Source organism: Pseudomonas sp. W22_MBD1_FP4 (assembly GCF_052113765.1).
In the GTDB taxonomy this organism is placed as follows: domain Bacteria; phylum Pseudomonadota; class Gammaproteobacteria; order Pseudomonadales; family Pseudomonadaceae; genus Aquipseudomonas; species Aquipseudomonas sivasensis.
Genome location: NZ_JBGQOI010000002.1, coordinates 343,656 through 522,265 on the forward strand (window position 1 = coordinate 343,656; position 178,610 = coordinate 522,265).

The following is a 178,610-nucleotide window of genomic DNA, read 5'->3' on the forward strand; positions in this document are numbered from 1 at the left end:
TAATTAATGCCCTGCCTGCCGTTGGTGACGAAGGCGCGGACCAAGCCCGATACAGGTGCATCGCCAAGTGGCGCGACCACGATCAGAAAGGGGTTGCCGAGCAGCGGTATGAAAGCCTGGCTGCCCAGCGGGTGTCTTTCCAGCATGCACACGGTCAGCGGCATATCCAGCGCGTCGGCGCGGAAGATGCTGATGATGGCGTTGTCTTCAGGCTGTGCGGTTTCTACCGTTGCCAGCTTGTGAAAGCGCATGGTCGACCCGTTGTTGATCATGAAGTGATCGCTGCCGTCGGTTTCGATAACGTCTCCGAAGGGGGCGAAGGCTTCTTTGGTCAGGGGTTCGATCATCAGTGTGCGCATGGCTGTCTTCTTATCCGGATTCTGTGTTGGTTATGCGGTTGCTTGTGGGTGTGATGAACGTGTGTGGTGAGCGGGCTGGCCCCGCGCTGGGCTGCTAAGCGGCCCCAACAAGATCACTGCGTTTCTTCTGTGAAAACGCGGTGTCTGCTTCCAGGGTCGCTTCGCGCCCCAACGCGGGGCAAGCCCGCTCACCACAACAAGCTCCTTTGCCACAGGATTCAGCGTTTACTTGGCGACTTTACCCAGTACACGCAGGCGGCTCACGCCCCCATCCGGGAACACGTTCAGGCGGATGTGAGTGATCGGGCCCAGTGCCTTGATCTGCTCGGCGAAGGTGTGTTCGGCGTGCATTTCCAACTTCTGCGCCGGCAGCAGTTCGCGCCAGAACAGCGATTGGGTTTCGATCTGGCTGTCGGTGCCGCCTTTCACGAAGGCGCCTTGGATCGAGCAGGTGTCCGGGTAGTTGCCCTTGAAGTGCAGGGTGTCGACGATGATCTTCTCGATCTCGCCCGGGTGGCCCAATGCGACGATCACCCAGTCATTGCCTGGTGTACGACGACGAGCGGTTTCCCAGCCATCGCCCATGTTGATGCCACGACCTGGGTTGAGAATGTTGCTCATGCGGCCGAAGTGTTCATCGGAGCACGCCAGTGCGCGGCCGCCGTTCAGGGCAGACGCCAGGTCGACCTGTTCGTTGTCGCCCACCGACGACCAGTCGCGGAACGGAATACCGTACACACGCAGACGGGCTACGCCGCCGTCCGGGTAGATGTTGAAACGCAGGTGGCTGAATGCCTGATCGTTGCTGATCTCGTGGTAGTGGTGGCTGTTGCCTTGCAACTCGACGGCCGACAGCACTTCGGTCCACTGGGTGTTGTCATCCGGGTCGCCCGAGGCCAGGAAGCAGGCTTCCAGGGACGCCGACGGCGGGAAGTTGCCGGTGAAGAATGAAGTGTCGATGTCCACGCCCTTGATCGAACCCGGTACGCCCAGGCGGATCACTGCGCTGTCGTAGCCTTCGAAGCGCTTGCGGCGTGACTCCCAGCCGTCCATCCACTTGCCGTTGTCATCGAAAACGCCCTCCTTCCACACGGCCGGGGTCGGCTGGAACAGGCGGTTGGCGTCAGCGAACCAGTCATCGGTCACCGAAAGGATCTTGGTGCCCAGACGGGCGTCGGCCAGGTTGACGAACTTCTCGAAAGGTACGGCGTAAGCTTTCATTCTTCTTGTCTGCCTTATATAGAGTGGCTGGGGATGGTCGTTTAGAGGGTCAGTAAACGGAACAACGCGATCTTGTTGATCTCGGCCAGGGCGCATTTGAATTCGGCGTCCGCCGAGTTGTGAATGCGCGTCTCGAATGCGGCCAGGATCTGATGCCGGTTGCTGCCTTTTACCGCCATGATGAAGGGAAACTTGAACGTGGCTTTGTAGGCATCGTTCAGCTCGGTGAAGCGCGAGAACTCTTCGGCCGTGCATTGGTGAATCCCCGCGCCAGCTTGCTCATCAGTGCTGGCTTGGGTGAGTTGGCCCTGGACGGCAGCTTTGCCGGCCAGGTCCGGGTGGGCGTTGATCAGGGCCAGTTGACTGGTGTGATCAGCGCTCAACAGGATGTCGCTCATGCGCTGGTGCAGGGTTTCGATCTGGTCGATCGAAGGGTCCTGGCCCAGGTCGAAGGCCTTTTCGGCCACCCATGGCGAGTGTTCGTAGATATCGGCAAAGGCGGCGACAAACTCATCGCGGCTCAAGGTCGATGGCTTCAGGGTCTTGAATGCAGTCATTTGGCCGCTCCCGTGTACGGGTGGGTTTCATGCCAGTGACGGGCGATATCGACGCGGCGGGTGAACCACACGTGTTCATGGCCCTTGGCGTATTCGATAAAACGCTTCAGCGCAGCCAGGCGCGCCGGGCGGCCAATCAAACGGCAATGCAGGCCGATGGACAACATCTTCGGTGCCTCGGCGCCTTCGGCGTACAGCACGTCGAACGCATCCTTCAGGTATTCGAAAAAGTCATCGCCCTTGTTGAAACCTTGCACCTGGGTGAAGCGCATGTCGTTGGTGTCCAAGGTGTAGGGGATCACCAGGTGCGGCTTGCCGGTGGGGTTGTTCGGTTCCCAGTAGGGCAGGTCGTCGTCGTAGGTGTCGCAGTCGTACAGGAAACCGCCTTCTTCCATCACCAGGCGACGGGTGTTCGGGCCGGTGCGGCCGGTGTACCAGCCCAGCGGGCGTTCGCCGGTCAGTTCGGTAAGGATGCGGATGGCTTCGAGCATATGCTCGCGCTCCTGGGCCTCGTCCATGTACTGGTAGTCGATCCAGCGGTAGCCGTGGCTGCAGATCTCATGGCCGGCCTCGACCATGGCGCGAATCACGTCCGGGTGGCGTTGGGCGGCCATGGCCACGGCGAAGATGGTCAGCGGGATATCGAATTCTTTGAACAGCTTGAGGATGCGCCACACGCCGGCACGGCTGCCGTATTCGTACAGCGACTCCATGCTCATGTTGCGTGCGCCTTGCAGCGGTTGGGCCGAGACCATTTCCGATAGGAAGGCTTCGGACTCTTTGTCGCCGTGCAAAATATTGCGCTCGCCGCCTTCTTCGTAATTGAGTACGAAAGACAACGCGATGCGTGCCTTGCCCGGCCAGTGGGGGTGAGGAGGGTTACTGCCGTAACCGATCAGGTCGCGTGGGTAGTCAGCGCTCACTGCAGTCTTCCTTCTTGTTCGTGGTAGCAAGTGCGTGGCGACCGGCAGAAAAACCTGGTGGCGTCACAGCGATGAGCTGATTGTATACAACTTGATGGTCACTTTGTAAGCCTGTATTTCTGCATTTTTTCCAGGCGGTTGCCACCGATTAGCTTTGCAAGAAACTTGCCTGGTTGGTCAGTAAATGGATGAAAGGGCGTTTAAAAGCAAGGCTTGCTGAGAATTTGCAGTGAGGATAGCTGCGCAGAGTGGTGAGTAAAACTTTGTAATTTTTATTGTGTACAATTTTTATTAAAAGTGTCTTAATCAGCGCATCGCCGGATTTTGCATGCCCTGTAAAGGTGCGGCCTATTTTCACTCTACTCAAGGGAGCTCCGTTCCATGGGACGACTGACCACACACGTACTCGATGCCGCCCACGGCTGCCCCGGCAGCGCCATTCAGGTTGAACTGTACCGCGTCGAAGGCACGCAGTTGGAGCTGGTCGCCAGCGCCCTGACCAACAGCGACGGTCGTTGCGATGCACCGCTGCTGCAAGGCGATGACTACCGCACGGGTGTTTACCAGCTGCAATTCAGCGCCGGCGATTACTACCGTGCCCGTGGCGTGCAGTTGCCGGAGCCGGCCTTCCTTGATGTCGTCGTACTGCGTTTTGGTATCAGTGCCGAACAGGATCACTACCACGTGCCTCTGCTGATTTCGCCTTACAGCTACTCTACCTATCGCGGTAGCTGAGTCGTCACCTCGCTTCACACCCCCAAAGCTCTTCGTTGGTTTCGCCCGCGCACACTGCGGGCTTTTTTTTGCGCGCAGAAACGTTCAATTATCTAGCGCCTTATTGGCGTGATTGCTCAATAGGCTAGGTGTTTTCCTCGACGAAGACACTGCCGTGACCTCACTTACCGACCCTGATGACGACGCGCTACAGGCCCTGCGTACCCAGCTCACGCTGCGTATCAACAGCAGCCTCCATCCCAGTCGCCTGGTCAATCGACTCGCGCTGGCGGACTTGGGCTGCGCCGAAGCGGCGACTACCCTCAGCCGTCTGATCAGCGCTGCGCCCCGGGTGCTGCGGGTGGTTCGTGCCGAGCTGCGCAAAGCATTCGAACTGGACCCGGACCGCCTGCTCTTTACCGAACCCAAGCCGCCCGCCGTCGCGCAGAAAACCGACAGCCTGACCGACCGCGCCTTGCGCCTGATGGTGTTGCCGTCGGTGTCGATCAACCTCAATCAGTTCACCGCCCTGAGCGACAAGGACGACCCGAACCGCCGCTTCACGTTCACGCCCCTGGAGGCGCTGCGCCGGGTGATCGGCCTCAACCTGTTTGACCGGCTCGCCCAGGCGCACAACGATTATTGGCAGGGGTTGGCTGCCGGCACCTGGCTGACGCGTCAGGAGCGATGGGTGCAGGTGCATCAGCAACTGTTCGCCCACCAGGCCTTCATCGCCCGTCAATTGGACGAGCTGTCGAGCGCCGGGCGGGTCATGGTCCAGGCGTTGGTGGATGCGCCGACGGTGGAGGCGCGCCAGCGGGCGGGCGAGCGTTGGGCCAGTGTGCAGGCGTGCGAGTTGATGTGGCCTGGCGCCGGGCCGCGGTTGATGCCGATCCCTGGCGCCCTGCATATTTATCGTGAGGGCGACCCGATGGGCATGCCCCATGTGATGTATCTGCCGGGCGTGCAGCGCAACTTTTATGAGTACCCCTCGTTCGACCAATTGCAGTGCGCCCTGGTGGCGCTGATCAACGGCGCGCTGTTCGACGACCTGTGGCAATGCCTGCCCCTGCGACGTCGGCACGAGGTGTGTGAGCCGGCCTCGACCGCTGCCGCGGGTCGCGGCGTACGGTTGTCGGGCGATGCATTGGCCTACAGCGCGCAGGCGGTACTGGACGCGCAATGGGAAAACGAACTGGCCTGCGCTGTGTCGATCAACCTCAAACAGGTGTTTTCCGCCACGCCCCAGCCTGCGGTGACGAACGCCACACGCTTTCTCGCCTACATTGAACGGGCACGCCGGCACTGGGTCGGTAAACCACGGCTGGAGCGGTTGCGCCGTGAGCTGCTGGACTGGGACCAGCATCGACGACGCCAGGAAATCATCTTCGCCAGCACCGCGTCGAGCCTGGCGATCAACACGGCACTGCGCCAGGTCAAGCGTTACGAAAAGGGCCTGATGGCGCTGCTCGATCACAGCGACCCGGTGGTGGACACGCCGGCCTGGCTGGAATATGTGGCGCTTGAAGCACAACTCAAGGCCCACGAGGACACCCTGGCCGCACAGGTGCAGGACGCGCAACTGCGGCTGTTCGAGGCGGCGTACTGGGGGGAGCGCCCCAGCGGCCAACTCAAGCGCGCGAGCGCTTATATCCTCGGCCTGAAGGACCTGTTGCGCGTTGAAGTTCAACTGCAGCACCGGCTCAAGCGTCTGCGCGCGCCCCATCGCGACCTGCTGCTCGAAGTATTGGATGCACCGCTGGCCAGCAAGCGCGAGGGCAGTCTTACCCGTGTGCTGTCTGTGCGGGTGGGCGATGACTGGCCGCTGCACAGCGTGTTTGCGGTTACGCGCCAGGCTGCGCTGGATGCTCCCGAGCGGCGAGAACCGGTGGTGTTGTGTGCACTCGGGCGCGAGGGCGGTGTGGCTGGGTTTTCCAGCCTGGGGGAGTTGTCCCGCAGCGTCGAGGCCAGCCTCGGCAGTCGCGATACGTCGCTGTTGTGGGGTTACGTCGAGCGGCAGCAGCGTCAAGCCGTACGCGCACGAGTTGCCGCGCGCACGCTGAAAGTGAGCTATCACGCTATCGACGGCAACCCCCTGCTGCTGGCGCTCAAAAGGCTGCTCAAGAGCTATGTTCTGCTGCAGCACAGCGCGAATATTTTCAATGGAATTGAAGACGCTCAACTCAGCCGCCAATTGCTCGCGGTCGAGCTGCATGAGCACCTGCTTGCCCCGGCCAACCAGGCGTTGATCCAAGCACGCGACCATGTTGATCTGGTCCGCAAAGCCGCAGAAGCGAAAAAAAAGCTGCCATCGTGGCTGACTGACGCGACGGCGGCGCAGGTCAACCGCTTCAAGCGTGTGCAAGGTCGTTACCTGAGCAGCGTATTTGCCTATGAAGAGCGCCTCCAGCAGCGCTTGCCCGATGTGCACGCTTTTGCCCGCGACCTGCTGATCGCGCGTTTGCGGGAAGACGGCCTGTACCCGGAGTTGAACATCGACACGCCATTTATCGAAATGCCCGATCAGGTCGATGGCAGGTTTTGTGGCTGGGAAAGCACCTGCACGGTGGGCGATCGCAACGAAGCCCTTACTCCCAGCGCGACGCGCACGCAGTTCAGTCTGCTGCAACTGGCGCTGCACAACCTGGACCCGAAGATGCGGCCCACCTATTGGCGCTTCCGGCACGCCACCTATCTGCAACCGGCGTGGAAGCAACGCCTGAGCGTCAGCTACTTGGTCAATATGGTGTCCTCGCTGGACATCGGCGGCCAGTACGAGGCGTTGATCCAGCGCACGTTCCACTCGCCTGACCCGCGTGAGCAGGGGCGCGTTCCGCCACTGTTGAGGCGCGCGTTGGGGGCGGGTATCGACGCCGACCGCTATTCGGCGCTCAGGCAGGGGGTAAGCGAGCAGGGGCTGAGTCTGTTCAATACGGCGATCGGCGCCCGCGCCCCCGAAGATCTGCGCAGAAACGGCCATCACGTGCAGCTCTATGTGGTGCATCTGGCCGGCCACACCCTCCTGCATGATCGCTACATCGCCGGGATCGTGGTCATCCATGACCAGATTTCCCAGGCCTGCGTGGTGTATTGGCCCACCGCGCCGCAGGCAGGCAGCCTTAGCGAATATGCCAGCCTGCAATTGGCGCGCGAGCATCTCAATGGCATGAGTTCGTTGCCCGCGAATGTCACGGCGTTGGCCCGGCACGTCGCGCCCGGTTGGGCGTTCGAAGCGATCGACCACCACGGCCGCAAACCGAGCAAGGGGTCACGGTTACCCGGCCCGTTGGATTTCGTGCCGACTTTCGTCATGTTGCAAGGGCTGTGGCACGTCGCCGAATTCGTGCGTTCATTCAAGGTCAGGCACCTGGAACCCACGGCGCTTGTCGAGCAGATTGAGCAACAAATCCGTGAGCAGATCGACAGTGATCAGACGAACTGGCTGGTACTGGTGCCGACCGCACACTGGGACGCTCGCGCCCTGTTGTATGAGGCGCGGGTGCTTGAGCAGCAGCGCCGGGCGCAGGCCATCAGCAACTCCGGCAAGACCTTGGAGAAACACCGAGAGCAGCGACTGGAGGAGCGCAGCGATAGCCGTCGGCGTGCCTTGTTGTCGCTTGCCGTGCCGTTCTTCGGCCTGGGTAACCAGTTGTATGAATTGCTGCTGATGTCGCGGCGTTATCACCGCGAGGGCGACCCTCGGGACGCGGTGGCGGTGGCATTTGGTGCGGTGTTCCTGGCAGTTGACCTGCTGCTGACCTTTGTCCCTGGGCCCAAACTCAAACCGGGGAACCTGGCCCGTCCGGGGCTGCGCTCGATAGGCACGGGTCTGCACCGCCTGCATCGCGCAGCGTTCTCGGAGTTTGGCCAGGTCGCGCACGTGCCCAAGTTGCCCGGCGCGGGTACGGCGCTCAAACCCCTGGAACGCTTTCGCGTCCAGGGCCTGCCCCAAGGCGCGATCGCCTTGAAGGGGGCGGGTGAAAAAGGTGTCTACGTGAAGCGCGGCGAGCATTTCGTGGTGGACGGAACGCATCACTACCCGGTCTACCGCCGCGAGGGTGAAGGTTTTTTCCGCCTGAAGAGCAAGGACGCGGCGGGGCAGGATGAATTAATCCTGACGCTGCACGAACCCGGCGAGTGGCTGCTGGGGGCGGACGCGCCGGTCGCCGGCCCGAGCTCGGCAGTACTCAACCCGTGGCGCGCGGCTGCCACGCAGTCGGATTGGCAACCACCGGTGGTACCCACTGCGACCCGGGAACGGATTCACCGCTCAAGCGTGGCGTCCCGTCATTGGTTCGATTGGCGCCTGCATGGCGCCGATGATGTGGGCGTCGGGTCATCGGTGAACGGCGTGTTTCATGTGCATATGGATCCTCCGGGATTCCCTTACGATGCCATCTATGTCGGGAGCCGCTATGACACGCCGACGCAATCGGCTATTGGCTACTACCGGTTGTTGCATCAGGGTGAGCACGTGCCCTTGAGCGACATGGCCTTTATTTCCAGGAACGAGCCGCTGGTGTCCAGGGCTCGCGTTGATATCGAAAACTGGACCAGCAGCGGCCTTGATGAACAGCCGATTCCTGTGTCGCGTACGTCAACGGGCGAATGGCAGCTGCATGCGCCGCTGTTCGATGGGCCATTGGAGCCGTCGGTTGAGAGGGCTTTCCCGACGCTGACGAGCAGCAGCCGAACCTTTGCGGTGGCAAGGCTGATCGAGTTGGCGGACTCATCCCGTTCAGTCACCGCCAGCCATCTGCTTAACGTGCGCGCAACGCTGGACAGCTGGTTAACCCCAAGCCCTGTGCAACTTGGCCAGACAGATGACCTGCTGCGTATGCTGCGACCCACCGAACGGTACGGCGGCTATACCTATATCGGTTTCGAAGGCCGGGCGCCGGGCTTCACACGCGTTGACTTCACGCCCACCATCGTGCTTGACGAGGTGCTCAAGGCCGGCGGCGCGCAGCATTCGGCTCAGAGGCAGATTGCCCAGGGTGCAGCCACCCGCGCGACGCTGGAGCAGCAGGGCTTCAGGGTGCAGGAGTGGAGTGTAAAGCGCGGCACGGTCCGCAGTCCCGAGTGGCTGGTGACCCACCCCCAGTCAAACGCGCTGTACTACATCACCTTCCAGTGGTTGGATCGCGGCAGTATCTTGCTCAGGTCAAAGCTCACCCACGCATGGTTCAATCAAGCCATCAAACAACATCGGACTTCCGCCATGGCCGCGTCGGTCCGGGAGGCGCTGAGCGAACAGCGCCTCGTGCGGATGATGGCCGGCATTCAATGGCCGAGGCATGGCAATCGCCCGCCCACGGTGTATTTCGTCAAAGTGAGCCCGCGCGAGCGTTGACCAGTGAAATAACGCCGGCACCACCGAACAGGCTCGCGCTGATGCGGTTGAACCAGCTCTGGCCCGCGCCGCTGCGCAGGTACCGCGCGGCGCCATGGGCGCCGAGGCCGTAGGCGAGCTTGCAGGCCAGGTCGAGCAGAGTCCACGTGGCGATCATGATCAGCAGTTGCGGGAGGAAGGCGTGCTGGCTGCTGAGAAATTGCGGCAGGAAGGCGGCGAAAAACAGGATGTCCTTGGGGTTGCTGGCCCCCAGCACAAAGGCCCGGCCAAACAGCGCGCGAAAGCGCGGCACTGGCGCAGCCTGGGGCACTGTCGCGCCCTGGGAAGGCTGGCGCGATTGCTGCCAGCTCTGCCACGCCAGGTAGAACAGGTACAGCGCGCCGACGATCTTCAGCGCGTTGAACACCTTTTCCGACGCAAGCAGCAATGCGCCCAGGCCCAGCGCCGAAGCGCTCAGCAGACAGATCGAGGCAAACACCCCGCCCAGAAACGCCGGGTACGAGCGGCGCAGGCCGTAGTTGAGGCTGTTGCTGATCATCAGCAACGACAGCGGCCCCGGGATCAGGATCACTACCAGCGCAGCGCCGCTGAACAGCAGCCAGGTTTCCAGACTCATTGCTTGCTCCTTGTTATAGAAAGACGAACTTGGCGATAAAAATCACGCACAGCACCCAAAGGCTGGCGGAAATCTCGCGGTATTTTCCGGTGCCGGCCTTGAGCGCCACGTAGGTGATAAAGCCCAAGGCGATGCCGTCGGCCACCGAAAATGTCAGCGGCATCATGATCGCGGTGACGATCGCCGGAATGCTGTCGGTGGCCTCATCCCAATTGATGTGCGCCATGCTCGCCATCATCAGCATCGCCACGTAGATCAGCGCACCGGCGGTGGCGTAGGCCGGGATCATACCGGCCAGCGGCGCGAAGAACATCGCCGCCACGAAGAGGACGCCCACGGTCACGGCAGTCAGCCCGGTGCGACCACCTGCGGCCACCCCGGCGGCGCTTTCCACGTAGCTGGTTACCGGTGGCACACCGACCATGGCGCCGAACACGCTGGAGGCGCTGTCGGCCTTGAGGGCGCGGGACAGATTGTCGATCTTGCCGTCAGCCTTCACCAGCCCGGCCCGTTGCGCAACGCCCATCAGCGTGCCGGCGGTGTCGAACATGTGCACAAACAGGAAGGCGAACACCACGCTGATCATGCTCACATTGAACACACCCTTGATGTCCATCGCCATCCAGGTCGGCGCCAGGCTCGGCGGGGTGGAGAGGATGCCGTTGTAGTGCACCAGGCCCAGTCCCCAGCCGGCCAGGGTTACGGCGATGATGCTGATGAGAATCGCGCCGAACACACGGTGGTAGCTGAGGATCGCGATCAGCAGGAAGCACACGGCCGCCAAGAGCGGCGCCGGCTCATGCAGCGAGCCGAGCTTGATCAGCGTGGCTGGGCTTTCGACGATGATGCCTGCGGTTTTCAGGCCGATCACACCGAGAAACAGGCCGACCCCGGCGCCCATGGCATGGCGCAGGCTGACCGGGATGCTGTTGAGCAGCCATTCCCGCACGCTTGAGAGGGTCAGGCCCATAAACAGCACCCCGGAAATAAACACCGCACCCAGCGCGGTTTCCCAGGTGTAGCCCATGGTGCCGACCACGGTGTAGGTGAAAAACGCATTCAAACCCATGCCGGGCGCCAGCCCAACCGGCCAGTTGGCGTACAGGCCCATCAGCAGGCACCCGAGTGCGGCGGCGATGCAGGTAGCAACGAACGCCGCGCCGTGATCAATGCCGGCGTCGGCCATGATGTTGGGGTTGACGAAGATGATGTAGGCCATGGTGATGAAGGTGGTGAGGCCGGCGATCAGCTCGGTCTTCACTGTGGTGCCATGCAGGCGCAGCTTGAACAGGCGTTCCAGCCAGCCGTTCGATGAGGGGGCAAGGTCCAGCGTCGGGGCTTCGGATTTGCGGCTATCCACAGCGAGTACTCCTCAAGAGTTTTATTGTTATTTCCAGCGCCGGTCACATGAGTGGGCAACAGCGCTTTGAGGTACTGGCGGGCTTTGTTGACCAATAGGTCAAGAACTCGCACGAAGCGAATTATGCTTTTGTATACAAAGAAAGCAAATAATGTTTTCTATTTTGTGTGCGAAAGAGATGAAAGGCAACTCGTGAGGCAAGCGGGCTCGCCACAACCGGCCCGTTCGCCACAGGGATTACGGCTGACCAGACAGTGCCTGGTTCACCGCCAACCATCCATTCACAGCCTCTTCCCCGGCTTCATTGAACGCTCGTTGCAACAGCTTCACCTGTTCACGGCGCAATGACTGCTCAAAACGCAGCCCTTCCTCGGTCAATTCCAGCAAGCGTTTGCGCTTGTCGGTCTCGGACGCGACGCTGTCGACCAAGTGCATTTCCTGCAATTGGCGCAGCGGAATGTTCAGCGCCTGTTTGCTCACACCGAGCAACTCCAGCAGCTCTTTCACGCTCAAGGCCGGGTAGCGCGAGATAAAAAACACGATGCGCTGGTGCACTCGACTCAGGCCTCGACGTTCGAGCATTTCGTCAGCCTTGGCGGTAAATGCCTGGTAGCCGAAGAAGAACGCTTCCATGGCCTGTTGCTGGCTGTTTTGATTTTTAAGGTCAAGCATGTTGACGTATCCGCTCAAGCTGTCGTAATTTCGGTCAACCAGTTTGACGTATTTCCCACAGCCTTCGCTAGCGGTGACCTCCATGGCCTTCTCCGAACGTGTTACGCGCCTTAAAAGCTCCTTGATCCGTGAAATCCTCGCCGCAGCCCAGCGTCCGGAAGTGATGTCGTTCGCCGGTGGCCTGCCGGCCGAAGCCATGCTGCCTGCGCTGAACTGGGATGACATGCCGCTCAATATCGGCCAATACGGCATGAGCGAAGGCGAACCACAATTACGTGAATTACTGGCCGCCGAGGCGCGGGCGCTGGGCGTGCCGTGCGAGGCCAGCCAGGTCATGGTGGTCAGTGGCTCCCAGCAAACCCTGGATCTGGCGGCCAAGCTGTATATCGACAAAGGTACGCAGGTTCTGCTGGAAGGCCCGACCTACCTCGCGGCGTTGCAGATCTTCCAACTGTTCGGCGCCGAATGCCTCACTGTCCAGTTGGAAGCCGACGGGCCGAACCTCAGCGCATTGCGCGCCAGCCTCGAACGCCATCGCCCGGCGTTTATCTACCTCATCCCCACGTTCCAGAACCCGTCGGCCGTGCGCTACAGCGAGGCCAAGCGCGAGGCGGTCGCCGCGTTGCTCGATGAGTTCGGTGTGACCCTGATCGAAGACGAGCCTTATCGCGAACTGACCTTCGACGGCGGCAGTGCGCGCCCCATCGTCAGTCGCCTGCAAAAGGCCAGTTGGATCTACACCGGCACCGTGTCCAAAACATTGTTGCCTGGCCTGCGGGTCGGCTACCTGATCGCCAGCCCGGACTTGTTCCCGCACCTGCTCAAGCTCAAGCAATCGGCGGACCTGCACACCAACCGCGTCGGCCAATGGCAGGCGATGCAATGGATCGGCAGCGAAAAATACCAACAACACCTGGTGGAGCTGCGCAGTTTTTACCGCCAGCGCCGCGATGCATTCCAGGCCGCGCTGGAGCGCCATTTTGGCGATCTTGCCGACTGGCAAGTGCCTCAGGGCGGATTATTCTTCTGGCTGACCTTGAAACAGCCGCTGGATACCCGCACCTTATTGGCCCAAGCGCTGGGCCAGAACGTTGCGTTCATGCCCGGTGAACCGTTCTTTTCCGAGCCGGACCAACACCTCGGCTCGTTGCGACTCAACTTCAGCCATATCGACCCGGCCCGCCTGGACGAAGGTCTCAAGCGCCTGGCCGCGGTGGTCCGTCAAGCACAGCACGCGCAAGCGGCATAAGGGGAGCCCCATGTATAAGGTTTATGGCGATTACAAGTCGGGCAACTGCTACAAGATCAAACTGATGCTTAACCTCTTGGGCGTCCCGTACCAATGGGTGGATGTGGACATCCTCAAGGGTGACACCGAAACCCCCGAATTCCTGGCCAAGAACCCCAACGGCAAAATCCCCGTGCTGGAACTGGAAGACGGTACTTGCTTGTGGGAATCCAACGCGATCCTCAACTTCCTCGCCGACGGCAGCGAGTTCTTGCCGATCGAACCGCGTTTGCGCACGCAAGTGTTGCAATGGCAGTTCTTCGAGCAGTACAGCCACGAGCCCTACATTGCGGTAGCGCGGTTTATTCAGCTTTACCTGAACATGCCAGAGGATCGCCTTGAGGAATACAAAACCACCCACAAAGGCGGCTACAAGGCATTGCGGGTGATGGAGCGGCAACTGCAAACCACGCCCTATCTGGTGGGCGAGCAGTATTCGATTGCCGATATCGCGCTGTATGCCTACACCCATGTGGCCCATGAAGGTGGTTTTGATTTAGCGCCGTACCCGGCTGTGCAGGCCTGGTTGAAGCGCGTGGCCAGCCATCCCAAGCACGTGGCAATGCTGGACTGACAGGCTATGGATTTGGGGGCGATGGCTGCTCGGGCGCAAGCGCGGTGAAAGGCAATTGGCGCGCAGCGAGTGTGTAAAGCCATCGCAGGCCTGTGTCAGAGCGCTGGGATAATCGAGTCAGGCCCATGATCCAGGCCACTTCTGCGCGGGATACCTTCGAGGGGGCCTCCGGGTGTGCCTGGACGTTGCGCAGTGTCAGCAACGCCAGGCCGATGGTCCAGACCATGAACCGACGAATACCTGGATGCCTGGCTGGGATCAGCAACGCAAACTGCAGCGCTCGCTGTAAGTGAGCGTTGGCGGTGCCAACCATTTGCCCTACAACTTGGACATGCTTGGGATCACGGACTCCGGCCTGCAAAACGCAAGGCTGCAGATGATATTCGGCCAGTAGATCCTGCGGCAGCCAACAAACTCCCCGGGAGCGATCCTCCCACTGATCCTTGAGAATATTGGTCAACTGCAACCCGGTGCCGAATGAGCGTGCCAGGTTTTTCAGGGTTTCGCGTTGCGTTGACAGTTGCGGCTCAAAGTCGATGAAAAACTCGGTTAGTGTTTCCCCGACAACGCCCGCTACGTAATAGCAGTAGCGGTCCAACTCCGTGCGTGTAGCCAATCCCTGTAGACCGGCCTTGTCCTGAAACTCGGCCATCCCTGCGGTCATTATGTTCAGGCAATCAAGGATCGCCCTTCGCTTGGCCGGATTGAGCGTGTCGTTAACGGCCAATATCAAAGGCATATGTCTGATCAGCTCGCGCTCGGCTGCAAGGGTTTGCTCCGTCAGGTGCTGAGTCAATTCATCGCTCAGGCATTTTGCGTCCCCCTGGCCACTGATCACCTCAAAATACCGACGTTGGTAATAGCGTTTTTGAGCGGACGTGAGACCGGGTTCGTCTTCTATCGTGTCTGCCATTCGGCACAGCAGATAGGCATTAGCTACTGCCGGGCGAAGTTCGGCCGGCAATTGAGGAATGGTCAAGGCAAACGTGCGCGATACCTGGGGAAGGATTTCATCCTGGTACGCGAAAGGCGCGCGGGGATTTTGCATCATGGCCTGCAGTCGCCAGTCTTCCAGCCGACAGGCCGGGTGAGCGAGGATGACGTTGAACCAGGCGGTCAACGCTTCGGGCGCGGTGTCGACCCACTGCTGCAAGGCCGGGATTTCTATCCAGCGCCATTCAGAGGCCTCGGTTGGGTTGGCCTGCGGTTCGCCATCAAACGTGCCGATATAAATATGATCGAACTCATGCTCGATCAAATTCCCTGGGACGCGGGCCTGGTAGGTCAGCGTCATGACCTCACGCAAAGGGCAGGCCAAACCCATCTCTTCACCGAGCCGTCGATGGGCGGCGTGTTCAGTCTCTTCGCCGGGGCGCGGATGCCCGCAGCACGTATTCGTCCATAGGTTCGCGGAGTGATATTTGCCGGCAGCGCGCCGTTGCAGGAGCAGCCGACCTTTGTGGTCGAATATGAAAATGGAAAACGCTCGGTGCAGCAGCCCTTCACGGTGCACCTGCAGCATTAAACCAGTACCGATTTGACGATCGTTCCCGTCCACCAGTATCAGTGTTTCTTCCATGTCTTAAATCTCGTGTTGTGCGCCGGTGGGTGGCCGATTCAGTTTGCCGAAACGCGCCAGTGCCAGCAGGGAAAATACACGCCATAGCCGTGATAGTGCATCAGCCGGGCAGTGTCTGGCTCAGGAGCTCAAAACACCGCTGCGCCGCCGGGCTCAGCCCCATCCCGCTTCGACTGATCAACCCGATCTCCCTGTTCACTCCGGGATGATCGATGTTGATGCGTTTCAACCCTTCCAGACTGTCCGCCGCCGACTCCGGCAGCACACTGATTCCCAGCCCCTGGCGCACCAACGCCAGCACCGTCGACATGTAGTTGGCCTCCATGCCGGCGTTCAGCGTCAGCCGGGTTTCATCAAACAGCGCATCCACGTGCTCGCGCACACTGCTGTCGCGCCCGGTGAGGATGATCGGCTGGTCTGCCAATTGCTCCAAGGTCAACTGGCGATGGTGGGCGAGGGGGTGATCCAGCGGTACAAACGCACACAACCGATCATTCAGCACCGGCAGAAAATCCAGTCCATGGCTGAGTCGTGCACGTACGCCGATGCCAAAATCCACTTCCCCTGCGCGCACCTGGGCATGAATGCGGTGGGCGACCAGGTCATGCAACCGTACTTCGATGCCGGCGAAGCGTTCGCGAAACAGGCGCAAGGCCGGCGGTAAAGTGCCAGCGCACACTGAGGGCAGGGCGGCGATGGTGACCACCCCTCGGCGCAGGGCGGCGAGGTCGCGCGAGCCGGTGACAATGTTGTCCAGGTCCAGCAGCAATTTTTCCATGGGGCCACGCGCCTCATGGCCGGCAGCGGTGATGCTGACATGGCGCGGGCTGCGGTCGAGCAGGGTGACACCCAGCCAATCTTCCAATTGCTGAACTTGAACCGTGAGTGCCGAAGGCGACAGATGCAGCTCATTGGCCGCCTTGGTAAAGCTGCCGGTACGGGCGACTGCGAGGAAGGCTTGAATATGCTGGATGCTATTTTTCATAGGCGCGGCTTCATTTTGTTTTTCCGAACATACGGTGGTGAATATTCCAATTTACAAAGAGTAACGCGCTTCCAATACTCCAGGGAAAACAATAACCGGCCAAAAAGGCCGCTCTGGAGTAACCCATGCTCGCAACCCTGGGTGTCATTACCATCCTGTGCCTGCTCGCTGCCGTCATGAGCAAACGCCTTTCACCACTGGTGGCCCTGATCGCCTTGCCGATCATCGCCGCGCTGCTCGGCGGGTTCGGCCTGCAAACCAGTGCCTTCATCATTACGGGGATCAAGAACGTCGCCCCGGTGGTGGGCATGTTTGTGTTTGCGATTCTATTTTTCGGGATCATGACCGATGCCGGCATGCTCGACCCCATCATTGATCGCATCCTGCGTACGGTCGGGACGCGTCCAACACGCATCGTCGTCGGTACCGCGACCCTGGCCCTGCTGGTGCATCTGGACGGTTCCGGCGCGGTAACGTTTTTGGTCACGGTGCCCGCGATGCTGCCGCTGTACACGCGGCTGGGGATCGACAAACGCATCCTCGCCTGTGTGTGCGCTATGGCCGCCGGCGTCAACTTTTTGCCCTGGACCGGACCGGTGCTGCGCTCTTCGGCAGCGTTGCATGTGCCCGTGGCGGACCTGTTCCAACCGCTGATCCCGGTGCAGATCGTCGGCCTGATCTTTGTTTTCGCCTGTGCCTGGTGGCTCGGCCAGCGTGAAGAAAAACGCCTGGGCCTGGGCGCTGGCTCCAGCGTGGATGCGATGCCGCAACGGGTGCTCAGCGACGACGACATCAAGCTGCGTCGGCCGCGCCTGTTCTGGGTCAACCTGATCCTCACTGTGCTGGTGATGGTGGTGATGATTGCCGGTTGGGTCGACCCGGTGGTGATGTTCATGCTCGGCACCGTGGTGGCGCTGTGCATCAACTACCCGAATGTCGACGCCCAGCGTGCCCGCATCGACGCCCATGCGAAAACCGCCCTGACCATGGCCAGCATCCTGCTCGCCGCCGGGGTGTTCACCGGCATCATGCAAGGCACCGGCATGCTCAAGGCGATTGCCGAAGTGGCGGTGGCGCAGATTCCGGCCGGCCACGGAAAGCTGATCCCGGCAGTCGTGGGCTTTCTGTCGATGCCGCTGAGCATGTTGTTTGACCCCGATTCCTACTATTTCGGCGTGATGCCGGTGATCGCCGAAGTCGGCAAGGCCTTGGGCGTCGACCCGCTGCAAGTGGCCCAAGCCTCGTTGCTGGGCGTGCACACCACCGGTTTCCCGGTTAGCCCGCTGACCCCTGCGACCTTCCTGTTGGTGGGCCTGTGCAAGATCGAACTGGCCGATCACCAGCGCTTTACCATCCCTTTTCTGTTTGCCGCGTCAGTGTTGATGACCCTGACTGCGTTGCTCCTGGGAGTGATCTGAGATGAAAACCTTGCGTATCGGTTCCGGCGCCGGCTACTCCGGCGACCGCATCGAACCTGCCGTGGAACTGGCCGAACACGGTGACCTGGATTACCTCGTGTTCGAATGCCTGGCCGAACGCACCATCGCCTTGGCGCAACAGGCCCGTATCAGCGATCCACAGGGTGGCTACGATCCGTTGCTGAGTGAGCGCATGCGCCGCGTGTTGCCGTTTGTTGGAAGGCAGACCGCGCGTCGTCGCTTGCGCGTGATCACCAATATGGGCGCGGCCAACCCGGTGTCGGCGGCGCTTGAAGTGCGGCGGATTGCCAGTGAATTGGGGTTGAGCCTCAACGTTGTTGCTGTGGTGGGTGACGACGTGTTGTCAGTGCTGCAGCCCGATCACGTGCTCGATAACGGACAGACCGTTGGCTCACTGGGTGAGCGGTTGATTTCCGCGAATGCCTACCTGGGTGTCGACGGCATTATTGATGCGTTGCACGCCGAGGCGGACGTGGTGATTACCGGGCGCGTGGCAGATCCGTCGTTGTTCCTGGCCCCGCAGATGTTTGAGTTCGGTTGGACGGCGGACGATTGGCTGCGCCTGGGCCGTGGCACATTGGTCGGGCATTTGCTGGAGTGTGCAGGGCAGGTCAGCGGTGGTTATTTTGCCGATCCTGGTTTCAAGGATGTGGACGATTTGGCGCGCCTGGGTTTCCCGTTGGCCGAGATCGATGCCGACGGTGAGGCCGTGATCACCAAGGTTGCGGGCTCCGGTGGGCGGGTCAGCCGCGCGACGTGTACCGAACAACTGATCTACGAAGTGCATGATCCGGCGGCGTACCTGACGCCGGACGTGACGGCGGATTTTTCCCAGGTGGGGTTCGTCGAAGAGGGGGTTGATCGCGTGCGTGCCCAAGGGGCCAATGGCCGTGCGCGACCCGAGCAACTGAAGGTCAGCGTCGGTTATCTCGACGGCTGGATCGGTGAGGGGCAGATGTCCTACGGCGGCCCGGGTGCAGTCGCACGGGCGCAACTGGCGCGGGATGTCGTACTCAAGCGTTTGGAACTGATGGGTGTGAAGATGCAAGACCTACGCGCCGAACTGATTGGCATGGACTCGCTCCACGGTCCACGCAGCAGCGTAGAGCCCTGGGAAGTGCGTCTGCGCGTGGCGGCGCGTTGTGAAGACCGAGGGGACGCGGTGCGCGTCGGTAATGAAGTGGAAACCCTTTACACCAACGGCCCGTCCGGCGGCGGCGGTGCCAGCAAAAGCGTACGGCAAGTGGTGGCGGTGGCCTCGTTGCTGCTGCCCCGTGACGCGGTCAACCCGAGGATCGAAGCATGAAACTGCACACGCTGGCCCATTCCCGCACCGGGGATAAGGGCGACACCTCAAACGTCTCAATCATTGCCTATCGCGCCGAGGATTATCCGTTGCTGCGTGAGCAGCTCACGGCCGAGCGTGTGGCTGCGTACTTCGCCGGGCTGTTGGAGCCGGGTGCGGCACCGGTTCGACGCTATGAATTGCCGAACGTGCAGGCGTTGAACTTTGTGCTGCCGGGGATTCTGCGTGGCGGGGTGACTCGCTCGCTGGCGCTGGATGCGCACGGCAAGTGCCTGGGCTCGGCGCTGCTGGATCTGGAATTGATAACACTGGACTGAATGTGGGAGGGGGCTTGCCCCCCGATAGCGGAGTGTCAGCCGGCTAATCCAGTGACTGACACTCCCTCATCGGGGGCAAGCTCCCTCCCACATTAGTTTTGCGATGTTTGTCAGATCGCGGCAAACCGCTTATCGAGGTAATCGATGATCACCTTGGAGTCATACATCCAAGTGGTCTGACCGTTTTCTTCGATGCGCAGGCACGGCACCTTGATCTTGCCGCCTTGCTCCAGCAGGGTCTGGCGGTCCTGCTCGTTGTTCTTCGCATCCTTCAGCGCCACCGGCACATTCAGGCGGTGCAGGGTGCGGCGGGTCTTCACACAGAACGGGCAGGCGTGGAATTGATACAGGGTCAGGTCCTTGGCCGCTGCGTTCACCTGCGCCTGTTGTTCGGCAGGGCGCTGCTTTTTGCGCGGACGGGTAAGTAAGTCGCCGGCGATGATGACGTGGCCGAGGCCCACTCGAAGTGCTTTGACGAACATGGCTGAAACCTCTTGCCCATGAAGAAGGGGCCGCAGCTTACCTTAATTCTGCAGGCGAAAAAAAACCGGCGATGAACGCCGGTCTTTTTCTGCGCAGCCTATTACTTGATCAGGCTGAGGAACTCGCTGCGAGTGGCCGCGTTTTCGCGGAACTCACCCAGCATCACTGAAGTGATCATCGACGAATTCTGTTTCTCCACACCGCGCATCATCATGCACATGTGCTTAGCTTCGATCACCACCGCCACGCCCAGGGCGCCGGTCACTTGCATCACGGCATCAGCGATCTGGCGGCTGAGGTTTTCCTGGATCTGCAGGCGGCGCGCATACATGTCGACAATCCGCGCGACCTTGGACAGGCCCAGCACTTTGCCACTCGGGATGTACGCGACGTGGGCCTTGCCGATAAACGGCAGCAGGTGGTGTTCGCACAGCGAGTACAACTCGATGTCCTTGACCAGCACCATTTCGCTGTTGTCGGAGCTGAACAAGGCACCGTTGGTGACTTCTTCCAGCGTCTGCTCATAACCGCGGCAGAGGTACTGCATCGCCTTGGCGGCACGTTTTGGCGTGTCGAGCAGGCCCTCGCGGGAGACGTCCTCGCCGAGTTGGCCGAGGATCGCGGTGTAATTCTGTTCCAGGGACATGAAACTACCTGTGGGATTTTCGCAAAGCGCAAGGTTACGGTGGCGGACACATCGCTGCAAGCCTGACGATGTCACTTGTTACTCGTCGCGTCCTTCCATCATCGTACGCTTGAGCATCACATACACCGCCCCCGCGCCGCCGTGCCGGGCCTGGCAGGAGGTGAAGCCCAGCACCTGGGCGTGCTGGCGCAGCCAGGTGTTGACGTGGCTTTTGATCATCGGTCGCTTACCGTCCAGCCGCACGGCTTTGCCGTGGGTGACGCGTACACAGCGGATTTCGAATTTGGTGGCTTCAGCGAGAAAGGCCCACAGGGTTTCCCGGGCTTTCTCCACGGTCATGCCGTGCAGGTCGAGGCTACCTTCGAAGGGGATCTGGCCGACCTTGAGCTTGCGCATCTGGCTTTCCTGCACGCCATCGCGGGCCCACATCAGCTCGTCTTCGGGGCCGACGTCGATCACGAATTGGTCCGACAGGCCATCCACGGTGGTGGCGTCGGTGCGCACGGTCGCGGCCTGGCGCAGTTTGGCGATTTGCGCCCGATCAGCCTTGGGTTTGCCGGTATCGGCGCGGTCGTGCTTGATCGGCTTGACGCCGCGCAGCTCGTTTTTGAACAGGGAAAAATCGTCGTCTTGCATGTCGGCCTCCGCGAAGGGCGGGCAGTTTACCTAATTCGCGGCGGCCGGGCGCAGGAAACGCTATCCAAGCGCCATCAGTCGTGTTTTTTCATCAGGTGTGCAGCGATATTCAGTGATAACGGCTGGCGCATTTTCCGACGGCTACGACGCCACAACCACACGCCCAGCCACAGCACCAGCACGCCGATGCCCAGCAGGAGGGCAGAGCCACCGGGGCTGGCATTCAGTTCGCCAAGGGCCGGTGAATGACCAAACAAGCCGGCGCCACCAGCGCCCGCAAGCAACAAACCTACAATCGCCAGCAACGCGGCAATGCCGGCCACCAGACGCAGACGCCAGTTACTCGGGCCCTTTGGGCGCAAGCGACGAGCGTCAAATCCATCGGATATCTTCATTCCGACCTTTCCTCCAGGGTATCGGCCCTTCGACCGGAAGATACGCAGCTTGTTCCTGTACCCGAGGCAAATGCGCCAAATCAAAAGGCTTAGCGGATGAGCGGGGCAATAAACATTGCCGCGCCGCTCATCAGAAGGGCGATCAGATCAGATCTTTGGTCAGCGCAAGGGTGGCGAAGTTGTCGGCCATGATGGCCATTTCGGTTTGCTGTACGTGCTCGGCAGTCAGGATGCCGCCTTTGTAAGGCAGGTCGCGGGTGGCGCAGGCGTCTTCCACCAGGGTGCAGCGAAAGCCCAGGTTCTTGGCCGCGCGCACGGTGGTGCTGACGCTGGAATGGCTCATGAAACCGCAGACGATCAGGTCCAGGGAACCGAGGTCTTGCAGGTGCTTTTCCAGGCCGGTGCCATGAAAGGCGCTGGGCAGCAGCTTGCCGATGATGGTTTCGTCGCCTTGAGGCTCAAGGCCGGGAATGAACTCACCGCGTTCGCCCTGAGGGTCGAACAGGCCACCGACGGTACCCAGGTGGCGCACATGCACGATCGGACGGCCAGCGTTGCGCGCTGAGGTCACAAGTTGCTTGATATGGTCGACCGCCGCGTCCATGCCCGAGAGAGCGAGTGGACCGCTGAGGTATTCCTTCTGGGCGTCGATGATCACGAGGGTCGCATGGTTCAGGTTGGCTGCTGCGTAACCGCGACCGCTGAGTTGAAACATCGTCTTTGGAACGGACATTCTGGGGCTCCTGTGAGGGGGGCTTTTGCGACATTGTCCACTGGCTGAGCGGTTCTGTGAATCGCTACCATCGTAAGGTACGCCGTTGCTGGCGTGCAGCCATGTCAAGAGGCGGGCTTGTTTAACACAATGCTGGCAAATTGGATGAAATCCGATGGGTGGCGCCAAGTTTTCGTACATCGTCGGTACAGGCGAAGGCTGTTAGAATCGCCAGTCGTTTTTTCCAGGAGTCTGCCCCCGTGATCACTTCCCGCCTGCGCACCTTGCGCGACCATATCCGTTGGGCTGTCAGCCGTTTCCATGGGGAAGACCTGTTTTTCGGCCATGGCACCGACAACGCCTGGGATGAAGCCCGGCAATTGGTGCTCGGCGCCTTGAGCCTGCCGTGGGAAATTGCCGACAGTTACCTGGACTGCAACCTGGAAGAAGAGGAAGTCTCCCATGTGCAACGCCTGCTTCACCGCCGTATCCATGAGCGCGTGCCGACCGCCTACCTGCTGGGTGAGGCCTGGTTCTGCGGCATGTCGTTTATCGTCGACAAGCGTGTGTTGATCCCGCGTTCCCCCATCGGCGAACTGATCGAAAACCGCTTCGAACCGTGGCTGGCTCAACCGCCGGCGCGCATCCTCGATCTGTGCACCGGCTCAGGTTGCATCGGCATCGCCTGCGCCTACGAGTTCCAGGACGCCGAGGTCGTGTTGGGTGACTTGTCCTTCGAAGCATTGGAAGTGGCCAACCAGAACATCGAGCGTCACGGCGTCGACGAGCGCGTATACACCGTGCAGGGCGATGGTTTCGACGGCCTGCCAGGCCAGCGTTTCGACCTGATCGTGTCAAACCCGCCGTATGTGGACGCTGAAGACTTCGCCGACATGCCGGACGAATACCAGCATGAGCCGGAGCTGGGACTGGCCTGTGGCGATGACGGTTTGAACCTGGTGCGTCGGATGCTCGCCGAAGCGGCGGACCATCTGACCGAGAAGGGTTTGCTGATCGTAGAAGTGGGCAACAGCCAGGTGCACGTTGAGGCGTTGTACCCAGAGGTGGACTTTGCGTGGCTGGAGTTCCAGCGGGGCGGGCACGGGGTGTTCATGCTCACGGCCGAGCAGTGCCGGGCGCATCAGGCCGTCTTTGCCGCCAGGGTCTGAGTGGGTCATGCGGTCAGTGTGGGAGGGGGCTTGCCCCCGATGGTAGTGTCTCAGTCAACACATTCATGACTGAATACACCGCTGTTGGGGGCAAGCCCCCTCCCACATTTTTATTGCAGTGCAACCTATTAGCGGTGTGTCGCAATCCAGATCAACAGCCCTGCCTGGAACACCGTAAACGCCACCAGACAGGTGATGGTGAAACGTAGCCCGCTGTCCTCGCGCTTGAACTTGGTGACTTTTTCCTCTTCCTTGCGCAGCTTCACTTCCTGTTCCAACAGGTTCTGTTCGGCCTGTTGCAGCATCTGCGCGGCTTCGAGGATCTCGACGAACTGCACCTTCTCAGTGTTCCAACTGTCCAGCACATCACCGACCTTGCCTGGCTGTACGTTGCCTTTGAGGTGCTGCACATCGGCATACGCCACATCAAAACCCTGAATGCGCAAGAAGTGGTCGCGGCGCAGGCGCGTGGCTTCGTTGAGTGCGTCCTTGTTGGCCAGGTCGACGCCGTCGACGCGGTAGTGCGACCACTTCTTCTTAGCCCAGGCAGCGCCTTGAGCCACGAGGAAACGGCCGATGCCCCGGTTGGCCGGCTCGATTTCCAGGCTGTTGCCCGGACCGAAATGCACGCGATGGGTGTCGTGGTCGACCCAGATATCCAAGTGGTTTTGTTCGCGACGCACACGCTGGCCGGGCAACTGAATGACCATGCGCAACAGGCTGTGTTGCTTGTCATTGCGCTCGGCATAGCCGAACTGCACGAACCGCAACGGCCGCAGGCCAGTGGCGCGGTCGGTGGCCAGGGGGGCCAGGCGCAGCATCTTGAAATGTTCGGCCTGGACATCCGCCCACGGCAGAGGCGCCGCGTCGACGGCCTCGGTTTTTTCAGCCGGGGTATCGGCGGTCGGTTCTGGTGTTGCTTCAGTGGTTGTCATGCGGCGCGATCCTGTCCAAGCCCAGCCAGCCGACAGTCTTTTTGCTGTCGACTCTTGGCTTATCGGCCGTTTTTACGAGGACTGGAGGCAAATTGTCGCTTAACGGGGTTGAAGTCCGGCGATAAAGCGCACCACGCGGTTGCCCAGCTCTGCGGCGAGGGGTAATTGCGGGTCATTGTAGGAGGCCAATTGCTGCTTCACGTCATTGGGCACGATGCGCATGACGTGGTTCATGCCTTCGATCACCGTCAGCTCGGCATCGGGCTTGGCCCTTTTCAGTTGCTGGGCGTCACCGACACCGACCTGTATATCGTTGGTGCCCTGGACGATCAGTGCCGGCATGCGCAGTTTGGCAAAGGCCGCGGATGGATCGGCGCGGAACAGGCTGATCAGGTAAGGCTGCACACTGGGTCGGAAAATAGCCTCCAGCGGGCCAGGTACATCGGCATCCACCTGACCGGCCTTGAGGTGATCGAGGATTTCATTACTGCGCAGCAGCAGGGCAGGGGGCAAGTGATCGGCCAGTTGCTGGCGGATGACCTGGTCCACCGGACGAGCGCTACCTGACAGGGAGATCACACCGGCCGGGTCGAGTTGCGGGGCGGCGAGGGCGGCGACCAGCGCGCCTTCGCTGTGGCCCAGCACAATCAGCGGGCCCATGCGTTTGTCGGCCTTGAGCATGTTGCCCCAGGCCACTGCGTCGGCCACGTAGGCGTCGAGGGTCAGGTTACGCTCGTCAGGTGTGGCGGCGAGGCTTGCAGCCACACCGCGCTTGTCGTAGCGCACGCTGGCGATGTTGTGTCGTGCCAGCACCCACGCCAGGCGCTTGAGACTGTCGTTGCGCGCGCCGTCGGCACTGTTGCCGTTGCGGTCGGTGGGGCCGGAGCCCGCGATAATCAGCACCACGGGCACCGGATGGTCGGATTGGGGCAGCAGCAGCGAACCAAACAGCTCGCCGCTGCCGGTGTCCAGGCTGATGGGCCGTTGCAGTACGACGGGGGACGCGGCGTGGGCCACGGCGGTAAACAGGGTGAGGGTAAACAGCAAAACTCGCAGCATCATCGCGCCATCATTGGTGAAGTGTCGGTTGGACCTGTGCCGACCGGTAAGGTTTCGAGGATGAACTAGTCGGTTGGCCCGCGTATACTGGCGCGCTTGGTTATCACCCCCGAGTGATTACAACTGATTTCACGGAGCGCCCTGCATGTCCGGCAATACCTTCGGCAAGCTGTTCACTGTCACCACCGCAGGCGAAAGCCACGGCCCGGCGTTGGTCGCCATTGTCGACGGCTGCCCGCCCGGCCTGGAACTGTCCCTGGAGGACCTGCAGCGCGACCTCGACCGCCGCAAACCCGGCACCAGTCGTCACACCACCCAGCGCCAGGAGCCCGACGAAGTCGAGATCCTCTCCGGCGTCTTCGAAGGTCGTACCACCGGTTGCGCCATCGGCCTGCTGATCCGTAACACCGACCAGAAGTCCAAAGACTACTCGGCGATCAAGGACCTGTTCCGACCGGCCCACGCCGACTACACCTATCACCACAAATACGGCGAACGCGACTACCGTGGCGGTGGCCGCAGTTCCGCGCGCGAAACCGCCATGCGCGTGGCCGCTGGCGCCATCGCCAAGAAATACCTGGCCACCCAGGGCATCGTGATCCGTGGCTACATGAGCCAGTTGGGCCCGATTGAAATCCCGTTCAAGACCTGGGACAGCGTGGATGACAACGCTTTCTTCTGTCCTGACCCGGATAAAGTGCCGGAACTGGAAGCCTATATGGACCAGTTGCGCCGCGACCAGGACTCCGTCGGCGCCAAGATCACTGTGGTCGCCGAGGGCGTCAAGCCAGGCCTGGGCGAGCCGATCTTCGACCGTCTGGATGCAGAACTGGCCCACGCACTGATGAGCATCAACGCCGTAAAAGGCGTGGAAATCGGCGCAGGCTTCGCGTGTGTGTCCCAGCGCGGCACCGAGCACCGCGATGAGATGACCCCACAAGGTTTCCTCAGCAACAATGCCGGTGGCATCCTTGGGGGCATTTCTTCCGGTCAGCCAATCGTTGCGCACCTGGCGCTCAAGGCCACGTCGAGCATCACCACCCCGGGCCGCTCGATTGACGTCAACGGTAACCCGGTGGATGTGATCACCAAGGGCCGCCACGACCCGTGCGTTGGCATCCGGGCTACGCCCATTGCCGAGGCAATGATGGCCATCGTGTTAATGGACCACCTGCTGCGCAACCGTGGGCAAAATGCTGAGGTGCAGGTGAGCACTCCGGTACTGGGCCAGCTGTGACGGGCTGGTTGTGACAGCGCTCCCTTATTGGCGCCTCTCCAGCTTCTACCTGTTCTACTTCGCCCTGCTGGGGGCGACGGCGCCGTTCCTGGCGCTGTACTTCGATCACTTGGGCTTCTCCAGCGCGCGTATCGGCGAGCTGGTGGCCATACCCATGCTGATGCGCTGCGTGGCGCCCAACCTGTGGGGCTGGCTGGGCGACTACACCGGCCGCCGCCTGGCCATCGTGCGTTTTGGCGCAGTGTGCACCCTGGTCAGTTTTTCGCTGATTTTCGTCAGTAAGACCTACGCCTGGCTGGCTTTGGTGATGGCCCTTCATGCGTTCTTCTGGCACGCGGTGCTGCCGCAGTTTGAAGTGATCACGCTCGCGCATCTGCAAAAACAGACGTCACGCTACAGTCAGGTACGTTTGTGGGGCTCCATCGGCTTTATCCTCACCGTGGTGATCATGGGCCGGCTGTTCGACTGGCTGAGCCTGGATATCTACCCGGTGGTGGTCGTGGTGATCATGGCCGGGATTATTGGCGCCAGCCTGTGGGTGCCGAATGCGCAGCCTGCCAGCCAGGGTAATCGCCTTGCCGGTGAGGGTTTCCTCAAGCAACTGCGTAGCCCAGGCGTGTTGGCTTTTTACGCCTGTGTCGCGCTGATGCAGATGAGCCATGGGCCGTATTACACCTTTCTCACGCTCCACCTTGAGCACTTGGGCTACAGCCGTGGCGTGATCGGCATGCTGTGGGCCTTGGGAGTAGTGGCCGAAGTGCTGATGTTCCTGGCCATGAGCCGTATCCTCACGCGCTTCTCGGTACGTCGGGTGTTGATGGCCAGTTTCCTGTTGGCGGCGCTGCGCTGGTTACTGCTGGGCTCGTTTGCCGAATTTCTTTGGGTGCTGCTATTGGCGCAGGTCATGCACGCGGCTACCTTCGGCAGCTTTCATGCAGCGGCGATTGCCTTTGTGCAAAGCAGCTTCGGCGATAAACAACAAGGCCAGGGCCAGGCGCTGTACGCCGCTTTGGCCGGCACCGGCGGTGCGCTGGGCGCGCTGTATTCCGGTTATAGCTGGAACCTGTTGGGGCCGACCTTCACCTTTAGTATTGCCAGCGTCGCCGCCCTGGCCGCGGCCGTTATCATGGGTCTTCGATTGCACGAACAGAACCAAGGAACCCTTCAATGAGTTATGTCGCTGTCTACCACGTCGCTTCACCGGATACGCCGAACAAGGTCTTGACCCATGCCGAAGACATCGCTGCGACCCTGGCCGAGCACGGTGTGCGGTTCGAGCGCTGGCAGCCCAGCCCGATCGAGAAGGGCGCCAGCGAGGCTGAAATGATTGCCGCCTATCAGCCGCAGATCGACGCGCTGGGCGACGTCTCGGTGGCAGTATTCAGTGTCACAAGCGACCACCCGCAGAAGGACGAGCTGCGGGCTCGGTTCCTCTCTGAGCGCCGTTACAGCGAAGATGAAGTGCGTTTTTTCATCGCTGGCCAGGGCCTTTTCAGCCTGCACATAGGCGACTACGTATATGCCGTGCGCTGTGAGAAAAACGACCTGCTGGCGATCCCGGCCGGCATGGCGCACTGGTTTGATATGGGCGAGAACCCCCATTTGGTCACACTGCACTTAGCTAAAACGGTGCAAGGGGCGGTCCCGGCATTCACCGGCGATGATATTGCCAGGCGTTTCCCAGGTTTGGACGATTGAAACCAGGCAGCTGGAATGTTCAACCCCGCCAAGTTGGAAATTGTTGTGGGAAGAGGCTTAGTTGCTTGTAGGGCTTGGCTGTTTATCGCGGCCAATGCGCACTGAAACCATTCGTTATGTAACTCTTTGCGGCACCAGTTGTATCACCTGTCAATAGGAGGAATCCGAAGGGTGATAGGAGATCAGCCAAAAAGAAGGAGAAATGTAATGAATGGGCCAGAGGAGCCGTGTCCGCCACCGTATTTCGTGCCCAACGCGCTCAGGAGACGCCTGAGCTTGTCCGGCAAGCCGCTGACCCCTGCGGAATTGGAGATCTTACGCTGGGCTTCCGAGGGCAAGACGGTCTGGGAAATCAGTCAGATCCGTGCGACGTCCGAGGCTACCGTCAAATTTCACCTGCGCAATATCTACGGCAAATTGGAAGTCACCAACCGTGTACAGGCGATGAACGAGGCCGCGCGCCAAGGCCTGTGCTGACCTCAACGAAAAAGGGCCGCGACGCTCAACGGCGTCGCGGCCCTTTTTTATGTGCAGTACTTAAGCCGAATGGTAAGTCGGCAGGGCAAAGCGGTTCTGGCTTTGCAGCATCGAAATTTGCGGCAGGTCACTGGCTTGTTCGGCCAGGTCGCGGCGAATGGCACTGATCACCCAGGTAAGTTGGTCGGCAGTGTGCAACTGCTGGTAGGAGATCGAACGCTTGACCTGTTTGCCCTCACCATTGCGCAGTGTCAGCAGGATGCCGCCGTCTGGACGTGGCTGGGTGGTGACGTCGTAGTTGGAGAATACTGAAGCGAATTTATCTTGGATCAGGCTCATGTCTATCAGCTCCGTTGGCTCAATTTGGCAAGCATGGAGTGATAGGTGCAGTGATTGTGCCAGCTCCTGATTTATTAAAATATCCTTTTAAATCAATGGCTTATAAAAAATTGAGATTTTCAGATTCGTGCAAATTGCATGAAGGGCCATCATGCATCCTGCATTTTGCGTTACTTGGCGCGGCCGGATGGGCGTGCCGCTATCCATAAAGACTCCCTTTGCGGGGCTAAATTCCCTTTTTCAGTCGTCGTCTGTTGGGATACAAAACTTTTCAAATCCCGCGTGTACAGTCGAAGAAGGGCTGACGTATTTTCCTTCAATGCACTCGGCCTCCTTCTTACGGAGATATGGGTGCTTTTGGATCATACGAACAATAAGAAAAAGGATGTTCCACCATGAGCCACCCGCAGAACGACATGATCACCTGGGGCAAGCTGTTGCGTAAGGTGCCCTCCATTGTTCGTGCCCTGCCACGCGTCGTGCGTGGCATGCGTGCCGCCAATGTCACCGACCCCGCGCAGCCTTGCGGATTGGGCTGGCACTTTGAGCAAGCCACCCTGCGCAATCCGGATGGCAACGCTTTGTTGTATGGCGATCAGGTGCTCAGCTATACCGAAGCCAACCAGCGTGCCAACCGTATCGCCCATCACCTGCACGCCCAGGGCATCGGCAAGGGTGACGTGGTGGCTCTGTTTGTTGAAAATCGCCCCGAATTACTTTTGAACGTGCTTGCCGTGGCCAAGCTGGGTGGCATCTGCGCGATGCTCAACACTGCGCAAACCCAGGCGGCGCTGGTGCACAGCCTGAACCTGGTGAGCCCAGTGGCCATTATTGTCGGTGCGGAACTGGTGGCCTCCTATGAAACCGTGCGTGATCAGGTCGCGATCAAGGTTGATCGAACCTGGTTCGTCGCCGATCAGCAATCCACCGAGGTGCCCGACGGTTATATCGACCTGATGGCGGTCAGCGCCGAGTGCCCGCTGGAGAATCCGGCCAGCACCGCGCAGGTGTTCTTCAATGACCCGTGCTTCTATATCTACACCTCCGGCACCACCGGCCTGCCTAAGGCCGGGATCATGAAGCATGGCCGCTGGACCAAAACGGCCGTCAGCTTCGGCAGTATCGCCCTGGACATGGGGCCGGATGACGTCCTCTATTGCACCTTGCCGCTCTACCACGCCACCGGATTGTGCGTGTGCTGGGGCTCTGCAATTGTCGGCGCGTCAGGCTTTGCCATCCGCCGCAAGTTCAGCGCCAGCCAGTTCTGGGACGATGCGCGCAGATTCAAGGCAACCACCCTCGGTTATGTCGGCGAGTTGTGCCGTTACTTGCTCGACCAGCCGCCCAGTGAAAACGACTGTGATAACCGCGTCACCAAGATGGTCGGCAACGGCCTGCGCCCTGGCGTGTGGGCGCAGTTCAAGGCGCGCTACGGCGTTGAGCATATCTGCGAGCTGTACGCGGCCAGCGACGGCAATATCGGCTTTACCAACGTATTGAATTTCGACAACACCATCGGCTTTTGCCTGCAGCATTGGGCTCTGGTGGACTATGACCACGAAGGCGGCGAGCCGCTGCGCGGCAGCGATGGCTTTATGCGTAAGGTGCCCTCGGGCGGGCAGGGGCTGTTGCTGGCGAGGATCGATGAAAAATCGCCCTTCGACGGCTACACCGATCCGGAAAAAAATCGCCGGGTGGTGCTCACTGACGTGTTTGAAAAGGGCGATCGCTACTTCAATACTGGCGATTTGTTGCGCAGCATCGGCTTCGGCCATGCGCAATTTGTCGATCGCCTCGGGGACACTTACCGCTGGAAGGGTGAAAACGTCTCCACCACCGAGGTCGAGAATGTCCTGCTGCAACACCCCCAGATTGCCGAAGTGGTGGCGTATGGCGTTGAGATCGAGAACACCAACGGGCGCGCGGGCATGGTCGCCATCACCCCCAGCGAGTCCCTGGCCGCGCTGGACATGCGCGAGCTGCTGCAATTCGCCCACGGCCAGTTGCCAGCCTATGCGGTGCCATTGTTCCTGCGGATCAAGGTCAAGATGGAAACCACCGGTACCTTCAAGTACCAGAAGGTCAAGCTCAAGGAGGAGGCTTTCGATCCGGACAAGGCCGGCAATGACCCGGTGTATGCCTGGCTGCCGGGTTCGGACTGCTACGTGCCGGTCACCGGGCAATTACTCGCGCAGATCCAGGGCGGTCAGTTCCGCTATTGATTGTGGCTATGGGGGCTTTTGACAAAAAAGCCATGACAGGTGGGAACTCCCTCGCGACACTGGCGCCTATTCAGTACCAGATAAGGAGCCCCACATGTCCGACCAGCCTAAACAAATGACCGAAGACGAAGCCGCCGAATTTGCCGAGCAAGTCTTCGACGTGGCCCGCCGCGGCGACGCGGCCATGCTTGCCGCGCTGTTGGCCAAAGGCTTGCCGGCCAATTTCCGCAACCACAATGGCGACACCCTGCTGATGCTCTCGGCCTACCACGGCCACGCCGAGGCGGTGAAAGTGCTCCTGGAGTTCAAGGCCGATCCACTGATCGCGAACGACAAGAACCAACTGCCGATTGCCGGTGCAGCCTTCAAGGGCAACCTGCCGGTGGTCAAGGCGCTGATCGAGGGTGGGACGCCGGTAGAAGCCGCGTCCTCAGACGGTCGCACCGCGCTGATGATGGCGGCGATGTTCAACCGCGTTGACATGGTCGATTACCTGCTTGGTCAGGGCGCCAACCCCAAGGCCACAGATGCCCAGGGCGCGACGGCGCTGGCAGCGGCCCAGACCATGGGCGCGGTGGATACGGCGGCGCAGTTGCAGAAACTGGTGTAGGCTTTGCGCCCTCAAAAACCAGCCCGTTACAGGATCGCCCCATGAAAACCGCCCTCGTCGAACTTATCAGCAAAATCAGCGCCGGGGTCATGGGCGAGGACGAGGTCGCGCGCATCGCTGATGAGGCTGCCCAGGCCTACGCCGATCCTGCTGCATTTCTGGCAGCCAACCCAGACATCAACTACGACGACACCTTCCCGATTCCTTTGGGGGAGTGGGTGGTGGTCGGCAGCCTGCCAGAGACCGTGCTGTTCCAGGCCGACACCTATGGCGATCTGTTTGCGCAGATCGTCGCCTCGTTCGGTCCGGGTGTCGCGTTCAACCTCAAGCCCAAGCAACTGGCCAAGGCTGACGGCCTCACCGCGCTGAACCGCATTCAGATCCAGATGAGCGCCCTGAGCCCGGAGGATGGCGGCTATGTGCTGCTTGATTTCAGCCTGCCCTTGGATGACGAAATCCAGACCGTATTGGTGTTTGGCAACGATCTGCCTCGGGTGCTGGAGCTGTGCGCCGAAGTCGGCATCAAGGCGGAGCCGTCCCTGGAAGCGCTGAAGGTGGCGGTCCACGTCTGAAATAAAACGGAACCCCTGCCAGGGCTGACTATCCTACAAGTGCATGCCCTCACTTAGGAGCGACACCATGGGTTCCACATTTAATGGCTTGATTGGGCTGATCATCCTCGCGCTGGATATCTGGGCGATCATCAATGTGTTTAAAAGCGGCGCGAGCACTGGCGCCAAGGTGTTGTGGATCCTGTTGATCCTGCTGCTGCCGGTCCTGGGCCTGATCATCTGGGCGATTGCCGGGCCACGGGGTAACGTGCGGATTTGATCGCTTCACTCCGTCTGGAGTGGGCACAGTAAATGTGGGAGGGAGCTTCTCCCGATAGCGGTGTATCAGCCACTCATCTGGCACTGACACATCGCGATCGGGAGTCAGTCCCCTCCCACATTTCGTTTCAGGATGCCTGTGTGATTTTTGTATCGAAATATTCGCTGTACAGAATTTTCACAACCCATCCAAGACAATTCTCCGGCTTTTTCTGCCTGCTATTAAAGGCGGTGCAGCGGTGCACGTTCAGTAATTAATAGCCTTGCTGTGATTGATCGGGCACCATTCGCGCCACCGCGATATTTCGTCACTTAAACTTCCAATGGGTCCTGAAACGACATGGCAAACCCGGACGCCCTGAGTCAGCAGCGAGCTTCTAATCGCCTGCTGCAACCGACCGTCAAATCCCATCTGGCATACACGCTGCTCTGCGCACTGGTCATGATGGTGATGTTCTCCCTGCTGCGCCTGGCGCTGCTGGTGTACAACCGCGAGATGATCCTCGACACCCCGGCCTCGACCTTCCTGGAAGCGTTCGCCAACGGCCTGCGTTTTGACATACGCCTGGTGGTGTATCTGCTGATCCCGCTGCTGCTGGCACTGTTCAGCGTACGGGCCATGGCCGCGCGTGGGTTCTTCCGTTTCTGGCTGACCATTGCGTCCAGCATCGCCCTGTTCCTGGGCTTGATGGAGATGGACTTCTACCGCGAGTTCCACCAGCGCCTCAACGGCCTGGTTTTCCAGTACGTGAAGGAAGACCCGAAAACCGTGATGAGCATGCTCTGGTACGGTTTTCCGGTGGTGCGCTACCTGCTGGCCTGGGCCGTAGGCACGCTGATCCTGAGCATCGCCTTCAAAGGCGCTGATCGCGCGACGCGCCCACGCGGCCCATTCAGCGGTGGCAGTATCGGCACCCGCCAGGTCGCGCCGTGGTACAGCCGCATCGCGGTGTTCGTGGTCTGCCTGCTGATCGCTGTGGTTGCCGCCCGTGGCACTCTGCGTCAGGGCCCGCCGCTGCGCTGGGGCGACGTGTACACCACCGATTCGAACTTCGCCAACCAGTTGGGCCTCAATGGCACCTTGTCGCTGATCGCGGCGGCCAAGGCTCGGTTCGGTGAGGACCGCGCCAATATCTGGAAGGCCACTCTGGATCAGCCGTTGGCGACCCAGACCGTGCGCGACATGCTGGTATTGCCCCAAGAGAAACTGGTCGATACCGACACAGCCGCCGTGCGCCGTGACTACATGCCGCCGGCCGAGAAGACCCTGCCGATCAAGAACGTCGTGGTCATCCTGATGGAAAGCTTCGCCGGTCACTCGGTAGGCGCATTGGGCCGTCCGGGCAACATCACGCCGTCCTTCGACAAACTGTCCAAGGAAGGCCTGCTGTTCGACCGCTTCTTCTCCAACGGCACTCACACCCACCAGGGTATGTTCGCCACCATGGCCTGCTTCCCGAACCTGCCAGGCTTTGAATACCTGATGCAGACCCCGGAAGGCAGCCACAAGCTGTCGGGCCTGCCGCAGTTGCTCAGCGCGCGTCAGTTTGACGACGTGTATGTCTACAACGGCGACTTCGCCTGGGACAACCAGTCGGGCTTCTTCAGCAACCAGGGCATGACCAACTTCATTGGCCGCAACGACTTCGTCGACCCTGTGTTCTCTGATCCGACGTGGGGCGTGTCCGACCAGGACATGTTCAACCGTGGCCTGCAAGAGTTGAAAGCCCGCGAAGGCGGCAAGCCGTTCTACGCACTGCTGCAAACCCTGTCCAACCACACGCCGTACGCATTGCCGACGCCATTGCCCGTCGAGAAAGTCACTGACCGTGGCAGCCTCAACGAGCATTTGACGGCCATGCGTTACTCCGACTGGGCCCTGGGCCAGTTCTTTGAAAAGGCCCGCAAGGAGCCGTACTTCAAGGAAACCCTGTTTGTAATCGTGGGCGACCACGGCTTCGGCAACGAACAGCAGATCACCGAGATGGACTTGGGCCGCTTCAACGTGCCGATGCTGATGATTGCACCGGGCATGCAGGAGAAGTTCGGCGAGCGTGACCACACCGTGGGCACCCAGATCGACATCGTGCCGACCATTATGGGCCGCCTCGGTGGCGACACCCTGCACCAGTGCTGGGGTCGTGATCTGCTGAACCTGCCGGAAGGCGACAAAGGCTTTGGCGTGATCAAGCCTTCGGGCAGCGACCAGACCGTGGCCTTGGTCACCGCAGACCGCATCCTTGTTTTGCCCAAGGAGATGCCACCGAAGTTGTGGGAATACGAACTGGGCGCTAACCCGACCGGTAAGGTGATTCCTGAATCGCCGGACGAGGCCGCGTTGAAGCAGAAACTTGAGTCATTCCTGCAGACGGCCACCAAGAGCCTGTTGGATAACACCGCCGGCGTAGTTGACGGCAAGCCGGACTAATTAACCGGCAATAAAAAAGAGGCCTTTTAAGGCCTCTTTTTTTATGCGGTTTTTATATCCGGCCGAGCAACAACAACACCAGCAGGACAACCAGAACAACACCCAGGATACCCGACGGGCCATAGCCCCAGTTGCGGGAGTGCGGGAAGACTGGCAGACCGCCGACCAGCAGCAGGATCAGGATGATGATTAGAATGAGGCTCATGGTTTTATTTCCTTATAGGCCTTGTGCAAGGACTGATGATTTAACGTTACGACCGCAGGTTTAATTACGAACGCCTTAACAACTCCGACTCCTGCGCTTCGCATAAAATTCCGTGTTTTTTTAAAGCATTTTGCAAACACGCTTATTTCTTTTAATGCGCTCGCAGCTGCGTCGTACTAGTTGAAAAAGATTGAACTTAGGCGGTGCGCAGGCATCCGACCCGGCCCAAGGTTTGCCTGGGGCATTCATCAATCTGATGGTGCGTGGGTGCAGGAAAAACCTTCGCTACACTGCCGATCACTTCTTCTGTGAACCACAAGGCAGCTTCCTATGCAAAATCGCATGATGATCACTGGCGCCGGGTCCGGCCTGGGTCGTGAAATCGCTCTGCGCTGGGCCCGCGAGGGTTGGCAATTGGCCTTGTCGGATGTCAGCGAGCCAGGCTTGCAGGAAACCCTCAAGCTCGTGCGCGAGGCCGGGGGCGATGGCTTTACCCAACGTTGCGACGTGCGCGACTACAGCCAGCTCACCGCGTTTGCCCAGGCGTGCGAAGTGAAGCTGGGGGGCATCGATGTGATCGTCAATAACGCTGGCGTCGCCTCGGGTGGTTTCTTTGCCGAACTGTCCCTGGAGGATTGGGACTGGCAGATTGCGATCAATCTGATGGGCGTGGTCAAAGGCTGCAAAGCGTTCCTGCCGCTGCTGGAAAAGAGCAAGGGCCGCATCATCAACATCGCCTCTATGGCCGCGCTGATGCAAGGGCCGGCCATGAGCAACTACAACGTAGCCAAGGCCGGTGTGGTGGCGCTGTCGGAAAGCCTGCTGGTGGAGCTCAAGCAGCAGGAAGTCGGCGTGCATGTGGTATGCCCGTCGTTCTTCCAGACCAACCTGCTGGACTCGTTCCGTGGGCCGACGCCGGCGATGAAGGCCCAGGTGGGCAAGTTGTTGGAGAGTTCGCCGATCTCGGCGGCGGATATTGCCGATTACATCTATCAGCGTGTCGCCGAAGGGGAATTCATGATCTTGCCCCACGAGCAGGGCCGGATGGCCTGGGCGTTGAAGCAGAAGAATCCGCAATTGCTATACGACGAAATGACTACCATGGCCGACAAGATGCGCGCCAAGGCACAGGCTGTTAAAGGCTAATCAGGTGTTGGTCTGTCAGGCAAATTACCTACTGGTGTAGGTGTTGCCTGATTTAGCTGCGCGCCATTGTTGCATCAACCTTCTGCGCGCATGGTCGAGGTCCTGTCACTCCAAAAGGACAAACGCCATGCTGGTCTTAAGCCGCGCTGTAGGCGAAATCATCTCCATCGGTGATGAGATCACCGTGCGCATCCTGGAACTGAACGGCGACCAAGTGAAATTCGGCATTGCCGCACCAGCGGGGATCAATGTGCACCGCGCCGAGGTGCATCAGAAAATGCTCGAACGCCAAGCCACTCAACCCCAACCCGCCACCAACCCCTAGAACACCCTCAGTCGAACAGATGCTTGGGCACATCGTGCTTGAGCATCAACTGGCATTGCTCGCTTTCCGGGTCGAATACGATCAGGGCCTGGCCCTTGGTCAGCGCTTGGCGCACGCGCAGCACGCGGGTTTCCAGGGGCGTGTCGTCGCCATTGTCGGTGCCGTCGCGGGTCACGAAGTCTTCGATCAGGCGGGTCAGGGTGTCGACTTCAAGAGCGTCGTAGGGAATCAGCATACAAGCCTCAGATAGAGAATCCCGGCGATGCTACTGTGCCGGGACCTGGGTTGCCAGCAGTGGCTGTTACTCGCCTGAGGACTTGTTGCCCACCAGACTGTCCACCGACGGCACGCGCGTGTCGCTCTCCATCTGCGTTTCATGCTCGATTTGATGACTGAAGCGGTCCAGTGAACCCTGGGCCGGCTGCGCGTCGCTGGCAAAGACCGGCGGGCTGAGGATGTACGCGCCGAGCAAGCGGCTCAGCGCCGCCAGGCTGTCGATATGGGTGCGCTCGTAGCCGTGGGTCGCGTCGCAACCAAACGCCAGCAGCGCTGTACGGATATCGTGCCCGGCCGTCACCGCCGAGTGTGCATCGCTGAAGTAATAACGGAACAGATCGCGGCGCACTGGCAGGTCATTTTCCGATGCAAGGCGCAGCAGGTGACGGGACAGGTGGTAGTCGTACGGCCCGCCGGAATCCTGCATCGCCACACTCACCGCATGTTCGCTGGAGTGCTGGCCGGGGGCGACCGGGGCGATGTCGATGCCGACAAACTCACTCACATCCCACGGCAGGGCTGCCGCCGCACCGCTGCCGGTTTCTTCGGTGATGGTGAACAGCGGATGGCAGTCGATCAGCAACGGCTCGCCGCTGTCGACGATGGCCTTGAGCGCGGCGAGCAGGGCGGCGACGCCCGCCTTATCGTCCAGGTGGCGTGCGCTGATATGCCCGCTCTCTGTGAACTCGGGCAGCGGGTCAAAGGCGACGTAGTCACCGACGCTGATCCCCAGGGAGTCGCAGTCGGCGCGGGTTGCGCAGTAAGCGTCCAGGCGCAGCTCTACGTGGTCCCAGCTCACCGGCATTTCATCCACGGCGGTGTTGAACGCATGCCCGGAGGCCATCAGCGGCAACACGCTGCCGCGAATCACACCGTTGTCGGTGAACAGGCTGACGCGGCTGCCTTCGGCAAAACGGCTGGACCAGCAGCCTACTGGCGCCAGGGTCAGGCGGCCGTTGTCCTTGATCGCACGCACGGCGGCGCCAATGGTGTCCAAGTGCGCCGACACAGCACGGTCGGGGCTGTTTTTCTGGCCCTTGAGGGTTGCGCGGATGGTGCCGCGGCGGGTCATTTCAAACGGGATACCCAGCTCTTCGAGGCGCTCGGCGACGTAGCGCACGATGGTGTCGGTAAAGCCGGTAGGGCTGGGAATGGCGAGCATTTCCAACAGCACTTTTTGCAGGTAGTTGAGATCCGGTTCGGGGATGGTTCGGCTCATAAAGACTCCTGATGAAATAAGGGCAACCCGTGGGGCTGTAGTGGCGAGCGGGCTTTTGTGGTGAGCGGGCTTGACCTGCGCTGGGCTGCGAAGCAGCCCCTAGTCCAGGCAACGCGCGCTTCGAGTCAACACTCATTGGCAGGTTTTGGGGCTGGTTCGCAGCCCCGCGCGGGTCAAGCCCGCTCACCACAGGGTTATTGAGCCGTCGGCTGGCTATGGGGGAATAACAGGTCCACAAACTTCTCTGCCGTTGGTTGCGGTTCATGGTTGGCCAAGCCGGCCCGCTCGTTGGCTTCGATAAACACGTACTCAGGTTGATCGGCAGCGGGCACCATCAGGTCCAGACCGACCATGGGAATGTCGAGGGCACGGGCGGCGCGCACGGCGGCGTCGACCAGGGTCGGGTGCAGGATCGCGGTGACGTCTTCCAGGCAACCGCCGGTGTGCAGGTTGGCGGTGCGACGCACGGCGAGGGTCTGGCCACGGGGCAGGACACTGCTGTAGTCATAACCGGCGGCGTGCAGGGTGCGTTCGGTTTCCGCATCCAGCGGGATTTTGCTCTCGCCGTCGGTCGCCGCTTGACGTCGTCGGCTCTGCGCTTCAATCAGCGCGCCGATGGAGTGCTGGCCGTCACCCGTGACTTCAGCAGGGCGGCGGATAGCGGCGGCGACCACCTCGAAACCGATCACCAGGATGCGCAAATCCAACCCTTCATGAAAACTTTCCAGCAGCACGCGGCTGTCAAATTGGCGCGCAGCCTCAATGGCCTGCTGCACTTCTTCGATACTGTGCAGATCCACCGCCACGCCCTGGCCTTGCTCGCCATCCAGGGGCTTGACGACGATGCGCTGGTGTTCATCCAGGAATTCCAGATTGTCATCAGCACTGCCCGCCAATTGTTGCGACGGCAGCTTCAAACCGGCGGCTTTAAGCGCCTTGTGGGTCAGGCTCTTGTCCTGGCACAACGTCATGCTGATCGCGCTGGTCAGGTCGCTCAAAGACTCACGACAACGCACGCGCCGCCCGCCGTGGCTGAGGGTGAACAAACCGGCGTCGGCGTCATCCACCTGCACATCAATACCGCGCCGGTGTGCTTCTTCGACAATGATCCGCGCATAGGGATTGAACCCCGCCTGCGGGCCAGGGCCGAGGAACAGCGGCTGGTTGATGCCGTTCTTGCGTTTGATCGCAAAGGTGGTCAGCGCGCGGAACCCGAGCTTGGCATAGAGGCTCTTGGCCTGGCGGTTGTTGTGCAGCACCGACAGGTCGAGGTAGCTCAGGCCCCGGCTCATAAAGTGTTCCACCAAGTGGCGTACCAACACCTCGCCCACACCGGGGCGCGTGCACTGCGGGTCGACCGCCAGGCACCACAGGCTGCAGCCGTTTTCCGGGTCGTGAAAAGCCTTTTGATGGTTAAGGCCCATCACGCTGCCGATCACTGCGCCGCTGTCTTCGTCCTCGGCCAGCCAGTACACCGGGCCGCCTTGATGGCGCGGCGTCAGGCGCTCGGCGTCAACCGGCAACATGCCACGGCACTGGTACAACTGGTTGACCGCCAACCAGTCGGCCTCGGTCTGCACGCGGCGAATACGAAAGCCGCGAAACACCCGGGTGGCGGGGCGGTAGTCAGTGAACCACAGGCGCAAAGTGTCCGAGGGATCGAGGAACAACTGCTGCGGATCAATCCCGAGGATCTGCTGCGGCGCGGCCACATACAGCGCGATGTCGCGTTCGCCGGGTTGTTCGTTGAGCAGTTCCCCCGCCAGGCTCGCCGGGTCCGGAAACGTATGGCCGATCAATAGCCGGCCCCAGCCGCAATGCACGGCAATGGGCTCGGCGGCCAGCGGGCTGCCATCTTCGGCGAGTCGGGCTTGCAGGCGCTCGTAGGTTGGCGCCTGGCCCTTCAGCAAGCGTTGGCTGTAAGCCGCTGCATGGGGTTTCATCAATCAGATTCCTTGTTCGCTGAGCCACAGGTTCAGCGCTGCCAATTGCCACAGCTTGGAGCCGCGCAACGGGGTCAATTGGCCTTGGGGGTCGGTCAGCAAGCGGTCAAGCATGGCCGGGTTGAACAGGCCGCGATCCTGGCTCGGGTCCAGCAGCAATTCACGCACCCAGTTGAGAGTGTCGCCTTGCAGATGCTTGAGGCCGGGCACCGGGAAGTAACCTTTCTTGCGGTCGATGACTTCGCTCGGGATCACCCGGCGTGCCGCCTCTTTGAGCACTTGCTTGCCGCCGTCGGGCAACTTGAACTTGCCCGGGACGCGTGCCGACAGTTCCACCAGGCGGTAATCCAAGAACGGCGTGCGTGCTTCGAGGCCCCAGGCCATGGTCATGTTATCGACGCGTTTGACCGGGTCGTCCACCAGCATCACCGTGCTGTCCAGGCGCAAAGCCTTGTCCACTGCCGCATCGGCGCCGGGCATGGCGAAATGTTCGCGTACGAAGTCGCCGGCGGCGTCGTTGGCGGTCAGCCATTTGGGCGCGACGGTGGCGGCATAGTCGTCGTAGCTGCGGTCGAAGAACGCCTCGCGGTAGGCGGCATACGGGTCGCTGGCGCCGTCGACGTGCGGGTACCAGTGGTAACCGGCGAACAGTTCGTCGGCGCCCTGGCCGCTCTGCACCACTTTGCAATGCTTGGCCACTTCCCGCGACAGCAGGTAGAAGGCGATACAGTCGTGGCTGACCATCGGTTCACTCATGGCGCGGAAGGCGGCCGGGAGTTGATCGATGATCTCGCTTTCGGCGATGCGCAATTGGTGATGACGGGTGCCGTAGTGCTTGGCGATCAGGTCGGAGTATTGGAACTCGTTGCCTGCCTCGCCACCGGCGTCTTCAAAACCGATGGAGAAGGTGGACAGATCCTGCACGCCGACTTCGCGCAGCAGGCCAACGAGCATGCTTGAATCCACACCGCCGGAGAGCAATACGCCGACATCCACGGCAGCACGTTGACGGATCGCCACGGCTTCGCGGGTGCTGTCGAGTACGCGGTCGGTCCAGTCTTCCAGCGTGAGGTTTTTCTCGTCCTCATGGGGACCGTATGGCAACGTCCACCAGGTTTTCTGTTCGGTGTTGCCATTGGCGTCGATGCGCATCCAGCTCGCTGGCGGCAGTTTTTCGATGCCTGCCAGCAAGGTGCGCGGCGCCGGCACCACGGCGTGGAAGTTCAGGTAGTGATTGAGCGCTACCGGATCGAGGATCGGGTTGATATCGCCGCCCTTGAGCAGCGCCGGCAATGCCGAGGCAAAGCGCAGGCGCTGACCGGTGCGCGACAGGTACAGGGGTTTTACGCCGAGACGGTCACGGGCGATGAACAGGCGCTGGGCGTCGCGTTCCCAGATGGCGAAGGCGAACATGCCATTGAGCTTGGGCAACAGCGCTTCGCCCCAGGCGTGGTAACCCTTGAGCAGCACTTCGGTGTCACCACCGGAATAGAAGGCGTAGCCAAGGGCTTCCAGCTCTTCACGCAATTCCGGAAAGTTATAAATCGCGCCGTTGAACGCCAGGGACAGGCCCAATTGGGCGTCGACCATCGGTTGGGCGGAGCCGTCCGACAGGTCCATGATTTTCAGGCGTCGATGGCCCAGGGCAATCGGCCCTTGGGCATGGAAGCCCCACGCGTCAGGGCCGCGTGGCGCCAAGTGATGGGTGATTCGCTCCACCGCTGCCAGGTCGGCAGGTTGGTGATCGAAACGTAACTCGCCAGCTAATCCGCACATAAATTCCTTACCGGTTTTTCCGTTGGGGAGAGAAAAGGTCACCGCGCACAAATGGCGGGTACCCAGAAACTGACCGGGGTGCATCGGCGGAGTTTTAGATCAATCTGTTATAAGGCAAAAGGCCGTAGGTCGCGCATCAGCCAGGCGCCTACGCAAAACCGCAGCGCAGCAAGCGGGGTTTTTATACCGCTTTTGTCCAACATCGCCGGTTTAGTGTCGGCAGTCCTCATTCGCTACCTCAAGGACGCTTGCCGATGACACACCCCCAAACCCTGGCTCAAGCCACCGAGCCTTTGACCCAGGATCAATTGCTGGGCGCACTCCTGGATCTGAGCGGCGACCTGGACAAGGCCCAGGTGCTGCACGACACCCTGCCGACCTGGATGCTCAAGACCTCGCCGGAATTGCTCAGCGCCATCGACGAAAGCTACAGCCAAGGCCGCCGTGCCCGTGAACGCGCGGCCCGGCTACTGAAGAAACTGACGCCGCTCGATGCCTTTTGCAGGGAGCGGCTCAAGACCTTTCTGGCCGGCGAGGGCTTCAGCTATCTGGACGTCGAGTACGACCTGCTGGAAATCCCCCGGCGCACGATCAGCGGCGTCAGCCCTGATCTGGGCGGTTTGGTGATCAGCACCGCGCACGTTGAGCGACACAGTCTGTTGCAGGCGGCGATGCAGAATTTCCCGCAGGAACGCGCCGAACCCGATGGGCTGCCACGCACTGCGCAGATTCGGTTCGGGCCCCGGCGCCAGGTGCTGAAGGGCCTCAAGGCCCATGAGTTTGCCGGTTACTGCCGCGAACTCGACCTGGGCGGGGCCTATCAGGCTTACCTGCGCAATGTGTTCAATCTGCCGCAGCCGGATGAGGGCGTGGTGGCGCTTGGACGCGGCTACAACCCGGCGGTCGAGGACATCGGCCAATCCCGTTGCAGTGACATGAACGTCGACCTGCACATCGCCTGTGCCAAAGGTGACATCAGCGAGTCGACCTACCGCCTGCTGTTGCAGGTGATCAGCAGCGCCAGGCCGGCCAGCGAGCTCAGCCATTTATTGTTCGATGGGCGCCCGCTGGTATGGCACGGCCTGAACATTCGCAATGCGTGCATCTGGAACGCGCTGGTGTTTCGCGGCGATTCGCCCGGCAACGCACTCGTGGGTCCGGTGGTGGTGTATATGCCCAACGAACCGGTGCGGCCCGTGTTCGAATACCCGACGTGGCAGGACTTCACCACCTACCTGACCCTGAAACTGCAAGTGACGAGCTATCGCAACAGCTTTACGCGCTACTTGGACGAGTCGGAGCGCTTCAGTTTTTTCGAGCAGTTTGATCGCAATAAATCCCTGGAGCCGATGGCGCTCTTGCCAGCCACCGGCAACCTGACCGAGTTCTTTTTCAACAGCTGCGTCGGCAAGCTGCAACTGGATGCAGTCGTACTGGCGGTGCCGGTCGCGCAGGTCGACGAGGACGCGCGCCAACAGCGTCTACAGAATTATCTGGATGCCGGTTTGACCTTGCTTAACCTCGCCGGGCTGGTGGTGCCGGTGCTGGGGCAACTGATGATGGGGGTGGCGGTGGGGCAGTTGCTGGGCGAGGTGTTCGAGGGCGTCGAGGACTGGTCGCACCATGACAACGCCCAGGCCCTTGAGCACCTGATCAACGTCGCGCAGAACATTGCCTCCATGGCGCTGTTTGCCGCGGGAGCCAAGGTGGTGGGCGCGGCTCGGCGCGCACTGAAAAACTCCCCGGAGTTTTTTGACCAGATGGAAGCCGTCAAGCTCGCGGACGACCGCGTGCGCCTGTGGCGCAACAACAAGACGCCATACCGTCAGTCGCTGGAGCTCAAAGGCGTTCCGGCGAATGCCAAAGGTGTGTATCAGGCCTATGGCCAATCCTTTGTGAAGGTCGACGGCGGGTTCTATTCCGTTGCCTACGATGACCAGTTTGGTGCCTGGCGCGCCCGGCATCCGAAGCGTGCCGATGCCTATCGACCCTTGCTGCGGCATAACCACCAAGGCGGTTGGCAGTTCACGTTTGAGCACGCGCAGCCGTGGGACGATCCCGACTATATTTTGCAGCGCCTCGACCCAAGTCTTGAGGCGCTGCCGACTGGGCACTTGCAAGACATCACGGCCATTACTGACACCCGGCTTGCGCACTTGCAGCAACTGGTCCGGCAAAACCGCACACTGTCGGAGCGTTTTCGTGACTGCGTGGTGCGCTTCCGGCAGAACCAGAAAGTCCGCGATCTGCGCTGGCAGATGGAGCACGATGCGCCGCTCGACCGCGCTACCGCCCAAGCGCAGTTACTGGCTCTACCGCTCATGAAGGGCTGGCCCCAGGGGCGGTTTTTCGAGGTGCTGGACAAGGACGGCAACCTGATCGAGCGCTACCCCGACACGGCGCCGTTCGACTACGAAGACATGAGTATTCACATTACCGAGCAACAGATGAGGGCCGGCGAAATAATGTCGACGGCGCTGGCCGCGTTCGACAAGGACGACAAGGCGTTTCTGTTGGGTGGCGCGGTAGAGGCTGGCGCAGAGCAGGACGTGATGAAGCAGCGCTTGTTGGCGGCCCTCGCTTACAGCCACCGCCACATTTACGAAGCGCTGTACCAGTATGGCGAGGTCATCGATCAGACCGATCATGGTTTGCTCAAGGGCCATTTCCCCCAGCTGCCACGGCGCTTGGCGTGGGAAATCATGGACCAGGCCTCGGCGGCCGATCGCTTGCATCTGCGCCAGACCGGGCGGGTGCCGCTGCGAGTGGCCCAGCAGGCGCGCCAGACACTGGACACGCTGACCGAAGATCAGGCGTTGTTGGGCTTGTATCTGCCCGAGCTCGCCAACGAAGCGACGCTGCGCGTGGTCTTCGGCCTGGTCCCGAGCCTGGAACGCTGGCCGGCGACGCTGCGCCTGCAACTGCGCGACGCCAGCCTGGTGGGGCGGCCGCTGGCCGAGGCGGGAAGTGATGCCGCCGAGACTCGGCGCACGCTGGTCAAGGTCGGTGAAAACTACCGCGCATTTGATTCTCAGGGTGCGCCGCTGGGTCCCATGAGTCAGGGCCGCGAAGGTCTTTACCACGCCATTTGCGATGCCGTGCCTGCCCGCGACTTGTTGGATATGGATGTGCAGACCCCCAGCCAGTTGCGTTTTCGCGTGATTGCCCAAGCGCAGAAGGCGCGCAAGCCGGTCACGCGGCTTGTCTGGCCCGAGCGGGCAGTGCCCAGCGAGCTGCCGGCGTCCTGCGTCCAGGCCCTAGGGACGGAGCCGCCTGAATTTCCCTCCGCTCTAGTGCGCCGGGTCCGCAGGCTCTACCCGTTGTTCGACGATTCGCGCATCGCGACATTCCTGCAAGGGCTGGGCACTGATCACCTGTCCCGCGCCCAGGCGGTCAAAGCCTTGGAAGTGCAATTTGAACACCTGCATCGCACCTTGAAAGTCTGGGCCAGTGAGCGGGTCGAATCGACTTCGGCGTACACCTCGGCGGACTATCGTCTCAGTCGTCTGCAAGCCTTGCAGGCGATTGAGCGCAGCTGGCAGTACGCTTCAATGTTGCCCGAAGGCGTCATTGGCGTGCGGGTGCCCGGCCTGATGCTCGATGGCATGGCATTGGGCACGTTGCCTACCTTGCCGCCCGGGGCCAACTTTGATCATGTCCAGTGGGTGTCGTTGAACCACATGGAGCTGGGCGACGAGGTGGCGTATTTCCTCAAGCACTTCAAGCAGGCTCGAACTGTGGAACTCACCGGCAACCAAATCACGCGCTTGCCCGAAGTGCTGTCGCACATGCCCCAACTCCAGGTGTTGTACCTGGATAACAACCGCCTGCAATTGACCGAACATACCCACGCCAAACTCGGCAACCTCAAGAACCTCAGGCTGCTCAATCTGAACAACAACCCTCTGGTGGACCCGCCGCCGATTAACCGGATGTTAGAGCTGCGCACCCTCGCGCTGCGCAATTGCCGGTTGAAGGAGATGCCGGGCGGGCTGCTGGGGATTCCCTACCTGGAACATGTCGATCTGCGTGAGAACGATATAGTGGCGTTGCCCGACTGGCTGTTCACTGCCCCTCGGAGGGTGGGCGAAGTCATTAACCTGCGACACAACCCCCTGGGCCAGCGCAGCCGTGAACTGCTGCTCAAGTATCGCAACAGTGTCGGCGTTGGCATGGGCTACCTGGAAGACGACATCACCCGCCTCAACGAGCAGAAAGCCCGCGAATTGTGGCTGAACGAGCGCTTGCCGCGCGATTCGCGCAGCATCTCCACCTGGCAGGGCCTCAGGGATGAACCGCGTTCGGATGGCCTGTTCAAGCTGCTCTCGGAGCTGGGTGGCACGGCCGACTCCATGAATGTGCGTGAAGACATGACGCGCAGGGTCTGGCGCGTGCTGCAGGCCGCCGGTGACGACACGCGCTTGCGCGCGGAGATCTTCGAGCGCGCCGCCACCCCATTGAATTGCGACGACGCCGCCGCGGTGAGTTTCAGCGACCTGGAAGTGATCGTGGAAATCCACGAGGCCTCGCAACAGGTGGAAAACGGCATCCTCGATTCCAAATGGCTGTTGCGCCTGGGCCGTGGCCTGTTTCGGCTGGACCGCCTTGAACGCATGGCCCGCGTGCACAGTGCGCAGCACCCCGGCACGGACCCGCTGGAAGTCAGCCTCGCGTACCGGACCGGGCTGGTTGATCGGTTTTATTTGCCGGGGCAACCGCGCCATATGCGGTTTTCGCGCCTGGCCGGGGTCACGCCACAGGCATTGAACTCGGCGGAGGTGCAGGTCAAGGCCGACGAACTGTCGCCTGAACTGCTGAGCTTTCTGATGGATCTGCCGTTCTGGGTGCGTTACCTCAAACGCTCTTTCGAGCACGCGTTCGAAAGCATGAACGAGCCGTTCGACCAGCGCATGCTCGACGTGTTTGAGCGCAGCACCAGCCTGGCCGACGGCGAGTACCGCGACCGCATGGACGAAATCCTGCGCGAGCAGCAACAAGCCGAAAGGACCGAACTGGAGCGCCTGACCCGCGAGGCGCTGCAATCGGAGGACGCGAGCCCGGTGTGCACGCTGGCGCCGCTGTAGCGGCGGCGATCAGCGCGCGGGCGTGTTCACGTTGCTGCGCACCAGCGCGCGCACCGCGAAGCGATTGGGGTGACACGCCTCGGCCACGCTGCGCGGCAGTGGCAGCGGTTCGTCGTGCAGCCAGGCGGCGAGCAGCTCGCCGCATAACGGTGCGGTGATCAACCCGCGCGAACCGTGGCCGCTGTTGACGTACAGGCCGTCGAGCCACGGGCACGGCGCCTGCGGCACGTGGCGGGCGTCCTTGCGCAGCGCGGCGTAGGTGTCGGCGAACGTCGCGCTGTCTGCCAGCGGGCCGACAATCGGCAGGTAGTCGGGGCTGGTGCAGCGGAAGGCGGCGCGACCCTCAAGGTCCTCGGCCGGGAGGGCGTCGGCGTGCAGGCGTTGTACCAGGTCTGGGGAGATCTCGTGCAGCAGCGCCAGGTTGCCCGCGTGCTCGGCGGCGGTGGGCGTGAGGTCCTGGCTTTTGAAATCAAAGCTGGCGCCCAGGGTATGTTCGCCCAGGCGAGCCGGTGCCACGTAGCCTTCGGCGCACACCACGCTGCTCAGCGCTGCGCTGGCGGCGGTTTGCGGCAGGCGCGTGATCTGCCCGCGGATGCGTTTGAGTGGCAGCTCCGCACAGGCGGCAAACCGCGTGACATCGGCGGCGCCCGCCAGCACCACCACCGGCGCGCTGGCCAGCAGGGTTTCACCGTCCCAGGCCTGCCAGTGGTCGTCGACTTTGCGCAGTTGCAGTACGTCACGATGGGTCAGCAACTCAACACCCGGTTGTGTGGCTTGCCACTGGCACAGTGCGGGCGGATGCACCCAGCCACCTTCAGGGAAAAACAGCCCGCCGGTTTGCAACGCGATGCCGGCCCGGACCTGGGCCTGATCCTTGTCCAGCAGATGCAGCAGGTCCGGAGCAAACGCCTGCGCCAATTGCGCCTGACGTTCGGCTTCCTTGGCATTGAAGGCCAGTTGCAGCACGCCGCAGCCGTCCCAATCCACCCCGCGTTGCAGCTGCTCCAACAGGCGCCGGGTGTGGCCGAAGCCGCTGACGATCATCTGCGACAACGCTGTGCCGTGGGCCGAGAGTTTGAGGTACAGCACGCCTTGCGGGTTGCCCGATGCCTCTTCGGCCAAGCCGGCGTGGCGTTCCAGCAGGCTGACCTGCCAGCCGCGCGCCGCCAGGCTGGCCGCGCTGGCGCAACCGGCGAGGCCGCCGCCGATCACCAGGGCGCGGCGCTCGCCGTTAAATGCAGGTGGTCGCGCGAACCAGGGTTTGATGGCAGCCGGCGCGGGTGTCTCCGCTGGCCAGCCAAGGAACTCGCCGCGCAGGATTTCCCACTTGTGGCCAATCCCCGGCGTGCGCTTCATCTTGAACCCGGCAGCGTTGATCAGGCGCCGCACCCAGCCGGTGCTGGTGAAGGTGCTGATGGTCGAGCCCGGCGCGGCCAGGCGTGCCAGCTCGGCAAACAGCTCGGCGGTCCACATGTCGGGGTTTTTCGCCGGGGCGAAACCGTCGAGAAACCACGCGTCGATCTGCGCATCCAGTTGCGGTAGCTGCTCCAGAGCATCACCGATCAACAGGGTCAGGGTGACGCGGCCATTGTCCAGCACCAGACGCTGGAAGCCCTGGTGGATGGCGACATACTGCGCCAGCAACTGCTCGGCCCAGGGCTTGAGTTCTGGCCACAGGGCCAGAGCACGTTGCAGGTCGGCGTGGCTCAGGGGGTACTTATCCACGCTGACAAAGTGCAGGCGGGCGCCGGGCACGGCGTGCTGATCAAACAACTGCCAGGCACACAGGAAATTCAACCCGGTACCAAAGCCGGTCTCGCCAATCACCAATCGTCCGCCCACGGGAAGCGCGGCAAAGCGCTGTTGCAGGTGGTTCTGTTCAAGGAACACATAACGGGTTTCGTCCAGGCCCGACTGATCGGAGAAGTACACGTCGTCGAAGACCCGCGAACGCGGGCGTCCCTGGTCGTCCCAGTCAAGTTGGGCATGTGGCGATACGGGGTTCATGGGCAACTCGGCAAAGGCAAGGCGGCCATTCTAGCCGATCGTGGCGGTGGCGACCGATCCGCGCTGGGCGGGGGTGGTAGCCCGCTGATACTTGCATGCAAAAAATGCCCGAATTGGTCCGGGTAACGATCAACTATCTGCGTAAATTCAAAGGCTTGCGTCGGGGTATGGTGAATGACTGATTAATGGGCAATAAGGGATATTGCAGATGCCGGACCAGGATGATTTGACCAAGACATGCACCCAATTGACGCAGCGCCAGTTGCAAGCCGCGCTACTGGAAATCACCAGCGACCTGCCCAAGGCCGAGGTCCTGCAAAAGCGCCTGCCGGGCTGGATGATAAACGCCCCCAAAGGTGTACTGGAGGCACTGGAACGGGACGCGGCGCAGATTGATGAGGCCAGGGCCGCAGTCGCCGGACGCTTGCTCCCATTACGCTCCCTGGATGAGTTTTGCAGTGCGCAATTGAAGGCTTACTGCCAGAAGCACTGGCAGGTCACGATTGAACCGCAGAAGGACCTGTTCGTGCGGGCCTTCTATGAATACCAGAAAGAAGTCCTGCCGCTGGATTATGTCAGGACCATCAAGCTGGAACAGCAGACCCTGCTGCACATGGCCCTGCAGAACTTTACCGAGGACGAGACGCAAGAGGCGCATTTTCCACAGCAGTCGCGGCTGCAATTCGGCTCAGCCTCACGTGGGGTGATCCCCGTCTCCGTGCAGGCATTTGCCAAGGGCTGTCGCGACCTTGATGTAGGCGGCTTGTATCAGCAGCACATCAGTGACGTGTTCAACCTTGACGCTGGCGCGCCGGGCGATGACGCCTACCTCAATGGTGTAGCGCTCGACATCGGTTGGATGAAAACCCTGGATGTGAAAATCGACGCGCACATTGCCTGCATGCGTGGCGATATCACCCGCGAGACCTATGACCTGTTATGCACACTGCTGGATCGGAAGATGGATACTGAGCAGGCCAGGGGCCTGTTGTTTCAAGGGCGCCAGGTTATCTGGCAGGGCTTGAATGCGCTGGATTGCTGCCTGTGGAGCGTGCTGGTGTTTTCCGGCTGGCCAATTGCCGATTACCCGCAGGAGCCCTGTGTGGTGTACATGCCCAATGAGCCGGGGCGACCGTTTTTTGAGTACCCATCGCTCAACGACTTCAAGGTCTACTTGGACTTGAAGCTGGAAGTCAGCACCTACCGCACGTTCTTCGCGCGTTACCTTGGCGAAATAGACCGAGTCGGTTTTTTCAGCCGTTTTGACCAGCACCGTACCTTGGGCGTGTTGGAGGCCAGGGCCATCACCACTAGCCTGGCGCAGCACTTTTTTGCGACCTATGCGGGCAAACTGCAAATCGACGCCCGCACCCTGGCGGTCCCGGTGGTGGATGTCGACGATCAGGTGCGCAAACAGCGTCTGCAGGAGTATCTGGACGCCGGGCTGACGTTGCTCAACCTTGCTGGGTTTATAGTCCCGGCATTGGGCCTGTTGATGACCAGCGTGGCGGTGGGACAGATGTTCGGCGAGGTGTACGACGGTATCGAGGACTGGCGCCGTGGCGACAAGGAGGAGGCGCTCGGACAGTTGGTGGCCGTGGCGCAGGACATCACGTCAATGGTGTTGTTCGCCGCGGGGGCCAAGGTGGTGGGCAAGGTCTTCAAGCGCACCCGACAAAGCTATGCCGGTTACTTCAAAACGTTGGAAGCGGTGCGTTCGAGGGATGGGCAGCCACGGTTGTGGCGGCCTGACATCGGACAGTATTCCCACGATCATCACCTGATCGACGACGTGGCTGCCGACGCGCAAGGCCTCTACCAGGTGGGCGCTCGCTCATACGTCAAAGTCGGCGACAACCTGCATCAGGTGACCTATGAGCCGCAGCAGGGACTGTGGCGGGCCAGCCACCGTACGCGGCAAACGGCCTATCGTCCGGTGATGCTGCACAACGGTGAGGGGGCTTGGCGTTTTTCATTCGAAGATCCCGAGGAGTGGGAAGACCAGGACTATTTGTTTTCCCGCCTGGAGCCGAGCAGTCGTCACCCCGCATTGGACTCGCGCAAGCTGAGGCTGGTTAACGACATCATCGACAAGCCCCACCGCTGGGGGTATCACCTGGCGCAGGAATGCCTGCCCTTTGCGGCGCGCTTTCGTGATCTGTATGAGCGTTTTCGGTTGGAGCAGTCGATTCGCGACCTGGTGTGGCTGTTGGAGCGCGGGGGGTACCGCAATGGGCAAAGTGCGACCGCGCAAATGCACGCGTTGCCGCTGCTGCCGGGTTGGCCCCAAGGTCGTTATTTTGAGGTGCTGAATGCTCAAGGTGGCGTCACGGCGCGTTATCCCGCCGCCGGCCCGTTTGAGGCCGCTCAGGCATTGCGCCTCAGCGAGCAGGCCGTGGGTGAAGGGCGGGTGTTTGACGTGTTGCTTTCAGGCCTGGATACGCAACAAAAGGTCGGACTGTTGGGTGAAGGCGTGTCTGCCCATGAGGAGCACGCAGCGTTGGCGCGTCAATTGCTCGCACAGCTCAAGGCTGATCGAAGACCGTTGTTTGAACAGTTGTATCAGGCCTACGACGGGCCAGTGCCCGAGGAGTGGGCGCCGCTGCGTCAGGCCTGCCCGCAACTGCCCACCCGCGTGATGCGCGAGCTGATGGCCCAGGCGTCCTCCGTTGAGCGTCAAGCCCTGCGCGACACTCAGCGGGTGCCAATGGCCCTGGCAGAAGCGGTGCGCTTGAGCGCGGAGACACAGCGCCTGGATCGTGCTTTGGCCGGTTTCGAGCAGCCGGAGTTGGCCGGTCTCGACACCCAGTGTGTGGCGGTGCGCATGCTGGCGCGCGTCGAAGGTTGGGATAGCGCGTTGCAACTGGAATTGCGCCAGGATTCGCCCACCGGGTCACTGTTGGCCCTGGGCGCGAGGGAGGGCGCGAGCGTACGTCGAGTGGTGGTCAGTTCGGCGGCGGGCTTTGCGCCGTTCGACGCCAACGGCGTCAGTATGGGGCCGACCCAGGCCGGTTCCGACGGCCTGTTCGAGGCGATTATACAAACGCTCTCGGACACCCAGCGCAGCGCCCTGGAACTCCCGCTGAACCCGAGCGAAGGTGGATGGAGGCTGCGCCGCAGGGTGGCGGCCCGCGCGCAGAGCGAGCGTGTGGTGGCGGGCGAAGCGTTTTCCGACAAGGCTGGCGAGCCACTGGAACAGGAGGTCTCCTGCCGCATGGCGGACTCTCCGACCAGCCCGCTGCCGCTCGCTTCGCCTCTGGTGCGCAAGGTGCGCAAAATCTATCCGCTGTTCAGTGACGTACAGGCAGCAGAGTTGTTGCGCAGCCTGGGGACCGATGCCCTGGCCCAAGCCAAGGCCGTTGCCCGTCTGCAGGCTGACCTGGAACGCCTGCGCACGGTCCTCAAACACTGGAAGAGCAACGTCGGCGACCTGGCGGCGCAGCCGGGCATGGGGGATGTCCGCGAGAGCCGCCAGCAAGTGGCCGAGCGGATTGAAGCCTGCTGGCGCCGCCAGAGCTTTGTCCTCGACGATCAACAAGTGCCCGTGCCGGGGCTGACATTGGATGGCATGCGCGTGGGCGCATTGCCGAACCTGCCCCCCGAAATCCGCTTTGACCATGTTCGGCAACTGTCCCTGAAAAGCATGCGTCTGGGCGATGATGTGGCGTATTTCCTCAAGTGCTTCAAGGGGCTGCGGCGCCTCAATCTGGACCGCAACCGCCTGAGCCGGCTCCCGGAATACCTCTCGCGGATGCCCGAACTGAACAGTTTGTCCTTGCCCCACAATCAACTGGCGCTGACGACGTATACCCAGCGAAAACTGGCTGATATGCACACGCTGCGTTTGTTGGACCTGAGCCACAACCCCATCGAGGCGCATCTGGACGTGAGTAACATGCGCGATTTGCAAACCCTGTTACTGCAGGACGCCAGGCTGGTGGACCTGCCCGTCGGGATCGCACGCCTGGCCCATCTGGAACAGGTCGACCTGCGCAGCAACTGGATCACGGTATTGCCCGACTGGTTGTTTGCGTCGACACGCAGGTACAGCCAGGCGATCAATCTGGGTGGCAACCCATTGTCCTCGACGACAATGACGGCGCTGATTCGCTACCGCGATGCAGTGGGCATTGGCATGGGCTATGTGGAGGACGATCAGTCACGTTTCACCGAGTTGAAGGCCAGGCGGACCTGGCTGCCGGACGAGGTAGCGGCCGCCGATGCCGGCAAGCGGGCGATCTGGGCCAACCTGCGCGACGATCCGGAATCGGTGCCGCTGATGACGTTGTTGGCGCAACTCTCCGGCGCCGCCGACAGCCGTTACGTGCGTGAGGACATGACCCGGCGTGTCTGGGAGGTCCTGCAGGCGACCCATGACAGCGTCGAGTTGCGCGAGCAGGTGTTTCAACTGGTGGCCCATCCGGCGAACTGTGTCGATGGCGCGACAGAGATTTTCAGCCAGGTCGAAGTGCTCAAGGCCGTGGCGAACGCCACGCGCCAGGCTGGCCGTGGGCAAGGCAACTCCGGGGTGCTGCTGACCCTGGGGCGCGGCTTGTTTCGCCTCAGTGAGCTGGAAAAGATTGCGGCCACTTACGCCGCCGAACATGCCAGCGAAGACCCGCTGGAGGTCAGCCTGGCGTATCGGGTCGGTTTGGCGAAGATCCTGCAGTTGCCGGGGCAACCCAAGCACATGCGCTACGGGTCATTGGCTGACTTGACCAGCGAGAACCTGGAGCGGGCGCATGAGCAAGTCCTCATTGCCGAGCTGTCGCCGGTATTTTTGCGGTTTATTGCCCAGCTCTCGTTCTGGAAGGCCCATCTCAAACAGCAGTTTCCCGAGACGTTCAGGCGCGCTGCCGAGCCGTTTGACAGTCAACAGCAGGCGCTCTTCGAGAACAGTCAGAACCTCACCGATGGTGAATACCTGGCACAAATGGAAGGCCTGCGCGCGCCGCGCAGGCAGGCGATCAACGAGGTGATGGAGCGCCTGACCCAGCAGATGATGAAGTATCAGGACCTGGATATCTGCCATCTACCTGAAGACTAGCCGGCAGGGTTGCTGATTGATCCATGGCAAGCGCTATTCAATCGCTTTCCCGTGGTGCAGCCCAATCCGCTAGTCTTGATTGATCTTGGAAGGGAGTTGCCCATGTTCGAATCCGCAGAAATTGGTCACGCCGTCGACAAAGACACCTACGACGCCGAAGTGCCGGCCCTGCGTGAAGCGTTGTTGGAAGTGCAGTACGAGCTGCAACAGCAAAAGCGCTTCCCGGTGATCATCCTGATTAATGGCGTCGAAGGTGCTGGCAAAGGCGAGACCGTCAAGCTGCTCAATGAGTGGATGGACCCGCGCCTGATCGAAGTCCGTACCTTCGATCAGCAAACCGATGAGGAACTGGCCCGCCCGCCGGCCTGGCGGTACTGGCGGCAGTTGCCCGCCAAGGGCCGCATGGGTGTCTTTTTCGGCAACTGGTACAGCCAGATGCTGCAAGGCCGCGTACATGGGCAGATCAAGGACGCGCGTCTCGATCAGGCCATCGCCGGTGCCGAGCGCCTGGAAAAAATGCTCTGTGATGAAGGTGCGCTGATCTTCAAATTCTGGTTTCACCTTTCCAAGAAACAGATGAAGGCGCGGCTAAAGGCCTTGGCCGACGACCCACTGCACAGTTGGCGCATCAGCCCGCTGGACTGGCAGCAATCACAGACCTACGACAAGTTCGTGCACTTTGGCGAGCGGGTGCTGCGTCGCACCAGCCGCGACTACGCGCCGTGGCATGTGATCGAAGGTGTCGACAGCAATTACCGCAGCCTCACCGTGGGCAAGCTACTGCTCGAAGGCATGCAAACCGCGTTGAAACTGCCCAAAGGCAAGGCCAGCGGCATGAACCCCGCGCCGCTGATACCGTCGGTGGACAAGAAGGGGCTGCTCGACAGCCTCGACTTGAGCCAGCATCTGGATAAGGACGATTACGAAGAACAACTGATCACCGAGCAAGCGCGATTCTCTGGCCTGATGCGTGACAAACGCATGCGCAAGCACGCCTTGATCACGGTGTTCGAAGGCAATGACGCGGCGGGCAAGGGCGGCGCGATTCGCCGGGTTGCAGCGGCGCTGGACCCACGCCAATACCATATCGTGCCGATTGCCGCGCCCAGTGAGGACGAACGCGCCCAACCGTACCTATGGCGGTTCTGGCAGAAGATCCCGGCGCGCGGCATGTTCACCGTGTTCGACCGCTCGTGGTACGGCCGCGTGCTGGTGGAGCGAGTCGAAGGTTTCTGCTCTGCGGCGGACTGGATGCGCGCCTATGGCGAGATCAATGACTTTGAAGAACAACTGCGTGATGCGGGCGTGATCGTGGTCAAGTTCTGGCTGGCGATTGACAAGGACACGCAGCTGGAACGCTTTCAGGCCCGTGAGGAAATCCCTTTCAAACGCTTCAAAATCACCGAAGACGACTGGCGCAACCGCGACAAGTGGGACGACTACCGCGCGGCGGTGGGCGATATGGTTGACCGTACCAGCACCGAAATCTCGCCCTGGACCCTGGTGGAGGCCAATGACAAGCGCTGGGCGCGGGTCAAGGTGCTGCGCACGATTAACCTCGCTTTAGAAGAAGCGTTCGCCAAGTCCGACAAGCACGATAAAAAGAAGAAGAAATAACTACGTGGTTTGCGCGCCGTGCTGGTTGGGGAGCGCAGACTTTTTTTGGTGAGCTGGCTGTGTGTGGTGGATTCGCTTTTTGTAGTGAGCAGGCTTGCCCTGCGCTGGGGCGCGAAGCGGCCCCAATCCAGTCGCCGCGTTTCTCCAGGCAGAACCCAATGGCCGGTTTTAGGGCCGCTTCGCAGCCCAGCGCAGGACAAGCCTGCTCACCACAAAGGTTGTGTTCGCCATCAGGTATAGGCTCACCGCAAAGAGCCTATTCACCTCAACAATCGACCCCACCCGTGATGGTTGAGGAGAGCAGGCGTTTTTGTGGTGGCTGTGCTTTTTGTGGTGAACCGGCTGTGTGTGGTGTGTGGTGACTTTGCTTTTTGTGGTGCGCCAGCAGTGTGTGGTGAGTTTGCTTTTTGTAGTGAGCAGGCTTGTCCTGCGCTGGGGCGCGAAGCGGCCCCAATCCAGTCGCCGCGTTTCTCCAGGCAGAACCCAATGGCCGGTTTTAGTGCCGCTTCGCAGCCCAGCGCAGGGCAAGCCTGCTCACCACAGAAAGGTTGTTTTCGCCATCAGGTATAGGCTCACCGCAAAGAGCCTGTTCACCTCAACAAACGACCCCACCCAGGCTGGTTGAGGAGAGCAGGCTTTTTTGCGGTGATTGTGCTTTTTGGGGTGAACCGGCTGTGTGTGGTGAGTTTGCTTTTTATGGTGAGCTGGCTTTGTGTGGTGTGTGGTGTGTGGTGGGTTTGTTTTTTGTAGTGAGCAGGCTTGCCCTGCGCTGGGGCGCGAAGCGGCCCCAATCTAGTCGCCGCGTTTCTCCAGGCAGAACCCAATGGCCGGTTTTAGGGCCGCTTCGCAGCCCAGCGCAGGGCAAGCCTGCTCACCACAAAGGTTGTGTTCGCCATCAGGTATAGGCTCACCGCAAACAGCCCGTTCACCTCAACAAACGACCCCACCCGTGCTGGTTGAGGAGAGCAGGCTTTTTTGCGGTGATTGTGCTTTTTGGGGTGAGCCGGCTGTGTGTGGTCACTTTGCTTTTTGTGGTGAACCGGCTGTGTGTGGTGACTTTGCTTTTTGCAATGAGCAGGCCTGCCCCGCGCCGGGGCGCGAAGCGGTCCCCCCCCAAAGTCCCACTGCTTCAGCCAGCCATGGTTTTGTATATGCCGGGTGAATGATCATCGCGGTTGCCTGGGCCTGGATCTATCCTCGATCCATCGCCCAACAACCAGAAGATCGAGGTAGCCCATGCGTGAAGTAGTCATCGTCGACAGCGTACGAACCGGCCTGGCCAAGTCCTTTCGCGGCAAGTTCAACCAGACCCGTCCGGATGACATGGCGGCTCATTGCGTCAACGCGCTGCTCACCCGCAACGGCATCGACCCGGCGACGGTTGAAGATTGCATCGTCGGCGCGGGCTCCAATGAGGGGGCCCAGGGCTACAACATCGGGCGTAACGTGGCGGTACTGTCGCAACTGGGCACTGGCACGGCGGGCATGACCCTCAACCGCTTCTGCTCATCGGGCTTGCAGGCGATTGCCATCGCTGCCAACCAGATCGCCTCGGGCTGCAGCGACATCATCGTCGCCGGTGGCGTCGAGTCCATCAGCCTGACCATGAAAAGCGTCAACACCGACAACCTGATCAACCCGCTGCTCAAAGAGCAAGTACCGGGCATTTACTTCCCCATGGGCCAGACCGCCGAAATCGTCGCGCGCCGCTACAACGTCAGCCGCGAAGAACAGGATCTCTACGCCCTGCAAAGCCAGCAACGTACCGCCCAAGCCCAGGCCGATGGTTTGTTCAATGACGAAATCGTGCCGATGGCGGTCAAGTACAAGGTCGAGGACAAAAACACCGGCGCGGTGCAGATTCTCGACGGCGTGGTCGATCGCGACGACTGCAACCGCCCCGACACCACCCTGGCGAGCCTGCAAGGCTTGAAACCAGTGTTCGCCGAGGACGGCTCGGTGACAGCGGGTAACTCGTCGCAACTGTCCGACGGCGCCTCGATGATCCTGGTGATGAGCCTGGAAAAAGCCCTGGAACTGGGGCTCAAGCCCAAGGCGTTTTTCCGTGGCTTCACCGTGGCTGGCTGCGAGCCGGACGAAATGGGCATCGGTCCGGTGTTCTCAGTGCCCAAGCTGCTCAAGGCGCGTGGCTTGCAAGTGGCGGATATCGACCTGTGGGAGCTCAACGAAGCGTTTGCCTCGCAGTGCCTGTACGCACGCAATCGTCTGGAAATCGACAACGCCAAATACAACGTCAACGGCGGATCGATTTCCATCGGCCACCCGTTCGGCATGACCGGTTCGCGGCAAGTGGGGCATCTGGTGCGTGAGTTGCAACGGCGTAACCTGCGTTATGGCGTCGTCACCATGTGCGTGGGTGGCGGTATGGGCGCCACCGGTTTGTTTGAGGTCGCACGCTAGTCACTTGAGTTTCGCGCTTCGGGTCGTTCGTACTCGATCAATGCAGAGGGGGGCTTGTCCTCCCTTTGCGCATCTGCTGTTCAGTTATCTCAAAACCGCACTTTTAGTTGCTTGCTTAGTTGGGGTTTTCCAACGGGGGCGGTGATTTTTTAGTGCCTGTAATCTCATTCTTACAGATATAATCTTGGTTAAAATATTCTCATTAATCTGCGTGTAGTCTAATTCCTTCAGCACTTTTTAAAGTTTTGGCAGATTGCCATGTTTTTCCTGCGAGTGTTAGTGGCTCACGGCTACTTCGTTAAGGGAAATGGACGGCTTACTTGTTTGTGCGTCATGTACAAACTTTCCCTGTGTTGAGCGGTGTCGCGAATTGCAATGCAATAAGTTGGAAAAACAACTTGGCGGTCACCGACTTAATGGCACGGGTCACACCGTTCGTTTAATCAGTCCTGCGCTGACGTGTTGCAGGACGCCTTATGACATTTGATAAGTGGGAAATTGTGAATGAAAACTAAACTGAAAACTGTGCTCTTGGCTGTCGGCGTTTTGGCGGGGACTGCGTCCGTTGCTCAGGCCGCGGATGGAACGGTCACGTTTCTGGGCTCGGTACATTCGGGCGCCTGCTCCATCAAACCTGACTCCGTCGATCAGACCATCCGACTGGGTGCGATCGCCAAACACCAGTTGGAATCAGGCGGCAAGTCCGAGGCCCGTCGTTTGCTGATCGAGCTTGAAGGCTGCGACTTGTCCAACCTCACCGACAATACCGTCACCACGACCTTCACGGGAGCACCTTCCAGCGTTGTTCCAGGGGCGATCGGCACGGTGGGTGGCGCAGGCGGCGTGGGCATCATGATGACCCACGGCGGTGACGTGGTTGAGCTTGGCGTTCCTACAACTCCGCAGATCATTGCTGCCGGCAATAACACGCTGGAGTTCGGGGCTTACGTCCAAGGTGCCGCCACGGGCGCCATCACTCCTGGCGATTTCAGCGCAGTCACCAATTTCACCTTGGCTTATCAGTAAGTGTTTCCCCCGCCACCGCGGGTGGCGGGGGACGCTGTCGGGAGATCCAGGTGAAAACATTCATGCGTTTCGCTATCGCTTCTTCACTAACGACGTTGGTCTGCCCTTACGTTTTTGCGCAAGAGGCCTCACAGGGCGAGGGCGTTGTCCTGCTTGGGGGACAAGTCGTCGACTCAGCCTGCGGGTTGGAGCTGGCCAGTATCGACCAGACCATCGAGATGCCACCAGAGCCGGTTGGCCGGCTTTTACGTAACACGCGCGGAGAAGACCATCCCTTCCAGTTGCGCCTGATCAATTGCTCGTTGACTCGGCCGGACCCGTTGCGCCCGGGGGTAACTCTGCCTGATTGGGAGCATATGCGAGTGACGTTTGACGGCCCCACCGACAGGCTAGGGCTCTCCTTTGCGGTGTTTGGCGACTCGCAGGGGGTCGCCCTGCACATTGTGGACGCCGCCGGCGAAGATAGTATTCCGGGTCAGCGGATGGCACCGACACCGTTGGCGGAGGGCGATATGACACTCAACTACAGATTCTATCTGGTCGGCAATGGACTGCCGCTGGTGGCGGGACCCCACAGCGCCGCAGTGCGGTTCAAGTTGGAATATTTTTGAACATTGATGGGCAGGCATGCATGTTGAATACGGCGAAGATCAAAAATACGCTGCGCCCGGGCCTGTTTGGTGGGCTTATATCACTGGCGGGAAGTGCATTGGGCGCCGCAGATATCGAGTTTAATACGGACGTTCTTGACCTGATTGATCGCACTAATATTGACTTGTCTCAGTTTGCGCGCAGCGGGTTTATTTTACCCGGCACTTATTCGATGGTTGTGCAGATAAACGGTCAGCCTATTGCTGAACAACCGGTGGCGTTCTATCCGCCCGATAATGATCCCAAGGGTAGCCAGGCCTGTTTGTCCCACAGTCTTGTGGAACAGTTGGGCCTTAAAGTGTCCGAAGCCGACAAACTGGCATGGTGGAAAGGCGGCGAGTGCCTGGATATTCAAAGTTTGCCTGGCATGGACGTCCAGGGTGATCTGGCCAGCTCCACGCTGAGCATCAACTTGCCCCAGGCATACCTTGAGTACAGCGCCATCAACTGGGATCCGCCTTCACGCTGGGATGAAGGCGTGCCGGGGCTGTTGATCGATTACAGCCTGACGGCGCAGTCCAACTATCAACGAAACGACGGTAACCGCAAAAACCTCAGTGGCAATGGCACCGTGGGGGCTAACGCCGGTGCCTGGCGCCTCAGGGCGGACTGGCAAGGGCGCGTCGAGAGCGGCCGACAAGAAGCCGCAGGGCCTCAAAAGCTGGAGTGGAGCCGCTACTACGCGTATCGCGCTATTCCGGCGTTGAGAGCGCGCCTGTTAGTGGGTGAGAACTACCTGTATTCGGACCTGTTTGACAGCTTCCGCTTTACCGGTGCCGCGCTGAACTCTGATGAAAGCCAGTTACCACCCAACCTGCGTGGTTACGCGCCGGAAGTTGTCGGGGTGGCCAAAACCAATGCGAAAGTCATCATCAGCCAGCAGGGGCGCGTGCTCTACGAAACCCTGGTGGCGGCAGGCCCCTTTCGCATTCAGGACTTGCAGGACGCGGTGACGGGCAAGTTGGACGTGCGGATCGAAGAACAGGATGGCGTGGTAAACAGCTTCCAGATCGACACGGCGGGCGTTCCCTACCTGACGCGTCCGGGCCAAGTGCGTTACAAGCTGGCCGCGGGTCGACCGTCCAATCTGCAATACGGTGCGGATGGCGACTTTTTCGGTACCGGGGAGTTTTCCTGGGGGATTAGCAATGGCTGGTCGTTGTTCGGCGGCGGCATGACCGACAACAACTACCGAGCTGTGTCCGTGGGCGCAGGGCGCGACTTGCTGGCGTTCGGCGCCGTTTCGCTGGACGTGACGCAGTCGCGCGCCCATGTGTGGAACGAGACGCTCTCGGGTAAATCCTACCGCCTTCAATACTCCAAGAACTTTGAAGAGTATGACAGCCAAGTAACCTTCGCCGGTTACCGGTTTTCCGAGAAGAATTTCTTGAGTATGAGTGAGTACCTGGACGCCCGGCATTACGGGTTGAACGGCGAACTCGGCGGGCGCGGCGATTATCGCGATTCAAGCGAGGGCTGGAAGCCGATTGGCGGTAGCAAGGCGCTTTATACGGTGACGGTCAACAAACAGTTTCGTGACCTGGGCGCTACCGTCTACGCCAGTTACCACAAGCAAACCTATTGGGACCGGCCGGACACTCAGCGTTGGAACCTGTCGTTGTCGCGTTACTTCAATGTGGGCACGGTCAAGAATATGAACCTGTCCCTGAATATGTATCGCACCCAGGAATACAACTACAACGACAACGGCATGGCGCTGACGGTCAGCCTGCCGTTTGGACGCACCGGCACCCTGTCGGCGGATGCCAATAGGGCCGCCGGCAAGAACACCTTTGCAACCCGCTACAGCGATCGGATCGATGAGCGCAACAGCTACCAGCTCAGTGCCAGCAATGCCTACGGCAGTGGGTATCTGAGTCATATGGGGGATCAGGCCGACATCGATATCAGCGCCAGTACGCAAGAGGGTGGCTACAGCAGTCTGGGTGTGTCTGCCCGTGGTGGTGGCACGCTCACGGCCCACGGTGCGGCTCTGCACCGTACCACCAGCACCGGCGGCACGCGCCTGATGATCGATACCGGTGGGGTGCCCGATGTACCTGTTCGCGGTTACGGCTCACCGACTCGCAGTAACGTCTTTGGCAAGGCTGTCATCTCCGACATCAGCAGCTACCAGCGTACGGTGGCCAGCGTTGATCTGGAGCGCTTGCCGAGCAATGTCGAAGCGACTGAGTCGGTCACCCAGTTAACGCTCACCGAAGGAGCGATTGGTTACCGCACGCTGGATGTGATTGCCGGCGAAAAAGCCATGGCCATTCTGCGCCTGCCGGATGGCAGTTCACCGCCCTTCGGCGCGACGGTGAAGAACATGAAGCAACAGGACACCGGGATTGTGAATGACAGCGGCAGTGTCTACCTGAGTGGCTTGCGGGCTGGCGAGCAGATGGTCGTCAGTTGGGGCGGCGACGAACAATGCGTCCTTACGCTTCCCGCCATCCTGCCCGTTGATGGTTTGACGGACACCTTGCAACTGGGCTGCCACAGGATCGCCGCAACCCCATCTTTGCCCGGGCCAGCCACGCTGACCGGGGAACTTATCGATACGGAGAACACAGCCTCATGATGCTTGATATGCGCCTCACCCCTCCGGCTTTCGTGCTCCTGGCTCTGGGTTTGAGCCAGAGCGCCGGCGCCGCCGTCGGCCTGGACCGTACCCGCGTTATTTTTGATGGCGGCAAAGATGCCACCAGCGTGAGCATTACCAACAACAATACCCAGCTGCCGTATCTGGCCCAAGGCTGGATTGAGGATGAGGCGGGTAAAAAAATCACCTCGCCCTTGATCGTGCTCCCGCCGGTTCAACGCTTGGAGCCTGGTAAACAAAGCCAGGTGAAAGTTCAGGCTTTACCGGCAGCCAAGTCGTTACCGCAGGATCGGGAGACGGTCTACTACTTCAACTTGAGGGAAATCCCGCCGCGCAGCGATAAATCCAACACCCTGCAAATTGCATTGCAGACCCGCATCAAGTTGTTCTATCGACCACAAGCTATTACGCCAAGCCAGCAAGACCTGTCCAACCCCTGGCAGCAGAAACTGACCCTGACCCGCGAAGGCGATCAATACCGGGTTAACAACCCGACGCCTTATTACGTGACCCTGGTGGATGCGCGCAGCAGCAAGGACGGCAAAACCGCGCCGGGCTTCGCGCCGCTGATGATCCCGCCCAAAGACGCATTGACCTTGGGCCCCACGGCCAGCGCACTGGGTACGGCCCCTTACCTGGCCTATGTGAATGATTACGGCGGCCGTCCGCTTCTGGCCTTCACCTGCAATGGCAACACGTGCCAGGTGAACACGCAGGCCGCATTGCCGAAAGAGTAATGCGGCTGGAGAACGTCATGAAATCGAACAATGTGAAGGTCTTGGGCAGCTTGTTGTGGATCCTGGCGATGGGCGTACACGCCGAGGATGACGAGGATATTGAAGGTATGAGCGGGATGCTGAATGTGCTCGGGTCCATGCATGAATCGCCTTGCAGCCTGGAGATGGCGTCACTGCATCAAACGGTTGAGCTGGACGCCGTGTCGAGCAGCCAGCTGCAGCGGCCCGGTGACCAGGCGACTGCAAAGGCTTTTCAACTGCGCTTTACCGATTGCCAGCGCACCGCCGGCCGCGTGCGCAGTGAACGCACCGGCAACCTGGTATGGAGTGCCTACCAACCCGTGCTGTCGGTGGCGTTTTCTGCGCCTGCCGATCCCGATGATCCACGGCTGGTCAAAGTGCAAGGCATCACCGGGATGGGCCTGCAATTGACCGACGCCCTGGGCCGGGACGTCCAGTTGGGTTCAAGGGGCGAAGCTTTGTTTCTGCCCGTGGGACGCAACATTCAGACCTGGCACGTACGGCCCACACGCACCGCTGCGCCACTGACCAGTGGAGCATTCAGGGCCGTGGTGGATTTCAGGCTCAACTATGAGTAAGGGCAGAGCGATGGATAGACCAATCAGCCCACGGGCCATTCTGATCGCTGTTTGCCTGATAGGGGCCGTCAGCCAGAGTGTGCAGGCACAGACCAATTTGACGATTCGCGCGGTCATCATTGCCCCTCCGCCGTGTGTCATTAACAGTGGCAATACGCTGGACGTGCCGTTTGGCAATGACTTGCAGACGTCACGGGTGGACGGGGTGAATTATCGTCGCGATGTGCCGTACACCGTCACCTGCAGCGCTCCCCACAGCAATGCGTTGACCCTGGCGCTCAACGGCACAGGCGCCTCGTTTGACAGCCGCGTGCTCTCTACGCGCAAGGCGGACCTTGGGGTCAAGCTGTTCGTGAACGGCGCTGACTGGCCGCTCAACACCCGGGTGAACTTTACCTATCCCAATTTCCCGGTGGTGCAGGCGGTGCCCGTCAAACGCGCGGGCAGCCAACTGAGCGGCGGGGCGTTCGATGCCGCTGCGACCCTTGTGGTCGATTACCAATGACGGCGACCTATATGAGGAACGACCAATGAAGGTTTGGCCACAGCGAGCATTGCTCGCGCTGTGCTCCATCGGCCTGTGCAATGTTGCATCGGCCAACCTGACGTTCAGCGGTACGTTGAACGAGCCGCCACCCTGCACGATTGAAGGTGGCAAGACCATTGAAGTCGACTTTGGCGACGTCGGGGTCAAGCGCATTGATGGTGTGAAATACCGAAAAGGTATCGGTTATGCGATTAATTGCGGCACCGACACGTTGCCGTGGGCGTTGAAGTTGAGTGTCAACGGCACCCCCACCGCGTTTGATGGCTCTGCCGTGCAGACCAGCGTTCCGGCGCTGGGTATTCGGGTTTTTCAGAACAGCCTGCCATTGCCCCTCAATACGCCAATGGACATCACCCTGTCGTCACCGCCGACATTGGAGGTCGTTCCGGTGCAACAGCCCGGGGCAGTCCTGACGCCGGCCCGGTTTACGGCGGTGGCCACGTTGTTGGCCGAATACCAGTAGGAGCTGAGTCGATGCGATATGAAATTGTGCATAAGGGTGCGTTGGCAGTGCTGCTCGTCTTCGGCCTGACCCCCTTGGGGTATGCGGCGGACAACCTGAGCTTCAAGGGCAACCTGGTTGAAGAGGCCTGCACACTGCGCCCCGGTGACGAGGCCGTAACTCTGGAATTGTGGGACCTGACCAGCAAATACCTCTATCTCAACACGCGATCCGTGGGCAAACGTTTCAGGCTGCACCTGGAGGATTGTGACACCACGATCGGCGACTCGGTGACCATCATGTTCGGCGGCACGGAAAACACCGCGCTGCCTGGTTTGCTCGCGCTTGATGGCGGCAGTGGTGCCTCGGGGATCGGGGTGGGCATGGAAACGCTGAGTGACAAGCCCTTGCCCTTGAATGCCGTCAGCGACAGGCAACTGCTGAGCGATGGCAGCAATGTCATTGAGCTCAAGGCCTACGTACAGGGCGAGCCGAATGCGATCAGGGATCAAACCATCGGGCACGGCGCGTACACGGTGACCTCCACTTTTACATTGGACTATCCGTAATCGTTCACAGCTGAAAGTGGCCTTGGCTAACCTCCAGCGCCTCCGGGGGGCTGCAAGGCACGGCGTGACGTGCGATGGGTATTCGGATTTTTCACGACAGCTTGCCAGTGCCCCTCATTACGTCAGTGGACATCACCTTTTCGTCACTGCCGACATTGAAGGTGGTGGCAGTGCACATAAAAAGCCTCAGGCGAACCTCAACGCTCTCTCGGGCGGCTTTGACGCACACGGTGAAAGCGCGTTGGGTCACGCGGGGAGACAGGCAAAGAGAGATTAGAAATGAAACGATTATTTGGAACCACGGTGCTTCTCGTCTTGATTGGCGTGACTACAAACTTGCGCGCTGCTGAGTGCCGGGTAGACGGTGGGGCGTGGATAGGCGGAAACCCTAACCTGCAGGTTCCCGTCAGGGTTCAGGCGGATGCTGATAAGACACGTATCATGCTTGAGGGCGCGAATCTGGAGTGCAGGTTTAAACCCTTCCCGGGCTTTCCTCCCTCGAGAGAGGACTACTGGCGAACCTCGACCAGTGTCGGTTCGGCCTGGACTCCAGGCCCAAAGTTTGCCGCCCAAATCACCGGCCTTCGTATAAATGGAGCGTTTTACAACAATCCCGTTCCCAACGGCATTTATATCGCCACGATGCCCAATAACCTCATCGGTTATCCCATCAATGTGACCCCTTACATCATGCTGCGTAACAATCCCAGCAACCCCATCGACATTCGCGTAGGGGACGCCCTCGGCGTGCTGCGTCTGCAGCAGACAAACAATTACGACACATCCTCGGCGAGTCTGACGGTCACTTATTACGCCGCCAACAATTTCACCATCTCGCCCTCAACCTGCACGATCAACAATAACAACCCGATCGAAATCAACTTCGGCGACGTCCACCAACGGGCAATCGGCACCGATCCGCTGTCAACGTCCGTGGTCAGTAACCGCAGACTCACTTACTCCTGCCCGGACGGAGGAATCAACACACCGATCACCATTACTTATAAAGGCACGCGCTCCTCGTTCGACTCGCGGCTGTTGCTCATGAGCAATGCCGACGTGGGCACGGCGCTCGTGCGCGGCGGGGCTGCGGTAGCCGTTAACGGTTCATTCCTCACCCGAATCACCAACAGTGTGGGCGGAGACGATGTGACGTTTTCGCTGGTGCGGCGAACCGGCTCACTGCCGACTCCGGGGGCTATCAGCGGCAGCGGTGTACTGGTGATGGGGGTGCCATGACTTGGTCTGCGGCAGATGAATGATCGATACCCAAAACACACCGCATCGCCCTAGAATGCCAGCTCCTCCACCTCTGGTTTTTTGGGGCACTCATGCACATCTCTTCCGGCCGCTGGGTCTATGGCTTTGGCTTGACCCTGCTGACCGCGTTCCTCTGGGGCATTCTGCCGATCAAACTCAAGCAAGTGCTGCAGGTGATGGACCCGATCACCGTCACCTGGTTTCGCCTGACCGTGGCCGGCGGTTGTCTGTTCGTCTACCTTGCGGCCACCAAGCGTTTGCCCAGCCGCAAAGTGCTCGGCCCCAAGGGCGGTTGGCTGGTGGCGATGGCGGTATGCGGCCTGGTGGGCAACTACGTGTTGTACCTGGTGGGCCTGAAATCGCTCAGCCCCGGCACCGCACAGTTGGTCGTGCAGATGGGGCCGATCTTTTTGATGATCGCCAGCGTGTTTGTGTTCAAGGAGCGTTTCAGCCGCGGGCAAGTGGTGGGATTGGTCGTCTTGATCGCAGGCTTCGGCCTGTTCTTCAACCAGCGCCTGGAGGAATTGCTGACGTCCCTCGGCACTTACACCGCCGGGGTGCTGACGATCCTGCTCGCCACCTCGATCTGGGTGTTCTATGCCCTGGGTCAGAAGCAATTGTTGACCGTGTGGAATTCGCTGCAAGTCATGATGGTGATCTACCTCACCTGCGCTTTGTTGCTCACGCCCTGGGCCCATCCGTTGGAAGCGCTGCAACTGAGCCCGCTGCAAGGCTGGCTGCTGTTGGCGTGCTGCATGAATACGCTGGTGGCCTACGGCGCGTTTGCCGAAGCCCTGGCCCATTGGGAAGCCTCGCGGGTGAGTGCGACCCTGGCGCTCACGCCGCTGGTGACCTTTGTGGCGGTCGCCTTGGCGGCCTGGCTATGGCCGGACTACGTGCAGGCCGAAGAGATCAACGCCCTGGGCTATGCCGGGGCGCTGGTGGTGGTGCTGGGGTCGGCGACTGTCGCGCTGGCGCCGTCGTTGCTCGCCGGGCTCAAGGCCCGGCGGCTGCGTTTGGCGTCTTAATGCCCGGCTTCGAGCATATTTTCCGGGCGTACCCACTGGTCGAACTCTTCGTCAGTGAGGTAGCCCAACTCCAGCGCGGCTTCCCGTAGCGTCAGCCCCTCGGCGTAGGCTTTCTTGGCGATCTCTGCTGATTTGTCGTAGCCGATATGCGGGTTGAGCGCCGTCACCAGCATCAGTCCACGCTCCAGGTGTTCGGCCATTTTCTCGGCGTCGGGCTCCAGGCCGGCAATGCAATGCTCCTGAAAGTTATTGCAGCCATCGGCGAGCAGGCGGATCGACTCCAGCAGGTTGTGGATGATCACCGGCTTGTACACGTTCAACTGCAAGTGTCCCTGGCTCGCGGCCATGCCGATGGTCACGTCGTTGCCCAGTACCTGGCAGGCGAGCATCGACAGCGCTTCGCACTGCGTCGGGTTGACCTTGCCCGGCATGATCGAACTGCCCGGCTCGTTGGCCGGCAGCTTCACTTCCGCAAGCCCCGCGCGCGGTCCGGAACCGAGCAGGCGCAGGTCGTTTGCGATTTTCATCAGGGCGACGGCCAGGGTTTTCAGGGCGCCGTGCAACGTCACTAGCGGCTCATGGCCGGAGAGGGCGGCGAATTTGTTCGGTGCGGTGACGAACGGCAGCCCCGAGAGCGCTGCCAACTCGGCTGCAATGGCCTCGCCAAAACCATGGGGCGAATTGAGCCCGGTGCCCACGGCCGTGCCGCCCTGGGCCAGTTCACACACTTGGGGCAGGGCACTGCGGATGGCGCGTTCGGCGTAGTCGAGTTGGGCGATAAACGCCGAGAGTTCCTGGCCGAACGTGATCGGCGTGGCGTCCATCATGTGCGTGCGGCCGGTCTTGACCAGCTTCATATGCCGCGCGGCCTGCTCGGCCAGACCGCCGGAAAGCGTAGCGATCGCCGGTAACAAACGTTGATGGACGGCCTGCACCGCCGCAATGCTCATGGCCGTCGGGAAGCAATCATTGGAGCTCTGGGAGCGGTTCACATGGTCGTTCGGGTGTACCGGGCTCTTGCCGCCGCGTTGATTGCCTGCCAGTTCGTTGGCACGGCCGGCGATCACCTCATTGGCGTTCATGTTGCTCTGGGTGCCGCTGCCGGTCTGCCACACCACTAATGGGAATTGGTCGTCATGGTTGCCGGCGAGGACTTCATCGGCGGCCTGTTCGATCAGGCGGGCGATGTCGGCGGGCAGGTCGCCGTTGCGGTCGTTGACCCGGGCGGCTGCCTTTTTGATCAGGGTCAGGGCGTGCAATACCGGCAAGGGCATGCGCTGGTCGCCGATGGCGAAATTCACCAGCGAGCGTTGGGTCTGGGCGCCCCAGTAAGCGTCATCCGGGACATGCACTTCTCCCAGGCTGTCGGTTTCGATACGGCTCATCGGGCACACTCCTTAGGTTCGTTTGCGCAGTTTAGGCCGTGATTGACCTAGTGGGTTCCCTAAAAGACTTTTCATCGGGCAATCCGCGCCCGGCAAGGCCTGGGGTTGAGCCGCGAGGTTTTTTAGGCGCAGAATGGGCGCCCTTGGGGTCTTACCTCGCCAGCTAGAAAGGAAACTCGATGACTCGTCTTCGTGCCATCTGTACCGCGGTTGCTCTGGTTTGCGCCAGCGGCCAGGTTTTTGCCGATACCGCCAGCCACAACGCCAGTGCCGAAGCCTTCCTTACCCTGGCCCATGCCGACAAGCTGGGTACCCCGGTGTACATGCAAGTGCAGCAAATGTTCGCCCAGCGTTTCGAGCAGACTAAGGCGCCTGCCGCCAAGCAGTCCGTACTGGACAGCTACCAGGCCAAGGCCAACGCCGCCCTGGACCAAGCTATCGGCTGGCCGAAGCTGAAGCCGGACATGGTCAAGCTCTACACCACCAATTTCAGCGAATCCGAGCTCAAGGACCTGGTAGCGTTCTACCAGTCGCCACTGGGCAAGAAAGTCCTGGAAAAAATGCCGCAACTGACCCAGCAATCGGCCCAGATGACTCAGGCCAAGCTGGAAAGCGCCGTTCCGGTGGTCAACAAGCTGTTGGAAGACATGACCAACGAGCTGACGCCTAAAGCCGCTCCGGCCAAGAAGAAGTAAGCAGGAATGATCATGCAACAGCGTATCGAAACGGCGCTCGCCGCCCTGGACCCGCAACACTTGAGCGTGCTGGATGAAAGCCATATGCACAGCCGTGGGTTGCAGACCCACTTCAAGGCCGTGCTGGTCAGTCAGCAGTTCGAAGGGCTCAATCGCGTCAAGCGCCACCAGAAGGTCTACGCCACCCTGGGTGACCTGATGAGCGAGTTTCATGCGCTGGCGCTGCATACCTACACGCCTGAAGAATGGGCGACAATCGACGCAGCCCCGGCCTCGCCGACCTGCGCCGGCGGACATTGACGGGTTATCCCTGATAGAATCCGCAACGCGCCGCTTAGCCGGCGCGTTTTTTTTGCATCCGGTTCACCCTTTACGAGGGTAGCCACCTGGAGAGAACACCCATGACTCAACCGATTGTCGTGGCGGCACTGTATAAGTTCGTCACCCTCGAAGATTACGTCGCTCTGCGCGAGCCCTTGCTGCAGGCGATGGTCGACAACGGCATCAAAGGCACCTTGCTGATCGCCGAAGAAGGCATCAACGGCACCGTTTCCGGTAGCCGCGAAGGCATTGATGGCCTGATGGCTTGGCTGAAGAACGACCCACGCATGGACGACATCGATCACAAAGAGTCGTACTGCGAGGACCAGCCGTTCTACCGCACCAAGGTCAAGCTCAAGAAAGAGATCGTGACCCTGGGCGTAGAAGGCGTCGACCCGAACAAGAAGGTCGGCACCTACGTCGACCCGAAAGACTGGAATGCCCTGATCAGCGACCCGGAAGTGCTGCTGATCGACACTCGTAACGATTACGAAGTGTCCATTGGCACCTTTGAAGGCGCAATCGACCCGAAAACCACCAGCTTTCGCGAATTTCCCGACTATATCAAAGCCAACTTCGACCCGGCCAAGCACAAGAAAGTCGCCATGTTCTGCACCGGCGGCATTCGGTGCGAGAAAGCGTCGAGCTACATGCTCAGCGAAGGTTATGGCGAGGTTTACCACCTCAAGGGCGGCATCCTGAAGTACCTCGAAGAGGTGCCTCAGGCAGAAACCAAGTGGCAGGGCGACTGCTTTGTTTTCGATAATCGCGTGACCGTTCGCCACGACTTGAGCGAAGGCGACTACGATCAATGTCATGCCTGCCGCACACCTGTGAGCGTCGAAGACCGCGCCTCCGAGCACTACGTGGCCGGCATCAGCTGCCCTCATTGCTGGGATAAGCTGCCGGAGAAAACCCGCCGCAGCGCGATCGACCGGCAAAAGCAGATTGAACTGGCCAAGGCCCGCAATATGCCGCACCCGATTGGCTTCAACTACAAGCAAACCCCTTCCGAGGCCTGACCTATGTCCGCGCGCCTGCTCTATGTAATGGATCCGATGTGTTCCTGGTGCTGGGGCTTTGCCCCGGTGGCGCAGGCGCTGGTTGAGCAGGCCCAAGCGGCCGGTGTGGACGTGCACCTGGTGGTGGGCGGCTTGCGCACCGGCAGTGGCGCGGCGCTGGAGCCGACGACCCGACGCTACATCCTCGAACACTGGCAGGCCGTCACTGACGCCACGGGCCAGCCGTTCAAGCGCGAAGGCGCGCTGCCCGATGGTTTTGTGTATGACACCGAGCCGGCCTGCCGCGCCATCATCACCGCCCGTAGCCTGGCGCCGGATTGTGCCTGGAAACTGCTGGGCCTGATCCAACGTGCGTTTTATGTGGAGGGCCGCGACGTGACCCTCGCCAGCGTGCTGGTGGAACTGGCCGAGCAGTCGGGCATCCCGCGTATCGAGTTTGCCGGTGCGTTTGACCGCGCCGAGCAGCACGCGGCCACGGCGGCGGACTTTACATGGGTGCAGGACCTGGGTATCGCCGGTTTCCCGACGTTGTTGGCCGAGCGCAATGGTCAACTGGCATTGCTCACCAACGGCTATCAGCCGCTGACGGAACTGTCGCCATTGCTCGCCCGATGGCTGGAGCGAGCAACCTGTGCAGGATGAGCCTAAACGCATTGACCGTCTGACCTGGGCGGAAATTCGCCGCCTGGCCTTGCGTCACAAGAAATCCCTGTGGATCGCCAATGGCGTTGCCGTGCTGGCGACCTTGTGCAGTGTGCCCATCCCCTTGCTGTTGCCGTTGCTGGTGGACGAAGTGCTGCTGGGCCATGGTGATGCCGCGCTCAAGGTGATGAATCACGCACTGCCCCTGGGTTGGCAGAAGGCCGCCGGTTATATCGGCCTGATGCTGGTGGTCACCCTGGCCCTGCGTTGCGGCGCACTGGTGTTCAACGTGGTACAGGCGCGGCTGTTTGCGCGGTTGGCCAAGGACATTGTGTACCGCATTCGCGTGCGTCTGATCGAGCGGCTCAAGCGCATCTCCCTGGGCGAATACGAAAGCCTGGGCAGCGGCACGGTCACCACTCACCTGGTCACCGATCTGGATACCCTGGATAAATTCGTCGGCGAAACCCTCAGCCGCTTTCTGGTGGCGATGCTGACGCTGATCGGCACGTCGGCGATCCTGGTATGGATGCACTGGCAACTGGCGTTGCTGATCCTGCTGTTCAACCCGTTGGTGATCTACGCCACGGTACAGTTGGGCAAGCGCGTCAAACACCTCAAGAAGTTGGAAAACGACAGCACCTCACGCTTCACCCAAGCCCTGACTGAAACCCTCGACGCCATCCAGGAAGTCCGCGCCGGCAACCGCCAGGGCTTTTTCCTCGGGCGCCTGGGCCAGCGCGCCCAGGAAGTGCGTGACTACGCGATTCATTCCCAGTGGAAAACCGACGCGTCCAGCCGCGCCAGCGGGTTGCTGTTCCAGTTCGGCATCGACATCTTCCGCGCAGCGGCAATGCTCACCGTGCTGTTTTCCGACCTGTCCATCGGCCAGATGCTCGCGGTGTTCAGCTACCTGTGGTTCATGATCGGCCCGGTTGAACAATTATTGAATCTGCAATACGCCTATTACGCGGCGGGTGGGGCGCTGACGCGCATCAATGAGCTGCTGGCGCGTGCCGACGAGCCGCAATACACCGGTGGTGATGACCCGTTTACCGGGCGTGAAACCGTCGGCATCGAAGTGCGCGGCCTGGATTTCGGTTATGGCGATGATCTGGTGCTCGATCAACTGAACCTGCAAATTGCTCCCGGCGAAAAAGTCGCGATTGTCGGCGCCAGCGGTGGCGGTAAAAGCACCCTGGTGCAACTGCTGCTCGGCCTGTACACGCCGCAGGCGGGCACTATCCGATTTGGCGGTGCAACCCAGCAGGAGATCGGCCTCGAGACTATCCGCGAGCACGTCGCGGTGGTGCTGCAGCACCCGGCGCTGTTCAACGATACCGTGCGTGCCAACCTGACCATGGGCCGCGAGCGCAGTGACCAGGCCTGCTGGCAGGCCCTTGAAATTGCCCAGTTGGAGGCTACGGTTAAAGCGTTGCCCCAGGGTCTGGACAGCGTAGTGGGGCGTTCCGGGGTGCGTTTTTCCGGTGGCCAGCGTCAGCGCCTGGCGATTGCGCGCATGGTGTTGGCCGAACCCAAAGTGGTGATACTCGACGAAGCGACCTCCGCCCTGGATGCCGCCACTGAATACAACCTGCATCAGGCGCTGGCGCGGTTCCTCAGCGGGCGTACTACACTGATCATCGCGCACCGTCTGTCGGCGGTAAAACAAGCCGATCGAGTCTTAGTGTTTGACGGTGGTCATATCGCTGAGGATGGCGACCATCAGCAGTTGATTGCCGATGGTGGTTTGTACGCAAAACTGTATGGGCATTTGCAACAAGTACGTTGATTTAGCCTAGGCTGTGCTATCCGAATGAGTGTTTTGCGTGCGTATCCAGCAGTGCATATGCAAGGGAATTCATGAAGCAAAAGCGGACTCTAGGAACGCCTAGGCTGTTGGGCATTGTCTGGCCCTTTATCGCCGTCGTGCTGTTCCAGGCATTATTGGGCTGCGTCAGTCTCTACATGCTCTCAGCGGTACGAGGCTATGTGGGCGGCGAGAGCTTATGGTCCAAGGGCCAGAAGGACGCCATCTATTATCTGACGCTCTATGCCGACAACCGCGACCAAGCCACCTACCTCAAATACCAGCAAGCCATCGCCGTGCCTCAGGGCGGGCACGAACTGCGCATTGCCCTGGACCGCCCCACGCCAGACTTGGAGGCCGCACGTCTGGGCATTCTCAAGGGCGGCAACCACCCGGATGACGTCAACAGCCTGATCTGGCTGTACCTCAACTTCCGACATTTCAGCTACCTGGAAAAAGCCATCGAACTGTGGACAGTAGGGGATGGCTACCTGGTTCAACTGGATGAGCTGGCCCGCGAGATGCACAGCGCAATCAGGGCCGATCAAGTCAACCCTAACGATGTGCGGCAGTGGAAGGCCCATATCACGGCCATCAACGAAGGCGTGACGCCGGCTGCCAAGGCCTTCAGCGATGCTCTGGGCGAAGGCTCGCGCATGATTCTGCGGTTGCTGCTGATCACCAACCTGGCAACCGCCCTGGGCCTGATCGTGCTGGCGCTGTTGCGTACCCATAAGCTGCTGACGCAGCGTCATGCCTTCGCCGATGCCTTGCAGGCCGAGAAGGAGCGGGCGCAGATCACCCTGGAGTCAATTGGCGACGGGGTGATTACCACCGATGTAGACGGTGCAATCACCTATATGAACCCCGCCGCCGAGGCCATGACCCACTGGAACTCTGCCCAGGCTCAGGGCCTGCCCCTGGCGGCGCTGTTCAACCTGCTGGATGACGACGCCCAACCCGATGGATTTACCCTGATCGAGCACATCGTCAAGGGGCAGTTTAAGGGGGGCAGCGAGCATTCAAAAACCATCCAGCGCCTGGACGGCAGTACGGTATCCGTCACCCTGGTGGGCGCACCGATCAGAAGCGCCGGCAAAATCAGCGGTGCGGTGCTGGTGCTGCACGATATGACCCAGGAGCGCCAATACATTGCCAACCTGTCGTGGCAGGCCACGCATGACGCCTTGACCGGCCTGGCCAACCGCCGCGAATTTGAATACCGGCTGGAACAGGTCCTGCACATGGCGCAGCAACCTGAGGGCGGGCGGCATGCGTTGATGTTCCTCGACCTCGACCAGTTCAAGCTGGTCAACGACACCTGCGGCCATGCGGCGGGTGATGAGTTGCTGCGGCATATCTGCGCACTGCTGCAATCGGACCTGCGTGAGGGCGACACCCTGGCGCGCCTGGGCGGCGACGAATTCGGCATCCTGCTGGAGAATTGCCCGGCGGCTGCGGCGGAAAAAATCGCCGAGAGCCTGCGCCACACGGTGCAGAGCCTGCATTTTGTGTGGAAGGGCCGGCCGTTCATGACCTCCGTGAGCATCGGCCTGGTGCATATCTCGCAAACCCCGACCACCTTGGAGACTTCGTTGCGCGCCGCCGATATGGCCTGCTACATGGCCAAGGAAAAAGGCCGCAACCGCGTGCAGGTTTACCACGCTGACGACTCGGAGCTGTCCGTGCGTTTTGGCGAGATGGCCTGGGTGCAGCGCCTGCACATGGCACTGGAGGAGAACCGGTTTTGCCTGTACGCCCAGGAAATCTCACCGCTGGGAAATACCGATGCTGGCAACGGGCATATCGAAATCCTGCTTCGCCTGCATGATGAGGCGGGTCGGACCATCCTCCCCGACAGCTTTATCCCTGCCGCCGAGCGTTACGGTTTGATGACGTCCCTCGACCGTTGGGTGGTCGAGAACGTGTTCAAGATCATCGCCCGTTGCATGCACGAGCGTCCGGGCCGGCCTATGGCCATGTGTGCGATAAATCTGTCAGGAATCACCATTGGCGATGATGATTTTCTCGGGTTTTTACATGAGAAATTCGGCACTTACGGCATCCCGCCAGAAATGATTTGTTTTGAAATAACTGAAACCAGCGCAATAGCAAATTTAGGCAGTGCCATTCGCTTTATTAATGAACTCAAGGCCTTAGGTTGCCATTTCTCCCTGGATGACTTTTGCGCCGGGATGTCCTCGTTCGCGTATCTGAAACATTTACCTGTAGACTTCCTGAAGATCGATGGAAGTTTCGTAAAGGATATGCTGGACGACCCGATTAACCGCGCAATGGTCGAAGTGATCAATCACATCGGCCACGTCATGGGTAAGCGCACAATTGCCGAGTTTGTTGAAACACCGCACATCGAACAGGCGTTACTCGATATTGGTGTGGATTACGCTCAGGGCTACCTGATTGAACGACCGCAATTGTTTACCTTTGATAGTTTGCAGTGTCGACCTGTGCGGCCGCAGCCTCTGTTATTGAAGGCGCCCGGCACATTCCGCTGAAACATTTGCTGGTCTGTAAATCACACTTAAAAAGGAGCCTTAACAGTGATCGACACCTTCAACAGAACCGGCCCGCTTATGGAAGCCTCAAGCTACCCCGTCTGGGCTCAGCAATTGATCCAGGACTGTAGTGAGAGCAAGCGCCGAGTTGTCGAGCACGAACTGTACCAACGCATGCGTGACAACACGCTCAGCGCCAAGACCATGCGTCACTACCTCATTGGTGGCTGGCCTGTGGTGGAACAGTTTGCCTTGTACATGGCACAGAACCTCACCAAGACCAAATTCGCGCGCCATCCAGGAGAGGACATGGCGCGACGTTGGCTGATGCGCAATATCCGCGTGGAGCTGAACCACGCCGACTATTGGGTGCATTGGGCCCGCGCCCACGGAGTCAGCCTCGAAGAGCTGCAGGCCCAGAGTGTACCGCCGGAGCTGCATGCGCTGAGTCATTGGTGCTGGCACACCAGCTCATCCGATTCGTTGATCGTGGCCGTGGCTGCGACTAACTATGCCATCGAGGGGGCGACTGGGGAGTGGTCGGCCGTGGTCTGTTCCACCGGCGTGTACGCGGCGGCTTTCCCCGAGGAAGACCGCAAGCGTGCGATGAAGTGGCTGAAGATGCACGCCCAGTACGACGACGCTCACCCTTGGGAAGCCCTGGAAATCATCTGCACCCTGGCCGGCATGAACCCGACCAAGGCGTTGCAGGCAGAGCTGCGCCAGGCCGTGTGCAAGAGCTATGACTACATGTACCTGTTCCTGGAAAGCTGCATGCGCTTGGAAAAAGACAAGCCAGCCACCGCCGTGCGTGAACGCCCGCTGCGCGTCGCCAGCGAAGCTTGATGTAACGCGATGGCGGGGTTCTACCCCGCCATTGCCAAGCGGTTACGGCCTTCGCGCTTGGCCACGTACAACGCGTTGTCGGCCCGGCGCAACAGGCTTTCGACCGACTCGGCGGCCAGCAAGGTCGAACAACCGAGGCTTACCGTCAATTCGATCCGCTTTCCATCCGCCCAGTAGTCCTGAGCCTGTGCTGCCTGCCGCAGCCGCTCGCCCACCATCGCCGCCGCATCCCGGCCGGTGTTGGAGAGCAGGATCAGAAACTCCTCCCCGCCAAACCGAAACACCATGTCCACGTTACGCAACTGGGCCTTGATGGCCGCTGCGACGGTGCGCAGTACGGTATCGCCGGCCGCGTGACCGTGGGTGTCGTTGATTACCTTGAAGTGGTCGATGTCCAGCATCAGCAAGGACAATGGGTGCAGGTGCCGGCGCGCCATGTCTATTTCCCGTTGCAGAGTCTGGTCCATGGCAATGCGATTGCCCGTCTCGGTCAGGGGGTCACGCAGCGCGCTACGGGTCGCGGCGCGATAGAGCAGGGCATTGCGCATCGGGTAGAGCAGGGTGGCCAGCAGTGACTCAAGCTGACCGAGTTCGTCTTCGGCGAGGCGTTGGTTGCGACGGAAGATCAGCTCACCCAAGTGTTCGCCTTCATGGCTGAGGCTGTAATTCACCGAGTGGTGGCCGCGCTGGCCGAACTCCAGCCGCAGATCACTGGCCTGATGGCGATAGTGCAGGGCATCAAGGGGCACCAAGCGCTGGATCTCACGGAAGAACAACCCGAGGATGCGATCCGGCTCCAGGCTGGTCTGCAATTGCATTCCCAGTTGCTGGCGAAGTTGCGCGACGGTCGTCGGGCGGCGAGGCAGGAGCGATGGCTGGCCAAATCCCAGGCGTTGCAATTTGGCACTGTCGAAGTCAATTGCGTTGGTCTGGGTAGGTGTTTTCATAAGCGATCGGCCTCTAAGCTCTTAGCTGTCTTACAGGCTCGATGAGAGTGGCGAGTGCCAAGCGTCTAACTGTTCCTTCAGTTCCGTAAAACATTGGGAACAGTTTAGACCGCTTTGCAAAGCGTTATAACCCTTGGGTGCCCCCGCACGTCATGTCATCGCTTAGCCTGCTTGAACGTGGTTAGAGCGAGATTCATGCCATTTCGTTTACTTTAAAAATAATCCTTATGAATCAACGGTATTTTTTCACGCAGCAAAAGGCCATCGGCGCATGACGTCAGTTATTTGGCTGATTGAACCAAAGTGGTGTGGTCAATCTGGTCAATTGACGTGACGCCAGTGAGTGTCATCGCCACGCGCATTTCCTTGGCAAAGATGTCCAGCAGGTTCTCCACGCCATGCTGCCCGTCGGCGGCCAACGCGTAGGCGGTGGCACGCCCCAGCAGACAGGCCTTGGCACCCAGGGCCAGCATGCGCACCACGTCGAGCCCGGAGCGGATGCCGGAGTCCACCAGCACCGTCAGCTCATCGCCCACGGCTTCGGCAATCGGTGGCAACGCTTTGGCGGTGGACAACACGCCGTCCAACTGGCGGCCGCCATGGTTGGAGACCACGATGGCATCGGCGCCAAAACTCACGGCGTCCTTAGCGTCCTGGGGGTCGAGGATGCCCTTGATGATCATCGGGCCTTTCCAGAACTCGCGGATCCACTCCAGGTCTTTCCAACTGATGGACGGGTCGAAATTGTTCGCCAGCCAGCCGATGTAGTCTTCCAGGTGGGTAGGCTTGCCGAGGTATTTGGAGATATTGCCCAGGTCGTGTGGACGGCCCATCAAACCCACGTCGAAGGCCCATTGCGGCTTTGTGACCGCCTGCAGCATGCGCCGTTGCGCCGCAAACGGCCCGGACATGCCCGAGTGGGCATCACGGTAGCGTGCGCCCGGCGTGGGCATGTCGACGGTGAACACCAGCGTGGTGACGCCGGCCGCCTGGGCGCGCTCCAGCGCATTACGCATAAATCCGCGGTCCTTGAGCACGTAGAGCTGGAACCAGATCGACTGCGAGCTCTGGGAGGCCACTTCTTCGATCGGGCACACCGACACCGTCGACAAACAGAACGGAATACCCTTGTTGGCCGCCGCCTTCGCCGCCTGCACTTCGCCGCGCCGCGCGTACATGCCGGTCAGGCCCACGGGGCTGAGGATCACCGGCATGTCCAGTTCCTGGCCGAATAGCGTGGTCTTGAGGCTCAGGTTGTCGACATTGCGCAGGATGCGCTGGCGCAGGCTGATCTCGGCCAGGTCCGAACTGTTCGCGCGCATCGTGTGCTCGGCGTAGGCGCCGCCGTCGATGTAGTCGAACAGGAAGCGCGGGAGCTTGCGCTTGGCGGCAGCGCGGTAGTCAGAGGCGGACGAAATGATCATGCACGGAATCTCGGCAAGGCAAGGTGCCTCCAAGATAGGCAAACTTCTGTCATGATAAAAACAACTTTTATCGCTAGTAGTCAGTCGAAAAAGGAATACTGATGAACCTGAGAACACTGCGTGCCTTTGTCGAAGTGGTTCGCCAAGGCGGTTTCTCTCAAGCCGCTGAAGTGGTGTCCCTGACCCAGTCGAGTGTGAGCAAGGCGATCAAAACCCTGGAGGACGAACTGGGCATGCCACTGCTCAACCGCCTTGGCCATCGCAATCAACTCACCGCCGCTGGCGAAATCGCCTACAGCCGCGCCCTGGTTTTGCTGGCCGAACACAACGATCTGGTCGCTGAGATCAATGACTTGCGTGGTCTCAAACGCGGTGTATTGCGCATCGGCCTGCCGCCGGTGGGCTGTGGCGTGTTGTTTGCGACGATGTTTGCCACCTATCGCACACGCTACCCCGATATCGACATCGAACTGACCGAGTACGGCAGCAAACGACTGCGTGAATGCCTGGAAGCAGGTGAGGTCGACCTGGCGGCCCTCTTGCTGCCCATAGACGAAGGTTTCGACTACCAACCCGTGCGTAACGAACCGCTGATGGCCGTCCTGCCGATCAGCCACCCCCTGGCCCAGCGCAAACGAATCGACTTCACCGACCTGGCAGATTCGCCATTTATCCTGTTCGAAGCCGGCTTCGCCCTCAACGCCAAAATCCTCGCCGCGTGCGAGCGCAAAGGCGTGCAACCGCGTGTGGCAGCGCGCAGCGGCCAGATCGACTTTATCGTCGACTTAGTATCCGCCGGCCTCGGCGCGGCCTTCCTGCCGCGCATGCTCGCGCACAAGCACCAACACCCCGGCATCGCCCTGATCCCCCTGGACGAACCTCATACCGACTGGCACATCGCCCTGGCTTGGCGAGCCAGCGCGCACTTGCCACCCGCCGCTCGGGCCTGGTTGGAATTGGCCAAGGAGTCACAGCTTTCAACCGGCCATCCAGATTAATCGCCCGGAATGTTATTGAAAGCTTGACTTCTCCTTTTCAATCAGTAACATACGGCGAATTCCGCGATAGCTCAGTTGGTAGAGCAAATGACTGTTAATCATTGGGTCCCTGGTTCGAGTCCAGGTCGTGGAGCCAGATAGAGAAAGCCTGCAGAGATGCAGGCTTTTTTTTTGCGTTGAATTTGGTAAGGCCCTGTGTGCCCGCCGACAAAGAAAGGCCCGCTGCGAGCAATCGCGCGGGCCTTCTGTGTTTTAACTGCCCCGTAAAGCAGGATCTCGTCGATTGTTGCGCCGTTGCACCGTGCAGGTCGCGCAATCTGTGCCTATGCTGGCTTCGTTAGTATCAAAATATTCCAAAGATCTTCTCTGCAGTGTGCGTATGGGGCCCTGAAGGCAGCTACATCGAAAGGCACAACGGAACGTGTGGGCAAAACGGCTGGTGAATAGCGCAGTGATTGAGCTTCCTTCGAATAGGGAAACAGGTCTGTGTCGGCAAAAAAAATCCTTTGTGTTATCGGGACGCGTCCCGAGGCCATCAAAATGGCCCCGGTCATTCTGGCCTTGAAAAAAGAGCGTTGGGCCGATGTGCGGGTCGTTGCCACAGCGCAGCATCGTCATTTGCTCGATCAGCTCCTGCGTTTTTTCGGGATCGAGCCCGATATTGACTTGAACATCATGCGGCCAAGTCAAACCCTCGCCACCCTGACCGCCCAGTTATTGCTCGACATGGATACGGTCCTGCTGGAACAGCAGCCCGATGTCGTGCTGGTGCAAGGCGATACCACGACGGTGATGGCCTGCGCCTTGGCATGCTTTTATCAGCGTATACCGCTGGGCCATGTTGAAGCCGGCCTGCGCACCTGGGACAAGCAATCGCCCTTTCCCGAAGAAGCCAACCGGGTCATTACCGGTGAGTTGGCGCGTTGGCACTTCGCACCGACTCAAGGTGCCCGGCAAAACCTGCTGAAAGAGGGCGTCTGCAGCACGGACATTTTTGTCACCGGCAATACCGTGATTGATGCGCTGCTCGCGACGGCCACCCTGGCTCCGCAACTGGGCCTTGAGCTTGACCCGAGCAAGCGCCTGGTGCTGGTGACGGCTCACCGTAGAGAGCATTTTGGCGAACCTTTTCGCAGCATCTGCCGAGCGTTGCGAACCCTGGCAGAGAACAACCCGCAGGTTCAGTTTCTGTATCCCGTGCATCCGAATCCGAATATCCAGGAAGTCGCCCAGGCGTCCTTGGCGGGTATTGCGAACTTCAGATTGTGCGCGCCATTGGATTACGCGGCGTTCGTGGCTGCCATGAAAGCGGCGTATTTCATCCTGACCGATTCGGGAGGCGTCCAGGAGGAAGCGCCTGCGTTGGGTAAGCCGGTGCTGGTCATGCGTGATGAAACCGAGCGGCCGGAAGCAGTGGAGCAGGGCGGGGTAAAACTGGTGGGCGCGAACTGTGAGCGCATCGTTGAAGAGGCGCAGCGCCTACTGGACGATGAGTCCGCCTATCGCGCCATGGCACGTGGTTTCTCGCCCTATGGCGATGGGCAGGCGGCCGGGCGCATTGTCAGCGTTCTGCGCGAGCACTTTTCGTGAAGCGTCTGGTCTTCCTCTCGCCGTTACCCTGGGACAGTTTCGCCCAGCGGCCGCACAAGTTTGTCGAATGGGTTCACCGCCGCACGGGCGCGCAGGTGCTGTGGGTAGACCCTTATCCCACGCGACTTCCCCGGTGGAGCGATCTCAGGCGCTCATCGGTAGCCCCAACTACGCACCAGCCTGCCGGCATGCCGTCGTGGCTTAGCGTGATCAACCCCGGCGGTTTGCCCATCGAGCCGCTGCCAGGCGTCGGTTGGGTGAATCAGTTTTTGTGGCGAAACACGCTGAAGCAGATCGATGCATTCATCCACGACGTCCCTGCATTGCTTGTCATCGGCAAGCCCTCAGCGCTTGCGCACTTGCTGTTGCGGCGGCTTCCTCATTGCGCGTCTTTGTACGACGCCATGGATGACTTCCCGGCGTTTTATACCGGCCTGTCCCAGTCTGCGTTGGCGCGCTGTGAGCGGTTGATCGCTCAACGCGTGGACGTTATTTGGGCGTCCAGTTCCGGCCTCGATGCGCAGTGGAGGCGTTATCGACGTGAGGTACAACGGGTGTTCAACGGGCTCGACCTGTCGGCGATTTCCGCCGTGCAGCCGGCCCCGGTCGCGTCGGCACGCAAAGTGTTCGGCTACGTCGGCACGATGGCGGCCTGGTTTGACTGGGACTGGGTCGCCGCGTTGGCCAAGACCCGGCCGAACGATGAAATTCGTTTGATCGGGCCGGTCTTCGGGACGTTGGGCGCTCGACTGCCGCCCAACGTGGTGGTGTTGCCCGCCTGTGACCATGGGGCCGCGCTGAGTGCTATGGCCGAGTTTGATGTGGGGTTGATTCCGTTCAAGCAGAACGCGCTGACTGCAGCCGTCGACCCTATCAAATACTACGAGTACCGAGCTTTGGCGTTGCCGGTGATCTCGACCGATTTCGGCGAGATGCATGAGCGTGGTGACCTGCCGGGGGTTTTTATCAGCCACTCGCTGACTGATCTTGCTGCGTTGGCTGAGGCCGCTTTGCAGTGTGAACGCGATACCGATGAAGCCTGTGCCTTTGCACGGCAACACTCATGGGAGGCGCGTTTTGATGCCGCCAAGCTTTATTCATAACTGTGATGTGATCGTAGTTAACTACAACGCTGGCAAGCTGATCGGCGACTGCGTCGCGTCGGCGCTGAAGGAAGGCGCCTTGCGTGTGATCGTGGTGGACAATGGTTCGAGCGATGGGAGCCTGGCGCACTTGAAGGCGTATGAGGCCGATGCCCGCGTAAGCATCATCAGGAACAACCACAACAGTGGTTTTGCCGCGACCTGCAATACCGGCGCGGGCGTTTGCGATGCGGGTACGTTGTTATTTCTGAACCCCGATTGCGTGCTGATGCCGGGGGCGCTGGGGCACATGATTGACGTGCTGCACAGCGATCCTTCCACGGGCATGGTGGGTGGGTTCCTGTGCAACCCCGACGGGTCCGAACAGCCGGGCGGACGACGGGTGTTCCCCACGCCAAGGCGTGCATTCGTACGGGCGTTTGGGTTGTCCCGCCTGGACTGGCTGTTTCCTTCTTTATGCTCGGACTTCTTGTTGCATCGCGAGCCACTGCCCGACGAACCGGTCGCCGTGGAAGCTATTTCTGGCGCCTGCATGCTGGTCAAACGTGAGGCCCTCGTCGATGTAGGCCTGTGGGACGAAGGCTATTTTCTGCACTGCGAAGACCTGGATTGGTGCATGCGTTTCCGATTGAAACAGTGGCGCGTGGTGTTCGTGCCCCAGGCGCGCGTCATGCACTGGCGGGGTGCGTGCAGCCGGAGCCGGCCATTCTTTGTCGAATGGCACAAACACCGTGGCATGGTGCGTTTCTACGAAACGTATTTCAGGGCGCAGTATCCCAAGGTGCTGTGGTGGTGGGTGGTAATGGGAGTGTGGCTGCGCTTTGGCATGGTCTCAACCTACTATGGCGTCAAGTTGATGCTGGCTCGACTGGGCGTTGGGCGTGCCTGAGGTCACGGTGGGGGTGCTGGGGGCCAGCAGCTTGGTGGGGCGTTATGTACTGGCGTTGCTTGCGCGCGAACACTGCAAGGTCGTCGCGTTTTCCCGGCAGGAACAGCACGGTACGGAGAGTGGCACGATTCATTGGCAGCGTTTAGCCGAACTGGCGAAACCTGAGCCTGTGCAGACCATTTCGTTGTGGATCTGTGTGGCGCCGATCTGGGTGCTGCCGCAGTATTTTGCGCTACTGCAGGCCTGCGGTGCGCGCAAAGTCATCGCTCTCTCTTCCACCAGTTGCTTTACCAAAAGCCACTCCGATGACCTGCACGAGCAGCACCTGGCCAGCCAGTTGCGCGACGCCGAGGTCCGCGTTGAAGATTGGGCGCTGCATCACCAGGTCCACTGGGGCATCCTGCGGCCTACGTTGATCTACGGCGACGGGCGCGACAAAAACATCGCGGAGATTGCCCGGTTTATCCGCCGGTTCGGTTTTTTTCCGGTGTTTGGCCGTGCGATGGGGCTGCGCCAACCCGTGCACGCCGAGGATGTGGCGATGGCTTGTGTGCGTGCAGTGCATGCGCCCCACGTGTGCCGTCACGCTTATAACCTTTCAGGCGGGGAAACGCTGGCGTACCGGGACATGGTGAGCCGAGTGTTCAGCGCCCTGAACCGGCGCCCGCGTTTGCTCACGGTGCCGCTTTGGGTATTCAGGATTGCCGTGCCGCTGCTGCGCTGCCTTCCGCGCTATCGTAAGTGGTCGGCGGCGATGGCGCAGCGCATGAACCAGGATTTGGTCTTCGATCATGGGGATGCAGCGCGGGACCTTGGCTTTGTGCCCAGGACGTTTTTGCTGTCGGAACAGGAACTGCGTTAGTCACTCATGCTCATGGGGCACCCACGGGCCCCACTTCGCTTCGTAAAGCGCCTTGTTGCGTTCAAACAGCGCCAGACGCTCGCCTTGGTGCATGAGTTTGAACGACGCCGACAGGTGATGATGGATGAACACATCGCGCGCGCAGGCGCTCACCAAACCGGCTTGCTCGACCCGTCGGCAGTAGTCGTCATCCTCGAAGAATCCCCGTCCATACGCCTCATCCAGCGGGCCGATGCGTGTGTAGGTACTGCGCGGCATCATCACGCAGAAAAACGCCAGGGTCGGCAGCCGGACAACTTCGCCCAGGTGCCGGCAGGTATAGCGCCGAGCCGCCTGCGGCATGTCCACGAGGCTGGCGTAGTCAATGTCGACCTTGGCCTGATTGCCGATGTTATTGGTCACCGGGCCGATCAGGCCGAGTTCGGGGTGGCGTTGCAAATGCCGCTGCAATGTACTTGCCCACCCCGACGTCACCTGCGTGTCGTTGTTGAGCAGCGCGAGGTAATCGCCGTTGGCAACCGCTAAACCCTGATTGTTTGCGGCAGCGAAGCCACGGTTGTCGGTGTTGAGTATGAGTGTCTGCCCGCTCCCGGCAGCCCACTCGGTGAGAAATTCGGCGCTGCCATCATTGGAGGCGTTATCCACCACGATGATCTCCAGCGCGGGGGATTCGCGGTTGCGCTCCAGGCTGTCCAGGCAGGCGCGGGTCAGCGCCAGGTTGTTGTAGGTCACCACGATGACGCTGGTCCGTGGGGCGTGTTCGCTGTGTTCGGCCAGGGTTATGAGCGTATCGGCACGGTGTGCCCAGGTTTGTTGGGCGGCGAACGCCTGCCGTTGGGCAATCTGTTCAATGGTTGACGGCACCAGCGCTTGGGCAATGGCCGCAATAAACCCTGGCGTATCCCGCGCGACCTGCACTTGTTCGCCGAATTGCTGCATTTCTGGCAGATCCACCGTAACCACTGGTTTGCCGGCGCTCAGGTACTCATAGACTTTGACCGGGTTGGTGGCGAGTGTCAGCGGCGTCACCTTGAACGGCACGATGCACAGGTCGAAACCGTGCAGGTAATAGGGCAGTTCGGTATAGGGCACTTCACCGATAAATTCGACGTTCGGGCAGCCGCGCAATCGGGCACGAACCCCTACTGTATCGGCGCCGATCAGTAGCACGACATGCTGGGGAAAGGCCTTGGCGATCTGGACCACCAACGCGTGGTCGAACCAGTCGGCGATGGCGCCGTAATAACCAATCACCGAGCGTTGCAAGCGATCACGGTAGATCGACGCCGGCACGCTGGAGAACTGGCTGAAATCTGCGGCATTGCGCAGGACGGCGCTGGGCCTGTTGGCTTGGACCGGCCATTGCTGGGCCAGCCAGTCGGAGGTGAACAGTCGGATGTCGGCGTCCCGGACCAGTCGCTGCTCAAGGAGCAGGATGTCCGCTGCGTTGTCGCCGAAGCCTTGATGATGGTCCATGCAGTCGTAGATCAATCGGCTATCGGGTAACTCAGCGGCGACGTCGCACCAGAACGGGTGTTGCACCAATGAAATCACCCGTGCGCAGCCGGCCCAAAGCAGCACCTCGCCGATGCTGCTGCACAGCTGTTGAACCTGCGCGGTGCTCGGGGCCGCGGCGTAGATCAGCGGCGCGCCACGCGTGAACAAGTGGACCTGGAACAACCGGTGCTCTTGGTCCAGCGCCTCAAGCTCAAAGCCGGCGTGGCTGGCATCTATCAGTGACGTCGAAACGTAAATAACCCGCCGTCCCGTGGCGACCAGCGCGAGGGCCAGTTGTTGAGGGCGTTGGTGCCGGAAGTCCCAGTCGATAGCGCCCCAGATAATGTAGTCCGCCAGCCCGGCCTGCGGTGGCTGCGGGGCTGGCGAAGGGCTGACGAAACCCTGCCCGGGGTTCAGGGCGCTGCGCAGCGCGCGAACTGCTCTGAGCACTGCCCTTCGGTAAAAGGCCGCGAGCAGTTTTTTCATACTGGCCGGAAGCGGCAGCCGGTGGTAGGCCACGCGCCAGCGGTTCCAGCGTGAGGGACGCCGATCGGTCAGCATAGGGGCGGGCTGCCTTATCAGGACTTTCGCGGTGAGGCGGCGACGATGACGAAGTCGCTTTTCAGCGTGCCGGATTCGATCAAGCCGTCTTCGATGTCGAACAACATTTGCAGCACCCGTAACGACTGTGGATTGTCCTCCTTGAAATTGCCGGCGATACCGTGCATCAGGAACTGCAGCAGCGAGCCGCCGCAAAGGTTCAGTGCCCGGATATCAAAGTGCTCTCCCACCACCCGCAGAATATCCGCCGAACGCACGGCTTCCGAAGGGTCGACTTTGACCACGTCGGCCGGGTCGGGTAATGGCACGGCGTGTTGCACCTGGCCGTATGAACCCTGCACGAATGAACGGCGAAACTGCTCGGGAATCAAGCCGAACGCGTGGCTGATGGCTGCACGTTGCTGCGCATCAAAGGCGAAGTGGTTGGCCCCGACGTATTCATTGAAGAACAGCCAGCCGCCGGGTTTCAGGCTATGGGCAACGCGCTGGCAGACCACCTCCAGCTCACGGATATGGTGCAGCGAACCATTGAACCAGACCGCATCGTATTGATTGGCAGGCAGGTCAGTCTTTTCGATATCGCACAACGAGTAATTGATTGTTGACGCACCCATCGCCAGCGCTTCTGCCCTGGCGGCGTCGAGTGCGCCCGGTGCGATGTCCACGGCGTCGCAGTGTTCGAATGCGTGGAGCCTGTAGAGCTCGCGCTCCAGGGTGCCGGTGCCACAGCCGATACTGAGCATCCGAGCGCCTTGCACCGGGTCGCCCAGGAACTCTTTGAGGCAGTACGGCACCCAGCCGGGGTGGCCGCTGCCAGCCGTTGCCTTGCGCTGATGGCGCCGCTGTACCGCCGGAACGGCGAGCCAGTAGACATCCGCAGAAAAGGCATCGGAGCCGGCCATGTTTTCCGACCAGTGATCGGCCGTCACTTGCTTGTCGGCGCTTATCTCTTCCAGCTTACCGCTGAGCTTGCTCATGATTCGCTTGAACACGGAGTCCTCCTTGGGTGGGTCAGTGCGTATCCGGTTGTCGCTGTGGCTGCGGACGTGTCCAAGCCCCCCATTTGCTTTCGAAATACGCTTGGTTTTTGTCCCACAGCGCTTGGTATTCACCGCTGACAATCAGCTTCTTGAAGGAAGCTTGGCCTACGTGATGGATGAAGGCGTCCTCTGCGCACACGGTCCGCAAGCCCGCCGCCTGGATACGCCGGCTGTAATCGTCGTCCTCGAACATGCCGATGCCGAAGGCCTCATCCAGCCAGCCGATGCGCTCGAACACGTCGCGACGCATGGCCACGCAGAACATGGCGAGCATGCTGATATCGAACGTACGGCCTCGGTGCTGCGCGACGTGGCGGTCGGCGAAGGCTTCCATGTGTGCAATGTCAGCGTAGTCGACGCTGATCTTGGCTTCGTTACCCACCGAGTTGGTCATCGGGCCGACCAGGCCGATCTGTGGGTCTTGCAGGTGGCGGAGCAACGGGTCTATCCAGCCCTTGGGCACCACAGTGTCGTTGTTGAGCAGCACCAGGTAATCCCCGGTTGCCAATTTGAGCCCCTGGTTATTGGCGGCGGCGAAGCCCAGGTTACGGTCGTTGAGCACCAGGGTGAGGTTGGCGTGGGTGCGGCCCAGGTAACGCAGGTAGTTGCCCGTATCGTCCGAGGAGGCGTTGTCGACGATGATCAGCTCGTAATTAGGGTAGGTGGTGTTGCGCAGCAAGCTTTCGACGCAGGCTTGGGTCAGCTCGACATTGTTGTAGGTGACTACCACGATCGACACTTTCGGATGCAACGCCTTCAGTGCGCTGAGGTTGGCGTCGAAGCGATTGCGCCAGTCATTGGCGCTGGCGAGTGCCACTCGCTCGGTGGGCGTCGCGAGATCGGTTTCGCTCAAGGCACGGTTAATCTGCTCGATGAACGCTTGCGGCCCATCGGCGAAATACACGTAGTCGTCGTAGATCTTCATTTCTTCCAGCGGTACCGACACCACCGGTTTACCCGCGCTGATGAACTCGTAGAATTTCACCGGATCGACCGCGTGGGTCACGTTGTACAGCCGAAATGGGATCAGGCAGACATTGAAGTGGTACAGGTACAACGGCATCTGGGCATAGGGCTTTCTGCCGAGCAGGTGCACATTGGGCAAACGGTCAAGGCCGGCCAGGTCCTTGACGAAAATGTCGCCGATCAACACGAAACTCCAGTCTGTACGCTGCCGGGCGATGGTGGCGATCAACTGCAAGTCCACCCACTCGGCCAGGCCCCCGTAAAAACCGATCAAGGGCCGTGGGATGTCCGACAGCAGGCTGTTGGGCACGCAGTTGCGTTCGAAGAATCCGAAATCCACACCATTGCGCAACAGCAGGCAGTTACTGCTCGTCGTTGCCCATTTTTCGTGCAGCAGGGCGGCGGTGACGGTCACCAAGTCGGCGTCTCGAACCAGGGTTTCTTCTTCCTCCAGCAACACCTTGCCGATGCCCGGAAAGCCCACCCAGTCATCCATGCAGTCGTATTGGATTTTCCAGCCATGGTCTCGGCGCAACTGAGCGGCGAGTGGTGCCCAGAAGGCCAGGTGGACGACGGACACCGCCGTCTTTATGCGCAAGTCCTCGGCCAGTTGCTCAATCGCCGTCGAATAGGCCAGTAGATTTTTTTCCCCGATGCGGTCGTTGTAGCAGTCCACGAACTCCTGGCGCTGTAACGCAATCTCGAAGACGCCGGGCGCCACTTCAAGGCAGCTATAGGCATGGCCGGGCTCGGCACTGCGTGAGGGCACGATGTAGAAGACGCGGTAGCCATGCCTGGCGAACTGGCTCATCAACTGCTGGGGGCGCTGGAAACGCGCGGCCCAGTCGATATTGGCGAAGCAGAGGATGTCGAAGCGGTTCTCTGACGAGGCTTCGTCAGGCGCTGGCGACCCGTTGCTTATCGACGGGCTGCTAAGAGGAAAACTGTCCTGGTGCAGGAAGTCGGGAGTGTCGGGGCCGGTGTGCAGTGATCGGTATCGCAACCAATGAAGCAGTGCTCGCAACGGCTTGGTGATCCGCCAGGAGCGCGTGTTTTTTAACGTTGCGATATAGGCAATTGCTGCGTCTCGCTGCCGGCTGGCTGCATCACGCTCCATGCGCATGCGGTCTTGCTCAAGGGTAGCTTGGCTGTCCTTATCCATGTCGTTGGCCTTCACGAGCGTGTTGGGTTGTTCTGCTCGCCATAAGCGTGCAGCGGTGTCTGGTCATCGGCGGGCCACATCGAACTGCTGGAGCCAGGTCGATAGAACGTGACGGTGACGCTGCGCCGAGAGGAGCGGCAACCGTCCACCACCCGTGAAACGGCATGCCAGGAATGGTCTGAGCGAACCAGAATGGCTGAGTTGCCGATCACCGGGACCACTTGCGCGACGATATCGGTGGGGGCTGCAGAGCCGAGGATTTGCAGGCAACCGCCCTCGGCCGGGTTCCACGTCTGGTTGAAATACAGGATGTGCGTGACCAGCTTGTCGCCCAGGTCCGGGTGAGGTCCCAGGTTGGCCCCAGGCCCGTAATGGAACACGTTGACCTCCATCGGCACCTGCGTCAGGTCCACGCCGGTCAACGCGGACATCGCCTGGCGGTACTTCGGCGAACGCAAGCTGTGGGTCAATGCCAGCCATTGGCGGCTTAACGTCTGTGGGTTGACCACCTCGTGGCTGCCCATTGCGATCAACTGCCGTGCCTCGTATTCGTAGTCCTTCGCCCCGCCGTAGCCGGAGACCGTCTTGAAGTGATCGTGCGGGTAGGTTTCGGCCAGCGCCCTCGCATCTTCCGGCGTATATAACTCACCGATCTCGGCCCAGGCATACGGGGCGGTGTGCAAGCGATGGGCACTTAGTTTGCTCAGGTCAATCATGTCGAAGGGCTCCCAGCCATTTCTGCAAAGTACGGCGAGCGTGGCGCAGCGGCGCCGTCAGCTTGAAAGAGTTGGAGCGATACAACTTTTCAAGCGCCTGTTGATGGTGTTCGTGTTCGGCTTGCCGCTCGGCGGCCTGGCGCTGGCTCTCTATGTATAGAGCTTCGAAAACGCCCCGCTCGGCGACCTGACGCTGGCTCTCTACGTATAGATCTTCGAAAACACCCCGCTCGACGACCTGACGCTGGCTCTCTATGTATAGATCTTCCAAAACACCGGGCAAGCCTTGCCAGTAGCGGTTGAGGGCCGGGGGGGGGGGCCTGCGACCTTCGCGAACCAGCTCTGCCACACGGTCCCAGTGCGCGTCGACCTGTTCCATCGCCGAGGCGGTGACGGCAGATATCGGCTGCTTGCCCAACTGAGCGCGAAACCACTGCGGGTCAATCGCCTGGTCCCGGCGCAATTGGAAGATTCGCCCATGGCTGGGCAGTGCGGTGTATTTGCCGGTGCCCAGGTCTGCCGAGCAGAAGATCGGTACACCAAACACCAGCGAACTGATCGCCAAGTGGTAGCTGTGCCCGATCACACCTTCGGCATGGGCGATCACCTCGGCCAGCAGCAGGGGGGTGGGCCAATACGGCAGGCACCGCGAGCGCTCCAGATCATCGCCCAGGACTGAAGGGTGATCGCCCAGCACCGGCCCGATGGGCAGCAGCAATAGTTGCAGGTCCTCGAACAAGGCGGCATGTGTTCGCCACATCGCCAGGAAACTGTCCAGCCCCCACATGGCGTGCACCACCACATAGGGTTTGGTCAGGTCGGCACTGGCGCGTAATGCCAGGAATTCGGCTGACGGTGATTGGGGATCGAGCAGCCGAGGAAGACCAAAGGCGGTGTCGGGCAGCACCTGCACCGAGGCTGTTTCCGACACGCGGGCCAAGACCGCCTGCGACAGCGCATCCCTAACCCTGATGTGGGGGCTGTGATCCAGGGTCAGCTTCACCAGCGTCTCGGCCCACGGCGGTATGTCGTTGCAATGCATGCCCGGCGCATTCCAGATCAGCGGGACGCCGTGTTGCAACGCGATCAGTGCCGGCGTCAGCCAGTAACCGGTGGGGTGGTGGATGGACGCGTCCGGCGGGTAATAGTCGGTGGCCACCACTTTGTCGAAGCGAATGATGAAGCCGCCACCGATCAATACCCCGTCAAGCTGGGCGGCGATGTCGGGCAGTTGGGTCACTGAGGTGACCGCGTAAGGCCATTCAGGCTCGGCTTTGCCGTGATAGGAAAATCGGTGAAGCGTTATCGGGCCCAGACGCCTGGTCAACTCCGCCTCGGCGAGGATGGGGAACAATAAGTCGCCGTAATTGGCGACATCGAAGGTGCCGAAGATCCCGACCTGCCATTTTCGACTCATTGCAACTCCCCGGATTGGACTGTTTGAGCGCCGGGGCTGGCTTCTATTCCCAGGTCGACGAAGCCCAGGAAGTCCTTGGTGCCAGGCAAGGTGTCGAAGGCCAATAGCGCAACCTGCTTTTCGATCAACTGCGCAGTTTCTTCGGTGTGGCCGTTCATCAGTTTCAGTGTGATGTGGTACTTGCCCGCCGCGAGGCTGGCGGGGAAGCGGACGGTAATCGTCGCCCTGCGCCAGCCGTCTTGCGCGACCTCCATGTGCAGCGGCAGATTGGCCCCGCCGATCACCAACAGTCGGGCTTCCTGGATTGTCACGCTGATGGTCGGCAGCTCGATGGTTTCACGCACCCGGGTTTCGATGCGCAGCTCGATGGTTTCGCCATACACAAAGCTCGAATACAGGCTGTCAGTATTGGTAAAGCAGGCCGCAACAATATGGCCTTCATCCGTGCCAAAGGCGATACCACCCTGTTTGGCGAGAAACGGCTTGGGGGCAACGGGCACCGTGCCGCCGCTGGCCCAGCGGCGCTGCTCGTCACGCATTTCGAGCAGGTAGAGTTCGGCCATTTCCTCGGGAGAACCGCTGGCGCGCACCTTGCCTTCACGCAGGTAAATCACCCGATTGCAAAAACGTTTGACCATGCCCATGTCATGGGACACGAACAGCAGTGTCGTCCCTTGTTGAGTCAGTGCTTCCAGACGGTTGAGGCATTTGAATTGAAAGGATGCATCCCCCACTGCCAGGGCTTCGTCGACGATCAGGATGTCCGGTTGCACGCACACCGCCACCGCGAAGGCCAGCCGCACCAGCATGCCGCTGGAGTAGGTCTTGGTCGGCTGGTCGATAAAGTCGCCAATATTGGCAAAGTCTGTGATTTCGGCGAATCGCGCCTCGATTTCGGCGTGGCTCAGCCCCAGCACGGCACCGTTCATGTAGACGTTTTCGCGGCCGGTGAACTCGTGATTGAAGCCCGAGCCCAGCTCCAGCAACGCGGCGACGCGGCCATGGCTCTGAAGGCTGCCGGACGTGGCACTCAGCGTGCCGCAGATCAGTTGCAGAAGCGTCGATTTGCCACTGCCGTTGCGACCGATGATGCCCACCGTCTCGCCTTTGCGCAGCTCCAGCGACACATCCTGGAGTGCCCAGAACTCTCGATAAAAATGTTTTTTGCCTCGGGATAGCATCTGCCACAGGCGATCCCTGGGCGTGTCATAGATGTGGTAGCTCTTACTCAGGTTGGCTGTTTGCACGGCGATTTCAGAGCACATCGGCAAATCCTTTGCGGGTCTTCTGGAACCAGATAAACCCCAGCCAGGCGACGCCACTGGCAACCACCAGGCCGCAGGCCCATGTGAAGGGATCGGGCACGATGCCCCAAAACAATACGTCTCGGGTCTGCTCGACCACCCGAGTGAGCGGGTTGAGGTGCAGAAGGCCTTGGTAGGCCAGGGGGAATGCGCTGGTAGGGTAAAAAATCGCCGACACAAACATCAAGGCCGTCGTCAGCACGCCGACCATCTGGCCGACATCGCGCAGGTAAACGCCCAGCGAGGCCAGCAGCCACGAGATGCCCAGGGTAAACAGCACCAGTGGCAGCAGCACTAAGGGCAAGAGCAGGCTGGTCAACGGTGGCAGGCCGAAAAACACCAGGTGGAAGACCAGCCAGATCGCCAGGCTGGCCAGGGTATGGAACAACACCGCGCCCAGCACTACCCACGGCAGGATCTCCAGGGGGAACATGACTTTCTTGACGTAGTTGGCGTTGGAGATGATCAAGCCCGGCGCACGGCTCACGCATTCGGAAAACACGTTGAACACCAGCAGGCCGGCAAACACCAGCAACGCAAACTCCGTTCTGGAGCCGCTGCCTTGGGGCCAGCGCATCTTGAACATCATGCTGAACACGAAGGTGTACACCAGCAACATGAAGAGCGGGTTCAGGAACGACCACAACAGCCCCATGATGGAGCCACGATACCGACCAATTACATCCCGCTGGACCATGGATACCAACAGTTCTCTGTGTCGCCAAGGGCTGGAAAACATGCCGGCCTGCGTGTTTGTTTGACTCATCCAACGATTCCCATGGCCAGTGCAGTGCGCTCATGAGTCTAGTCAGCAATTGTCGTTTCGCTATGTACCTTTTAAGGACTGTTCAATCGACCTTGATCAGCCCTGTATTGCAGGTGGCTCCCGCGATGGCCCTGACGCGTCGGTGCGTCAGCCGGTCTTCATGCAATCCTCGGTGCGAGGAAAATTTTTTTGTGGTCGCCGCTTGAAATTTTTTCCCCTGATCCTACTTAGGTTTTACGCGATGCCGAATGCGGGTCGCGTATCAAATCACTTGGAGAAAACTCAGGAGATTTTGCAATGGCTACTACTCTCTCGTTGGCCCCACTGTTCCGTCATTCCGTTGGTTTTGACCGGTTCAACGACCTTTTTGAATCGGCGCTTCGCAGCGAGGCCGGTACCACCTATCCACCTCACAACGTCGAAAAGCACGGTGATGATCATTACCGGATCGTCATCGCGGCCGCAGGACTGGTTGAGGATGACTTGGAGATCCAGGTGGAAAAAGGCGTGTTGACCGTCGCCGGTGGCAAGCGTGAACACGATGAGGGCATCACTTACCTGCACCAAGGCATTGCCCAGCGCGCGTTCCGTCTGTCGTTCCGCCTGGTCGACCACATTGAAGTGCAGGGCGCGCAACTCGCCAATGGGTTGCTGAGCATTGATCTGCTCAGGGTGGTCCCGGAGGAAGCGAAGCCTAAGCGCATTGCGATTGGCGGTGCGGCCAAGGCTGATGTGAAATCCATCAGCGAGCAGTAAGGCTGGAATGAATAAAGGCGCTCTTCGGAGCGCCTTTATTCGATGTGGCGAGGTAAAAATTAGCCGCTTTTGTGGTGAGCGGGCTCGTCACAAAAGCACAGCCGCCGCTTCATTGCATCTGCACATTTTGCGCGTTCTGCTGCTGCCCAGCCCGCCCCTCCCACTTGGCAATCACCAACGGCGCCAACGCATTGCCCAGCACATTCAGCGCTGTGGTCGGCATCTCCATCAAGCGGTACACCCCGGCGATAAACGCGATGCCTTCCAACGGCAAACCGGCGCTGGCCAGGGTGGCCGAAAGAATCACGAACATGAACCCCGGCACCCCAGCCGCGCCCTTGGAGGTGAGCACCATGGTCACCACCAGCAAGGCCTGATCGCCCAGGCTCAAATCAATGCCGTACAACTGCGCGACGAACAGGGTACCGATGCCGAGGAACAGTGAGGCGCCGTCGAGGTTGAACGAGTAACCCACCGGCACCACAAAGCTCACCAGTGAAGGTGGTACGCCGTAGGTCTCGAGTTTCTTCATCAGTTGCGGCATCACCGCCGCAGAGCTGGCGGTGGAGAAGGCCAGTACCAGTTCATCCTTGATATGACGCATCAGCGCGAACAGGTTGATCCCGCACAGGCGCGCCACCAGGTTGAGCACCACCAGCACAAAGAAGGCGATGGCCGCATAGCTGACCATGATCAGCTTGGCCAGTGGCAGCAACGAGCTGAAGCCGAAGTTGGCCACGGTCACGGCAATCATGCCGAACACGCCGATGGGCGAGTAGGCCATGATCATCGAAGTGACCTTGAACATCGCATCGCTGACGCCGCGCAACAGTGCGATGACCGGGTCTTTGCGCTCGGCGGGCAGGCGCGCCACGCCCAGGCCGAACATCACCGCAAAAAACAGCACCGACAGCAGGCTGCCCTGGGCCATGGCGTTGACCACGTTGTCGGGGATGATGCCGACGATGATCTGCCCCAGGCTATGACCGGCGCCGTTGCTGGTGGGCAGGGTGATATTCGCCGCGTGCAGGCTGGACAGTTCAGTGCCGGCGCCGGGCTTGAGCAGGTTGCCCATGACCAGGCCGATGATAATCGCCAGGGTGGTGATGCAGAAAAAATAGCTCAGGGATTTGACCCCGATACGGCCCAGGGATTTGCCGTCACCGTGCCCGGCAATGCCCACCACCATGCAGGAAAACACGATGGGCACCACGATCATTTTCATCAGCTTGATAAAGATATCGCCCGCCGGTTGTAGGACATTGTCCACCAGCCATGGTCGGGATTCGGGAAAGCGGTGCAGCAGGGCACCAATGGCGATACCGGCGAGCAAGCCGATCATGATTTGCCAGACCAGCGCGATACGGGGCGTGTGCATGGGAATGCCTCATTTGAGATCAATGATTTTTAAATTGTTGTTCTAGGCAGTCAAAAGGCGTCCGTCCGCTGGTCGCCGGGTGTTACGGGTGGCCGTCAGCGCAGGTCGTGGCATGCGTCTTTGAGGCGACGGCACCCTTCTTCGATCACGTCCAGGGAGCTTGCGAACGACAGGCGCACATACGGCGACATGCCGTAGGCCGCGCCGCTGACCGTGGCCAGGCCGTAGTCGCGCAGCAGGTAGTCCACCAGTTGGGTGTCGCTGTCGAGGCGATCACCTTGGGGGGTGAGCTTTCCCATCAGGCCGCTGACGTTGGCGAATACATAAAACGCGCCATCCGGTGGTGTAACGCCCAATTCGGGGATGCCCTCAAGCAGCGCCAGAATCCGCGCGCGGCGTTGCTGGTATTCCCCGCGCATGCCGGCGATAGGTGCTTGATCACCCGCAAACGCGGCCACCGCTGCCGCCTGGCTCAATGAGCTGGGGCAGGTGGTGGTCTGTGACAGCAACTTGGCGATGGCCGCGATCAACCACGCCGGCCCCGCGCCAAAGCCCAGGCGCCAACCGGTCATCGCATAGCCCTTGGACGCGCCGTTGACGATCAGCGTGCGTGGCTTGAGGTCGGGCGCCAGGCGTGTCAACGGCACATGCCGGGCGTCTCCGTAGACGAAGTGTTCGTAGATCTCATCGGCCATGACCAGCACATGGGGATGGCGGCGCAACACCTGCGCCAGGGCCAGCAGCTCGGCTTCGCTGTACACCGCGCCGCTGGGGTTGTTCGGGCTGTTGAGGATCACCCATTTGGTGCGTGGGGTGATCGCCTCTTCGAGCGCGGCGGGCGACAGCTTGAAACCCAGGCGTTCATCGCCAGGAATGATCACCGGCGTGGCATCGTTGAGCCGTGCGATGTCCGGGTACGAGACCCAATACGGCGTGTGCACGATGACTTCATCGCCGCGATTCAACGTGGCGGCCAACGCGTGATAAATGATGTGCTTGCCACCGCAACCGGCGACGACTTCGTCCAGCCCATACACCACTTCATTATCGCGCTGCAGTTTCAGGCAGATGGCCTGGCGCAGCGCGAGGGTGCCTGGGGTGGCCGTGTAATGGGTATCACCGTTGTGCATCGCCAGGCTGGCGGCCTCAAGAATATGCGCTGGGGTGTCGAAGTCCGGCTCGCCCACGGTGAAGTTAACGATGTCGCGGCCTTGGGCGCGCAACTCGGTGACCAGCGCGTTGGCAGCAATGCTGGGGGAGGGCGCGATACCCAGGACACGGTCCGACAAAAATGCAGTGCTCATCTCGGACTCCTTCACACCAGGCCGGCATTGTTGAGGGCCTTGTCGATCCAGCTCTGGCGCACCGCACCGCTGGCAATTTCGGCCTTGACCGCTTCTTCGTGCTCGGCATGTTGCGCGGCGCGGCGCAGCACTTCGGCGGCGTCGGCCTGGGAGAACGCGACCAAGCCGTCTTCATCACCCACCAACAGGTCGCCGGGATTGATCACCATGCCGCCGATGGACACCGGCACGTTCACTTCGCCGGGGCCGGTTTTGTAAGGGCCGGTATGCACCACGGCGCGGGCGTAGCAAGGGGTGTCCTCAAAGCTGGCGACATCGCGAATCGCGCCGTCGATCACAAACCCCACGCAACCACGCTGTTGGGCGTAGAGCTTGACCAGCTCACCGATCACCGCGTTGTTGGTGTCGCCTTGGCCGTCCACCACCAGCACATGGCCGGGTTGCAGCATGCTCATGGCCTTGTAGATCAGCAGGTTGTCGCCGGGACGGGTCTTGACCGTGATCGCCGTGCCCACCAGCTTGCCGCTGCGGTTGTAGCGCGTGAGTCCACGGGCGCCGATATGCCGGCCGAGGTTGTCGCTGATATGCGGCGTGACCACCTGGGCAAACGCCTCGACCAGTTCGGCCGGGGCCATGGGCGCGTTGGGAAGGATGCGTGAACCGGGCAAGGACATGGCAAATCTCCAGAATTGTTAGATAGCGATGGGCTATGGCCGGATCTTAGGAGTGATGACCGAAGAGTTTTAGCGATATTTTATGATGTGATAGCATCGCTTTTTCTCATGAATTGGTCGCCATGATCACCTTCAAGCAAATCGATGCGCTGTATTGGATTGCCGAACTCGGCAGCTTTGAAGCGGCGGCGAACAAGCTGAACATGTCTCAGTCGGCCATCTCCAAGCGTATCCAGGAGTTGGAAGACACCTTCGACGTCGAGATTTTCGACCGCAGCAAGCGCAACGCCCGGCTGACGGAGAAGGGTGGTGAGCTGCTCGACTACGCCCGCGACCTGCTCAACAGTCGCGACCAACTGCTCGAACGGGTCAGCGCCCGCGAAGTGCTGGTGCGCCGTTTTCGTCTCGGCGTCACCGAACTCACCGCATTGACCTGGCTGCCGGCGTTGGTGGAAGCGCTGCGCCAGGCCTACCCCAAAGTGCAGATCGAACCGTCGGTGGAACTGAGCAGCGAACTGTTTCGCAAGCTGGAAAGCGACCAACTCGACCTGGTGATTGTGCCGGACGTTTACAGCGACCCGCGCTTCCATAGCACCGCGCTGCAAAGCGTCGAAAACGCCTGGATCTGCGCGCCGGGCCTGATCCCCCATCCAGACCCCGTAAGCCTGGAAGTGCTGGCCGATTACACCGTCCTGACCCAGGGTTCGCAGTCGGGCACCGGCTTGATCTACGAGCGTTGGCTGGCCGCGCACAACGTGCAGATGCCGCGCACGCTCACCAGCCATAACCTGCTGGTGCAGGTGGGGTTGGCGCTGTCGGGGATCGGCGTGAGTTATTTGCCCAAGGCGTGTTTGTCGCACCTGATCGAGCACGGCGCATTACGCGCGCTGGTCACGCAGCCGGAGTTGCCGAGTATCCAGTACGTGGCATTGCACCGGGTGGACCGTCAATTCGGCTTGAACCAGGACGTGGCGCGGCTAGCGCAGGCCTGCTGTGATTTTTCGCGGTTACTGTTTTAGAACCAGTGTGGCGCGGTGCTAGTGTATCGGTGCGGTTGAACACCCTTTAAAGAGGCTCACAGGTATGGCATTCACCACCCTGATACTGGATGCTCCCGGCCCGCCGTTGCTGTTCGAGGAAGTCGACCGATTCCTTGAGTTGGGCCTGATCGTCACCCTGAATCTCTACTATTTCACGGATAAACACAGTATCCGTGAGCACTATGGCGAGCGCATCCGGTACACCGAGATCAATGGCCACGACCGGCAAGCTTTTATCGACGCCGTGACTCAGGCCGGGGGGTATAGCGTGTTGAAGACGCGCCTGAATATTCCCATTGAGAGCGAACTGATCCGCGCCGCGGCATCATCGGCCCTGCCAACGCCGCTGCGCGCCATCGCCCAAGCGGGTACAGGCGTTAACCATATCGACCAGCAAGAGGCTGAGCGGTGTGGCGTGACCGTACTCAACACGCCGGGCTCCAACGCGTCGGCGGTCGCCGAATACGTCGTCGCCCAGGTGTTGTTTTTATCCAGGGACCTGGACCACTACAACGCCGAAACGCACAACGGCCGCTGGTCCAAGGGCACCTTGGCGCCCGGCCTCGAATTCGGCGAACTCACGCTGGGGGTGGTGGGCACCGGCAGCATTGCCCAAGCCGTCGCACGCAAAGCGGGATCGCTCGGTATCAATGTCATCGCCAGCGGTTCAGAGCGTTTTACGCAGCAGGTCGCGCGTAGCCTTGGGCTTGAGCGACGGCAAACCCTCGAACAATTGCTGGGCGAGGCCGACGTGGTTTCTATCCACGTACCGCTGACACCGCTCACCCAAGGCCTGTTCGGCCTTGCCCAGTTCAGGCTGATGCGCCAAGGCTCGATACTGATCAATACCGCTCGCGGCGGCATCGTCGACGAAGCCCAGTTGGCAAGCTTCATGACCGCGTTTCCCAGGCATATCAAAGCGGTTGCCATCGATACCTTTGTCCACGAAAAAGACCGTTTTGATTCGCCACTGGCAGGCATCAGCAATGCCCAACTGACACCGCATATCGCAGGCAACACGACGACGGCGATCCGTAAGGCTTCACGGCAGATTGTCGACAAGATCCACGCACTCAGCCTGGCGGCGGGCGCAGGTTAACCACGGACCTGTTCATGGCCATCGGCTCGTTCGCCAGCTTGCTGGTGCTGCTGACCATTGCCGAGCCGGTGCCGGTGAGCATTACCAGCGATACGTCAACGAACTGATTAACTGTCGCTCATCGCCATACCGGCAAATCGCGAACTCGCAATAGGTGTAGCGCTTGTTGGTGACGTTATTGGCGTTCAGCGCGACTTCCCAATGCGGGTCGATCTCGTAGCTGGCGCGGGCGTCGTACAGGGTATAGGCAGGCATCGATGACGGCACGCCGGAAGCCTGGGTGGTGCCTTTGTAGCGGGCGCCGCCGCCGATGCGCAGTTGCGGGATGCCGAGCGCCGCCAGGCGGTAATCGGCCCAGAGGGCGGCCTGGTGGTAGGGCGTATCTTCGCTGCGTTGGCCGATTTCACTGGCGATATCGCTTTTGGTGATGCGTGCGTCGATGTAGGCGTAGGACGAGATCAGGCTGAGGTTGGGGGTGACTTCGGTCTTGGCTTCAAGCTCGAAACCACGGGAACGCACTTCGCCGACCTGTACCGAGAAATTGAGGTCGGTGCGGTCCTGGCTCAGCACGTTTCGCTGTTCCAACTGGTACACCGCTGCACTCAGCAGCGTGGCGCTGCCTTCGGGTTGATAGCGGATACCGATTTCATACTGCTTGCCTTCGGTGGGCACAAAGCTTTGTCCCGCCTTGTCGGTGCCGGCCACCGGGAAGAACGATTCGCTGTAGCTGATGTAAGGCGCCAGGCCGTTGTCGGCCTTGTACACCAGCCCCGCGCGCCAGGTGGTAGCTTCATCGCGCTTGCTGCTCTTGGCCGAATTGCGGAACAGTTCGGTGTCCTGGTTGGCCCAGTCATGGCGGCCGCCCAACAGCAGAATCCAACGTTCGTCGAATTTGATCTGGTCTTGGAAGTAGATGCCTTTTTGCAGGGTGTCGATCTGCGAGCCACGGTCCGCGGCCGGGTTGCGATTCACTACCACCGGCTGGCCATATTGGTAGGTCGCCAGGTTCAACGGCTGTGCGGTACCACGGAAGTTGTGCGAGTCGTAGCTGGTGTCGTAACCATCGAATCCCAGCAGGAAGGTGTGCTGCCAGTCGCCGAACTGCCATTTGCTCTCGATATTGGTGTCGCTGGCCAGGCCCCGCGAGCGTTCCTGGCGGTCGCTGTATTGGCGCCGCAGCAGGCCGGTGGTTTGCGCGGTGCCGATGTTGGCGCCGGCGATGTTGACTTGCAGGTAACGCCACGTCACATCCGACTGGTAGTAACGCAGCTTGTTGCTGATACGCGTGTGTTCATCGAAGCGGTGTTCGAACTCATAGCCGAGCGCCGACATCTCGCCGTTCATTTCGTCGTAGTCCGGCTCGCCGATAAAGTCGTGGCGGCCGATCTGGAACCGGCCTTCGCCGACGCCTTTGGTTAACTGATAGGGCAGCGGCGCGGAGAAGCCCGTTTCGGTCTTCTGGTAGAACGACAGCAGGGTCAGCGAGGTGTCGTCGTCTGGTTGCCAGGTCAGGGCCGGGGCCACATAGATCTTGTCGTTGTTGATGCGGTCGGCGGCGGTGTCGCTCTTGCGATCGAGCAGGGTCAGGCGGTAGCTCAACGTGTCGCTGTCGCCCAACGGGCCTGTGAAGTCGGCGGACAGTTGCTTGCGGTCGTTCTGCCCGGCTTGCAGGTTAATCTCGTGGTAGGGCGTCTGGCTGGCGCGCTTGCTCACGGTATTGATCAGGCCGCCCGGCGACAGTTGGCCATACAGCACCGACGCCGCGCCGCGAATCACTTCCGCCCGTTCCAGGCCATAGGGTTCCTGCACGCCGTCGTAGGAGTTGTTCTGCAAGCGCAGGCCGTCGCGCAGGGAGCCGCCGGTGGCCGATTCCACATCGAAGCCGCGAATGCGGAAGCGGTCCGAGGTGCGGTTGAAACTGGTGGGCTGGCTGGTGAAGCCCGGGGTCAGGTCGAGGGTCTGCGACAGAGTTTCCGATTGGCGGTCGCGGATCTCGTCGCTGGTGACCACCGACAGCGATTGCGGGGTTTCGATGATCGGCGTGTCGGTCTTGGTGGCGCTGAGGTTGCGCGTAGCCACATAGCCCTGGACGTGATCGGTGCTGCTTTCTTCGATCCGCCCGGTGATCGACGTGGGCCCCAGTTCCAAGGAACCTGTAGTGTTGATCGGCACCAGCACGTAGCCATTGGCGCCTTGCATCGCCTGCAAGCCGCTGCCGCGCAGCAACTGGGCAAAGCCCTGGGCCACCGGGAAGTCGCCCTGCAGGCCGGTGGTGTTCAGGCCTGCGACGGTTGTGCTGTCGAACAGCAGCGCCACATGGGCCTGCTGGGCTAACAGGTTCAGCGCAGGTCCCAGTGGACCGGCGGCGATGGCATAACGCGCCGCCTCCTGCGCCGCCACCGGGCTGCACACGCCTAAGCTCAGCGCAGCCAGGCTGACCAGGTTGATCGCCAGGGCGAGGGGTAAGGGAGAACGCTTGAGGTGGCGTGGCATGGAAGAAATTCCTGTTATTAAGGTGCTTTCTTCCTTGACGGGGCAGGTGTGAAAAGCGGAACCCGGCAGGCGAAACTATTTTTCCAGGCGATCGACCTGCAACCACAACGGGCTGAACGCGCGGATACGCACCGGCAGGCCGTCGGCAATCAATTGCAAGGCGCGCCGCGGGTTATCCAGCGGCAACACAGCGGACACGCGCAGGTCGGCCAACTGCTGGCGATCGAACTGCACATGGCCGCCGTACTGGCGCGCGAGTTCATCGAGCACCTCCGGCAACGGCCGGTCCTGCACCACCAATTGATGGTGTTTCCAGGCGTCCTCCGTGGCGCGCGGGTCGATCCTGCCCAGCAGCGTGACCGCGTCCGGGGTGATGCGTGCCTGTTCGCCGGCGCTCACCTGCACAGCGTCATGCTGGCTGGCGTCGGTGGCGGCGACGGTCGATTCGAGCATGCTCAGCAGCGTACCCGGTGCTTCGCGCTTGACCGTGAAGCGCGTGCCGAGGGCGCGCATCTGGCCGTCGTCGGTCACCACCGTAAACGGCCGCGTCGCATCGTGGGCCACTTGCACGAGGATTTCGCCGCGCAGTAAGCGCACCTGGCGCTGCTGGCCGTTGAAGGTCAGGTCGACGGCGCTGTTGCCGCCGAGGGTCAATTGCGAGCCGTCTTCCAGATTGACCTGCTGCCATTGCGCCCGGGCGGTGCGCTGGTCGGCCAGCCAGTAACTGGGCGGGTAAGTTCGCAGCGCCAGGGCCACCGGCAACGCCAGCAGCACGCCTAGCAGCACGCGGCCGGCCGGGTTGCGCCGACGTACCCGGGCGGCCTCCAGCGCGGCCTGCACCGGCGCCTGTTGCGGGCGCAACGCCTGCAAACGCCCGACAAAACCCTGCAAGCGTTCAAACGCGGCCACGTGCCGTGGGTCGGCGGCCTTCCAGCGTTCGAATTGCTGTTGCTCGCGCTCGCTGAGGTTGCCTTCATTCAGACGGATCACCCAGTTGGCGGCCTGCTGGTCGAGGTCGGCGCTCATACGTCCAGCGCGTGGTTGCAGTGCATCAGCGCGTTCATCAAGTGCTTGCGTACCATGCGCTCGGAAATTCCCAGACGGCTGGCGATCTCGCTTTGGCGCAGACCTTCGAGGAAGTACAGCAGGAACGCCTGCCGCGCATTCAGGGCCAGGCCGTCGAGCACGAAGGCAATCTGTTCCAGAGCCTCCAAGGTGACGAGGATCTGTTCCGGCGACTGCTGGCACTGCTCCATCATCTCGACGGTCAGCGCCAATTCCCGCAGGTAGGTGTCTTCCAGATGACGCCGGCGTGCGCGGTCGATGATCAGGTGGCGCGCCGTTGTGGTGAGAAACGCCCGGGGCTCGCGCATGCCACCGAGGGCGTCGCGGGAGGTGAGGATTCGCACAAACGTATCGTGGGAAAGATCCGCGGCGTTATGGGGGCAGCCCAGCTTTTTGCGCAGCCAGCCGAACAACCAGCCATGGTGCTCGGTGTAGAGCGCATGGACGGCGTGGTTCAAGGGAAGGTGGCGTGCCGACATGGGAGCACACGTCTGCGGATAAGAATTATTCGCAAGATTAGCGGTGTGCCATCAGCGAAAGCAAGCGTGGCCAGCATGGCCTGCTGAATTTATATCGCCTGGGCTGACTAACCGATGGGGAATCCAGCCCAAGCAAGCCGGTTATTTCGACGGATTGCTACGGCGCGGCACCGACGCGGCGGGCGAGGGGGCGGATGTGGCGTTGTCGCTGAACGTGGTGGCGTGGAACAGCGCAATCGCCGGCAGTGGTGTGGTGGGCGGTGTGCTGCTGGATACCTGGGGCGTGGCCTCGTTTGCGTGGGCGATGCTCGTGTTGATCGGCGTGGCGCTGGCAATTGTCTGGGCGGCGCGTGCCCATGGTTTCAGGCCGGGGCGAAGGGCTGGTGTTGAGACAGCGACTCAATAAACCTTCGGTCGAGCGCCATAGGGTGTACGCTGGGTCTCAATTCATCGGATATAAGCCCGTCATGTCCACGCTAAGCGAAGAGAGCCGCCGGATCGTAGCTTCTCTGGCGCACCGTGTTGGTCCCAGCGCTGATACCGCGCGTATCGCCGAAGTGATCGTGTCGATACTGCAAGGCATGGATGCCGCACTGACGCCGATCATCGGCCAGCAGGGCGTTGTTGCGTTGACACGCCGCAGCATCCACCTGAGCGCCTCCATTCATCCCCACCTGACCAGCACGTTTGAACGTGCGCAGGCAGCGCCGGATCTGCTCGGCCTCAAATCCGTGCTGGTTGAGCAAAGTGAAGCGGATGCACTGCTTTTCGGTGAAGGGCTGCTGATCACCTTTTACACGCTGCTGACCACGCTGATTGGGCCTTCGCTGACTGCCCGTTTGCTGCGCGACGTGTGGGAACCTTCTTTGAGCGACACCCCTTCGCAGGAAAATTCGCCATGAGCACCAAAGTAACTATCAACCGCCTGGCTACCGGCGTGCCAGGGCTGGACGAGGTGCTGGGCGGAGGATTGCCGGAATTTTCGTTCAACCTGATCGCCGGCCCTCCCGGCTGCGGCAAGACCACGCTGGCGCATCAGATGATGTTCGCCCTAGCGACACCTGAGCGGCCCGCGCTGTTTTTCACTGTCTTGGGTGAGCCGCCGTTGAAGATGTTGCGTTATCAGCAGCAGTTCGACTTTTTCGACAACGATGCGATCAACCACTCGATTCGCTACATCAACCTGGCTGACGACACGCTGGCAGGTGACCTGGATGAAGTGCTCCGGCGCATCGTCAGCGAAGTGGAGGCGCATTCACCGTCGCTGGTGTTTGTCGATTCCTTTCGTTCGGTGGTGCTGGCCAGCCAGACTCAGCACAACCCCAACAACAACCTGCCGCAGTTCGTTCAACAACTGGGCATGTTGATGACCACTTGGCAGGCGACCACCTTCCTGATTGGTGAGTACTTCACCGAAACCGACACCAACCCGATATTCACCGTAGCTGACGGGTTGATCTGGCTGCGCCAGAGTGTTGAGCGCAATTCCATGGTGCGCAAGATGGAAGTCATGAAGATGCGCGGCCAACCGACTTTGCCGGGTTTGCATACCTTCCGCATCGCCAGTTCCGGCATCAATGTGTTCGCACCTGCGCCGCTCAACCCGGTCGAGATACCGATGACGCTGCCGATGCAGCGCTTGAAAATGGGCGTGCCACGCCTCGACGAAATGCTTGGTGGCGGTTTGCCTCGCGGCTATTCGCTGCTGGTGGCGGGGCCTTCTGGGTCGGGTAAAAGCATCCTGGCGGCGACCTTTCTGGCCGAGGGTGCGCGCAATGGCGAAACCGGCGTTATCGCGGTGTTCGAGCAACGGCCCAACCGCTCGCAAAACGCTACCCTGGCAGACCTGATCCAAAGCGGAAGGGTCAGCCTGGTGGACAGCCGGGCGCCGGATTTGTCCATCGACGAAATCGTCCAACTGTTGCTGAGCGAGATCAGCCGCTTGAACGCTACGCGGGTGGTCATCGATTCGCTGTCGGGCTTTGAGCTGGCCCTGGCGCCGACCTTTCGGGCGGACTTCCGCGAGTCGCTGTCACGCATGGTTACCGCGTTGACCCGCGCCGGGGTCAGTGTATTGATGACCTCGGAGCTGGAAGACCGCTACACCGATCTGCGTTTCAGCCCCTACGGCACGGCGTTCCTGACCGATGCGATCATCGTGCAGCGCTACATCGAAGTGCGCAGCCGCCTGTTGCGCATCATGGCCGTGGTCAAGGTGCGTGCCAGTGCCCACAGCGATGAGCTGCGCCAATATCACATCAATGACGATGGCCTGCAGATCGGCGAGATGCTCGCTGACCAGGAAGGGCTGCTCGGTGGTCGTCCGACTAGCCAGCCAATTAAGGAACGATAATGTCTGAGTTGACCCATGAGTAAACGCGCTGGAGAGGACGAGCGTGAAGCAGCCAATGCTGCCCACGAACTCTTCCTGCTCGGCCAGAAAACCGTTGAAGCCCGAGCGGTACTGGCCGCATTGCAGCAGCAACTGAGTGACGCCAACAGTCGCCTGGAGGATTCCCAGCACGTCGAGCAGTTGATCGAGGCCAACCAGCAGTTGGTGCTCGCCATACTCCTGGCCCAATCCGTACCGGTCGCCAAGCTGGGCATGGAAGAGCAACTGTTTCAGGAACTGCGTGAGGCCAACGCGCAACTGGTCATCGCAGCGCTCGGCGCCCAGGACCTGCAGGCGACAGCGGAGCGAGCGTTGGACCAGCAGAAAGGCATCCTTGCGATGGTCGCCCATGAACTGCGCAATCCGCTGACCCCCATCAAGCTGATTGCCGAGCGAATGGTACGGCTGCCCAGTGATCAACTGCCGCGCATGCGCGAGTTGATCGAGGGCCAAGTCCAACATATTTCCCAACTGGTCGACGACTTGCTGGATGTCTCGCGCGCCAGCACCGGCAAGCTGCGTATCAACTGCAGTGAAGTGGACATGCTGCGTATTCTGAATGCCGCCGTTGATGCCTGTAGCCCGGTGATGATTGCGCGAAAGCAACAGTTTGATGTCGAGCTGCCTGACGCTGCTCTGATCGTCAACGGCGACCCGGGCCGACTCGCGCAGATTTTGCACAACCTGCTGGCCAACGCGGCCAAGTACACGCCCGTAGGCGGCACCATCAGCATGACGGCCACCGTGACCGCCAAAGTGCTGCGGATCAGTATTGCCGACAATGGCATCGGTGTTACCGCCAAGGCACTGCCGTTCATTTTTGACCCGTACGTGCAAGACACACACGCCATCGGCTTCAACGTGACGGGCCTGGGCATTGGCTTGACGGTAGTGCGTGAATTGGTCGAAGCCCACGGCGGCAAGGTGACGGGGATGAGTGATGGGCATGGCAAGGGCAGCGAATTTGTGGTGACGCTGCCCCTGGTGCGTTAAGGGATCAACCGCGCTTCGCGCAACTTATCGAACACCTCGAAAAATGCCTGGTCGCTCGCCTGGTAGGCGGTGAACCCCATCTTCCGGCTCTTGGACATGTCCGTGACCACCTCGATCGGGCGCCCCAAGTCGGCATCGGTGTGCCAGGGCGAGGCGAGGCGGCTGATGTCCGTTTCCTTCAGCCCATGCTCCGCAGCGAGCTGGCTCCAGGCGGCCTGATCGTCGGCCATCTGACTCTCAAGCGGCGAGGGCTTGGCCGGGAAGTCTGCGGGCACAAGGCCAAAATAATCGGCAATCTGCCCCCACATCCATTTCCATCGGAACACGTCGCCATTAGTGATGTTGAACGCCTGGTTGGCCGCCGCCGGCGTGGTGGCGGCCCACAGCTGTTGTTGTGCCAATTGCCGCGCATCGGTCATGTCGGTGAGGCTGTCCCATTGCACGCGGGAACCTGGGAATACAAATGGGCGCCCAGTGTGTTTGCAGACGCTGGCGTAGACGGCGAGGGTGGTCGCCATGTTCATCGCATTGCCCACGGCCACGCCGGTGACTGTGTGCGGGCGATGCACGCTCCAGGTGAAGCCGTCCTTTTTGGCGGCGGCGAACACTTCGTCTTCCTGGGCGTAATAGAAGTTCTCCACATCCAGGCGGCCTTGCTCTTCGCGGAACGGGGTTTGCGGCAGGCTGCCCTTGCCATAGTTTTCGAACGGGCCGAGGTAGTGCTTCAAGCCGGTGACCAAGGCCACATGCTGCACGCTGCCGGCGGGGCGCACGGCATCCAGCACTTTGCGCACCATGGCGGCGTTGACGCGGATGTTCTCGGCTTCGGTGGCCTGGCGCGACCAAGTGGTGATGAATACGTGGGTGGGTTTCAGATCGGCCAAGGCCTGTTGCAGCGATGCCGGGTCCTGCAAGTCGGCGGCGACTGGAATCACGCCCGGCACCTGTGATGGCTGGCGGGACAGCGCGGCGACCTGCCATTGTTGTTCAAGCAGTAGCTGGGTGATGGCGCTGCCAACGATGCCGCTGGCGCCTACGACGAGTGCTGTCTGGGTCATAAAATTCTCCCGAGGATGTAGCCTTCTGAGCCCCTGCGCGTAGGAGAGGTTCAACCTTATCCGTGAGTCTCGCGGCACCAAACAGACGAATCAGGGTCCATAAGCCCCGCACGAACATTCGCGCTTCTCCGTTACCCTCACCATAAGATTTAAAGCATGTACCTACGCACTATCGCTGTCGGGCTGTCGGCCCTTGTTTTGTTTTCTACCGCTGTAGATGCCCGCAGTCTGGTAAACCCCTACACCCCCACCGAACAACGCACCTCATTCGATGGCTGTGCCGATCTCTTCCCTGCCGCCGCCCCAATTAAGACGGCCACCGTTCCGGCGTCGATGAAACCCCTGGCGCTGTGTTCCGAGACGTTTGCGGTGCTCTACTCACAGACCAGCAAGACCCCGTTGGTGGTGGTCGAACGCCTGAACGCTGCGCAGTTGAAAGATGCCAAAGGCGAGGAGCGCACCAACCAGTTCTATGCCGACCCGCGCATTCCAAAAGGCGGCCGCGCGGAGCTGAGCGACTACCGCAGCCAGCACCCGGCCGTTGACCGCGGCCACCAGGCTCCGGCCGCCGATGCTCCCAACGCCCGCGCCATGGCGCAGTCGTTTGCGCTGTCGAACATGGTGCCCCAAGACCCCACCAACAACCGCAAGATCTGGAGCAAGGTCGAGGCGGACGTGCGCAAGTTTGCCAAGCGCGCCGGCGGTGATGTGTATGTGTTTACCGGGCCGCTGTTTGACCAGGGTTACAGCACCATCGGCGACAACAAGGTCTGGGTGCCGACGCGCCTGTTCAAGCTGGTGTACGACGCCTCCAGCCAGCGCGCCTGGGCCTACGTGCTGCCCAACGCTGAAACGCGCATCCAGAAGCCGATGGACTACGACACCTTCGTGAAAAGCACCGGGCTCAAACTGCTGGGTAATCTTCCGGTGTCGGGGTCGATTGGGCGCTCCTGAATACGCGGCTTACTTGGCTTTTTTCAACGCCTTCAAGCGTTGGGTTGCACGTTGCACCGCGGCCATTTTCTCGGGGCGTTTCATGCGTTTCCACTTGCGGATGTCGTCCTTGCTGCGTCCACAGCTGACGCACAGGTCGCCGCTGAGCTGACAGGTGGAGACGCAGGGGTTTTCGATGTCTTTAGCCAAGAGGTCACCTGGAGATGGGGTAAAGGGGGCGCACTCACGCCAAACGAAACTCAACGGTGAGGTGGCTCACTTCATGCACCGGCTTGAGGCGCTCGCGAATGCTGTCGGCATCCGTGCTCGCCTGGCCGACAACGCTCACAATCGCCGCGTGGGCGTCGGGGCCGACGCGCCACACGTGCAGGTCGGTAATCCTGGCGTCGCCGGGTTGTTCGACCAGCTCGCGGATTTCGGCGGCGACGTGCTCATCGGTTTGATCCAGCAGCACGCCGGCGGTTACGCCCATCAGGCTCCAGGCCCAACGCGCAATCACGATGGCGCCGACGATACCCATCACCGGGTCCAGCCACACCCAGCCCAGGTAGCGCCCGGCCAAGAGCGCCGCAATGGCGAGGACGGAGGTCAGCGCATCGGCGAGCACATGCACATAGGCGGATTTCAGGTTGTTGTCGTTGCTGTGGTGATGATGCTCGTGGTCATGCTCGTGGCTGTGGCCGTGCCCCAGCAACAGCGCACTGACGATGTTCACCACCAGGCCCACGATGGCAATCAGGGTCGCGGTACCGAACTGCACTGCGGTGGGTTCAAGCAAGCGGATCACCGACTCGACGCCAATGCCCAGGGCCACCAGCGCCAGGATCAGCGCCGAGGCGAAGCCACCCAGGTCGCCCACTTTGCCGGTGCCGAAGCTGTAGCGCGGGCTGCGCGCGTGGCGTTTGGCATAGGCATAGGCTGCGGCGGCAATGCCCAAGGCACCGGCATGGGTCGCCATATGAAAACCATCAGCCAGCAAGGCCATGGAGCCGGTGAGGTAGCCGGCTGCAATTTCCGCCACCATCATCACCACTGTCAGCATCACCACCCACAGGGTGCGCCTGGCGTTCTCTTCGTGGGCAGCGCCGAGGAACACATGCTCGTGGGCGTGGTTTGTCATGAGCGTCATTTGGCGTAACGCCGGATGGCTTCGAGCAGTTCTTCGACACCTTTGTTGCGTTCTTCCTCGCTGAGGGAGGGATCCGCCACGTGCGCCCTGGCGTGCTCTTCGATGATCTCTTCCATCAAGCCGTTGATGGCGCCGCGCGTAGCGGCCACCAAGTGCAGGGTCTTGGCGCAGTCAGCGTCTGACTCCAGGGCTTTCTCCACCGCCTGAATCTGCCCGGCGATGCGTTTAACCCGTTTTATCAGGCTGTCTTTGTTGGCTGTGATATGGCTCACGATATACCCCCCCCCTACCTATAGTAGGGCGGATGGTGTCATACCCCACCCCCCTATACAAGGACGCCGAAGCGAGGGTTACTTGGGCCGATCCAACCGATGACGCAGGGTGTAGACCGCCACACCCACTGCCAGGATGCCCGACAACGCGCCGACACCCAGTGCCCAGCGCGGGCCCAGGTGGTCCGCGACCCAGCCGACGATAGGCGCACCGATCGGTGTGCCGCCCAAGGCCACGCCGACGCGCAGGGCAATCACTCGGCCGCGCATGGCGGGTTCGGTGGTGAGTTGCATCAGGCTGTTGGTGGTGTTGCTGAAGGTCATGGCACCGACGCCGATGATCACCAGCGCCACGGCGAACAACCAATAGTTCGGCGCCAGGGCCGCCAGCGTGCAGCCAATGCCGAAGATCGCCGCACCGTTGAGCAACGACTTGAACTGTGGCCGCTCGCGTCCGGCGGCCAGCAGGGCGCCGGCAATGGTGCCGATGGCCAGCGTCGAGGAAAGCAGGCCAAAGGCGCGCGCATCGGTATGGAACGCAGTTACCGCCATGGTCGAGATAAAAATCGGGAAGTTCATGCCGAAGGTGCCGATCAGAAACAACATCAGCAGGATCGCCTTCAAGTCCGGCCGTGCCCACACATAGCGCAGGCCCTCGGTCAGGCTGCCCTTGGTGCGCAGTGCCCGCACCTTGGCGTGCTGCCCCGACACCCGCAGGAAGAAAAGCGAAACCAGCACCGCAAAGAAACTGCTGCCATTGAGCAGGAATGCCCAGCCGGTGCCCACCGAGGCGATGGTCAGGCCCGCCACGGCCGGGCCGATCATGCGCGCCATATTGAACGACGTGGAATTGAGTGCGATGGCGTTGGACAAATCCTTCTCGGCCACCAGTTCCGCGACGAAAACCTGCCGCACCGGCGCATCGAACGCCGACGCGCAGCCGGACAAAAACGCGAACACATACACGTGCCACAGTTCGACAAACCCAGTGACGGTGAACACCCCCAGCGTCAGTGCCAGCAGACCCATGAGCGCCTGAGTGACCATCAGCAATTTGCGCTGGTCGTAGTGGTCGGCGGCAAAGCCGGTCCATGGCAGCAACAGCAACTGCGGCCCGAACTGCAACGACATCACGATGCCAACCGCCGCAGCGTTGTGCGGGGTCAACTGGGTCAGCACCAGCCAGTCCTGCGCGGTGCGCTGCATCCAGGTGCCGACATTAGAGACCAACGCCCCGGCGGCCCAGATGCGGTAGTTGGGGCTGCGCAGGGAGCGGAAGGTGCCGAGGAAACTCATAGCGGTATTCGTGACTCCTCAAACAGGGCGAGGTGATTTGAACAGGCGCTGCCGGCGCAGTACTCAGCCACAGTGAAGCTCAATGTGGGAGTTGTCGAGCCCTGGCGAGGCTGCGATGGCGGCGGCATTGCCAACCTGTACGTTGCCTGACACTCCGCTATCGCAGCCTAGCTAAAGCTCCACAACTCCCACAGGCTATACTCGCCCGTTCGAAATCCCCCCTTCAAACAAACCGAGATACCCCATGAGCACCTCTCTCCCTATCACCCCCGCGCGCAAGCCAGTCGCGCCGTTGGTGGCCTTTGTCATCCTGGTGCTGGGCGCCTTGTTCCTGCAAAACAGCGTCGGTTCGCGCCAGGTGCTTTTGCTAGTGGTCGGCGCCGCACTGGGCTTGACCCTTTACCACGCTGCCTTCGGCTTCACCTCCGCTTGGCGCGTGTTCATCAATGAGCGCCGTGGCGCTGGCTTGCGGGCGCAGATGGTGATGCTCGCGCTGGCAGTGCTGCTGTTTTTCCCGGCGCTGGGGGCGGGCACGTTGTTCGGGCAGCCAGTGGTCGGGCTGGTGGCGCCGGCCGGGGTGTCGGTGGTGTTTGGTGCGTTTATTTTCGGCATCGGCATGCAGTTGGGTGGCGGGTGTGCCTCGGGCACGCTATTCACCGTGGGCGGCGGTAATGCGCGGATGCTGGTGACGTTGTTGTTCTTTATCTGCGGCTCGCTGATCGCCACACACCATGTGGACTGGTGGTTTGCGTTGCCGGCGTTCCCGGCGGTGTCCATCGTCAAGAGCTTCGGCGTAGTGCCCGCGTTGCTCGCCAGCCTGGCGATGTTTGCGCTTATCGCGGCCGTCACCGTGCGCCTGGAAAAGCGCCGCCACGGCCAGCTCGAAGAGGGCGTGACCAGCGAACATCAGGGCTTGCGCCGCTTCCTGCGTGGGCCATGGCCATTGGTGTGGGGCGCGATTGGTTTGGCACTGCTCAACTACGCCACTCTCGCACTGGCCGGGCGGCCGTGGGGCATCACTTCGGCGTTCGCCCTGTGGGGCGCCAAGGTGGCGAGTGGTTTGGGTGTGGACGTAAGCGCTTGGGCGTTCTGGCAGATGCCGGGCAATGCCAAGGCTCTGGCGGCGCCGGTGTGGGAGGACATTACCAGCGTCATGGACATCGGCATCGTCCTCGGTGCGCTGTTGGCCGCCGGGCTGGCTGGGCGTTTCGCCCCCAGCCTGAAGATCCCGGCCCGCTCGCTGATCGCTGCGGTGATCGGCGGCCTGCTGCTCGGTTACGGTTCGCGCCTGGCGTACGGCTGCAACATCGGCGCGTACTTCAGCGGCATCGCCTCGGGCAGCCTGCATGGCTGGGTGTGGCTGGTGGCGGCGTTTATCGGTAACAGCGTAGGCGTGCGCCTGCGGCCGTTTTTCTTTGTGGGCGAGCGCCGTCAGGTGGCGCTGAGCGGCTGCTGAGTCAGTCTTGCGGGGAAACGCTTGGCGCCTGATCCGCTTCAGCCGCCAGTTTTTCCCGCTCTGCTTTGCTGATGTACCTGTCCTTGGATTTGGGCGCCAATTTGGCGCTGGCCTTTTTGGCCTTGGCCTTGAACAGCTGCTGCAGTTTTTTCTGGCGATTCATGGGTGTCTACCTGGGTTAAACGTGCCCGGATGATACCAGCTTAAAAATCGCAGCCAATGGCTAGCAAGGCTGCGCCGCCAAGCTGTTGCTGACCCTGCGTCCCAACACCAGCACCGTCACAAACCCGCAACCTACCAGCGCCGTGGCCAGGCTCAACAGCACCGCGCTGCCCATCTGGTCGACGATCTGCCCGCCAAAGAACGAGCCCAGGGCAATGATCACTTGGAACAACGCCACGAACAGCGGCATGCCGCGCTCGACATCCTTGGGCGCCACCACAAACATCCAGATACTCGCGCACGCCGGGAAGGCGCCAAAGGCAAAGCCCCACAGCGCGATCAGCATCGCCGCGCCGGTCATGCCGGTGGCGAAGTACGGGAACAGCGCGGTGCTGGTGCCGATCATCAACGCCACCAGCAGCAAGGTATTGCGCACGCTGCGGTTAGCCGCGAACCCGGCAAAAATATTGCCCATCACGCCTGCGACGCCATACAGCAGCAACAGCGAACCAATGGTCGGCCCGTCGAAGCCAGAGCTGTGTTTGAAGAACGGCGCGACATAGGTGTAGGCCGCAAAGTGCGCCAGCCCGATCAGCAACACCGCGATCAATCCGACCCGCGCTTGTGGGTTGATAAATAAAGCCGGCAGATCACTGATGCGAATGGCCTTCTCCGGCGTGAGTCTTGGCAGCAGGAACATCTGCGCCAACAGTACCGGAATGCCCACCAGCGCGGTCACCAGGAACGTCATGCGCCAGCCCATCAGGCCACTGAGCCAGGTGCCGACGGGCACGCCGAGTACGGTGGCCAGGGTCACGCCCATCATGATGATCGAAGTCGCCTTCGCTACGCCCACACCCTTGGGCGCCAGGCGACCGCTCAGGGCAATGGCCGTGGCCCAGAAACCGCCGATGCTGATGCCCAGCAATACACGGCCGAACAGCAGCAGGTTGAAGTCGCTGGCAAAGGCCACGACCGAGTTGGCGATGATCATGATCAACGTCAGGCCGATCAGCAGATAGCGACGGTCCATCGCGCCAATGCTCACCGACAGAAACGGTGCAGCGAGGGCGGCCATGATGCCGGGCAGCGTCACCATCAAACCCGCGTGGCCGGCACTGATACCGAGGTCGGTGGCGACATCGTTGAGCACGCCCACCGGCAGGAATTCACTGGTCACCAGTGCAAAGGCACCTACCGCGACCGAGAGAATCGCCAGCCACTGCTGTTTGACACTTTGTTGATTATGTTCGGGAAGGCCGCTGGGGGCCTGGAGGGCGCTTGGCATGATGCTGGGTTCCAAGGGGGGATATCGCCTGAGGCCAGGCGCATGGGAAGAAGAAGTGGGAAGCGATTATAGGAAGGGCCGTTGGTCTGCCTATAGGCGAGCGGTTCGATAGTAATCATCAGTGGTATCGATGTGAGGACCTTGGGCCGCTCCCATCCATACCACTTTGAGTTGAGTGTTCCGCTTTAATCAGTTCCGAAACGACCGACTCAAAAACCCAGTAATCAGCCCCACAACCTGCTGCTGAATCACTCCCCGCGCCCGAGCGCCTTCGCCATCCCGGCAAATCATGCCATCCCCCGGCGAGCTCTCTTCAATCAACGCAATCGCCCCCGGCTTGCAGATCGACATAAAGCTGAAGTGGGTAGCGTCGGCGATCTCCACATACTGCGTCGAAGCTTTTGCCATCCGCCGGACCATATCGGCGGACTCCAATTCAGGCGCCATATCTTCCGTTGGCACACCCCCCGCAATCACCAGCGCCGGCGCCGGCAATGCGGCGAGGCTGGCGTCGGTAAAGCCGCGCGACAGGCCCAGGTCCAACGACACAATGGCGGTGACGCGTTTGTCGCTCAAGTCAGCGGCCAGCTTGGCCTTGCCCTCTGGCGTGGCAGCGGGATTCATCTCGTGGTAGCCAATGCAACCGCCCAGCTTGGGATAGGTGCTGCACTCCTTGACGAACAGGTCAGGATCGAAGCGTGCACCGGCGATTTCCAGCACGGTCCAGCCGCCCAGGGAGTGGCCTACAGCGGATATCTGTTTGTTCGCCACCGCGCCGAATTGCGTGGGCTGATCCAACACTGCATCGATAGCACGGCTCAAGTCCACCGGGCGCTGCCATAACTGCGCGGCGGCTTGCGGGCTGCGGTCCTTGGTGGTGGTGCCGGGGTGATTGACCGCCGCGACGATATAGCCCTGATGGGCCAACGCACTGGCCAGCCACGTCTGTTTACCCCAATTACCGCCGTAGCCGTGGGAGAGCACGACCAGTGGATGTTCGCCGCTGGCGGGTGGTGCATCGGGTACGGCGAGGGCGCCGATGAAGACTGCGTTGTCGGCGATCAGCTTGGGTTGGGTGGTGGTGGTAGCGGGGTACCAGACGACCAGTTCGAGTGGTCGGTTGTTTTGCGCATCGGGCAGGGTGGTGGTCTTGAAACCGACGGGGTTTTCGGCGGCGAAGGCGGGAGCGGTGAGGCAAATCAGGAACAGGGCGCGTAGAGCGGTTTTCATTGTTGTTATCGTCCTTGAAATGAGCGGCGAAGCATGACCTGAAACAAGCGGTTTTGGTAGAGGGGAGGCGGGACTAGGACGTTACCGACGTATTCCTACTTATTAGTATTACAGATTGCTCTTTCGTGAATTTAGGACGTTGCTATCTTACTTTGGTTAAAAAAGCGTGCGACGGTAGTGCCGTACTTCCTACCGTTGATTAATAAGGTGAGGGTTATGAAAATTCCAATCGAGATGTTGACTTTAATGCTTGGTTTGAATGTTCGTAAGTTCATACTCGTTTTGTTTGCGCTCTTGCTATTTGTGTCTGCTAGTTTGGCGTTGGCTGAAGAGCGATCTTTCACTAAAGATGATACGCCAAGTCCTGTGCTGGTTTTGTCCAATGAGGGTGTTGGATTAGCCAATTTCTACGCGAATTCGTTGGACTTTCCCAGTGGTACTTTGCCTGATCCGAAAGAGTTACTAGAGATCGCGTGGCGTACAACGTACTACCCTGAAAGTGCCAATTCAAAGGTCGAACTCTGTTACTTTCGCCCCTATAGTTCTCAACCCAATTGCGTGGATATCGCTCCTAACTCATCTGGCGTTATCTATGAATTTAATGCCCAGAGTTTCAATCACGGATCACGTGTTGTCATCAAGCATTATGTGTTAGGGGGCACACCACCCTACAGTCGTCCTGCTGGCGTTGATACAGTGACTTTTCGATATAGGTACTAACTCGTAATACCGTGCAAGGGTCACTTATTACGGTGACCTCTGCTCTGATAAATAAAAAACGTGCAGTTGGTAAAATTTTAGCCGCCTCTACAGGGTGAATTCTCATGGCAACTATCCACGCTTATTCCTCAGTGCCTAACAATCGCTTGGCTAGCAGTCCGGTTAATGCCGCAACCTCACCAGCAATGCAGACAACGGCAGACACGGCTGGTGCATCTACCGCTACACACACTGATAGTGCGCCCCACACCGTATCGGTTTTGGCTCGTCAGTTGAGCGAAGCCTCAGTGCGCGCCGACACCCGCACCGCAGAGGCACCCGCCGATCCGCCGGACTCGATCATCGGCGACAGCTACCTCACGGATAAAGCGCAGCATGACGCCGAGGTCCCAGACACCGATCTTCCAGAGCTCCTGGCCCGCGCCCGACAGGCAACCGCCTTCATCAACGGTTCCGACAGCAACCCCTTCAAGGGCTTGGGACGTGATCAGTTGATCCTGATCGCCCATGAGGACAGCGGCGCATTCACCACCAACGAACGCCGTGCCGCATGGCAAGAGATGGAATCTACGGCACCCGCCCAGGCGAGCAGCGCGAGTCAGGCATCGATTGACGGCCATGCTCTGATGGTCGCTCGCGTGTTCGGCAACTACGAGCCGCCGGTGGCCCAGCCACCATTGACCTCCTACAACCTAACTCAGAGCTCTTATCATTTCCTCAACCGCGATGATCGTGCCGTGATCTCGCAGATGTACGCTTACGCGCAGGCTGAAGGTGCTGATCTGGCCTTCGTCGATGACTTGGCCTGGCAGCTCGGCCATTATCGACATCTCAGCGACGGCGGTCAGCAGTTGAGCCACAACAATGGCTATACCTCGGAGGGTTATCGCATCACCTTCCACTTCAAGGAGCAGGACGCGGCTATTGCCTCGCGCATTCTTAATGGTTCGGCCATCAACAGCACCCGTATCGACCCAGGCTTCTTAAGGCATATTCTGAACCCGGACTACGGATCTCTCTCCAACATCGGCGGAATACCCTTCCTTGAACAGATGGTGCTCAAGTTCTCTGCTGAAGGTGCTTCACAAGCCGCGCTCGGCAGCGAATTCGCCACCTTCAACCGGATCGAAAACAAGGACAACGTCCTGGTCACGACGAACACGGACACCAAACTGCCGCCCTCAAAGGTAGTTGCCACCAACGTTAATGGCGTGTGGAGTTTGACCGAACTGGGTAAGTCCGCTGGCTACACGCTGGACACCGCTACCGGCAAGCTGCACCGACCAACAATGCCTCCAGAGGATGAAGCTCAGCAGGGCTTCATCCTGGAAACCTCTGTTGGTTCCGCGCAGAGTCGCTCCCTTATGGATGCCCTTGCCGACAGCGACGATCCGTCCCCCAAGCGAGCGATCTGGATGAACAATCTGTTCAGCCTGCTTGACTCGCCTGAGTAGCCTTACAAAGCCCAAATTAAATAGCGGGCATGCGGGATTAGGAAAATACCTGCGTATTCCTATTTATTAGTATTACAGAGCTGTCCTTCATTGTTTTAGGAAGTGCGTGGGTTTCTACGGTTAATGAATCGTGCAATGGTAGAAGTGTGATTCTTACAGCTGGATCCATTGGGCTCTTACGTATTAACTCCTCAAGCGATGGTGGTGATTATGAGTGGCTCGATAGTGATTCGTTGCTCCGTAAATGCAAACAAGCCTGTGCGTGCTCTTGTTACTGCTCTGCTGGTATTGGCCAGTGGGGGGGGCGTTGCGAAAGAAAGTTCTATTTCAAAGTCTGGGGACCCCAGTCCCGTGTTGGTGTTATCCAATTCCGATACTCATCCGGGTGTAGGGTTTGCGAGTTTCAGTGTTGTTAGCTCGGACTTTCCCCCAGGAACGCTCATTGATCCCAAACAGTTAGTGGAAATTCAATGGAGTACAACGTTTTACCCTGACAGCATCAGGGAGGATGTGAGGCTTTGCTATTCAAGGCCCTTCAGCTCTCAAGAGGATTGCAGGAGAATCACTCCGCGTTCGTCTGGCACAGTGCAGGATTTTAACAGTCAGTCGTTTGGTAATGGCTCGCGAGTTAGAATCTATCATGACGTATACGGGGGCACACCTCGCTATACGCGTCCTGCTGGCGTCGATTCAGTCGTATTAAAATATAGCTATTAATCAACTGAAAAGTATTTTGTCTGTTTGGTTTTTTGGCTCTTTTACATGAAAAACAATGATATTAATGATGTGGCAGCGGCGCTGTCCTCCTATTTAGGAAGAGTGATCCATGATATCTATTAATCTTCATGCGTCGTCAGCCACTAATCGTATGGCAACAAGTAGTACTTCCAACGCCGAGCCCGTGTTTGCGGTTTCGTCAGATAAAGAAGAGCCCATTGCCGCGTCAACTTCGAACGGTGAAGTTACCAACAGCACCGTCTCAATCCTGGCTCACCAGTTGAGCGAAGCGGCAGCGCGTGCTGAAAAACGCGCGGGATCGGAGAGCGAAAACCCGTTCCACTCGATTACCGGCGATAACTACATCGCCAACAAAAAACAACACGGTGCAGCGCTTCCCAATACCGATAACCCGGAGCTCCTGGCTCGGGCCCGGCAGGCCAACGGCTTCGTCGATGGCATTGACAGCAACCCTTTCAAAGGGCTTGCGCGCGATCAGCTCAGCCTGATTGCGAGGGACGTTGGCGGCGCCTTCACGCTCAATGAGCGACGTTCAGCGTGGGAAGAGTTGCAAGCAACCGCAACCCCAATGGCTGCCAACCCGAAATTGCTACCTGCAAATGGGCGTGATCACCTGATTTCGCGTTTGTACGGGGGGGTTGAACCGCCGGTCGCCAAGCCACCTGCCACCGTCTATAACGGCACTCAAAACCACGCCGATTTCCTCAACCCTGAGGATCGTGCCTTGATCTCGGATATGTACGCTTACGCCGCAGCGGAGGGTGCTGACCTGCGTTTTGTAGATCACGTGGCCATAGCACTCGGTACCTATCGTCATTACAGCGACGGCCTTCAATTCGGGGGGAGTAACGTTCGCTATGACGGGGAAGGGTATCAGGTGACGTTCGATTTCAAGCCAGAGGACGCCGCAATCGCGTCAAGCGTCCTGGAGGGTTCGGCGATCAACAGCACCCGTATCGACCAGGGTTTCTTGCGACACATTCTGGACCCGGCCCAAGGTGCGTTTACAAACATTGGTGGCATACCGTTCCTGGAGAAGATGGTAAAAAAATTCTCTAATGAAGGGGCTGATCAGCCCCCACTCGCCAGCCAGTTCGCCACCTACCACAAAGTCAGGTACGAGGACCATATTGTCCAAACCACCAACAAGGACGTCAGGCTACCGCCCTTCAAGGCACTCACGGATAACGTCAACGGCGTTTGGACCCTCACCGAACACGGCAAGGCAGAAGGCTACACACTGGACAAAACCACTGGCCGGATAAGCAAGCCGGTCGCCTCTTTCGACAGTCAGACGTCACAACGCTCAATCTTGGACGACATTGTCCGCCAATCGCCCAAAAGCTACTTCGCGGACTTTGTTGCCGGTGACCGTGAGGCGTTCGCCATGCGAAGAGTCTGGCCCGGCCATTTTTTCATGCTGATGAAAAACCAATAATTATGAGGACTTGATAAGCGATGCCCTAAGGCACCGCACAGTCCTCATGCCTCAATGAGATTCCAAAGCTGAAGATTTCAATAACGCCTACGCGTGCGTCAGCCCCGTCAACGTATCCGCAATCGTCTTCGTCCGCTGCGCCGTGCCCTCGGTCGCACGGCTGGACGCTTCCAACGCGTCCAGCATCTCTCGCAGTGCGCCCACACCGGTGGACTGGTCTTCGATCTGCTGGGCTACCCGCTGGATCTCACTCGACAGCAGGTCAATATCCACGCCAATTTCCGCCGCATTCTTACGCGTGATTTCCGCCAGCTTGCGCACCTCGTCCGCCACCACTGCAAAGCCCCGGCCCAAGTCGCCCGCGCGCGCCGCTTCAATGGCCGCGTTGAGCGCCAGCAAGTTGGTCTGCCCGGCGATCTGCTGGATTACCTGCACAATCGACTGGATCCGCAAACTCGACCCGGCCAGCGTGCGCGCACCTTCCACCGCCACATCCGCCTGGCTCGACAGCCCCTCCACCGTGGCCCCGGCCTGGGCCGATACGCTGTTCTGCTGGTCGATGGTGCTGACCAAGTCATCCATCGACGCGTGCAACTCACCGGAGTAATGCTTGAGCTGCGCCGCGATTTCTTCCTGCTGTTGCTCAGCCTGGGCCAGCACCTGGCCCAAGTCCGCCAGGCCTTCGAATACCGGCAGGATATTGTTGTCCAGCCCGCGGGTGTTCAGGGTGTTGGAGAAATCATTGTTCTTGAACGCCGCAATCTGCTTGACCACCACATGGTTCAATCCCGCCAGCTTCTTCACCTGCCGCCGTAGGAAGAACGCCTTGAACTCGCCGTAATGAGCGATGAAATTGTCCACATACTCGTCACTGAAACTTGCGCCCTTGGCCACCCGAAAGAAGAAAATCGCGGTCAGCGTCTGGTTCAGGTTCAAACCCAGAATCTCCCCAAAGGTCGAGAATCCCGCCAACGGCACATCGCCAAACGTCCCCGCCATGCTGCCCAACTCGGCGCCGTTGTTCAGCCGGCGCAAGATGCAGTCATTCAAAATCCCCGCCACCGGTTGGCCGCCCTTGCCACGCAGGAACTGTTCATAGTCCAGGCGCGTCGCCTCACGCAACGGCGTACGCCGCACCATCACCAACTCCTCGCCCGGCGCCACGTCGCAAAACAACTGCACGATCTGCTGCTCGAAGTCGATACGCGCGATGGACCGCACAAACAACTCACTGCCTACCCGAATCGCAAACGAATAATCCGCCAGCTTCGACTCCAATGCCTGCGGCGCACAATTAAACGCATCACACAGCGCCTGCACCATGCTCTTGATATTGCCGGCGCTGTCGATCACCTGGTCAATCGTGCGGTCCTCCACCGAGGCCGTCAGCACACTGAAGGTCAAATCCGCCGGTTTGAAATTCTGGCTTTTGAACACCCCAAATCGCACCTGCGCCGCCGTCTTCACAAACACAATCTGCGCATGATTCTGATAACTGCGCTGGCCGTCATGAATCAGCGTCTTCTGGAAATCCGACTTACCCCCGGCCGATCCCCCTACAAACAAACACGGAAACCGCCCCGACTCATACAGCGCCTCCATAAAAAACGACTCCGACGCCGACAACCCATCGAACACCACATACGCCAACGTATCGCGATGATCGATCGGCGTACGCACCTGCACCCGCTTGATATGCCCCACCAACTTGGCAATGCGCTCCTGCATCCCCAACCGCTTACCGCCGCCACGAATGTCCTCACACTCCAGCGGCACCATCACCACCTCGGCCGAGGCGATCAGACTGTCGTCGAACAGCTGCAACACCACCCGGTCCCAGCGCTCGCCGGTGGCGCAATACAGCGAATTGGGCGCATTGCAGAGTTCGCCGGAAGTGGTGCACAGGCTGATAGTGGATTGGGGGAAACGGCGCTTGAGCTTGGCGGCGACCTGATCGATGTCCAAATGCGGCGAGATAAAACCGGTGATCAGGGTGGGGGTGATGCGCAGGGCGGTGAGGGCGGCGTCCAGGTCGTTGGCAGTGCTGGTGAGCGTGGCGGTGCCTTGACGATCGGCCCGGGCTTTTTTTAGAAGGGAGAGTGGGTTCATGTGGTGGACTCGATCGAGTGGTGATGCAGGGGTAGGCATGCGGTTAGTAGGGTTATCGGCAGGTTGGGTGGGGACTGGAGGGTGGGGGATGCGACGGATGGACGCGGGTGGAGGGAGTTTCCCCATTATTGACAGGCTGTTTTCGGCCAGAAGCGGTCAGCGAAAACCGCAAAAGCCGAGGTTGGGACACCGTTTATAGGGAATTAAAGAGCGATTATATAACGCTCAGCGGATGGCGATTCTTGCCCCTTGCTGCCCGCCACGAAAGGCAGAAATCGACCAATAGCAGCTACTAGCATCGGCGGTGTTCTACCCATCGCAAGCTCAGCCGTGGTAACAGTGCTAGGGGCTTAATGACCTTCGCTATCAGAGCACTTACACAGCCAGCGGAACAGTTGCTTTGCCGATATCAGCGATGCCGCTGGTGCGCTGCGGGCACAGTTCATCAACATAGTATTCGCCGCCCTTAGCAACACCCCCTCCGAAGCTAGGAGTAATGAACCTTTCCTCAGAAAAAGATAAGATCGCCATCCATAGCATTTTGATACCACACTAACAATAACAAGGCCGAGTAGCCTTTGAGATCAAGCTACGCTGCCAGCACTGGGTGCATCAATGACGATGAGCGTCGGATACTCAAGCAAAGGGAATGGAACATGACTCGCAAACTGAGCTATAGCCGCGACATTCTTGCGATGGGTGATAAGGAACTCGAGGTCTTCGCCACCGGTGGGTGGCTCAGCAAACAAAAGACTATGTAGATCACGAAGAATTCGGAAATGCAAATGACCTTGGGCGTGACGTCGTGGGGTACTGAGCGAAGGCGGGTCGAAACGGCATATGCTGTTGGTACTGGCCTTAAAGCGTTGGGTCTCGCGGTTGGTCTGTCGCCTGACGAGCGAAGCCCACCCCCCGTTCGCCGTGACTGCGAACGGTTGCTCGACCGGCTGGACCCGCGCAATCATCTGCCAATCAGCATCTAACTAATCGAGCACAGGACCCGCGACTAGCCTATTGCAATGAGGCGGCGCGGATCACTTGAGCAGTCCGCTACTCGATCAAGTGGACCGAAGTTCCAGGTGCTAGCGCACGTGCGTCGGCTGCGTGTTTCAGGATCTAATCATCAGTCATCACGTTTACTTGACCAACACTTTATCGATTTCCTGAACCAGGGACCTTGGTGCGGGCGTATCGGCGTACTCCTGAGCCATCTGCATTGGGTCGACCATTGGCGTGGTTACCCCGTCGAAGGAGAAACCGCCGACCACATAACGTGCGAAGGTAGGCGACGCCGGGTCTTCGTCGACCTGCCAATACCCGTCATACCGTGTCGCCAGATACTCGCCGATGTAATAACCGATACGGGTAATGAACCATACACGGTTGGCCTCACTGATCACTGCACTTCGAAAACCGCTGTCCAATTGGGCCAAAAATTTCCCGGGAGTGTTAAGTACCTCGTGAGGTCGTTCAAACCCAAGGCTGGTGCAGAATTCATGGAGCACCGGCAGGCGCTCGGACTTGAATGCTGAAAAACCAGCCTTGCGACGCGCCAGCAATTGCTCGTCTGCCCCTTCGAAATTATCCATGCAGCCCTCATCAATCAATTATGAATAAGCACATCAATTTTATTTAACTCCAGCATCCTTGATAACTCTTGAGATGGCGGAGCTTCCAAAAATATCCATCGTGGCTCATAGCCTTTTACCGTGTCTCTAAGATAGAGATCCTTTTCAATCTGGCTATGAATCTGCGCGGTCAACGGGACTTCATTCAGTTTACCGTTAGAGGAGATGAGCCGCTGATAGGTCTTGATTGAGTCGCCCCAGATGCACTAGACAACCCGTTGGCTGCTTTGGACTGCCCCCTGCACCGTAGACATCTCCAGCCTATGCTTCTGGCCAACGGCCGTCTTGGTCCTTTTCAGCCGCTCACGAAAGGCAGAAAAAGGTCGATAGCTGCCCTTCGTGATAGTCAGCTATTGGCCAGTAGCCGTCGGTCGACTGATTAGACCAGGAGGGTTACGCTGGCGTTTTAGCATGCACGGAAGAGCGTATGACAGAGGTGTACCAAGGAAGCTGTTTATGTGCCGCTGTCCGTTATGAGCTATCCACCACACCGCAAGCAGTGAGTCACTGTCATTGCAGCCAGTGTCGCAAAGGTCATGGGGCGGCATTTGCTTCTTACGGCAGCGTTCCGCGTAGCGCGCTGCAAATACTTAGCGGCTCCATCCATATCAAAACCTATGCTTCTTCAACGACGGTATCACGCGAGTTCTGCGTGCAGTGTGGTTCGGCCTTGTTCTGGTCACGGTCTCAAGGCGAGTTTGCCAGTTGGGTTTCAATAGCATTGGGTACGCTCGATTCGCCGTTCTTCCCTCGAAAGCAGAAACACGTTCATCTCGACTCCGCAGCTCACTGGTACATTCCAACCACCCCATGCCCTCCAGTTGATTGAAGTCTTCTGGGCGAAAGCTGCCTGTCGCTCTGACCCCTTGTTGTTGACCGATATAGGCATTGACGTAAAATCGCCACCCCCAAAAAATCAGCGTGCATAGCGAGAAGGAGCTTCGATGCAACGGGTGATGATTGTTGGTCAACCTGGGTCTGGCAAAAGCACTTTGGCGCGCGAGCTTGGTCAGCGCACGGGCTTGCCGGTCGTTCATATCGACACTATTCACTGGCAGCCAGGTTGGATAGAACGAAGCCGGGACGAGAAAACGCAGCTTTGCCTCGATGTCGAGGCCCGTGATTGCTGGATATTCGAAGGGGGCCATTCGGCCACTTGGGAAAATCGGATGGCCCGTGCAGATCTTTTAATTTGGATTGATCGTTCGGCGACGCTTCGATTCTTGCGCGTACTGCGCAGAACGCTGCTCCAACGGGGTCAATCTCGGCCTGACTTGCCCGAGAACTGCCCCGAACTGCTGGCGAACCTGCCGGAGTTTTTTAGATTCATGTGGCGGACGAAAAAAACAGCGCGAGCAAAGATGCAGCAACTCGTGGCAACTGCACCATCAACCTGCCGCGTGGTTTATCTGCGGTCTAATCGAGAGGCCAGGATGTTTCTCGCGAGCATTGGAAATTCGGCTGGCCAAGGTTCGCGAGATTAATCGACGGCTGACTGCTTCTCTACGGAAGCTGCCGATCACGAACTCGCGTTGAGACGGGTTAGGGAAGGGGTCTATTTATTCCTAAAGAAAATCGTCGAGTCTTCGTAAAGTGAGTCACAAAGACTCAGCGATCAATCGAGTTGGTAGAAGGTTAGCTGCCCGCTCCAGCTCACTCTCGTTCCATCAACTTACCCACCAACAAAACCCACAATTCACTCAACGGGTGAATCGCCAACGCCACATCCCGTTGCTTCCCGGTCAGCTCATCCGACAGGCCAAGCAACAACGCAGTAACCGAAGAAAAAGTCTCATAGCTATCAGCAATCAACACTTCACTGCGAACATCGTCAGCAACGCTGAACAGCGTCGTCGCGTGCGGGAGAGGCGTCTCCAGCGGTTCTGCCCCCGCGTTGAGGTAGTGATCAATCGTACGATGCGCGGCGTGATTCAGTTTCAGGTCGGGACCGTTCATCAGCCTTGCACCCGTGGTGGTGTGGAGTCGGATACTGGCGTTTCTGGTTCGTCAGCGAGTTGGATGGCCGACAGCGCTTTCAGCTTGTGATGGGGGCCGGCGAAGCGTGTGTCGCCATCCAGTGCCGTGAGCGTGATCCGTTCTGAAACGCACCGATGGAATGGGGTGAACATGCGTTTTTTTGGGTAGTAAACGCCTTCTGACGTCTCGGAATACTTTAAGGCGATCATCACTTTTTGCAGTGCAGCGGGGCTGATACGACTGGCAACGCGCCACTCGGCAAGTGCGGCGTCGCGGTACATGCTGTAAGTCCGCCCTATGCATGCGCCCAGGGTGCCGCCGTAAAGGACGTTGCTCTTGAATGTGTCGGTTATGCCCATGATGTGTGCAGCAAACAGCAGAATGGCCGTCGCAACAAAACAGAGGAGGATGCTTTCCAGTAGTGCCAATGCCTTGTAAGGGTCAGCGGCCAGTTGGTCTTTGAGCTTAAGTCGGGTGATGGCAGTGTCGGCGTGTTTTGGCGCGTGGGTGTTAAGCGGTTTCAAGCGTTACCCCTCCTGGGTTGAGTTTTCCTGATCGAGAACAACTCGCATTCTACGTAAAGTGAAGCGGCCATCCCCGTTTTTGCTCGATTCAACTTGGTATTTCCCAACATCCCCCCATAACTACCTCTGTCTCCATTAACCGCAAGGACAAACCATGACCAACCCAACCGAAACCGCCATCCTCGCCGGCGGCTGCTTCTGGGGCATGCAAGACCTGTTGCGACGCTACCCCGGCGTGCTGCACACGCGAGTCGGCTACACCGGTGGCGATGTGCCGAATGCCACCTATCGCAACCATGGCAACCATGCTGAGGCGATTGAAATCGTGTTTGACCCGGCGGTGATTTCCTACCGGCAGATTCTTGAGTTCTTTTTCCAGATCCATGACCCCAGCACGCCGAATCGGCAGGGCAATGATCTTGGGCCGAGCTATCGTTCGGCGATTTACTACCTGAGCGAACAGCAAAGGGATATTGCCGAAGATACCGCGGCTGATGTGGATGCCTCCAAGCTGTGGCCGGGGCGTGTGGTCACGGAAATTGAACCCGCCAGGGAGTTTTGGGAGGCGGAGCCGGAGCATCAGGATTATCTGGAGCGGATACCGAACGGGTATACCTGCCACTTCATCCGGCCGAATTGGAAGTTGCCCAAGCGGGCTTCATCGGGGTCAGCTCCCTGAGCGCCTGCGCCCAGCCAAGGACGAAGATGTCCAAGCCTCAAATGGCGCAAAAAACGCAAACAGGGCATGCAGGATGGCCGGCGTGGTCATCACTGCCTACGTCCTTGTCGTCAGAAAAGTCGCCATTTCAGTGCTTTGGCCAAGTGCCATCGCTCGTTAGGTAGGAATGGCCAAGTCCGGTTGATTCAAATCCCTTCCTGCTCCATCAGCCTGGCCGACAGCGCTTTCAGCTTGAAATAGGGGCCTGCGAAGCGCGTGCCCCCATCCAGTGTGGTGAGCGTGATCCGCTCTGAATCGCACCGATGGAATGGGGTGAACATGCATTTTTTCGGGTAGTAAACGCCTTCCTGCGTCTCGGAATACTTCAAGGCGAGCATCGCGTTTTGCAGTGCAGTGGGGCTGATATGCCGGGCAATGCTCCACTCGGAAAGTGCCGCGTCGTGGTACATCCAGTACGTCGCGCCTATACATGCGCCCAGTGTGCCGCTATAGAGGACGTTGCTCTTGAATGTGTCGGTTATGCCGACGCTTTGTGCAACGAACAGCATAAGGGCCGTCGTTACCAAACAGAGGAGGGTGCTTTCCAGCAATGCCAATCCCTTGTAAGGGTCTACGGCCAGTTGGTCTTTGAGCTTAAGTCGTGTGATGGCCGTGTCGGCGTGCTTTGGCGCGTGGGTGTCAAGCGGTTTCAAGCGTCACCCATCCTGGGTTGAGTTTTCCTGATCGAGAACGGCTCGCATTTTACGCAAAGTGAAGCGGCTGTGTAGGACGTTTTCCTTGGGCCCCATCTCTATCGTTTGCCGCCTCACCGGCTCCCCCTTCACTCCGGCTTCTTGTAGGCCTTGTACTCGTTCTGCAGCACGATATGGTCCGCCACGTATTTCGCGTCGTGCCACACCCCATAGATAAACGACGACGCACGGTTCACCAGATTCGGCAGGCCCAAAAAGTAAACGCCGCTTTGCGCCGAGATTCCGCGTTTGTGGAACGGCTCGCCTTTCTCATCAAACGCATCCACCTTCAACCAGCTGAAATCGAACTTGAAGCCGGTTGCCCAGAGAATGGTGGTTACACCGGCTTCAGCCAGGTTGAGGCTGAGGATCGGATCAAGCAGGCACTCCGGGTCGGGCAGCAGTTCCCAGGCTTGCGGTTCCAGCGGGAATGGCAGGCCGTTGGCTTCGATATACGCATCCGCATCACGCAGTACATCAAAATACGCACGATCCCCTTCGGCCACGTTTTCGGCCAGGCCCGGTCGGAAGGTCATGACGCCGTCCTCCCAATTCTGGGTAACGCCTACCAGGTGAATGCCTTGGTGCGCCAGTCGGCGGAAGTCGACGGTCTTGCCGCCTTCATAGCCACTCACTGCAAACGCCACGTGCTTTTTCTTCGGCTGGATTTTGACTTCGTCCCACAAACCCAATGCGCCCAGCCACCAGCAGTAGTCGCGGCTGCGGTAGGCGCGGGGTGGGCGATAGTGTTCGCCGACGGAGAGGTACACGGTTTTGCCGGCCTTTTGCAGTTCTTCGGCGATTTGTGAGCCTGAGGCGCCGGCGCCCACTACGAGTACGGCGCCTTCGGGGAGTTGGCCGGGGTTTTTGTAGGTGGACGAGTGCAGTTGGTGAATCGGTGCGGTGGTGGGGACGATGTTGGGGATTGAGGGGCGTTGGAACGGGCCGGTGGCGGCGACGACGTTGGTGGCTTCGATCACGCCGGCCGAGGTCGTGACTTTGAAGCCGGGGCGGCCGAGGTGGCGCTCTACTTGTTGCACTTCTACGCCAGTGCGCACCGGAGCCTGGAGTTTGTCGACGTAGGCTTCGAAGTAGTCGGCCATGCGTTCTTTGGGCGGGAAGGCTTCGGGGGAGAGGCCTTCGAAGGTCAGGCCGGGGAAGCGGTCGTGCCAGGCGGGGCCGTTGGCGACCAGGGAGTCCCAGCGTTCGGAGCGCCAGCGTTCGGCGATGCGGTGGCGTTCGAGCACGATGTGGGGCACGCCCATCAGGGACAGGTGTTCGCTCATGGCGACGCCGGCCTGGCCTGCGCCGACTACTAGGGTGTTGATGGTTTCGACGGTCATTGGCGTTTCCTGGAAAGTAAGAGGTTTATTAGCAACACCGAGGGTCCACATTGGGTCTGCTGTGTTTTCGAGTTCGCATTTAAGGCTTGAGCAACTCGGCCACCGCCGTCAGCGCCAATTCATATCCCAACGCCCCCAGCCCGGCGATCACACCGGTGGCGGCCCTGGACACGTAGGAGTGATGCCGAAAGCGCTCGCGCTTCCAGATATTGCTCATGTGCGCTTCGATGATCGGGCCGCCGAAGGCCAGCAGCGCGTCAAGGATCGGCACTGAGCTGTAGCTGAGGCCGGCGGCATTGATCACCAGGGCGTCGCTGTTCAGGCGCGCCTCTTGAATCCAGTCCACCAGCACGCCTTCGTGGTTGCTTTGGCGAAAGTCCAGGGTCAGGCCCAACTCGCCGGCGTGGCGTTGGCAGCGGGCTTCGATGCTGGCGAAGCTTTCGTTGCCGTAGGTGCCGTGCTTGTCCAGCCCGTAGAGGTTGGCATTAGGGCCATTGAGGAAGTACACGCGGTGGGGCATGACGGGCTCCAGGTTATTCGGCGACGGTCAGCACGACTTTGCCGACGTTGGCGTTGGCTTCCAGCAGGCGATGGGCATCGGCCGCTTGAGACAGGGGCAACTGCGCGTGGATCTGTGGGCGCACCACACCGGCCGCCAGCCAGGGCAACACGCGCGAGCGGATACACGCCGCCAGGCGGGCTTTTTCAGCGTGGCTTTTGGGGCGCAGGGTGGAGGAGGTGAGGCTGAGGTTTTTGCGCATCAGCACCTGCAAGTCCAACTCGATGTTCGCGCCTTGCAGGAATGACAGGCTCACATGCCGCCCGCCCATGGCCATGGCCGCCAGATTGCGCGCGACATAGGGGCCGCCGACGTTATCCAGCACCACGTCGACGCCGCGTCCTTGGGTGCAGTCGTGCACCACCGCGACGAAGTCTTCCAAATGGCGATCAATCGCACGCCATACACCCAGCGCTTGCAGCATCGCGACCTTTTGCGGGCCGCCTGCGGTGGCGATCACCCGCGCCCCCGCAGCCTGCGCACACTGCACGGCAAAGCTGCCGACGCCACTGGCGGCGCCGTGGATCAGCACGCTGTCGCCGCTGCGCAGGCGCCCGAGCTCAAACAGGGTGTGCCACACCGTGAACGCCGCTTCCGGAACCGCAGTGGCAGCGTGCAGCGATAATCCCGCCGGCACCGGCAGGCAGTGCGCCGCCTGGGCCACGCAGTACTCGGCGTAGCCGCCGCCGTTGAGCAAGGCCATCACGCGATCGCCCACCGCACATTCATCCACGCGGCTGCCCACCGCGACCACAATGCCCGCCGCTTCCAGGCCCAGCACATCGGTAACGCCGGGTGGGATTGCTGAGCCGCTGCGTTGCATCAGGTCGGGGCGATTGACCCCGGCCGCCACGACGCGAATCAGCACCTCACCGGGTTGCAAAGCCGGCACAGGGCGTTCCACCACCTGCAGCACTTCAGGGCCACCGGGCTCACGGGCAATCACCGCTTTCATACGGATACGGTCCAGTCGTCCGGCACCACGGCGATCACATCGATCTCCATCAGCCACTCCGGCTGGCCAAGGCCGGAAATCACCAGGCCGGTGGAAATCGGGAACACACCTTTGAGCCATTTACCGACCTCCTGGTACACCGGCTCGCGGTAGCGCGGGTCGATCAAATAAGTGGTGGTCTTGACGATGTGCGACAGGTCCGAGCCCGCCTCTTCGAGCAGTTGCTTGACGTTCTTCATCGCCTGTTCGGCCTGGGCGCGCGGGTCGCCGATGCCGATCAGGTTGCCGTCGAAATCGGTACCGATCTGGCCGCGCACATAGATGGTGTTGCCGGCGCGCACGGCCTGGCACAGGTCGTTGTCCAGCGCCTGGTTGGGATAAGTGTGTTTGGTGTTGAACATGCGGATGCGGGTGTGGGTAGGCATATCGAAGGGCTCGTCGTAAGCGGGATGAAACCAGCTTCACATCGCCCCCTCTCGGGCGAAACCAGCATTTGCGCGGGGTAGTGCTTAGGAAAAACCGAAGCCCCTGTAACTCATCGGCTCGCCCATGACCCGGCACGAACCCTGCAACGCTCGCCGTACAGTCATTGTTGAGGGGCAGGCGTCATGCTCAGTCGTATTACTCAGCGTCAACTGGAGTATTTCGTCGCGTCGGGAGAGGCGGGCAGCATCAGTGCTGCGGCCGAACGCATTCATGTGTCGTCGCCGTCGATCTCGGCGGCGATCACCCATATGGAAGCTGAGTTGGGCATCCAGTTGTTTATCCGCCACCACGCCCAGGGCATTTCCCTCACGGCGGTGGGGCGTCTGGTGATGCTGGAGGCTAAGCAGATCCTGGAGCAGATGAGCAACCTCTACACCATCGCTTCGGAGTCACTGAACACCGTGCGCGGGCCATTGCGGGTCGGATGCCTGGAGTCGCTGGCGCCGATGATCACGCCGGAATTGGTATTCGGTTTCGGCCGTGCGTTCCCCGGTGTGCGCTTGACCCAGGCCGAAGGCAATCATGAGGAACTGCTGGAAAAACTGCGCAGTGGCGAACTGGATATCGCCCTGACCTACGACCTGGTGACCAGTCCGGATATCGACTTCCAACCCCTCGCGCACCTGCCGCCGTATGTGATGGTGGGCGAGTATCACCCGCTGGCGAGCTTGCCCGCGGTCAGCATGCAAGACCTCGAGGCCTACCCGGTGGTGCTGCTGGATACGCCCTGGAGCCGCGACTATTTCCTCAGCCTGTTCATCCAGGCGGGCACCACGCCGAACATCATCATGCGTTCCACCAACCTCGAAACGGTGCGCGCCATGGTCGGCAATGGCATTGGCTATTCGTTTGCGAACGCGCGGCCCAAATCGAATATGTCCCAGGAAGGCAAACGCGTGATCCGCCTGCGCCTGGCCGGTACACATAGGCCGATGAAGCTGGGTTACGCCACGGCGAGCAACACCCAGTTGTCCCGTGTGGTGTCGGCGTTTGCCGAACGCTGCCGCATGTTTGTCTCCGACCAGTACATCCCCGGCATGGCGCCGCCGAGCTTTTTTGACCCGCATGCGGTGCGGGTGTTGAGTGATGTGAGCTGAGATTGCACCAATAGATGGCGTGGGCGGTGAGGCGAATTCAGACTCGCACCATTTCGGCCAGTGCATGCTCTCTCCAGAACACAGCAGGGAAAATGTGGGAGCGGGCTTGCCCTCTCCCACAGTGGATTTTTGCTTCGCTCAGGACTGCATAGGTTCTGCCTACCCAGTGCCCCGGCTTTTACGAATTGACCCCAAGACCCCGCCGCCACGACTCTCATCCCATCGAGGCAGACCCACTTCATTTTTTGCAAGGCGCAGCGACGATGACATTCGACTGGAATTACATGTTTGGTTTGCTGGCTGATGCCGAGTTCTGGCGTGCGACGTGGACGGTGATCAAGCTCAGTACCCTGACCTGGGTGTTGAGCATCGGCCTGGGCTTTCTGCTGGCGCTGGCCAAGCAGTCCAAGCATGGCCTGCTGAGCGTGCCGGCGCGGGGGTATATCTGGTTGTTCCGCAGCCTGCCGCTGTTGGTGCTGCTGATCTTTATCTACAACTTGCCCCAGGCATTGCCGGGCACCTCGGCGGTGCTGGCCGACCCGTTCTGGTCCGGCTTGTTGGCGCTGGTGATCTGCGAAACGGCGTATGTGGCCGAGATCCATCGCGGTGGCTTGCTCTCGATTCCCAAGGGCCAAGGCGAAGCGGCGCGGGCGTTGGGGCTGAGGTTTTTCGGTACCCAATGGCGCGTGGTGATCCCCCAGGCGCTGCGTGTGGCGTTGCCGTCGCTGGCCAACGAATACATTTCCATCGTCAAGCTCACCTCGTTGGTGTCGGTGATCTCTCTGACCGAGATCCTGATGGTCGGCCAGCGCCTGTACTCGCAGAACTTCCTGGTGATTGAAACCATGGCGGCGGTGGCGTTCTTCTATGTGTTTATCGTCACGGTGTTCGACTTTTTGCTCAAACGCCTGGAGCGCTTTCTCGACGTCAACCAGCGCAATGTCTCCCGCGTGCCGGATGCACACGTGCTGGCCTTGGCTACCCAACAGCGCACCGCCCTGCAACGCCCGGAAAGTAACGGCGCTGCGGCGCTGCAAGCCTCGCGGTTGCACAAGGCCTACAACGACATCGAGGTGCTGGGTTCGGTCAACCTGCTGATTCAGCCGGGTGAAGTGGTGTCGGTAATCGGCCCGTCGGGCTCCGGCAAGACCACGCTGATCCGCCTGCTCAACGGCCTCGAGCAACTGGACAATGGTGAGGTTCATATCAATGGCCTGCCGTTCATTCACCTGAACAAGGTGGGCGCGCAAAAGCCCCAGTACATCGAGCACGCCGAGCATCGCCTGAACATCGGCATGGTGTTCCAGAGCTTCAACCTGTTCCCGCATTTGAGCGTGCTCGACAACCTGCTGATGGCGCCGAAGTACCACCGCCTGGGTCGCACCGACGCGCTCAAGCAACAGGCATACGCGCTGCTGCACAAGGTCGGCATGCTCGACCATGCCTGGAAGTACCCGCACCAGTTGTCCGGCGGCCAGCAGCAACGCGTGGCCATCGCCCGCGCCTTGATGATGCGCCCGCAAATCATGCTGTTCGACGAGCCCACCTCGGCCCTTGACCCGGAGAAAGTCAATGAAGTGCTGCAGGTGATCGAAGCCCTGGCCGGGGAGGGCATCACCATGGTGATCGTCACGCACGAGATGAATTTCGCGTTCAAGGTCTCTGATCGGATCGTGTTTATGGAGAAGGGGCGTGTGGTCTGCGATGACACGCCCGAGGTGTTGCGCCGCGGCCAGAACCCACGCGTGGAGGCGTTCCTCAAGGACGTCTCGCTGGCGTGATCTCTTTAACGTTCAGGAAAAAACAACATGATTGAGCAAGCACACATCGAACAATTCCAGCGCGACGGCTTCCTGGTGGTAGAAGGCGTGTTGTCGCTGGACGAAGTGGCCGCGCTGCAGCATGACTTCGACCAGTGGGTAGAAGAGAGCCGCAGCCATGACCAAGGCTGGGGCGCCACCGTGGATGGCCGCGCGCGCTTTGACCTGGAGGGTGACCACCGCGCCGATCACCCGTCGTTGCGCCGGGTGAGTTCGCCCACCGAGATTTCCCCGGCGTATCAGCGCGTGGCGTTGCACTCGCGCATGGCGGCGATTTCCGCGCAATTGGTCGGCGCCAGCGGCGCGCGTTTTCACCATAGCAAGATCAACTCGAAACTGCCCCACACCGCCACACAGGTGAAGTGGCACCAGGACTTCCTGTTCACGCCCCACAGCAACGACGACATCGTCACCGCGTTGCTGATGGTCAGTGAAGTGACCCCGCAGAACGGCCCGCTGAATGTGATCCCCGGTAGCCACAAAGGCCCGCTGTGGTCGCACTGGCAGGATCAGCGTTTCACCGGTTCGGTGGACGATGCCGTGGTCGCGCAACACTGCCAGCATCCGGTCGCCTGCTACGGCCCGGCCGGTTCCGTGTGCTTTATGCACACGCGTCTTTTGCATGCTTCCAGCCCTAATGAGACCGAACTGCCGCGCACCCTGTTCATCAGCGTCTATGCCGCTGAAGACGCGCTGCCATTCGGCGAAAACCCGTTGCCCAGTACACACGCCGGCCTGCTGGTGGCCGGTGAAGAAAGTGGCTTGGTGCGTTCCACCAACAACCATATGCGCCTGCCACAGAAACCCCGTGGTGCGTCGTTCTTCGTGCAACAGGCCGGACAAGATTCTGCCACTGCCTAACCTCCTAAAACCTTGCGGGTAATGACCATGACAGCGTTTCGTAACAGTGTTCGCCCCCTTGCCGTGTGCCTGCTGGGCGCTGCGGTTGCAATGACCTCGTTGGCGGCTTCGGCGTTCCAGCAGGAAGGCAAGATCATCGCCGGTTCCGACGTGACTTTCTTCCCCTATGAGTACATGGATAACAACAAGCCTGCGGGCTTTGATATCGAGTTCATGGACGGCCTGGGCAAGGTCATGGGCCGCAAGGTCGAGACCCTCGACACGCGCTTCCCCAACTTGATCACCGGCCTGCAAGCCGGGCGTTTCGATGTGACCAACTCGTCGATGTACATCACCGCCGAGCGGGTCAAGGTCATCGACATGATCCCTTACCTCAAGAGCGGCGAATCGATCCTGGCCCTCAAGGACAGCGCCTTCCAGCCAAAGACTCCGGAAGAGTTCTGCGGCCACAAGATCGGCTCCATGGGCGCTACCTCGTGGCTGGCGCAGATGAACAAGCTGTCGGCCGAGTACTGCGTGGCCAAGGGCTTGAAGCCGATCCTGATCAGCGAATACAGCACCGACCCACAAACCACCCAGGCCCTGTTGGCCCACGCGGTGGAAGCGCAAATCACCGACGCCGCCGTGGCCCGCGGTGTGATCGACAAGCTCGGTAGCCGCGTGGTGATTTCCTCCGACACCCTGATCTATCCGGTGCTGAACGGCTTCGGTGTGAAGAAGGGCAATGACACGGTGAAGCAAGCCTTGCTCGACGGTCTGGAGAAATACCGCGCCACGCCTGAATACGCGGCCTTGCTGAAGAAGTACAACTTCGAGGCGCCGACTGAGGCCGACCTCGCGGCGCTGATGCCGAAGTAACCCTACCGCGCGGCCGCAGCCTTGCGGTCGCGCTCTGAGGAGTCCGATCCATGGCGTTATCCCTCGAAGAACAGACACGCATCGACCTGGCGGCGTCCTTTCGCATCATCGCCCACCTAGGCATGCATGAAGCGGTGGCCAACCACTTCAGCGCCGCGGTGTCGGCCGATGGCAAACAGTTTTTGCTCAACCCGAAGTGGAAGCACTTCTCGCGTATTCGCGCCAGCGACCTGGTGTTGTTGAACGCGGACGATCCCGCCTGTGCCGACAACCAAAATGTGGATTCGACGGCCTGGTCGATCCATGGGCAGATCCATCGGCTGCTGCCGCACACCCGCGCCGTGCTGCATTTGCACCCGGTGTACACCACCGCGGTGGCGTGCCTGGCCACGCCGCATATCCCGCCGATCGACCAGAACACCGCACGCTATTTCAACCGCGTGGCGGTGGATGAACTCTACGGCGGCATGGCCGATACGGAGGCGGAAGGCGCGCGCCTGGCCGGCCTGCTTGATGGCAAAACCCGGCTGTTGATGGGTAACCACGGCGTGATGGTGACCGCTGCGTCCATCGGTGAAGCCTTTGACGATATCTGGACCCTGGAACGCTCTTGCCAGATCCTCGTGACGGCCTGGTCCACCGGGCAGCCGCTGCGGTTGTTGTCCGATGAAGTGGCGGAGAAAACTGCGCGGAGCTGGGAAGGCATCGCGGATTTCTCACGCCGGCATTTTGAAGAAATGAAGCAAATGATGATCGACGCCGACCCCTCGGTACTCGATTGAGGAACGCCCCATGACCTTTTCCGTTGTCGCCCGCTGCGCCGAGACCGGCCAGTTGGGCATTGCGATCAGCTCGTCGAGCATTGCCGTGGGGGCGCGTTGCCCCTGGCTGCGTGCGGGTGTGGGCGCGGTAGCGTCGCAGAACATCACCTTGCCGAGCCTGGGGCCGCAAGTGCTGGATTTATTGGAGCAGGGCATGGCGCCGAGTGAGGCGCTGGCGGCAGTGTTCGCAGGGCAGGAGCACAGTGATTATCGCCAGGTGACGGTGATTGACCGCCAAGGCCGTACCGCGCACTTCAGCGGTGCGCAGACCTTGGGGATTCACGCGGCGGTCAGTGGTGAACAGTGTGTGGCGGCGGGGAATATGCTGGCCAATCCAGGCGTGATTGGCGCCATGGTGCGGGCTTTCGAACAGGCCTCGGGGCACCTTGCCGACCGACTGCTGGCGGCGATGCACACGGCGGTGGCTGAAGGCGGCGAGGCGGGGCCAGTGCATTCGGCGGCGCTGCTGGTGGTCGACGACGTGCTCTGGCCCATCGTCAACCTGCGCGTCGATTGGGCCGATAAAGACCCTATCGGCACGCTCGACAAACTCTGGCAGGCCTATCGCCCGCAATTGCAGGACTACATCGACCGCGCCCTCAACCCGCACATTGCTCCCGGCTATGCGGTACCAGGGGATGACCGATGACCAGCAGTCGCGACCTGCTGGCGCAACTGGTGCGCTTCGACACCACCAGTCGCGAATCCAACCTGGCCTTGATCGACTGTGTGCGCACCTATTTGCAGGACCACGGTGTGACCTGCGAGCTGGTCTACAACGAACACAAGAGCAAGGCCAACCTGCTGGCGACCATCGGCCCGGCTGATGTGCCCGGCATCGTGTTATCCGGGCATACCGATGTGGTGCCGGTGGACGGCCAGCGCTGGAGCGTGGCGCCGTTCGAGCTGACGGAGAAAGGCGGCAAGTTGTACGGGCGTGGTACCGCCGATATGAAGGGCTATATCGCCTGCGTGTTGGCGTTGGTGCCGGCGTTGGTACAGGCGCCGCTGCGTATGCCGGTGCATATCGCGCTGTCCTATGACGAAGAGGTGGGTTGCCTCGGCGTGCGTTCGTTGCTTGAGCGTTTTCATGGGCAGGCGGTCAAGCCGTTGCTGTGTGTGATCGGCGAACCCACCGAACTCAAGCCGGTGCTCGGCCACAAGGGCAAGTTGGCGATGCGTTGTGACGTGCATGGCGCGGCCTGCCATTCGGCGTATGCGCCGTCCGGGGTGAATGCCATCGAATATGCCGCGCGGTTGATCGGTGAGCTGGTGCGGCTCGGCGAGTCACTCAAGGCACCGCGGCATCTGGATGAACGTTTTGATCCGCCGTTTTCCACGGTTCAGACCGGACTGGTCAACGGCGGCAAGGCGTTGAATATCGTCCCGCAGAATTGCACGTTTGATTTTGAAGTGCGCGCGCTGCCGGCCCAGGATCCCTGGCAGGTGGCGCAGCAGTTACGCGCCTATGCCGAACAGACTCTGCTGCCCGCGATGCAGGCGGTGAACGGGCAGTGCGCGATCAGTATCAGCGAGCTGTCCAGCTACCCGGGGCTGGCGACTTCTCTGGACAGCCAGGCCGCCGGATGGATCGCGCAGTTTTGTGGCTCGCGAGACTTCGGCACGGTTGCGTTTGGCACCGAGGGCGGGTTGTTTGATCAAGCTGGCATTCCCACCGTGGTGTGCGGGCCGGGGAGCATGGAGCAGGGGCATAAGCCGGATGAATTTATCAGCGTGGAACAACTGGAGGCCTGTGACCGAATGCTGGAGCGGGTGCTTGCGTTCGTGCGCCCGTAGGCGGCGGGGGAAATCGCGAGAGCCTGTATAAAACGCTGAAAAGCGGTTCTAAAACGCGCTATGAGACGATTCAGAAACTGATGCTGTCGTTAGGCGTGGAACTGACGGTGCAGCCGATTGCGGCGGTGGCAAGCAAGAAAACCGCCAGAGCAAAGCGGGCTGCGGCCGGTAAACCCTGCCACGTGGTTTAGCGAGCGACCACAACCCTGAAAACACCAAGGCCCCCTGTGGGAGGGGGCTTGCTCCCGATAGCGGAGTGTCAGTCGATACATTTCTGGCTGACACACCGCAATCGGGAGCAAGCCCCCTCCCACATTGGATTGATTGTGTTTTGGAGGTCGGGCCTCCCTTAGAACCCAGCTCTTCAGCGCACCAGGCAAGGCTGCTTGTTGTTAAAACTCCACCCCTGAATCAAAAATTGCATCGCCACGCTGTCATCCCGCGCGCCAAGGCCCATGCCTTTGTACACCTCGTGGGCCTTGGCCACGGCGTCCATGTCGATGTTCACGCCCAGGCCAGGCTTGGCGGGTACCTTCACATAACCGCCTTCGATTTTCAGCGGCTCCTTGGTCAGGCGTTGGCCGTCCTGCCAGATCCAGTGGGTGTCGATGGCGGTGATGTCGCCCGGTGCGGCGGCGGCCACTTGGGTGAACATCGCCAGGGAAATGTCGAAGTGGTTGTTGGAGTGCGAGCCCCAGGTCAGGCCCCAGTCGTTGCACATCTGCGCCACGCGCACGGAGCCCTGCATGGTCCAGAAGTGTGGATCGGCCAGGGGGATGTCCACCGATTGCAACTGGATCGCGTGGCCCATTTCGCGCCAGTCGGTGGCGATCATGTTGGTGGCGGTTTTCAGGCCCGTGGCGCGACGGAATTCAGCCATGACTTCGCGGCCCGAGTAACCATTTTCGGCGCCGCAGGGGTCTTCGGCGTAGGCGAGCACGTGGTGTTGATCGCGGCATAGGCGGATGGCTTCTTTGAGTGACCAGGCGCCGTTTGGGTCCAGCGTGATGCGTGCATCGGGGAAGCGTTCGGCGAGGGCGGTGACGGCTTCGATTTCTTCGTCGCCGCTTAAAACGCCGCCCTTGAGTTTGAAGTCGTTAAAGCCGTATTTGGCTTTGGCGGCTTCGGCCAGGCGCACCACGGCTTCGGCCGTCAGGGCTTTTTCATGGCGCAGGCGGAACCACTCGTCGTCACTGTCCGCCTCGTTGCGGTAGGCCAGGTCGGTGGCGTTGCGGTCGCCCACATAGAACAGATAGCCGAGCATCTTCACCGCGTCACGCTGCTGGCCCTCGCCGAGCAATGCGGCCACCGGCACTTCGAGGAACTGCCCCAGCAGGTCGAGCAGGGCGGCCTCCATCGCGGTGACGGCATGGATGGTGATGCGCAGGTCAAAGGTCTGCAGGCCACGGCCAGCCGAATCCCGCGAGGCAAACGTGCTGCGCATTTGGTTGAGGATGCGTTGGTATTGGCCGATGGGTTGGCCGATCACCAGGCTGCGGGCGTCTTCCAGGGTTTCGCGGATGCGTTCGCCACCGGGCACTTCACCAACGCCGGTGTTGCCCGAGCTGTCCTTGAGAATCACGATGTTGCGGGTAAAAAACGGCCCGTGGGCGCCGCTGAGGTTGAGCAGCATGCTGTCGTGGCCGGCGACGGGGATGACCTGGAAGTGGGTGACGACTGGAGTATTCATGGCAAATTCCTAAAGAGGCTCAAAGAGGTTTGCTGAGGGCCGCGCCGGTTGGCGCCACGCCTGGCGACGTCAATGGGGCAGAGGGCGTGGTCTTGGCGAAAAACACCAGGATCGCCGCCAGCACTGAGGTACCGGCCAGGCCGTAGAGGCCGCCTTGGATCGAGCCGGTGGTCTGCTCCAGAAAGCCGAAAGTGGTCGGCGCAACGAAGCCGCCCAGGTTGCCGATGGAGTTGATTAGCGCGATCACGGCAGCGGCAATGCGTACGTCCAGATAACCCTGGGGGATCGGCCAGAACAGCGAAGACGCCGACTTGAACCCGATGGCCGCAAAGCAGATCGCCACAAAGGCAAACACTGGCCCGCCGGTGGTGGACATGAACATGCCGGCCGCTGCAATCAACAGCGCCGCCGCGACCCAGGCCTGTTGGAACTTGAACTTGCCCGACAGCGATGCGAAGGCATACATGGCGATGATCGAGATCAGCCACGGAATCGAGTTGAAGAAGCCCACCTGCACATCACTCAAGTCACCCATCTTTTTGATGATGCTCGGCAGCCAGAATGTCGCCGCGTAAATGGTCAGTTGGATGCAGAAGTACAGGGCGCAGAACAGCAGGATCTGGCGGTCCTTGAACAGCTTGCCAAGGGTCGGTTTGACGCTGGTCAGCGCCTCACGCTGGCGTTGCTCCTCGTCGATGGCGCCGACCAGTGCGTCCTGTTCTTCGCGAGTCATCCATTTGGCGTCGTGGGGCTTGGAGTCCAGCCAGAACCACACGAAGAAACCGATCACCACCGAGGCCAGGCCTTCGATGGCGAACATCCATTGCCAACCGTGGAAGCCAAAGCCTTCGATCTGCAATAGCACACCCGACAGCGGGCCAGAGATCAACGAGGCCACCGCCGAGCCGCTGAGGAAAATCGCAATGGCTTTACCGCGCTCTGCGCCCGGCAACCAGCGTGTGAAGTAGTAGATCACTCCTGGGAAGAAGCCAGCTTCGGCCACGCCCAGCAGAAAGCGCAGGATGTAGAAGTGGGTTTCGTTTTGGATGAAGGCCATCATCGTCGCGACGATGCCCCAGGTGAACATGATGCGGGTCAGCCAGATACGCGCGCCGACCTTTTGCAGCAGCATGTTGGAGGGCACTTCGAACAGGGCATAACCGATGAAGAACAGCCCGGCACCGAACCCATAGGCCGCTGCGCCGATGCCCAAGTCGTGCTCCATGTGCGTGCGCACAAAGCCGATATTGACCCGGTCGATGTAGTTGAGGATGAACATGATCACGAACAGTGGGAGCACATGGCTCTTCACTTTGCGCACGGCGCGCGCGAGGACCGGATCACTGTGTGGAGCGGCAGATGCATGGCTTGAATTGTTCACAATTCAAAACTCCCCCTGATTATTTTTATGCGGGTTTGCGTGTTTTGTTGATAGACATCATACAAGTTGATTTCTGGAATTCGCAATCCAGTGATTAATGTTTTTGTGTTTATAAGGTCGTTGCTGGAATGATTTTTTTGTTATTAGCCAATGTTTATTGAGGTTTTGTCCGGGTTTTAGGCGTTTAAATGACACCTTATTGAAGGTGACGGTAACCGTCGAGCGGGTCCGCCATCAGATTAGTTGTCATACAAGCTGGGTGGTTTTTCAATCAACCTCGGCGGCGTCCTTTGTCTGGGTGTTAAGCTCGCTCCAGCCCAACCCCGTGGACTTGCAGTAATGCCCAATGAAACCCCAACCCCCGTGCGTAAACGCTCCACCAACCTGGCCCAGGGCGTGGTCGACGCCCTGACCCAGCGCATCCTGCTCGGCCAGTTGAAACCCGGCGAAAAGCTGCCGTCGGAATCCACCATCGTGCTGGAGCATGGCGTCAGCCGGACGGTGGTGCGCGAGGCGCTCTCCAAGTTGCAGGCTTCGGGGCTGGTAGAGACGCGTCACGGCATCGGCACCTTTGTGCTGGAGCAGAGCGCCCAACAAGGCTTGCGCCTGCATGTGGACACGGTCGCCAGCGTGCGCAACATGTTGGAACTGCGCCTGGGCCTGGAGGTGCAAGCGGTGGCGCTGGCTGCACTGCGTCGCACCGATGCTCAACTGGCCCACATGCGCGAAGCACTGGACGACTACCAGGCCTCTCTTGCCAATAACGACAGCTGCGTGGAAGAGGACAAACGCTTCCACCAACAGATCGCCGAAGCCACCGGCAATACCTTCTTCACCGAAATCATGTTGCACCTGGGTAACGCGATGATTCCGCGAACTCAGGTGAAGGTGGACGAACGTGGCGGGGCGGACTTCGCCAAACTCGGGCAACTGGCGAACCTGGAGCATGAGGCGATTTTCAATGCGATCAAACGCCAGGATCCGGACGCCGCACGCGCCGCCATGGTGTTGCATCTGACTAACAGCCGGGATCGATTTTCCGGGGAATGATAAGGAACACAGGTTGAACGAACACACCTTGTCCATGCGCCTGGAGCGCGTGGCAGCGCATGTGCCGAATGGCGCGCGTCTGGCCGATATCGGCTCGGACCATGCCTATCTGCCGGTGGCGTTAGTGCGCCGCGGCGTGATCGACGCGGCGCTGGCGGGAGAGGTCGCGACCACACCGTTCCAGGCGGCCGAACGGACCGTGCGTGACAATGGCCTGGAGCAGCAGATTACTGTGCGCCTGGCCGATGGCTTGGCGGCCATCGAAGCGCGTGACGGCATTACAGCCATCAGCCTCTGCGGCATGGGCGGCGAGACGATCCGCGACATCCTTGAGGCCGGCAAAGCCCACCTGAGCGGCGCTGAGCGGCTGATCCTGCAACCCAATGGCGGTGAGCAACCGCTGCGCCTTTGGTTAATGCGCAATGGCTATCGCATCGTCAGCGAAGAGCTGTTGCATGAAAACCGCTTTTACTACGAAATCATCGTCGCTGAGCGCGCAGACCCTGTGGTGTATACCGCCGAACAACTGTTCTTCGGCCCGTTACTGATGCAGGCCCGTAGCCCGGTGTTTTTGGCCAAGTGGCAGCGCGCGTTACGCCTGAGGCAGAAGACCTTGGCTGCCTTTGAGCGTGCGCAGGCGGTGCCCGAGGCGAAGCTCCAAGAGATTAGCCAGCAGATCCGGTGGATGCTCACACTGCTGGCTTGATACATACCCATTCAACCGTGATAAATCAGGAACCCCGCAATGGCAGACGCTACCGACCACGCCTTCTACGATCGCGCCGACGCGCACATCGAACTGTCGAACGAACAACTGAAAACCTTCGAAGACCTCGGCCAAGTCAGCGCTTCAATGATGTTCGGCACGACGCGGTTCAACGCCTGGGCGTGCGCACGCAACTTCAAGTCCGGTGAGCACATGGCCGAGGAGCGCGAGGCGATGCTCAAGTATTTTTGTGATCAGTATCGGTTGATGCTTGAGGACAACCTGGACGATCACATCAAGAACTTCAGTCGCTACATGCAGGCCAAATAGTCATTGCTCACTGCCTCTCACATAAAGCGCGGCGCCCTTCAAGTTTGGCTGGTTTGCTGCCGATAGGATGCCTGTGAATAAAGGTGTTCTGGACTGCACCTGGGCCAGTCGTCTCCGGCGGTTACAGCAGTCTTGCCAACACTGAGTGCTTTTGCCCCATTTTCGAGCACTCCATCGGCTCCAAAAGCGTGCCGCCCGCCCTGTTTCAGGGCTGTTGGTCAGCGGCCCGTATCTTGCTAGAGCCAAGCTAATCAATGACATGGCACTTTGCCGTTAGTCATTTCACGGCTTGGCCCACCGTGCACCACGTGGGTTGTTTGAGGGAGTAGTCGGACATGCACAGCTTGTTATCACCCGGTATCCGCCTGCTCGGACGTATGGGGTTTGCGCGCAAATTCCAAGTGTTGTTTTTCCTGTTCATGCTGCCCCTGGCTGGGAGCCTCTGGATGATCGGCCAGGACTATCGCGATAAATTAGGCGTGATTTCCACCGAGCAGTCCGGCGTGCGCCAACTGTTGGCCCTGGATGCACTGGACGGTCAATTGACGGCTCAGCGCAACCTGGCTGCGCGTTGGAAAGCGGCGGACATCCTGCACGCGCCGACGCCGGCGGCGAAGGCGGCGATGGACAAGGTCGATACGAATTTCCCGCTGATCCAGCAAAGCCTGCAAGCCTTGGGCGATGAGCTCAAAGCGCAGAACGCCAGCGCCGACATCCTCGCGCGCTACGAGGCGTTGCAGGCCACCGTCAAAGGCATGGACTCCGCTTCGCTGCGCACCGTGGGTTGGTGGCCGGATGGCTACGACCGTTTCACCTCGGCGCTGAGCGCGATGCAAACCCTGCGCGAACAGATCACCCTGGACGCCGGGCTGATCCTCGACCCCTGGCTGGAAACCTACATGCTCATGCAGATGGGCACACAGCAGACGCCAGACTTGATCGAGCGTATCGGTCGTATGGCGGGCGTCGGGCAGTCGTCCATTGCTTCGGGGCAGTTCACCTTGCAAAGCCGTTTGCAGATGCGCGACCTGCGCAGCCGCATTGGCGACGCGCGCGACCAGTTGGCCAAGGCGGCGGCTGCGCTCAAGGCCAAGCAATTCGACGGCATGGAGCCCTGGACTGCGCAGTACGACAACAGCCTGCAACTGTTGGATAACGAGCTTAAAGTGCTGGACGACGGCGTCTTCGGCGGCACCATCAAGCTCGATACCGCCGGTTTCGAGCGCAGTGTCGACGCCATGCTCGGTTCGCTCAGCGCACTGCGCGTGCAGTCGCTGACCTCCCTGGACGAGCGCTTGAGCTACTACCACCGCAACGCGAACGAACGCTTCATTCCTCTGGCGATGACCTTCGGCGTGCTGGCCCTGGCCGCGCTGTACCTGTTCATGTGCCTGCAAGCCTCCATACAGCGCAGCGCAAGAGGCATCACCACCCTGGCCGAATCCTTGCGCGACGGTAACCTGTGCGTCGAAGTGGCGGTGGAAGGGCGGGACGAGCTGGCACTGATCAGCACCGCGCTGAACGTGGCGGTGGTGCAATTGCGCACCAGCCTGCTGGGGGTCAACCACGAAACCCAGCAGCTCGGCTCAGCGGTCCTCACCCTCAATTCGCAATCGGGCAGTACCCTCAGCGAAGTCGAAGACCAGCAGCATCAAATCAGCCAGATCGCCGCCGCCGCTACGCAGTTGGCCGCGACGTCCATGGGCGTCGCCAGAAGCTGTGAACAAGCGTCGGGCAGCGCCCAGCAAACACGACGCATCGCCGAAGACAGCAGCCGCGACAGCCAACGCACCACGGCCAGCATCCAGCAACTCAACCAACGCCTTACCGATACGGCTGATGCTTTGCAGCAAGTCAGTCAGCAGGGGCAGCAGATTCAGTCGGTGGTCGACACCATTCGCGGCATCGCCGAGCAGACCAACCTGCTCGCACTCAACGCGGCCATCGAAGCGGCCCGCGCCGGCGAGCAGGGCAGGGGCTTTGCGGTGGTGGCCGATGAAGTGCGCAGTCTGTCCCAACGCACCCAGGCCTCCACGGCGCAGATCGCCGGCACCGTCGACAGCCTGCGCGCGACCGTGAGCCAGGCCGTTACGCTGATGGGCGCCGCGTGCGAGCAAGCATTGACCGATGCCGAGTCCGTCACCGGCCTGGGCACGCGCTTGGGCGAGATTGCCGGCGCGGTGCAGAACGTCACCGACACCCTGGCGCAGATCGCCACAGCGGTGGAGGAGCAAGCGGCGACGGCGGACGAAGTGAGCGGCAACATCCAGCAAGTCGATCAGGCGGCAGGACGTTTGCTGGATGGCGCGCGAGCGGTCAACCGGGCGGCGGACACCTTGAGCAAGGGCAGCCAGGCGTTGAGTGACAACACCGCGCGGTTTCGTTTGAGCTGAGTGCTATTTGGCTGCGGTGCGCAGGACTTCAATCCACAGCGCACCTTTGCCTGAAGCCGCCTCACCCACGCGCTTCAACGCACCTGCGCCGCTGATCGCGTAGGTACCGACCTTGTCGCTTTTCTCGCCGGTCACCAGCAACCATTGGCCATTGGGAGAGAAGGCGATATTGCGCGGTTGTTTCTCTTCGACCGGGTAGTTGTCGAGAAACGTCAGGCCACCCGTAGCCGCATCCACCGCAAACGCCGACACCGAGCTGCTGGTGCGCTCGCTCATCAGCAGTAGGGTGCCATCTGGGGACAAACGCAGGTCGGCGGCCCAGATGCGTGGCGTCGGGTCGTCCTTCAAATCATTGTTGCGCGCGTCCCGCACTTCGCCGTGGGCCAGTTTCAAACGCGCGGGAATGCCGTTGGCTACGCCGATCTGCGTCAGCGCGCCGGTGCTGTCGTCAATGGAAAATGCAGTGACGGTGCCGCTCATTTCGCCGACCACATACAGGTATTTACCGTTGGCTGAAAACGCCAAGTGCCGAGGCCCGGTGTTAGCCGGCACGCTCACGTAGCCGGTGCCGATCGGCGTGAGTGCGCCGGTGTTTGCCTCGAAACGATATTGCAGCACGTGGTCGTTGCCCAAGTTGCCGGCGTAGGCAAAGCGATTGCTGGGATCGGTGCGCAGGGAGTGCGCGTGGGGGCCGGTCTTGTAGGTGAGGATCGGCTCGGGCTTATCGACGGGCTGCACACTGAGGGTGTCGGCCCCGTAAGAGGCCGCGAGCAGATAACGTCCGGCGCGGTCGGTGGCCAGGTAGGCCATGCTTTCTGCCAGCGGGGCCTTGGAGCGTGGCGTCAACCGCCCGCTGGCTGGATCAATACTGAAGCTCTGCACTTGAAACGGCTTGACCCGCAGCGCGGCATACAAGGTTTTACCGTCGGGGCTCAGGGCCATCGGGTTGACCTGATCACCGGCTGTTACCTGGTCAACCAGGCTCAACGCGCCGTTGCTCTCGTCCAGCCGGTACTGGGAAATCAGGCCATCGCCGGGGCTGGAAATGTACGCGAAGGTCGCAGCGTTGGCGTGTGCACTGAGTCCGCAGGCAATGGCGGCGGCCATGAGGAGGGGTTTATTCACGAGTGAGCCTTTATTGTTATGTTTGTGATCAGTCATCGTATGACTGTATTTCTGTCTCCGCAATAGTTGGTTTTTGGGCTCACTTGGTTGTGTCTCTTGCGACGCACCGGTATGCCTGACCCACAGGGTTACATGTCGTCAACAAGTGACAGTGGCTCGTCCCCTGCGGCGCGCTAGCGTTAAGGCTCTTCAGGCATTTCACGTAGAGCACCGGATGCGCCCCACACCTCAATCACACCGTCTGCGTCACGGCCGTTACTCGGAACACGGTCGCAGCTACCTCATCACCGCCGTGGTTCATCAGCGCCAGCGCTTATTCACTGACCTTTACCTGGGTCGCCTGCTGGTTGCCGAATTCCGGCAGGCTCATGAACTGGGACTGGTCGATTCACTGGCCTGGGTCGTCATGCCTGACCACATTCACTGGTTGTTTGAGTTGAAGCAAAAGGCGTTGGCAGACGTGGTGCGACGTATTAAGTCGCGCAGTACGCTGGTCATTAACCAGCGTCGTCAAAGTAAAGAGCGTGTTTGGCAACCCGGCTATCACGATAGGGCAGTGCGTGCGGACGATGATCTTCGCAAGATGGCGCGTTACATCATTGCCAACCCTTTACGAGCCGGCCTGGTGGAGCGGGTGGGGGATTATTCGTTGTGGGATGCGGCGTGGCTATGAATAAGAGGGGCGAACTCCTGTGTTTGGCAGACTTCCCTGGGGAGCAGGTTTTTGTGGTGGGCAGGCTTCTCTGGTGAGCAGGTTTCTGTAGTGAGCAGGCTTCTTATTGAGTGGTTTTTGTAGTGAGCAGGCTTCTTACAGTGAGCAGTGGCTTTTGTGGTGAGCGGGCTTGCCCCGCGCTGGGCTGCGAAGCAGCCCCAAAACCTGCCAGCGCGATCTACCTGACGAAACGCGGTGTTCTTGATGGGGCCGCTTCGCAGCCCAGCGCGGGGCAAGCCCGCTCACCACAAAAAGCTTTCTTGCCACCCACAAGCATGCTGATCACAAAAAGCTCACTTGCCACCTAAGAACAGGCGAACTCCTGTGTTTGGCAGGCTTCTCTGGTGAGCAGGCTTCTTACGGTGAGCAGTGGCTTTCGTGGTGAGCGGGCTTGCCCCGCGCTGGGCTGCGAAGCAGCCCCAAAACCTGCTAGCGCGATCTACCTGACGAAACGCGGTGCTCTTGATGGGGCCGCTTCGCAGCCCAGCGCGGGGCAAGCCCGCTCACTACAAAAAGCTTAGTTGCCACCTACAGCAGGCTGACCACAAAAAGCTTATGTGCCACCTAAACGCAGGCTGACCAAAAAAAGCCCGCACATCACAAGAGCGGACGTGCTTTGCGCTGCTGTTCCTTCTTGCCGATTCAGGAACCTTCAGGGCCCACAGGGCTCACTTGTTAGGTCGCCCTGTTTCATTGCCGAAAGGAATCCGCATGCTGTCAGCCTCGCCAGCCATTCCCCAGTACGCCCCCGTCGAACGCGAACTCAGCCTGCGTGCCGTCGTCACCGGCACCGTGCTCGGTATTTTGCTCACACCATCCAATGTGTACGCCGGCTTGAAGATCGGCTGGTCGTTCAATATGTCGATCATCGCCCTGCTGGTGGGTTATGCGATCTGGCAGGGCCTGGCTAAGCGCTCCACCGAGCAACTGCCGTGGACCTTGCATGAGAGCAATATCAACCAGACCGTCGCCTCGGCCGCCGCTTCGATCATCTCTGGCGGTTTGGTGGCGCCGATTCCGGCCTACACCTTGTTGACCGGCAACCAGTTAGACGCGTTGCCGATGATCGCCTGGGTGTTCTCGGTGAGTTTCCTGGGCATTTGGATCGCCTGGTACCTGCGGCCCTCGTTGCTCAATGACAAGGCGCTGAAGTTCCCCGAAGGCATGGCCACCCTGGAAACCCTGCTGCACATCTACAACCACGGACGCGAAGCCGCGACACGTTTGAAGGTGCTGCTCAGCGCCGCGTTGCTGTCCGGATTGGTGAAGTGGGTGGACACCTTCATGTGGGCCTTTCCGCGCTGGTCGCCGACAGCCTCTTGGGAGCGTCTGACCTTTACCGCCGATCCTTCGCTGTTGCTGCTGGGGTTCGGCGGCATTATCGGTATTCGCGTCGGCCTGACTCTGCTGCTCGGCGCCTTGATTGCGTGGGGTGGCCTGGGCCCGTGGCTGCTGGCACAAAACCTGGTGACGTTGCCGGCAGACAGCAGCGGCCCGCAATTCGCTGCATTGGTGGAATGGTTGCTGTGGCCCGGTGTGAGCCTGATGGTGTGTTCCACCTTGGCCTCGCTGACGATTCGTTTGTGGGCGTTGCGCTCCTCCACGAAAGCTGACGGCGGCAAGATGTGGAGCGTGCCCAAGCCCGGACCGGCCGCTGGTTTTATCCTGTCGATAGGCTTGGTAGTCAGTCTGCAAGCGCTGTTGTTCGGCATCAATCTGTGGATGGCATTGCTGACCATTCCCCTGGCGATCTGCCTGGCGGCCGTCGCCGCCCGCGTGGTGGGTGCCACCGGTATTCCGCCGATTGGCGCCATCGGGCAATTGTCCCAACTGAGCTTTGGCATCGTTGCTCCCGGCCAGGTGCCGATCAACCTGATGAGCGCCAACACCGCTGGCGGCTCGGCGGGGCAATGTACGGACTTGATGAACGATTTCAAGGTGGGCAAAGCGATTGGTGCTACGCCGCACAAACAAGTGATCGCGCAGATCCTGGGGATTTTCATCGGCAGCATCGTTGGCGTGTTTGCGTACCTGGCGCTGATTCCGGATCCGCAGTCCATGCTGCTTACCGAAGAGTGGCCGGCGCCCGCGGTGGCGACGTGGAAAGCCGTGGCGCAAACCCTGACCCATGGGCTGGATTCATTGTCGACGAGCATCCGCTGGGCGATTGCCATTGGCGGCGGTGCAGGCGTGTTGTTGGGCGTGCTCGACAGCCTGTTGCCGGCCCATCGTTCCCGCTACTTGCCGAGTGCCGCCGCGCTGGGGTTGGCTTTTGTCCTGCCGGCTTCGGTGTCGTTGATGATGGCGATGGGCGCGGTGCTGACCTGGTTGGTGAGCTGCCGTTGGCCAAGTATCACTGAGCGCTTTGCGATTACCGCAGCCGCGGGGTTGATTGCCGGGGAGAGCATTACCGGGGTGGGCGCATCGTTGTGGCAGATGGTGGGCTAGTCGCACACCCACCGTGCCCGGGTTTACTTAGTGGGCAAATGCATACTCGCCGCCCTGTTCCAGCGCCTGGCGATACGCCGGCCGCGCCTGGAACCGCTGTACCCACGCTGACAGGTGCGGGTACGCCTGCAACTTGCCCTGGGCCTTGGCGATTTCGCCGATGAAACTCATCTGGATGTCTGCACCGCTCAGCTCATCACCCAGCAGATACGGCGCGTGCCCCAGCGCATCGTTCAGATAGCCCAAATAGTTGGCGACCTCGGATTCGATGCGTGGATGCAACGGTGCACCGGCATCCCCCAGGCGTCCCACGTAGAGGTTAAGCATCAGCGGCAACATGGCCGAACCTTCGGCGAAATGCAGCCATTGCACGTATTTATCGTAGTCGGCCGAGGCAGGATCGGGTTGCAGGCGGCCGTCGCCATGGCGGCGGATCAGGTAGTCGACGATGGCGCCGGATTCGATCACCACATTGGCACCGTCTTCAATCACCGGGGACTTGCCCAGGGCGTTGATTGCCTTGAGTTCAGGCGGTGCGAGGTTGGTCTTTGGGTCGCGCTGGTAACGCTTGATTTCGTAGGGCAGGCCAAGCTCTTCCAGCAGCCACAGGATGCGCTGCGAGCGTGAGTTGTTGAGGTGGTGAACAATGATCATGGGAACTCCACGGGGCAGGGGGTGTGCATCAACAGACCGCTGGGCTGGCGCAGAGTGCCCCAGATCCCAGCGTCCTGGCGTTGGGCTGATCAGCGCACGACATCCAGCGCGGTGTATTGATTCACGTAGTGGAACTGGCTCGACGTCGACTCCAGCGTCAGCGCCACGCCCAAGTCCTCGATAAACGCACGCGAGGTCTTGTAGTCGCCCTGGTCGCACTCAAGCTTGATGGCGTCGCCGGTCAAGGAGGCAAACACCTGGCGCGCCGGGAAGCGCTCACCCACCTTGCAGATCAATGAGGTGTCGGTGGGGGTGTCGGTGGGCTTGGCGGGGACGTTCAGCATCTGCATGTCTGCGCGCAAGGTCTGGCCAGGGGCCCAACTGCTCGGCACTTTCAACTCGACTGCGAGGGTTTGCAGCACTCGCCCATCGCCGACGCCGTTCATCTTCGACTTCAACTGGATCAAGTCGGCGAGCACCAGGCGATCGACGTTGAAGGCGTTGCCGTACACCTCATTCTTCTTCAGCAAGCCGCCGTCGGCGGTGAAGGTGACCGAGGTCGGACTGTCCTGGCTGCCGTCGCCTTTCTTGGACAGGTAGGAGTAGCTCAACCTCTTGAATTTCGGCTGCAACAGCGGCGAATCAAGGCGTTGGAGCACGCTGGCAGGTACGTCGACATCGTTGATGCTGGTTTCTACCACGGTACGCGGGTAGTCAACCGGTGCAATGTCCGGCCGCAGCCAGGCCAGCAGCGCAGCATCGACGCCGCCCTGTACCGAGCAACTGACGCGTGTTTGCTCGCCATCGGGTTCGACAATCAGCACGCGCTCAACGTTGCGTGTGCCCGGTGCCTTGCCCGGTTGCGGTTTGATCGCCTGCCAGCGGTCGCCGACCTTGAGTTCACTGCGAATATAAGACCCGTCGATTTTTTGCAGCCGCGCGGGCACGTCCAGCAGCGGTGCCAGGTGCTGGGCCACCTCGTCCACACCGCCTTGCACGACAAAACCCCAGTAATAGTAGCGTCCCAACTGATCGAGGTCGGCGGCCTCGTCGGCGTACGACAACAGCTTCAGGCCTGCGATGGGCGGCGCGCTGACGGGCACCTGATTGGCTTGGCGGTCGGCACGGTTTTTAACGGCGATCCAGGTGAAGTCCTTGTCCTGCTTGAGCGGCGCATAGGCCTGCCACGCGGCGCGGTGCGTGTTCAGGCTGCTGAAGAAGGTCGCGTCGCAGCGCGTGAAGGCCTTGAGCGTCTCGGTCAATGCGGCGTCGTCGGCGTGGGCGATGGCGGGCAGCAAGAGGGCAGAAGCGAGAAGCAGGGCGGGCGACTTCATTGAGCGGGATTTCCGTATCGGGGCGGGAGGAGGGCATTATCCAGAGATTACGAGGCAGCCACTAGCGTTGCAGGCGCACACGCCAATAGCCACCGTGCTGGCGCTGGCATTCCTCTTCAGAGTCAAAACGCACACAGCGGTCAACCTGTACGGGCGCTACCTCGGCGTCATCCAGCGCCGCAGCGGTCAATTCACGCATGCGCTGGTCGACACCGGTCGCAAGGGCCTGGTCCTTGTTGGCGTGCGTATCGAACACCCAGATCACCCGCAGGCTTTGAGGAAAGGCTGTGTAATCGACAGTGTGGGTCAACCATTCGAAGCCACGGATTTCGGCTTTGGCGGTTTCGCAGGCGTCGGTCAGGGTGGCGACGAGTCGGCGCTCAATGCGGGCGCTGTCGCGTTTGGTCGGTGGCATAAGGGCTCCGGGGGCGCAGGAAAAACAAACAACGGCGCGACAATGGCAGAACCCCGGGCCCTTTTCCACGTCCAACCTCGCGACATTCACGCCTGAAGGATATGGAATCCGTGACCAAAGCTTTTGCCGCACTTGCCTTTCTCCTCCTCGGCGCTTGCACGCAGTACCGCTACATCCACCCTGAAACCCCACAGGGCCAGCAGTGCGTGGCCGAACTGGATGCCAACGTCAACGCCTGCGAACAGCGCGCAAAAGACAGCGCCGAGGGCCAGCGCGTGTTGGATGAGGCGCAAAGAAACAGCTACCAAACGTGCACTCATCAATTTTCGTCGAGCGCCTCGAACCCCGATCCGTGCTCCGGTTTGAAGCCGAGCGGCGTGGCGTCAGTGCAGAGCAACACCTGTCGTGAAGGCTATACCGACAAGTTCATCGCCTGCGGCGGACGGCTGGAAGAGATCAAGGACAAATAACCCGCAATGGACCAAAAAACCCAACTGATCCTACTCGCAGAGCAGGCCACCGAGGACCTGTTCCGCTGGAGTCGTTTTGTCGCCCATACCGAGTTTCTGTGGCAGGACATCACCCTGGTCACCGACGCTGACGCTTGGCAACGCCAGTGGTTTGAGCTGGAAATCGTCAACGGCCTGGCGCTATCTGAGTGGGAAGAAGACGGCCGACCGAATGATTGGTCGGCGCGCTGGCGTGAAGGCTATCAGCAGGAGGCGGTTGAGTTGGTGAATGAGTTGCTGGGGTTGCTGGGGGCTACGACGTTTCAGATCCACTGATCATTCTCGGCAGTGCGCTCACCCCCTTCATGCCCGGTGTTCAGGATGCCGCGTGGTTCGATCATCATCAGTTTGGCTTCGCCGTCGGCCGCCGTCCTGTGTTCGACGCCACGCGGCACCACGTACAGCTCGCCCGGAGCCACATACACCGGGCCATCCGGGAGGTCGATACGCAAAGTGCCTTCAAGCACCAGAAAGGCCTCATCGGTTTCCGGATGCGAGTGCCAGATGAATTCGCCTTCGATCCGCACGACCTTGAACTGGTAGTCGTTCATTTGCGCGACCACTCGCGGGCTCCACAGTTGATCGATGAGCGAGGCTTTTTGGGTGAGATTTACCGGGTGCTGGGCCATGGTGGATCCTCGGGTGGGGTGAGAGATCCAAGGCTACTCACGTTGCGGGTCAGTGGGCTTGTACGATCCTGCAAGGGTAACCATGAAGCTGTCAGGCACGAATGGGGAGCGCCAAGCCAAACAGCACAAAAAAACCACCACAGACTTTATTGAACCGGCGCCCGGTCCTCGCCAACCAAGGCCTGACCCGGTGCGCCGCGCTGGCGACCAGATACTCAACCACAAACTCCACCCCGGCGTAGGTCAGTGCGATGGCAGCCGTCTGGGCGATCAGGCTTCTGTGCGGATCCAGGAACGGTGGGATAAACGCGGTAAACAGCAGCAACGCCTTGGGATTTGAAAGGGCCGATACCAGGCCTTGGCGCAACAGTGACCAACCGCTGAAGCCAGCCGTATCGGCAGTCTCAAGCATCATCGGCGCAGCCCGCCACAGTCCGAAGCCCAGCCAGATCAGGTACAGACCCCCGGCCACCTTCAGCGCGTTGAACCACGCGGACGACGCCTGAATCAGTGCGCCCAGGCCCAGCGCGCAAAACGAAAGCACCACCGCAAATCCGAGCACTCCGCCGGTGATGGTGAACAGCGTTTTGCGGCGCCCGTGAATGGCACCATGGGTCAGCACCAATAACGCATTGGGCCCCGGCACGACTGCGATACCGCAGCAGGTAAACACATAGAGCAACCAGGTCTCGAATGGCATGTTCAAATCCCGCAGTGGTGATTCAGGCGAATCATCATTAGGGCTGGGCGACTATCCTGAAAAGCGCATAATTCACATCGTAGTCATTCGATTAACGCATAGAGGTAGCCCCATGCTCGCCAGCGATCTGCAGATTGATTGGCTCAAGTGCTTCGTGGCGGTGGTGGATGCTGGTTCGCTGTCGGGCGCAGCGCACGAGGTGAACCGATCCCAGTCCGCCGTCAGTATGCAGATGAAAAAGCTTGAAGCCGCGCTTGGACGGCAACTGCTGAACCGTGGTCCGCGCCACCTGCAACTGACCGCTGATGGCCAGACGCTGCTGGGCTATGCCCGCCGCCTGCTCGCCCTGCATGCTGAAACCCAGGCGGCTTTTCATGGGGAAGCACTGACCGGTCGCATCCGCCTGGGCGTCGCCGAGGACTACGCGGCCAAGTACCTCACGCCGCTGCTCAAGCGCTTTGCACCGCGCTACGCAGGCGTGGACATAGAGCTGACCTGTGAACAGTCGACCACCTTGATCCCGCGTGTGCGAAGCGGCGATCTTGACCTTGCACTGGTGTCCAGGGACTCGCCGCAAAGCGGCACGTTTCTGTTCAAGGAACCCATGGTGTGGGTGGGCTCACCGCAGTTCGAACTGTGGCGTCGAGAGCCGGTGCCCATCGCTGTTTACGAAAGTGAAAGCCTGGCTCGGCGTTATGCGGTCGACTCACTGACCCGCCAGGGCCGCCAATTCAAAGTGGTCTACAACAGCTCAAGCCTCGCTGGCCAAGTGGCCGCCGTCGAAGGTGGACTGGCAATTGCCGCGATCACTCAGTGCAGCGTGCCGGCATCGCTGCAGGTCTTGGGCAGTGAGCAGGGGTTGGGGAACATTGCGCCGATGGAGGTTTCGATCTTGCGCAGCCGAGCTTCTCGCGGGTCCAAAGCCGTCAATGGTCTTCACGCGTTCATCATCAGTGCGCTGAGAGGCTAGGCGGGTCACTGAGCTAAAGGTTGCTCCAGCACCGTCGATAACCTTGAGGAACCCGCCAATCATGGACCGATTAAATGGCTCTCTCCGTCAGCTCCGCCTATCCCTCGCCGGCCAATGTCACCCTTGCGCCTTCCAACCAGACGCTTACGCCCCAGCCGCTGACGGATGTCGCCAAGGAAGCCCTGGCAAACGCCGCGCCAGCCGCCATCTACCATCCCAGTGAAGACACCAGCACCACGTCGAAACCACTGGAGGTCGTCGACGTCTGGGTGGGTCGCTCTGAATCGCCGGAGTACCCTCGGTTCGCCGAAATCTTCAAAGGTGCGCACAACACGTTGAAAGCCTCTTTCCAGGCCTTCCAGTCAACTCTGTCGACTACCGCGCCCGACCTTGCCAGCAAAAAATACGGCTTCACCGTCGACGCTGACGGCAGTCTGAAAGTGCTCAATACCGCCGGCCAGCTCAACAGCTCGGACACCCAGCGGCTCACGGATCTGCTCAACAAATCCCTGGGTCTCAAAACCGCAGCCGTCGCCTACCGAGATGCTGCCATCGACATGACAGACGCCAGCTCGCCCTGGTCCGGCAGCGTCATGGGTTACTACAGCCTGACCCAGGAAAACTTCGCCAGCTCCCTTGATCTGGCGCCGCTGTTCAAAGACACGCATAGCATGGTCCCTGCAGAGTTCAGGGATGCGAAGTTTTTGACGCAGTTGGCCTATAAGGGTGAGCGGGCGACTCAGGAGACGGAAGCGGCGATGTATGAGCGGCGTGCGGCGCAGCGGTTCAGTGCGCAGGCGTGAGTCGTTTGGGGTTTTTTTGGTGAGGGGCTTTTTTGGTGCGCTGATCTCTCGTGGTAAACGGGCTTTCTGTGGTGATCGAACTTTGTGTGTTGAGTAGGTTTTCTGTGGTGAGCGAACTTCGTGTGTTGAGTAGGCTTTCTGTGGTGAGCGGGCTTGCCCCGCGCTGGGCTGCGAAGCGGCCCTAAAACCAGGCACTGCGGTTTTTCTGAGAAGTTGGGGTGGCCTTATTGGGGCCGCTTCGCAGCCCAGCGCGGGGCAAGCCCGCTCACCACAAGAAGCCCGCTTACCACAGGAAAGCCTGCTCATCACAGAAAGCCTGTTCACCACAGGAAAGCCTGCTCATCACAGAAAGCCTGTTCACCACAGGAAAGTCTGCTCACCACAGAAAGTCTGCTTACCGTGAGTCGCTTGGGTTTTTTTGTGTTGAGTATGCTTTCTGTGGTGAGCGGGCTTGCCCCGCGCTGGGCTGCGAAGCAGCCCTAAAACCAGGCACTGCGGTTTTTCTGAGAAATTGGGGTGGCCTTGTTGGGGCCGCTTCGCAGCCCAGCGCGGGGCAAGCCCGCTCACTACAAGAAGCCTGCACATCACAGGAGAGCCCGCTCACCCTCCTGACCGACTTGGATAAAGTCGGCCCAATTCATAGCCAGGGAAAACCCAAGATGCGTGGCGCACTCGTTAACAGTCTGATGCTTCTCACCATGGCGATATCCGGCGCCGGATGCACCACCTACGCGTCCAGGCCAATCATCAACGACGGCGTTGACGCCGCCAAAACCGAAAGCATCCCAAGCTTCACTTATGAAGTTGACGCGCCCTGGAAAGACAGCCGCTTCGGCAAGCGCGCCTACCAGGCCACACAAGAAATAATCCCAGCGGCGCAAGACATCAGCTCAGCACCGCTCGCGTCGTCGCGCCCTGTATTAGCCATAAAAATCTCGGAGTTTTCATCGGGCGGCGCGTGTACGCAGGAGTACCTGACGGGCTTGAGTCTTGGCTTGATTCCCAGCTGGTGTACCCGGCCGAAACTGTTCACGTTTCAGTTCATGCTCAATGGCAATAACGGCGTGTGCAGGCAGAAAACCTATTCAATCAGTGCCCAGACGTTTTCACATATCACCGCGATTCCATTTGCCATGCTCGATACCCGGGACCAGCCACTCACGCTGTATCAGGCAGCGCTGAAAGACTTCCTCCAGCCAGCACAATGCGCGACGCCCTGACACCGGCTTCAAATCGGCCTGTCCACCACCCGCGCATTCCACAGGTCCCGATAGCGCTCCCGCCAACCGGGACTGCTTTGATCCAGCCACGCCAGCGTCGCGTCAATGGTGTCGTCGCTGATGACGAAGTGATTGATGTGCTCCGCGATCCGTTCCTGCGACACGTGCAGCAAGTCCAGGTAGGCATTGAACGAGTCCGCCAGCACCACGTACTCATCGCCTTGCTGGCGACGCCCCGTCCAGGCGGGTAAACCTGCGACCATCGCCCCCACATCCTGGCGCCCCTCGCGCAGGTCAAGTAGCAACACGCTGGCGCCGCCATCGCGGCCGATCGGCAATAACCCTGTCGCGGGGAAGCCAGGTTGCTTGCGCAGTTGCTCCAGTTCAAAAGGGTTGGATTCATACTGCTCGCTGGGGTCCAGGCCATACAGCAAGAAACTCAGCAGCTCTTTATCGCCATTGCTCATGGTCGCCAGCACGTCGTATTCCACGGTGGCGCCGTTGCAGGTCTTGAGAAACTGCCGGTAATCGTCCGGCAGGCGGGCGCCGAGGGTGGCTTCCAATTGCGCGAGGGCGTGGTCGGATGCGCTTTCTCGGGTGTCGTCGAAGATCAATCCACGGTAGTCAGTCATTCAGGGCTCCCAGCACCTTAGTAAAAATCATAATAGAGCGCCCATTCTCCGGTTTGGTTGTGCTTCCAGAACATCAGGCTGCCACTGTCGATCACGTTGAGGTTGATCTTCGGGTCCGACGAAATCTGGAACACAAACTCGAAACCTTCACCCGGATCCACCCCCGACTGGCAGAACGAAGGGTAACCGCCGATCTTGTGTTCGTAAGTATGGGTGATCAAGTCGTAATAGCTCTGTATCTCGCCCGCCCGCTCCAGCGTGAGAATGGCTTGCTCAAGGTCCGCGGGGACACCACCGCCATCCCACAGTGGGAAGTCCTCAGGCACCGCTTCTGCCTTCAACGGGAAAGGTTTGAGAAATGTGCCCGGTACCGGCAGCGCCTTGCGCACCAATACGTCATCGGGACCATATTCGCGGATCACCCAGTTATTTCCCATCGGCTCAAAGTCTTCAGGAAACGGGTCCGAGATAAACACCGTCAGCACACGAACCCCCGCCAGCAGCGGGCTGTTGAAGGGTAGGGCGGGCAGGTAAAACTGCGCGTAGGGCAGCAAGGGTTGTCCGGCCTGATTGGTGGGTACGCCTTCATCCGGGCGGAACAGGAAGACATTCCCCAGCCAGCTTTCTTCATCGGTGCCGAGAGGACGAAAGCCGCCGGCCATGAACTTCACGGCGGGGCGGGCCAGGCGTTGCTTGATTTGTTGAATGTCCATGTCGCTGTAAACCTTCCTTTTGCTACAGGCACAAAGGCCGCAGATTAGCAGTGCGCGGGCGCGGTGCCCAATTGGTCTCCTTCACGAGTTGGATTTCAGCCGCCCCAGAATCGCCGTACGCAAACACCCCCAGGCGATCACGCCGATAATCAGCACCTCGGCGACACCCACCAGCACATTGAATGAAAACACCAGCGGTTGCTCGGCCCAATAAAAGCTCGTCGAACCCGATCGAATGCCACTGACCCGCAGCCGCCCGGTAAACAGCGCGCGCGCCAACGCGATCACATGCGTCAGCTCCAGCACCGCCAGAAAAACACCCAGCAGGGACAGCAGGGCGCGTGCGGGCCTGCCGAGTTTGTCGGTGGACTCAGCCACGGGTGCCGGCCCCTTGGATTTGCGCCGCCGGGCGACCTTTGCCGGTGATGGCGCAGGCCTGTAGGGCGCCGCGGCCGCCGACCCAACGTGCACCTCAGTGGGCACGGCCACGTTCAGATAGTCAGCCAGTTCTCGCAGCCACATATCGGTGCGTGTGCTCCCCGGTATCACGGGCACGTTGTCGGTGGTCAAGCGCTGCTCGGTGCCGTCGCGCATCACTAGCCACAACTGGGTGTTGGCCGGCTCTGCCTGTGGACGGCGGCGCAGTTCGAGGTGGTGGACTTTATCGATGCTGAAGGTTGACTGCACACGCTCGCGGCCACCGAAAAAGTTTCGAGTGCGGCGCTTGCCTTCGCCGTTAGCCCGCGACAACAACAAGCTCTCGCGGATGCCGGTGTACACCATCAGCAGCAGGCCAAGGGCAGGAATGAGCAGCAGGCCGAGCACGATCAGCAGCGAGGTCAGCGGGTCCGTGTCAGCCAACTGCGAGCTGCTATCGGTGAGCCAAAACACGACGAAGGCCAATGGCAGGGTGAACGCCATTGCGCCTGTCAGCAGTACCAATGCGCTTTGCACCCCGTTGCGCGAGTGGATGTGCAAGTCACCCTGCGCGGTGCGCTCGAAGCGATGCCCAATCAATATGCAAATCTCCTGAAGCGCCTTGAGGGGCAGCGATTGGCGGCCGAGGTCGGCATTAACGCCATGGAGAATACCTTAAGCCGAGAACGCCACGCGTTTCCCGGCCCGGAATGCCAGGTAGCGGTCATATTCAAGGGGGAACGCTGGGTTCGGTGTGTCGTTGGCGTGGGTGTAACGCACCACACGTATCGTGTCGCGCATTTGCCGTGCGTCTTCGCCCTTGAGTCCTCACACGATGCCTGCTCACGCGCGCGGTGATGCGGTGCCGAGCGCTGCATGACAATGAAATGCCATGATGAAGGCATCTTGAGTTTTAAACCGGATGACTCGCAAACACCCCTTTGCAGGGCATATCGGTCTACCATGCCATCCCCCGGCAGTGGTTCCACGCGCTACCGACCTCTCTCTCGCAAGGTATCGCCTCATGTCCATCGACCAAATCAGCCTCCCCAAGGGCGTCGGCCCGCATGCCACCAAGCTGCTCGACGCCATCACCGGCGCGTCCACCCATGAAGAACTCAACCGCGCAGGCGGTAAGGCGGAAGGGTTTGTGTTGGGTCTGGAGGCTTCCAAGGCCATCAAGAGCCAGATCGCTGAGTCGCTGTATGTGGCTTATGACGATGCGGCGAGTCATCGGGCCAGTGAGTTGAAGGGGTAAACCTCAACGCCCTCCCTGATGTTGTACAGTCGACTTCCACCAAAGGGCTGATTAACTCAGGGATCCCATGACATTGACCGTCGACACCTTGCTCAACCTGGCCATGGCCAACCCCATCAACGCCGAAATCACCACGCGTCTGCCCGACCTCGGGGTGGAGCAATGCCTGCTCACGGCGGGATGTCTGTTCCAGGCGGTGTGGAATCATCAGTCCAATCTCCCTGCCGCGCAGGGCGTAAAGGACTACGACGTTTTCTACTTCGACACCGACTTGTCCTACGAGGCCGAGGACGCTGTGATTCGCAGGGCCGAGCAGTTGTTCCAGGATTTGGGCGTGAATGTTGAGGTCAAGAACCAGGCGCGGGTTCACCTCTGGTATGGGCAGCGGTTTGGCCGACCGTATCCGCAGTTGCACTCGGCTAAACAGGGGGTGGACCGTTACCTGGTGGCGGGGACGTGCATCGGGTTGGAGATCGCCACCGGTGAGGTGTATGCGCCCTATGGGCTGGCGGATGTGGAGCAGGGGATTCTTCGGATTAACCCACTGCACCCGGAGCCTGAATTGTTTGCGCGCAAAGCCAGGAGCTATCAGGTGCGGTGGCCGTGGCTGAGGATTGTGGAGCCGGTTTGAGCACCGTGCAGTCCATTTTTGTGTGGTTGATTGAATTTATCTGCGGCGGTTTGAGTCACTGATGCTATGCGTGGTTTTCTTTCAACCGACCTCAAGGACCGACCATGACCTTCTTCATCTTCCTGCTCGCCTGCGCCGCCGCGGCCAGCACCGGCATCCTTTTCAAACCTGGCGCCTGGTATGAATCCCTCGTCAAACCCAGCTTCACCCCGCCCAATTGGCTGTTCCCGGTCGCGTGGACGATTATCTACCTGTTGCTGGCCTGGGCCGGTTATCGCCTCACACTGATCCCTGGCAGCGAAATGGTATTGGCGCTGTGGGCTGCGCAGATCGCATTGAATACGTTGTGGACCCCGGTGTTCTTCGGCGCCCATCGCATCTTTGCGGGGATGGTGATTATTGCGGTGCTGTGGGTAACGGTGGCGACAATGGTGGTGATGGCGGTGCGTCTGGACTTGATCACCGGCTTGATCCTGTTCCCGTATTTGGCGTGGCTGTGCGTAGCGGCGGCGTTGAATTTCTCGATCCTGCGGAATAACCGTTGATGGCCCATCAACCTTGGCCGGCCAGCGAGTCGGATTTGGCCCAGATGCGCCGCTTCAATCAAAAGCTCGCCTGGATGCCGCGCTTCAAGATCCGTAACCGCGTGACGCCGCGTTTGATCCAGGGATTGTTGCGCGTCAGCCAAACGCTCAAGAAGGCGCCAGCGGCGCAGTGCAAAATTGTCGACAACGTCCCCGTACGCATCCTGCGGCCAGTCGGCAAGCCTAAAGGCGTGGTGCTGGATATCCACGGCGGCGGCTGGGTGATTGGCAATGCGCAGATGGACGACGATCTTAACCTCGGCATGGTTAACGCATGCGACGTGGCGGTGGTGTCGGTGGATTACCGGCTGGCGGTGGATACGCCGGTGGAAGGGCTGATGGAGGATTGCCTGGCGGCGGCGCGCTGGTTGCTCTGTGAGGATGAGTTCAAACAGCTGCCGGTCATCGTCGTCGGCGAATCGGCCGGCGGGCACCTTGCGGCGGCGACGTTGTTGGCGCTCAAGCAATGGCCGGAGTTGCTCCAGCGTGTGAGCGGCGCAGTGCTGTATTACGGTGTTTACGATTTGACCGGTACGCCGAGTGTGCGCAACGCAGGGCCGGAGACCTTGTTGCTAGACGGACCAGGAATGGTCGATGCGCTGCGCATGCTGACGCCAGGTCTCAGCGATGACGAGCGCAGACAGGCGCCGTTGTCGCCGCTGTATGGCGACTTCGACGGCCTGCCACCGGCGTTGATGTTTGTGGGTGAGTTGGACCCGCTCAAAGACGACACACTGTTAATCGCTGAACGGTGGCCACAGGCAGAGGCCCATCTGCTGCCGGAGTCGGCCCATGGATTTATCCATTTTCCGGTGGCGATGGGCGAGGCGGTGTTGGCGTATAGCCGACGGTGGATCTCGACGAGGATCAGTGGTGAATAGGTGTTTTGGTGGGGCAGCCCTGCTCACCACAACTGGACCCCCATTCACCAACCGTCCCGTATCAGACAAGTGGCTGAAGGTTCTACGCTTCAGAGTGCTGGGTAGTCGATGTAACCCTCGGCACCTGGCGTGTAGAAGGTGTCTTTGTCGGGCACATTCAAAGCGGCACCACTGAGAAAGCGCGCGGGCAGGTCCGGATTGGCCAGGAACGCGCCGCCGAACACCGCCGCATCGGCTTTGCCCTCGGCGATCAAGGTGTCGGCGCTGTCCCGTGTAAGGCCGCCTCCGATCAGGTAGCGGCCCTCGAACAATTCTCGCAACGCAGCGTGATAGTCGAAGCTCGCCCCGAACAGTGCCACATGCAAGTAGGCCAGTTTCAGCTCGCGCAGTTGCTTGACCAGGTAGGTGAAGGTTTCCTGCGGGTTGGCATCGCTGATGTCGTTGAAATTCATCTCCGGGGAAATTTTGATGCCCACGCGATCACTGCCTACTTCATCGACCATTGCGGCGAGCACTTCCAGTACGAAGCGGCTACGGTTTTCCACCGAACCACCGTACTGATCTTCGCGTTGGTTGCTGCTGCTGGAGAGGAATTGCTCGGGCAGGTAACCGGAGGCGGCGTGCAACTCCACCCCGTCAAAGCCTGCCTCGATTGCCCGGCGTGCGGCATGACGGTAGCTGTCGACCACGCCACCGATCTGCGCGACGCTCAAGGCATGGGGCGTGACGAAATCCTGCAGGCCGTTCGCGGTCCAGGTCTGGCCCGCCGGTTTGATCGCGGAAGGGGCCAGCGGCAGCGCGCCGTCGGGCAGCAGTGAAGGGTGAGAGACTCGCCCGCAATGCATCAGTTGCATGAAGATGTGCCCGCCCTGGGCGTGCACGGCTTGGGTGACAGATTTCCAGGCGGCCACGTGTTCGGCGGTTTCGATACCTGGAGTGCGGACGTAGCCTTTGCCCGACGCGTCGGGAAATACGCCTTCCGAGATGATCAAACCGGCGGTGGCGCGTTGGGCGTAGTAAGTGGTCACAAGGTCGGAAGGCACACCGGCGTCGTTGGCGCGCGAGCGTGTCATCGGCGCCATGATCAGGCGGTTGGCGAGGGTGTAGCGACCAAGGGAAAGGGGAGAGAAAAGAGCATTCATGGCGGTGTTCCTCATCAGTGATGGGGTTATGATTGATCAATCCGATTTCGGGATAAATGCCTGAAATACGAAATGACTAATCCACTGATGGGATAATGCTGTGGAATTTCTCAACGATATGGCGCTGTTTGTCGAGGTGGTGAAGGCACGCAGTTTCAGTCGCGCGGCCGAAAGCCTGGGCATGCCGAACTCGACGCTGTCCCGGCGCATCAGCGAATTGGAAAAAGGTATCGGCCTGCGGCTGTTGCACCGCACTACGCGCAAGATCGAGCCCACTGAGGCGGGTCAGTTGTACTTTGAGCGGTGCAAGCGCATCGTCGACGAGGCCCGCCTGGCTCATGAACAACTCGGCGAAATGCTCGCCCAACCCAACGGCCTGCTGCGCGCTTCGTTGCCGGTGGATTTCGCGATGGTCTACCTGGCGCCGTTGATTGCCGAGTTTTCCCGGTTGTATCCGGACATCACGTTCGAACTCGACCTAACGCCGCGCCAGGTCGACTTGATCAGCGATCCAGTGGACGTGGTCATTCGCATGGGCGAGCCCGCCAATTCCCACCTGATCGCGCGCAAACTCGCGAATATGCGGCGAGCGTTTTACGCCTCGCCCCAGTATCTGGAACGCGCCGGACTGCCAGCTCAGCCAGCAGATCTGGCGCATCACGAATGTTTGCGCATGCGCGGGTCAAGGGCGCATCGATGGGTCTTGGAGTCGGGGTCGGAGAAGGTGGACGTCGACGTGAGCGGGCGGTTTGAGCTCAACAGCGTGGGCATGCTCAGACGCCTGGCCGCGTTGAACCTGGGGATTGCGCTGCTGCCCGAAGGCATTGCCGAGCAGGATGTGGTCAGCGGGACACTGTGCAGAGTACTGCCCGACTGGCATGGCTCGTCGGTTTCAGTTTATGCCCTGACCGAAACGCGGCTGCTGCCCGCGAAGACCCAGCGGTTTATCGAGTTTTTGCGCGACAAGCTGGAGGATGCATGACTGGCCGGGTAACCTTTCGCCTCCCACTCAAACGAAGGGAAGTACATGAGATTCTTCAACCCGGCCTCAAGCGCCCAGCCCCATCCTGCCTGTCCGCCTGCAGCCCTGAAGGGCACTTCATTCTGCGAGTTGCTTGAGTGAACGAGTTGACGCTACGGCCGGCCAGGATCACCGACCTGCCCGCGGTTTACCGGGGTGAGCGGGGATATATCCAGCGTTGGGAGCTGCACACGAAGTGGTCTGGCAAGAGCAGTTGGAACGGCACCTCACACGTTGGGTCAACAACGTTGAGCGATTGACGGTGGCCATGCTCGACGGACAGTTCGCCGGTTATTCGATGTGGATGCCCGAGGACGGTCTTGCCGAGTTGTGCACAATCAACGTCGGCGAGGCGTATCGGCGCAAGGGTATTGGGCGTGCATTGCTGGAGGCCTACCGGGCGGCGGCGGGGCAGGACGGTTATGCGCGGTTGAGCTTGTGCGTGCGGGCGGACAACCCGGCCCGGTTGATGTATGAGGCGGCTGGGTTCGTGTGTGTGGGAACAGCAGCCAACGGGTATTTGCGCTACGAGCGAGTGAGTGAATGATCAATATCCAGACGGTCACGGTTGCCGACATTCCAGAGGTTCTGGCCTTCGTCCTGGCAGCCCGTGCCGAGCTGTTCCCCAAGCTCAGCGATACCAGCATGCCCGCCGACCTGGCGCAATTCGAGGCCACTTACCTTCACGGCGATGGGCACTTCCTGATCGCTCGCCAGGACCACCAGATCATCGCCGCCATCGGTTATTTGCCCTACGACGATCGTTTCCCCCAATTGAATTACCAAGGCCGCAAGACTGTGGAACTGGTGCGCCTGTTCGTCCTTCCGGCCTTTCGCCGCTTCGGTCTGGCGGGGGAGTTATATCGCGCGTTGGAGGGCAGGGCGCGGGCGGATGGCGTGGACGTGGTGTATCTGCATACCCACCCATTCCTGCCTGGGGCGATTGATTTTTGGGGGCGGCAGGGGTTTGAGATTGTGGATGTCGAGGCCGACCCGGTGTGGCAGACGACGCATATGCAGCGGAGTTTATAGGTTTGCGGTGAGCGCGCTCGTCGTGGTCAGAGGGCTTCTTGTGGTGGAAGTATTTCCTGTGGTGAAAGTACGTCCTGTGCTGAACGTGTGTCCTTTGGTGAAAGTGCTTTCTGTAGTGAGCGGGCTTGCCCCGCGCTGGGCTGCGCAGCAGCCCCCAAACCAGGCACTGCGGTTTTTCTGAGAAATTGGGGTGGCCTTATTGGGGTCGCTTCGCAGCCCAGCGCGGGGCAAGCCCGCTCACCACAAAAGGCTCATCGGTCACTTAACGTCCATCTGCGGTGCTCACCGAGCGCCTCAGTTAGAACGCAACCGCAGTATCTGCGCCCCATCAAACGGGTCCGTCAGGTAATGCCCCTGCACACCGAACGTCTCCTGCAACCGCTGCGGTGTCAGCACGTCCAGCGGTGTGCCCAGCGCCACCAATTGCCCGTGATCGAGCACCGCCAATCGATCACAGGTCAGGGCCTGATTAAGGTCATGCAGCGCGATCAGCGTCGTCACCGGTAACCCTTGCACACCCTTCAAGATTGCCAGTTGATGTTGGATATCCAGGTGATTGGTCGGCTCATCCAACAGCAGAATCTGTGGCCGTTGCGCCAAGGCGCGGGCGATGTGCACACGTTGGCGTTCGCCGCCGGAGAGGCTGCGCCAGGCGCGTTGGCTCAGGTGGGTGGCGTCCACATCGTGCAGGGCCTGGCACACGATGGCGTCGTCCTCGCGTGACCACGGGCTCAGCGCCGACAACCATGGCGTGCGCCCCAACGCCACGGCGTCGAATACGCGGATGGCGTCGTCGGTGTCGGCCTGTTGCTCCACCACTGCCAGCTGTTGCGCGATGGCGCGGCGGGACAGGTCGCCCAAACGGGTGCCCCCAAGCCTTACCTCACCAGAGGCGGGTGTTCGCAACCCCGCCAGCAGTTTGAGCAAGGTGGATTTACCGGAGCCGTTCGGGCCGACAATCCCCAAGGTTTCCCCCAACTGCACCTCAAGATGAATATCCCGTAGCAACTCGGCATCGCGCACCTTGAAACCCAGGCCCGTACAACTGAGCACTTTCATCGCGCATTCCTCCGCCCGATCAGGATCAACGCAAACACCGGCGCACCGACCAGGGCAGTGACCACGCCCACAGGAATCACTTGGCCTTTGATCAAGGTGCGCGACAGCACATCCGCCGCGATCAAAAACAGCGCGCCGCCCAAGGCGCTGGCTGGCAGCATCCGCGAGTGCCCGGTGCCCAGCAACAGGCGCACTGCATGGGGGATCACCAGGCCGACAAAGCCGATGGAGCCGACAATCGACACCATCACCGCCGTCACCAACGCCGCGCAGCCCACCAGCACAAATTGCACGCGGCGCACCGGAATGCCGAGGGACGCCGCCGAGTCACTGCCGAAGGTAAACGCATCCAGCGCACGCCGATGCCACAAGCACACCGCCAAGCCGGCAACCGCCACCGGCACCGCCAGCCACACCGAAGGCCAGCGCACACCGCTGAGGTTGCCCAGCAGCCAGAACATGATGCCGCGGGCCTGCTCGGAGCTGGCCGACTTGGTAATGAGAAACGCGGTCAGGGCATTGAACATCTGCGAACCGGCAATGCCCGCGAGGATGATCTGGCCGGTACCGCTCATAGAGCCGCTGGCCCGCGCGAGCAAGATCACCAGGGCAAACGCCGCCATGGCCCCGACAAACGCGCCGGCCGACAGTGAAATCAACCCGCCGCCCACGCCCATCAGCGCCACCAACACCGCGCCGGTGGCGGCGCCGGCGCTGATACCCAGCAGATAGGGATCGGCCAGCGGGTTGCGCAGCAACGACTGCAAGATCACCCCACAGGTGGCCAGCCCCGCACCGCACGCGGCAGCGACCAGGGCGCGCGTCAGGCGGTAGTTCCACACCACGCCTTCGTCGATTGGATCGAGCAGATAGCCGGCGTTCCACAGCTTATTGGCGAGTACTTGAAGCACCACCTGCGGCTCGATGGACGTTTCGCCGATGGCCACGCCCGCGAGTAGGGCGGCTGAAAGCAGGGTCAGGGCGAGCAGGGTGCGGATCACGCTTTTACTCATTTGCGCAGGTCGTAGCCGTCGATGGCGCCGGCCAGCTGTTCAAGGCCATCGAACGTGCGGAGGCTGGCCTGCAGCGCCAAGGAGTCGAGGATGATGATGCGGTTGTGTTTGACGGCGTCCATGTTGCGCGTGACCGGGTCGCTGCGCAGGAAGGCGAGTTTCTTTTCATGGTCGTCGGCTGGATAGCGGCGACGGTCCATGCGGGCGATCACCAGGAACGTCGGATTGGCCTTGGCGATGGTTTCCCAGCCAACAGCGGGCCACTCTTCATCGGACTGCACCACGTTGTGCAGGCCGAGGGTTTCGAGCATGAATTCGGGGATGCCCTTGTGGCCCGCCACGTACGGGTCGCTGGCTATCTCGGAACTGGAGAACCACACCAGCGCGCTGGCTTGCTTGAGGCCTTTACTCTGCGCGGTGGCAACGGACTTGGCCAGGCGCGCCTTGAGGTCGTCGTTCAGCTGTTGGCCGCGCGCCTGCACGTCGAAAATCTCGGCCAGTTGGCTGATGCTCTTGTAGAGCGTCTCGATGCGGAACGGCTCTAGCCGCGTGCCGTCGGCGCCCACCAGATTGTCCTTGCCTTCGCAGTCGGAAGGCAGGAGGTAGGTGGGGATCTTCAATTCGTGGAATTGCTCACGGGTGCCCACCACGCCTTGCGGGCCGACCACCCATTCCAGCTCGGCAGCCACCAGTTGCGGGCGTTTGGCGATCACGGCTTCAAAGCTTGGCTCGTTGTTGGCCAGGCGTTCGATTTTGTCGTTTTGCGCCTGGTACTGGGGCAGCACACTGTTGAACCACAGCGAGGTGCCGACCACTTTGTCGCCGACGCCCAGGGCATACAGCATTTCGGTGGCGGCCTGGCCGATGGTCACGCTGCGTGCGGGGGCTTGCGGGAAGGTCACGGCGCTGCCGCAGTTTTGGACCGTCAGCGGGTAGTGAGTGGGCGCCGCTTGAGCCAGGGCACAGAAACCCAGACCGGTGATCAGGGCAGTAACGCGTGGCAGCATGGGGCGATCTCCGTGTGAACCGTAGGTGAAGCAGGGGCAGTACGGCTCGGAAATACGCCCTTGAACGCTGCCGGTCGGGCAGGCAAGGATGTCCTTCCCGGACACCCCGCCGGTTAGTGATTGTGCTGGGCCGGCAGGTCTCCTGACTGATGCGTCTTCGCCACGCTCCAGCCTTCCCGGACGAGGTCCAGTGGCGTTAAGGAGCAGGCTCGGCACCTACAGTTGCGGGGGCAGTTTCGATTGACGCCGCGGGCGGCGTTTCGAATTCCCTATTAGTCCCATGGGGGAACCGGCGGCGCTATGGTAGTTGATTCAGCCTCGCAGAGGGAGGCTGAGCTTCAGTTTGCGTGCCGGTGGCGCGATCTTCGATGTCGCGCCAAGTGATGGGGTCTATCGTTAAAAAGTCGCTAGGACGTTCGCGCCTCGCAAAAAGGAGGCGGCCAATGTGTGTTCGTCAGTAGCTTCGCAATCCGTTTTTTGCTTGATCCCGCCTAAATGCGCGATCAGATCGCTCACCACAACACGGCCGCCTGCCATGAAAGGCCCGCTGCGCAGCCGGGGTTATTTTCGATCCAGCCACACCGTCTGCGCATTGCAGAACTCGCGAACGCCGAAGTGCGACAGCTCGCGACCGAATCCACTTTTCTTCACGCCGCCAAACGCCACCCGTGGGTCGGAGACGCTGAAGGCGTTGACGAAGATCCCGCCGGTTTCCAGCTGATTGGCGATATCCCGTGCTTTCGCTGCGTCAGTGGTGAAGATGCTCGCGGTGAGGCCAAATTCGCTGTCATTGGCCAGGGCCACCGCGTGGTCGGCGTCGCGGGCGGTGATGATCGAGGCCACGGGGCCGAACAGTTCCTGTTTGAACGAGGTCATCTGGTCGGTGACGTTGGCGAGTACGGTCGGCTCGTAGTAGTTGCCGTCGCCTGTGACTTTATGGCCGCCGAGCAACAGGGTCGCGCCTTCCTCCAGGGTGGCCTGGACCTGACCGTGCAGCTCGTCGCGCAGGTCGAAGCGGGCCATTGGGCCAATGTAGGTGGCAGCTGATGTGGGATCGCCCATCACCAGGGCACGGCTGGCTTCGACGAACTTGGCCGTGAAGGCTTCCACAACACCGGCTTCGATGATCAAGCGCTTGGCGGCGGCGCAGACTTGGCCACTGTTCTGGAAGCGGCCGATGAGCGCGGCTTGCACGGCGGCGTCGAGGTCGGCGTCGTTGAGCACGATGAACGGGTCGGAGCCGCCCAGTTCCAGCACGCATTTTTTCAACGCGGCACCGGCCTGGGAGCCGATAGCGATGCCGGCGCGCACGCTGCCGGTGAGGGTCACGGCGGCAATGCGTGAGTCCGCGATGGCTTTGGACACGCCCTCGGGGGTGACGTTGATCACTTCGAATAAGCCTTCAGCAAAGCCGGCTTTACGGAACGCTTGTTGGATCAGGTAGGCGCTGCCCATCACATTCGGCGCGTGTTTGAGCACGTAAGTGTTGCCGGCGAGCATGGTTGGCACGGCGCCGCGCAGTACCTGCCATACCGGGAAGTTCCACGGCATTACGGCGAGAATCGGGCCCAGCGGGCGGTATTCGATGTGGGCGGTGCCGTTGTCGACCAGGGTCGGTTCCGGGGCGAGCATGGCCGGGCCTTGGGCTGCGTACCATTCACTCAGTTGCGCGCATTTTTCGACTTCGGCACGTGCCTGGGCGATGGGTTTGCCCATTTCCAGAGTGATCATCTGCGCCATGGCTTCGGCTTGCTCGCGCAAGGCGGCGGCCAGGGCTAACAGCAGCTCGGCGCGCTGGCTCACCGGCTGGCGGCGCCAGGTGTGGAAGGCGCTGGTGGCGCGGTCGAGGGCGGCATCCAGCTGCGCTGTTGTTTCGTAGGGATAGTTGCCGACGGTTTGGCCGTTGGCGGGATTGATCGATAAGGCGTGGGTGTTCGCGTTCATGGCACCGTCCTGCGTGTACGTTGGGAATGGAGGTCAGCGTACGGGGTTGGATCTTTTCTGGAAACTGAATAATATTAAGCAATACGTTCACGAATGGAGAATGAATTGGATCTCGTGCAACTGGAAATCTTCAAGGCCGTCGCCGAACAAGGCAGCATCAGCGCCGCCGCGCAGTTGATTCATCGGGTGCCGTCAAACTTGACCACGCGGATCAAGCAACTGGAGCAGGATCTGGGCGTGGAGCTGTTTATCCGTGAGAAGAGCCGACTGCGCCTGTCGCCGGCAGGTTGGAATTTCCTCGGTTACGCGCGGCGCATTCTCGATCTGGTGCAAGAGGCCCGCGCGACGGTGGCGGGGGAAGAACCTCAGGGGGCGTTTGCCCTCGGCTCCCTGGAAAGCACGGCGGCGGTGCGTATCCCGGCGTTGCTGGCGGCGTATAACCAGAAGCACACCAAGGTCGAACTGGACCTGAGCACCGGGCCGTCGGGCACCATGATCGAGGGGGTATTGTCGGGGCGCCTGACCGCCGCGTTTGTCGACGGGCCGGTGCTGCATTCGACCCTGGAGGGCGTGGCGGTGTTTGAGGAGGAGATGGTGGTGATCGCGCCACTGCACCATGCGCCGATCAGCCGGGGGCAGGACGTAAATGGCGAGAACATCTATACGTTCCGCTCGAACTGCTCGTACCGGCATCACTTTGAACGCTGGTTCTCACAGGATGGCGCGGTGCCGGGCAAGATCTTCGAGATTGAGTCCTACCACGGCATGCTCGCCTGCGTCAGCGCCGGTGCTGGGCTGGCGCTGATGCCGCGCAGTATGTTGGAAAGCATGCCCGGGTTCGCTGCGGTGAGTGTGTGGCCGCTGATGGACAGCTTTCGCTTGCTGAACACTTGGTTGATCTGGCGGCGGGGGACTGTTTCGCAGAGTTTGAACAGCTTTGTGAAGTTGCTGGAAGAGCGCGGGCTGGTAGCCGCCTGAATCCACTGTGGGAGGGGATAAATCCCGTCCCACCTGTTTTTTTATCAGCCGCCGAACTGGAAGGTGCCCATGGCGAGTTTCGCCATGATTGCTGTCGCACCCAACTGCACCAGCCACAACGCCAAACCACCAAGGAATACACCGAGGGCCACCTGCAACACCAAACTCTTCTGCCGCTTCACCTGCGGCGCGCGTGGGGTGTAGTCGTGCAGTTCGTCGCGGTCGGCGCGCAGGTCCAAGTCGTCGTTTCTCATAGAGCTCTCACAGCAAAGGGGCGGTCAGGGTTCAGTCTAGGGGCTGGACACAAAAAAGGGGAAACCATGGCTTCCCCTTCTGTGCAACGCTAGCAGGTTTACAGCACCTGAACGATTGCCTGTGTGACCGCAGCAATGTTCGACTGGTTCAACGCCGCCACACAGATACGCCCGGTATCCAGCGCGTAGATACCAAACTCGCTGCGCAGGCGGGTGACTTGCTCAACGGTCAGACCGGAGTAGGAGAACATCCCACGCTGGCGACCGACGAAGCTGAAGTCGTGGCCCGGCGCAGCCTTGGCCAGTTCGGCAACCATCTGCTCACGCATGCCACGGATGCGCAGGCGCATCTCGGCCAGTTCGGCTTCCCACTGGGCGCGCAGTTCAGGGCTGTTCAACACGGCGGCAACGATTGCTGCGCCGTGGGTTGGCGGGTTGGAGTAGTTGGTGCGGATCACACGCTTGACCTGGGACAGGATGCGCGCGCTTTCTTCCTTGGAGTCGCCGACGATGGACAGCGCGCCCACACGTTCGCCGTACAGGGAGAACGACTTGGAGAACGAGCTGGAGACAAAGAAGGTCAAGCCCGATTCCGCGAACAGGCGCACAGCGGCGGCGTCTTCGTGGATGCCATCGCCAAAGCCCTGGTAGGCCATGTCGAGGAACGGCACCAGGTTCTTGGCCTTGACCACGTCCAGCACGTTTTGCCAGTCGGCCGGGCTCAGGTCGACGCCGGTCGGGTTGTGGCAGCAGGCGTGCAGCACCACGATGGACTGCGGCGGCAGGGCGTTGAGGTCTTCGAGCAGGCCGGCGCGGTTCACGTCGTGGGTGGCGGCGTCGTAGTAGCGGTAGTTCTGCACCGGGAAACCAGCGGTTTCGAACAGTGCACGGTGGTTTTCCCAGCTCGGGTCGCTGATGGCGACGACGGCGTCTGGCAGCAGTTGCTTGAGGAAATCAGCGCCGATCTTCAGGGCGCCAGTGCCACCAACGGCCTGGACGGTCACGACACGACCAGCTTCGAGCAGTGGCGAGTCGTTCCCGAACAGCAGGGTTTGAACGGCCTTGTCATAGGCGGCGATACCGTCGATTGGCAAGTAGCCACGGGCGGCGTGTTGCGCCACGCGAATGGCTTCCGCTTCGGCAACGGCACGCAAGAGTGGAATCTTCCCCTCCTCGTTGCAGTAAACGCCTACGCCAAGGTTGACCTTGGTGGTTCGTGTGTCGGCGTTGAATGCTTCGTTGAGGCCCAGGATAGGATCGCGTGGTGCCATTTCGACAGCGGAGAACAGGCTCATTTTTGCGGCAGCTCTATGGGGGAAGGGAGGGACGTGTCGCGCTCCAGCCGAATGCACTAGAGCGGTGCACAAACGGGGAGCTAGTATAGAGGCCATCACGGCTGAGGGCGACAACCGAAACGGCTTTTCGGCCAAGTTTTTCGGTTTATTTGCTGACCGTTAGTCTTATTGCAACGTCGATCCCAGATGGCAGGCAGGACGATTGCCTTGAAACCCGTCACATTCGCCACCACTTCTATGGCTATCATGGTTTTTTCCTACTGCTCGCTCTGAAAGTTCGCGGGTGGTGGTCTATTTCTTCCCCGACGGGTTTACAGTCCGGGGTGACTTCAAGAGGTACGTTATGTCGGATTTCCAACTAGTCACCCGCTTTGAACCCGCTGGCGATCAGCCAGAAGCCATTCGCCAGATGGTCGAAGGCATCGAGGCCGGCCTGGCTCACCAGACGCTGCTCGGGGTGACCGGTTCAGGCAAGACTTTCAGCATTGCCAACGTGATCGCACAGATCAACCGGCCCACCTTGGTGCTGGCGCCAAACAAGACCCTGGCCGCGCAGCTCTACGGCGAGTTCAAGGCGTTCTTCCCGAATAACGCAGTGGAATACTTCGTTTCCTACTACGACTACTACCAGCCTGAAGCTTATGTGCCGTCTTCCGATACCTTTATCGAGAAGGATGCGTCGATCAATGACCATATCGAGCAGATGCGGCTGTCGGCGACCAAGGCGCTGCTGGAGCGCAAGGACGCGATCATTGTCACCACGGTGTCGTGTATCTACGGCCTGGGCAGCCCGGAAGCGTATTTGAAGATGGTGCTGCACGTGGACCGTGGCGACAAACTCGACCAGCGGGAGTTGTTGCGCCGCCTGACGAGTTTGCAGTACACCCGCAACGACATGGACTTTGCCCGCGCCACCTTCCGCGTGCGCGGCGACGTGATCGATATTTACCCGGCCGAATCCGATCTCGAAGCGATCCGCATCGAGCTGTTCGACGATGAAGTGGAGAGCCTCTCAGCCTTCGACCCGTTGACCGGCGAGGTTATCCGCAAGCTGCCGCGCTTCACCTTCTATCCGAAAAGTCACTACGTGACCCCGCGTGAAACCCTGATGGGTGCCATCGAGGGCATCAAGGTGGAGTTGGCCGAGCGCCTGGAATACCTGCGGGCCAATAACAAGCTGGTGGAAGCCCAGCGTCTTGAGCAGCGCACCCGGTTTGACTTGGAGATGATCCTGGAGCTGGGCTACTGCAACGGCATCGAAAACTACTCGCGCTACCTCTCGGGTCGCGAATCCGGCGCGCCGCCGCCGACGCTCTATGACTACCTGCCCGATGACGCGCTGCTGGTGATCGACGAATCCCATGTCAGCGTGCCGCAAGTGGGCGCTATGTATAAGGGCGACCGCTCACGTAAAGAGACGTTGGTGGAGTACGGTTTCCGGCTGCCGTCGGCACTGGATAACCGGCCGATGCGCTTCGACGAGTGGGAGGCTATTAGCCCGCAGACTATTTTTGTGTCGGCCACACCGGGTAACTATGAGGCCGAGCATGCCGGCCGCGTTATTGAGCAACTGGTGCGTCCGACCGGCCTGGTGGACCCGGAAATTGAAATCCGCCCGGCGCTGACCCAGGTCGATGACCTGCTGTCCGAGATCAATAAGCGTGTCGCTCTGGAAGAGCGGGTGCTGGTCACCACGCTGACCAAGCGCATGTCCGAAGACTTGACCGACTATCTGGCCGACCACGGCGTGCGGGTGCGCTATCTGCACTCGGATATCGACACCGTGGAGCGCGTTGAGATCATCCGTGATCTGCGCCTGGGTACCTTTGATGTGTTGGTAGGCATCAACCTGCTGCGCGAAGGCTTGGACATGCCGGAAGTGTCGCTGGTGGCGATCCTCGATGCGGACAAGGAGGGCTTTCTGCGCTCCGAACGCTCGTTGATCCAGACCATCGGGCGGGCGGCGCGAAACCTTAATGGCAGGGCGATTCTCTACGCGGACCGCATCACCGGTTCTATGGAGCGGGCGATTGGTGAGACTCAGCGTCGTCGCGACAAGCAGATCGCGTTCAACCTGGAAAATGGCATCACGCCCAAAGGCGTGTTCAAGGACGTCGCCGACATCATGGAAGGCGCCACCGTGCCCGGTTCGCGCAGCAAGAAGCGCAAGGGCATGGCCAAGGCCGCAGAGGAAAGCGCCAAGTACGAGAACGAACTGCGCTCGCCGAGTGAGATCACCAAGCGGATCCGCCAGTTGGAAGAGAAGATGTACCAGTTGGCGCGGGATCTGGAGTTCGAGGCGGCGGCGCAGACGCGGGATGAGATTGGCAAGTTGCGCGAGCGCTTGCTGGCTGTCTGATCTGCGGTGGCTGGGCGGGCCTTATCGGGGGCAAGCCTCCTCCCACGCTTTGACTTGTGAACACCGTCAAATGTGGGAGGGGCGGTGCGACGATTCGACTTGCCCTCGATGGCTACGCCTCGGTTTTCCAGAAATCACCCAGGCTGTTACCATTCGCCCCTTGTTTCAATTTTAAGTTTTATCGCCCATTCGAGACCCGCCATGACCACCGTCCGCACGCGCATTGCGCCATCGCCTACTGGGGATCCCCACGTCGGCACCGCCTACATCGCCTTGTTCAACTACTGTTTTGCCAAGCAGCACGGCGGTGAATTCATCCTGCGGATCGAAGACACCGATCAACTGCGCTCCACTCGCGAGTCTGAACAGCAGATTTTCGATGCCCTGCGCTGGCTGGGCATTACCTGGGCTGAAGGCCCGGACGTCGGCGGGCCGCACGGTCCGTATCGCCAAAGCGAGCGCAGCGACATTTACAAGCAATACACACAGCAGCTGGTCGACATGGGCCATGCGTTCCCGTGCTTCTGCACCGCCGAAGAACTGGACCAGATGCGCGCCGAGCAACAGGCCCGTGGCGAAACCCCGCGCTACGATGGCCGCGCGCTGCTGCTGTCCAAGGAAGAAGTGGCTCGGCGTCTGGCTGCTGGCGAACCGCACGTTATCCGCATGAAAGTGCCGAGCGACGGCGTGTGCGTGGTGCCGGATATGCTGCGCGGTGACGTCGAGATCCCATGGGATCGCATGGACATGCAAGTGCTGATGAAGACCGACGGCCTGCCGACGTACTTCCTGGCCAATGTGGTCGACGACCACCTGATGGGCATCACCCACGTACTGCGTGGCGAAGAGTGGCTGCCGTCGGCCCCGAAACTGATCCTGCTTTACGAATATTTCGGTTGGGAACAGCCGCAACTGTGCTACATGCCGCTGCTGCGTAACCCGGACAAGAGCAAGCTGTCCAAGCGCAAGAACCCGACTTCGGTGACCTTCTACGAGCGCATGGGCTTCATGCCGGAAGCGATGCTCAACTACCTGGGCCGTATGGGCTGGTCGATGCCGGACGAGCGTGAGAAGTTCTCGTTGCAGGAAATGGTCGACAACTTCGACCTGTCACGCGTGTCCCTGGGCGGTCCGATTTTCGATGTCGAGAAACTGTCCTGGCTCAACGGCCAGTGGTTGCGCGATCTGCCGGTGGAAGAGTTTGCCAGCCGCGTGCAGCAGTGGGCGTTGAACCCCGAGTACATGATGAAGATCGCGCCGCTGGTGCAGGGCAGGGTGGAAACGTTCAGCCAGGTTGCACCATTGGCCAGTTTCTTCTTTGCCGGGGGCGTTAACCCGGATGCCAAGCTGTTCGAGTCCAAGAAGCTCTCTGGCGACCAGGTTCGTCAGTTGATGCAGTTGATCCTGTGGAAGCTGGAGAGCCTGCGTCAGTGGGAGAAGGATGCGATCACTGCGACGATTCAGGCGGTGGTTGAATCCCTGGAACTGAAGTTGCGTGATGCCATGCCGCTGATGTTTGCTGCGATTACCGGGCAGGCCAGTTCGGTGTCGGTGCTCGATGCGATGGAAATTCTCGGTCCGGATCTCACCCGTTTCCGTCTGCGCCAAGCCCTTGATTTGCTTGGTGGTGTCTCGAAGAAAGAAAACAAAGAGTGGGAAAAGCTGCTGGGCGCTATCGCCTAAGCAGGCCGTTGCAGTGACGAAACCCCGGTTTTCCGGGGTTTCGTCGGTAAGTGATTGTTATCCCGGCAAAAAAATTTGGAAAATGTTGAAAATAAATTTGACACACTTCCAAGCCGCCATTAAGATTCGCCCCGTCCTCACCGATGAGGGGCTATAGCTCAGCTGGGAGAGCGCTTGCATGGCATGCAAGAGGTCAACGGTTCGATCCCGTTTAGCTCCACCAATTTACAGGTTCAAGGTCTGGCCACACCGTCCTTGAATAGATCAGGTTTCAGCTCTGATCGGTTGTACAGAAGGTTTTGTCCCCTTCGTCTAGTGGCCTAGGACACCGCCCTTTCACGGCGGTAACAGGGGTTCGAGTCCCCTAGGGGACGCCA

The 178,610-nt window shown here is 60.4% G+C and carries 163 protein-coding genes, 3 tRNA genes, 3 pseudogenes and 1 riboswitch (1 of these 170 only partly in view); of the genes and pseudogenes, 92 read left to right on the forward strand and 77 right to left on the reverse strand.

The window, feature by feature from the left end; all coding sequences use genetic code 11:
• The 5 genes from ACEN2T_RS04365 to ACEN2T_RS04385 all read right to left on the reverse strand — a co-directional run.
• Positions 1-359: the 5' portion of an ureidoglycolate lyase gene (locus ACEN2T_RS04365; RefSeq protein WP_027603915.1), read on the reverse strand. The gene continues 145 nt to the left of window position 1, outside the view; only the first 359 of its 504 coding nucleotides appear in the window; it begins with the start codon at positions 357-359; its stop codon lies off the left edge, out of view.
• A gap of 225 nt (positions 360-584) precedes the next feature.
• Positions 585-1,580, reverse strand: a complete 996-nt coding sequence (alc, locus tag ACEN2T_RS04370) for an allantoicase (protein WP_032888001.1) — start codon at positions 1,578-1,580, stop codon at positions 585-587.
• Positions 1,581-1,621: 41 nt separating this feature from the next.
• Entirely contained in the window at positions 1,622-2,137 is a 516-nt protein-coding gene (gene uraD, locus ACEN2T_RS04375) for a 2-oxo-4-hydroxy-4-carboxy-5-ureidoimidazoline decarboxylase (protein ID WP_032888003.1), read from the reverse strand.
• Entirely contained in the window at positions 2,134-3,060 is a 927-nt protein-coding gene (puuE, locus tag ACEN2T_RS04380) for an allantoinase PuuE (RefSeq protein WP_032888005.1), read from the reverse strand. Before puuE ends, uraD begins: the two co-directional genes overlap by 4 nt.
• A 148-nt stretch (positions 3,061-3,208) precedes the next feature.
• Positions 3,209-3,427, reverse strand: coding sequence for a hypothetical protein (locus tag ACEN2T_RS04385; protein ID WP_143521258.1), 219 nt, complete (start codon positions 3,425-3,427; stop codon positions 3,209-3,211).
• Between the two features lie 14 nt (positions 3,428-3,441).
• Here ACEN2T_RS04385 and uraH point away from each other — a divergent pair, with 14 nt between their 5' ends.
• A complete protein-coding gene (gene uraH / locus ACEN2T_RS04390; RefSeq protein ID WP_032888007.1) occupies positions 3,442-3,795 on the forward strand; it encodes a hydroxyisourate hydrolase in 354 nt (117 codons plus the stop codon).
• A 154-nt stretch (positions 3,796-3,949) separates the two neighbouring features.
• Positions 3,950-9,127 carry a dermonecrotic toxin domain-containing protein gene (locus ACEN2T_RS04395; RefSeq protein WP_442116360.1) on the forward strand — a complete coding sequence of 1,726 codons (5,178 nt, stop codon included), beginning with the start codon at positions 3,950-3,952 and terminating at the stop codon, positions 9,125-9,127.
• Here ACEN2T_RS04395 and ACEN2T_RS04400 read toward each other — a convergent pair.
• From ACEN2T_RS04400 to ACEN2T_RS04410, 3 genes are all read right to left on the reverse strand, one after another.
• Entirely contained in the window at positions 9,102-9,743 is a 642-nt protein-coding gene (locus tag ACEN2T_RS04400; protein ID WP_032888012.1) for a LysE family translocator, read from the reverse strand. The two genes, ACEN2T_RS04395 and ACEN2T_RS04400, sit on opposite strands and share 26 nt — an antisense overlap.
• 13 nt (positions 9,744-9,756) lie before the next feature.
• On the reverse strand, positions 9,757-11,103 hold the full coding sequence (locus tag ACEN2T_RS04405; protein ID WP_442116361.1) for an NCS2 family permease: 1,347 nt from the start codon (positions 11,101-11,103) through the stop codon (positions 9,757-9,759).
• A gap of 237 nt (positions 11,104-11,340) precedes the next feature.
• Positions 11,341-11,775 (reverse strand): MarR family winged helix-turn-helix transcriptional regulator, encoded by a 435-nt coding sequence (locus ACEN2T_RS04410; RefSeq protein ID WP_032888098.1) that lies wholly within the window; start codon positions 11,773-11,775, stop codon positions 11,341-11,343.
• Between the two features lie 82 nt (positions 11,776-11,857).
• On the opposite strand from ACEN2T_RS04410, the gene ACEN2T_RS04415 reads away from it, so the two are divergent.
• Both ACEN2T_RS04415 and ACEN2T_RS04420 read left to right on the forward strand, forming a co-directional pair.
• Positions 11,858-13,024 carry an aminotransferase-like domain-containing protein gene (locus ACEN2T_RS04415; protein WP_122754407.1) on the forward strand — a complete coding sequence of 389 codons (1,167 nt, stop codon included), beginning with the start codon at positions 11,858-11,860 and terminating at the stop codon, positions 13,022-13,024.
• Between the two features lie 10 nt (positions 13,025-13,034).
• The gene (locus ACEN2T_RS04420) at positions 13,035-13,637 is read left to right on the forward strand and encodes a glutathione S-transferase family protein (RefSeq protein ID WP_032888018.1); all 603 of its coding nucleotides are present in this window, start codon (positions 13,035-13,037) and stop codon (positions 13,635-13,637) included.
• Between the two features lie 4 nt (positions 13,638-13,641).
• On the opposite strand, the gene idi is transcribed toward ACEN2T_RS04420, so the two are convergent.
• Together idi and ACEN2T_RS04430 are read right to left on the reverse strand one after the other, a co-directional pair.
• Positions 13,642-15,216, reverse strand: a complete 1,575-nt coding sequence (gene idi, locus ACEN2T_RS04425; RefSeq protein WP_442116362.1) for an isopentenyl-diphosphate Delta-isomerase — start codon at positions 15,214-15,216, stop codon at positions 13,642-13,644.
• A gap of 100 nt (positions 15,217-15,316) precedes the next feature.
• Positions 15,317-16,201, reverse strand: a complete 885-nt coding sequence (locus ACEN2T_RS04430; RefSeq protein ID WP_122754405.1) for a LysR family transcriptional regulator — start codon at positions 16,199-16,201, stop codon at positions 15,317-15,319.
• Between the two features lie 125 nt (positions 16,202-16,326).
• On the opposite strand from ACEN2T_RS04430, the gene ACEN2T_RS04435 reads away from it, so the two are divergent.
• From ACEN2T_RS04435 to ACEN2T_RS04445, 3 genes are read left to right on the forward strand one after another with little or no spacing between them, the layout of a single operon-like run.
• Positions 16,327-17,619 (forward strand): CitMHS family transporter, encoded by a 1,293-nt coding sequence (locus ACEN2T_RS04435; RefSeq protein WP_122756975.1) that lies wholly within the window; start codon positions 16,327-16,329, stop codon positions 17,617-17,619.
• Position 17,620: 1 nt separating this feature from the next.
• On the forward strand, positions 17,621-18,946 hold the full coding sequence (locus tag ACEN2T_RS04440) for an acyclic terpene utilization AtuA family protein (RefSeq protein WP_099603050.1): 1,326 nt from the start codon (positions 17,621-17,623) through the stop codon (positions 18,944-18,946).
• Entirely contained in the window at positions 18,943-19,263 is a 321-nt protein-coding gene (locus ACEN2T_RS04445; protein WP_032888025.1) for an AtuA-related protein, read from the forward strand. The genes ACEN2T_RS04440 and ACEN2T_RS04445 overlap by 4 nt, the downstream gene beginning before the upstream one ends.
• A 110-nt stretch (positions 19,264-19,373) precedes the next feature.
• Here ACEN2T_RS04445 and ACEN2T_RS04450 read toward each other — a convergent pair whose 3' ends face one another.
• The 5 genes from ACEN2T_RS04450 to ACEN2T_RS04470 form a co-directional block, all read right to left on the reverse strand.
• On the reverse strand, positions 19,374-19,745 hold the full coding sequence (locus ACEN2T_RS04450) for a glutathione S-transferase N-terminal domain-containing protein (RefSeq protein WP_032888027.1): 372 nt from the start codon (positions 19,743-19,745) through the stop codon (positions 19,374-19,376).
• A gap of 101 nt (positions 19,746-19,846) precedes the next feature.
• Positions 19,847-20,392 carry a GTP cyclohydrolase I FolE gene (gene folE / locus ACEN2T_RS04455; protein WP_003442011.1) on the reverse strand — a complete coding sequence of 182 codons (546 nt, stop codon included), beginning with the start codon at positions 20,390-20,392 and terminating at the stop codon, positions 19,847-19,849.
• 78 nt (positions 20,393-20,470) lie between these two features.
• Positions 20,471-21,028 carry a Smr/MutS family protein gene (locus ACEN2T_RS04460; protein ID WP_032888029.1) on the reverse strand — a complete coding sequence of 186 codons (558 nt, stop codon included), beginning with the start codon at positions 21,026-21,028 and terminating at the stop codon, positions 20,471-20,473.
• A 74-nt stretch (positions 21,029-21,102) separates the two neighbouring features.
• Positions 21,103-21,423, reverse strand: coding sequence for a hypothetical protein (locus ACEN2T_RS04465; RefSeq protein WP_032888031.1), 321 nt, complete (start codon positions 21,421-21,423; stop codon positions 21,103-21,105).
• A 142-nt stretch (positions 21,424-21,565) separates the two neighbouring features.
• Entirely contained in the window at positions 21,566-22,156 is a 591-nt protein-coding gene (locus ACEN2T_RS04470; protein ID WP_095185465.1) for a cysteine hydrolase family protein, read from the reverse strand.
• 239 nt (positions 22,157-22,395) lie between these two features.
• On the opposite strand from ACEN2T_RS04470, the gene prmB reads away from it, so the two are divergent.
• Positions 22,396-23,304, forward strand: coding sequence for a 50S ribosomal protein L3 N(5)-glutamine methyltransferase (gene prmB / locus ACEN2T_RS04475; RefSeq protein ID WP_122681113.1), 909 nt, complete (start codon positions 22,396-22,398; stop codon positions 23,302-23,304).
• A gap of 128 nt (positions 23,305-23,432) precedes the next feature.
• Here the strand turns inward: prmB and ACEN2T_RS04480 are convergent, their stop codons facing one another.
• Together ACEN2T_RS04480 and ACEN2T_RS04485 are read right to left on the reverse strand one after the other, a co-directional pair.
• A complete protein-coding gene (locus ACEN2T_RS04480) occupies positions 23,433-24,239 on the reverse strand; it encodes a hypothetical protein (protein WP_032888036.1) in 807 nt (268 codons plus the stop codon).
• 99 nt (positions 24,240-24,338) lie between these two features.
• The gene (locus ACEN2T_RS04485; protein ID WP_032888038.1) at positions 24,339-25,301 is read right to left on the reverse strand and encodes an alpha/beta hydrolase; all 963 of its coding nucleotides are present in this window, start codon (positions 25,299-25,301) and stop codon (positions 24,339-24,341) included.
• 142 nt (positions 25,302-25,443) lie between these two features.
• Here ACEN2T_RS04485 and aroC point away from each other — a divergent pair, with 142 nt between their 5' ends.
• The 4 genes from aroC to ACEN2T_RS04505 all read left to right on the forward strand — a co-directional run bounded on the left by aroC (position 25,444) and on the right by ACEN2T_RS04505 (position 28,710).
• Complete coding sequence (gene aroC / locus ACEN2T_RS04490; protein ID WP_032888040.1) at positions 25,444-26,535, forward strand: chorismate synthase; 1,092 nt, start codon at positions 25,444-25,446, stop codon at positions 26,533-26,535.
• Between the two features lie 4 nt (positions 26,536-26,539).
• Positions 26,540-27,706: an MFS transporter gene (locus tag ACEN2T_RS04495; protein ID WP_442116410.1), complete on the forward strand. Its 1,167-nt coding sequence runs from the start codon at positions 26,540-26,542 to the stop codon at positions 27,704-27,706.
• The gene (locus ACEN2T_RS04500; protein ID WP_442116363.1) at positions 27,703-28,233 is read left to right on the forward strand and encodes a 1,2-dihydroxy-3-keto-5-methylthiopentene dioxygenase; all 531 of its coding nucleotides are present in this window, start codon (positions 27,703-27,705) and stop codon (positions 28,231-28,233) included. Before ACEN2T_RS04495 ends, ACEN2T_RS04500 begins: the two co-directional genes overlap by 4 nt.
• Positions 28,234-28,440: 207 nt before the next feature.
• Positions 28,441-28,710, forward strand: a complete 270-nt coding sequence (locus ACEN2T_RS04505; RefSeq protein WP_032888046.1) for a response regulator transcription factor — start codon at positions 28,441-28,443, stop codon at positions 28,708-28,710.
• Positions 28,711-28,770: 60 nt separating this feature from the next.
• On the opposite strand, the gene ACEN2T_RS04510 is transcribed toward ACEN2T_RS04505, so the two are convergent.
• Positions 28,771-29,049 carry a DUF3509 domain-containing protein gene (locus tag ACEN2T_RS04510; protein WP_032888048.1) on the reverse strand — a complete coding sequence of 93 codons (279 nt, stop codon included), beginning with the start codon at positions 29,047-29,049 and terminating at the stop codon, positions 28,771-28,773.
• A gap of 395 nt (positions 29,050-29,444) precedes the next feature.
• On the opposite strand from ACEN2T_RS04510, the gene ACEN2T_RS04515 reads away from it, so the two are divergent.
• The 5 genes from ACEN2T_RS04515 to ACEN2T_RS04535 all read left to right on the forward strand — a co-directional run bounded on the left by ACEN2T_RS04515 (position 29,445) and on the right by ACEN2T_RS04535 (position 35,139).
• Positions 29,445-31,271 (forward strand): long-chain-acyl-CoA synthetase, encoded by a 1,827-nt coding sequence (locus tag ACEN2T_RS04515; RefSeq protein ID WP_442116364.1) that lies wholly within the window; start codon positions 29,445-29,447, stop codon positions 31,269-31,271.
• Between the two features lie 94 nt (positions 31,272-31,365).
• Entirely contained in the window at positions 31,366-31,881 is a 516-nt protein-coding gene (locus ACEN2T_RS04520; protein WP_032888051.1) for an ankyrin repeat domain-containing protein, read from the forward strand.
• Between the two features lie 41 nt (positions 31,882-31,922).
• Positions 31,923-32,453 (forward strand): hypothetical protein, encoded by a 531-nt coding sequence (locus tag ACEN2T_RS04525; RefSeq protein ID WP_032888053.1) that lies wholly within the window; start codon positions 31,923-31,925, stop codon positions 32,451-32,453.
• Between the two features lie 67 nt (positions 32,454-32,520).
• The gene (locus ACEN2T_RS04530) at positions 32,521-32,712 is read left to right on the forward strand and encodes a PLDc N-terminal domain-containing protein (protein ID WP_003172956.1); all 192 of its coding nucleotides are present in this window, start codon (positions 32,521-32,523) and stop codon (positions 32,710-32,712) included.
• A gap of 339 nt (positions 32,713-33,051) precedes the next feature.
• Entirely contained in the window at positions 33,052-35,139 is a 2,088-nt protein-coding gene (locus ACEN2T_RS04535; protein WP_032888055.1) for an LTA synthase family protein, read from the forward strand.
• Between the two features lie 52 nt (positions 35,140-35,191).
• Here ACEN2T_RS04535 and ACEN2T_RS04540 read toward each other — a convergent pair whose 3' ends face one another.
• Positions 35,192-35,344, reverse strand: coding sequence for a DUF3309 family protein (locus ACEN2T_RS04540; RefSeq protein ID WP_015885095.1), 153 nt, complete (start codon positions 35,342-35,344; stop codon positions 35,192-35,194).
• A gap of 330 nt (positions 35,345-35,674) precedes the next feature.
• Here ACEN2T_RS04540 and ACEN2T_RS04545 point away from each other — a divergent pair, with 330 nt between their 5' ends.
• Together ACEN2T_RS04545 and csrA are read left to right on the forward strand one after the other, a co-directional pair.
• Positions 35,675-36,490: an SDR family oxidoreductase gene (locus ACEN2T_RS04545; protein ID WP_032888057.1), complete on the forward strand. Its 816-nt coding sequence runs from the start codon at positions 35,675-35,677 to the stop codon at positions 36,488-36,490.
• A gap of 127 nt (positions 36,491-36,617) precedes the next feature.
• Positions 36,618-36,815, forward strand: a complete 198-nt coding sequence (gene csrA, locus ACEN2T_RS04550) for a carbon storage regulator CsrA (RefSeq protein ID WP_095185473.1) — start codon at positions 36,618-36,620, stop codon at positions 36,813-36,815.
• A 7-nt stretch (positions 36,816-36,822) separates the two neighbouring features.
• On the opposite strand, the gene ACEN2T_RS04555 is transcribed toward csrA, so the two are convergent.
• The 4 genes from ACEN2T_RS04555 to ACEN2T_RS04570 all read right to left on the reverse strand — a co-directional run bounded on the left by ACEN2T_RS04555 (position 36,823) and on the right by ACEN2T_RS04570 (position 42,029).
• A complete protein-coding gene (locus ACEN2T_RS04555; RefSeq protein WP_003192759.1) occupies positions 36,823-37,050 on the reverse strand; it encodes a YheU family protein in 228 nt (75 codons plus the stop codon).
• A 66-nt stretch (positions 37,051-37,116) separates the two neighbouring features.
• Positions 37,117-38,310: an osmoprotectant NAGGN system M42 family peptidase gene (locus tag ACEN2T_RS04560; protein ID WP_032888060.1), complete on the reverse strand. Its 1,194-nt coding sequence runs from the start codon at positions 38,308-38,310 to the stop codon at positions 37,117-37,119.
• Between the two features lie 194 nt (positions 38,311-38,504).
• Positions 38,505-40,253, reverse strand: coding sequence for an N-acetylglutaminylglutamine synthetase (ngg, locus tag ACEN2T_RS04565; RefSeq protein ID WP_032888062.1), 1,749 nt, complete (start codon positions 40,251-40,253; stop codon positions 38,505-38,507).
• Between the two features lie 3 nt (positions 40,254-40,256).
• Positions 40,257-42,029 carry an N-acetylglutaminylglutamine amidotransferase gene (locus tag ACEN2T_RS04570; RefSeq protein WP_032888064.1) on the reverse strand — a complete coding sequence of 591 codons (1,773 nt, stop codon included), beginning with the start codon at positions 42,027-42,029 and terminating at the stop codon, positions 40,257-40,259.
• A gap of 254 nt (positions 42,030-42,283) precedes the next feature.
• Between ACEN2T_RS04570 and ACEN2T_RS04575 the strand changes: the two genes are divergently transcribed.
• Positions 42,284-47,113, forward strand: a complete 4,830-nt coding sequence (locus tag ACEN2T_RS04575; protein WP_442116365.1) for an NEL-type E3 ubiquitin ligase domain-containing protein — start codon at positions 42,284-42,286, stop codon at positions 47,111-47,113.
• A 9-nt stretch (positions 47,114-47,122) separates the two neighbouring features.
• Here the strand turns inward: ACEN2T_RS04575 and mnmC are convergent, their stop codons facing one another.
• Entirely contained in the window at positions 47,123-49,120 is a 1,998-nt protein-coding gene (mnmC, locus tag ACEN2T_RS04580) for a bifunctional tRNA (5-methylaminomethyl-2-thiouridine)(34)-methyltransferase MnmD/FAD-dependent 5-carboxymethylaminomethyl-2-thiouridine(34) oxidoreductase MnmC (protein ID WP_442116366.1), read from the reverse strand.
• A 208-nt stretch (positions 49,121-49,328) separates the two neighbouring features.
• On the opposite strand from mnmC, the gene ACEN2T_RS04585 reads away from it, so the two are divergent.
• The 13 genes from ACEN2T_RS04585 (at position 49,329) to ACEN2T_RS04645 (ending at position 67,669) form a co-directional block, all read left to right on the forward strand.
• Positions 49,329-54,167, forward strand: a complete 4,839-nt coding sequence (locus ACEN2T_RS04585; protein WP_442116367.1) for an NEL-type E3 ubiquitin ligase domain-containing protein — start codon at positions 49,329-49,331, stop codon at positions 54,165-54,167.
• Between the two features lie 102 nt (positions 54,168-54,269).
• On the forward strand, positions 54,270-55,784 hold the full coding sequence (pap, locus tag ACEN2T_RS04590) for a polyphosphate:AMP phosphotransferase (protein WP_032888070.1): 1,515 nt from the start codon (positions 54,270-54,272) through the stop codon (positions 55,782-55,784).
• Between the two features lie 1,236 nt (positions 55,785-57,020).
• A complete protein-coding gene (locus ACEN2T_RS04595) occupies positions 57,021-58,205 on the forward strand; it encodes a thiolase family protein (protein ID WP_442116368.1) in 1,185 nt (394 codons plus the stop codon).
• A 504-nt stretch (positions 58,206-58,709) separates the two neighbouring features.
• The gene (locus ACEN2T_RS04600) at positions 58,710-59,231 is read left to right on the forward strand and encodes a fimbrial protein (RefSeq protein WP_032885959.1); all 522 of its coding nucleotides are present in this window, start codon (positions 58,710-58,712) and stop codon (positions 59,229-59,231) included.
• Between the two features lie 50 nt (positions 59,232-59,281).
• Positions 59,282-59,842 carry a fimbrial protein gene (locus ACEN2T_RS04605; RefSeq protein WP_442116369.1) on the forward strand — a complete coding sequence of 187 codons (561 nt, stop codon included), beginning with the start codon at positions 59,282-59,284 and terminating at the stop codon, positions 59,840-59,842.
• A 20-nt stretch (positions 59,843-59,862) separates the two neighbouring features.
• The gene (locus ACEN2T_RS04610) at positions 59,863-62,466 is read left to right on the forward strand and encodes an outer membrane usher protein (RefSeq protein ID WP_163034999.1); all 2,604 of its coding nucleotides are present in this window, start codon (positions 59,863-59,865) and stop codon (positions 62,464-62,466) included.
• On the forward strand, positions 62,463-63,224 hold the full coding sequence (locus tag ACEN2T_RS04615; RefSeq protein ID WP_122680445.1) for a fimbria/pilus periplasmic chaperone: 762 nt from the start codon (positions 62,463-62,465) through the stop codon (positions 63,222-63,224). The genes ACEN2T_RS04610 and ACEN2T_RS04615 overlap by 4 nt, the downstream gene beginning before the upstream one ends.
• Positions 63,225-63,241: 17 nt before the next feature.
• Positions 63,242-63,823, forward strand: coding sequence for a fimbrial protein (locus ACEN2T_RS04620; protein ID WP_099603061.1), 582 nt, complete (start codon positions 63,242-63,244; stop codon positions 63,821-63,823).
• A 10-nt stretch (positions 63,824-63,833) separates the two neighbouring features.
• The gene (locus tag ACEN2T_RS04625) at positions 63,834-64,328 is read left to right on the forward strand and encodes a fimbrial protein (RefSeq protein ID WP_233896878.1); all 495 of its coding nucleotides are present in this window, start codon (positions 63,834-63,836) and stop codon (positions 64,326-64,328) included.
• Positions 64,329-64,353: 25 nt separating this feature from the next.
• A complete protein-coding gene (locus ACEN2T_RS04630) occupies positions 64,354-64,833 on the forward strand; it encodes a fimbrial protein (protein ID WP_032885951.1) in 480 nt (159 codons plus the stop codon).
• A gap of 11 nt (positions 64,834-64,844) precedes the next feature.
• Positions 64,845-65,381: a fimbrial protein gene (locus ACEN2T_RS04635; protein WP_122680447.1), complete on the forward strand. Its 537-nt coding sequence runs from the start codon at positions 64,845-64,847 to the stop codon at positions 65,379-65,381.
• Between the two features lie 279 nt (positions 65,382-65,660).
• Positions 65,661-66,620 (forward strand): fimbrial protein, encoded by a 960-nt coding sequence (locus ACEN2T_RS04640; protein WP_032885948.1) that lies wholly within the window; start codon positions 65,661-65,663, stop codon positions 66,618-66,620.
• 92 nt (positions 66,621-66,712) lie between these two features.
• Positions 66,713-67,669 carry a DMT family transporter gene (locus ACEN2T_RS04645; RefSeq protein ID WP_032885947.1) on the forward strand — a complete coding sequence of 319 codons (957 nt, stop codon included), beginning with the start codon at positions 66,713-66,715 and terminating at the stop codon, positions 67,667-67,669.
• Here ACEN2T_RS04645 and ACEN2T_RS04650 read toward each other — a convergent pair.
• Complete coding sequence (locus ACEN2T_RS04650; RefSeq protein ID WP_095185483.1) at positions 67,666-69,054, reverse strand: class II fumarate hydratase; 1,389 nt, start codon at positions 69,052-69,054, stop codon at positions 67,666-67,668. The genes ACEN2T_RS04645 and ACEN2T_RS04650 overlap by 4 nt on opposite strands.
• Before the next feature lie 179 nt (positions 69,055-69,233).
• On the opposite strand from ACEN2T_RS04650, the gene ACEN2T_RS04655 reads away from it, so the two are divergent.
• From ACEN2T_RS04655 to ACEN2T_RS04685, 7 genes are all read left to right on the forward strand, one after another.
• On the forward strand, positions 69,234-69,749 hold the full coding sequence (locus tag ACEN2T_RS04655; RefSeq protein WP_032885944.1) for a DUF2059 domain-containing protein: 516 nt from the start codon (positions 69,234-69,236) through the stop codon (positions 69,747-69,749).
• Between the two features lie 6 nt (positions 69,750-69,755).
• Positions 69,756-70,049 carry a BolA family protein gene (locus ACEN2T_RS04660; RefSeq protein WP_032885943.1) on the forward strand — a complete coding sequence of 98 codons (294 nt, stop codon included), beginning with the start codon at positions 69,756-69,758 and terminating at the stop codon, positions 70,047-70,049.
• 101 nt (positions 70,050-70,150) lie between these two features.
• A complete protein-coding gene (gene trhO, locus ACEN2T_RS04665) occupies positions 70,151-71,092 on the forward strand; it encodes an oxygen-dependent tRNA uridine(34) hydroxylase TrhO (RefSeq protein WP_032885941.1) in 942 nt (313 codons plus the stop codon).
• Positions 71,093-71,095: 3 nt separating this feature from the next.
• Positions 71,096-71,734: a DsbA family protein gene (locus tag ACEN2T_RS04670; RefSeq protein ID WP_442116370.1), complete on the forward strand. Its 639-nt coding sequence runs from the start codon at positions 71,096-71,098 to the stop codon at positions 71,732-71,734.
• The gene (locus tag ACEN2T_RS04675; protein WP_286818896.1) at positions 71,724-73,526 is read left to right on the forward strand and encodes an ABC transporter ATP-binding protein; all 1,803 of its coding nucleotides are present in this window, start codon (positions 71,724-71,726) and stop codon (positions 73,524-73,526) included. Before ACEN2T_RS04670 ends, ACEN2T_RS04675 begins: the two co-directional genes overlap by 11 nt.
• A gap of 71 nt (positions 73,527-73,597) precedes the next feature.
• Positions 73,598-76,060, forward strand: a complete 2,463-nt coding sequence (locus ACEN2T_RS04680; protein ID WP_122754106.1) for an EAL domain-containing protein — start codon at positions 73,598-73,600, stop codon at positions 76,058-76,060.
• Positions 76,061-76,138: 78 nt separating this feature from the next.
• On the forward strand, positions 76,139-76,906 hold the full coding sequence (locus ACEN2T_RS04685; protein ID WP_442116411.1) for a TenA family transcriptional regulator: 768 nt from the start codon (positions 76,139-76,141) through the stop codon (positions 76,904-76,906).
• A gap of 20 nt (positions 76,907-76,926) precedes the next feature.
• On the opposite strand, the gene ACEN2T_RS04690 is transcribed toward ACEN2T_RS04685, so the two are convergent.
• Entirely contained in the window at positions 76,927-77,853 is a 927-nt protein-coding gene (locus ACEN2T_RS04690; RefSeq protein ID WP_032885934.1) for a GGDEF domain-containing protein, read from the reverse strand.
• Between the two features lie 281 nt (positions 77,854-78,134).
• Complete coding sequence (lldD, locus tag ACEN2T_RS04695) at positions 78,135-79,277, reverse strand: FMN-dependent L-lactate dehydrogenase LldD (protein ID WP_032885933.1); 1,143 nt, start codon at positions 79,275-79,277, stop codon at positions 78,135-78,137.
• Between the two features lie 101 nt (positions 79,278-79,378).
• Here lldD and ACEN2T_RS04700 point away from each other — a divergent pair, with 101 nt between their 5' ends.
• The 6 genes from ACEN2T_RS04700 to ACEN2T_RS04725 all read left to right on the forward strand — a co-directional run bounded on the left by ACEN2T_RS04700 (position 79,379) and on the right by ACEN2T_RS04725 (position 84,719).
• Positions 79,379-80,275, forward strand: coding sequence for a LysR family transcriptional regulator (locus ACEN2T_RS04700; protein ID WP_442116371.1), 897 nt, complete (start codon positions 79,379-79,381; stop codon positions 80,273-80,275).
• Between the two features lie 60 nt (positions 80,276-80,335).
• Positions 80,336-80,411 (forward strand) — tRNA-Asn (locus tag ACEN2T_RS04705).
• 350 nt (positions 80,412-80,761) lie between these two features.
• Positions 80,762-81,865, forward strand: coding sequence for a non-hydrolyzing UDP-N-acetylglucosamine 2-epimerase (gene wecB, locus ACEN2T_RS04710; protein WP_442116372.1), 1,104 nt, complete (start codon positions 80,762-80,764; stop codon positions 81,863-81,865).
• Complete coding sequence (locus tag ACEN2T_RS04715; RefSeq protein ID WP_241150113.1) at positions 81,862-82,968, forward strand: glycosyl transferase; 1,107 nt, start codon at positions 81,862-81,864, stop codon at positions 82,966-82,968. The genes wecB and ACEN2T_RS04715 overlap by 4 nt, the downstream gene beginning before the upstream one ends.
• Positions 82,946-83,857, forward strand: coding sequence for a glycosyltransferase family 2 protein (locus ACEN2T_RS04720; RefSeq protein WP_442116373.1), 912 nt, complete (start codon positions 82,946-82,948; stop codon positions 83,855-83,857). The genes ACEN2T_RS04715 and ACEN2T_RS04720 overlap by 23 nt, the downstream gene beginning before the upstream one ends.
• Entirely contained in the window at positions 83,850-84,719 is an 870-nt protein-coding gene (locus ACEN2T_RS04725; RefSeq protein ID WP_442116374.1) for an NAD-dependent epimerase/dehydratase family protein, read from the forward strand. Before ACEN2T_RS04720 ends, ACEN2T_RS04725 begins: the two co-directional genes overlap by 8 nt.
• Here the strand turns inward: ACEN2T_RS04725 and ACEN2T_RS04730 are convergent, their stop codons facing one another.
• From ACEN2T_RS04730 to ACEN2T_RS04760, 7 genes are read right to left on the reverse strand one after another with little or no spacing between them, the layout of a single operon-like run.
• Positions 84,720-86,777 (reverse strand): glycosyltransferase, encoded by a 2,058-nt coding sequence (locus tag ACEN2T_RS04730; protein ID WP_122680466.1) that lies wholly within the window; start codon positions 86,775-86,777, stop codon positions 84,720-84,722.
• A gap of 17 nt (positions 86,778-86,794) precedes the next feature.
• On the reverse strand, positions 86,795-87,769 hold the full coding sequence (locus tag ACEN2T_RS04735; protein WP_442116375.1) for a class I SAM-dependent methyltransferase: 975 nt from the start codon (positions 87,767-87,769) through the stop codon (positions 86,795-86,797).
• 19 nt (positions 87,770-87,788) lie between these two features.
• Positions 87,789-89,945, reverse strand: a complete 2,157-nt coding sequence (locus ACEN2T_RS04740) for a glycosyltransferase (protein WP_442116376.1) — start codon at positions 89,943-89,945, stop codon at positions 87,789-87,791.
• A gap of 11 nt (positions 89,946-89,956) precedes the next feature.
• Positions 89,957-90,661: a 2OG-Fe(II) oxygenase family protein gene (locus ACEN2T_RS04745; RefSeq protein ID WP_099603068.1), complete on the reverse strand. Its 705-nt coding sequence runs from the start codon at positions 90,659-90,661 to the stop codon at positions 89,957-89,959.
• Positions 90,654-92,078, reverse strand: coding sequence for a polysaccharide pyruvyl transferase family protein (locus ACEN2T_RS04750; RefSeq protein ID WP_442116377.1), 1,425 nt, complete (start codon positions 92,076-92,078; stop codon positions 90,654-90,656). Before ACEN2T_RS04750 ends, ACEN2T_RS04745 begins: the two co-directional genes overlap by 8 nt.
• Entirely contained in the window at positions 92,075-93,343 is a 1,269-nt protein-coding gene (locus ACEN2T_RS04755) for an ABC transporter ATP-binding protein (protein ID WP_095185496.1), read from the reverse strand. The genes ACEN2T_RS04750 and ACEN2T_RS04755 overlap by 4 nt, the downstream gene beginning before the upstream one ends.
• The gene (locus ACEN2T_RS04760; RefSeq protein WP_442116378.1) at positions 93,333-94,148 is read right to left on the reverse strand and encodes an ABC transporter permease; all 816 of its coding nucleotides are present in this window, start codon (positions 94,146-94,148) and stop codon (positions 93,333-93,335) included. Before ACEN2T_RS04760 ends, ACEN2T_RS04755 begins: the two co-directional genes overlap by 11 nt.
• Before the next feature lie 297 nt (positions 94,149-94,445).
• Between ACEN2T_RS04760 and ACEN2T_RS04765 the strand changes: the two genes are divergently transcribed.
• Entirely contained in the window at positions 94,446-94,904 is a 459-nt protein-coding gene (locus tag ACEN2T_RS04765) for an Hsp20 family protein (RefSeq protein WP_032885931.1), read from the forward strand.
• Positions 94,905-95,013: 109 nt separating this feature from the next.
• Here the strand turns inward: ACEN2T_RS04765 and ACEN2T_RS04770 are convergent, their stop codons facing one another.
• The 3 genes from ACEN2T_RS04770 to ACEN2T_RS04780 form a co-directional block, all read right to left on the reverse strand.
• Complete coding sequence (locus tag ACEN2T_RS04770; RefSeq protein WP_095185498.1) at positions 95,014-96,282, reverse strand: cation:dicarboxylate symporter family transporter; 1,269 nt, start codon at positions 96,280-96,282, stop codon at positions 95,014-95,016.
• A 95-nt stretch (positions 96,283-96,377) separates the two neighbouring features.
• Positions 96,378-97,586, reverse strand: a complete 1,209-nt coding sequence (locus tag ACEN2T_RS04775) for a pyridoxal phosphate-dependent aminotransferase (protein ID WP_095185499.1) — start codon at positions 97,584-97,586, stop codon at positions 96,378-96,380.
• An 11-nt stretch (positions 97,587-97,597) separates the two neighbouring features.
• On the reverse strand, positions 97,598-98,260 hold the full coding sequence (locus ACEN2T_RS04780) for an RraA family protein (RefSeq protein ID WP_095185500.1): 663 nt from the start codon (positions 98,258-98,260) through the stop codon (positions 97,598-97,600).
• 122 nt (positions 98,261-98,382) lie between these two features.
• Here ACEN2T_RS04780 and ACEN2T_RS04785 point away from each other — a divergent pair, with 122 nt between their 5' ends.
• Both ACEN2T_RS04785 and ACEN2T_RS04790 read left to right on the forward strand, forming a co-directional pair.
• On the forward strand, positions 98,383-99,279 hold the full coding sequence (locus tag ACEN2T_RS04785) for a LysR family transcriptional regulator (RefSeq protein WP_122680471.1): 897 nt from the start codon (positions 98,383-98,385) through the stop codon (positions 99,277-99,279).
• A 64-nt stretch (positions 99,280-99,343) separates the two neighbouring features.
• Complete coding sequence (locus ACEN2T_RS04790) at positions 99,344-100,399, forward strand: NAD(P)-dependent oxidoreductase (protein ID WP_442116379.1); 1,056 nt, start codon at positions 99,344-99,346, stop codon at positions 100,397-100,399.
• An 81-nt stretch (positions 100,400-100,480) separates the two neighbouring features.
• On the opposite strand, the gene ACEN2T_RS04795 is transcribed toward ACEN2T_RS04790, so the two are convergent.
• From ACEN2T_RS04795 to ACEN2T_RS04805, 3 genes are all read right to left on the reverse strand, one after another.
• Positions 100,481-102,892 (reverse strand): TonB-dependent siderophore receptor, encoded by a 2,412-nt coding sequence (locus ACEN2T_RS04795; protein ID WP_442116380.1) that lies wholly within the window; start codon positions 102,890-102,892, stop codon positions 100,481-100,483.
• 75 nt (positions 102,893-102,967) lie between these two features.
• Positions 102,968-103,918, reverse strand: coding sequence for a FecR family protein (locus ACEN2T_RS04800; RefSeq protein ID WP_099603075.1), 951 nt, complete (start codon positions 103,916-103,918; stop codon positions 102,968-102,970).
• Positions 103,915-104,436, reverse strand: coding sequence for a sigma-70 family RNA polymerase sigma factor (locus ACEN2T_RS04805; protein ID WP_122680473.1), 522 nt, complete (start codon positions 104,434-104,436; stop codon positions 103,915-103,917). The genes ACEN2T_RS04800 and ACEN2T_RS04805 overlap by 4 nt, the downstream gene beginning before the upstream one ends.
• Before the next feature lie 172 nt (positions 104,437-104,608).
• On the opposite strand from ACEN2T_RS04805, the pseudogene ACEN2T_RS04810 reads away from it, so the two are divergent.
• The 4 genes and pseudogenes from ACEN2T_RS04810 to ACEN2T_RS04825 form a co-directional block, all read left to right on the forward strand.
• Positions 104,609-104,842: pseudogene (locus tag ACEN2T_RS04810) on the forward strand (MFS transporter); the annotation flags it as partial.
• Between the two features lie 61 nt (positions 104,843-104,903).
• On the forward strand, positions 104,904-105,338 hold the full coding sequence (locus tag ACEN2T_RS04815) for a hypothetical protein (RefSeq protein ID WP_122764620.1): 435 nt from the start codon (positions 104,904-104,906) through the stop codon (positions 105,336-105,338).
• Entirely contained in the window at positions 105,335-106,789 is a 1,455-nt protein-coding gene (locus ACEN2T_RS04820) for an ATPase domain-containing protein (RefSeq protein ID WP_032885925.1), read from the forward strand. Before ACEN2T_RS04815 ends, ACEN2T_RS04820 begins: the two co-directional genes overlap by 4 nt.
• A gap of 15 nt (positions 106,790-106,804) precedes the next feature.
• Positions 106,805-107,821 (forward strand): sensor histidine kinase, encoded by a 1,017-nt coding sequence (locus tag ACEN2T_RS04825; RefSeq protein ID WP_442116381.1) that lies wholly within the window; start codon positions 106,805-106,807, stop codon positions 107,819-107,821.
• Here ACEN2T_RS04825 and ACEN2T_RS04830 read toward each other — a convergent pair.
• Positions 107,818-108,879: an SDR family oxidoreductase gene (locus tag ACEN2T_RS04830; RefSeq protein WP_442116382.1), complete on the reverse strand. Its 1,062-nt coding sequence runs from the start codon at positions 108,877-108,879 to the stop codon at positions 107,818-107,820. The genes ACEN2T_RS04825 and ACEN2T_RS04830 overlap by 4 nt on opposite strands.
• Before the next feature lie 156 nt (positions 108,880-109,035).
• Here ACEN2T_RS04830 and ACEN2T_RS04835 point away from each other — a divergent pair, with 156 nt between their 5' ends.
• Positions 109,036-109,833 (forward strand): DNA/RNA non-specific endonuclease, encoded by a 798-nt coding sequence (locus tag ACEN2T_RS04835; protein ID WP_442116383.1) that lies wholly within the window; start codon positions 109,036-109,038, stop codon positions 109,831-109,833.
• 9 nt (positions 109,834-109,842) lie between these two features.
• On the opposite strand, the gene ACEN2T_RS04840 is transcribed toward ACEN2T_RS04835, so the two are convergent.
• From ACEN2T_RS04840 to ACEN2T_RS04855, 4 genes are all read right to left on the reverse strand, one after another.
• Positions 109,843-110,022: a DUF1289 domain-containing protein gene (locus ACEN2T_RS04840; protein ID WP_032885921.1), complete on the reverse strand. Its 180-nt coding sequence runs from the start codon at positions 110,020-110,022 to the stop codon at positions 109,843-109,845.
• Positions 110,023-110,056: 34 nt separating this feature from the next.
• Positions 110,057-110,962 carry a CDF family Co(II)/Ni(II) efflux transporter DmeF gene (dmeF, locus tag ACEN2T_RS04845; RefSeq protein ID WP_442116384.1) on the reverse strand — a complete coding sequence of 302 codons (906 nt, stop codon included), beginning with the start codon at positions 110,960-110,962 and terminating at the stop codon, positions 110,057-110,059.
• Positions 110,959-111,234: a metal/formaldehyde-sensitive transcriptional repressor gene (locus tag ACEN2T_RS04850; protein ID WP_099603080.1), complete on the reverse strand. Its 276-nt coding sequence runs from the start codon at positions 111,232-111,234 to the stop codon at positions 110,959-110,961. The genes dmeF and ACEN2T_RS04850 overlap by 4 nt, the downstream gene beginning before the upstream one ends.
• A gap of 78 nt (positions 111,235-111,312) precedes the next feature.
• Positions 111,313-112,530 (reverse strand): MFS transporter, encoded by a 1,218-nt coding sequence (locus ACEN2T_RS04855; RefSeq protein WP_032885918.1) that lies wholly within the window; start codon positions 112,528-112,530, stop codon positions 111,313-111,315.
• Positions 112,531-112,774: 244 nt separating this feature from the next.
• Between ACEN2T_RS04855 and ACEN2T_RS04860 the strand changes: the two genes are divergently transcribed.
• Positions 112,775-113,986, forward strand: a complete 1,212-nt coding sequence (locus tag ACEN2T_RS04860; protein WP_095185511.1) for a YeeE/YedE family protein — start codon at positions 112,775-112,777, stop codon at positions 113,984-113,986.
• Position 113,987: 1 nt separating this feature from the next.
• Here ACEN2T_RS04860 and ACEN2T_RS04865 read toward each other — a convergent pair whose 3' ends face one another.
• The 3 genes from ACEN2T_RS04865 to ACEN2T_RS04875 form a co-directional block, all read right to left on the reverse strand.
• Positions 113,988-114,149, reverse strand: a complete 162-nt coding sequence (locus ACEN2T_RS04865; RefSeq protein WP_081797666.1) for a DUF2986 domain-containing protein — start codon at positions 114,147-114,149, stop codon at positions 113,988-113,990.
• 60 nt (positions 114,150-114,209) lie between these two features.
• Positions 114,210-115,436: an MFS transporter gene (locus ACEN2T_RS04870; RefSeq protein ID WP_095185512.1), complete on the reverse strand. Its 1,227-nt coding sequence runs from the start codon at positions 115,434-115,436 to the stop codon at positions 114,210-114,212.
• Between the two features lie 189 nt (positions 115,437-115,625).
• A complete protein-coding gene (locus tag ACEN2T_RS04875; protein WP_442116385.1) occupies positions 115,626-116,666 on the reverse strand; it encodes an alpha/beta hydrolase family protein in 1,041 nt (346 codons plus the stop codon).
• A 216-nt stretch (positions 116,667-116,882) separates the two neighbouring features.
• Between ACEN2T_RS04875 and ACEN2T_RS04880 the strand changes: the two genes are divergently transcribed.
• The 3 genes from ACEN2T_RS04880 to ACEN2T_RS04890 all read left to right on the forward strand — a co-directional run bounded on the left by ACEN2T_RS04880 (position 116,883) and on the right by ACEN2T_RS04890 (position 121,016).
• Positions 116,883-117,386, forward strand: coding sequence for a hypothetical protein (locus ACEN2T_RS04880; RefSeq protein WP_163034998.1), 504 nt, complete (start codon positions 116,883-116,885; stop codon positions 117,384-117,386).
• Between the two features lie 287 nt (positions 117,387-117,673).
• A complete protein-coding gene (locus ACEN2T_RS04885; protein WP_442116386.1) occupies positions 117,674-118,840 on the forward strand; it encodes a hypothetical protein in 1,167 nt (388 codons plus the stop codon).
• Positions 118,841-119,666: 826 nt separating this feature from the next.
• Positions 119,667-121,016: a hypothetical protein gene (locus ACEN2T_RS04890; RefSeq protein ID WP_442116387.1), complete on the forward strand. Its 1,350-nt coding sequence runs from the start codon at positions 119,667-119,669 to the stop codon at positions 121,014-121,016.
• Positions 121,017-121,103: 87 nt separating this feature from the next.
• Here the strand turns inward: ACEN2T_RS04890 and ACEN2T_RS04895 are convergent, their stop codons facing one another.
• The 3 genes and pseudogenes from ACEN2T_RS04895 to ACEN2T_RS04905 form a co-directional block, all read right to left on the reverse strand.
• Positions 121,104-121,598, reverse strand: a complete 495-nt coding sequence (locus ACEN2T_RS04895; protein WP_256226225.1) for a methyl-accepting chemotaxis protein — start codon at positions 121,596-121,598, stop codon at positions 121,104-121,106.
• A 372-nt stretch (positions 121,599-121,970) separates the two neighbouring features.
• Positions 121,971-123,251 (reverse strand): annotated as a pseudogene (locus ACEN2T_RS04900) (FIST signal transduction protein); the annotation flags it as partial.
• Between the two features lie 1,010 nt (positions 123,252-124,261).
• On the reverse strand, positions 124,262-124,714 hold the full coding sequence (locus ACEN2T_RS04905) for a hypothetical protein (RefSeq protein ID WP_158878595.1): 453 nt from the start codon (positions 124,712-124,714) through the stop codon (positions 124,262-124,264).
• A gap of 466 nt (positions 124,715-125,180) precedes the next feature.
• Between ACEN2T_RS04905 and ACEN2T_RS04910 the strand changes: the two genes are divergently transcribed.
• Positions 125,181-125,582 carry a GFA family protein gene (locus ACEN2T_RS04910; protein ID WP_122756946.1) on the forward strand — a complete coding sequence of 134 codons (402 nt, stop codon included), beginning with the start codon at positions 125,181-125,183 and terminating at the stop codon, positions 125,580-125,582.
• 115 nt (positions 125,583-125,697) lie between these two features.
• Positions 125,698-126,237 carry an AAA family ATPase gene (locus tag ACEN2T_RS04915; RefSeq protein WP_442116388.1) on the forward strand — a complete coding sequence of 180 codons (540 nt, stop codon included), beginning with the start codon at positions 125,698-125,700 and terminating at the stop codon, positions 126,235-126,237.
• Between the two features lie 169 nt (positions 126,238-126,406).
• On the opposite strand, the gene ACEN2T_RS04920 is transcribed toward ACEN2T_RS04915, so the two are convergent.
• Together ACEN2T_RS04920 and ACEN2T_RS04925 are read right to left on the reverse strand one after the other, a co-directional pair.
• The gene (locus ACEN2T_RS04920) at positions 126,407-126,709 is read right to left on the reverse strand and encodes a DUF6124 family protein (protein ID WP_442116389.1); all 303 of its coding nucleotides are present in this window, start codon (positions 126,707-126,709) and stop codon (positions 126,407-126,409) included.
• Positions 126,709-127,254, reverse strand: coding sequence for a hypothetical protein (locus ACEN2T_RS04925; RefSeq protein ID WP_442116390.1), 546 nt, complete (start codon positions 127,252-127,254; stop codon positions 126,709-126,711). Before ACEN2T_RS04925 ends, ACEN2T_RS04920 begins: the two co-directional genes overlap by 1 nt.
• Positions 127,255-127,408: 154 nt before the next feature.
• On the opposite strand from ACEN2T_RS04925, the gene msrA reads away from it, so the two are divergent.
• Complete coding sequence (gene msrA, locus ACEN2T_RS04930) at positions 127,409-127,933, forward strand: peptide-methionine (S)-S-oxide reductase MsrA (protein ID WP_099603095.1); 525 nt, start codon at positions 127,409-127,411, stop codon at positions 127,931-127,933.
• A gap of 185 nt (positions 127,934-128,118) precedes the next feature.
• Here msrA and ACEN2T_RS04935 read toward each other — a convergent pair whose 3' ends face one another.
• The 5 genes from ACEN2T_RS04935 to ACEN2T_RS04955 form a co-directional block, all read right to left on the reverse strand.
• Positions 128,119-128,625: a hypothetical protein gene (locus ACEN2T_RS04935; protein ID WP_181640383.1), complete on the reverse strand. Its 507-nt coding sequence runs from the start codon at positions 128,623-128,625 to the stop codon at positions 128,119-128,121.
• A gap of 128 nt (positions 128,626-128,753) precedes the next feature.
• Positions 128,754-130,007, reverse strand: coding sequence for a flavin-containing monooxygenase (locus ACEN2T_RS04940; protein WP_442116391.1), 1,254 nt, complete (start codon positions 130,005-130,007; stop codon positions 128,754-128,756).
• A gap of 79 nt (positions 130,008-130,086) precedes the next feature.
• On the reverse strand, positions 130,087-130,527 hold the full coding sequence (locus tag ACEN2T_RS04945) for a type II 3-dehydroquinate dehydratase (protein WP_032885898.1): 441 nt from the start codon (positions 130,525-130,527) through the stop codon (positions 130,087-130,089).
• 13 nt (positions 130,528-130,540) lie between these two features.
• The gene (locus ACEN2T_RS04950; RefSeq protein WP_081797656.1) at positions 130,541-131,521 is read right to left on the reverse strand and encodes an NAD(P)H-quinone oxidoreductase; all 981 of its coding nucleotides are present in this window, start codon (positions 131,519-131,521) and stop codon (positions 130,541-130,543) included.
• Complete coding sequence (locus ACEN2T_RS04955; protein ID WP_442116392.1) at positions 131,518-131,946, reverse strand: RidA family protein; 429 nt, start codon at positions 131,944-131,946, stop codon at positions 131,518-131,520. Before ACEN2T_RS04955 ends, ACEN2T_RS04950 begins: the two co-directional genes overlap by 4 nt.
• 183 nt (positions 131,947-132,129) lie before the next feature.
• Between ACEN2T_RS04955 and ACEN2T_RS04960 the strand changes: the two genes are divergently transcribed.
• The 8 genes and pseudogenes from ACEN2T_RS04960 to ACEN2T_RS04995 all read left to right on the forward strand — a co-directional run.
• Positions 132,130-133,104 (forward strand): LysR family transcriptional regulator, encoded by a 975-nt coding sequence (locus tag ACEN2T_RS04960; RefSeq protein WP_442116393.1) that lies wholly within the window; start codon positions 132,130-132,132, stop codon positions 133,102-133,104.
• A 263-nt stretch (positions 133,105-133,367) separates the two neighbouring features.
• The gene (locus ACEN2T_RS04965) at positions 133,368-134,885 is read left to right on the forward strand and encodes an amino acid ABC transporter permease/ATP-binding protein (RefSeq protein WP_099603097.1); all 1,518 of its coding nucleotides are present in this window, start codon (positions 133,368-133,370) and stop codon (positions 134,883-134,885) included.
• Positions 134,886-134,912: 27 nt separating this feature from the next.
• Positions 134,913-135,785, forward strand: a complete 873-nt coding sequence (locus tag ACEN2T_RS04970; protein ID WP_032885895.1) for a phytanoyl-CoA dioxygenase family protein — start codon at positions 134,913-134,915, stop codon at positions 135,783-135,785.
• 27 nt (positions 135,786-135,812) lie between these two features.
• A complete protein-coding gene (locus tag ACEN2T_RS04975) occupies positions 135,813-136,643 on the forward strand; it encodes an ABC transporter substrate-binding protein (RefSeq protein ID WP_095185651.1) in 831 nt (276 codons plus the stop codon).
• A 50-nt stretch (positions 136,644-136,693) separates the two neighbouring features.
• Positions 136,694-137,425, forward strand: coding sequence for a class II aldolase and adducin N-terminal domain-containing protein (locus tag ACEN2T_RS04980; protein WP_442116394.1), 732 nt, complete (start codon positions 136,694-136,696; stop codon positions 137,423-137,425).
• 10 nt (positions 137,426-137,435) lie between these two features.
• Positions 137,436-138,113, forward strand: coding sequence for a DUF1028 domain-containing protein (locus tag ACEN2T_RS04985; RefSeq protein ID WP_032885893.1), 678 nt, complete (start codon positions 137,436-137,438; stop codon positions 138,111-138,113).
• The gene (gene argE / locus ACEN2T_RS04990; protein ID WP_032885892.1) at positions 138,110-139,261 is read left to right on the forward strand and encodes an acetylornithine deacetylase; all 1,152 of its coding nucleotides are present in this window, start codon (positions 138,110-138,112) and stop codon (positions 139,259-139,261) included. Before ACEN2T_RS04985 ends, argE begins: the two co-directional genes overlap by 4 nt.
• Before the next feature lie 5 nt (positions 139,262-139,266).
• Positions 139,267-139,452: pseudogene (locus ACEN2T_RS04995) on the forward strand (addiction module antidote protein); the annotation flags it as partial.
• Between the two features lie 173 nt (positions 139,453-139,625).
• Here the strand turns inward: ACEN2T_RS04995 and gudD are convergent.
• Both gudD and ACEN2T_RS05005 read right to left on the reverse strand, forming a co-directional pair.
• Positions 139,626-140,951 (reverse strand): glucarate dehydratase, encoded by a 1,326-nt coding sequence (gudD, locus tag ACEN2T_RS05000; RefSeq protein WP_442116395.1) that lies wholly within the window; start codon positions 140,949-140,951, stop codon positions 139,626-139,628.
• A gap of 19 nt (positions 140,952-140,970) precedes the next feature.
• Positions 140,971-142,332, reverse strand: a complete 1,362-nt coding sequence (locus ACEN2T_RS05005) for an MFS transporter (RefSeq protein WP_442116396.1) — start codon at positions 142,330-142,332, stop codon at positions 140,971-140,973.
• 339 nt (positions 142,333-142,671) lie between these two features.
• Here ACEN2T_RS05005 and ACEN2T_RS05010 point away from each other — a divergent pair, with 339 nt between their 5' ends.
• The 4 genes from ACEN2T_RS05010 to ACEN2T_RS05025 all read left to right on the forward strand — a co-directional run bounded on the left by ACEN2T_RS05010 (position 142,672) and on the right by ACEN2T_RS05025 (position 146,811).
• The gene (locus ACEN2T_RS05010; RefSeq protein ID WP_032885889.1) at positions 142,672-143,382 is read left to right on the forward strand and encodes a FadR/GntR family transcriptional regulator; all 711 of its coding nucleotides are present in this window, start codon (positions 142,672-142,674) and stop codon (positions 143,380-143,382) included.
• 13 nt (positions 143,383-143,395) lie between these two features.
• Entirely contained in the window at positions 143,396-144,088 is a 693-nt protein-coding gene (locus ACEN2T_RS05015) for a tRNA (adenine(22)-N(1))-methyltransferase (protein ID WP_032885887.1), read from the forward strand.
• A gap of 39 nt (positions 144,089-144,127) precedes the next feature.
• The gene (locus ACEN2T_RS05020) at positions 144,128-144,418 is read left to right on the forward strand and encodes a DUF3144 domain-containing protein (protein WP_032885886.1); all 291 of its coding nucleotides are present in this window, start codon (positions 144,128-144,130) and stop codon (positions 144,416-144,418) included.
• Positions 144,419-144,753: 335 nt separating this feature from the next.
• Complete coding sequence (locus tag ACEN2T_RS05025) at positions 144,754-146,811, forward strand: methyl-accepting chemotaxis protein (protein WP_032885884.1); 2,058 nt, start codon at positions 144,754-144,756, stop codon at positions 146,809-146,811.
• Positions 146,812-146,814: 3 nt separating this feature from the next.
• On the opposite strand, the gene ACEN2T_RS05030 is transcribed toward ACEN2T_RS05025, so the two are convergent.
• Complete coding sequence (locus ACEN2T_RS05030) at positions 146,815-147,936, reverse strand: beta-propeller fold lactonase family protein (RefSeq protein ID WP_181640378.1); 1,122 nt, start codon at positions 147,934-147,936, stop codon at positions 146,815-146,817.
• A gap of 214 nt (positions 147,937-148,150) precedes the next feature.
• Between ACEN2T_RS05030 and ACEN2T_RS05035 the strand changes: the two genes are divergently transcribed.
• Entirely contained in the window at positions 148,151-148,609 is a 459-nt protein-coding gene (locus ACEN2T_RS05035; RefSeq protein WP_032885881.1) for an REP-associated tyrosine transposase, read from the forward strand.
• A 750-nt stretch (positions 148,610-149,359) separates the two neighbouring features.
• Complete coding sequence (locus ACEN2T_RS05040; protein ID WP_442116397.1) at positions 149,360-151,096, forward strand: OPT family oligopeptide transporter; 1,737 nt, start codon at positions 149,360-149,362, stop codon at positions 151,094-151,096.
• Between the two features lie 27 nt (positions 151,097-151,123).
• Here the strand turns inward: ACEN2T_RS05040 and ACEN2T_RS05045 are convergent, their stop codons facing one another.
• The 3 genes from ACEN2T_RS05045 to ACEN2T_RS05055 form a co-directional block, all read right to left on the reverse strand.
• Positions 151,124-151,750: a glutathione S-transferase family protein gene (locus ACEN2T_RS05045; RefSeq protein ID WP_099603103.1), complete on the reverse strand. Its 627-nt coding sequence runs from the start codon at positions 151,748-151,750 to the stop codon at positions 151,124-151,126.
• A gap of 89 nt (positions 151,751-151,839) precedes the next feature.
• Complete coding sequence (locus ACEN2T_RS05050; RefSeq protein ID WP_122754071.1) at positions 151,840-153,084, reverse strand: hypothetical protein; 1,245 nt, start codon at positions 153,082-153,084, stop codon at positions 151,840-151,842.
• Positions 153,085-153,145: 61 nt separating this feature from the next.
• Positions 153,146-153,499 carry a hypothetical protein gene (locus tag ACEN2T_RS05055; RefSeq protein ID WP_442116398.1) on the reverse strand — a complete coding sequence of 118 codons (354 nt, stop codon included), beginning with the start codon at positions 153,497-153,499 and terminating at the stop codon, positions 153,146-153,148.
• Between the two features lie 110 nt (positions 153,500-153,609).
• Between ACEN2T_RS05055 and ACEN2T_RS05060 the strand changes: the two genes are divergently transcribed.
• Both ACEN2T_RS05060 and ACEN2T_RS05065 read left to right on the forward strand, forming a co-directional pair.
• Positions 153,610-153,969, forward strand: coding sequence for a hypothetical protein (locus ACEN2T_RS05060; RefSeq protein WP_143499393.1), 360 nt, complete (start codon positions 153,610-153,612; stop codon positions 153,967-153,969).
• 6 nt (positions 153,970-153,975) lie between these two features.
• Positions 153,976-154,284 (forward strand): hypothetical protein, encoded by a 309-nt coding sequence (locus tag ACEN2T_RS05065; RefSeq protein WP_442116399.1) that lies wholly within the window; start codon positions 153,976-153,978, stop codon positions 154,282-154,284.
• Here ACEN2T_RS05065 and ACEN2T_RS05070 read toward each other — a convergent pair.
• Positions 154,272-154,637, reverse strand: a complete 366-nt coding sequence (locus ACEN2T_RS05070) for a cupin domain-containing protein (protein ID WP_032885870.1) — start codon at positions 154,635-154,637, stop codon at positions 154,272-154,274. The two genes, ACEN2T_RS05065 and ACEN2T_RS05070, sit on opposite strands and share 13 nt — an antisense overlap.
• A gap of 91 nt (positions 154,638-154,728) precedes the next feature.
• Entirely contained in the window at positions 154,729-155,337 is a 609-nt protein-coding gene (locus tag ACEN2T_RS05075) for a LysE family translocator (protein ID WP_442116400.1), read from the reverse strand.
• Positions 155,338-155,449: 112 nt separating this feature from the next.
• Here ACEN2T_RS05075 and ACEN2T_RS05080 point away from each other — a divergent pair, with 112 nt between their 5' ends.
• The 3 genes from ACEN2T_RS05080 to ACEN2T_RS05090 all read left to right on the forward strand — a co-directional run bounded on the left by ACEN2T_RS05080 (position 155,450) and on the right by ACEN2T_RS05090 (position 158,330).
• Positions 155,450-156,307 (forward strand): LysR family transcriptional regulator, encoded by an 858-nt coding sequence (locus ACEN2T_RS05080; RefSeq protein WP_122756933.1) that lies wholly within the window; start codon positions 155,450-155,452, stop codon positions 156,305-156,307.
• 74 nt (positions 156,308-156,381) lie between these two features.
• On the forward strand, positions 156,382-157,110 hold the full coding sequence (locus tag ACEN2T_RS05085) for a hypothetical protein (protein WP_032885867.1): 729 nt from the start codon (positions 156,382-156,384) through the stop codon (positions 157,108-157,110).
• Positions 157,111-157,769: 659 nt separating this feature from the next.
• Positions 157,770-158,330 carry a hypothetical protein gene (locus ACEN2T_RS05090; protein ID WP_339484689.1) on the forward strand — a complete coding sequence of 187 codons (561 nt, stop codon included), beginning with the start codon at positions 157,770-157,772 and terminating at the stop codon, positions 158,328-158,330.
• A gap of 8 nt (positions 158,331-158,338) precedes the next feature.
• Here ACEN2T_RS05090 and ACEN2T_RS05095 read toward each other — a convergent pair whose 3' ends face one another.
• From ACEN2T_RS05095 to ACEN2T_RS05110, 4 genes are all read right to left on the reverse strand, one after another.
• Positions 158,339-158,962 (reverse strand): SMI1/KNR4 family protein, encoded by a 624-nt coding sequence (locus ACEN2T_RS05095; RefSeq protein WP_122680505.1) that lies wholly within the window; start codon positions 158,960-158,962, stop codon positions 158,339-158,341.
• A gap of 17 nt (positions 158,963-158,979) precedes the next feature.
• The gene (locus tag ACEN2T_RS05100) at positions 158,980-159,675 is read right to left on the reverse strand and encodes a DUF1963 domain-containing protein (protein ID WP_181644227.1); all 696 of its coding nucleotides are present in this window, start codon (positions 159,673-159,675) and stop codon (positions 158,980-158,982) included.
• 81 nt (positions 159,676-159,756) lie between these two features.
• Complete coding sequence (locus ACEN2T_RS05105; protein WP_442116412.1) at positions 159,757-160,695, reverse strand: hypothetical protein; 939 nt, start codon at positions 160,693-160,695, stop codon at positions 159,757-159,759.
• Positions 160,696-160,767: 72 nt separating this feature from the next.
• Positions 160,768-160,893, reverse strand: a complete 126-nt coding sequence (locus ACEN2T_RS05110) for a hypothetical protein (protein WP_274603482.1) — start codon at positions 160,891-160,893, stop codon at positions 160,768-160,770.
• A gap of 223 nt (positions 160,894-161,116) precedes the next feature.
• Here ACEN2T_RS05110 and ACEN2T_RS05115 point away from each other — a divergent pair, with 223 nt between their 5' ends.
• From ACEN2T_RS05115 to ACEN2T_RS05130, 4 genes are all read left to right on the forward strand, one after another.
• On the forward strand, positions 161,117-161,350 hold the full coding sequence (locus ACEN2T_RS05115) for a hypothetical protein (RefSeq protein ID WP_032885861.1): 234 nt from the start codon (positions 161,117-161,119) through the stop codon (positions 161,348-161,350).
• A 67-nt stretch (positions 161,351-161,417) separates the two neighbouring features.
• A complete protein-coding gene (locus ACEN2T_RS05120) occupies positions 161,418-161,981 on the forward strand; it encodes a nucleotidyltransferase family protein (RefSeq protein WP_442116401.1) in 564 nt (187 codons plus the stop codon).
• 104 nt (positions 161,982-162,085) lie between these two features.
• Entirely contained in the window at positions 162,086-162,526 is a 441-nt protein-coding gene (gene tspO, locus ACEN2T_RS05125; RefSeq protein ID WP_032885858.1) for a tryptophan-rich sensory protein TspO, read from the forward strand.
• Positions 162,526-163,446 carry an alpha/beta hydrolase fold domain-containing protein gene (locus tag ACEN2T_RS05130; RefSeq protein ID WP_122680509.1) on the forward strand — a complete coding sequence of 307 codons (921 nt, stop codon included), beginning with the start codon at positions 162,526-162,528 and terminating at the stop codon, positions 163,444-163,446. Before tspO ends, ACEN2T_RS05130 begins: the two co-directional genes overlap by 1 nt.
• 89 nt (positions 163,447-163,535) lie before the next feature.
• Here the strand turns inward: ACEN2T_RS05130 and ACEN2T_RS05135 are convergent, their stop codons facing one another.
• The gene (locus tag ACEN2T_RS05135; RefSeq protein ID WP_442116402.1) at positions 163,536-164,588 is read right to left on the reverse strand and encodes an alkene reductase; all 1,053 of its coding nucleotides are present in this window, start codon (positions 164,586-164,588) and stop codon (positions 163,536-163,538) included.
• A 100-nt stretch (positions 164,589-164,688) separates the two neighbouring features.
• Here ACEN2T_RS05135 and ACEN2T_RS05140 point away from each other — a divergent pair, with 100 nt between their 5' ends.
• From ACEN2T_RS05140 to ACEN2T_RS05150, 3 genes are all read left to right on the forward strand, one after another.
• Positions 164,689-165,570 carry a LysR family transcriptional regulator gene (locus ACEN2T_RS05140; RefSeq protein WP_032885855.1) on the forward strand — a complete coding sequence of 294 codons (882 nt, stop codon included), beginning with the start codon at positions 164,689-164,691 and terminating at the stop codon, positions 165,568-165,570.
• A 217-nt stretch (positions 165,571-165,787) separates the two neighbouring features.
• Complete coding sequence (locus tag ACEN2T_RS05145; protein ID WP_442116403.1) at positions 165,788-166,156, forward strand: GNAT family N-acetyltransferase; 369 nt, start codon at positions 165,788-165,790, stop codon at positions 166,154-166,156.
• Positions 166,153-166,641: a GNAT family N-acetyltransferase gene (locus ACEN2T_RS05150; RefSeq protein WP_442116404.1), complete on the forward strand. Its 489-nt coding sequence runs from the start codon at positions 166,153-166,155 to the stop codon at positions 166,639-166,641. The genes ACEN2T_RS05145 and ACEN2T_RS05150 overlap by 4 nt, the downstream gene beginning before the upstream one ends.
• Positions 166,642-166,935: 294 nt before the next feature.
• Here ACEN2T_RS05150 and ACEN2T_RS05155 read toward each other — a convergent pair whose 3' ends face one another.
• From ACEN2T_RS05155 to ACEN2T_RS05170, 4 genes are all read right to left on the reverse strand, one after another.
• A complete protein-coding gene (locus ACEN2T_RS05155) occupies positions 166,936-167,700 on the reverse strand; it encodes an ABC transporter ATP-binding protein (RefSeq protein ID WP_032885852.1) in 765 nt (254 codons plus the stop codon).
• Positions 167,697-168,701, reverse strand: coding sequence for a FecCD family ABC transporter permease (locus ACEN2T_RS05160; RefSeq protein ID WP_442116413.1), 1,005 nt, complete (start codon positions 168,699-168,701; stop codon positions 167,697-167,699). The genes ACEN2T_RS05155 and ACEN2T_RS05160 overlap by 4 nt, the downstream gene beginning before the upstream one ends.
• Positions 168,702-168,709: 8 nt before the next feature.
• Positions 168,710-169,720, reverse strand: a complete 1,011-nt coding sequence (locus tag ACEN2T_RS05165; protein WP_442116405.1) for an ABC transporter substrate-binding protein — start codon at positions 169,718-169,720, stop codon at positions 168,710-168,712.
• A 115-nt stretch (positions 169,721-169,835) separates the two neighbouring features.
• A riboswitch (cobalamin riboswitch) is annotated at positions 169,836-170,029 on the reverse strand.
• A 252-nt stretch (positions 170,030-170,281) separates the two neighbouring features.
• Entirely contained in the window at positions 170,282-171,664 is a 1,383-nt protein-coding gene (locus tag ACEN2T_RS05170) for an aldehyde dehydrogenase family protein (protein WP_442116406.1), read from the reverse strand.
• 105 nt (positions 171,665-171,769) lie between these two features.
• On the opposite strand from ACEN2T_RS05170, the gene ptrR reads away from it, so the two are divergent.
• Positions 171,770-172,642 carry a putrescine utilization regulator PtrR gene (gene ptrR, locus ACEN2T_RS05175; protein WP_032885963.1) on the forward strand — a complete coding sequence of 291 codons (873 nt, stop codon included), beginning with the start codon at positions 171,770-171,772 and terminating at the stop codon, positions 172,640-172,642.
• A 44-nt stretch (positions 172,643-172,686) separates the two neighbouring features.
• On the opposite strand, the gene ACEN2T_RS05180 is transcribed toward ptrR, so the two are convergent.
• On the reverse strand, positions 172,687-172,896 hold the full coding sequence (locus tag ACEN2T_RS05180) for a hypothetical protein (protein WP_032885847.1): 210 nt from the start codon (positions 172,894-172,896) through the stop codon (positions 172,687-172,689).
• A 98-nt stretch (positions 172,897-172,994) separates the two neighbouring features.
• Positions 172,995-174,191 (reverse strand): amino acid aminotransferase, encoded by a 1,197-nt coding sequence (locus tag ACEN2T_RS05185; protein ID WP_032885846.1) that lies wholly within the window; start codon positions 174,189-174,191, stop codon positions 172,995-172,997.
• A gap of 343 nt (positions 174,192-174,534) precedes the next feature.
• Between ACEN2T_RS05185 and uvrB the strand changes: the two genes are divergently transcribed.
• The 4 genes from uvrB (at position 174,535) to ACEN2T_RS05205 (ending at position 178,610) form a co-directional block, all read left to right on the forward strand.
• Entirely contained in the window at positions 174,535-176,550 is a 2,016-nt protein-coding gene (gene uvrB / locus ACEN2T_RS05190) for an excinuclease ABC subunit UvrB (RefSeq protein ID WP_032885845.1), read from the forward strand.
• A gap of 201 nt (positions 176,551-176,751) precedes the next feature.
• Positions 176,752-178,233 (forward strand): glutamate--tRNA ligase, encoded by a 1,482-nt coding sequence (gltX, locus tag ACEN2T_RS05195; RefSeq protein WP_442116407.1) that lies wholly within the window; start codon positions 176,752-176,754, stop codon positions 178,231-178,233.
• A gap of 147 nt (positions 178,234-178,380) precedes the next feature.
• A tRNA-Ala gene (locus ACEN2T_RS05200) sits at positions 178,381-178,456 on the forward strand.
• Between the two features lie 78 nt (positions 178,457-178,534).
• Positions 178,535-178,610, forward strand: a tRNA-Glu gene (locus tag ACEN2T_RS05205).

What these genes read in the sequence shown, in the direction of transcription:
- alc (WP_032888001.1), bottom strand. Translation starts at nt 1,580, where the DNA reads ATGAAAGCTTACGCCGTACCTTTCGAGAAGTTCGTCAACCTGGCCGAC.
- uraD (WP_032888003.1), bottom strand. Translation starts at nt 2,137, where the DNA reads ATGACTGCATTCAAGACCCTGAAGCCATCGACCTTGAGCCGCGATGAG.
- uraH (WP_032888007.1), top strand. Translation starts at nt 3,442, where the DNA reads ATGGGACGACTGACCACACACGTACTCGATGCCGCCCACGGCTGCCCC.
- ACEN2T_RS04400 (WP_032888012.1), bottom strand. Translation starts at nt 9,743, where the DNA reads ATGAGTCTGGAAACCTGGCTGCTGTTCAGCGGCGCTGCGCTGGTAGTG.
- ACEN2T_RS04410 (WP_032888098.1), bottom strand. Translation starts at nt 11,775, where the DNA reads ATGCTTGACCTTAAAAATCAAAACAGCCAGCAACAGGCCATGGAAGCG.
- ACEN2T_RS04415 (WP_122754407.1), top strand. Translation starts at nt 11,858, where the DNA reads ATGGCCTTCTCCGAACGTGTTACGCGCCTTAAAAGCTCCTTGATCCGT.
- ACEN2T_RS04420 (WP_032888018.1), top strand. Translation starts at nt 13,035, where the DNA reads ATGTATAAGGTTTATGGCGATTACAAGTCGGGCAACTGCTACAAGATC.
- idi (WP_442116362.1), bottom strand. Translation starts at nt 15,216, where the DNA reads ATGGAAGAAACACTGATACTGGTGGACGGGAACGATCGTCAAATCGGT.
- ACEN2T_RS04430 (WP_122754405.1), bottom strand. Translation starts at nt 16,201, where the DNA reads ATGAAAAATAGCATCCAGCATATTCAAGCCTTCCTCGCAGTCGCCCGT.
- ACEN2T_RS04435 (WP_122756975.1), top strand. Translation starts at nt 16,327, where the DNA reads ATGCTCGCAACCCTGGGTGTCATTACCATCCTGTGCCTGCTCGCTGCC.
- ACEN2T_RS04440 (WP_099603050.1), top strand. Translation starts at nt 17,621, where the DNA reads ATGAAAACCTTGCGTATCGGTTCCGGCGCCGGCTACTCCGGCGACCGC.
- ACEN2T_RS04445 (WP_032888025.1), top strand. Translation starts at nt 18,943, where the DNA reads ATGAAACTGCACACGCTGGCCCATTCCCGCACCGGGGATAAGGGCGAC.
- ACEN2T_RS04450 (WP_032888027.1), bottom strand. Translation starts at nt 19,745, where the DNA reads ATGTTCGTCAAAGCACTTCGAGTGGGCCTCGGCCACGTCATCATCGCC.
- folE (WP_003442011.1), bottom strand. Translation starts at nt 20,392, where the DNA reads ATGTCCCTGGAACAGAATTACACCGCGATCCTCGGCCAACTCGGCGAG.
- ACEN2T_RS04460 (WP_032888029.1), bottom strand. Translation starts at nt 21,028, where the DNA reads ATGCAAGACGACGATTTTTCCCTGTTCAAAAACGAGCTGCGCGGCGTC.
- ACEN2T_RS04465 (WP_032888031.1), bottom strand. Translation starts at nt 21,423, where the DNA reads ATGAAGATATCCGATGGATTTGACGCTCGTCGCTTGCGCCCAAAGGGC.
- ACEN2T_RS04470 (WP_095185465.1), bottom strand. Translation starts at nt 22,156, where the DNA reads ATGTCCGTTCCAAAGACGATGTTTCAACTCAGCGGTCGCGGTTACGCA.
- ACEN2T_RS04480 (WP_032888036.1), bottom strand. Translation starts at nt 24,239, where the DNA reads ATGACAACCACTGAAGCAACACCAGAACCGACCGCCGATACCCCGGCT.
- ACEN2T_RS04485 (WP_032888038.1), bottom strand. Translation starts at nt 25,301, where the DNA reads ATGATGCTGCGAGTTTTGCTGTTTACCCTCACCCTGTTTACCGCCGTG.
- aroC (WP_032888040.1), top strand. Translation starts at nt 25,444, where the DNA reads ATGTCCGGCAATACCTTCGGCAAGCTGTTCACTGTCACCACCGCAGGC.
- ACEN2T_RS04500 (WP_442116363.1), top strand. Translation starts at nt 27,703, where the DNA reads ATGAGTTATGTCGCTGTCTACCACGTCGCTTCACCGGATACGCCGAAC.
- ACEN2T_RS04505 (WP_032888046.1), top strand. Translation starts at nt 28,441, where the DNA reads ATGAATGGGCCAGAGGAGCCGTGTCCGCCACCGTATTTCGTGCCCAAC.
- ACEN2T_RS04510 (WP_032888048.1), bottom strand. Translation starts at nt 29,049, where the DNA reads ATGAGCCTGATCCAAGATAAATTCGCTTCAGTATTCTCCAACTACGAC.
- ACEN2T_RS04515 (WP_442116364.1), top strand. Translation starts at nt 29,445, where the DNA reads ATGAGCCACCCGCAGAACGACATGATCACCTGGGGCAAGCTGTTGCGT.
- ACEN2T_RS04520 (WP_032888051.1), top strand. Translation starts at nt 31,366, where the DNA reads ATGTCCGACCAGCCTAAACAAATGACCGAAGACGAAGCCGCCGAATTT.
- ACEN2T_RS04525 (WP_032888053.1), top strand. Translation starts at nt 31,923, where the DNA reads ATGAAAACCGCCCTCGTCGAACTTATCAGCAAAATCAGCGCCGGGGTC.
- ACEN2T_RS04530 (WP_003172956.1), top strand. Translation starts at nt 32,521, where the DNA reads ATGGGTTCCACATTTAATGGCTTGATTGGGCTGATCATCCTCGCGCTG.
- ACEN2T_RS04535 (WP_032888055.1), top strand. Translation starts at nt 33,052, where the DNA reads ATGGCAAACCCGGACGCCCTGAGTCAGCAGCGAGCTTCTAATCGCCTG.
- ACEN2T_RS04540 (WP_015885095.1), bottom strand. Translation starts at nt 35,344, where the DNA reads ATGAGCCTCATTCTAATCATCATCCTGATCCTGCTGCTGGTCGGCGGT.
- ACEN2T_RS04545 (WP_032888057.1), top strand. Translation starts at nt 35,675, where the DNA reads ATGCAAAATCGCATGATGATCACTGGCGCCGGGTCCGGCCTGGGTCGT.
- csrA (WP_095185473.1), top strand. Translation starts at nt 36,618, where the DNA reads ATGCTGGTCTTAAGCCGCGCTGTAGGCGAAATCATCTCCATCGGTGAT.
- ACEN2T_RS04555 (WP_003192759.1), bottom strand. Translation starts at nt 37,050, where the DNA reads ATGCTGATTCCCTACGACGCTCTTGAAGTCGACACCCTGACCCGCCTG.
- ACEN2T_RS04560 (WP_032888060.1), bottom strand. Translation starts at nt 38,310, where the DNA reads ATGAGCCGAACCATCCCCGAACCGGATCTCAACTACCTGCAAAAAGTG.
- ngg (WP_032888062.1), bottom strand. Translation starts at nt 40,253, where the DNA reads ATGAAACCCCATGCAGCGGCTTACAGCCAACGCTTGCTGAAGGGCCAG.
- ACEN2T_RS04570 (WP_032888064.1), bottom strand. Translation starts at nt 42,029, where the DNA reads ATGTGCGGATTAGCTGGCGAGTTACGTTTCGATCACCAACCTGCCGAC.
- ACEN2T_RS04575 (WP_442116365.1), top strand. Translation starts at nt 42,284, where the DNA reads ATGACACACCCCCAAACCCTGGCTCAAGCCACCGAGCCTTTGACCCAG.
- mnmC (WP_442116366.1), bottom strand. Translation starts at nt 49,120, where the DNA reads ATGAACCCCGTATCGCCACATGCCCAACTTGACTGGGACGACCAGGGA.
- ACEN2T_RS04585 (WP_442116367.1), top strand. Translation starts at nt 49,329, where the DNA reads ATGCCGGACCAGGATGATTTGACCAAGACATGCACCCAATTGACGCAG.
- pap (WP_032888070.1), top strand. Translation starts at nt 54,270, where the DNA reads ATGTTCGAATCCGCAGAAATTGGTCACGCCGTCGACAAAGACACCTAC.
- ACEN2T_RS04595 (WP_442116368.1), top strand. Translation starts at nt 57,021, where the DNA reads ATGCGTGAAGTAGTCATCGTCGACAGCGTACGAACCGGCCTGGCCAAG.
- ACEN2T_RS04600 (WP_032885959.1), top strand. Translation starts at nt 58,710, where the DNA reads ATGAAAACTAAACTGAAAACTGTGCTCTTGGCTGTCGGCGTTTTGGCG.
- ACEN2T_RS04610 (WP_163034999.1), top strand. Translation starts at nt 59,863, where the DNA reads ATGTTGAATACGGCGAAGATCAAAAATACGCTGCGCCCGGGCCTGTTT.
- ACEN2T_RS04615 (WP_122680445.1), top strand. Translation starts at nt 62,463, where the DNA reads ATGATGCTTGATATGCGCCTCACCCCTCCGGCTTTCGTGCTCCTGGCT.
- ACEN2T_RS04620 (WP_099603061.1), top strand. Translation starts at nt 63,242, where the DNA reads ATGAAATCGAACAATGTGAAGGTCTTGGGCAGCTTGTTGTGGATCCTG.
- ACEN2T_RS04625 (WP_233896878.1), top strand. Translation starts at nt 63,834, where the DNA reads ATGGATAGACCAATCAGCCCACGGGCCATTCTGATCGCTGTTTGCCTG.
- ACEN2T_RS04630 (WP_032885951.1), top strand. Translation starts at nt 64,354, where the DNA reads ATGAAGGTTTGGCCACAGCGAGCATTGCTCGCGCTGTGCTCCATCGGC.
- ACEN2T_RS04635 (WP_122680447.1), top strand. Translation starts at nt 64,845, where the DNA reads ATGCGATATGAAATTGTGCATAAGGGTGCGTTGGCAGTGCTGCTCGTC.
- ACEN2T_RS04640 (WP_032885948.1), top strand. Translation starts at nt 65,661, where the DNA reads ATGAAACGATTATTTGGAACCACGGTGCTTCTCGTCTTGATTGGCGTG.
- ACEN2T_RS04645 (WP_032885947.1), top strand. Translation starts at nt 66,713, where the DNA reads ATGCACATCTCTTCCGGCCGCTGGGTCTATGGCTTTGGCTTGACCCTG.
- ACEN2T_RS04650 (WP_095185483.1), bottom strand. Translation starts at nt 69,054, where the DNA reads ATGAGCCGTATCGAAACCGACAGCCTGGGAGAAGTGCATGTCCCGGAT.
- ACEN2T_RS04655 (WP_032885944.1), top strand. Translation starts at nt 69,234, where the DNA reads ATGACTCGTCTTCGTGCCATCTGTACCGCGGTTGCTCTGGTTTGCGCC.
- ACEN2T_RS04660 (WP_032885943.1), top strand. Translation starts at nt 69,756, where the DNA reads ATGATCATGCAACAGCGTATCGAAACGGCGCTCGCCGCCCTGGACCCG.
- trhO (WP_032885941.1), top strand. Translation starts at nt 70,151, where the DNA reads ATGACTCAACCGATTGTCGTGGCGGCACTGTATAAGTTCGTCACCCTC.
- ACEN2T_RS04670 (WP_442116370.1), top strand. Translation starts at nt 71,096, where the DNA reads ATGTCCGCGCGCCTGCTCTATGTAATGGATCCGATGTGTTCCTGGTGC.
- ACEN2T_RS04680 (WP_122754106.1), top strand. Translation starts at nt 73,598, where the DNA reads ATGAAGCAAAAGCGGACTCTAGGAACGCCTAGGCTGTTGGGCATTGTC.
- ACEN2T_RS04685 (WP_442116411.1), top strand. Translation starts at nt 76,139, where the DNA reads ATGGAAGCCTCAAGCTACCCCGTCTGGGCTCAGCAATTGATCCAGGAC.
- ACEN2T_RS04690 (WP_032885934.1), bottom strand. Translation starts at nt 77,853, where the DNA reads ATGAAAACACCTACCCAGACCAACGCAATTGACTTCGACAGTGCCAAA.
- lldD (WP_032885933.1), bottom strand. Translation starts at nt 79,277, where the DNA reads ATGATCATTTCGTCCGCCTCTGACTACCGCGCTGCCGCCAAGCGCAAG.
- ACEN2T_RS04700 (WP_442116371.1), top strand. Translation starts at nt 79,379, where the DNA reads ATGAACCTGAGAACACTGCGTGCCTTTGTCGAAGTGGTTCGCCAAGGC.
- ACEN2T_RS04720 (WP_442116373.1), top strand. Translation starts at nt 82,946, where the DNA reads ATGCCGCCAAGCTTTATTCATAACTGTGATGTGATCGTAGTTAACTAC.
- ACEN2T_RS04730 (WP_122680466.1), bottom strand. Translation starts at nt 86,777, where the DNA reads ATGCTGACCGATCGGCGTCCCTCACGCTGGAACCGCTGGCGCGTGGCC.
- ACEN2T_RS04740 (WP_442116376.1), bottom strand. Translation starts at nt 89,945, where the DNA reads ATGGATAAGGACAGCCAAGCTACCCTTGAGCAAGACCGCATGCGCATG.
- ACEN2T_RS04745 (WP_099603068.1), bottom strand. Translation starts at nt 90,661, where the DNA reads ATGATTGACCTGAGCAAACTAAGTGCCCATCGCTTGCACACCGCCCCG.
- ACEN2T_RS04750 (WP_442116377.1), bottom strand. Translation starts at nt 92,078, where the DNA reads ATGAGTCGAAAATGGCAGGTCGGGATCTTCGGCACCTTCGATGTCGCC.
- ACEN2T_RS04755 (WP_095185496.1), bottom strand. Translation starts at nt 93,343, where the DNA reads ATGTGCTCTGAAATCGCCGTGCAAACAGCCAACCTGAGTAAGAGCTAC.
- ACEN2T_RS04760 (WP_442116378.1), bottom strand. Translation starts at nt 94,148, where the DNA reads ATGAGTCAAACAAACACGCAGGCCGGCATGTTTTCCAGCCCTTGGCGA.
- ACEN2T_RS04765 (WP_032885931.1), top strand. Translation starts at nt 94,446, where the DNA reads ATGGCTACTACTCTCTCGTTGGCCCCACTGTTCCGTCATTCCGTTGGT.
- ACEN2T_RS04770 (WP_095185498.1), bottom strand. Translation starts at nt 96,282, where the DNA reads ATGCACACGCCCCGTATCGCGCTGGTCTGGCAAATCATGATCGGCTTG.
- ACEN2T_RS04775 (WP_095185499.1), bottom strand. Translation starts at nt 97,586, where the DNA reads ATGAGCACTGCATTTTTGTCGGACCGTGTCCTGGGTATCGCGCCCTCC.
- ACEN2T_RS04780 (WP_095185500.1), bottom strand. Translation starts at nt 98,260, where the DNA reads ATGTCCTTGCCCGGTTCACGCATCCTTCCCAACGCGCCCATGGCCCCG.
- ACEN2T_RS04785 (WP_122680471.1), top strand. Translation starts at nt 98,383, where the DNA reads ATGATCACCTTCAAGCAAATCGATGCGCTGTATTGGATTGCCGAACTC.
- ACEN2T_RS04790 (WP_442116379.1), top strand. Translation starts at nt 99,344, where the DNA reads ATGGCATTCACCACCCTGATACTGGATGCTCCCGGCCCGCCGTTGCTG.
- ACEN2T_RS04795 (WP_442116380.1), bottom strand. Translation starts at nt 102,892, where the DNA reads ATGCCACGCCACCTCAAGCGTTCTCCCTTACCCCTCGCCCTGGCGATC.
- ACEN2T_RS04800 (WP_099603075.1), bottom strand. Translation starts at nt 103,918, where the DNA reads ATGAGCGCCGACCTCGACCAGCAGGCCGCCAACTGGGTGATCCGTCTG.
- ACEN2T_RS04805 (WP_122680473.1), bottom strand. Translation starts at nt 104,436, where the DNA reads ATGTCGGCACGCCACCTTCCCTTGAACCACGCCGTCCATGCGCTCTAC.
- ACEN2T_RS04815 (WP_122764620.1), top strand. Translation starts at nt 104,904, where the DNA reads ATGTCCACGCTAAGCGAAGAGAGCCGCCGGATCGTAGCTTCTCTGGCG.
- ACEN2T_RS04820 (WP_032885925.1), top strand. Translation starts at nt 105,335, where the DNA reads ATGAGCACCAAAGTAACTATCAACCGCCTGGCTACCGGCGTGCCAGGG.
- ACEN2T_RS04825 (WP_442116381.1), top strand. Translation starts at nt 106,805, where the DNA reads ATGAGTAAACGCGCTGGAGAGGACGAGCGTGAAGCAGCCAATGCTGCC.
- ACEN2T_RS04830 (WP_442116382.1), bottom strand. Translation starts at nt 108,879, where the DNA reads ATGACCCAGACAGCACTCGTCGTAGGCGCCAGCGGCATCGTTGGCAGC.
- ACEN2T_RS04835 (WP_442116383.1), top strand. Translation starts at nt 109,036, where the DNA reads ATGTACCTACGCACTATCGCTGTCGGGCTGTCGGCCCTTGTTTTGTTT.
- dmeF (WP_442116384.1), bottom strand. Translation starts at nt 110,962, where the DNA reads ATGACGCTCATGACAAACCACGCCCACGAGCATGTGTTCCTCGGCGCT.
- ACEN2T_RS04855 (WP_032885918.1), bottom strand. Translation starts at nt 112,530, where the DNA reads ATGAGTTTCCTCGGCACCTTCCGCTCCCTGCGCAGCCCCAACTACCGC.
- ACEN2T_RS04860 (WP_095185511.1), top strand. Translation starts at nt 112,775, where the DNA reads ATGAGCACCTCTCTCCCTATCACCCCCGCGCGCAAGCCAGTCGCGCCG.
- ACEN2T_RS04865 (WP_081797666.1), bottom strand. Translation starts at nt 114,149, where the DNA reads ATGAATCGCCAGAAAAAACTGCAGCAGCTGTTCAAGGCCAAGGCCAAA.
- ACEN2T_RS04870 (WP_095185512.1), bottom strand. Translation starts at nt 115,436, where the DNA reads ATGCCAAGCGCCCTCCAGGCCCCCAGCGGCCTTCCCGAACATAATCAA.
- ACEN2T_RS04875 (WP_442116385.1), bottom strand. Translation starts at nt 116,666, where the DNA reads ATGAAAACCGCTCTACGCGCCCTGTTCCTGATTTGCCTCACCGCTCCC.
- ACEN2T_RS04880 (WP_163034998.1), top strand. Translation starts at nt 116,883, where the DNA reads ATGAAAATTCCAATCGAGATGTTGACTTTAATGCTTGGTTTGAATGTT.
- ACEN2T_RS04890 (WP_442116387.1), top strand. Translation starts at nt 119,667, where the DNA reads ATGATATCTATTAATCTTCATGCGTCGTCAGCCACTAATCGTATGGCA.
- ACEN2T_RS04895 (WP_256226225.1), bottom strand. Translation starts at nt 121,598, where the DNA reads ATGGATGACTTGGTCAGCACCATCGACCAGCAGAACAGCGTATCGGCC.
- ACEN2T_RS04905 (WP_158878595.1), bottom strand. Translation starts at nt 124,714, where the DNA reads ATGGATAATTTCGAAGGGGCAGACGAGCAATTGCTGGCGCGTCGCAAG.
- ACEN2T_RS04910 (WP_122756946.1), top strand. Translation starts at nt 125,181, where the DNA reads ATGACAGAGGTGTACCAAGGAAGCTGTTTATGTGCCGCTGTCCGTTAT.
- ACEN2T_RS04915 (WP_442116388.1), top strand. Translation starts at nt 125,698, where the DNA reads ATGCAACGGGTGATGATTGTTGGTCAACCTGGGTCTGGCAAAAGCACT.
- ACEN2T_RS04920 (WP_442116389.1), bottom strand. Translation starts at nt 126,709, where the DNA reads ATGAACGGTCCCGACCTGAAACTGAATCACGCCGCGCATCGTACGATT.
- msrA (WP_099603095.1), top strand. Translation starts at nt 127,409, where the DNA reads ATGACCAACCCAACCGAAACCGCCATCCTCGCCGGCGGCTGCTTCTGG.
- ACEN2T_RS04940 (WP_442116391.1), bottom strand. Translation starts at nt 130,007, where the DNA reads ATGACCGTCGAAACCATCAACACCCTAGTAGTCGGCGCAGGCCAGGCC.
- ACEN2T_RS04945 (WP_032885898.1), bottom strand. Translation starts at nt 130,527, where the DNA reads ATGCCCCACCGCGTGTACTTCCTCAATGGCCCTAATGCCAACCTCTAC.
- ACEN2T_RS04950 (WP_081797656.1), bottom strand. Translation starts at nt 131,521, where the DNA reads ATGAAAGCGGTGATTGCCCGTGAGCCCGGTGGCCCTGAAGTGCTGCAG.
- ACEN2T_RS04955 (WP_442116392.1), bottom strand. Translation starts at nt 131,946, where the DNA reads ATGCCTACCCACACCCGCATCCGCATGTTCAACACCAAACACACTTAT.
- ACEN2T_RS04960 (WP_442116393.1), top strand. Translation starts at nt 132,130, where the DNA reads ATGCTCAGTCGTATTACTCAGCGTCAACTGGAGTATTTCGTCGCGTCG.
- ACEN2T_RS04965 (WP_099603097.1), top strand. Translation starts at nt 133,368, where the DNA reads ATGACATTCGACTGGAATTACATGTTTGGTTTGCTGGCTGATGCCGAG.
- ACEN2T_RS04970 (WP_032885895.1), top strand. Translation starts at nt 134,913, where the DNA reads ATGATTGAGCAAGCACACATCGAACAATTCCAGCGCGACGGCTTCCTG.
- ACEN2T_RS04975 (WP_095185651.1), top strand. Translation starts at nt 135,813, where the DNA reads ATGACAGCGTTTCGTAACAGTGTTCGCCCCCTTGCCGTGTGCCTGCTG.
- ACEN2T_RS04980 (WP_442116394.1), top strand. Translation starts at nt 136,694, where the DNA reads ATGGCGTTATCCCTCGAAGAACAGACACGCATCGACCTGGCGGCGTCC.
- ACEN2T_RS04985 (WP_032885893.1), top strand. Translation starts at nt 137,436, where the DNA reads ATGACCTTTTCCGTTGTCGCCCGCTGCGCCGAGACCGGCCAGTTGGGC.
- argE (WP_032885892.1), top strand. Translation starts at nt 138,110, where the DNA reads ATGACCAGCAGTCGCGACCTGCTGGCGCAACTGGTGCGCTTCGACACC.
- gudD (WP_442116395.1), bottom strand. Translation starts at nt 140,951, where the DNA reads ATGAATACTCCAGTCGTCACCCACTTCCAGGTCATCCCCGTCGCCGGC.
- ACEN2T_RS05010 (WP_032885889.1), top strand. Translation starts at nt 142,672, where the DNA reads ATGCCCAATGAAACCCCAACCCCCGTGCGTAAACGCTCCACCAACCTG.
- ACEN2T_RS05020 (WP_032885886.1), top strand. Translation starts at nt 144,128, where the DNA reads ATGGCAGACGCTACCGACCACGCCTTCTACGATCGCGCCGACGCGCAC.
- ACEN2T_RS05025 (WP_032885884.1), top strand. Translation starts at nt 144,754, where the DNA reads ATGCACAGCTTGTTATCACCCGGTATCCGCCTGCTCGGACGTATGGGG.
- ACEN2T_RS05035 (WP_032885881.1), top strand. Translation starts at nt 148,151, where the DNA reads ATGCGCCCCACACCTCAATCACACCGTCTGCGTCACGGCCGTTACTCG.
- ACEN2T_RS05040 (WP_442116397.1), top strand. Translation starts at nt 149,360, where the DNA reads ATGCTGTCAGCCTCGCCAGCCATTCCCCAGTACGCCCCCGTCGAACGC.
- ACEN2T_RS05045 (WP_099603103.1), bottom strand. Translation starts at nt 151,750, where the DNA reads ATGATCATTGTTCACCACCTCAACAACTCACGCTCGCAGCGCATCCTG.
- ACEN2T_RS05050 (WP_122754071.1), bottom strand. Translation starts at nt 153,084, where the DNA reads ATGAAGTCGCCCGCCCTGCTTCTCGCTTCTGCCCTCTTGCTGCCCGCC.
- ACEN2T_RS05055 (WP_442116398.1), bottom strand. Translation starts at nt 153,499, where the DNA reads ATGCCACCGACCAAACGCGACAGCGCCCGCATTGAGCGCCGACTCGTC.
- ACEN2T_RS05065 (WP_442116399.1), top strand. Translation starts at nt 153,976, where the DNA reads ATGGACCAAAAAACCCAACTGATCCTACTCGCAGAGCAGGCCACCGAG.
- ACEN2T_RS05070 (WP_032885870.1), bottom strand. Translation starts at nt 154,637, where the DNA reads ATGGCCCAGCACCCGGTAAATCTCACCCAAAAAGCCTCGCTCATCGAT.
- ACEN2T_RS05075 (WP_442116400.1), bottom strand. Translation starts at nt 155,337, where the DNA reads ATGCCATTCGAGACCTGGTTGCTCTATGTGTTTACCTGCTGCGGTATC.
- ACEN2T_RS05080 (WP_122756933.1), top strand. Translation starts at nt 155,450, where the DNA reads ATGCTCGCCAGCGATCTGCAGATTGATTGGCTCAAGTGCTTCGTGGCG.
- ACEN2T_RS05085 (WP_032885867.1), top strand. Translation starts at nt 156,382, where the DNA reads ATGGCTCTCTCCGTCAGCTCCGCCTATCCCTCGCCGGCCAATGTCACC.
- ACEN2T_RS05090 (WP_339484689.1), top strand. Translation starts at nt 157,770, where the DNA reads ATGCGTGGCGCACTCGTTAACAGTCTGATGCTTCTCACCATGGCGATA.
- ACEN2T_RS05095 (WP_122680505.1), bottom strand. Translation starts at nt 158,962, where the DNA reads ATGACTGACTACCGTGGATTGATCTTCGACGACACCCGAGAAAGCGCA.
- ACEN2T_RS05100 (WP_181644227.1), bottom strand. Translation starts at nt 159,675, where the DNA reads ATGGACATTCAACAAATCAAGCAACGCCTGGCCCGCCCCGCCGTGAAG.
- ACEN2T_RS05110 (WP_274603482.1), bottom strand. Translation starts at nt 160,893, where the DNA reads ATGCGCGACACGATACGTGTGGTGCGTTACACCCACGCCAACGACACA.
- ACEN2T_RS05115 (WP_032885861.1), top strand. Translation starts at nt 161,117, where the DNA reads ATGTCCATCGACCAAATCAGCCTCCCCAAGGGCGTCGGCCCGCATGCC.
- ACEN2T_RS05120 (WP_442116401.1), top strand. Translation starts at nt 161,418, where the DNA reads ATGACATTGACCGTCGACACCTTGCTCAACCTGGCCATGGCCAACCCC.
- tspO (WP_032885858.1), top strand. Translation starts at nt 162,086, where the DNA reads ATGACCTTCTTCATCTTCCTGCTCGCCTGCGCCGCCGCGGCCAGCACC.
- ACEN2T_RS05130 (WP_122680509.1), top strand. Translation starts at nt 162,526, where the DNA reads ATGGCCCATCAACCTTGGCCGGCCAGCGAGTCGGATTTGGCCCAGATG.
- ACEN2T_RS05135 (WP_442116402.1), bottom strand. Translation starts at nt 164,588, where the DNA reads ATGAATGCTCTTTTCTCTCCCCTTTCCCTTGGTCGCTACACCCTCGCC.
- ACEN2T_RS05150 (WP_442116404.1), top strand. Translation starts at nt 166,153, where the DNA reads ATGATCAATATCCAGACGGTCACGGTTGCCGACATTCCAGAGGTTCTG.
- ACEN2T_RS05155 (WP_032885852.1), bottom strand. Translation starts at nt 167,700, where the DNA reads ATGAAAGTGCTCAGTTGTACGGGCCTGGGTTTCAAGGTGCGCGATGCC.
- ACEN2T_RS05165 (WP_442116405.1), bottom strand. Translation starts at nt 169,720, where the DNA reads ATGCTGCCACGCGTTACTGCCCTGATCACCGGTCTGGGTTTCTGTGCC.
- ACEN2T_RS05170 (WP_442116406.1), bottom strand. Translation starts at nt 171,664, where the DNA reads ATGAACGCGAACACCCACGCCTTATCGATCAATCCCGCCAACGGCCAA.
- ACEN2T_RS05180 (WP_032885847.1), bottom strand. Translation starts at nt 172,896, where the DNA reads ATGAGAAACGACGACTTGGACCTGCGCGCCGACCGCGACGAACTGCAC.
- ACEN2T_RS05185 (WP_032885846.1), bottom strand. Translation starts at nt 174,191, where the DNA reads ATGAGCCTGTTCTCCGCTGTCGAAATGGCACCACGCGATCCTATCCTG.
- uvrB (WP_032885845.1), top strand. Translation starts at nt 174,535, where the DNA reads ATGTCGGATTTCCAACTAGTCACCCGCTTTGAACCCGCTGGCGATCAG.
- gltX (WP_442116407.1), top strand. Translation starts at nt 176,752, where the DNA reads ATGACCACCGTCCGCACGCGCATTGCGCCATCGCCTACTGGGGATCCC.